Source organism: Acidovorax sp. sif1233, assembly GCF_019218755.1.
Lineage (GTDB): Bacteria > Pseudomonadota > Gammaproteobacteria > Burkholderiales > Burkholderiaceae_C > Acidovorax.
This window is the reverse complement of record NZ_JAHUWZ010000001.1, coordinates 620,713-848,863: the sequence shown is the minus strand read 5'-3', so window position 1 is coordinate 848,863 and position 228,151 is coordinate 620,713. Positions and strand designations below refer to the sequence as shown.

Below are 228,151 nucleotides of genomic sequence, written 5' to 3'. Positions count from 1 at the left end.
GCGCGGAGTTCAACGCCCTGCTCGCGGGCCGCGACCCGGCCGGCGTGGTGCACCAATGCGGCAGCGGCGTGAGCGCGGTGCCCAACCTGCTGGCCATGGAAGTGGCCGGGCTGGGGCCCAGCGCCCTCTTCGCGGGCAGCTGGAGCGAATGGTGCAGCGACCCGGCACGGCCGGTCGAGCGCGGATAAACCACGGGCAAGCGGTTTTTACATTTGAAGGCCGCCGGGCCACAACGCCCGGGCAGCGGCCGCGGCGGCGTTCGCCGCAGCAGGCACCGCCGCTGGCGTTGCAGGACGGCGGCTGCTGGCCATGTAAGGCAAATTCCTACAGGGTGCACCGTGGAACCAGACACGCGGCACAGCCAAACCCCGACTTAATTTTTGATTGGGGCGGTTTCACAATCCATTTCAACGGATCGCGAAAACCTGCAAACAGCAGGCCACCACGCAAGACCCGGAACTGGAACAAAGGAAGCCGCCATGACCAACGAACAACTCCTCGCTGAAATCCGCGAAGCCAACCTCACTTACCTGATGCTGGCCCAGACCCTGATTCGCCAGGACAAGGCAGAGGCCGTGTTCCGCTTGGGCATGAACGAGGAGTCTGCCGATATTCTCGCATCGCTGTCGGCGGCGCAAGTGATGAAACTGGCCTCCAGAAACACGCTTCTTTGCAGCTTCCGCGTGGACGACAACCTGGTGTGGAGCCTGCTCACCAACCACTCGGCCAAGAAGGTGGGCAACGAGGCCACCAACACGCTGCACGCCAACATCCTGATGGCCAGCCGCGTGTCCGAAGTGCTCTGAGCCCACCGCCAGACCTTTGCACCGAACGCCCTCCATCTCTCTCGCCGAAAGCCCGCCATGTCCTCCACCACCGCCGCCAAAGCCCCAGCCAAGAGCGTTCTGAACGAATCCAAGCAGATCGAACGCGCCGCCATGCTGATCCAGATGGGCGCCCGCATGCAGGTGCTGGAGTCGGAAACCACGCTGTCGTACGAGCGCCTGATCCGCCTGTACAAGGAAATCGCGGGCAAGTCGCCATCGAAGGGCCAGCTGCCCTTCTCCACCGACTGGTTCCTGACCTGGCAGGAGAACATCCACAGCTCGCTGTTTTTGAACATCTACGAATACCTGTCCAAGGGCGTGGACCTGGATTCGGTGGAGCTGCTGACCAAGGCCTACCGCCTGTACAACGAACAGGTGGCCACGGCCGAGATCGAACCCCTGCTGTCGTTCACCCGCGCCTGGCGTCTGGTGAAATTCGTGGATGCCGGCATGCTCACCCGCACCAAGTGCGCCCAGTGCAGCGGCCAGTTCGTGACCGAGCTGTACGAGAACCGCCATTTCACCTGCGGCCTGTGCAACCCACCCGCCCGCGCTGGCAAGAGCAAGACGGCCGGTGCACTGATGCTGCATTAAGTACATCCCCCTGAGCGGCTTTGCCGCCTCCCCCTTCTCTCGAATCGCTACGCGATTCGGGAAAGGGGACGATGCCCTCGCTGCGGGGCGGCCCTTGCTTGGCATCCCTGGCAGGGGGAAGGCAGCGCCAGTTCGTAAGGCTCGCCCGGTCGGGTCGAGCGTTCAAGAATCCAAGTCAAATTGGCACTTTGCGCTTATAAAACAAGCGCGAGCAGCTATCAAATTAATATCAAATCCGGCTGAGGCCTGCGAGCGCCCTGCTACCTCCCGGCCAGCAGCGCCCGCACGTTTTCATCCATGGGCACCGCATAGTTGTGCGCCGCCACCACGGTGTTGCCCACTGGGTTCACCAGCTTGAGGCTGATGTACACCACCGACGTGGACACCGCGTACGTGCCCACCACCACCGCCTGCGCGTCCTGGGCCTGGCTCACCTCGCGCACCTCGCGCGACAGCAGCAGCTCGCCCTGGTCGCGCTGCAGCAGCAGGTTCTCGCGCAGTTTCACCTCGGTCACCTTCAGGCCCCGGTGCACCATGCGGCCCGCGATCTGCTCGGAGAAGATGCGGCCCAGCCGCGACGATTCGGTGAGCCGGTCCACACTGACCAGCGTGGCCACCAGCACGGGCTGGTTGGCGTCCAGCGGTGCGGTCTGCAGCAGCGCATCGGTGGCGCGTTCATTCAGCTCGATGAGGTTGCTGCGCGATACTCCGCCCGCCCGGTCGCCGTAGTAGTAGCTGTGCATGGGGTTGGTGGTCTCGCAGCCTTGCAGGCCCGCCAGCGCAAAAGCGGCGGCCGCCCACCAGCTGGCGGCGCGTGCGCCCCGGGGAGCTTGTTGCGACGTCCACAGCCCCTTCATGGCGCCACCACCCGCCAGGTCTTGACGGGCGTCATCGGTGCAGGCGCGGGCGGCCGCTCGGGCTGATACAGCACCGCGTCGGCCCCCTCGATGTAGTACAGATCGGCCGTGCCGGCCAGGTACCTGTCGCGCGATTTGAGCGTGGATGTGATCAGCACCTCCGTGCGCGTGGGGCCGCCCGCAGCGGCGCCCTGGGTGTAGAGCTGGGCCATGTCCAGCGCCACCCCCGCCCCCACGCCCAGGGCCGTGGCCACACCCGGCAACAGGGTGCGGTCGGAATAGTGCACCGCCCAGTCGCGCCACACGCCCACGCCAGTGCCGATGATGGTGCCGGCCATGGGCACGGGCAGGCCGCGCGGCGAGCCAGACCCGTGCTGCACCAGTTGCGTCTGCACCTCCAGCTCCACCGCCGTGGGCACCGTGGACACCGCCACGCCCCGGTTCAGCAGGTGCACCTTGAGCAGCTTGAGAAAGCTCTGGTTGAAACTGGAGTTGTCCGCCACCGTGACGTACAACGGGTATTCGCCCTCGGGCCAGGATGCGATCTTTTCGGCCACGCGCCCGGCCACATCGCCCGCCAGCACATCCCAGTGGTGCACGGCACGGGCTTTCTTCTGGCCGGTGGCGGGGTAGTTGTCGGCACGCGGCACGTCCAGCGTGCCGCAGCCGACCAGCAGCGCTGCGCACAGCAAGGCTGCTGCGGCGGCCGGAATGCGGTGAAGGAAGGATGGCATGTGGGCCATGGTACTGGCGCCCGCCTGCTGCAATCGGCGCAACAAGGCCGTTTTTCCCGGTCAAAGCGGCCGTTTCAGCCCTTGGAGCCGCCCGCACGAACCTTCACAATCAGCCCATTCATACCAACACTCCGTCACGACCATGCTCACCACAACCCGCACCCACCGCCTCGCGTCCTTGATGGCCCTCACTGCGGCTCTGGCGGGCTGCGGCGGCGCCACGGACAAGGACAACAACACGGCCGCCCCGCCGCCGCCCGCGAGCGCGCCCGTCACGCTGCATTTCGTGCAGCCCGCCGAGAACGTGCTCGAACCCGGCGCATCCGAGCCGCTGGCGGCCGACGTTACCGTCAACGGCGGCTCAGCCCCCAACGGCACGGTGGTCACCTTTATTGTCAGCCCCTCCGCAGCCGCCACCTTCTCCCCCGTGGCGCCCACCACCGTGGCCAGCGTGGCCAGCACCACGCTCACCGTGAGCAGCCTGCCGCCCAGCGCCACCTTCCAGGTCAGCGCCACGGCCACCAGCAGCGCCAACACGGCGGGCGACAGCCTCACGTACTACGTGCGCCCCACCCACAAAAACCTGCAGGTGCTGGTGCCCGCGTATTTCAGCGCCAGCGGCACCTCCTCGCCCTGGGCCACCCTCACCAGCGGCGCAGCCAGCTACCCGGACGTGCAGATCACCGCCGTGGCCAGCGCCAGCGACGGCGTGCTGACTGCGGACTCCGAGGTTGACGACGACCTGCTTACGGCCATCAAAGACTTCAAGGCCGTGGCGGGCACTACCAACAAAGTCGTCGCCTACGTGGCCACCTCGGGCAGCGGCGGGTCGCGCTCGGTGGCCGACGTGAAGGCCACCATCGACAACTACATCCGCCTCTACCCCGACCAGCTCGACGGCTTCTTCCTGGACGGCATGGCCACCGACAGCGCACGGCTGGCGTACTTTCAGGACGTCTACAACTACGCCAAGGCCCGGGCCTCGGGCATGAGCAAAGGCGCCACGCCGCCCAACGCGCCCACCGTGATCGGCAACCCAGGCACCTACCCCGTAGCGGCCTATGCGGGTGTGGCCGACACGTTGGTCACCTACGCAGGCAATGCCGCCGCCTACCAGGCCACAGACCCCCAGCCCGCCAGCACCTGGGTCTACGCCAAGGACAACACCGCCCAGGCCATGCTGGTTCACACCGCCAGCACCTGCACCGACATGCAGGCCGCCGTGAAGCACGCCCACCGGCCCCGCCTGAACACCGGCATGGTCTATGCCACCAACCTGGCCATCGGCGCCTCGTGGTCGTCACTGCCCACCTACTGGCAGCAACTGCTGGGCACGGTGGATGCACTCAACAAGAAGCGCCCGCTGCCGCTGTGCTGAGGCCACCGGGCAGGGCGCCGAACCCTGCCACACAGGCACCGCTGGCGGGTCGCCGGGCAAACCACCTGCCAGAGCGTGCGAACCGCAGCATCCCGCCGCCGACACGCTGCATGTCAGCCCGACCTACAACCCAGCAGGCCCGAGTCCCATCACAATCCGCGCATGATGACCGAGCCCACCCCTGCATCCCCACCCGCACCCGCTGCCGAGCCGCCACAGCCAGACAGCCCCGCCGCTGACGCAGCCCCGACCTTGCCCCCCCACGCGCCTGCGGCGGAAGGCCCCGCACCAGTCGTCCAAGCGGCCGAAGCGGCCCCACCCGCCAAAGCCAGGTCAACCCAAGACAGCCCCCCACCGCCTGCGCAGCTGCCAAGCGGCGCGCCCGCAGCCACCGCACCCCTCACCGGCCCGCTCATGCTCCACATGCCCGTGGACGTGCGCAACCTCTCGCTCGCGCTGCTGGCCCTGTTTGCCGGCGTGGCGCTGCTGCACTGGGCCAGCGCCGTGTTCATCCCCATCATGCTCAGCCTGCTGCTCACCACGGCGCTGCGGCCCGCCGTCGAGCTCCTGCGGCGCTGCCACGTGCCGCGCTGGCTGGGCGCGGGCGTGCTGCTCATCGCCATCGTCTTCGGGCTGGCGAGCGCCGCCTGGTCGCTGAGCGACGGGGCCGCGCAGCTCGTCGACTCGCTGCCCGTGGCCGCCAAGAAGGTGCGCGACAGCATCAAGGCGCGCGCAGGCACCAGCAGCCCGCTCGACACCGTGCAGAAGGCCGCCACGCAGATCGAGCAGGCCGCCAACGAAAACAGCGCCGCCAGCCCCACCCGGCGGGGCGTGCAGCGCGTGGTGGTGGAGCGCCCTCCGTTCAACATCCGCGACTACCTGTGGAGCGGCACCATGGGGCTGATGTCGGCCCTGGGCCAGCTCACCGTGGTGGTCTTCCTCACCTTCTTCGCGCTGGCCTCCGGCAACCTGTTTCGCAACAAGCTGCTGCGCATCGCGGGCACCAGCCTGGAACGGCGCAAGGTCACCATCCACGTGCTGGAAGACATCACCAACCAGATCCAGCGCTACCTGCTGGTGCAGGTGCTCACCAGCGCCCTGGTGGGCGTGGCCACGGGCCTGGCCTACTGGGCCCTGGGCCTGGAGAACGCGGCCGTGTGGGGCGTGGTGGCCGGGGTGCTCAACCTCGCGCCCTACATCGGCTCGGCCCTGGTCACCGGCGCATCGGCCCTGGTGGCCTTCCTGCAGTTCGGCACCCTGGACATGGCACTGGCCATCGGCGGCGCGTCGCTGGTCATCCATACCCTGGTGGGCAACCTGCTCACGCCCTGGCTCACCAGCCGCACCAGCAGCATGAGCCCCGTGGCCGTGTTCGTCAGCGTGCTGGCCTGGGGCTGGCTGTGGGGCCTGTGGGGCCTGCTGCTGGGCATCCCGGTGATGATGGCCGTCAAGGCGGTGTGCGACCGGGTGGAGGATCTGAAGGCGGTGGGGGAGTTGCTGGGGGACTGAGGTCCAGGCGCTGCTGCACGAACGCGGGAAGCTCGTCTGCAGGCACCGCCCGGCCGAAATACCAGCCCTGCACCTCCAGGTCCATGGTCCGGGGCAGCCGTTGCAGCTGCTCGGCGGTCTCGACCCCTTCCACCACGATGCCGCAGCCCAGCCCCTGGCAGAAGTTGAGCAGGCCTTCCAGCACCCGCCCTCCCTGCGCCTGCGCGCTGGCGAGCACGAAGCTGCGGTCGATCTTGATCGTATCGACCTCGAAGGCATGCAGGTAGCTCAGGGATGAGTAGCCGGTGCCAAAGTCGTCGATGGAGACCTTCGCGCCCACAGCGTGCACACGGGCGATGGCGTTGCGCATTCCGAAGACATCCGCGGCCAGGGCATCCTCGGTCAGCTCGATGCTGATGCAGCCGGCCGCTGGCGCGATCAGGTCCACCAGACGGATGCAGTGCTCCTGCGACATGAGCGTGGGGCCCGTGATGTTGATGGAAATGGGCAGCTCGAAGCCCGCGTTGCGCCAGCGCCGGTACTGCCGCAGCGCCGCAGCCGCCACCCACAGGTCCACGTCCTTCATCAGGCCCGCCTCGGACAGCCAGGCCAGGAACGCCCCGGGGGGCTGGACGCGGCCCCGGGAATCGCGGGCCCGCAGCAAGGCCTCGCAGCCCGTGCACCGGCCGGTGCGCAGCGACACCTGGGGCTGGTACTCCAGGAAGAATTCGTAGTCCCCCATGCGGCGCACCTGGGCCAGCAGTTCCTCGCGGCGTGCCTGGCCTTGTTGTGCGACCACCACGGGATCGCGCGCATAGAGGCTTCCCTCCTCCTGCAGGCGGGTGAAGGTGGTGTCCAGCCCGGGCAAGTGCACGGTGGTTTCGTTGTGGCGCTCCAGCGAGCGCACCGCAGGCCCATACAGGCACGCGCCGAGCAGCACCAGCGCCAGCTGCAGGGCCACCGCGCCCCAGTCGCCCTGGGTGCTGACATAGGCATTGAAGACGACCGGCGCATTGAGCGGCATGGGCATGCTGGCCACGGACACCCAGCCCGCCTGCACGGCCGCCAGCGCCAGGCAGGCATTGAGGGCGGGCACGGCCAGGAACGGCAGCAGCATGCGCAGGTTCAGGATCAGCGGGATGCCGAAGAGCAGCAGCTCGTTCACGTTCAGCAGCGCCATCGGCAGGCTCGCCAGCGCGAGCAGGCGCAGGCCGGGGCTGCGGGCGCGCCACAGCACGGCCAGCACCAGCGACAAGGTTCCGCCCGAGCCGCCGATGAAGGCAAATGCCCCCAGCAGGCCCGCGTTCAGGGGATGCTGCGGCACCTGATCGGCCAACAGGGCCTGGGCGTTCCAGCCCACGGCCTGGTCCAGGGACTGGAACAGCGGCTGCAGCGCGTGGTAGCCGTGGATGCCAAAAAACCACAGCAGCGAATTCAGGCCCGTGAGCAATACGGCGTTGAGATAGGACTGATCGGGGTTGGCCACATCGATGGGCAGGCGCCAGTGCACCAGCCCCTCCCACTGCTGCAGCAAGGCCAGAACGACCACCAGCAGCGCGGTGGTGGCGATGCCGGGAACCACCATGTTCATGGCGTCCTCCACGTTCTCGCTGACCTGGGCCATGCGCGCGACCCGCAGCCCGCGCACCCGCATCAGCCAGGCCATCAGCGGCACGGTGACAAGCGGGGCGGCAATCGCGATGAACAGCACCAGCGTGGCCGCCGCCCGCGGATGGCCGCGCAGCAGGTAGGCGGCGAGCGCGGCATGGACGAAACACAGAAAGGCCACCGGCAAGCGTGGCAACCGGTGGCGGATGGCCAGCATGTAGCCGATGGAGGCGGTGATCAGCAGCGGCAGGATGCGGCTGATCTCCCCGTGCAGGTCCGCCAGCAGGTCGGCCACGGAGGCCGGCAGGCCCAGCATGCGCGCCAGCACCGACAGCACCAGCAGGACGGCCGACACCATCAGGCACGGCAGGACCCAGAGCAGCCCTTCGCGAATGGCACGCATCGCGTCGGCCCTCGCCACGGCCTCCAGCCGCCGGGACAGTAACAGCCGCCAGAACGCAAGATCAATGCCCAAGCCATGCCTCCCACCCTGAAGCGACCGCGAGGATGCCGCCTGGAGCCTGCCCGGCAGCCCCCAGATTCCCCGCACCCGTCCGAAGAGGCGGCCGGCGATCTGCCCGCGTGTCCTCTCCCCCCTGGGCCCATGCTATCGGGCCTGCCCGCATCTTGCAAAGGGCGCCACCGCGGCCCCCAGGGAAGCCGACGACCTCAGCCCGTGTTGCGCAGCCCCGCAGCGATCCCGTTGATCGAGATGTGAATCCCCGTCTGCACCCGCTCATCCCCCTGCCCCGCGCGCCAGCGGCGCACCAGTTCCACCTGCAGGTGGTGCAGCGGGTCGATGTACGGAAAGCGGTGCTTGATGGAGCGGGCCAGCGCCGCGTTGTGCGTGAGGCGCTGCTTGTCGCCCGTGATGCGCGTGAGCGCCTCGGCCGTGCGGTGCCACTCGGCCTCGATGCTGGTGAACACCTTCTTGCGCAGGCGCGCGTCGGTCACGAGTTCGCTGTAGCGCGAGGCCAGCGCCAGGTCGCTCTTGGCCAGCACCATGTCCATGTTGGACAGCAGCGTGCGGAAAAACGGCCACTGGCGGTACATCTTCTGCAGCAGGGCCAACTGGGTCTTGGGGTCCTTGCCTTCCAGGTTCACGAACGCATCGACCGCCGAGCCAAAGCCGTACCAGCCGGGCAGCGTGAGGCGGCACTGGCCCCAGCTGAAGCCCCAGGGGATGGCGCGCAGGTCTTCGATCTTCTGGCTGGCCTTGCGGCTGGCGGGGCGCGAGCCGATGTTCAGTTCGGCGATCTCGCGGATCGGCGTGGAGTTGAAGAAGTATTCGGTGAAGCCCGGGGTGTCGTACACCAGCGCGCGGTAGCTGCCCATGCTGGCCAGCGAGAGCTGCGCGGCGGCGTCCAAGAACGCCTTGGTGGCGGGCTTGGTGGGCTGCAGCAGCGTGGCTTCGAGCGTGGCAGCCACCAGGGTTTCCAGGTTGCGTCGGCCGATCTCGGGGTTGGCATATTTGGAGGCGATGACTTCGCCCTGCTCGGTAAGGCGGATCTGGCCGCGCACGGTGCCGGGGGGTTGCGCCAGGATGGCCTGGTAGCTCGGGCCGCCGCCCCGGCCCACGGTGCCGCCCCGGCCGTGGAACATGCGCAGCTGGATGCCATGGCTGGTGGCGAGTTCGTCGAAGAGTTCGACGAGGGCGATCTCGGCGCGGTACAGCTCCCAGTTGCTGGTGAAGATGCCGCCGTCCTTGTTGCTGTCGCTGTAGCCCAGCATGATGTCCTGCTCGCCGCCACTGCGCTGCACCAGGGCGGCCACGCCGGGCAGCGCATAGAACTCGCGCATGATGGGCGCGGCATTGCGCAGGTCTTCGATGGTTTCGAACAGGGGCACCACGATGAGGTGGTTGCGCGACTCGGCATCGAGCGTGCCGTTCATCAGGCCCACTTCCTTCTGCAAGAGCAGCACTTCGAGCAAATCGCTCACCGTTTCGGTGTGGCTGATGATGTAGTGGCGGATGGCCTCGTGGCCGAAGCGCTCGCGCATCACGCGGGCGGTTTCGAAGATGGCCAGTTCGCCCTTTGCGTGTGCGGAATACTCAGCGCCCACCACGCGCAGCGGGCGCGCGTCGTTCAGCAGCTTGATGAGCAGCGCGCGCTTGGCGGCTTCCTGCAAGCCCGCGTAGTGGGGCTCGATGCGCGCCTTGGCCAGCAGTTCGGCCACCACCTCCTCGTGCTTGTCGGAGCTTTGGCGCAGGTCCACCGTGGCCAGGTGGAAGCCGAACACCTGTACGGCGCGGATCAGGGGGTGCAGGCGTTCGCCCGCCAGGGCCTCGCCATGGTGCGATTGCAGCGAGGCTTCGATCACCCGCAGGTCGGCCAGGAACTCCTCGGCGCTGCCGTAGGGGTTCTGCGGCACCACCGCATGGCGCGCGGCTTCGCCGCCGGTCAGTTCCTTGAGCGAGGCCGCCAGGCGGGCGTAGATGCCCGTGAGCGCGCGGCGGTAGGGCTCGTCCTGGCGGTGTTCGTTGGTGTCGGGCGAGCGCAGGGCCAGGGCCTCCATCTCGGCGGACACCTGCACCAGGCGCGCCGACAGCGACAGCTCGCCGCCCAGGTAGTGCACCTCGGTCAGGTAGTGGCGCAGGGCCACCTCGGCCTGCCGGCCCAGTGCGTATTGCAGGGTCTGCGCGGTGACGTTGGGATTGCCGTCGCGGTCGCCGCCGATCCACTGGCCCATGCGCAGAAAGCTGTGCACGGGGTACTGGCCCAGCTCGTTCTCCAGGTCGGCGTAGATCTTGGGGATCTCGCGCAGGAAGGTGGCCTCGTAATAAGAGAGCGCGTTTTCGATCTCGTCGGCCACGGTGAGCTTGCTGTAACGCAAGAGGCGCGTCTGCCACAGTTGGGCCACACGGGCGCGCAGCAGGGCTTCGTTGGCAGCCAGTTCGCGCGGGGTGAGCGCGTCCTTGGCGCTGTTGTACAGTTGGGCACGCACCTGGATGTCGTCGCGCACGGCCAGCAGCTGGGCAATGTCGCGCTCGGCATCCAGAATGCTCTTGCGCTGCACTTCGGTGGGGTGGGCCGTGAGCACCGGGGCCACGTAGCTGCCCGCCAGCGTCTGCGAGATGGTCTTGGGCGCGATACCCGCCCAGCGCAGGCGCGACAGTGCCACCTCGATGCTGCCCTCCTGCGTGTCCCCCGCGCGCTCGTGCACGGCGCGGCGGCGGATGTGGTGGCGGTCTTCGGCCAGGTTGGCCAGGTGGCTGAAGTAGGTGAAGGCGCGGATCACGCTCACCGTCTGGTCGCCCGAGAGCGACTTGAGCAGCTTCTTGAGCGCGCGGTCGGCCTCCTGATCGGCATCGCGGCGGAACGCCACCGACAGCTTGCGCACCTGCTCCACCAGCTCATACGCGGCCACGCCCTCCTGCTCCCGGATCACGTCGCCCAGAATGCGGCCGAGCAGGCGGATGTCGTCAATCAGGGGCTGGTCCTTGTCGGATCGTTTCATGCGGTGGTCTCCGGAATGGGATGGGGGGATCGCCGGCGCCGTCCGCCCGGCATGCCCCCGGGCCGCACCAGCCCCAGTGCGGGCGCATGCTAGCATCGCCCGCCCCTGAATGATTACAAACAGGTTACGAACTTGAGCATGCCCCAGACACCCCTCACCATCGTCATTGCCACGCGCGAAAGCCGTCTCGCCCTGTGGCAGGCCGAGCATGTACAGGCCCTTTTGCGCGCACGAGGCCACACGGTGGAGCTGCTGGGCATGACGACCAAGGGCGACCAGATCCTGGACCGGTCGCTGAGCAAGGTGGGCGGCAAGGGCCTGTTCGTGAAAGAGCTGGAGGTGGCGCTGGAAGAAGGCCGCGCGCACATCGCCGTGCACTCGCTCAAGGATGTGCCCATGGAACTGCCCGAGGGTTTTGCCCTGGCCTGCGTGATGGAGCGCGAAGACCCGCGCGATGCGTTTGTCTCGCCCAACTACCCGAACATTGATGCCCTGCCCCAGGGCGCGGTGGTGGGCACCTCCAGCCTGCGCCGCCAGGTGCTGCTGCAGGCCCTGCGGCCCGACCTGAGGATCGAGCCGCTGCGCGGCAACCTGGACACGCGCCTGCGCAAGCTCGATGAAGGCCAGTACGACGCCATCGTGCTGGCGGCGGCGGGCCTGAAACGCCTGGGGCTCGCCTCCCGCATCCGCGCCACGTTCGAGCCCACGGCCATGCTGCCTGCGGCGGGCCAGGGCGCGCTGGGCATCGAGGTGCGCAGCGACCGGCAAGACCTGATCGACGCGCTGGCGCCGCTGGCCCACCAGCCCACCTGGCTGACCGTGGCCGCCGAGCGCGCCGTGAGCCGCGCCATGGGCGGCAGCTGCTCGATGCCGCTGGCGGCGCACGGCACGCTGGCCGCCGGCGTGCTGCAGCTCGATGCCGCCTGGGGCGACCCGGACGGCCAGGCCCCGCTGGTGCGCGCGCAGGCCAGCGCCCCCGTCGGCACACTGGCGCAGGCCGAAGCGCTGGGCGACGCGATTGCCCAGCGCCTGCGCGCGGGCGGCGCACGGGGCGCGGACCCCGCCAGCCTTCCACAACCCTGAGGCGCCCATGCCCTCGCCCCGGGTGATCGTCACGCGGCCCGCCCGCGAGGCCGCGTACTGGGTGGAGATGCTGGGCGCGCACGGCATCGGCGCCGTGGCGCTGCCGCTCATCGCCATCGGCCCCTGCCGCGACCCCGCTGCGCAGCAGGCGCTCGCCCGGGCCAGGGCCCACCTTGCGCAGTACCGCGCCCTGATGTTTGTCAGTGGCAATGCCGTGGCCCATTTTTTTGGATCCAGTAGGCCTCCAGCGCTGGATGGACAAGCGCTGGCAGCTATCAAAACAAGAGCATGGTCACCCGGCCCCGGCACGGCACGCGCACTGGAGCAGGCCGGCGTGCCCTCGGCCTGCATCGACGGTCCGGCGCCCGATGCGCCGCAGTTCGACTCGGAAGCGCTGTGGCAGCAGGTGGCCGCGCAGGTACGGCCCGGCGACCGCGTGCTGATCGTGCGCGGAAGATCCGGCAGCGTGCCTGAATCCGCCCAGGGCAGCGGCCGCGACTGGCTGGCCCGCCAGATCGAGGCAGCGGGCGGCACGGTGGAGTTTGTGGTGGCCTACCAACGCGGCGCGCCCCGCTTTTCAGCGCACGAGGTGGCGCTGGCGCAACAGGCGGCGCACGATGGTTCCCTCTGGCTGCTGAGCAGTTCCGAAGCCGTGGCCCACCTGGCCGAGGCCCTGCCCGGCCAGCCCTGGGGCGCCGCGCAGGCGCTGGCCACGCACCCGCGCATCGCCGAGGCGGCCCGTGCGGCGGGCTTTGGCGCCGTGCGGGAATGCCGTCCGGCCCTGGAAGACGTGGTGGCCTCGATAGAATCGGCGGCATGAGTTCCGTGCCCCCCAACGATCTGCCCCCTGCACCCGCCGCAGCCCCCGTGGCGGCGCCCGTGGGCGCACCCGCAGCGGGCCCCGCGCCTTCGCACGCCGCGCCGACACCCGCTCCCGGCCGGGGCGGCGCCGTGACGCTGCTGCTGGGCACCGTGGCGGCGGCGGCACTGGTCAGCAGCGGCCTGCTGTGGCAAAAACTCAGCTCCATCCAGGAGCAGCTCGCCCGGCAGTCTGCGGACTCGGGTGCGCAGGCGATCGAGGCCCGCACCATGGCCCGCCAGGCCGAAGAGCTGGTGCGCGAGACCGCCGCCCGCCTGTCGGTGGCCGAGGCGCGGGTGAGCGAGGTGGCGCTGCAGCGCAGCCAGCTCGAAGAACTCATGCAGAGCCTGTCGCGCTCGCGCGACGAGAACCTGGTGGTGGACATCGAATCCGCCATCCGCCTCGCGCAGCAGCAGGCTCAGCTCACCGGCAGCCTGGAGCCGCTGGTGGCCGCGCTCAAAAGCGCCAACCTGCGCATCGAGCGCGCCGCCCAGCCCCGGCTGGCGCCCGTGCAGCGCGCCATCGGCCGCGACCTGGACCGCCTGACCCGCGCCACCGTCACCGACACCGCCGGCCTGCTGGCCCGCCTGGACGACCTGGTGCGCCAGGTGGACGAGCTGCCCGTGCTCAATGCGGTGGCCCAGGCCGCCGCCACGCGGCGCCTGTCGGCCGCGCCCCCGGCGCCGGGCGGCATGCCGGCCTCCACCGGCGGCATGGCCTGGTGGCAGGCCGCGCTGCAGCGCAGCTGGGAAGTGGTGCGCGACGAGGCCCGGGGGCTGGTGCGGGTGAGCCGCATCGACCAGCCCGAGGCGATCCTTCTGGCGCCCGAACAGACCTTCTTCCTGCGCGAGAACCTCAAGCTCAAGCTGCTCAACGCCCGCCTGGGCGTTCTCGCGCGCCAGTTCGACTCGGCCCGGGCCGACCTGGCCGCCGCCACCGTGGCGCTGAACAAGTACTTCGACCCGGCCTCGCGGCGCACGCAGAACGCGGCCAGCACGCTGCAGACGGCCCAGGCCAGCATGAAGGCGGCCGAGCAGCCGCGCCTGGACGAAACCCTGTCCGCGCTGGCCACTGCCGCAGCGGGAAGGTAAATGAATCACCCCCTGAGTCGCTTCGCGCCTTCCCCCTCTCCTGCGGGAGGGGGACGCCACCGGTGGCCTGGCACAGCCAGTTCCACGGTGGCGCTCGCCTGGACCGCGCCCGTGCCACGGGCTGCGGGCGCCGCCTTGCGCGGTGGAATAACGGACTGACGACATGCGCGCAGCACTTTGGCTTTTGGCATTGTTTGGCGTGGCCGTGGCCGCCGCGCTGTTCGCGGGCAACAACCAGGGCACCGTCACCCTGTACTGGCCGCCCTACCGCATCGACCTGTCGCTGAACATGGTGGTGCTGTTGCTGGTGGGCGGTTTCGTCACCGTGTACGCGGCGCTGCGCGCGCTGGCCGCCCTGCTGGAACTGCCCCACCAGGCCCGCCGCTGGCGCGTGCAGCAAAAGGAGCGCGCCATGCACGCGGCCTTGCTCGATGCGCTGACCCACATGCTCGGCGGGCGCTTCATCCGCTCGCGCAAGGCGGCGGTGGCCGCACTGTCGCAGGAACATGCGCTGGGCGCCGCCGGCGAGGCCGTGCCCCACGGCCGCCAGCTGCGCGCCCTGGCCCACATGATCGCGGCCGAGGCCTCGCACGCGCTGCAGGACAGCGCCACGCGCGAGAGCCACCTGCAGGACGCGCTTCAGGAAGCCCCCGCGCGCGGCACCGTGAGCGAGCAGGAAATGCGCGAAGGCACGCAGATGCGCGCGGCCCGCTGGTCGCTGGACGACCGCGACGCGGGCGCGGCGCTCGACCGCCTGGCCGCCCTGCCCCAGGGCGCGGCCCGGCGCACGCTGTCGCTGCGCATCAAGCTCAAGGCGACCCGGCTGGCACGGCAGACGCAGGAGGCGCTCGATACCGCGCGCCTGCTGGGCAAGCACCGCGCGTTCTCGCCCGCCGCGGCCCAGAGCATCGTGCGCGGCCTGGCCACCGAGCTCATCAACAGCGCGCACGACACCGCGCAGCTGCAGCAGATCTGGATGTCGCTGGAGTCCTCCGAGCGCAACATGCCCGAACTCGCCATCCATGCCGCCCAGCGGCTGGCCGCCCTGGGCGGCGATGCCACCCAGGTGCGCGCCTGGCTGCTGCCGGTGTGGGAACGCATGGTGGACCTGCCCGACGCACTGGCCGAGCACCATGCGCTGAAGCTGGTACGCGCGCTCGAAGCCGGGCTGGACGCACTGGACGCGCCCTGGCTGGCCCGCATCGAATCCGCGCACCAGGCCAACCCGCGCGATGCGCGCCTGCAGTACCTGGCGGGCATGGCCTGCCTCAAGCGCCAGCTGTGGGGCAAGTCCCAGCAGCTGCTCACCCAGGCGGCGCAGCAACTCGCCGACACCAGCCTGCGGGCGAGCGCCTGGCGCCATCTGGCGGAACTGGCCGAAAAGCGCGGGGACGAGGCCGCTGCCGCCGAGGCCTGGAAGAAGGCCGCGCTCGGCCAGTAAGCGCCCCGGCCTCTCCCTTTTCTCAAGGCAGGCCGCCGCACCGCGCCGTGCGCGTGCGGTAACCGCCACCACGCGCCCCGCAGCGGTTTCAGTCCCTCGGCATGCCCCCTGATGGGGCATTCCCCATGCCCAGCCCCTCCCCCGTCCCCGGGCCATGCACACGCCGCACAGCATTGGGGAACTTTGAGCGCTCAGGCCCTCTCAATTCATTTTTTTTGAATTGAAGCATCAATCTGCCTGAAACCGAATGCGGTGACGGCTTTCTACACTGCCCCATTGCTTGACGAATGTCAGCCTTGGCCGAGAGGCGCTCGCCCGGCGCCTCCACCTGACCACCCGCTTTGCTTTTTGCTCCCAGATGACTGCCCCTGCCACCACCGCCCTCCCGGCCGCCGCAACGCCCCGCCGCTACACGCGCACCGCCATGCTTTTGCACTGGGTGCTGGGCCTGGCGCTGATCGGCCTGTTTGGCGTGGGCATCTACATGACGGGCCTGCCGTTCTCGCCGCAGCGGCTCAAGCTCTACAACTGGCACAAGTGGGCGGGTGTCACCCTCCTCGTGCTGTCGGTGCTGCGCCTGCTGTGGCGCGCCACGCACCGCCCCCCCGAACTGCCGCCGGCGATCGAGCAGGCCATGCCGGGCTGGCAGAAGCTGGCGCACCACGCCACGCACGGGCTGCTCTATGCGCTGTTCTTCGCCGTGCCGCTGATCGGCTGGGCCTACAGCTCGGCCGCCGGTTTCCCCATCGTGTTCCTGGGCCTTTGGCAGCTGCCCGACTTCGTGCCCGTGAGCAAGGAGCTGGCCGAGGCCATCAAGCCCTGGCACCAGTACACCGCATTTGCAATGGCGGGCCTCGTGGTGCTGCACATCGCGGGCTCGCTCAAGCACCAGATCGTGGACCGCGACGGCCTGCTCGCCCGCATGCTGCCTGGTGGATGAGGCAGGCCCCGAGCCGCTTCGCGCCGTCTCCCTCTCCGGCGGGGAGGGGAACGCATCCGCAGGCCCGGCAGAGCCGGCTCCACGGGTGCACTGGCGGATGCGCGCCCCTGACATACACCAGCCGACCGCCCCACCTTCTCTTTTCTGTCTTTTGAACGGAGTTTTCGAATGAATCTGTCTTCTTCTTCCACCCTGTCCCACATCGTGCTGGGCGCCGCCCTGGCCGTGGGCGCCCAGGCCGCCCTGGCCCAGCAACAACTGGTGCCCGCCCAAAGCGAAGTGCAGTTCACCGCCCGCCAGATGGGCGTGCCGCTGGACGGCCATTTCAAGAAGTTCAGCGCCCAGGTGGCGTTCGACCCGGCCAAGCCGGCCACCAGCAAGATCGCGTTCACGGTCGATACCGGCAGCGCCACGCTCGGATCGCGCGAGACCGATGCCGAGCTGCCCAAGCCCACGTGGTTCAACGTGGGGAAGTTCCCGCAGGCGCAGTTCGAATCCACCGCCATCAAGGCGCTGGGTGGCGGCAAGTTCGAGGTGGCGGGCAAGCTCACCATCAAGGGCACGGCGCAGAACGTGGTGGTGCCCGTCACGCTGACCCAAAGCGGGGCCAGCACCACCGCCACAGGCACGCTGCCCATCAAGCGCCTGGCGTTCAAGATCGGTGAGAACGAGTGGGCCGACACCTCGATGGTGGCCGACGACGTGACCGTGAAATTCAAGCTCGCACTCACCGGCGTGGGCAAGATTTGAATGAAGCTCCCCCGGAGTCGCTTCGCGCCTTCCCCTCTCTCGCATTGCTACGCAACGCGGGAGGGGGACGCTGCCAGCGCAGCGGGGCGGCCCTTGTGCGGGAGCGCTGGCTTGAACGTGCCCGATCCCCGCGTCGCACGGCATTGAATCGCTGATTTCTTTCCTTTTTTCCTTCCTTTTCTTTCCACCACTGCTCCAGGAGTATTTACCCATGCGCAAGTCCCTGTTCTCCCTGCTCGCCGTGGCCGCTGCCACCGCAATGACCGCCGGCGCCGCGCAGGCCGCCAACTACGCCATCGACCCCACGCACACCTTCGTGACGTTCGAGATCGGCCACTTCGGCACGACCACGAACCGCGCCCGCTTCGACAAGAAGCAAGGCACCGTGGAGTTCGACCGCGCGGCCAAGTCCGGCAAGGTGGACATCACCATCGACACCACCTCGGTGAACTCGGGCACGCCCCCGTTCGACAAGCACCTGCAAAGCGCCGACCTGTTCGATGCCGCCAAGCACCCCACCATCAAGTTCGTGTCCGACAAGTTCAGCTTCAACGGCGACAAGGTCAGCGAAGTGGCCGGCCAGCTCACGCTGCTGGGCAAGACCGCGCCCGTCACGCTCAAGGCCACGCAGTTCAACTGCTATGACAGCCCCATGCTCAAGCGCGAAGTGTGCGGTGGCGACTTCGAGGCCACGATCGACCGCACCCAGTGGGGCATGAACTACGGCGTGGAGTGGGGCTTCCCCAAGAACGTGCGCCTGGTGGTGCAGATCGAAGCCGTGAAGCAGTAATCACGGTCGTCACTGCCCGCAAGGCGCCGCTGGCGCCTTGCCCGAAAGCCACCCGCAGCCTCAGCGCAGCGGGTGGCTTTTTTCTTCATTGCGCACACCCCATCCAGCGGGGTGCAAGCTGCCCGAGGGTGTATTCAGGCGGCGTCCAGCGAGGCGTCCAGGTCCCAACCCTGCGGCCGCCAGGCCCACACCACGTCCGGCCGCAGCGCGCGCAGGAAGGCGGTGTCGTGCGACACCACGGCCAACGCGCCCGTGAAGGCCCCCAGCGCGGCCTGCAAGGCGTCCACGGCATCCACATCCAGGTGGTTCGTGGGCTCGTCGAGCAGCAGCATCTGCGCGGGCTCGCACGACCACAGGGCGCAGGCCAGCGCGGCCTTGATGCGCTCGCCGCCACTGAGCACACCGGCCGGGCGATGCACCTTGTCCGCATCCAGCCCGAGCTGTGCCAGGTGCGTGCGCAGCGCGGCTTCGGGCAGCGGCGAGCCCAGTGCCCGCAGCCGATCCAGCACGCTGCATTGCGGGGGCAGCGCGGCGGTGTTGTGCTGATCCAGCCAGGCGGCCCGCACGCCGCGCCGCACACCGCCTCCAGGCACGCCATCCGGCGCCGCGACCAGCCGCAGCAGGCTGCTCTTGCCACACCCATTGGGCCCGGTGATCGCTATGCGCACGGGGCCACTCCACACGCCGTTCAGCGCAGGCAAGCCCGGTGGGGCATGCGGCACCTGCACCTGCTCGAACGCCAGCACCTGCCTGCCCGCCGGCACGGCGCTTTGCGGCAGCACCAGCGCCGCGGCTGCCTGCGCGGGCACGCGCAGGGCAGCCTCGCGCACGGCCTCGTTCAGCCGCTGGCGCTCTTGCTGCTGCCGCTCGTGCTCGCGGCCGGCGTGGGCCTGTGCGCTGTTCTTCCGGCGGTCGAGCAGGATGGACGCCTGGTTGGTGGTGCGCCCCTCCGCGCGCCCGCGTGCCGCGCGGCGCTGCTGGGCGTCATGCTCGCGCTGCAGCGCCCGCAGGCCCTGCTCGCGCTCGGTGCGCGCGTGGTCCAGCGCGGCCTGGGCGGCGGCGGCCTCGGCCTGGCGCTGGGCCTGGTACAGCCCCCAGTGGCCGCCATAGCGCTGCAGCCCGGCGGGCGACAGCTCCACGATGCTGCCCACCGCGCCCAGCAATTCGCGGTCGTGGCTGGCCACCAGCACGCCGCCCCGCCACTGCGCCAGCGATTCCATCAGCCATCGCCGGCCCGCGCGGTCAAGGTGGTTGGTGGGCTCATCGAGCACCAGCAGCTCGGCATCGGACAGGAAAGCCCCCGCCAGCGCCACGCGCATGCGCTCGCCCCCGCTGAGCCGCTGCGCGGCGTGTGCCGGCGGCAGGTGACCCAGCCCCAGGGCGTGCAGCGCCTGCCGCCAGCGCGCGGGCAGGTCCCACCGCCCATCGGCCACGAGCAGGTCATCGGGCGTGCCCTCGCCCGCCTCCAGCCGCGCCAGGGCGCCCAGCGCCGGCCCCAGCCCTGCGACGTCAGCCACCGTGGCACGGGGCGCAGCAGCCACCTCCTGCGCCACCACATGCAGCGAAGGATCGCCCAGAACGGCGCCGCTGGCGGGCTGCAGCGCGCGCGCCGCGAGCCGCAGGAAGACGCTCTTGCCGCAACCGTTGGCACCCACGATGCCCGTCACGCCCGGGCCCAGGGACACCGTCAGCGGACGGCCCCACAGGGCCTGGCCGCCAGGCGGGCTCCAGCCAACCCCGGCGAACTGCAGCACGGCCTGGCCCGCGCCGGGCGCCGCATTGCCCTGCCCGGCAGGGGCCTGCGATGAACGAGCAGAAGAAGATGATGATGGGAAATCAGCAGCCGAGGCTGCGGCAGCGCTGCGGCTGCCATGGGCGGATTCGCCCCGTGAAGGTGTCGCCATGCAAAAGCACTCCAAACAAGACATGCAACCACCTGGCCCGCAAAGGGCGGCAGGGGAACGGCTTGAAGAGGCTCAAAGGCGCATGGGAGTAATACCTCGGCACGAATGGGTGTGACTGCGGAATGTACCGCAAATCACCCACATAAAAATTAACTTAACGTAAATCAATTACGAATAGTAGAATTGCAGCCATCCATTTGAGGAGACACCGCATGAATGCCGCCCCGACGCCCGATCTGGCCACCCTGCCCGCGCCTGCCGCCATCCAGCAGCTGCACCACTACGCCTACAAGGCCCGCGACGCGGAAGAGACGCGCCACTTCTACGAAGACATCCTGGGCCTGCCGCTCTACCACATCATCCAGAGCGACTACGTGCCCAGCACGGGCGAGTACTGCCCTTACACACACTTCTTCTTCCGCCTGCGGGACGGCTCGTTCATCGCCTTCTTCGACCTGGGCGACGACGTGAAGGCCGAGCCCTCGCCCAACACGCCGCTGTGGGTCAACCACATCGCCTTCCGCGTGAACACGGTCGAGGAACTGGAGAACACCAAGAAGCGCCTGGAAGCCCATGGCATCGAGGTGCTGGGCGTGACCGACCACCACATCTTCCACAGCATCTATTTCTTCGATCCCAACGGCATCCGCCTGGAGCTGTCGGCCCAGCTGGCCAACGAGGAGCAGATGGCCAAGGACAGCACCGTGGCCCATGCGCGGCTCAACGAGTGGACGGCCCGCAAGGAGCAGTGGCGCAAGGAGCGCGCCGAGGGCAAGGTGGCCGCTCCGCTCAAGCCCGAGAACAATGACCGGCCGGAGTTCGTGCCCCACTGAGTGGCATGGCGCAGTTTTTTGGGCCGAATTGGCCTTCATGGCTTACCCATAAAGCGCCAAATGCTATAAAAATTATAGCAAACCAGCCTTGCGGCGGCGCAGCGCCCCCAGCCCCGCCAGCAGCGTGGAAAGCAAGGCCAGGCCGCCACAGTCCAGCGCAGGCACTGCAATCGCGCCATTGCCGGGCGGCGCGGCCACCGGGGCTTCGAAGGCGCCGATGTCGCAGGCCAGGCCGATGGGGCGTGCCACGCCACGCTGGTCCACCACTTCACAGCCGCTGCCCGCATCAATGGCGGGGCTGCCCGGCTGCAAGGCCATGGTCTGGCTGAAATAGCCCGCGCCGTTGTTGGCCAACGGGGCCAGGAGCGGGTCGGCCTGTGGCATCGATGCGCCACACGATTGTGCCGCCGTACCTCCAAACTGCAGATTGTTGCCCCCGTCGAACAACACGGCCCCTCCCTGGGTATTGCAGTTGATGCCACCCAAGGTGGCGCTGATGAGCGTGTTCCTCGCCGTGACCTGCGTGCCAGCGGCCCAGACAGAAATCGCCACGGTTCCGCTGTTGTTGGCGAAGGTGCTGTTGGCAATGCTGCCGCCCGCCACGCCGGTGATGCTGAGAGCGCTACCGGAGCCGTCTCCCAGGGAGTTGTCCACAAAGGTCGTGTTGGTGATGGACAAGGTGCTCGACGTGATCGGGTCGACATTCACCGCCCCGCCGGAGGACCCCGAAGCCGTGGACGAGTTGTTCTGGAACAGGCTTTGTGTGATGGTGAGGGCCGCGCCATGGTGGTCGATCGCGCCGCCGCCATTGGCGCTGATGTTGTTCTGCGCCACGAACTCATTCAGCGCCAGCGTGTCGTACTCACTATTGGCGTAGATGGCGCCGCCCCCATAGTCGGCCCTGTTGCCGATGGCGCGTACCCTTTGCAGGGTGACCTGGGAGCCCAGATTGCCCCCGGTAAACAGGGCGCCGCCGTCACCGCCCGCCAGCGTCCGGTTGTTGCGCAAGGTGACGTTGCTGAGCGATAGCGTCACGTTGTTGGCATAGATGGCGCCGCCGTGGTCCGCCTGGCCATTGACGAGCGTGAGCCCGGCCAGCGCATAGGTACCGGAGTTCATGTAGAAGTGACGCGCCACGAGGTTGGCATCCAGGGTAACGAGCCCGCCGCCGTCGAGGGTGGTTCCCGACGCCGGGGCTTTCATGCCCGTCAGCGTGATGGTGTGCGGGACTGCGCCACAGTTGAAGGTGATCTGGTTGCTACCCACCAGTGCCGCGTCCAGCGCAGCTTCGGTGCAACTGGCGGGCGTACCGGTGCCCACGACAACGGGGGCGGCATGGGCGGATGCGGTGCAGGCAAGGGCCGCAAGCAGTGCGTGCTGGGAGAAATAGTGAAGGCGCATGGGCGTGTTCGTAACATTCGGAAAACTGCGGCGATTCTTGGGAAACCGCCGCGCCCCGTCCGTGCCCAAAATGACAATCGCTGTGCCCAAAGTGACATGGGCACCAGGAGCCTTCAGCTGCCGCGCGCCTCGCTGGGCGACATGCCGAACTGCCGCCGGAAAGCGCGGCTGAAGGCCGATACGTCGTCGAACCCGCTGTCCAGCGCGATCTCCAGCACACGGCGGTGGCGCTGCGCGGGATCGGCCAGCATGGCGCGGGCGCGCATCAGCCGCTGCTCGCGCACAAAGTCGGAAAAGTACATGCCCTCCCGCGCGAACAGGCGCTGCACCTGGCGCGGGGTGAGGTGGTGCAGCCGTGCGATCTGCGCCAGGCTCAGGTCGGCCCGGTCGATGCGGGCCAGGATGTCGCGGCGGATCAGCGCCAGGCGGGGCACGTCCACGGCATCCTGCGCAGGGGCCTGCGCCGTCGGTGCCAGCACACGCGCCACCAGCTCCTGCAGATGCGACAGGGCCGACTGCAGCAGCGGCGCGGAAAGCTCGGGGCTGCGGGCCAGCAGTTGCGCATAGCCGATCGCCAAGGCGGGCTCTGGCATGTCGGGCGACAGCATGCGCATCGGCGCCTCCTCCAGCCCCGCGACTCGCCGCGCCATGGCGGCATGCGGCACCTGGATGCAGGCGCTGGCCCCGCCCCGGAGATTGATGAACTCGTGCGCGCGGGCCTTGGAGACGATGGCGTAGCGGCCGCCGGACAGGTGGTGGCTTTCGCGCGGCGTGTGGAAAACGCCGCCGCCCCAGGCCACGGCCAGGTACAGGGCGTCGTCCCCGTCGCGAAGCATCTCGGGCGAGCGCCACATGCGGCTGGGTGTGCACTGGGTATGGACGTAGATGGAGTCGCCGCCCAGGGGCAGCATGGTGCTGGCGAAGTCCAGCCCGTCCTGGGTTGCGCCCGCGCCTTCGTAGGGCCGCAGCTCCACGCGCATCAATTCGCGTCCGTAGAACTCACGCAGCGCAGCGGTCTTGTCGCGGCCGGTGTAATCACGCGAGGTCAGGTGCAGGAGCTGGGGGGCTGCAGGCGTTGGGGACATGGCGGCTCAGGATATGGGCCGCCGCAGTGTAGCGGCCCCGCGCGATGCCTGCGCAGTTTCTTGATAAAAATCGGCTTCAGCGCCCACCAGCAGATCGCAGGTAGCTATCAATATGGTAGCTCCCCGGCAACGATAAAATGCATCCATCCTTTCCCCACGGCATCCCCAGGGATGCCGTTTTCATTGGCCACCATGAGCACCACCCCCACACAACCCGGCCTCGACAGCCTGTCCAAGTCTTTTGAACCCGCCGCCCTGGAAGCCCACTGGGGGCCCGAATGGGAACGCCGCGGCTATGGCGTCGCGGGATTCAGAGGCACGGGCGCGGCGCAAGCCGGCGAGCCGGCCTTCTCCATCCAGCTGCCTCCCCCCAACGTGACGGGCACGCTGCACATGGGCCATGCGTTCAACCAGACCATCATGGACAGCCTCACGCGCTACCACCGCATGCGTGGCTTCAACACGGTGTGGGTGCCGGGCACCGACCACGCGGGCATCGCCACGCAGATCGTGGTCGAGCGCCAGCTGCAGGAGCAGGGCATCAGCCGCTACGACATGGGCCCCACCCCGCCCGAGGCGCGCAAGAACTTTGTGAGCAAGGTGTGGGAGTGGAAGGAAAAGAGCGGCAACACCATCACCACGCAGATGCGCCGCATGGGCGACAGCGTGGACTGGAGCCGCGAGTACTTCACCATGGACGACAAGCTGTCCACCGTGGTCACCGACACCTTCGTGAAGCTGTACGAGCAGGGCCTGATCTACCGCGGCAAGCGCCTGGTGAACTGGGATCCGAAGCTGCAGTCCGCCGTGTCCGACCTGGAAGTCGAGAGCGAGGAAAAAGACGGCTCGCTGTGGCACATCGCCTACCCGCTGGCCGATGGTTCGGGCAGCCTCACGGTGGCCACCACCCGGCCCGAAACCATGCTGGGCGACGTGGCCCTGATGGTGCACCCTGAAGACGCGCGTTACACCCACCTCATCGGCAAGATGGTGAACCTGCCGCTGTGCGACCGCCAGATCCCGGTGATCGCCGACGACTACGTGGACAAGGAGTTCGGCACGGGCGTGGTCAAGGTCACTCCTGCGCACGACCAGAACGACTACGCCGTGGGCCAGCGCCACAAGCTGCCCATGATCGTGGTGCTGACGCTGCAGGCCACCATCAACGAGAACGCCCCGCCCAAGTACCAGGGCATGGACCGCTTCGTGGCCCGCAAGGCCGTGGTGGCCGACCTCGAAGCCATCGGCGCGCTGGTCGAGGTGAAGAAGCACAAGCTCATGGTGCCCATCTGCACCCGCACCGGCCAGGTGATCGAGCCCATGCTGACCGACCAGTGGTTCGTGGCCATGAGCAAGGTGAGCGACCAGGACCCGACGGGCAAGAGCATTGCGCAAAAGGCCATCGACGCGGTGGCCACGGGCGAGGTGACGTTCGTGCCCGAGAACTGGGTGAACACCTACAACCAGTGGATGAACAACATCCAGGACTGGTGCATCAGCCGCCAGCTGTGGTGGGGCCACCAGATCCCGGCCTGGTACGACGAAGACGGCAACGTGATCGTGGCCCGCAGCGAAGCCGAGGCGCAGGCCAAGGCCCCCGGCAAGCTGCTGCGCCGCGACGAGGACGTGCTGGACACCTGGTACTCGTCCGCGCTCGTGCCCTTCAGCACCATGGGCTGGCCTGAACAGGGCGACAGCCCCACCGACGACTTCAACCTGTACCTGCCCAGCACCGTGCTGGTGACGGGCTACGACATCATCTTCTTCTGGGTCGCCCGGATGATCATGATGACCACGCACTTCACGGGCCGCGTGCCGTTCAGGCACGTGTACATCCACGGCCTGGTGCGCGACGCGCAGGGCAAGAAGATGTCCAAGTCCGAAGGCAACGTGCTCGATCCGGTGGACCTGATCGACGGCATCGCGCTGGAGCCGCTGCTGGACAAACGCACCACCGGCCTGCGCAAGCCCGAGACCGCGCCCACGGTGCGCAAGAACACGCAAAAGGAATTCCCCGAAGGCATCCCCGCCTACGGTGCCGACGCGCTGCGCTTCACTTTCGCGGCGCTGGCCAGCCTGGGGCGCAGCATCAACTTCGACAGCAAGCGCTGCGAGGGCTACCGCAACTTCTGCAACAAGCTCTGGAACGCCAGCCGCTTCGTGCTGATGAACTGCGAGGGCCAGGACTGCGGCCTGAAAGAACACACCAAGGAAGAATGCCAGCCCGGCGGCCCCGCCCACGGCTACATGGCCTTCAGCCAGGCCGACCGCTGGATAGCGTCGCTGCTGCAAAAGACCGAGGCGGAAGTCGCCAAGGGATTTGCCGAGTACCGGCTGGACAACGTGGCCAACACGATCTATGACTTCGTCTGGAACGAGTTCTGCGACTGGTACCTGGAGATCGCCAAGGTGCAGATCCAGACCGGCACCGAGGCCGAGCAGCGCGCCACGCGCCGCACCCTGATCCGCACGCTGGAAGCCATCCTGCGCCTGGCCCACCCCATCATCCCGTTCATCACCGAAGCCCTGTGGCAAACCGTGGCGCCCGTGGCGGGGCTCCAAGGCGAATCGGTCAGCATCGCCCGCTACCCCGAGGCGCAGCCGAGCAAGATCGACGAGGCCGCCATTGCGCACATGGAGCGCGTCAAGGGCCTGGTGGATGCCTGCCGCACGCTGCGCGGCGAGATGAACGTCTCGCCCTCGACCCGCCTGCCGCTGTACACCGTGGGCGACACGGACTTCATGCGCGGCGTGGCGCCGGTGCTGCAGGCCCTGGCCAAGCTCAGCGAGGTCAAGGTGTTCGACGACGAGGCCGCCTGGGCCGCCGCCGCGCAGGCCGCGCCCGTGGCCATGGTGGGCGAGGCGCGCATGTGCCTGCACATGGAGATCGACGTGGCCGCCGAGAAGGCCCGCCTGTCCAAGGAAATCAGCCGCATCGAGGGTGAGATCACCAAAGCCAACGGCAAGCTGTCCAACGAAGCCTTCGTGGCCAAGGCGCCACCCGCCGTGATCGACCAGGAGAAAAAACGGGTGGCGGATTTCGGCACCACGCTGGGCAGATTGCGCGATCAACTGACACGCCTGGGCTGAAAACAGCCGCCATACTGCGTGGCGCAACGGGCCCCGCCCTGGCGGCGGGGCTCCATCCGACCCGACTACCTATCCCCAAAAGGAATTCCATGACTGTTGCCACCACCGTCCGCAAAGCCGTATTCCCCGTCGCGGGCCTGGGCACCCGGTTCCTGCCCGCCACCAAGGCCAGCCCCAAGGAAATGCTGCCCGTGGTGGACAAGCCGCTCATCCAGTACGCCGTCGAAGAGGCCTACGCCGCCGGCATCCGCCACATGATCTTCGTGACCGGCCGCAGCAAGCGCGCCATCGAAGACCACTTCGACACCGCCTACGAACTGGAGGCCGAGCTGGAAGCCGCCGGCAAGAAGGAACTGCTGGCGCTGGTGCGTTCCATCCAGCCCGACGACATGGACTGCGCGTTTGTGCGCCAGCCCCGCTCGCTGGGCCTGGGCCACGCCGTGCTGTGCGCCGAGCCGCTGGTGGGCAAGGAGCCGTTTGCCGTGCTGCTGGCCGACGACCTGATGGTGGGCCCCCAGGGCGGCCCACCCGTGCTGGCCCAGATGGCCACCGCCTTCCGCCAGCAGGGCCGTTCGGTCATCGCCGTGCAGGAAGTACCGGAAGACCAGGTGCACAAATACGGCATCGTGGCCGGCGAGCCCGCAGGCGGTCCGCTGATCCGCATCGACCGCATCGTCGAGAAGCCCAAGGCCGACGTGGCACCCTCCCGCATGGGCGTGGCCGGCCGCTACATCCTCACCCCCGGCGTGTTCGACGAGATCCGCAACCAGCCGCGCGGCGTGGGTGGCGAGATCCAGCTCACCGACGGCATCGCGCGCCTGATGCAGAGCGAGGCCGTGTACGCGTTTCAGTACCAGGGCAAGCGGTATGACTGCGGCAGCAAGGAAGGCTTTCTGGAAGCCACGGTGGAACTGGCCCTGCAGCACCCTCAGGTGGGCGCGTCGTTCCGGGAATACCTGAAGGGCCTGAGCCTGTAGGCAGCGCCTGCACCGCGATCTGCGCGGCCGCATGACCAGAAAAAAAATCCTCCGGCAGCCCACCAGGGCTGTGGAGGATTTTTTGCCTTGAGGCACTGCTGCGGCCTGCGCCAGGCGCCAGCAGAAACCAGGCGAATTCCGGCGCCGCGTCGCCTGCCGAGCCCGTGGGCCCGGTTTGCCCAGGCTGCGCACGCGCCCCTCGCACAGTGGCGGCAGAGGGCAAGGCGCACCACCCCGTCAGGGTTTCGCTTCCATTTATCTACCTTCTGCGCAGGACGTGGATGTACTCCTCGCCCATCGTCTGCTGCTCCACCAGCTCGTTTCCCGTCTGTTTGGCAAAGGCCTGGAAGTCGCGCAGCGAGCCGCCATCGGTGGACACCACCTTGAGCAGCTGGCCACTGGCCATGTCCGCCAGTGCCTTCTTGGCCTTGAGGATGGGCAGGGGGCAGTTCAAGCCCCGGGTATCGATTTCTTTGTGGATGTCCATGGTCTTCATCAATCCTTTGGCGGCAGGTTGAGCCCCCGGCGGCGCTCTTCGTTTTCCTCTGCCGTGAAAAACACCGGTTCATGCCCTCGCGTGCGCAGCCAGTCCGCCAGCGCATAGCCCGTGCCGGCGGGCCAGCACCTGAGTTCGTGCAGGTCGTAGAACCGGTGGTCCACCAGCTCGGGTGACAGCCGCACCTCACCCTCGGCCACCACATGGTAGGCAATGATGATCTGGTTCATGCGCAGAAACTCGTAGGCCCCCACCAGCGTGGTGGAGCGCACGTCGAGGTTGGTTTCCTCCTTGACCTCGCGCGCGATGCCTTCCTGCGGCGACTCCCCGGCCTCCATGAAGCCCGTGATCAGCGCAAACATCTTCGCGGGCCAGGCCGCGTTGCGGGCCAGCAGCACCTTGCCATTCACCTCCACGATCGCGGCCAGCACGGGCGTTGGATTGTTCCAGTGCGTCCAGCCGCAGGCGGGGCAGCGCAGGCGCTCCTTGTCGCCACCGTCTTCGGCCAGCGTGATCGGCTGCAGCGCGGTGCCGCAGTGGGTGCAGTAGCGGGTTTCGTAGTGCATATGCTCTTATTTTGATAGCTATCGGCGCTTTCCTATCCAGCGCAGACGGCCCATTTTCATTTCAAGGAAGGTGAAGGGGTCGCCTTCGCTGCCTTTCGTCCTCAGGCGGGGAACACCCCCGTCGACAGGTAGCGGTCGCCCCGGTCGCACACCACGAAGACGATGGTGGCATGGCTGTCGCGCGCCGCGATCTGCTGCGCCACCCAGCAGGCCCCCGCCGCCGAGATGCCCGCGAAGATGCCCTCTTCTCGCGCCAGACGGCGGCACATGTCCTCGGCATTGTCCTGGCTCACATACACCAGCTCATCCACCGTGCTCGCGTCATAGATCTTGGGCAGGTACTCCTGCGGCCACTTGCGGATGCCGGGAATGCGCGAGCCTTCCTCGGGCTGCGCGCCGATGATCTGGATGGCCGGGTTCTTCTCCTTGAGGAAGCGCGACACCCCGGTGATGGTGCCCGTGGTGCCCATGGCGCTCACGAAGTGCGTGATGCGCCCGCCGGTCTGCTCCCAGATCTCGGGGCCCGTGGTTTCGTAGTGGATGCGCGGGTTGTCCTGGTTGGCGAACTGGTCCAGCACCTTGCCCTCGCCGCGCTTTTGCATGGCCTCGGCGAGGTCGCGCGCATGTTCCATGCCACCGCTCTTGGGCGTGAGCACAAGCTCCGCGCCAAAGGCCTTCATGGTCTGCGCGCGCTCGATGGAGAGGTCTTCCGGCATCACCAGCACCATGCGATAGCCCTTGATGGCGGCCGCCATCGCCAGGGCGATGCCGGTGTTGCCCGACGTGGCCTCGATCAGCGTGTCCCCAGGCCGGATGTCGCCCCGCTCCTCCGCGCGCCGGATCATCGACAGGGCGGGCCTGTCCTTCACCGACCCTGCGGGGTTGTTGCCCTCCAGCTTGCCCAGCACCACATTGCCCCGCGCCGCGTTGTCCTGGGCCCCAATGCGCTGCAGCGCCACCAGCGGCGTGTTGCCCACCGCGTCTTCAATCGTCGGATATTTCATGCGCCCTACTGTGCCATAATTTGCGGCTTCACGAATTCCAGCCCGGGTGGTGAAATTGGTAGACGCAGGGGACTCAAAATCCCCCGCCGCAAGGCGTGCCGGTTCGATTCCGGCCCCGGGCACCATCGACTAGTCCGGAAGAGTCCAAACTCTTCCGGACTTTTTTATTTCTCCTTTGAAATCAGCATCTTAGCTGTCCGTACCCGTCCAGACTAGTCCACCCCCATCCGAGAAAATTGGGGGCACATTGGGGGGCACATTCTAAAAAAATGGGGGCACCGATGCACCTCAGGGCCGCAGCCCTGGCGGAGTTCGAAAAGCGCTCACGCAGGCCGTGGCGCTGAGGGGGCACGGGCCGGAACCCTCGGGCAGTGGCGGGCACGCAAAGGATGGACGGGCCCGCGACGCAGGAAGTTCATCTGAAAGCGTCTCGAGGCCATTGGCGCTGGAGCTGGGGTGCAGTTGCGGCGAGTGGAGGCGGCTGCGACGACCTGAGCGTCACGTGAACAGGGGCCAGGCACAGGTCTGGCGCCAAAAAGCAAAAAAGCCCCGGCAGTGATGTCGGGGCTTTTCTTTTTGCGCCATCAGGTCATCGTCCAGCGCTTCGCCAACCCCTTCGGCTCAGGCCCGCCAATGCTGCGGCCATCAGCGCCGTCAACGCCACACCAAACGGGGACAGTCCCGGAACTGGTGTAGGGCCGGGGCCCGCCATAGCCGTGGGCGTCACCGCAGCCGAGGTCAACGACACGGGACCCAGGCCATTTGGATGCTGCGCTCGCACCGTGAATGTGTAGGGAGTGCCATTCACCAATCCAGTGACAGTACAGCTCGTCGCGGGTGCTGCCACGGAGCAACCCGGTCCGGCGTTCGATGTCACGGTGTAGCTGTCTGGCGGGTTGCCTCCGGTGTCCACAGGAGGCGCCCAGCTCACAGTGACCTGCGCGTTGCCGGGGACACCGGCTGGCGTTCCCACAGGGTCTGTGAAACGAACCAATCGCCCCTCGGACGGAACACCGTCAACGACAAGCCGCGCCATGTAGAGCCCGGCGGGTAAGGTGCCCAGCGGGGGCGAGGTGAAACTGGTAGCGGTATGGCTGGCGGGAGCCCATAAGCTGATCGCGCCGTTCTCCGCGCGTTGCAGCTGAAGCTGAGGCGTACTGGTACCTGTGCCGCCCGTAAAACCCGTTCCGTTGAGAATCAACGCCGCGCCTGCACGCTGAAGCAGCGGCAATGCATTCGTCACCGCAGCAGGCCCAGGCGGCACGGCTGGGACATAACGGTCCACCGCGCTATAGAAAGTGAGGCTAGGATTGCTCGAGAACCCGCCCGTCAACAGTACATCGCCATTGGGCAACAGATTGGCCGTCCCGTTCTCGCGCGCTGTTCCCATGGAACCTGCTGGCGACCAGTTTCCCGTTGCGGGGTCATACAACTCCGCTATGGGCTGCGTATTTCTTGCGATATCCGAGCCCCCCGCCATCAGCACCAGGCCAGAGGAAAGTACTGTCGCATGGGCCAGCGGCGAGCCCATTGCACCGTTGCGGGGAAAGTTCAGGGCCCCGGTGGCGGTCCACGTATTGGCCACAGGATCGTAGATCTCTGCATGCGTTGTAACGCCGCCGGCTGTAAAGCCACCTGCGAGCAATACTCTGCCGTCCGCTAGCAGCGTCAGGCTCGCATAGTGACGCGGCACGAGGGGCGCCGCCGCCAATGACCATGTGCCTGCAACAGGGTCGTAGAGTTCCGCGACGGGGACTTCGCCCCCTGCGTTGAACCCTGAAGCCACCAGAACACGGCCATCCCGCAGCAACACGGCGCCATGGGCTCGATGAACCACCGACATGCTCCCAGTCGCCGTCCAGGTGCGCGTTTCGGGGTCATACAGTTCGGCCGTATTGAGATTGCTTCCTCCTGCCACCAGAACTTTGCCATTGGCGAGCAACGTCATCGACGGCAGCGAGCGAGATGCAGACTGTGTGCCAGCCGGGAGCCAGGTGTTGGCCACAGGGTCGTACAGCCGGGCATTCAGGCTGCCATCAGAGCGCACAAGCACATGGCCCGTGCCCAGCGTGACGGCTTCGGTCACATTGCCGGCAATCCCAGTGCCGCCTATTGATGACCAGGAGCCGCCCGAATATCGCTCACCGGTGGCGACGAATCCCAGGCGGTTAACGCCGTTGAAAACAGCCACGGAGCCGTCATCCAGCAGCGCCCCCGCGTGTTGCGCCCGGGGATCCGCCATGGGAGCGTCGACATTCCAGCCGACCGCGGCAAGTGCATGAAACTGCCACAGCAGGGTCACCAGACCAAGGGTTGCCGGGCGTGCCAATTGCCGAATGGGGGTTGCTTGGGCAGTGCGTCGAATCAACTTCATAGGTCCTTCTGTCGGGCTTGTGAAACAAAGGTGCATGGCGGTCCCACCGGCGCTCAAAAATCACGATCGCCCTCGGGCAGCCGCGGAAGACTACACGGTTTTTTCGCGGGGGGTTAGTCGCCTTCTGGGGCCACATACACGCCAGACAAAGAGCGCGGCCACCACTCAGAGAGCTGACATAAGGTAGCGAATCGGCCAAAAAATGTCTACTTTCAGCCGGGTTCGGCCGCATTGTCGCTACAGGAACGCAACGTACCGGCCACGTGTTGTGCGCTGGGGCGCCCCCGCAAAAAGCCTTCAGATCCCATCCTCTCCCAGCAGCGTCAATCCACCCGCCAAGCTTTGGCAGGCCTCGCGGCCATGGGCCTGGCCCCAGGGACTACAGCTGAAAGCCCGCGTCCCCCAGGCCCGGGCGTTCCATCAAGAAAAGCAGGTAGAGGATGCGTGATGGATCACAGAGGGCCCCAGCGCAGGCCCTGCACCACCCCATGCCCCCAGCTACACCAGCCGCCTGATCGGCCGCTTCTTCCAGATGGCGTGGAAATAGATGGCCTGCAGTGCCAGCGCACACAGGTACGTGAGCGGGTAGCTGGCCCAGATGCCTTGCAGGCCCAGCAGGTGCTGCAGCGCGTAGGCCAGCGGCACAAGCAGCAAGGTGAGGCAGGACAGGGAAATCACCGTGGGCACGCGCACGGTTCCTGCCGAGCGCATGACGCCGGTGAACACGCTGGCCAGACCAAACGCGAGGCTGCCCCACACCGTGATGCGCAGAACGGTGGCGGCCAGGTCCACCACGGCGGGATCGCGGGTAAACAGGCTGGCGACCTGCGGTGACACCACCGCCACCAGCAGGGCCAGGCTGCCGGTCAGCGCCAGATTCATCCACAGGCCGACCCGCGTGACATGGGCAACATCCTCCGGCTTGCCGGCACCAATGGCTTGCGCGGCGAACACGGAAGCCGCGACGGCGATGGACATGGCGGGCAGCTGCACAAAGGCCATGGCCTGATTGACGGTGCCCCACGCCGCCGTGGCCTGCCAGCCGTAGCCATTGACCAAGCGCAGCAGCAGCACGTCGGCGAGTGAGCTGGTGACGAAGAACAGGCCGGTGGGCACGCCCAGCCTCGCCACGGTGGCAAGCAAGGGGGTGTTCCAGCGCAGGTGGGGCCTGAGGTGCGAGAAGGCCAGCACATGGCCCCTGGCATGCAGGTGCCACGCGAGCCATGCCAGGGCCACGGCATTGCCGATGAGGCTGGCCCAGCCCGCACTGGCGGTGCCCAGCGGGGGAAGGCCCAGCCATCCGAGCATGAAGGCAGGAGTGAGCAGCATCCACAGGCCCGAGGCCAGGATGAGCGCGCGCAGCGGCGTTGCCGTGTCGCCCAGGCCGCGCAGGAGGGCGGCACTGAGCTGGTGCAGGAACAGCACGGGCATGGCCAGGAACAGCACGCGCGCGTAGGCGATGGCCTGCGGCAGCACCTCGCCACTGACACCCAGCACACGCAGCAGGCTGCCGATGGCTGTGGCGCCCACGGCCACTACCACGCAGCCGAGCAGGAACCCACCGAGCAGCACGGCCCCAGCCACGCGGCGCACCTTGTCCGCGTCGCGTGCACCCCAGGCCTGGCCCACCAGCACCGAGGCTCCGGCACCGAGCCCGATCACGAAGGCAATGCAGCACATGAACAACGGGAAGAAGCTGACCGCTGCGGCCAGCGCCTGCGCGCCCAGCAGTTGGCCCAGGCAGATGGTGACGACCGTGCCGCTCAGCGCCTGAAGCAGGTTCGTGGCCACGAGCGGACCGAGAAACCGCAGAAACCTTCGGGGCAGCGGCGTGGTCGGGTCGTTCGTGTCCATGGTGAACACATGGTATGCGACCCGCGTGCGCCGGGACATGGCCTGGCGCGGGGAAGCGACACCCGCAATGGAGCCCCCGCACGACGGCGGGCGGCGGCCTGGTGAATGCGCCGCGCTGTCATACCCAACCTCACGCGCGCCTGCCGTCCATATGGCGTCATTGAGAACGTCGTCACCGACCTTGCGCACCGTGGTCAAGGCTGGGGTCGGGCTGTCCTTTCACATGCTCTGAGCGAAGCTTGGCGTCGGAACTGCTACAAGGTGATGTTGCTGACAGGTCGAAAAGACGAAGCAACTTTGCGGTTTTACGAGCACGTGGGGTTTGATCGCCAGGGCAAGCAAGCACTGGTGGCAAAGCCTCCAGCCTGGCCTGTGTCGCCGCCTGAACGCTGATCACCCTGCAAGGCCCGCACGCAGTCAGGCCTGCAGTTTCGCCGCCGCCGGCTGCATGCTCTGCAGCACGTTGGCGGCCGCCTTGCGCACGTGCTCCTCGCACAGGCGCGCCGCCGTCTCCCCGTCGCTCTGCTCAATGGCCGCCACGATGGCGTCGAGCTCCACCAGCGTGTGCGGAAACCGCCCAGGCTGGGCCATGGAGATGCGGCGCAGCACCGTCACGCGGTTGTTGAGCTGCTGCAGCAATTGCCCGGCCACCAGGTTGCCGCAGCCCGCGATGAGGATGTCGTAGAACTGATTCTTGACGTTGAGCATCAAGGCGCGGTCCTGCGTGATCTCGGGCTGTGACAGCTCGGTGAGCTTGGCGCGCAGCGCCCGCACCTGGTCCTTGGAGGCATTGAGCGCAAAGCCCCGGCCCGCCAGGCTTTCGAGGTGCGCGCGCACTTCGTAGATGTCGCGCACCTCCTTGGGTGAAATGGTGGTGACCTCGGGGCCCCGGTGCGGAATGATGGTGATCAGCCCCTCGGCCTGCAGGTGCTGCAGCGACTCGCGCACGCAGGATCGGCTCACGTCCAGGCTTTCGCAGAGCTCGCGCTCCGACAACTTTTGTCCCGGCGTGAAGTGGCCGTCGAGGATGGCCTGGCGCAGCGTCTGGGTAGCACGCTGGCGCAGGGAGGTCTCTTCGCGGGGGACTCGCAGCAGCATCTGGTTCATGGCGCCATCCTAATGGGTTTCATACACGCTGATTGTCATACAAACATACGAATCATTCGTCAATCCACATTTTCCATATGTATGATTGTCTGACAATCATAATAAAATTCATCCACTGCAACGCCGCGTTGCCGGCCTTCTCCCCCCCTCTCTCTATCTATCTATTGATCCCTTGCCACCCCAGGAGCCTTCCATGACCCGCCCCTACGCCCCCAAGAACCCCGCCCTCTTCGACCAGGGCCTGTCCACCCGCCGCGAAGTGCTGGGCGCAGAATACGTCGATGCCTCGATCAAGAACGCGACCGACTTCAACATCGACATGCAGGAACTCGTCACCCAGTACTGCTGGGGCGATGTGTGGAACCGCCCGGGCCTCGACCGCAAGACCCGCTCTTTCCTCAACCTGGCGATGATCACGGCGCTCAACCGCCCGCACGAGCTCAAGCTGCACGTGCGCGGCGCCATCCACAACGGCCTGACCAAGGACGAGGTGAAGGAAGTCTTCCTGCAGACGGCCATCTACTGCGGCGTGCCGGCGGCGATCGATTCGTTCCGCGTGGCGTCGGAAGTGTTCAAAGAGATGGACCTCTGAGCAGGGGCGCGACGATGAGCCGCATCGCATTCATCGGCCTGGGCATGATGGGCCAGCCCATGGCCCACCTGCTGCACGCCGCAGGCCACCCGCTCGTGGTGAAGGACGCCCATCCTGAAGCCGAGGCGCAGTTCGCCGCGTCGCATGCCGGTGCCGTGGTGGCCACCGACAATGCCGCGTACGCAGGGTGCGACGTGGTCATCACCATGCTGCCCAATTCCGACATCGTGGACGCGGTGGTGGCCGACCTGGCACCCCACCTGCGGGCCGGGGCCTGCGTCGTCGAGATGAGCTCCGCCGACCCGATCCGCACGCGGGCCCTCGCAGCCTCGCTGCGCGGCACGGGGATCGCGCTGATCGACGCACCCGTCTCCGGCGGCGTGAAGAAGGCCGTCAATGGCACGCTGGCCATCATGGTGGGCGGTGACCCCGAAGATTTCGCCCGGCAACGGCCGGTGCTCGAAGTGATGGGCAAAGCCATCAGCTACGTGGGCCCCGTGGGCGCGGGCCACGCACTCAAGGCGCTGAACAACTACGTGTCCGCCGCCGCGCTGATCGCCACGGCCGAGGCCATCCACGTGGGCGCGGCCTTCGGCATCGATGCGGCCACCATCGTGGATGTGATCAACGCATCGACCGGCAAGAACAACACGACCGAAAACAAGGCCCACCAGTTCATGCTGAACCAGGCTTTCAACTCGGGATTCTCGCTGGCGCTGCAGGCCAAGGACGTGGGCATCGCGGCCGGGCTTGGCCGCTCCCTGCAGGTGCCGATGGACCTGGCCCAGAAGGTGTACGCCATGACGGTCGATGCCAGCGCCGCGCTGGGCCCCAGGGCCGACCACACCGAGCTGTACCGGTTCGTCGGCAAGCCCTGACCGTCCCCCGGGCGCCTGGCAGGGCGCCCGCCGCAAGCCAGCAAACAAACAAGCAAGTGCCACCGCCTGGCAGGCCGGGCCTTGGCTGCTCTCACCCTTTCCGGAGACAAGACAATGCGCAACCAGACAAAGACCCTGCTCGCGGCCGCGCTGGCCCTGGCCTCGACGGCGGTGGCCGCCTTTCCCACCAAGCCCGTGACCATCGTGGTGCCCTATGCGGCCGGGGGCTCCACCGACGTGCTGGCCCGCGTGCTGGCCGAGGCCATGGCGCGCGACCTGGGCCAGCCGGTGATCGTGGACAGCGCGGGCGGAGCCGGCGGCACCATCGGCACCGCCAAGGTGGTGCGCGCGCCCAATGACGGGCACACCGTCCTGCTGCACAACATGGGCATCGCCACGGCCCCGGCGCTGTACAGCAAGCTGGCCTTCGACGTGAACAAGGACCTGGAGCCCATCGCCCTGGCCGGCGAGGTGCCCATGATCCTGGTGCGCTACAAGAATTTCGCGCCCGCGACCGTGGCCGAGCTGATCCAGCACATGAAGGCCAGGCCGGGCGAGGTGAAGTTCTCGCACGCGGGCGTCGGCGCCACATCGCACCTGTGCGCGATGCTGTTCAACCAGACGGCCGGCACCACCGTGACGATGGTGCCCTACCGCGGCACCGGCCCGGCGCTGCAGGACCTGGTGGCGGGCAACGTGGACCTGATCTGCGACCAGCCCGTGGCCACCGGGCCACACCTGCAGTCCGGCGCCCTCAAGGCCTACGCCATGGCGACCAGGGAGCGCATCCCGACGATGCCGGAGGTGCCGACCTTTGCCGAGTCCGGGCTGCCGGGCTTCGAGCTGGCCGTATGGCACGGCGTGTACGCGCCCAAGGGCACACCACTCGCCGTCGTCGAACGCCTGAACAAGGCGGTGCGCGGGGCACTGGCCGATGCCGGCCTGGTCAAGCGCTTCACCGACATGGGGGTCATCATCCCGCAGGGCGACCGGCTCAAGCCCGAGGCGCTGCGCCAGCAGACGGCTGCCGAGATCAGGCGCTGGGATCCCGTCATCAAGGCGGCCGGCGCCAAGGCGGAGTAAGCGCGCAGCCGCCAAAGCACCCGCGCAGGGCGGCCGCACGGGCCGATGAGGACGGTTGCGCTGGCGAACGCGGCCCCGCGCCACGCCTTGGACGGGCCCGGCCACCACCGGCAGGCCCAGGCCGCCGGGAACGCTACCCGGGAAAATCAGCTCAGTTGTTCTGCCTGCGCACCAGGTGGCGGCCGGTGTCGGTGATGGTCAGCTGGCCCGACGCATTCTTGGTGATGAAGCCGTGTTCGTACAACCGTCCGGACATATGCTCCTTCAGCGCTGAAACCACGCTGATGTTCTCCATCTCCAGGTGCTTCAGCGTGGCGAGTTCGTCCACCGTGGGCTCGAAATGGGGGGCATGGTAGGTTGCGTTCAATGACATAACGGCTCCTTGATGAAATAGTAAAGGTATGAGGTGCCTGGTACGGCCCGCCGGGCCGCCCGCTGGGTGTGACCCTTGCACACCACATACGTTCCGTCCATCTTCTTCCCGCCGCCTGCAGCGAGTGCCACCAGCGTAGCCCTGTCCGCCGCGGGGCGCAAGCCGGCAAGCGCCCTACTCTGCCGCAGCCCGCGCAGTGTCTTGAAGCCATTTCGAGAACACCGCCAGCACGGGCGGCTGCGCCTGCGCGGGGCTGACGAGGTAGTAGCCCCGCTCCCCCCGCAGGGGCCGCGCGCAGGCCACCACCAGTTCGCCGCTGGCCAGCTCGGCCTCGATCAGCAAGGGCGGAATCAGCGCCACGCCCAGCCCATGCGTGGCCGCCACGGCGAGCATGGAGAACAGCTCGTAGCGCGGCCCGTCCAGCGCATGGGGTGCGTCCACCCCCATGGCGTCGAACCACTGGCGCCAGCCGTAGGGGCGCGTGCTCTGCTGCAGCAGGGGCAGCCGGGCCAGCGCATCGGCGGCCACGGGCTGGTGGGCGCGCCCGCGCGCGCGCGGCGCGGCGGATTCGAGCAGGCGCGGGCAACACACGGGCAGCACATCCTCGTGCATCAGCAGTTGCGCCTGCACGCCGGGCCAGTTGGCCACCTGCTCCGGGGTGCCGGCGTACAGGGCCGCGTCAAAGGTGGTGTCGGCGAACAGAAAAGGGCGCGTCCGCGTCTCGATGTGCACCACGATGTCGGGGTGCAGCTGGGCCAGCTGCGGCAGGCGCGGAATGAGCCAGCGCGTGGCGAACGTGGGCACCGCCGCCAGCGACAGCGTGCCGCCCTCGCCCTGGTGGGCCATCACGTCGAGCGTGTCGCGCTCCAGGCCCTGCAGCCAGCGCGCCACCTGGCGGCCGTAGTGCGCGCCGGCGGGCGTGAGCACCACGCCGTGGCGCGTGCGGCGAAACAGCTGCACGCCCAGAAACTCCTCCAGCGCCTGGATCTGGCGCGAGACGGCGCTTTGCGTGAGCGAGAGTTCCTGCGCGGCGCGGGTGTAGCTCTCGTGCCGGGCGGCGACTTCAAAACAGGCCAGTGCCTGGGTCGATGGGATATTGCGGCGCATGATGAAAATGAACTTTTAAGGGTCCGGCTAAGCATCTGATCTCTAGCTCAAAGTATTTCATACATTCCAGTTATGCATATCTGAATGAAAAGAACTCGCTTGCGGCGTGCTGGCACGCGGCCTACGATCTGCCCCAGAACACCTTTGTTGCCACTCTTTTTTTTCCACCTGGAGACACGCACATGGCCCACGCCGCTTTTCAATGGGATGACCCTTTCCTCCTGAGCCAGCAACTGACCGACGACGAGCGCGCCATCCGCGACGCGGCTGCCGCCTACTGCCAGGACAAGCTGGCCCCGCGCGTGCTGGATGCCTTCCGCCACGAGAAGATGGACGTGAGCATCTTCCGCGAGATGGGCGAAGTGGGCCTCCTGGGCCCCACCATCCCCGAGCAGTACGGCGGCCCCGGCCTGAGCTACGTGGCCTATGGCCTGATCGCCCGCGAAGTCGAACGCGTGGATTCGGGCTACCGCTCGATGGCCAGCGTGCAGTCGTCGCTGGTGATGGTGCCCATTCATGAGTTCGGCACCGAAGCGCAGAAGCAAAAGTACCTGCCCAAGCTCGCCACGGGCGAGTGGATCGGCTGCTTCGGCCTGACCGAGCCCGACCACGGCTCCGACCCCGGCAGCATGGCCACGCGCGCCTACAAGGTCGATGGCGGCTACAAGCTCAAGGGCAGCAAGATGTGGATCACCAACAGCCCCGTGGCCGACGTGTTCGTGGTCTGGGCCAAGGAAGTCATCAAAGGCGGCGATGGCAAGGATGTTGTGGGCCCCATCCGTGGCTTCGTGCTGGAAAAGGGCATGAAGGGCCTGACGGCCCCCGCCATCCACGGCAAGGTGGGCCTGCGCGCCTCCATCACCGGCGAGATCGTGATGGACGACGTGTTCGTGCCGGAAGAAAACGCGTTTCCTGAAGTGCAGGGCCTGAAGGGCCCCTTCACCTGCCTGAACAGCGCGCGCTACGGCATCGCCTGGGGCGCGCTGGGCGCGGCCGAGTTCTGCTGGCACACCGCCCGCCAGTACACACTGGACCGCAAGCAGTTCGGCCGCCCCCTGGCCGCCAACCAGCTCATCCAGAAGAAGCTGGCCGACATGCAGACCGAGATCGCCATCGGCCTGCAGGCCTGCCTGCAGTTCGGCCGCATGAAGGACGCGGGCACCGCCAGCGTGGAAGGCACCTCCATCATCAAGCGCAACAGCTGCGGCAAGGCCCTGGACATCGCCCGCCTGGCGCGCGACATGATGGGCGGCAACGGCATCAGCGACGAGTTCGGCGTGGCCCGCCACCTGGTGAACCTGGAGGTGGTGAACACCTATGAGGGCACGCACGACGTGCACGCGCTCATCCTGGGCCGTGCGCAGACCGGCATCGCGGCGTTCAGCTGACATCCCGCGGAGGCGCCGCGCGCCTTCCCCCTTTTCTCGGCTTCGCGGGGAAGGGGGACGACGCCGGTGGCCTGGAGACACGCGCGCCGCGCCTCCCACGCCCATTCAATACGATTTTGGCCTCGAGCGCTTACTGAACAAGCGCAAGCAGCTATTCAAGTTATAGCAATCACTACCATGACCACATCCAACGCAGGCGCCCTCGCAGGCATCAAGGTGCTCGACCTCTCCCGCGTGCTCGCGGGCCCCTGGTGCACGCAGGTGCTGGCCGACCTGGGGGCGGACGTGGTGAAGGTGGAGCGCCCCGGCGTGGGCGACGACACGCGCCAGTGGGGCCCGCCCTTTTTGAAAGACGCCGAGGGCAACGACACGGACCAGGCCAGCTACTACACCGCCTGCAACCGCAACAAGCGCTCGGTCACCATCGACATGGCCTCCCCCGAGGGCCAGGCGCTCATCAAGCAGATGGCACAAGAGGCGGACATCGTGGTGGAGAACTTCAAGGTCGGCGGCCTGAAGCAATACGGCCTGGACCACGAGAGCCTGCGCGCGCTGAACCCGCGCCTCATCTACTGCTCCGTCACCGGCTTCGGCCAAGACGGGCCCTACGCCGAGCGCGCGGGCTACGACCTGATGGTGCAGGCCATGACGGGCCTGATGAGCATCACCGGCCAGGCCGACAGCCAGCCCGGCGGCGGCCCGATGCGCGTGGGCGTGGCGGTGATCGACCTGTTCACCGGCCTGTACGCCAGCAACGCCATCCTGGCCGCGCTGCATGTGCGCGACAACGCGGCCACTGGCACGGGCCAGGGCCAGCACATCGACATGGCACTGCTGGACGTGGGCATGGCCGTGCTGGCCAACCAGGCCTCGGGCTTCCTTGCCACCGGCAAGGCGCCCGGCCGCATGGGCAACAGCCACCCCAGCCTCGCGCCCTACCAGGACTTCCCCACGCAGGACGGCAACATGCTGCTGGCCATCGGCAACGACGGGCAGTTCCAGCGCTTTTGCGCCGCCGCCAACCAGCCCCAGTGGGCGACCGACCCGCGCTACGCCACCAACACCCTGCGCGTGCAGCACCGCACCGACCTGATCCCTGCGATGGAGGCCGTGACGCGCACGCGCACCACGGCCGACTGGATCACGCTGCTGGAAGACAAGGCCGTGCCCTGCGGCCCCATCAACACCATCGCCCAGGCCTTCGACGACGCGCAGGTGCAGGCGCGCGGCTTGGCCGTGACGCTGCCGCGCTGGAAGGACGGCGAGGCCGCCACCGACAACGTGCGGCAGATCACCGGCGTGGCCAGCCCGCTGCGCCTGTCGGCCACGCCGCCCGTGCTGCGCAACGCGCCGCCGGCACTGGGCCAGCACACGGACGAGGTGCTCGCCGAAATGGGGCTGGACGCGGCGCGCATCGCGGCGCTGCGGGCCTCGGGCGTGGTGTAGCCGCTCACTGATTTACCCGCTCTTACGCAACGCCCCGCGACATCCCGCCGCGGGGCGTTGGTCTTTTCGCGGCCACGCTACTTCGGGGCTTGCGGCAGCGGCGCGGCGGCGCCCAGCAGGCAGTCCGCCACCTCGTCAGAAAACCGCATGGGGCGGCCGTCCAGCCACACGGCCTCGGAGCCCTGGGGGTCCGGCGCGGCGGGTGGCAATCCATGGTCCAGCAGCGCCTGCGCGCAGCCCGCCCAGTCGCCATCGGGCTCGGGCGTGTTGATGGAGCCCCACGACAACGCGCCGCAGGCGTTGTCCTCAAAGCCATGCCGGGCCTGCCAGCGCGCGCCGTGCTCCAGCAGGAAGCGGGTGAGCGCCGCGTCGCCCCGAAAGATGGCCAGGTGCAGCGCCGTACCGTCCCAGTCGCCCCCTGTGGTGTCGATGGGCCAGCCCAGGCGCACCATGAGCCGCACGGCATGGCCGCAGTCCGCCTGGGCGGCCAGCTCGGGCAGCAGGCGCTGCTGGGGCAGCGACAGCGCGTCCACCAGCCCGGGCCGCGCGGCCAGCAGCGTGCGTGCTTGCGCCTCGTCGGCCTGGGCACACGCGGCCACGAAGCGCTCGTCGACAGGCACGTCGCCCTCGCCCACCGCCGCGCGCAGAAAGGCCGCCACCCCGGGCAGTCCGTAGCGCAGCGCCTGGATGTGCGCGGGCGTGCCATCGGCGGCACAGGCAGCCGGGTCGGCGCCCGCCGCCACCAGGGCCTGCACATGGGCCAGCGACCGCCGCCGCCGGATGGCCCAGAGCAGCGGCGCCGCACCGCCCGGCGCCGCGCCATCGGCAGGCTGCTCGTTGGCGTCCGCACCATGCGCCAGCAGCAGTTGCAGCGCGGGCAGGTCGTCCATGTCGAGCACGCGGCACAGCGCGTTCGTGCCCGGCACCCGCGCGCCCGCCTCCAGCAGCAGCCGCGTGCAGTCCAGGCTTCCGAGCGCGTGGTACAGCGATTCGCCATCGTTGGGGTCCGCGCCCGCGTCCAGCAGCAGGCGCGCCATGCCCGCGTGCTGGTTCTGCCCGGCCGCGCCATACAGCGCAGACAGCGGGTGCGATGCATCAGGCTCGGCCAGCGAGGCGGGCGGCCAGCGGTTGGCCACGCACTGGTTCGCATCGGCCCCGGCCTCCAGCAGCAGCGCCACGCAGGCCTGCAGGCGGTCGGCAAAGGCCTGCAGCCGCGCCAGGCTCGAATGCGCCACGGCCACCAGCGGCGGCAGCTGCAAGGGCCCGCCAGGGCGGTGCACCCAACCCGGGTCTTGCGCGATGGCCTCGCGCAGCCGGGCCTCATCGCCCACGGCGCAGGCCAGCCACGGGTCTTCGTCCCGGGGGATGGCGCCATCGGCCCACAGGCGCTCGGCCAGCCCCGGCCGGGCGCTGTGGTTGCCGCCCGCGATGTCGCCCGCATAGACCATGCGCAGCCATTGCAGGGTGGCGCGCACCGGGTCGTCCACCAGCGCGCGCCGCGCCAGCACAAAGCCCTGGAAGTCGGCCCAGGACGCAAAGCCATGCTCGCGCGCCAGGCAGGACTGCGCGTCGTGCAGCCGAAGGCCCAGGGCGGCGATGGCGGCATCGCCCTGGCCCGCAGCCGCCGGCAGCGCGGCGCGAAAGCGCGCCAGCGCCTCGGGCTCGCCGCTGCGGTAGCCAGCGAGCAGGTCCTTGGCTTGTTTCTTGAGATGGCCCAGGTCGGGCCGTGGGGGAATGCGTTTCACGAGAACCTCCGTGCATGGATCGCCGACGGCCCGCAAATCCGGCAGCACAAAGGATGAAAAGTCAGCTCTGCAAGGAGCACGAACGTGCTCCTGGAGTCGGCAAGTGGGTTCAACCCTTCCCGCGGGCCCGGGCGCGGCTTGCACCGCGGGGAGGCATCTTACCGCCGTGCGGCGCACCCCTTGCGGCATGGCGCGAATTCCGTGTACAAAAAATTACATCCGTCGCCATAATGGCAGCGGGAGTCTCCCCGCCGCCACGCCCGATGGCAGGCCCGCAGAGACTTTGCAGCTTTCATTTTCGCGCCATGGGTACATGCCGTGGCGCCGTTCCGTGGAACCTCAGGAGTCCGCCATGAAGCTCAGCCTCAAACTCCCCCTGGCCTTTACCGTGGCGTTGCTGCTGCTGTTCGCGGCGGCGCTGTTCGGCATCAGCCGCCTGAACCAGGCCCTGGGCACCTACCAGACCACCGTGGCGCAAAGCTTCGAGCACGAGCGATTGGCCTCCTCCATGCTCAATGACTTCAAGGTGCAGGTGCAGGAGTGGAAGAACGTACTGCTGCGCGGCAAGGACCCGGCCCAGCTCACGCGCTACTGGGCAGCGTTTGAAAAGCAGGAGCAGGCCATCGGCGTGCAGGCGAAGAAACTGCTGGCCGGCCTGCCGCCGGGCGAGGGCCGCGACCGCGTGGCGCAGTTCGCCCAGGCGCACGAACGCATGGGCGCCGCCTACCGCAAGGGCTTCGAGGCCTTCAAGGCGTCCGGGCACGATGCCGAGGCCGGCGACAAGGCGGTGCAGGGCATGGACCGCGAGCCCTCGCAACTGATCGACCAGGCGGGCGAACTGATCGCCCGGGCCAGCAGCGAAGTGGCCGAACACGCCGCCGCCACCGCGCAGCGCGCGACCACCATCAGCCTGGCCGTGATGCTGGTGGTGTGCGCGCTCGGCATCGCCGGCGCCATCGCCTTCAGCCGCACCGTGGTGAACCCGCTGGACAACGCGGTGCGGGTGTCGCAGGCCGTGGCCAGCGGCGACCTGACCGTGGCGCAGCCCGTGCGTGGCAAGGACGAGATCGCGCTGCTGCTCAATGCGCTGCACGGCATGCAGCTGAGCCTGTCGAGCGTGGTGAGCCACGTGCGCCACAACGCCGACAACGTGGCCGCCGCGAGCACCGAGATCGCGCTGGGCAACAACGACCTGTCCGCACGCACCGAGCAGCAGGCCAGCGCGCTGGAGGAAACCTCGGCGTCGATGGAAGAGCTCAGCTCCACCGTGCAGGCCAATGCCGACAACGCGCGCCAGGCCAACCAGCTGGCCGTCAATGCGTCCACCGTGGCCGTGCAGGGCGGCGACGTGGTGGCCGAGGTGGTGACCACCATGAAGGGCATCAACGACAGCAGCAAGAAGATCGCCGACATCATCAGCGTGATCGACGGCATTGCCTTCCAGACCAACATCCTGGCGCTGAACGCTGCGGTGGAGGCGGCCCGCGCGGGCGAGCAGGGCCGGGGCTTCGCGGTGGTGGCCAGCGAAGTGCGCAGCCTGGCCGGGCGCAGCGCCGAGGCGGCCAAGGAGATCAGGAGCCTGATCCACGCGAGCGTGGAGCGGGTCGAACAGGGCACGGCCCTGGTCGACAGGGCCGGCGCCACGATGACGGAAGTGGTGGCCTCGATCCGCCGCGTGACCGACATCGTGGGCGAGATCAGCGCCGCCAGCAGCGAGCAGAGCGCGGGCGTGGCCCAGGTGGGCGAGGCCGTGATGCAGATGGACCAGGCCACGCAGCAGAACGCGGCGCTGGTGGAGCAAAGCGCGGCGGCGGCCGACAGCCTGAAGGTACAGGCGCAGCAGCTGGTGGACGCGGTCTCGGTGTTCCGCCTGTCGCCCGGCGAACACCCGGCGGCGGGGGCGCGCGTGCCCCGGCTGGCGGCGGCCTGACAGGACGGGCGGGCCGGGGGTCGAAGAAAATTGAATCAAAACGACCTCTAACGCCCAACCATCCAGCGCAAACAGCTATGTTTTTAATAGCGACCTGAGCCTGTTCCGGTGCCATGGCGCGCGGCCCCGCCAGCGCGCCAGGCCACCCTCTGCGGCCGGTCAGTCGCCGTGCGCCGCTTCCAGCGCCTTGAACTGCGCCATGGTGCGCAGGCACGCGTCGGCCACCTCCGTGCCCTTCTTCACGAAATGCTCGCGGAAGAACTTCAGATGGTCTTCATGCTCGTGGAAGTCACGCGGCGTGAGCACGGCGGACATCACGGGCACCTCGGTGTCCAGCTGCACGCGCATCAGGCCGTCGATGACGGCGGTGGTCACGAACTCGTGGCGGTAGATGCCGCCGTTGACCACCAGCGCGCAGGCCACGATGGCGTCGTAGCGGCCGCTTTGCGCCAGGCGCTTGGCCAGCAGCGGGATCTCGAAGGCGCCAGGCACCTCGAACTGCTCGATCTGGCTCGCAGCCAGGCCGTTGCGGGCGAACTCCGCCACGGCGGCGTCGCGGGCCTGGTGGACGATGTCCCGGTGCCAGCCGGCGCAGATGACCGCAACGCGTTCGCTGCGGCGCGCGGAGTCTGCACGGCCTTGTTCGGCATTGGCAGCGGCGGCATGGTGGGAATGGAAGGACTGATTCATGGATTTTCTCGTAGCAAAGAAAAGGATTACCAGAATCAGGGCGCGCGCGAACAGGGCACACCACAACGGCAAGCAGGCACCCGCGCGCCGGGCCCGGGCAGCCGCACGGCGGCGCGCACGGCAAACCGCGCCCGCCCGCCCGCACCAGCGAACACCCGCACCACTGCACACGGGCACCCATCCCGATGGGCGGCCATGGCTTCGCGATCTCTTTCATCCGGACTGTGACCGTCGGCTCTGGCATCGCACCAGATCTGCTGACCCCGGGCCGCCGCCATGCCTGGCGCGGCCCGGGCGCTCGCGGGCTGCTGCGGTGCGGCTGTAGCAACAGCCACCCGCAGATACCGCCGGTGGGGAATTCCGCCCCGCCCTGAGAACGCTGCCGGCCCCCACAAGCTGTTGGAGGCCAGCGGCGCGATTCTAGGGGTTACCCGCGGGGCGGGCCGTCGCCCAGGCAATTGCCTGCACCGTCAGCGGGGCCGTTCGAACCCGGCTTCGGCCCAGGCGGTGGCACTGGCGGGCGTGAGCTTGAACGTGGGCGGCACGGGCACGCGCGCCAGTTCCTCGCCCAGTTCATCCTGGGCGCTCAGGGTGGCCGTGGCGCCCTCTTCGTCGGGCACGATGGCCAGTTGCACGCGCAGGCGCTGGCCATTGACCGTGACCGCGACGTTCTTGTGGAGTTGTGCATGCAACTGCTGCTCGTGGCGGCGCAACACCTCGCTGGCGGTCTTGACCAGGGTGTGGAAGGCCGAGACATCGAGCGGCTTGGGGTTCTTCTTGTCGCGTCCCATCGTCCAGGGGCCGACCAGCGCGGGCTCCGTCTCGCCCTTGAGCGTCATGGACACGGCCCAGCCGTCGTCGTCTTCGTTCTTGATGACCTGCGCGGTCCATTGGCCGTCGCTCCAACGGCGAGGCTCCTGGATGGTGTCGGGCGTGTCGGGGGTGTCTTGCATGGGGAAAAGGGTCGCAGAAGATTCAGGGAAAGGGCGCAGAGCATAACGGCCCCGGCACGGAGGCGGGAGCATGCATTTTCAATAACCGCTGGTTATTGACGGCGGCCGGCGCCAGCCCCCCCGTCACGGCGCATCGGTCACCGGGTTCGCCACCTCGCGCAGCACGTCGGTGAAGGCCTGCATGGCGGGCGTGGGCGGCTCCCCCAGCCGGGTGATGAGGCCGTAGTCGGGCATGCGGTCCGGCAGGTCCACGGGGATGCGGGCCAGCAGGCCCTTGGCGATGTAGCGCTCCACCAGCGCCTGGGGCTGCAGCGACAGCATGTCGGTGGCCTGCATCATCTCCAGCGCGAACAGGAACGACGGGGTCTCCACCACGCCCGAGCCGAGTGCCAGGCCGCTCCGCCCGAAGATGTCGTCCGACACCTTGCGCACCGCGGTGGACGCGGGGTACAGGATCCACGGCCAGTGCGACAGCTCGGCCATGTCCAGGTCGCGCGCGCCGCGCAGGGGGTGGTGCAGGCCGCCCACCACCAGCAGCGGCTCGCTGGACAGGCGTTCGTAGTGGAATTGCGTGCGGTGCGCGTCGTCGGTGAAGCGCCCGATCATCAGGTCGATCTTGCGCTCGGCCAGCCACACGATCAGCTGGTCGCTGCTTTGCTCCAGCACCTTGAGCACCAGCAGCGGGCGCAGGCGCTGGATCTCGGCCACCGACGCCGTCAGCACGTGCGCGGCCGATCCCGTGATGGCGCCGATCGCCAGGTGGCCGTGGCCGCCCTCCTTGAGTGCATTGAACTCATCGACGAACTTGCGGTGCCCGGCGAGCGCGCTGGCCGCGTAGCGCAGCGTGAACAGGCCCAGTTCGTTGGGCCGCATGCCGCGCGACAGGCGCTCGAAGAGCCGCGCCTCCAGGATGTCCTCGATGTCCATCAGGATCTTGGTGGCCGCCGGCTGCGTGATGTGCATCTGCTCGGCCGTCAGGCGCAGGTTGCGCGTCTGGCCGAGGATGTCCAGGAACTGCAGGTGCCGAAAGCGCAGCCGCGCGCAGGCCTGCGCCATCGACAAGGGTTTACCCGACACGGGGGTGGAGGCCACGGCAAGTCATCAGCATTTGGAATGGATGCTAGCAAAAAAGTGAGTGGACCCCGCGCCCCGCGAAACCTAATCTCTCGCCTGCGTCGGGAGGGTCCCGCAGAGACCCGATGGCGCCGGTGGACCGTTTTTTGGCCGTGCCCCACCGTGCCCCAGCCATTCCATATCCGGAGACAAACACCATGCAATTCAAAGCCCTGGCCCTGGCGGCCACGATCCTGGCCGCCGTGGCCGCACCCGTGTCGGCGCAGATCAAGGACCACGTGTTCAAGGTCGGCATCGGCCTGAACGACGACCACCCCCAGGCGCAGGCCGTCAAGCACTTTGCCGAGCAGCTCTCTGCCAAAAGCGGCGGCAAGCTGGTGGCCAAGCTGTACGCCAGCGGCTCCCTGGGCAACGACGTGAGCATGACCTCGGCACTGCGCGGCGGCACGCTGGAGATGACGGTGCCCGACAGCTCCACGCTGATGGCGCTGATCAAACCCTTCGGCGTGCTGAACCTGCCGCTCACTTTCAACAACGAGCAGGAGGCCGACGCGGTGCTCGACGGCCCGTTCGGCCAGAAGCTGCTGGCCAAGCTGCCCGAAAAGGGCCTGGTGGGCCTGGGCTTCTGGGAGAACGGCTTTCGCCACGTGACCAACTCGCGCCGCGCCATCACCAAGGCGGAAGACCTGGCGGGCCTGAAGCTGCGCGTGATCCAGAGCCCGCTGTTCCTGGACACCTTCAACGCCCTGGGTGCCAACGCCACGCCCATGCCCTTCACCGAGCTGTACTCGGCCATGGAGCAGGCCGCGGTGGACGGGCAGGAGAACCCGCCCGCCACCATCCTGTCGAGCAAGTTCTATGAAGTGCAAAAGCACCTGGTGCTGTCGCGCCACATGTACAGCGCCTGGGTGCTGCTGATGTCCAAGAAGACCTGGGATGGGCTGTCGGCGCAGGAGCAGAAGATCGTGCAGGACGCCGCGCGCGAAGCCACCCTGTTCGAGCGCAAGACCATCCGTGCGTTCAGCGACAAGGCGCTGGGCGAGCTCAAGAAAGTGGGCATGCAGGTGACCGAACTGGCCCCGGCCGAGCAGGCCAAGATGCGCACCAAGCTGCAGCCGGTGCTGGCCAAGTACGCCAAGGAATTCGGCGAGGAAACTACCGGCGAAATGAACGCCGAACTTGCCAAGGTGCGGGGCGGCAAGTAACTTTTCTGCTCCGCCACAACCGTTCACCGAGCGGCCGAAGCGCCGCGCGAGGCTTCGACGGGCTCAGCCCGAACGGTTTGTGGTTCGAGTCAAACATGCCAACCCCTGTTGCAGCGCCCTTCCCGCCTGCTGACACATCGCGATCCATGACCAAAACACCCCGCCGCCCCTTCCGCTCCCGCGAGTGGTTTGCCGACCCCGCACGCTCGGACATGACCGCGCTCTACCTCGAACGCTTCATGAACTACGGGCTCACGCCCGAGGAGCTGCGCTCGGGCCGCCCCATCATCGGCATCGCGCAGACCGGCAGCGACCTGTCGCCCTGCAACCGCATCCATGTGGACCTGGCGCGGCGCGTGCGCGAGGGCATCCGCGACGCCGGGGGCATCCCGATGGAGTTCCCGGTGCACCCCATCTTCGAGAACTGCCGCCGCCCCACCGCCGCGCTGGACCGCAACCTGGCCTACCTGGGGCTGGTGGAGATCCTGTACGGCTACCCCATCGACGCGGTGGTGCTGACCACCGGCTGCGACAAGACGACCCCGGCGGGCATCATGGCGGCGTCCACGGTGGACATCCCGGCCATCGTGCTCTCGGGCGGCCCCATGCTGGACGGCTGGCACGATGGAGAACTGGTGGGCTCGGGCACCGTGATCTGGCGCAGCCGCCGCCAGCTGGCCGCGGGCGACATCGACGAGGAAGAATTCCTGCAGCGCGCCTGCAGCAGCGCGCCGTCGGCCGGCCACTGCAACACCATGGGCACCGCATCGACCATGAACGCGGTGGCCGAGGCGCTGGGCCTCTCGCTGCCGGGCTGCGCCGCCATTCCGGCGCCCTACCGCGAACGCGGGCAGATGGCGTACGAGACCGGGCGGCGCATCGTGGACATGGCCTACGAGGACCTGCGCCCTTCACGCATCCTCACCCGCGAGAGTTTTCTCAACGCGCTGGCCGTGGTCAGCGTGGCGGGGGGCAGCAGCAACGCGCAGGTGCACATCATGGCCATGGCGCGCCACGCGGGCGTGGACCTGCGCCCCGAGGACTGGACACAGCATGCCTACGACCTGCCCCTGCTGCTGAACATGCAGCCAGCCGGCAAATACCTGGGCGAGAGGTTCTTCCGCGCCGGGGGCGTGCCCGCGCTGATGTGGGAGCTGCAGCAGGCGGGCCGCCTGCATGCCGATGCCTTGAGCGTGACCGGCAAGGCACTGGCCGACAACCTGCAGGGCCGCGAGACGCGCGACCGCGAGGTGATCTTCCCGTTCAACGCACCGCTGATGGAAAAAGCCGGCTTTTTGGTACTGCACGGCAACCTGTTCGACTTCGGCATCCTGAAGACCTCGGTGATCTCCGAGTCCTTCCGCCAGCGCTACCTGAGCCAACCGGGCGCGGAAGGCATCTTCGAAGCACGCGCCGTGGTGTTCGAAGGCGCGGACGACTACCACGCGCGCATCAACGACCCGTCGCTCGGCATCGACGAAGGCTGCATCCTGGTGATGCGCGGCGCGGGCCCCATCGGCTGGCCCGGCTCGGCCGAGGTGGTCAACATGCAGCCGCCCGACGCGCTGATCCGCCGCGGCATCAACACGCTGCCCACGCTGGGCGACGGGCGCCAGTCGGGCACGGCCGACAGCCCGTCGATTTTGAATGTCTCCCCCGAAAGCGCGGTGGGCGGGGGCCTGTCCTGGCTGCACAGCGGCGACATGGTCCGCATCGACCTGAACGCCGGCCGGTGCGACGCGCTGGTGGCCCCCGAGGAGATCGAGCGCCGCCGCCGCGAACTGCCCGCGCCGCCTGTTCCCAAAAGCCAGTCGCCCTGGGAGGCGCTGTACCGCGAGAAGACCGGCCAGCTGGTGGATGGCGCGACGCTCGACTTTGCGCTGGACTACCGGTGCATTTCCGAACACACGCCGCGCCACAACCATTGAGACGCTGCGCCTGGGCGGGCGCGGCACCGATTCAGAACTCTTTTCCAAGGAACTCCCATGAGTGAAACGACAGCGGCCACAGCGGCCGGTGGGGCGGCGCGCGCCCACATTCTTCCCGACGACGGCCTGGCCGGCACCCTGGTCGGCCGCGCCTGGGTGCACGGCGCCGTGCCCGGCCCGGCGGTGGTGGCCCTGCGCACCGGTGGCGTGTTCGACCTGAGCCGGCACTACCCCACCATGAGCACGCTGCTGGACACGCCCGCGCCCGCCGAGGCAGTGGGAGCCGCCGAGGGCCAGTACCTGTGCAGCGTGGACGAACTGCTGGCCAACAGCCAAACCGGCCAGCATGGCGTGCGCGACACGTCCCGCCCCTGGCTGCTGGCCCCCTGCGACCTGCAGGTGGTCAAGGCGGCTGGCGTGACCTTCGCGGCCAGCCTGATCGAGCGCGTGATCGAAGAGCAGGCGCGCGGGGACGCGGCCCGGGCCCAGGGCCTGCGCAGCCAGGTGGTGGGACTCATCGGAGAGAGCCTGGCCGACATTCGCCCGGGCTCGGAGCAGGCCATGGCCTTGAAGGCACTGCTGCAGGACAAAGGCCTGTGGTCGCAGTACCTCGAAGTCGGCATTGGCCCCGACGCCGAGGTCTTCACCAAGGCGCCGGTGCTCGCATCGGTGGGCACGGGCGAGGAGATCGGCATCCGCGCCGATTCGGCCTGGAACAACCCCGAGCCCGAGGTGGTGCTGGCCGTCAACAGCCGTGGCGCCATCGTGGGTGCCACGCTGGGCAACGACGTGAACCTGCGCGACATCGAGGGCCGCAGCGCGCTGCTGCTGGGCAAGGCCAAGGACAACAACGCCTCGTGCGCCATCGGCCCGTTCATCCGGCTGTTCGACGCCGGCTTCGGGCTGGACCAGGTGCGCAACGAGACCGTGCACCTGCGCGTGGCGGGCACCGACGGCTTCACGCTGCGCGGCATCAACACCATGGCCAGCATCAGCCGCGACCCGGCCGACCTGGTGGCCCAGACGCTGGCCGCGCACCAGTACCCGGACGGCTTCATGCTTTTTTTGGGCACGCTGTTCGCGCCCATCGAAGACCGCGACCAGCCCGGCGGCGGCTTCACCCACAAGCTGGGCGACGTGGTCAGCATCCAGAGCGCCTGGCTGGGCGCGCTGCACAACACCGTGGCGCACAGCGAGAGCGCGCCGCCCTGGCGCTTCGGCCTGCGGGCCTTCATCGCCAACCTGGCCGCGCGCGGGCTGCTGCAGGGCGCGGCGCTCTGAACGCCTCAAAAAAACAGACCGGCCCCGCCATCCACGGAGACCTCAGCATGCTCAATACCTTCATCGACCGCTACGTCCGGGCCATCAACCTCCTCATCGCACTGGCGCTGGCCGCCATGGTGGTGCTGGTGTTCGGCAACGTGGTGCTGCGCTACGTCTTCAACTCCGGCATCGCCGTCAGCGAGGAGCTGTCGCGCTGGCTCTTCGTGTGGATCACCTTCCTGGGCGCGGTGGCGGCCATCAAGGAGAACGCGCACCTGGGCACCGACATGCTGGTGTCGCGCCTGTCGGTGCGGGGCAAGAAAGCCTGCATGGCGCTGGGCCACGTGCTGATGCTCTACATCACCTGGCTGTTCTTCGACGGCAGCTGGCAGCAGATGAAGATCAACTGGGATGTGGAGGCCCCGGTCACGGGCGCATCGATGGCCATCTTCTATGCCTCGGGCGTGGTGTTCTCGGTGTGCGCCGGCTTCCTGCTGACGCTGCAGCTGCTGCGCGTGCTGACCGGCAAGGCCAGCGAGAACGAGCTGGTGATGGTCAAGGAGTCCGAAGAACAGGCAGAGATCGAAGCCCTGCAGGCTGAACTGGCGCGCGAAGATGCGGCCGCACGAGCCCTGGGCCTGCCCCCCGAAGCAGCGCGGCGAGTGAGCAAGTAAGCACGCATGCACACACAGATGGCACATCAAAAATAACGGAGACAACACATGACCGTGCTGATTTTTCTGGGGGCCCTCATCGGCACCATGGCGCTGGGCATTCCCATCGCGTATGCACTGCTGGCCGCCGGCGTCGCGCTGATGTGGCAACTCGATCTGTTCGACGCGCAGATCCTGGCGCAGAACTTCATCAATGGCGCCGACAGCTTTCCGCTGCTGGCCGTGCCCTTCTTCATGCTGGCCGGCGAGATCATGAACGTGGGCGGGCTGTCGCAGCGCATCGTGAACTTCGCGCTGGCGCTGGTGGGGCATGTGAAGGGAGGCCTGGGCTATGTGGTGATCCTGGCCGCCTGCCTGCTGTCGTCGCTGTCGGGCTCGGCCGTGGCCGATGCGGCGGCGCTCACGGCGCTGCTGCTGCCGATGATGGTCAAGGCCGGGCACAAGAAGGAGGTGTCGGGCGGGCTGATCGCGGCCTCGGGCGTCATCGGGCCCATCATTCCGCCGAGCATCGGCTTCGTGATCTTCGGCGTGGCGGCCAACGTGTCGATCAGCAAGCTGTTCATCGCGGGCATCGTGCCGGGCATCATGATCGGCGTGGGCCTGGCGGTGACCTGGTGGTGGGTGGGCCGCAAGGAGGTGCTGGCCATGCCGGAGAAGAAGACTGCAGCCGAAGTCTGGCGCACCGCGCGTGAGTCGGTGTGGGCGCTGACCTTGCCGGTGTTCATCCTGGTGGGCCTGCGCATGGGCGTGTTCACACCGACCGAGGCCGCGGTGGTCGCGGCGGTGTATTCGCTGTTCGTGGCCAGCGTGATCTACCGCGAGCTGCCGCTGCGCGCGCTGCTGCCCATCTTCACCACCGCGGCCAAGACCACGGCGGTGGTGATGTTCCTCGTGGCGGCGGCCATGGTGTCGTCGTGGCTCATCACCGTGGCCAACCTGCCTGCACAGATGGTGGAGCTGCTCAAACCCTTCATGGGCAACCAGACGCTGCTGCTGATCGCGATCATGGTGCTGGTGATGCTGGTGGGCACGGCGATGGACATGACGCCCACCATCCTGATCCTGACCCCCGTGCTGATGCCGGTGATCAAGGCCGCGGGCATCGACCCGGTGTACTTCGGCGTGCTGTTCATCATCAACAACTCCATCGGCCTGGTCACGCCGCCGGTGGGCACCATCCTGAACGTGGTGGCCGGTGTGGGGCGCATGAAGATGGACGAGGTGACGCGCGGCGTGCTGCCCTTCATGGCGGCCGAGTTCGCGGTGATGTTCATCATGGTGATCTTCCCGCAGACGGTGCTGGCGCCGCTGCGCTGGTTCACGGGCTGACGGCGCCCACCCCTGCCCCACAGCACTCCCACCCACGCTTCACGCCCCGCATTCCATGACACACCGACTTGCAGGCAAGACCGCCTTTCTCACCGCCGCCGGCCAGGGCATCGGCCGCGCCACCGCCATTGCCTTCGCGGCCCAGGGCGCGCGGGTGATCGCCACCGACATCAATGCCGCCGCGCTGGCCACCCTGCAGCACGACACCGGCTGCGAGACCCGCGTGCTGGACGTGACCCAGGCCCAGGCCGTGCGCGATGCCGCAGCAGCCGTGGGGCCGGTGGACGTGCTGTTCAACGGCGCGGGCTTTGTACACGCGGGCAGTGTGCTCGACTGCACGGACGACGAGTGGGACTTCGCGTTCGATCTGAACGTGCGCGCGCAATTTCGCACCATCCGCGCGTTCCTGCCCGGCATGCTGGCGCGCGGCGCCGGGTCCATCATCAACGTGGCCTCGGTGGCGGGCAGCATCAAGGGCGCGCCCCGGCGGTTCGTCTACGGCACCACCAAGGCGGCGGTCGTGGGCCTGACCAAGTCGGTGGCCGCCGACTTCGTGGCCCAGGGCATCCGCTGCAATGCCATCTGCCCGGGCACAGTGATGTCGCCGTCGCTGCAGGAGCGGATCACCGCGCAGGCCGCGGCCACGGGCCAGAGCCTGGCCGCCGTCGAAGCAGGTTTCGTCGAGCGCCAGCCCATGGGCCGCCTGGGCCGGGCCGAGGAGATCGCCGCGCTGGCGGTGTACCTGGCGAGCGACGAGTCATCGTTCACCACGGGCACCGCCCAGGTCATCGACGGCGGCTGGTCCAACTGATTTCATCTACGCTCTGCGTTCCGCGCCACCCACCATCCAACCCCTCACCACTACGAACCATGAAGCTGCTTCGCCACGGCCCCAAGGGCCAGGAAAAACCTGCACTCCTGCACACCGACGGCACGGTGCGCGACCTCAGCGGCGTGCTGCCCGACATCAGCCCCGCCACCCTGTCACCCTCTGGCCTGGCCGCGCTGGCCGCCATCGATGCCGCCACCCTGCCCGTCGTGCCCCAGGGCCGCCTGGCGGTGCCGTGGACGGGCATGCGCAAGTTCATCGCCATCGGCCTGAACTACGCCGACCACGCGGCCGAAGCCGGCATGGCCATCCCCCAGGAGCCCATCGTCTTCACCAAGACGGTGGACTGCGCCGTGGGCTGCAACCACCCCGTGGTGCTGCCGCAGGGTTCGGTCAAATCCGACTGGGAGGTGGAGCTGGGCGTGGTGATCGGCACCCGCGCGCGCTATGTGAGCGAGGCGGACGCGCTGCAGCATGTGGCCGGCTACTGCACCATCAACGACATCTCCGAGCGCGAATACCAGCTCGAGCGCGGCGGCACCTGGGACAAGGGCAAGGGCTGCGACACCTTCGGCCCCATCGGCCCCTGGCTGGTGAGCGCCGACGAGGTGGGCGACCCGCAGAATCTGTCGATGTGGCTGGACGTGAACGGCGAGCGCCAGCAGACTGGCAGCACCCGCACGATGATCTTCACCGTGGCGCAGCTGGTGAGCTACCTGAGCCGCTTCATGACGCTGGAGCCCGGCGACCTGATCACCACCGGCACCCCGCCCGGCGTGGGCATGGGCAAGAAGCCCCAGGCGCAGTTCCTCAAGCCCGGCGACATGATGCGCCTGGGCATCGAGAAGCTGGGCGAGCAGGAGCAGACCGTGTTTGCGTGGGACCCGAAGCTGATCGACGGCTGACGGGACGCGCCCCGGCGCGGAGCACGCACGGCTGCCGACAGGGGCCCACGCGCCACCGCCCCGGGGCCTTGAGACGAAAACAGCCTCCTGCGCCCGCCACCCAAGCCCTGGCAGCTATGAATTGAGGAGCATCGACACCGCCTGCACCAGGGCACCGGCTCAAAATGCCAGTCCATAGCGCACCTGGACAAAATCTTCTCCGGGATTGGGCTTGCGGATGCCGCCGTTGGAGACATGGCGCACCATCAACATCAGCTCATGCTGGCGGCGCGCGCCAAAGTTGAAGCCGATCCCCTGGTGGTCGGTGAAATTGAAGCGTGTGCTGAAGGCCTTGTGCCGCATCGCGTAGTGCCCGTCCAGCACCGAAACGCCGATGCCGCCTTCCATGAACCACGCCGAACGCCCGCCATCGAAGCGCAGCCGCAGCGTGGGCACCAGGGCCAGCTGCGTCCAGTGCCTGCGATCGGACGCCGCCGAGCCCGCAGGGACGCGCCAGTGGGCGATGTGGGCGTCCCAGTGCCCCGTCAATTCGCCGCCCAGGAAGGAACGGCGCCATTCCCATGGCAGCTGCACCCCCACCGACACCAGGCCCACATCGCTCGCGGCGCGTGCGCCGTCGATGAACATGCGCCGGGGTTCGGGGGCGGTCTGCAGCGCCGCATCCTGGGCACCCGCCGCCGTGGCGAGTGCCCCCAACACTCCCAGCAGTGCCAGGGTACGCGGCCAGGGAACGGGAGAGGGAGGACGTTGCGCCCCGCCGCATGCTGCGGGGGCGGGGACGGGTGGCAAGGCGGTAGAGATCGAATGCACGAAGGTACTCCGACAGGCAGCAGTGGGGCGGGACAACACGCCCTGCTCTGGCGCCGCACCCGGGTGGGCGGCAAGGGCAGCAGCGTGGCCGGCCGGCCTGCCTGCGCTTGCAGGCGTCGCCGGCACCACCAATCTACACATCAATCCCGCCGCCTGCAGGTGCTGCGGCCCCATGCGCCTGTAGGCGAACCGGCTGAGATGCCGTCGGCCGGGATGCAGCCCCCGCCCGCACCCCCGGTGGCCCGCCGCCGCGCCGGCCGGGATGCCCAGGCTCAGTGCGCCACCGTGAACCGCTGCTGCAGGTGCCGCGGCGTTTCCAGCTCATCGGCAATGGCCACGGCCAGATCGGCCACGCTGATGCCGCCGGGCTGGTCGCCGTTCATCAGCGGGGCTTCGGTGCCCAGGCGGTACTGGCCCGTGCGTTCGCCGGGAGCCAGCAGGATGGGGGGCGAGAGGAAGGTCCAGTCCAGGGTGCTTTCGGTGCGGATCCAGTGGAGTGCCTCGCGCGCGGCCAGGGCCCCCTGCTTCCATTCCGCCGGGAACTGGGGCGTGTCCACCAGTTGCACGCCGGGCGCCACGAACAGGCTGCCGGCGCCGCCCACCACGAGCAGGCGCCGCACACCCGCCTGCTTGGTGCCGTCGATGATGGCGCGGGTGCCCTTGAGGAACTGGTCGTGGATGTCTGGCACGGTCCAGCCGGGGTTGTAGGCGCTCACCACCGCATCGTGGCCGGCGGCGGCCTTGGCGACCTGGGCGGCATCCTGCGCGTCGGCGGCGACGACGGTCAGGCCTTCACGCGCGGCCAGCTTGCCGGGGTTGCGGGCCAGCACGGTCACGCGGTGGCCGCGCTGCAGCAGTTCATCGAGCACGGCCGAGCCGACGAAGCCGGTGGCACCAATCAGGGCGATGTTCATGGGGAGTTCCTCGGTTCAAAGTTGCGATAGGGTGAGAATATGGGCTTGTCAAAGACCGCACTAGAGGGCTAAAAATGCCTTCACTTTGAAGACCAGCTTCACGATCAAGCAAATTCACCGATGGAAGACCTCAAACGCATGGCCGTGTTCGCCGCCGTGGTGCAGCACGGTTCGATGAGTGGCGCGGCCCGCGCCCTGGGCATGAGCACCTCGGCCGTGAGCCAGCAGGTGCGCAGGCTGGAGAGCGACGGCGGCGTGACGCTGCTGCACCGCTCCACCCGCAAGCTGGCCCTCACCGAGGCGGGCCAGCGCTACCACGCGCGCTGCGCCGCCATGTGGGCCGCGGCCGAGCAGGCACGCGCCGAGCTGGCGGCGTCGCGCGATGCGCCCAGCGGCGAGCTGCGCCTTTCGGCCACCGTGGGCTTTGCACGGCACATCGCGCCCGCGCTGGGTGAGCTGCTGGCCGCCCACCCTGCCTTGCGCCTGAGGCTGCTGGTGGACGATTCGCCCATCGACCTGATCAACGCCCGCATCGACCTGGCGGTGCGCTACGGGCGGCTGGCCGACTCCAGCTGGGCTGCCCGGCGCCTGGGCGGGATGCGGTGGTACCTGTGCGCCTCGCCCGGGTGGGTGGCCAACCATGGCGTGCCGCAGGACCCCGACGCCCTGCTGTCGCACAGCTGGCTGGGCTTTGCGCGCGAGAGCGGCGGCCTGCTGATCGATCTGCGCAGCCCCACGGGCGAACCGCGCGCGCTGCGGGTGGAGCCGCGCATCGCCAGCAACAACCAGTTGTCGATCCAGCAGATGTGCGAGGCCGGCCTGGGCCTTGCGCTCGTGGGCAGCATGGACGCACACGAGGCCTTGCAGACCGGGCAGCTGGTGCGGCTGCTGCCCGACTGGTCCTTCGGCACGCTCGACATCTGGGCCGTCACGCCCCAGCGCGACGCACAGCCCGCCAAGGTGCGCCAGGCCATCGCGGCGCTGCACGGCTATCTGAGCCAGGTGCCGGGCGTCACGGATTGAGGGGCGGCCCTCGGGGCCGCCTTCGGACCCGTTCCCTGTCCTGTGGCGTGGGAGAAGGAAAAAAGAAAAAAAGAAAAAGAAGACGCGGCGGCCTGGCCGCGCTGGTTTCACCGGCCCTGGACCGCGCGCAGCACGATGGCGGATGGCAGTGGCGTGAACGCAGCGCCCGGCATCCTTCCATCCATCATTTTTTTATCGCATCGCTCCACAAATTCCATCGTTGTGCGTGCCGCGCGGGCTGCCTACAGTCGCCTTCCGGTACCTGCTTCCACGACCTTTCTTCAACCCGACCGGAGAACGCACATGACGACCAACTCCACCACCCACTTCCCCATCGACCGCGTACTGGCCGCGTTTGAAAAGGGTGACGTGCCCACATTGCTGGACAGCATCGCGGACGACGTGGATTTCCGCATCGACCACTACCGCGACGAGGCGGACACCAGCTGGCAGGTCGCCCGCCACAAGGCCGACGTGCTGGCCGTGGTGCAGCGCCTGGGCACCGAGGTCTTTCCGCAGGGCACGAAGATCGTGCAGACCCACAGCCAGCCCCTGGGCGACGACTGGGTGATCACGAAATTCCACCAGCGCTTCTTTTATGCGGTACAACAGCGCGAAGTGGAATCGCTGACCTGGATCGTGAGCCACTCGCGCAACGGCCAGCTCGACTACTTCCGCGAAACCGTCACCACCATCACCCCGACCTGACCGCGGCCCTCCGTGGCCCCCGCACCATGCTGTTTGACCTGCGCGCCCTGGGCTACTTCGTGGCGGCCTATGAAGAACGCTCCGTGACCACGGCCGCGCGCCGCTGCTTCGTGGCGCAGCCCTCGATCAGCATGGCCATCAAGGGGCTGGAGGATGCGCTCGACACCGTGCTCTTCGAGCGCAGCCGCCAGGGCCTGGCGCCCACGCCCGCCGCCCACCGCCTGTACCCGCGCGCCTGCAGCCTGCTGGCGCAGTCGAGCGCCATGGTGCGCGACTTCCGCGATGCGCCGCGCGAAACGCTGGGCGTGTTCCTGCAGGACGACCTGATGGTGGGCCCGGCCGCGCCGCTGTTCGCGCAGATTGGCGAGCTCATGCCCAACGCCCTGGTGCGGCTCACGGCCAGCGCGCAGGAGGCGCGCCTGCGCCTGGTGGCCGAGCATTGCAAGCCGTCTGGCGACACCTTCATGTCCTTGTGGCGCGAGCCCTATGTGATGCTCCTGCCCGAACAGCACCCGCTGCGTTTCAAGAAGAAATTCGGCCTGGCCGACCTGCAGGGCGTTCCGCTCATCGAATGGCCGTACTGCCCCTTGCACCAGTCGTTCATCCGCCTGCTGGCCGAGCGCGGGATCGCGCTGGAGGTGCAGGCCAGCGCCGCGCGCGAAGAGCTGTTGCTGCACATGGTGGACAGCGGCCTGGGCGTGGCCGTGGTGCCGCAGTCCTACGCGGCCCACGCACGCCATTCGGTCGTGCGGCCCCTGGACGGTCCGCTGGCTTTCTCGCGCCATCTGGGCCTGGCCTGCGACGCATCGGACGCGCCCCTGCTCGCGCTGCTGGGCCGCCTCGCCTCCAGCCTCAAGACGCCACCGGACCTTTCCCGCAGCAGCGCGGCCTGAGGTGGGGCCCGCCGCTGGCACAGCAGGCAAGGTGCGGTACAAAGGGGGTTGTCCCCAGCCCACACCTGCCGCCATGGTCCTTGAAATCGCCCACCTCACCGTCCGCGCCGGCCAGAATGCCGCGTTCGAGCAAGCCTTTGCCCAGGCGCAGCGGATCATCGCCTCGATGCCCGGCTACCTGTCGCACGAACTGGTCCATTGCGTGGAACGCCCGCAGGACTACGCATTGCTGGTGCGCTGGGCCACGCTCGAGGACCACGAAATCGGCTTTCGCCAGTCGGCGCCCTACCAGGAATGGAAACGGCTGCTGCACCATTTCTACGACCCGTTCCCCACGGTGGTGCATTTCACCCCGGTGGCGCTGCCGCCCTCGGCATGACCCGCGCCGCCACCGCGCGTGACGGCGTTGCGACGCCTGGTTGCTGCAGCGCACTATTCGGGTATTGCCTGAACATTTAGCGCACTGCACATGCCGTTCTGATCCTAGAATTTGTAAACGCGCGTTTCTTCTTCTTTTCTGCGCGAAGGACCCATCATGAAAGCAGTGCAGCAGGACATCGACGAGCGGACCAACCTCACCAGCACCAACAAGTTCGAGCTGCTGCTGTTTCGTCTGGGCACCGACAGTGCCCTGGGCAAATCCGAACTGTTCGGCATCAACGTGTTCAAGATCCGCGAGATCGTGGCCATGCCCAGCATCACGCCGATCGCGGGCACCACGCCGCATTCGCTGGGGGTCGTGAACCTGCGCGGCCAGGTGATTCCGGTGCTGGACCTGCCTTCCATCGTGGGCTGCAAGCCCCAGACGGGACTGAACATCATGCTGGTGACCGAATACGCGCGCACCACGCAGGCTTTTGCGGTGGAGTCGGTGGAAGACATCGTGCGGCTGGACTGGAAGCAGGTGCTTTCCGCCGAAACCAGCGGCGCCGCCGGCAAGCTGGTGACCAGCATTGCCCGCCTGGATGGCAACACCGACGAATCCCGCCTGGCCCAGGTGCTGGACGTGGAAGCCATCCTCCAGATGGTGTCGCCTTCGGACGGCCACGAGGTCACCGAAGAGAAGGTCGGCGCCAAGCTCAAGCTCAAGCCCGGCACCATCATCCTGGCGGCCGACGATTCGTTCGTGGCGCGCTCGCTCATCGAGCAGGAACTCAAGGTGCTGCATGCGCCCTATGAAATGGTGAAATCCGGCAAGGAAGCCTGGGACCGGCTCAACGCCATCGCCAGGAGCGCCGAAGCCGAGGGCAAGAGCGTGCTGGACCGCGTGGCCATGGTGCTGACCGACCTCGAAATGCCGGAAATGGACGGTTTCACCCTCACGCGCAACATCAAGCAGGATGCGCGCTTCCACGGGCTGCCGGTGGTCATCCACTCCTCGCTGTCCGGCTCGGCCAACGAAGACCACGTGCGCAGCGTCGGCGCCGACGGCTATGTCGCCAAGTTCGTGGCGGAAGATCTGGCGGAAACCATCCGCCGGGTGCTGCCCAAATAAACGGGAAGCAGGCCAGCTTCCCGCGCGTCCTTCGCCACGGCGTACGCGCCGCGCATCAAAAGGGCGGCTCGCGCATTGCCAGCCACGCGCTTTCGCTATCAATTTTGATTTCAGAAGCCGGTGCGCCAAGGCACCAGCCCGGCACGGCATGGGATTTCGTCCTACCCGTTGCATCGGCATGCAGGTCAACCAAATGGGCCCCCCGGGCGCTACAGTGGGAGGCATTGAAAACGCCACTCCGAAACTTGTAACACCCCGCCGGGGTGCTTTTCGGGGGCTTTACGTACAGCGCGGAACGCCCACGCCCTGTAGGGGGTCTGAACAGCATGACATACACACTCGCCCGCATCATTTCTGCCACGGTCCTGGGCGCCGTGGTGACGGGTTGCGCCACCGTGCCGGGCGACCCCTATTACGAACCGACGCCGTACAGGGTCTACGAGCAGCCGGGGTACATCTACAACACCCCGTCGGTGTACTCCAGCCCGCCCCCCGTCTACCCTGCGTATTCGGCCCCGCCCTCCGTCATCTACTACGGCGGCCGTGATCGCGACGACCGCTGGGAACGCGACCGCAACCGCAACGACTGGCGCGAGCGCGAGCGTGACAGAGAACGGGCCGAGCGCGACCGCGTAGCCCGGGAGCGTGAACGCGACCGCCGCGACCAGCAGGCGCGCGAGGCCGATCGCCGCAACCGGGACCGGGAGCAAGCCTTGCGAGACCAAGCGGAACGCGACCGCCGCGCCGCGGAAGACCGCCGCAACCGCGAAGCCCGCCCTGGCCGCATGGCGCCAGACAGCTATACGCCGCACCCGCTCGACTGGCGTTCACGCCAGCAGTCGAACAGCCCCGAGAAACCCTGACCGCGGTGCCGTCCCGCGCCGTCGTTCCCCCTGCCTGGCAGCCGACCGTGACGATCCGCCCCTGCCTCTTCATTCTCTGCCTGGGTGCCGCCGTGCTTGCCACGGGCGCCAGCGCCCAGGTGGTTCGCTGCACCGATGCCCGCACGGGACAGGTGACCTATACCGATGGCGCATGCACCGGTGGCGCCACCGCGCGCGAGGTCGAAGCGCGGAAAACCCCCGAGGAGATCCAGCAGGAACGGGAGCTGGCAGCGCAAGCGCTGGAGCGCAAGCAGCAGCGGCTGCAGGCAGAGGCCACCGCGGCGGAAACCGATGCCCGCCGCAACGCCGAACGCGACCGTGCCCGCGCCGCACAGGCCGCGGCGGCCACGCCCCAGCCCCAGGACTACGCCCGATCCCCCGAATGCGCGCGTTCGCGGCGCAACCTGGATATGGTGGCTGCGGGCCTGGCCCGCTCGACCTATGAACAGGAGTTGCGCCTGGAGGCCGCGCAGCGGCAAGTGGACCTGGACTGCCTGGGTCCACAAGGGTATGCGGAAGTCGAAAAAGCGCGTGCCCACCAGCCCCGGGTGGTGGTCGTGCCGCCATCTCGGCATCGTCCCCTTTTTCCTGACCCCTTCCCGCAGACAGGCACACCGCAACCTCCACCTCGCCTGACGCAATGCGGTGACTTTCGCTGCACCGACAACCAGGGCAATACCTATCCCCGCGCCGGTCCCGGGCGGTTCCCCGGTCCCGGCGGTGTGTGCCGCTCCAACGGAGGCCAGGCGCCCTGCTGAACCCGGCGGACGGGCAAAGGCCCCGGCGAACGCGCTCGCCCTAAGGCGACGGGCGCGCCGCCCGCAACCCCTCGGCCACGGTCGGGTAGCGCAGCTTCACACCCAGCTCCCGCAGCATGCGCTGGTTGTCCAGCCGCCGCGATTCGCTCATGAAGCTCAGCAGCATCAGCGACAGCTGCTCATGCGCGGCACTGCGGCGCACGCGCGGGGGACGCGGCAGGCCGTACAGGTCGGCCGCCAGGTCGAAGTAGTCGCCCATCCTCAGTTCCGTGGCATCGCTCACGTTGTAGACGCGTTGCGGCCGCGCCCGCCACAGCGCGGCCAGGCAGATGCGCGCCAGGTCGTCGGCGTGGATGTGGTTGGTGAACACATCGTCCTCGCGCTCCAGCACCGGCGTGCCTCGGCGCAGGCGCGCTTCGGGCGTGCCACCGTCCCGGTCGGGGGCGTAGATGCCCGGAATGCGAAGCACGGTGGCCCGCACCCCCCCGCGGCCCAGGTGCCGCACCGCCCGCTCGGCATTCACGCGCCGCTGCGCGCGCGGCGTGGCGGGGGCCACGGGCCGTGTCTCGGACACCATCGCCCCCTGGCAGTCGCCATACACGCCGCTCGTGGAGGCGTAGACGAGGGAGGCGGGCAGGCTGCGCAGGCGCAGCGCGCGCGCCAGGGCCACCGTGCGCGGATCGCGCCACCAGCCATCCCCTCCGGCGCCTTCGCCGGGTGGCGGGGCCAGGTGCAGCACGCGCGTGGCCAGGCCCGACAGGCGGCGCAGCGTGGCCACATCGTCCAGGTTTCCGCACAGGGGGCGGATGCCCAGGGCGCGCAGCGCCGGCTTGCGCTCGGGGCTGGAGGTGAGCGCCAGCACCTGGACGCGCCCGGCGCCCGGGCCGCCCTGGAGCTGGCGCGCCACGCGCTGGCCCACGTCACCACACCCCACGATCAGCAGGCGTTCGCGGCGAAAGCGCGCCGGCAGGGCGCCAAGGGGGTTTTGGTTTGAAGGCAAAATCGGGTCCGTTTGTAAAGAACCAGCCGGCATCTCCTGGCAGGGGCCCACGGCGGCACCAACCGGTTCTTGAAGATCTACGTCCCGAGGATACCCACAAGATGACCAGCGCCGAGGCTGTGAGCACCGCAGCATTCCAGATCACCGTGCAGCCCAGCGGCCGCGCTTTCCAGGCCAACGCTGGCGAGGCCATCCTGGCCGCCGCCATCCGCAGCGGCGTCGGCCTGCCCTATGGCTGCAAGGACGGCGCCTGCGGTTCGTGCAAGTGCAGGAAGCTCAGCGGCACCGTGCACCATGGCGAGCACCAGTCCAAGGCGCTCACGGCCGACGAAGAGGCCGCCGGCCTCGTGCTGACCTGCTGCGCCCAGCCCCTGACGGACGTGGTGCTCGAATCGCGCCAGGTCACCGATGAAAGCGCCTACCCCGTCAAGAAGATGCCCGTGCGGGTGGCCACCCTCGAAAAGAAATCGCACGACGTGATGCGGGTGCGACTGCAGCTGCCGGCGGCGGACACCTTCCGGTACCACGCGGGCCAGTACATCGAATTCATCCTGCGCGACGGAGCACGCCGGGCGTATTCGATGGCCAATGCACCTCACACGCAGGCCGACGCACCCGGCGTGGAGCTGCACATCCGCCACATGGCGGGCGGCAAGTTCACCGACCACGTGTTCGGCGCGATGAAGGAAAAGGAGATCCTGCGCGTGGAAGGCCCGTTCGGCAGTTTCTTCCTGCGCGAGGACTCGGACAAGCCCATCGTGCTGCTGGCCTCGGGCACGGGCTTTGCCCCCATCAAGGCGCTCATCGAGCACATGCAGTTCAAGGCCATCACGCGCCCCACGGTGCTCTACTGGGGCGGCCGCCGGCCCGGCGACCTGTACATGCACGACTGGGTGCTGGCCCGGGCGGCCGACATGCCCCACCTGACCTACGTGCCCGTCGTCTCCGACGCCTTGCCGGAGGACGGCTGGACAGGCCGCACCGGGTTTGTGCACCAGGCCGTGATGGACGACCACGCCGATCTGTCGGGCCACCAGGTGTACGCCTGCGGCGCCCCCATCGTGGTCGATTCCGCCCGCGTGGCCTACAGCGCGCAGCGGGGCCTGCCAGCGGAAGAGTTCTATGCGGACTCCTTCACCTCCGAGGCGGACAAGCACGGCGGATGAGCGGGAAGGTGTGGGTTTGCCGCCCGCGCCACCACCGGCCACAGCCACACCCGTGACAGCACCGTTGCCTCCCCCCAGGCCCCTGGGACGCCTGCGCGATGGGCTGCGCGGAGCCGGCCCCATGGCCGCCGTGTTCGGCCTGGCCGTGCTGCTGATCCTGGGCGCGGGCGAATGGGCCACCCGCAACGAGCTGGAAACCCAATGGGACAACCTGCGCCGCTCCAGCGAGGTCCAGGCCCTGGCCCTGCGCGGCGTGGCCACGCGCTACAGCTACCTGCCCTTCACGGCGGCGCAGCAACCCCTGGTCGCGGACCTGCTGCGCCATCCCGCATCGCAGAGCGTGCGGGAGGCGGCCAACGCGTACCTCCAGGCCGTCAATGCGCACGCCGGCTCCGACACGCTGTACCTCATGGACGACAAGGGCCTCACGCTGGCCTCCAGCAACTGGGACACGCCCAGCAGCTTCGTCGACCAGAACTACAGCAACCGTCCCTACTTCCGCGACGCACTGCACGGGCAGGCGGGGCGCTTCTACGGCGTGGGCAAGACCACGGGCGAGCCCGGGCTGTTCGCCTCGGCCCCCGTGCAGCGCGATGGCAAGGTGATCGGCGTGGTGGCCGTGAAGGTGCGCATGCAGCCCATCGTGGACACCTGGGCGCAACTGCTCGACCCGGTGTTCGTCACGGATGAGCGCGGCATTCTGTTTCTGGGCTCCGTGTCGTCCTGGCTCTACAAGACCAGCAAGCCCCTGCCCGCCGAGGCCGTGCGGCAGGTGCAACACGATGAGCAGTACGGCGCGCAATGGCAGCCCGCGCCGGTGCCCTGGAAGCTCCTGCAGCGCCCGGACCAGCCGGGTGCCGAGCTTCGGCTGCCCGGCAGCGGCAAGCACTATCTCGCCTTCGCGGAACACCTGCCCGACCTGGGCTGGACCCTCACCCTCACGGCCGACAGCAAGGTGGTGGCCCTGGCGCGCCAGCAGGCCTGGGCGCTGGCCAGCCTCGCGTCGGGCCTGCTGGTGCTGGGCGCGCTCTACTGGCAGCTGCGCGAGCGGCGCCTGCAGGAGAACCGCCAGGCCCGCATCGAACTCGAACAGCGCGTGCACGAGCGCACCCACGCGCTGCAGCAGGCGCAGGCCTTTCGCCAGTCCATGGAAGACTCCCTGCTCGTCGGCATGCGTGCGCGCGACCTGCAGGGCCGCATCGTGTACGTGAACGCCGCCATGTGCGACATGGTGGGCTACGCCGCCTCCGAACTCATCGGCTGCTTGCCCCCCTACCCCTACTGGCATCCCGACGACCTCGACCGCCACTGGAACGACAGCGACACCTCGCTGGCGGGCAAGGCCACGCCCCAGGGCAACGAGAACCGGCTGCGGCACCGCAACGGCTCGGACGTCTACACCATGTTCTACACGGCGCGGCTCATCGACGGTGATGGCCGGCACATCGGCTGGATGAGCTCGGTGGTGGACATCACTGCCCAGAAGCGCGCCGAGGAACAGCAGCAGCAGCGCGAGGCGCAACTGCAGCGCGTGCAGCGCGTGATCACCGTGGGCGAGATGGCCTCCACCCTCGCGCACGAGCTCAACCAGCCGCTGGCGGCCCTGGTCAACTACGCGGCCGCGGCGCGCGCACTCGCCGCGCAGGGCCGGACCGAACTGCTCAACGAAAGCCTCGCCGCGCTGTCCACTCAGGCGCTGCGCGCGGCCGACATCGTGGGGCGCATCCGCCGCTGGGTGCGCCAGCATCCCGAGGCCCGCGAACCCTGCGACCTCAATGCCGCCGTGGACCAGTCCCTGGGCCTGCTGCTGCGCGCCGAGGCACGGCGGCATGGGGTGGCGGTGCGCCTGGACCTCGCGCCCGAACCGCTGCGGGTGCGCGCCGACCGCGTGCTCCTGGAGCAGGTGGTCCTGAACCTCGGCCTCAACGCGCTGCAGGCCATGCAGGTGCACGCCACGCCCCCGATGGACCACGAACTGCTGCTGCGCACCCGGGCCGATGCCGGGCACGCCTGCCTCGAAGTGCAGGACCGGGGCCCTGGCCTGCCCCCCGAGATCGCCGAGCGCCTGTTCGAGCCGTTCTTCACCACGCGCTCCGACGGCCTGGGGCTGGGCCTGAACATCTGCCGCTCCATCGTAGAGAGCATGGGCGGCGAACTGCTGGCGCGCAACCGCGAGGGCGGCGGCGCGGTCTTCGAGATCCGGCTTCCCCTGCACGCAACGCCGCCCGTGGCCTCCCCATGACCGATCACCCCACCGCCCCCGGCCCCACCCTTGCCCCGCTGCGCGTCTACATCGTGGACGACGACGAAGGCGTGCGCCATTCCCTCGCCGCGCTGCTGCTGGCCGGCGGCCACGCGGCCCAGTCGTTCGCGAGCGGGCCGGATTTCCTGGCCGGTGCCGACCTGGCCCGGCCCGGCTGCGTGCTGCTCGACCTGCGCATGGACGGCATGAGCGGCCTGCAGGTCTTCGAGGCCATGCGCCAGCGGGGCACGGTGCTCAAGACCGTGTTCCTCTCCGCCCACGGCGAGCTGGCCTCGGCCGTGGCGGCCGTCAAGCAAGGCGCGGTGGACTGGCTGGAAAAACCCTGCGACGAGCCCACCCTGCTGGCCGCCGTGCACCGCGCGGCCACCCTGTCGCACGGCGTGGCCGCGCGCGCGCAGCGGCACGCCCTGCTGCGGGAGCGCTGGAACGCGCTGAGCCCGCGCCAGCAGGAGGTGGCGCGCCTGCTGGCCACCGGCATCAGCAGCAAGGAAGCGGCCCGTGCGCTGGCCCAGCGCGACCCCGGGCGCCCCATCGACCCGCGCACCGTGGACACGCACCGCTCGGCCATCTTCCTGAAACTGGACATCCGCTCGTCGCACGAGCTGGGCATGCTGGTGGAGGACCTGGGCCTTTCGGAAAACCCCTCCCGCACGCCCTGAACACCCCGCTTCAAGGTTTTCGTAAGCCTTCTTACGATTTTTTTGCACAATGGCACCCATGAACCGCAGAAACATCCTCCTCGCCAGCGCCGCTATCGCAGCGGCTTTCTCCTCCCACACCGCGCTCGCGCAGGACTCGGGCCAGCCCATCCGGCTGATCGTGCCGTATGCGGCCGGCGGCCCCATCGACGTGACCGCCCGGGCCCTGGCCGAGCGCGTGCGCGACTCGCTGGGCACGGTGATCATCGACAACAAGGGCGGCGCGGGCGGCAACATCGGCGCCGACGCCATCGCCAAGGCGGCGCCCGACGGCCTGACCATCGGCATCTCGGCCACCGCCACGCATGCGGTCAACCCGTGGCTCTATTCCAAGATGCCCTACGACGCCGCCAAGGACTTCGCGGGCATCACGCAGATGGTGCGCGTGCCCAACGTACTGGTCATCAACGCGGCCAAGGCCGAGCAGCTCAAGATCCACACCGTGGCCGATCTGATCGCCTACGCCAAGGCCAACCCGGCCAAGCTCAACTACGGCAGCGGCGGCAACGGCAGCGCGGGCCACCTGGCGGGCGAGATGTTCAAGCAGCGCGCCGGCATCTTCGCGCTGCACATCCCCTACCGGGGCGCCAACCCTGCGCAGCTGGCACTGCTGGCGGGCGAGGTGGACTTCAACATCGACAACCTGGCCGCCGCCGCGCCCAACATCCGCGCGGGCAAGCTCAAGGCGCTGGCCGTGACCTCGCTGGACGCATCGCCCTCGCTGCCCGGCGTGCCGCCGCTGTCGGCCACGTTCAAGGGCTTTTCCATCGACACCTGGTGGGGCCTCGTAGCGCCCGCGGCCACGCCCAAGCCCATCATCGACAAGCTGAACAAGGCTTTCGTGGCGGCCCTGAACGCGCCGGAGACCAAGACCCGCTTCGGCGCCCTGCTCGCCGAACCCGTGGCCACCACGCCCGCGCAGTTCGACAGCTTCATGGCCGCCGAGCGCGCCAAGTACCAGCAGGTGGTGAAGGCCTCGGGCGCGAAGGTGGATTGACCTCCTGAGCGGCTGCGCCCGGTGGACGGGCGAGGCCGGATCCACGGGTGCTACTCGCTTGCGCGGCGCCGCCAATGCCACAGGGTGCGGGATTCGCGCCCTGTGACCATTGGATTCGAATGAAAACAGCCTCTATCGCTTATCCATCAAGCGCAAGAAGCTATTAAATAAATAGCAAATCTATGCACTGCGGCGAAACTGCCGCCGGTAGGCCGAGGGCGCAATGCCTACCCCGGCGGAGAAGTGCTGCCGCAGCGAGACGGCCGAGCCGAAGCCCGCCTCGATGGCCACGGCTTCGATGGACTGGTCCCCGCCCTCCAGCAGGCGCTGCGCCAGCGCGACGCGCTGGTTCTGCAGCCACTGGCCCACCGTCGTGCCGGTGACCTGGCGAAAGCGCCGCGTGAAGGTGCGCGGGCTCATCACCGCGCGCTCGGCCAGGGCCTCCAGGGTGTGGGTTTCGTGCAGGTGCTCGCCCAGCCACTGCAGCAGCGGCGCCAGCCGGTCGCCCCGCACCGACGGCGCCACGGGCTGCTGGATGTACTGCGCCTGGCCGCCCTGGCGGTGGGGCGCCACCACCATGCGGCGCGCGGCACGGTTGGCGGCTTCGGCGCCGTGCTGCTGGCGCAGCAGGTGCAGGCAGCAGTCGATGCCCGCAGCCGTACCGGCCGAGGTGAGCACCGTGCCATCCTCCACGTACAGCACCTCGGGGCGCAGCACGACTTGCGGGTAGCGTCGCGCGAACTCCTGCGCCAGCGCCCAGTGCGTGGTCGCTGCGCGGCCATCCAGCAGCCCCGCCTCGGCCAGCACAAAAGCGCCCAGGCACAGGCCCACGATGCGCGCACCCCGGCGGTGCGCGGCCCGCAGCGCGGCCAGCAATGCCGGGGGCACGGGCGCCAGATCGTCGCGCCAGGAAGGCACGACGATGGTCTGTGCACGCCGCAGCACCTTGAGGCCATGGCCCACCTCGATGCCGAACCCGGCGGAGGTGCGCAGCGGGCCCGGCGCCATGCCACACACCACCAATTTGTAGCGGTTGATGCCCTCGGCCGTGCGGTCCTCGCCAAACACGAGGCAGGGCACCGAGAGGTGGAAGGGGCTGATGCCGTCGAAGGCCACCACCGCCACGGTGTCCGGGGCAGAGGAGGAAACCAGGCGGATGGAGGATTGGGCAGGATGGGGCACGATGGCCTGATTCTATCGATGAGTGTCAATCAAGCCACTTTCAAGGACGGGCGGCCACGCGAACAATCACTCCATTCCTTCCCCGCAACCTACTTCTTTCACCCCATCAAAGGACTGTGACCATGACCTCCTCTTCCACCACCGCTACGCGCCGCGCCCTGATCGTCATCGACGTGCAGAACGAGTATTTCGCGGGCGGCAACCTGCCCATCGAATACCCGCCCGTGGCCGACACGCTGCCCAACATCGCCCGCGCGATGGATGCCGCCCACGCGGCCGGTGTGCCGGTGGTCGTGGTACAGCACACCGCCCCGTCCGGTGCGCCCGTGTTCGACAAGGCCACCGAGCGCTGGCAGCTGCACCCCGAAGTGGCGCGCCGCCCTGCCGACCACCACATCGAAAAAGGCATGGCGAGCGCCTTCACGAACACCGGCCTGGCCGAGTGGCTGGCCGGGCGTGGCATCGACACCCTGACCGTGGTGGGCTACATGACGCACAACTGCGATGCCAGCACCATCTACGAGGCCGCGCACCGGGGGCTGGCCGTGGAGTTCCTGAGCGACGCGAGCGGCGCCCTGCCGTATGCCAATGCGGCAGGCAGCGCCAGCGCCGAGGAAATCCACCGTGTGTTCAGCGTGGTGTTCCACAGCAACTTTGCCGCCGCCGCTTCGACCCGCGACTGGGTGGCGGCCGTGCAGGCAGGCCAGGCCTTGCCCAAGGACAACGTGTTTGCCTCGAACCAGCGCGCCAGGCAAGGGTGAGCCCCTGAGGCGCCCCTGCGCCTGCCCACGCGTGCGCTTCACATCCGGGGCGTGGCGGCGCGGGGCCCGTGCCACGCCAGCTACCGCTTTGCGGAAAGCGGAGCGGAAAGGCTACACGGCCTCGCACCATGCGGCCGGCAGCCGCTCGATGTGCTGGTCCTGCACCGCCGCCAGCCATGCGGGGTGGACGTGCTCTGGCGCGATCTCGGCCAGGGGCAGCAGCACGAAGGCCCGCTCACGCAGGCGCGGGTGGGGCACGGTGAGTGCGGGGGTGTCGAGCACCTGCCCGCCAAAGAGCAGGATGTCCAGGTCCAGCGTGCGGGGTGCGTTGCGGTAGGGGCGCTCGCGGCCGGCCGCGGCCTCGATGGCCTGAAGCGCGGCCAGCAAGCCGTGGGGTGTCAGCGCGGTCTGCACGGCCACAACGGCGTTGTGATAGTCCGGGCCGGCGGCATCCACGGGTGCGCTGCGGTACAGCGCCGACCACCGCAGGACCCGGGTGGCCGGCAAGGCGGCAATGGCCTGCACGGCGGAGCGCAGCGCGGCAGGGGCGTCGCCCAGGTTCGCGCCCAGGCCGATGTAGGCCGTGCTGCCGGTGCTTGCCAGGGGTGGCGGGCGAGCGGCCGTGGGCTGGATCGGTGTCATCGGTTCTTCCGGTGGCCCTTCATGGGCACCAGGGCCTGCGCGGTGCCGGGGCGCACGGCATCGGACCGCAGCGGGTCAGGCATCCACCGCGAAACCGGACCCGCCGGGGCCCGCCCCACCGTCGCCCCCGCCGGGCTTGCGGCGGCGGCGGCGGCGCTTCTTGGGAGCGCCGCCCTCGGAAGGAAAGTCGGCCGCGCCCTGGGCGGCATCCCCATCCCCCTCCGCGTCCGCCCCACCCGCAGCCCTTGGCCCGGCGGCAGGGGCTTGGCGCGGCACACGCTTGACCACCGGCTGGGCTTTCTGGCGGGCTTTCTGCTCTTCCTTGGCCTGGTCCATCAGGTCGTCACGGCGTTCGTCGTCGGCCGCCTGGAAGTCCTGCCACCATTCGGCCAGCGCCTCCTCCACCTCGCCCACATCGGCGCGCAGGCGCATGAAGTCGAACCCGGCGCGAAAGCGCGGCTGCATCACCATGCCGAACGGGGTGTTGCCCACGCGCTTTTCAAAGCGCGGCTGCATGACCCAGATCTCGCGCATGTCGGCCGCCAGCTTGCCGCGGCCCGACACGTCGCCGATGCGCTTGTCGAACACCTCGTCGATGGCCTCCTGCAGCGCGGGCAGCGGATGCTGGCGCTGGTTCAGGCGCTCCTGCCAGCCATTGCGCACGTCTTCCCACAGCACGCAGGCCAGCAGGAAGCTCGGGGCCACGGGCTTGCCTTCGTTCACGCGGCGGTCGGTGTCCACCAGGGCAGCCTTCACAAACGGCGTGTCGGCGCGCTCCACGGCCACGTCCAGCAGCGGGTAGATGCCCTTGGCCATGCCCAGCTTGCGCAGCTGTTCGATGGTGGCAATGGCGTGCCCCGTCTGCAGCAGCTTGAGCATTTCGTCGAACATGCGGCTTTGCGGCACCTCGGCCAGCAGGGCCTGCGACTGCACCAGCGGCGCGGCCGACTTGGCGTCGATGCTGAACCCCAGGGGGCTGAGCTTGGCCGCGAAGCGCACGGCGCGGATGATGCGCACCGGGTCTTCGCGGTAGCGCGTGGCCGGATCGCCGATCATGCGCAGCGTCTTCTTCTTGGCGTCCTGCAGGCCCTTGTGGTAGTCCACCACGATCTGGCTCACCGGGTCGTAGTACATGGCGTTCACGGTGAAGTCGCGGCGCGTGGCGTCTTCGTCCTGCGGGCCCCAGACGTTGTCGCGCAGCACGCGGCCGCTGGCGTCCACGGCATGCTGCATGCCCGACAGCTGGGCCTTGCTGGTCTTTTCGTTGCCCGCCACCTGGCCTGCGGCGGCGTTGTCGAGGTAGGCGCGGAAGGTCGACACCTCGATCACCTCGTGCTCGCGGCCCCGTCCGTGCACCACGTGCACGATGCGAAAGCGCTTGCCGATGATGAAGGCGCGGCGAAACAGCCCCTTGACCTGCTCGGGCGTGGCGTTGGTGGCCACGTCGAAGTCCTTGGGGCGCAGGCCCAGCAGCAGGTCGCGCACGGCGCCGCCCACGATGTAGGCCTCGAAGCCCGCCTGCTTGAGCGTGGCCACCACCTCGGCGGCCCGGCGGTCCACCAGCTCGGGGTTGATGCCGTGCACCGAGGCGGGCACCTCTTCGCGCTTGCCGAAATGCGGCTTGCCGCCCGAGGTGCCGGGCGTCGATTTGCCCAGCAGTTTGTCGATGAACTTCTTGATCATGGGTAGGGAGTAATCAGGGGGGTCTGGCGCGGGGCGCAGGTGTCAGGCGGCATCCTGGCCGGCTGGGGCCGTGAACAGATCCAGTATGCGCCAGCCGCGCTCCTGGGCCAGGGCCCGCAGGCGCGGGTCGGGATTGGTGGCCACCGGGTGGTTCACCTTCTCCAGCAGGGGCACGTCGTTCATGGAATCGCTGTAGAACGTGCTGTCGACATCGCCCCAGCCGAGTTGCCGCTCGGCCAGCCATTGTTCCATGCGCCGCACCTTGCCTTCGCGCATGGTGGGAATGCCGTCGATCTCGCCGGTGTACCAGCCGCTGGCGTCGCGCGCCAGCTGCACGGCCAGCAGCTGCTGCACCCCCAGCGCCTGGGCGATGGGGGTGGTCACGAACTCATTGGTGGCGGTGACGATCAGCACCTCGTCGCCGGCAGCCTGGTGCTGGCGGATGAGATCGAGCGCCTGGGGTTTGATGGCGGGGGTGATCACATCGTGCATGAACTGCTGGTGTGCGGCCATTGCCGCCTCCGGCCCGCGCAGGCGCACGGCCTCGGTCGCGAAGCGCACGTAGTCGTGCACGTCGAGCGTGCCCGCCTGGTAGTGGGCGTAGAACTCGTCGTTGCGGCGCGCGAACTCCACGGGGTCGTTCCAGCCGATGCGGATGGTGAACTCGCCCCACTCGTAGTCGGAGTCGAGCGGCAGCAGCGTGTGGTCCAGGTCAAACAGCGCAAGCCGCAGGCGGCGGGGTTCAGAAGTCATTCAGTTTCACAGACAAAAAGGGGCGCATGGGTCGGCGTCATTCCGATTCCAGCATCGTCTTGAGCAAGGGAATCGTGATGGCGCGCTGGGTGCGCAAGGCAAACGCGTCGAGCTGGTCCAAGAGCTGCATGAGGCTGCCCAGGTCGCGCGAGAAGCGGTTGAGCATGTAGTCCATCACCTCGTCACCCAGGAACACGCCGCGCGCGTCGGCTTCCTGGCGCAGCACGGAGCGGCGCTCGGCTTCGCCCAGCAGCTGCAGCTGGAACACATGGCCCCAGCCCAGGCGGCTGCGCAGGTCGTCGCGCAGGGGCAGGTCGGCCGGCGGCAGGTCGCCCGCGGCCAGCACCCAGCGCTGGCTGCCGCTGGCCGGGCTGATGGCATTCACGAACCAGTTGAAGGCCGTGGCCTGCTGGGCGGTGCTGTACAGGTGCACGTCGTCCATGACGATGGCGGCCCAGCGCTCATCGAAATCCGGCGGCTCGGCCACCGACGGGTCGAGCCAGCCCACGCTGGCACCCTGCTCGCGCAGGGCGTGGCGCACGGCCGTGAGCAGGTGCGTCTTGCCGCTGCCAGGCTCGCCCCAGAGGTAGGTGGGCACCGGCGAGCGGGTGGCCTGGCTGCTGCCCTCGCCCACCGCCAGGCGCAGGTGCTGCAGGGCCGCCTCGTTGGGGCCCGCGAAAAAACGGGCCAGGGTGGGGCCGGTGGCCAGGCCGATGTCCAGCGCCAGCTGCTTCATGCGCGGCACCCGGGCAGCATGGCCAGGCCCGTGGCATTCAGTGCGGGAGCGGCAGACAAGGAAGGGATCAGCAGCAGCATCACGGATGAAGTTGGAAGCGCCCGGCCGTAGGTGACTGCGGCGGGTGCGGCGAAAGTGGTGGCCGACGGCCCGTTGCCAGGGCAGGAACTCCTTGCGAAGAGGCCCGACAACGACAATGGAGCCGATTTTAGTCTCCCGCCGGCCCCCTTCGGCCGCCGGCTTCCCCACGCTCTGCCTCGTCAGCACCCATGGCCCTTCCACCCTCCCCCTCCAAGCGCCTGCCGGCCAGCATCTGGGCCCTGGGCCTGGTGAGCCTGCTCATGGACATTTCGTCCGAAATGATCCACAGCCTGCTGCCCGTCTTCATGGTCGCGGCGCTGGGGGTCAGCATGCTCACCGTGGGCCTCATCGAGGGCGCGGCCGAGGCCACGGCCCTCATCCTGAAGGTGTTCTCGGGCGTCCTGAGCGACTGGTGGGGCCGGCGCAAGCCGCTGGCCATCCTGGGCTACGGGCTCGGCGCCCTGTCCAAGCCGCTGTTCGCGCTGGCCACCACCGTCGGCCTGGTGGTGGCGGCGCGGCTGCTGGACCGCGTGGGCAAGGGCATCCGGGGCGCGCCCCGCGATGCGCTGGTGGCCGACCTGGCCCCGCCCGGCATGCGCGGCGCGGCCTTCGGACTGCGGCAGTCGCTCGACACCGTGGGCGCCTTTCTGGGCCCGCTGCTCGCCATGGGGCTGATGCTGCTCTGGGCCAACGATTTCCGTGCGGTCTTCTGGGTGGCGGTGCTCCCGGCCGCGCTGTGCGTGGTGCTGCTCGTCGTGGGCGTGCGCGAGCCGGAGCGCCCCGCCGGCGCCGCCCGCGCCAACCCCATCCGCCGCGAGAGCCTGCGGCGGCTGGGCCCCGCCTACTGGGGGGTGGTGGCCCTGGGCGCGGTGTTCACCCTGGCCCGCTTCAGCGAAGCCTTCCTGGTGCTGCGCATGCAGCAAGGCGGCCTGCCCCTCGCCTTGACGCCCCTGGTGCTGGTGCTGATGAACGTGGTCTTCGCGCTGGGCGCGTACCCGCTCGGCAAGCTCTCCGACACGGCCCGGCACACCACGCTGCTCGCCGGGGGGCTGGTGGTGCTGATCGCCGCCGATGCGCTGCTGGCCTTCACCGGGCAGGGCATCGCCCTGTGGGGGCTGCACATGGCCATGACGCAGGGCCTGCTGGCCACGATGGTGGCCGATACCGCCCCCGCCGACCTGCGCGGCACGGCCTTCGGCATGTTCAACCTGGTCAGCGGCGTGGCCCTGCTGGTGGCCAGCGCGCTGGCCGGCCTGCTGTGGGACCAATGGGGCGCCAGCGCCACCTTCGGCGCCGGAATGTGCTTTGCCGCCCTGGCGCTGGCGGGCGTCTTGCTGCAGGCCGCGGCGGCCCGCCGCGCCACCCCAAAGCCCCCGCCGGCACAGGGCTGAGGAGGCACGGCGGGGCATGCCCCTTAAAATCCCCGGATTCCAGCCCGCCGCGCGGGCCTATCTGCACCACACCACCCATGAGCTCTTCTGCCCCCTCCACCCCCATTTCGTACAAAGACGCCGGCGTTGACATCGACGCGGGCGACGCCCTGGTCGAGCGCATCAAGCCGCTGGCCAAGAAGACCATGCGCGAAGGCGTGCTGGCGGGCATCGGCGGCTTTGGCGCCCTGTTCGAGGTGCCCAAGCGCTACAAGGAGCCCGTGCTGGTCTCCGGCACGGACGGCGTGGGCACCAAGCTCAAGCTGGCGTTCGAGTGGAACATGCACGACACCGTGGGCATCGATCTAGTGGCCATGAGCGTGAACGACGTGCTGGTGCAGGGCGCCGAGCCCCTGTTCTTCCTCGACTACTTCGCCTGCGGCAAGCTCGACGTGGACACGGCCGCGGCCGTGGTCGGCGGCATCGCCCGGGGCTGCGAGCTGTCGGGCTGCGCCCTGATCGGCGGGGAAACGGCCGAAATGCCGGGCATGTACCCCGCCGGCGAATACGACCTGGCCGGTTTCGCGGTCGGTGCGGTCGAAAAGTCGAAGATCCTGACCGGCAGGGACGTGGCCCCCGGCGACGTGGTGCTGGGCCTGGCCTCGGCGGGCGTGCATTCCAACGGCTTCTCGCTGGTGCGCAAGTGCATCGACCGCGCAGGGGCCACCGCCCCCGCCACGCTGGACGGCAAGCCCTTCAAGCAGGCCATCATGGAACCCACGCGCCTGTACGTGAAGAACGTGCTGGCCGCGCTGGCCGCCCACCCCATCAAGGCCCTGGCCCACATCACCGGCGGCGGGCTGCTGGAGAACATCCCGCGCGTGCTGCCCGACGGCACGGCCGCCCATCTCACCAAGGGCAGCTGGCCCCAGACCGAGCTGTTCGCCTGGCTGCAGAAGACCGCCGGCATCGACGACATCGAGATGAACCGCACCTTCAACAACGGCATCGGCATGGTGGTGGTGGTGGACGCCGCCAACGCCGCCGCCACGGCCGCCACGCTGGCCGCCGCGGGCGAGAAGGTGTACACCATCGGTGCGATCGCGCCGCGCGGCGATGGCGCCGCCGTGGTCGTGGCCTGACCGATCGACTTTCGCCCCACCACCCCAGCCCGCTTCCGCGCATGGCGCAGCGTCCCCCTTCGGCCCCCCTCTCCTCTGCGCCGCCAGAACCCACGCCCGCCACGCTGCCGCCGCGCACCCTGACCCGGGGCATCGTGGTGGCCAGCTACCTGCTGGTGGCGGCCGTGCTGCTGCTGGTGATGTGGCGCGGCCTGCTCCCGGGCCTGCTGTGCGTGTGCCTGGGCTTCCTGCTCACCCGCGCCCTCACGCGCTGGTTCGCCCACGGCCTGGGCCGGGCGCAGCGCCAGGCCACGCCCTCCGCCGGCAGCGTGCGGGCGGCCCAGGTCGTGGCCGCCGGCCTGGTCATGCTGCTGCCACTGGCCCTGCTGGCGGCGGGACTCACCCATTCGCGGGGCTACCTGGTCGATGCGCCCCAGCAGTACCGCGAGCTGCTGGACTACATGGCGCGCACCGTGCTGGAACTGCGCCTGAAGCTGCCCGCCGACGTCGCGGCCCACCTGCCGGAAGGCGCGGCGGAAATCCAGCGCATCATCGCCGGCTACCTGGGCGCCAAGGCGGGCGCGCTGGCCATGGCGGGGCGTGCCTGGCTGGCCGGCCTGCTGTTTGCCTATGTGGGCCTGCTGATCGGCGCGCTGGCCGCCGTGCGCCCGCCTGCCCTGGCGCGGGGGCCGCTGGCCCAGCAGCTGAAGCTGCGCATCACGCTGTTCGGCGAGGCGTTCCGCCAGATCGTGGCGGCGCAGTTCTGGATCGCGGCATTCAACACGCTGCTCACGGCGCTGTTCCTGCTGTTCGTGCTGCCGCTGTGGGGCCTGGCGCTGCCCTACACGACCGTGCTCATCACCTTCACCTTCGTGGCCGGGCTCGTGCCCATCGTGGGCAACCTGGTGTGCAACGTGGTGATCACCATCGTGGGCCTGTCGGTATCGCCGCTGGCCGCTGCCGCCTGCCTGGGCTTTCTGATCCTCATCCACAAGGCCGAATACGTCATCAACGCCAAGGTGGTGGGCCGCCGCACGCAGATGGGGGTGTGGGAGCTGCTCAGCGTGATGTTCGTGGCCGAGGCCGTCTTCGGCCCCGCGGGGCTGGTCGCGGCGCCGCTGTTCTACGCCTACCTCAAGAAGGAACTGGTGGCGGCGCGGCTCGTGTAGACGCCGCGCCCCCCGCGCCGGGGGTGCCGGGGCCGGACAACGCCGGCGCCATATCCCGCCCCGGGCCCCGCCTGGACCGCCTTCTTTCGCCGGCCGTGCCCTGCTCATGCGGGTTTTCGCCAAGGCTTGCGCAAAGGCTGCGGCAGTACCCTGACTGACAGTGCCGTGCAGCCCGCAGGACCACCGCGTCCAGACCTTCCCGTTGTAAAGGCTTCCCATGACCATCGCAAGAAAACTGGCCCTTCTGGTGCTGAGCGCGATCCTCGGCATCGTGGTGATGACAGCATGGTTCCTGGTGTCGGAGCGCCAGCTGATCCTGGAAGAACGCCAGACCGGCGTGCGCCAGGTCGTGGAGGCGGCGCACGGCATCGCCACGCATTTCCACGACCTGAGCACCAAGGGCGGCATGCCCGATGACGAGGCCCGCAAGCGCGCGGCGGCGGCCATCCAGGCGCTGCGCTACAGCGGCAACGAGTATGTCTGGATCAACGACATGCATCCGCGCATGGTGATGCACCCCATCCGCCCCGAGCTGAACGGCCAGGACCTCACCGCCAACAAGGACCCCAACGGCAAACAGCTGTTCGTCGAGTTCGTGCGCACCGTGCAGGCCGGCGGCGCGGGCTTCGTGCCCTACCTGTGGCCCAAGGCCGGCAGCGACACACCGGTGGAGAAGACCTCGTACGTGAAGGGATTCGCGCCCTGGGGCTGGGTCATCGGCTCGGGGGTGTACATCGACACGGTCAATTCCGCCATCTGGCAGCGCGCGCTGGGCTTTGGTGCCGTGGCGCTGCTGCTGGGTGCGGCGCTGCTGGTGGTGGGCACGCTGATCTCGCGCAACCTGCTGCGCCAGCTGGGCGGCGAGCCCGGCTACGCGCGCACCATCGCCCGCAGCATTTCCGAGGGCAACCTGTCGGTGTCGGTGGAGACCCGGGAGGGCGATCGCTCCAGCCTGCTGCTGGACATGCAGGGCATGCAGGGCAGCCTGCACCGCATCGTGCAGCGCGTGCGCGACGGCACCGAGCACATCGCGAGCGCCTCGCAGCAGATCGCGTCCGGCAACCAGGACCTCTCCGCGCGCACCGAATCGCAGGCCAGCGCGCTCGAGCAGACGGCGGCGTCGATGGAGGAGATGACCTCCAACGTCAAGCAGAACGCCGACAACGCCCACCAGGCCAGCGTGCTGGCGCAGTCCGCCTCCGACGTGGCGCGCAAGGGCGGCGCGGTGGTGGAGAAGGTGGTGCAGACCATGGGGTCCATCGACGCCTCGTCGCGCAAGGTGTCCGACATCACCGGTGTGATCGAAGGCATCGCGTTCCAGACCAACATCCTGGCCCTCAATGCCGCCGTGGAAGCGGCGCGCGCCGGGGAACAGGGCCGGGGCTTCGCGGTGGTGGCCACCGAGGTGCGCAGCCTGGCGCAGCGCTCGTCCGAAGCCGCCAAGGAAATCAAGGCCCTGATCGGGAACTCCGCCGAGCAGGTGAAAGCCGGCGCCCAGCTCGCCCAGGAGGCCGGTGCCACCATGCAGGACGTGGTGGACAGCGTGCTGCGCGTGTCGGCCGTGATCGAGGAGATCAGCCAGGCCAGCCGCGAGCAGACCGACGGCATCGAGCAGATCAACGAGGCCATCGCGCAGATGGACCAGGGCACGCAGCAGAACGCGGCGCTGGTCGAGCAGGCCACCGCCGCCGCCGCCGCGCTGCAGCAGCAGGCGCACGAGCTCAAGCAGGTGGTCGCGGCCTTTCATCTGAACGGCGCGCATGGCGCCGGCCACGCGGCGCCCTCCCTGCCCGCGGCCGCGGCGCCGCGCCAGCTGCGCTGACGGCGGGGCTTCGCACCGCGCGCGCGTCCTTCTCGCGCGCACCGCCCGGCCATGGCACGCCGCGCGGCTCTTTTGCTACTTGATCAATAGCATTCAGCGCTTATCCAGCAAGCGCCAGGACGCCATTTCATTCAAAACCGCCTGCGATCGAACTGCCGCGCCACGAAGGCCCAGACCAGGGCCGAGGCATCAGGCCCCGCCGGATCGCTGTACGGCTGGTGGGCCGCGCCGCCGCTCCACGCATGGGCCAGGCCCACCACCTCGCGCAGCGCCACCACCGTGCGGCCCCGGGCCTTGTATTCCGTGACCTGCATGGCGTGCCGCTGGCCACGCTGCAGGGTGCGCACCGCTCCGGCGCGCGCGCCCAGCGCCTGGGCCCACAGCACCGCCGTGGCCGCGGCGTTGCGCACCGACACCACGCCGTCCGCGTCCCCATGCAGCACCAGCAGCGGAGGTAGCACGGGCTGCAGCGCGGGGATGGGCGCAGCACCACCGGCCACGATGGCCGGCGCCTTGGCCACGCGCCGCTGCAGGGGCTCGGGCAGCTGCGCCTCGCGCCGCCCGTGCATCGCCGCGATGGCGGTGGCCGCGGACTCGGCCGTGCCCGGCGCCACGCCCGAGTGCATGGCCACGGCGCAGAACCGGTGGGGATACAGCGCGGCCATCAGCACCGCCATGCTCGCGCCGGCCGAGAGGCCCGCCACCGCCACGCGGGCAAGGTCCACGGGCTGGCGGCGCGCGACCTTGTCCACGGCGGCCAGCAGCGTGGCGGCTTCGGCCTGTGCCTTGCCGCTGCGGCGCTCGAACCAGTTCCAGCAGCCGTGCGCGTTGGCCACGCGCTCCTGCTCGGGGTACAGCACCAGAAACCGCTCGCGCGCGGCCAGCCGGTTCATGCGCGATGCGATGGCCAGATCGCGCCCCGTCTGGCCGCAGCCGTGCAGCATGACCAGCAGCGGAAAACGCTCACCCGGCCTGGGCGCCAGCCCCGGCGGGATGTAGAGGTGGTAACGCCGCGCCCCCGCAGGCCCCGGCGCCACCCCCGCCAGCCATTCGCCCCGCACGGCGGCGCTGCGCGGCGCGCGCGCGCCGGGTGCCGCCGCCCCAGCCCGCGCGGCGACTGGCGCCGCCAGCGGCACCGCCGCCTTGCGCCGCACCGGGCGCGCGGGCCGTGTCGCGCGCACCAGGGCCTTCAGGTTGCGCTGGTACGCCCGCGTCAGCGCTGACAGGGAGAACAGGCGGGAGCGTGGGGCCATGGTGTGCTGGTGTGGGGGAATAGAAAAAAAATGAAGGGCGGCAAACAAACGGCGGTGGGGCGTGGCCAGTGCAGGCGGTGGGGCGCCCCACGGAACAAGGGAAAACCCTAATCACCATAACAGCATCTGGCCTCCCGCGCACGAAACTCTCAATTTGATAGCTGGAACCCCTTGTCCATCCAGCGTGGTGGGCCATTTCCTCGGACTTTCCAGAGCCCTTGGGCACCTTGCCGGCATCCACGCGGCAGGTTTCGCCCGATATATGGCGCAAATTGATCGAAACCTGTCCCATCGAGTTCGGACACATCCAGTACCCGCAGGCACCATGAGCGCTGCAAGATACCCGCTGCAGAAGCAGGCCTCTTGAGATTTGTCCGATAGTGATCGGCACCGCACCCTTGCCCGCCCGCTTCCACCCTGCCCATGCCACGAGGATCCACCGCCATGCGCGCCACCGTCTGTGAACTTCCCTGCCAACCCGCGCTGCTGGAGGCCGCCTGGGCCGCCCTGTGCGCGCACACCCGCGCCGAGCGGTCCGGGCTGGTGCTGCTGCCCGAGTTCGCGTTTGTCGAACCCCTGTGGGAGACCCTGCCCCCCGAACCCGCCCGCTGGGATGCCGCCGTGGCGCTGAGCGACGCCTGGCAAGCCCGCCTGCACGCGCTGGACACCGACTGGGTGGTGGGCGCCCGCCCGGTCACGGTGGGCGGACAGCGCTTCAACGAGGGCTTTGCCTGGTCGCGCCAGGGCGGCTACCTGCCGCTGCGGCGCAAGTTCCACCTGCCCGACGAACCCGGCGGCTGGGAGGCGCACTGGTTCGAGCGCGGCGACGCCGCCTTCCCCCGCCTGCAGGCCGGTGCGCTCGGCTTCGGGCTCAATATCTGCTCCGAACTCTGGGCACTGGACACCTACGGCGCCTATGCCGCGCTCGGCGGCGTGCAGGCCATCCTGTCGCCGCGTGCCACGGCGGCGGCCACCACCGCCAAATGGCTGGCGGTGGGCACCGTGGCCGCCGTGCGCACGGGGGCCTACAGCCTGTCGTCCAACCGCGTGGATGCCGCCGCCGGCACCTATGGCGGCGCGGGCTGGGCCATCAGCCCCGACGGCGCCCTGCTCGCGCGCACCACGCCCGCACAGCCCTTTTGCACCGTGGACCTGGACTTGCAGGCGGTCGCCGCCGCGCAGGACACCTACCCGCGCTACGTCTTTTCCACCCCCACGCCACCCCAGCCCGCCACCGCACCATGACCGAAGCCACCCTTGCCCCCCATCCGCTGAAGATCGCCATCCTCGTCTTCGACGACGTGGAGGCCCTTGACCTCGCGGGCCCCTACGAAGTGTTCACCACCGCCACCCGCATGCAGCAACGCCTGCGGCCCGGCGCACCCGTGCCCTTTGCCGTGCAGTGCGTGGCGCGCGGCATGCAGCCGGTGCAGGCGCGCGCCGGCCTGCGGGTGCTGCCCGATGCCGACTTCGCCACCGCCGTGGCGCCGGACGTGCTCATCGTGCCCGGGGGCGTGGTCGATGCAGCCGCCGCCTGCGCCCAGACGCGCGCCTGGGTGGCCCGGGCCGCGCGCGGCGCGCGGGTCACGGCCTCGGTATGCACCGGCGCGTTCATCCTGGCGGCGGCCGGCGTGGTCACCGAAGGGCCCGTCACCACGCACTGGGAGGACATCGCGGACCTGCGCGCGCAGTTTCCCGCGCTCAACGTGCAGGAGAATGTGCGCTGGGTGGACCGGGGCGCGATCGTCACGTCTGCGGGCATCAGCGCCGGCATCGACATGAGCCTGCATCTGGTCACGCGCCTGGCGGGCTCGGCGCTCTCCCAGCGCACCGCCCGCCAGATGGACACGCCCTGGAATCCCGCGCCCTGAAGGCCGCCCGTGCCGCCCCGCCCCCTCTCCCGCCGGGGCCTGGCAAGGCCGGCTCCGGGGGCACGGGCCCCGGCCGTGCCGGTTCTCAAGGCCGCGGACGAAGCAAGGAAACACTGATGCAGGACATGCCACCCGCCCCCATCCACGTCTATTTCGCGCTGCTGCCCGGCAGCCTGGTGCTGGACTGGGCAGGCCCCGCAGAGGCGCTGCGCATCGCCAACCAGACGCTGCGCGCACGGGGCCTGCCCGAGCGCTTCGTGCAGCACTTCGTGAGCCCCACGCCCGAGTCCATGACCTCCGTGGGCGTCGCGCTCACGGGCCTGGCGCCGTTGCCCGAGGTGCTGCCCAGCCCCGCCTGGGTGGTGCTGGTGGGCCTGCCGGGCCGGCGCATCGACGTAGGCCACGGCGAGGCCCAGGCGCTGCTGCACTGGCTGCGCGGCCTGCGCCCGGTGGCCGGGCAGCTCGAGCTGGTCACCGTGTGCGCCGGGGCGGTGCTCGCCGCGCATGCCGGCCTGCTCACCGGCCGGCGCGCCACCACGCACCACCTGCACCTCGACGAACTGGCCGAGGTGGACCCGCGCTGCGACGTGGCCGCCAACCGCGTGTTCGTGACCGACGGGCCCATCTACACCAGCGCGGGCGTCACCACCGGCATCGACCTGCTGCTGCACCGCATCTCGGACCTGTGCGGCCCCACCGTGGCCGTGCAGGTGGCGCAGGCGATGGTGATCGGGCTTCGCCGGGGCCCGGACGACCCGCAGTTCTCGCCCTTCCTGCACCACCGCAACCACCTGCACGCCGCGCTGCACCGCGTGCAGGACGCCGTGGGCCAGCAACCCCAGGCCGACTGGAGCGTGCCCGCCATGGCGGAGGTGGCGCACACCTCGCCCCGGCACCTCACAAGGCTGTTCCTGGAGCATGCGGGCATCGCGCCGCTGGCGTACCTGCGCCGCATCCGACTGGCCACGGCCGAAGCGGCCCTGCAGTCCGGGCGCAACGTCACCCAGGCCGCGCAGATGGCGGGCTTCAGCTCCGACACGCAGCTGCGCCGCGCCTGGCACCAGTTCGGCCGGGGCGGCACGCCGTCCCAGGGCACGGCGCGGCGGCCCCACTGAGAAGGAACACACAGGAGAACACTGTGCGGCGTGGCGTGGCCAATCAACAAGGGCCCTGCCCCGGCCACGCGGACACCGCCGTGCCCGAGTCCCCTCGCGAAGGCGCTGCAGGAGCGGGATGTGGTCCCGACGATCCAGAGGCTCAGGGGTGCGGCGCCGCAGTCCTGTACTTGAGGCTTTTCTGGCCTCCAGCGCTTGATGGGAAAGCGCTGACAGCTATATAAATAATAGCAATCATCTTGCCCCAAGGGCTTCAGTACGCCTCGGGCACGTACATCGACGCGGGCACCGGCTGGCGCAGGTACTCGGGGTTGCGCACGCGGTCGGGCAGCACCACCGCCGGATGCGGCACCTCCTGGTAGGGCAGCTGCGACAGCAGGTGGGCGATGCAGTTCAGGCGCGCCTTTTTCTTGTCCACCGCCTGCACCACCCACCAGGGCGCCTCGGCGATGTGGGTGCGTTCCAGCATGGTTTCCTTGGCCTTGGTATAGGCCTCCCAGCGCACGCGGCTTTCCAGGTCCATGGGGCTGAGCTTCCACTGCTTGAGCGGGTCGTGGATGCGCCCGAGGAAGCGCAGGTGCTGCTCCTCGTCGGTGATCGAGAACCAGTACTTGACGAGCGTGATGCCCGAGCGCACCAGCATCTTCTCGAACTCGGGCACGGTGCGGAAGAATTCCTCGTATTCGTCGTCGGTGCAAAAGCCCATGACCCGCTCGACACCCGCGCGGTTGTACCAGCTGCGGTCGAACAGCACCATTTCGCCGGCGGCGGGCAGGTGCGCCACATAGCGCTGGAAGTACCACTGCGTGCGCTCGCGGTCGTTGGGCGCGGGCAGCGCGGCCACGCGGGCCACGCGCGGGTTCAGGCGCTGGGTGATGCGCTTGATCACGCCGCCCTTGCCCGCCGCGTCGCGCCCCTCGAACAGGATCACCACCTTCTGGCGGCTGTGCTGCACCCAGTCCTGCAGCTTGACGAGTTCGCCCTGCAGGCGGAACAGCTCCTTGAAGTAAAGCTGGCGCGCCAGCTTGTCCGTGGGCTGGGGGGCGCCGAGATCGTCCACGTTGCGGTCCTCGATCTCCAGCTCCAGCTCTTCGTCGTAGCTGTCGATCAGGTCGTTGGCGATGCGCTGCATCAAGTCCTGGGTGTCAAGGGTGTTCTGGTGAAACATGGGCAACCGATCCGTGCAGGCAAATAGACAGAGAGATGCGCCATCGTGGCGCCAGCAGGTGACAGTGTTGTGACATCGGCGTGATCTGTCACGGCGCTGTCACGCCCGCGCGCCAACATGCGGCGGTGCCAGCCTGTCTCCCTCCTTTCCGCCGCGCGCCCTCTTTGCCGTGAATGCCCACCTGAACTACGGCGGCGATGCCGCCGGGCTGATCTGCGGCTATCTGCTGGATGCCGACGCACCCCCGCGCGAAGTCGATTCGGCGCAGGCCGCGCAGTGGCTGAGCGCGCTGCGGCATCCGCCAGCCACGGGCACCGCAGCGCCGCAAGCGGAGCACGCCACCACCTTCCTGTGGCTGCATTTCAACCTGAGCCACGCGCAGGCCGTGCGCTGGATGGAGCGGCACGCCGGCCTGCCCGAGGCCTTCTTCGATGCGCTCAAGGACCGCTCGGTATCGACGCGCATCGAGCGCGACGACGACACGCTGATCGCCGTCCTCAACGACGCGCACTTCGACTTCGCGTTCGAGCCCTCGGACATCGCCACGCTCTGGACCAGCGTGGCGCCGCGCCTGATGGTGACCGGGCGCACGCGGCCGCTGCGCTCGGTGGATGCGCTGCGCACGGCGGTGCGCAGCGGGCAGGCGCCGCGATCCAGCGTGGCCCTGCTGGCCGAACTGATGCGCACCCAGGCCTCGGGCCTGGTGGACATCGTGCGCGGGGTGACCCAGCGCATCGACGACGTGGAGGACGAGCTGCTGGCCGGCCGCCTGGACCACAAGCGCGCGCGGCTCGGGGTGCTGCGGCGCCTGCTCGTGCGCCTGCAGCGGCTGCTGGCCCCCGAGCCCGCCGCGCTGTTTCGCCTGCTGCAGCACCCGCCCGCATGGATGGGCGCGGACGATGCCCAGGAGCTGCGCGACTCCACGGAGGAATTCTCGGTGGTGCTGCGCGACATGCAGGGCCTGCAGGAGCGCATCAAGCTGCTGCAGGAAGAGATCGCCGCCAACGTGCAGGAAGCCAACAGCCGCAGCCTCTTCGTGCTGACGGTGGTGACCGTGCTGGCCCTGCCCATCAACATCCTGGCGGGGCTGTTCGGCATGAACGTGGGCGGCGTGCCGCTGGCGGACAACGGGCACGGTTTCTGGATCATCGTGGCCGTGGTGGCCGCCTTCACGGCGGTGGCGGGCTGGCTGGCGCTGCGGGACACCCGCGATCGGTAGGTGCGGGCCCGGGCATGTCTACAATCGCGCCCCTTGCCCTGCTCCCGGACCGCTTTCCACCATGAACATCGTCGTCAACGAAGAACTCAAAGCCTATATCGAACCCCTGACCCCCGACGAGCACGAGGCCCTGGAGCGCAGCATCCTGGCCGAGGGCTGCCGCGACGCGCTGGTGCTGTGGGGCGACGTGCTGGTGGACGGCCACAACCGCTACGGCATCTGCCAGAAGCACGGCCTGCCCTTCCAGACGGTGCAGAACCCGCGTTTCCAGTCGATGGAGGACGTGCACCTGTGGATGATCGACCAGCACCTGGGGCGCCGCAGCGTGTCGGACTTCCAGCGCGGTGTGCTGGCCCTGCGCAAGCGCGAGATCATGGCCGAGCGCAAGGCGCGCGCCCCGGAGCCTTCGGAGTCACCCGACACCCTGGCCGCGGACGCCCCGGCGGCGCCCGAGGCCACTGCCGCCCTGCCCGCCCCCGATCCGCTGGCCAGCCGCGAGGCCATCGCCCGGGCCGCGCGGCTGAGCAGCAGCCAGGTGGTGATGATCGAGAAGATCCAGAAGCAGGCCGCCCCCGAGCTGGTGGCCGCCGTGAAGTCCGGCACCATTTCCATCAACGCCGCCGCCGCCGTGTCCACGCTGCCCGCCGAGGAGCAGGTGGCGGCCGTCGCCGCGGGCAAGGATGAGCTCAAGCAGGCCGCCAAGCGCGTGCGCGAACTCAACAAGCGCAAGCCGCGCGACGAAGCGCGTTCAGAGGAAGAAGAAAAGGAAGAAAAGGAAGAAAAGGCTGCGCCACAGCCGGGCACGGGCGCCGAGGGAAGTGCCGACGAGCTGCAGGCCCTGCGCCACCGCGTGGCGGAACTCACCGCCGAGAACACCGAGCTGCGCCGGCAGCTGGCACAGCTACGGGCCGACCAGCCCGCGCACAGCGCGCCGTTCTAGCCGCGCAGTGCGTTGAGGCGGTCGGCAATCAGGTCGATGTCCAGACCGTCTTCGGCATGGGCCAGATAGGCCTGCAGGTCGGCCACGGCCTCGGCGGTATTGCCCCGCTCGGCATGGGCCAGCCCCCGGTCGCGCCGCTCGCCCCAGGCCTCGGGCAGCAGCACGATGAGCCGGTCGAGCACGGTGATCAGGCGCTGCCAGTCCTGCTGGGTGCGGTGCACCTCCTTGAGGTTGCGCAGCATGCGCGCGATGATGTCGCGCGGCGTGGCCGCCTGCAGATACAGGCCCAGCGGCACATCGTAGTCGTCCACCAGGCCATTGCGGCGCTTGTAGGGCTCCAGTCGCTCGGCCAGTTCCTCGCGGCTGAGCGACTGGCCCGAGATCGGGTCGAGCACCACCTGCCCCTTGGGCAGCAGCACCTTGACCATGAAGTGCCCGGGGAACGCGATGCCCCGCGCATGCAGGCCCAGGCCCTGGGCCAGCTCCATCCACAGCACGGCCAGCGAAATCGGGATGCCCCGGCGCGTGCGCAGCACGGCGTTGAGGTAGCTGTTCTCGGGGTCGTAGTAGTTGTTGACGTTGCCGCCAAAACCCAGGTCGGCGAAGAAGAACTGGTTGAGGGTGCGCAGGCGCTGCAGCGCGGGCGCATCGGCGGGCAGGCGGCGCTTGATGCGGGCGAGCAGCTGGTCCATGTCGCCCAGCAACTGCTGCACATCCAGTTCCGGGTACTCGTCGTGGGCCAGGCTGGCCGCGGCCTCCAGCAGCGGAAAGTGGTCGTCGCTCTGCACCAGCGATGCAAAGTACTCCAGCGAGGTGGGCACGGAATAGCTCAGGGACATATGGCAGGGTTGTAAGTGCCGCGCCGGCCTGCGTCAAGCGACAGAAGGCACCGCTTGGCAGCACATTTGCGGCCTTTGCCGCCGTCAGCGCCGCAGCAGCTGGCGCAGCTTGAGGCCGGCCGCCCACAGCGCGCCGAAGTACAGCACGGCCGCCGCAGCCATGAGCCCGGCCAGCAGCCCTATGCGCCGAAGGGTCTGCCCCTTCATCGCCACCCAGTCGAAGTGCTGCGCGCCCCACGCCAGCAGCAGGGCCAGCAAGGCGCTCGCGGCGATCACCTGCAGGGCGAACTTGCCCCAGCCAGGCAAGGGCCGGTAGCTGCCGCGCCGCAGCAGGCCGATCAGCAGCCAGGCGGCATTGACGAGGGCCCCGATGCCGATGGTCAGCGTCAGGGCGGCGTGCTGCAGGTAGCGCACCAGCACCAGGTTCATCAGCTGCGTCAGCACCAGCACCGCCACCGCAATGAGCATGGGAGTGCGCATGTCGTGCTTGGCATAGAAACCGGGCGCCAGCACCTTGATGGCCACAATGCCCACCAGGCCCACGCCATAACCCGTGAGTGCCAGGGTGGTTTGGCGCACGTCCTGGTCGCCAAAGGCCCCATAGTGGTACAGCACCGCCACCAGCGGCTCTGAAAAGACCAGCAAGGCCACCATGCAGGGCACCGACAGCAACACCACCAGGCGCAGCCCCCAGTCAAGCATGGCCGAATACCTTTCGTCGTCCTGCTTGGCGCGGGCGCTGGCCAGCTGCGGCATCAGCACCACCCCCAGCGCCACGCCCAGCAGCGCGGTCGGCAGCTCCATCAGCCGGTCGGCGTAGGTGATCCAGCTCACGCTGCCGGTGGCCAGGTGCGAGGCGATCTGCGTGTTGATGAGCAGCGAGACCTGCGCCACGCTCACCCCCAGCAGCGCGGGCAGCATCAGGCGGATCACCTTGCGCGTGGTGGGGTCCGACCAGGCGGCCCGGATCGCCGCCCAGCGCACCCCGATGCGCGGCAGCAGCCCCAGGCGCGCCAGCGCGGGCACCTGGATGGCCAGCTGCAGCAGCCCCCCCACCATGACCCCGGCGGCCTGCGCGTAGATGGGCTCGATGCCATGGCGGGCGAACCAGGGCGCCCCCAGGACGATGGAGAGAATGAGCGCGATGTTGAGCAGCACCGGCGACGCCGCGGGCACCGCGAACTTCTTCCAGGTATTGAGAATGCCCCCCGCCAGGGCCACCAGCGACATGAAGCCGATGTAGGGGAACATCCAGCGCGTCATGGTGACGGCGGCGTCAAAACCCTGGGGCGACTGCTGGAGCCCGCTGGCCATGCCCCACACCATCCAGGGGGCGCCCAGCACACCGGCAATACACAGCAGCACCAGCGTCCATGCGAGCAAGGTGCCCACATGGTTGATCAGCGCCCGGGCCCCTTCGTCGCCCTCCTGGGCACGGGTGGCGGACAGCACCGGCACGAACGCCTGGCTGAAGGCCCCTTCGCCGAGGACCCGGCGAAACAGGTTGGGAATGCGGAACGCCACATTGAAGGCGTCCGTCATGGCGCTGACCCCGAAGACCGAGGCCATGAGCAGCTCCCGCACCAGCCCGGTGATGCGGGAGACGAGGGTCAGGAGGGAGACGGTGGAGGCGGCTTTGAACAGTGACACCGCAAGAAGTGTAGCCCCCCTGTGCCGCTGCGCGCCGTCCCCCAGGAGCGTCTCCCAGGGAGGCCGCACCCGGTGGCCTGGCAGAGCCGTTTCCAAGGGTGCGCAGGCGATAGCAACGCGCCGGCAGCAGCCGCCGTGACCACGGTAGGTGGCTCTGGGCTATAATCGCGGGCTTTGCTGGCATCATCCTCAGACTCAAGGAATCAAAACCATGGCATCCGCTAAACCCAAGAAGAAGAACCCGCGCCTGGCGTCGGGCCGCAAGCGCGTCCGTCAGGACGTCAAGATCAACGCTGCGAACACCTCGCTGCGCTCCAAATACCGTACCGCTGTCAAGAACGTCGAAAAGGCTGTTCTGGCTGGCGACAAGACCAAGGCGACCGAACTGTTCGCCAAGATGCAGGCCGTGGTCGACACCGTGGCTGACAAGGGCATCTTCCACAAGAACAAGGCTGCTCGCGACAAGAGCCGTCTGTCTGCCAAGGTGAAAGCCCTGGCCCTGGCCGCCTGACCCACTTCAGGCAAACAGCCCGAACGGCATCCGCCGTTCGCCGTTTGTAACGGGTGCGCTGCCAGCAAACGAACAAACCGCCTTCGGGCGGTTTTTTCGTTTCTGGATGCAAATGGCGCGCCCCGTCTCTTTACGATAAATTATTGAAGAACCATAATTATTGGAATTTCATAAAAACCAATAAACCATGACCTTCCGGCGAACCGCCCTCGCGCAGGAGATGGCCACGCAATTGCTGCGGCCCTCGTTTCTCGACACGTCGCTGCGCTCGGGCCTGTTCCTGGCGGGGCAGCGGCGCGTGGGCAAGACCACCTTCCTGGCCACCGACCTGATCCCCGCGCTGGAGGCCCTGGGCGCCATCGTGGTCTATGTGGACCTGTGGAGCCAGCCCCAGGCCAACCCGGCCGACCTGGTGCACGAGGCGATCCGCAAGGCCTTGAAGGAGCTCCAGACGCCGGGCTCGGCCATCCTCAGGCGGCTCAAGGATGTCTCCAGCATCGATGCCGGCGCGGCGGGGTTCAAGTTCGGGTTCAAGCTCTCCGATGTGGGCAAGGAAAAAGGTGTGAGCCTGGCCCAGGCGTTCAAGGAACTGATCGACCAGGCCCGCACGGATGTGGTGCTCATCATCGACGAGGTCCAGCACGCCCTGGGCAGCGCCGACGGCGACAACATGCTGCACGCGCTCAAGGCCGCGCGCGACGCCATCAACACCCGCCCCGGCACGCCCGGCTATTTCCTGTTCCTGGGCACGGGCTCCCACCGCGCGCGGGTGCAGGAGCTCACGCTCAAGGGCAACCAGGCGTTCAACGGCGCGGTGACCAACGAGTTTCCGGTGCTGGGCCGGGACTTCATCGACTACGTGCTGGAGCAGGTCCGCCCCCAGCTCGGGCCCATGCTCCCGGCCCCGGACGTCGCGGAGGCGGCCTTCAAAAGCATGGGGAGCCGGCCCGAGGAGCTGATGAAGGCCCTGAACATCCTGCGCAGCCTGCCGCCGGACGCGCGGCCCGACGAACATCTGCCGACCATCGCCCAATCGCTGGGCGCGGCCGCGGCCGACGTCGAACTGCAGAAGGTGGAAGCCATGGGCCCTCTGGCCGAGGCCGTGTTCTCGCGCATCTGCAGCATCGGTGGCGACGTCAAGGGCGTGTTCACCGCCGACGCCCTCAAGGCCTACGCAGCGCAGATTGGCCGCGAGGCCACGGCCCAGGAGGTACAGGGCGTGATCGGGATGATGACCTCGGCCAACCTGCTCATGCGCGTCCGGCACGGGCACTACGGGGTGACGGACCCGTTCGTGGAGAAGGCCTGGATGGCCAGACTGCGGTCGGACCAGCTCCTGCGCGCCAGCCCCGCACCGGATCCTGACCACGGCGCAGCGTGATCGCAAAACACTGAACGGCGGTGGGACCGGGGCCCCGGAAGTGGCCGGCCACGCCACGAAAGACGCTCCGCACCCGCCGGCGCACCGGGGGAAAGGTCAAGGCCTGGCGGAAGGCGCCGGGGGCGGGTCTGGCAACAGGCAGGCTTCGGCCACCTGCAGATTGTTGTCCCGTGCGAAGTTGATGACGAAGTCCCAGGCCATGGGTTCGTGGTCGCGCAGGTCGCGGTGCACCACCACGCACTTCACCCCGTTGAGCGTGGTCGGAATGCACCAGGGCGAGTAACTCAAATGGCTGCCGGGCCGCGCTCCGCCCGGGCGAAAACTGCTCATCACCCCGGCCAGCCGCTCGGCCCAATCACTGGGGCGAAAGGTCTTCCCGTCATGGGTAATGCCCTGGATGAAGACTTCTTTGGAGGTGGGGGAAACCATCGGGATTGGAGTGGTAGTGGGGCGCGGCCAAGGCAGGATCACTGCATGCTGCACCGCAACGCGCATTCTAACTCTTATATAAGAGCTGGGACCCTAATCCACATGCTGGACTCCGGATCAGGCCCCGAAACAGCGTGGGCCGCGCCGCATTGCAGTAATGCGCAATCGTCAACAGCCGTTCATCGTGCTCCCCCTAGAATCGTGCTTCGCTTTCTCGGGCTTCGATCCCTCAAGGGCAGCCCATCACCGTACCGTCAGGAGATTTCTGCATGACCGCCACCACCCCGGCAGCTTCGCCCCACGTGATGAACACCTATGGCCGCGTACCCATCGCGCTGGCCCGTGGCCAGGGCAGCCGAGTCTGGGACGTGAACGGCAAGGAATACCTGGACGGCCTGGGCGGCATCGCCGTGAACACCCTGGGCCACAACCACGCCAAGCTCGTGCCCGCGCTGCAGGACCAGATCACCAAGCTGATCCACACCTCCAACTACTACCACGTGCCGCTGCAGGAACAGCTCGCGGCCAAGCTGGTGGAGCTGTCGGGCATGCAGAACGTGTTCTTCTGCAACTCGGGCCTGGAGGCCAATGAGGCGGCCCTGAAGATCGCCCGCAAGTTCGGCGTGGACAAGGGCATCGCCAAGCCCGAGATCGTGGTGTACGAGAAGGCCTTCCACGGCCGCTCCATCGCCACCATGTCGGCCACGGGCAACCCCAAGATCTACAGCGGCTTCGGCCCGCTGGTGGAAGGCTTCATCCGCGTGCCGCTGAACGACATCGAAGCCATCAGGAAGGCCACCGAAGGCAACCCCAACGTGGTGGCCGTGTTCTTCGAGACCATCCAGGGTGAAGGCGGCATCAACCCGATGCGCATCGAATACCTGCAGCAGCTGCGCAAGCTGTGCGACGAGCGCGGCTGGCTCATGATGATCGACGAAGTGCAGTGCGGCATGGGCCGCACCGGCAAGTGGTTCGCCCACCAATGGGCGGGCATCGTGCCCGATGTGATGCCCCTGGCCAAAGGCCTGGGCTCGGGCGTGCCGATCGGCGCGGTGGTGGCCGGCCCCAAGGCCGCCAACGTGCTGCAGCCCGGCAACCACGGCACCACCTTCGGCGGCAACCCGCTGGCGATGCGCGCCGGGGTCGAGACCATCCGCATCATGGAAGAGGACGGCCTGCTGCACAACGCCGTCACCGTGGGCGACCACCTGCGCGCGGCGCTGCAGCGCGAGCTGGGCAGCCTGCCCGGCGTGAAGGAGATTCGCGGCCAGGGCCTGATGCTGGGCATCGAGCTTGCCAAGCCCTGCGGCGCGCTGATTGGCCGCGCGGCCGAGGCGGGCCTGCTGCTGTCGGTCACGGCCGACAGCGTGATCCGCCTGGTGCCGCCGCTGATCCTCACCACCGCCGAGGCCGACGAGATCGTCGCCAAGCTGACCCCGCTGGTCAAGGCCATCCTGGCCGAATAGGCCCGCCGCGATACATTGCATCCATGAAACATTACCTGCAGTTCAACGACCTCACCGCCGACGAATACGCCTACCTGTTCGAGCGCGCCGCGCTCATCAAGAAGAAATTCAAGGCCTACGAAAAGCACCACCCGCTGGTGGACCGCACGCTGGCCATGATCTTCGAGAAGGCCAGCACGCGCACGCGCGTGAGTTTTGAAGCCGGCATGTACCAGTTGGGCGGCTCCGTGGTGCACCTGACCACGGGCGACAGCCAGCTGGGCCGCGCCGAGCCCATCGAGGACAGCGCCAAGGTCATCAGCCGCATGGTCGACCTGGTGATGATCCGCACCTACGAGCAGGCCAAGATCGAGCGCTTTGCCGCCAACTCGCGCGTGCCGGTCATCAACGGCCTGACCAACGAATACCACCCCTGCCAGATCCTGGCCGACATCTTCACCTTCATCGAGCACCGCGGCGCCATCAAGGGCAAGACCGTGGCCTGGGTGGGCGATGGCAACAACATGGCCAACACCTGGCTGCAGGCGGCATCGCTGCTGGGCTTCAAGGTGCACGTGAGCACGCCGCGCGGCTACGAAGTGGATGAGAAACTGGCCGCTGGTGCCCGCGGAATCAGCGCTGGCAGCTATCAATTCTTTAGCAACCCGCTGGAAGCCTGCCAAGGCGCCGACCTGGTGACCACCGACGTGTGGACCAGCATGGGCTACGAGGCCGAGAACGAAGAGCGCAAGAAAGCCTTCGCCGACTGGTGCGTGGACGCCGAAATGATGGCCGCCGCCAAGCCGGACGCCCTGTTCATGCACTGCCTGCCCGCCCACCGGGGCGAAGAAGTCGAAGCGGACGTGATCGACGGGCCGCAGTCCGTGGTGTGGGACGAGGCAGAAAACAGGATGCACGTGCAAAAGGCACTCATGGAGTACCTTTTGCTCGGCCGGATTGCATGACATGCGATCCGTTGGCGCGCCCGCGCCAGCAGCCTGTTTCGGCGCAGGCTCATGTCCGCACAGCGGACGTGAAGCAGCCGCAGGCCGCGCTCCGAAGCCACAACAGGATGCACGTGCAAAAGGCACTCATGGAGTACCTTTTGCTCGGCCGCGTGGCCTGATCCACTTCTCCACCATGCCCTGGCGCCGCCAGCCCGTCCATGGCGCCGAACTGCAGGCGCACTGGAACGCGCTGGGCCAGTCGCTGGGCCGCGACACCCCCGCCTGGCGCGCCGAGGGCCGGCGCCTCATCCTGGGCTGGGCCCACTGGCCCCGCGCGTACCACGACACCACGCACCTGTGGGCCTGCCTGCGGCACCTGCAGGCCGTGCAGGACCAGCAGCCCGGTGCCCTGCAAGACCCCCATGCCACCGCCCTCGCCCTGTGGTTCCATGACGCGATCTATTGGCCGTGGAGCAAACACAACGAGGAGCGCAGTGCCGACGGGGCCATGCGCTTCCTGCGCAGCCAGAACCTGCCCGAGCCCATGGTCCTGCGCGTGCACCAGCACATCCTCGACACCCGCCACAACCCCGGCGCGCTGGCCGGTGATGCGCAATGGGTTGTCGACATCGATCTGGCCATCCTCGGCCAGAGCGACGCGGTCTACCGCCAGTTCGAGCGCAACGTGCGGCGTGAGTACTTCTTCGTGCGCTGGCCACGGTATGCAGCGGGGCGCAGCGCGGTGCTGCAGGGGTTTCTGGAGCGGCCGCGAATCTATGGCACGGAATGGTTCCATGAACGCCATGAAGCGCAGGCGCACATCAACCTAAGCAACGCCTTGGCAGCCCTGCGAGCGGGAACGCTCTACGCCTGAGCCCCCATCAGTCGCAGGGTTCGAATCGCTTGCACTCGTCAGCAATGTGGATGGCGGTCAGCGTGTTTTCACCGTCCATGCGCCGGGCCTGAAACCTGACCCATGCGCCCTCGGAGATGCCGGCCAGAAGGCTTGCGTCGACGACCCGAAAGGTCTGCGTCGCGAACGGAATCTTCGCGCGGGGCAGCAACTTCAGGCGCACATACAGCTTCTTGCCGCCGCTCCCGCTTTCGCGGTCCACGGACACCACACGCGCCCGCGTGTAGACCGCTTCCGTGGAACCTTGATCAGCCGCCTGCGCGGCGGCGGCGGCAGCGCCAGCACCGATCATCGCCCACACCGTCAGAACCCAAGCACCGCGCGGCATGGTCAAAACGCCCACGCGCCCAGCTGGTAGTAGTCGAACCCACCTGTGCGCCCGCCCAGGCATTGGGCCAGGAAGTCTTCGGTCTTGCGGTACATGGTGAGGTTGTTGCTCCACTTCTGGTTGCCATGGCCGTCGCCGGTGAAGGTGACGTAGTCCACCTCCTTGCCCGCCTTGCGCAGTGCGGCCACCATCCGTTCGGACTGATCCAGCTTCACCCGGGGGTCGTTCACGCCATGCATGACGAGAATGGGCTTTTGCGCATGCTCGGCGCGGTACAGGGGCGACTTGGCATCCATGCGGGCGCGGTCCTCCGGCACGGCCGGATTGCCCACATAGCGATGCCACCAGGGCAGGCCCAGCTCCCAATAGGGCGGCGCGGCCTCCAGCAGCCGGGCGATGTCCGTCACGCCCACCACGTCCACGGCGCAGGCAAAGACCTCAGGGGTAAAGGTCGCGCCGACCAGCGCCGAGTAGCCGCCGTAGCTCGCGCCGTAGATCGCCACGCGCGTCGGGTCGGCCACGCCCTGCTCCACGGCCCAGCGCACGCCGTCCACCAGGTCATCGTGCATGCGTCCCGCGAATTCGCCCCTGGCCTTTTCCATGTGGGAGCGGCCATAGCCGCTGGACCCCCGGTAGTTGACCTGCAGCACGGCATAGCCCCGGTTGGCAAGGAACTGCTGCATCGCACGGCTTGTGGCCCCATCGCCCCAGCGGTCGCGCGCCCAGGGACCGCCATGCACCAGCAGCACCATCGGCAAGCTTTGCTGCGCCACGCCCTGCGGCAGCGTGAGGTATCCGTGCACCGTCAGGCCGTCGCGGGCGGTGTAGGTGATGGGCCTGGTCGGTGCCAGGTCCTTGGCAATCAAGCTCAGGCGGTTTTCCCCGAGGAACCGTGGCTCGTGCCCTTCGCGCAGCAGATAGCTGCGCGTGCCGCGGTCCGTGGAGACAGCTACCGTCAACACGGTGTCGGTGCGGTCCATGCTGGTCACGAACACCTCTGCCGACTGTTCGCCCGCCAGTGCGGACAGCCGCGCGGCCAACGCGGGGTCGAACACCTGGCGCGCCGGGTAGCCTGGCATGAAGTTGGCCACCAAAGGCTCGCGCGTTCGGCGGCTCAGCGTTACGCTGTCCAGGTCCACATCGGGCGATGCGAACAACTCATCCTCGGCGCCGGTAATCATGTCGAGCCGCACCAGCGCCAGCTTGTCGCGGCCACGGTTGGACAGAGCCCACGCCTTGCGCCCCTCGTCGTGCAGGCCAAAGATGCTCAGGGTGTCCCAGCGGCTGCGCTGCGCCACGGTGACCCAGCTGCCGGGCTCCGTGCCTGGACGCTCCAGCAGGGCCTCGTCGCCACGCAGCTGCGCGCGCGCCCGCAGCTGGCCGCTGGGGTCGACGCCCCACCAGTTGACGTTGCCAGGGTTGGTGGCCAGCAGCACCGGCGCGCCGCCTGCAGCGCTGACCCGGTACAGGTCGAAGACTTTCCTGTCGCGCTGGTTGGAGGTGACGGTGAAGTCGGCAGTGCCCTCCACGGCGTCCACAAAATGTGCCACCGAACGGGGCGCCGGCATCAGCTCGCGCAAGTCCGTGCCGGGGCCCTCCACTTCGCCCGCAAAGATGCGCGTGTTCTCATCGCCCGTGAGGTCGGCCGTGATGCCCAGCCAGCGGCTGTCTGCACTGAAGCGGATGGATCGGGCCCGGATGCGGAAGGCCTTGGCACTGCCACCGTCGATAGGCTGCACCCAGATCGCGGGCACCACGCCATCCACGCCGAACCAGGCGATGCGCTGGCCGTCCGGCGACACCCGGTAACCACCGGTGGACTGCCGGCTGGCCACGAAGTTGCGCACCGGCACCAGATCGGGCAACTGACCGCCCACCAGCGCAGGGTGCGCAGGGCCACTGGCGCAACCCGCCAGCCACAGTGCACACACCGCCAGACCGGCCCATGTGCAGAACCGTTTCATTTGCATGCCACCCGCTCCCGATATTGCTTGTTGATGTGCTTGGGATTGTGAAAGAGCCCAGCTTAAGGCACGCCAAAGAAGGCCCGCCGATCGCGCACGCTACAGGCCGCCGCGCATTGCCAGCCCCCACAATGCCCCCCATGCACATCCTGCTCATCGAAGACGACCTCGACCTGGGCCGCGCGCTGCAGTCCGCGCTGAAGGTGGAGGGCCTGACCAGCGAATGGCTGCGCCGCGCCGTGGATGCGCCGGCCACGGTGGACGCAAACACCATCGACTGCGTGCTGCTGGACCTGACCCTGCCCGACGGCAGCGGGTTCGACCTGCTCGCCCGCTGGCGCGCGCAGGGCCAGCAGGTGCCCATCATCGTGATCACCGCGCGCTCGGCGGTCGAGGACCGGCTGGCAGGGCTGGACGGCGGCGCGGACGACTTCGTGATCAAGCCCTTCGCCACGGCCGAGCTAATGTCGCGCATCCGTGCGGTGCTGCGCCGCAGCGCGCGGCAGGCCAGCGAGCGCTGGGTGCTGGGCGAGCTGGTGGTCGAGCCCCGGCGCCACCAGGCGCGGCGCGGCGGCGAGCCGCTGGATCTGTCGCCGCGCGAGTTCCAGCTGCTGCTGGAGCTGGCGCGCGAGCCCGGCGCCGTGGTGCCCAAGGGCGTGCTCGCCCAGCGGCTGGACCCGCTGGGCGAGCCGGTGGATTTCGGCGCCATCGAAGTGCACGTGTCCAACCTGCGCCGCAAGATCGGGCCGGAGCTGATCCGCACCGTGCGCGGGGTGGGCTATCTGCTGCAGGCATGACCCGCCCCGTCTCCCTTCCCCGCAAGCTGCACACCGCCTGGACCAGGCTGGCGGAGCCCACGCTGGTGCGCCGCAGCGTGATCTCGGTCATGGTGGCCTTCGTCCTGGTGTGGGTTGTCCTGCTCGGCTACAACTACGTCAACTACAAGCAGGCCATCACCTATGACCCGGGCCTGCAGAAGTATGGCGACGCGGTGCTGGACTCACTGGCCCACCTCACGGACCGTTCGCAAGCCTCCGCCGCTCTGGCCTCGACCGACCACTGGACCAACATCCGCCGCCGCCAGATCGGCCTGCTGCCCGGCACATTGCTGCATGAACTGAAAGACGCCGCCACCGGCCAGCCGGTATTCGCATCGCCCGGACTGCAACCGTTGACGCCGCCGCCCGCCACGCCAGAAGCGGTGGGCGTGATCACGGAGGCCCGTCTGGGCGGCACCGTCTACCGCATCTACACGGGCCACAACGCGCGCTGGGCCTTGCGGGTGATCGAGCCCAAACGCACGGACTCCAACTTCCTGCAGTACAACGGCCGTGCGCTGGTGCCCTACCTGCTGCTGGCCTCGCCCTTCGTGCTGCTGCCCGTCTGGCTGTCGGTGCGCAATGGCCTGCGCCCCCTGCAGCAACTCGCCCGGCGCATCGCACAGCGCAACACCGACGACCTGAAGCCCGTGGGCTTCAACGCGCGGCACCGCGAGCTCAAGCCGCTGGAACAGTCGCTGGACCACCTCTTCGCCCAGCTGCGCCAGAAGGTCGAGCGCGAGCGGGCCTTCGTGCAGGATGCCGCGCACGAGATCCGCACGCCGCTGGCCGTGATCACGGCGCAGGCCCATGTGATGGCGCGCTCGCAGAGCGAGGACGAACGCACGCAGGCCCAGGCGCACCTGGAGCAGGCCATTGCCCGCACCTCGCACCTGGCGCAGCAGCTGCTGGACCTGGCCGCGCTCGACGAGGCGCAGCGCCCCGCACCGCGCGACCTGGACGTGGCGCAGTGGCTGCGCGCCGCGCTCGCACAGGCCGCGCCGCAGGCGATGGCGCGGCAGATCGAGCTGTCGCTGGACGCTCCCGACAGCCTGCCCGCGCGGCTCGACCTGCCCGCCTTCGAATCCATCGCGCACAACCTCATCGACAACGCCGTGCGCTATGCCGAGTCGGGCGGTAGCGTGTCGCTCACCCTGCGCGAGGAAGCCGGCGAGCTCCACCTGGCGGTGCAGGACGACGGGCCGGGCATTCCCGCCGCCGAGCGCAGCCGGGTGTTCGAGCGTTTCTACCGGGGCCTGGGGCATGCCGCCAACGGCTCGGGGCTGGGCCTGGCCATCGTGCGGCAGGCCGTGCTGCGCATGGGCGGGCAGGTGCAGCTGGGGGACGGCCTGAATGGCCGGGGCGTGGGCTTTTTCGTCGGCATTCCCCTCCCGCGCGCTGCCTGACAGGCCCTTCCTGGGCCGCCCCGCCAGGCGCATCCGGCCGCCTGCGGCATCTGCGCAGGGCGCCCGTCCCCCTGCCGGGGGGTTCCAGGCCAGAGACCGCGCCAGCCACCGGGCGCGCACGCGGCACGGGCTGCCGCCGCGGGGGCAGGGCCGATCTTCCAGGCCTGCCACGCAGATCGTTTAGGCTTCAACAAAATGCGAAAGGTGTTGGAAATAACCGACACCATGGTTTTTGCGGGACATGCAAACTTTGTCCCATGCCAACCAGCCCCTCTTCTTCCACAGCCCGCAGGCTCTGGGACATTTCGCCGCCCGTGCACGCGGGGAGCCCCGTGTTCCCGGGCGATACGGCCTACAGCCAGCAGTGGTGCGCCGCCATCGGGCCCGGCTGCCCGGTGAACGTGAGCGCCATCACGCTGTCGCCCCACGTGGGCGCGCATGCCGATGCGCCCCTGCACTACGACGAGCATGGCGCCAGCATCGGCGACGTGCCGCTCGACGCCTTCCTGGGCCCCTGCCGCGTGATCCACGCCATCGCGCGCGGGCCGCTCATCACCTGGGACCACATCACGCACGCGGTGGACGCCACCCTGCCCCAGCGGGTGCTGGTGCGCACCTACGAACACATGCCGGTGGACCGCTGGGATGGCGCGCTGGCGGCCTATGCCCCCGGCACCATCGAGCGCCTGGCCGACCTGGGCGTGCTGCTGGTGGGCATCGACACCGCCAGCATCGACCCGGCGGACAGCAAGACGCTCGACAGCCACCAGGTCATCCGCCACCGCGGCCTGCGCGTGCTCGAAAACCTGGTGCTCGACGAGGTGCCCGAAGGCGACTACGAGCTCATCGCCCTGCCTCTCAGGCTCGCCACCGCCGACGCATCGCCGGTGCGCGCCGTGCTGCGGCGGCTGGCCTGAACCACCGCATTTTCAAGCCTTTTTGGCCACCACCGCTTGATGGACAAGCGCCAATAGCTATCAAAACAGAAGCAAACCATCCACCTGCCACCATGACCCTCACCGCACAAGACTGCCGCGCCCTCGATGCGCAAGACCCCCTCGCCCCGCTGCGCGGGCACTTCACCCTGCCCCCGGGCGTGGTCTACCTGGACGGCAACTCGCTGGGCGTGGCCCCCAAGGCCGCGGCAGCGCGCGTGGCCGATGTGGTGACGCGCGAGTGGGGCACGGACCTCATCAAATCCTGGAACACCGCCAGCTGGTTCGATCTGCCCCAGCGCCTGGGCAACCAGCTGGCCCCGCTGATCGGCGCGGGCCCGAACGAAGTGGTCTGCACCGACAGCACCTCGATCAACCTGTACAAGGTTCTGAGCGCGGCGCTGAACATCGCCCGCGAGGACGGCCCGGCGCGCAAGCGCGTCGTGAGCGAGCGCAGCAACTTCCCCACCGACCTGTACATCGCCGAGGGCCTGTGCAAGGAGCGCGGGCTGGAGCTGGTGCTGGTGGAGCCCGAGGAGATCGCCGCCGCGCTGGTCCCCGACGTGGCCGTGCTGATGCTCACCCACGTGAACTACCGCACCGGCGCCATGCACGACATGGCCGCCATCACGGCCGCAGCGCATGCCCAGGGCATCCTGTGCGTGTGGGACCTGGCGCACAGCGCGGGCGCGGTGCCGGTCGACCTGCATGGCGCGGGCGCCGACTTCTCCATCGGCTGCGGCTATAAGTACCTGAATGGCGGCCCCGGCGCACCGGCGTTTGTGTGGGTGCACCCGCGCCACGCCAATCGCTTCTGGCAACCGCTGTCGGGCTGGTGGGGCCACGCGGCTCCGTTTGCCTTCACCCCCGACTACAAACCCGCAACAGGCATCACGCGCTACCTGTGCGGCACGCAGCCCATCATCAGCCTGTCGGCGCTGCAGTGCGGGCTGGACGTGTTCACGGCCGCGCAGGCGCTGGGCGGCATGGCCGCGCTGCGCACCAAGTCGCTGGCACTCACCGACCTGTTCATACAGCTCGTGGAAGAACGCTGCGCGGGCCACGGCCTGGGCCTGGCCACGCCGCGCGACCATGCCCGGCGCGGCTCGCAGGTGTGCCTGACGCGCGACGAGGGCGCGGGCGTCAACGGCCAGGGCAGCGGCGCCTATGCCATCGTGCAGGCGCTGATCGCGCGCGGCGTGATCGGCGACTTCCGCAAGGGGAACGGCGGCCAGGGCCCGCACAAGGACATCCTGCGCTTTGGCTTCACGCCGCTGTACCTGGGCTTTGAAGACGTATGGAATGCCGTGGAGCACCTGCGCCAGGTGCTGGAGAGCGGCGACTGGCAAAAGCCCGAGTTCAACCAGACGCACGCCGTGACCTGACCGGGAAGGAGATTGACCATGTGCCCCTTCTCGCAAACCCCGTCGCAAGGCGCTGCCGGCGCAGCGTCCGCCACGCCCCTGCCCGAGTCCATCGTGCACGAGGAACGCGCCCAGCTCGACTTCAGCCAGTCGATGAGCTACGGCGACTACCTGCAGCTCGATGCCATCCTCACCGCGCAAAAGCCGCTCTCGCCCGCGCACGACGAGATGCTGTTCATCGTGCAGCACCAGACCAGCGAGCTGTGGATGAAGCTCATGCTGCACGAGCTGCGCGCGGCCATTGCGCACATCGCCAACGACGAGTTGCAGATGGCCTTCAAGATGCTGGCGCGCGTCTCCAAGATCATGGAGCAGCTGGTGCACGCCTGGGACGTGCTGGCCACCATGACACCGCCCGAATACACCGCCATGCGCCCGTACCTGGGCCAGTCCAGCGGCTTTCAGAGCTACCAGTACCGCAGCATCGAATTCGCCCTGGGCAACAAGAACCGCGCCATGCTCAAGCCCCACGAGCACCGTGTCGACCTGCTGGCCCAGGTGCAGGCCGCGTACGAGGCGCCCTCGCTGTACGACGAAGCCCTGCGCCTGCTGGCGCGCCGCGGCATCCCCGTGCCCGCCAGCCACCTGGAGCGCGACTGGACGCAGCCCTACGCGGAAAGCGACGGCGTGGAGCAGGCCTGGCTGGTGGTGTACCGCAACCCCAAGGAGCACTGGGACCTGTACCAGCTGGGCGAGGAACTCACCGACCTGGAAGACGCATTCCGCCTGTGGCGCTTCCGGCATGTGACCACCGTGGAGCGCGTGATCGGCTTCAAGCGCGGCACGGGCGGCACCGGCGGCGTGAGCTACCTGCGCAAGATGCTGGACGTGGTGCTGTTCCCCGAGATCTGGAAGCTGCGCACGGACCTCTGAGCAGCGGGGCACGGGCCTGCCAGCACGCAAAAAAAGAAGCCTGCCGCCCCCTGGCGGACAGGCCTTCGAGATGCCGGCAGCGCTTTCCACACAAGCGCTGGCAGCTATTATTTTTGTAGTTTTTTCTCCCTTGAGCACGCGTCCCCGCCCAGCCCGCCACTGGCCGCGCCGGGACGTTCATCCTGGCGCCGCCTTCAGTCCCCCACCTTGGTGAACACCTGCCCGCCCGAGAGCTGGTAGGCGGCGTTGTCCACCTGCAGGCTGCGCTCGCTGGTGATGTCGAAACGCTGGTGGAGCTCGGGCGTGTCGCCGTTCAGGATGGGCGTGGAGACGGCCATGGAGCGCAGCGCCAGCGTGCCGGCGCTGGTGTTCACTTCCAGCCGTGCGGCCCCCTGGTAGCCCCGTAGCGCAGGCGACGTGCCGGCGGCCGTCGGGGCCTGGTAGACCCGGGCGGGAAACGCCAGGCGCACCCGGGTGTCCAGGGCCTGCACGTCGAGCACGGGGCGCGTGCTGTCGAGCGTGGTGATGCTGCCACGGCCACCCAGCTTCCCGGCCGCCAGCCGCCGGCCCTGCGCCGGGTTGCGCACGTCAAACAGCGCAAGCTGGATGCCCTCGGCCGTGCCGCCGAGCGTGCTGTCCTTGCCCACGCCCAGCAGCAGCCCGCCGGGCAGCGGGACCAGGTGGTCCGCATGGCCGCCAGCCGCCAGCTCGCCCGCCACCGTGGGGTTCGCCGGGCTGGCCAGGTCGAGCACCCACACGGGCTCGGCCGCGGCGAAGGTGGTGGCATAGGCCCGTGGGCCCGCGAAGAACACGGTGTCCACCTGCTGGTCGCCGCGTGCCGTGCGCGGCTTGAGGGCCAGCTTGGCCTGCACGCTCAGGCGGCTGTCGCTGCCGCTGTCGCGCAGCACCGTCAGCAGCGCGGGCGAGGCCTGCTGCGCCTGGATGGTCACCGGCGGCATGCCGCTTTGGCCCGCCGCGCCCGTGAAGGTCAGCACGCGCAGGTCGTTCTGGTGCTCGTTCAGGCGCGACGGCATGCGGCGCAGGTCCCAGCCCAGGTGGCCGTCCACGCTGCCCGATGCGTCATAGTCCACCTGCGCGCCCCGGAAGGTGAACTTGTGGATGTCGGTGCGGCTGCCCGCCGGGAACACGGTGTTGATCACGTCGCCGCCATAGCGGTACTGGCGCGAGCTGGCCACGTACACGCTGCGCGCGCCCAGGTGCACCGCCTCGCTGCCCCCCGCGAAGCACCGGCTCGTGCGCGCCAGGTTCGATGACGCCAGGTCGATGGCCGTGATGGAAGTGAGCTGCAGCGACAGCGAGGCATTGCCCGTCTGCACCAGGCAGTCGGCTTCGTTCACCAGCGGCTGGGGCTGGCCGCCGTCCACGCGCAGGGTCGGAATCAGCGCGGCGGTGTTCAGGTCCTTGAGCGCGGCCTCCACGGCCGATGCCGAAGCCCCGGCAGGCACGTTGAAGCGCAGAAGGTCGGGCGACCAGGTGGTGACCAGGTACAGCGTGTTGCCAATCAGGCGGCTGCCCACCAGCAGCCCGTCGATGCGCATCTGCTTGAGCTGCATCGGGGCCGCGTCCTTGCCGACCGAGAACAGGTCCAGCGACAGCATGCGGCTGTATTCGGGCATCACGGTGATGCCCGCGTCCGCCGCCACGATGGGCTGCCGATCGGCATACGGGTCCTGCTGGGACAACACGGCGGCACGCGTGCCGCCGCCCGCCACGTACAGGCCATAGGGGATGAACTTCGCGTCCAGCGTGACGCGGCCCACGTTGCTCAGGCTGCCATCGGCCGCGCGGGCCAGGGCCGAGAAACGCGGAGGTTCGCGGCCCGCGTCCGTGGCGTAGGCCCGGTGCAGGCCGTAGAGCATGCCGCCCTCGGCCTTGATGAGGCCGTCTTCCTCCACCGCAGGCCCGGCCAGCGGCACGCCCGTGTTGGCGACCACGCTGCCCGCGGCGCTCAGCGCCCCCACGGTGGGCACGGTGATGGCCGTGCCGCTGTAGCCCAGCGCGGCCCGCTGGGCGATCTTGGCCTTGAAGTACGCCACCAGATCGCCAGAGCGCGTGACCTGCAGCCGCGCCTCGTTGGGCGTGAGCGGCCCGCCGCCATCCCCGCTGCCCCCGCCGCACCCGGACACGAATGCGGCCGTTGCCACGGCCAGCCAGGCGGGCGGCACGCCCGCGACCTTCTTCATCAACCCTCGGTATGCCATTCGATTTTTCTCCCTGTGGATGGATCTGGGCCCCGGGCGCCTTCGCCACCGGCCTCGATTTGGATAAGTGGGATAATATCCCACAAAATTTCCACCGGTCAACCGTATGACAATGGCCACCCGCCCCTGACACGCGCCGCGCCCACACCCGCATGCCTTCCCGCTCCGCCATCGTCCTGGCTTCCGCCCTGCATGTGCTGCGCCCTCTGGCGCGGTTGCTGCTGCGCAATGGCGTGGCCTACCCGGCCTTCGCGGCGGCCATGAAGAAGGTGTTCCTGGAGGCCGCCCAGGACGAACTGCAGGGCACGGGCAAGAAGGCCACCGACAGCGCCCTGAGCCTGATGTCCGGCGTGCACCGGCGCGACGTGCGCAACCTGGGCCGCCTGGCCGAGCCCGCCGCCGAGGACGGGCCCGCCGAGACCCCCCTCAGCATGGCCAGCCAGGTCGCGGCGCGCTGGCTGAGCCAGGCCGATTGCCTGGACGACGAAGGCCAGCCCCGCGCGCTGCCCCGCAGCAGCAGCAATGGCGATGCGCCCCACTTCGATGCGCTGGTGGCCGGCATCAGCAGCGACGTGCGGCCCCGTGCCGTGCTCGACGAGCTGGTGCGGCTGGGCATGGCCGAGGAAAGCGGGGACGGGCAGGTCCGGCTGCTGGCGGCGGGCTTCGTGCCGCGCCAGGGCTTCGCGGAAATGGCGCGGCTGATGCAGGACAACCTGCACGACCACCTGGCCGCCGCCAGCCTGAACCTGCAAGGCGGGCACAACTACCTGGAGCAGGCCGTCTTCGTGGACCAGCTCAGCGAGGAGTCCGCCCAGCGCCTGCATGCGGTGGCGGCCAGGGCATGGCGCCAGGCGTTCAAGACGGTGATGACCGAGGCCCAGGCCCGCTACGACCACGACCAGCACAACACCCCGCCCGGCGAGCGCAACCGGCGCGCCCGCTTTGGCAGCTACTTCTATGCCGCAGACAAAGATGAACGTCCTTCCTGAACGCCTGGCCCGCGGGGCCAGACTGCTCACACTGGCCACCTTGCTGGCCCTGGCCGCCTGCGGCCCCGGCACGGGCGGAACCGGCACGGGGCCCATCAGCGGGGTGCTCAACTTCTCGGGCTCGGGTTTCTCGGCGGGCGTGCCCTGCCCCACCTGCGGCCAGGTCAATCTGCGGCTGGAGGATGAGCTGGTCGAGCTGACCATCACCTGCCGGCGCTTCATCCACACCGGCCCCTGGGAGATCGACGCCCAGGGCCTGGCCGTGCTGGAAGGCACCCTGGAGACCACGGGTTTCGACAATGGCCTGGCGCTGACGGGCACCGTGCCCGCGGTCCTGCGGCTGCAGTTCAGCGAAACGCGGGCCGACAACAGCCGGGAGGTGGCCGCCACGGTGCGCGACGCCCATGGCAACCACCTGGTGGAGCCGCTGACGCTGGAACAGCGCCCGGCCGCCGCCTCGCCCGAGGCGTGCACCGCCGGCAGCTAGGGGCCGGGCGGGCGGCGGGCGGTGCGGATGGTGGCACAGGCCGAGTGAAGGGCCGGCGCAGCCCGCCTTCCGTCATCACATCCGCCCGCACGCACGCGCGCCGGATAGGTGGACTTCGGCCGCAGCCACGCGAAGTACGGGGTTCAAGGGAAGGGGATTGCCCGGGCCGCACGGAGCCTGGCGCGCAGGGCACCTGCCCGCTGCGTCGCACAGGCCCTGGGCACGAACATGGAGCGGGCGCCACGCAGCACACCGCAGGGATGGCCGGCGTGCGCCATGCCACCGGCCCCGCGGCCCCGCCTGAAGGAGAAGGCGAGAAAAAAAAGCGGGGCGGAAAGGAAAGGCTACCGGGCGCTGCCGGCCACCATCATGGGGCGGCTGCTGCGGCACCAGATCGGTGCCAGGTGGCCGATCTGGATGGTCAGCTCGTTGCCCTTGCCCAGCACGGTCGTCGGGCCATTGCTGTAGGCATACCCCGTCTCGGCCACCTGCTTGGGCAGATCGACCGTCCAGCCACTGCGCAGCAGCACCCCCATGCCCTGTTCGGGATAGAACTGCATTTCCACCTTTTCGCCGTTGCCGCACGCGAACTGCATGCTGCTGCGGTCCACAGGCTCACTGAAAGCCTGCAGGGCGGGCGGCTGGCTCGCACAGCCCGTCAGCATCAGGGTCGCCAGCGCGCCTGAACTCAGCAAAACCATCTTCTTCATCGGTCACTCCTGACGTCGCGGTGCACCTTGCAGCCCACCCGACAACTTCCAACGTCCAACGGCTCGAGGCCCCCTGGCCCCATAAGCACGAACCTTGCCACTACCACCCACTGCCTGCGCCATCCTGCTTGCGAGAGACCGAAACCAGCGACTTCAGAACCATGACCCACACCGGCGCAAGGCATGCCCACAAGAGTGCCTCAGGCCCCCTGGCCCGTCATTGGGGTGATCCCCACATCGAGGGCCTCCTCTAAAGTCTGCCCCGCCCCTGTGGCGCCCTCGTGACGGACCCCAAAGCCCCTTCGCGGGGTGCCATTGAAGCCATGCAGCGGCGCAATGCGCTGCGCTGCGCCCGATTGAGAGCACATTTCGCCAAAGATGCGGGGTGGCCGACACGCCGCGCTGGCCGCCGGCAGGGGATCGGGACATACCCTAGGCGCCCCTTCGCGCGGCGCCCTCGCAGCCGCCCGGCTTGTCCGCCAGCGACAGCCAGGGCGCCGCCGTGCAGTTACCCTCGGTGGGCAGCGCGCCCTTTGCCTGGTTGAACCGCAGTCCGGGGCGCCGCGCACTACAGGAGATCCATCACCGTGCAGGCGCCCCCTTCCCCCACGCCCTCCCCGCTTCTGGCGCCCCGCGCCGCCTGGGCCATGCTGCTCGCGCTGGTCTCCGGCTTCGCGCTGAGTCAGGCGTTTCGCACCATCACCGCCATCATGGCCACCGGGCTGCGCGCGGAGTTCGGCCTTTCGGCCGAGGCACTGGGGGTCTTCGCGGGGGCATTTGCCTTCGCCTTCGGCACCATGCAGCTCTTCATGGGCATCGGCATCGACCTGTACGGCGTGCGGCGCACGCTGCTGGTGGCGTTTCCGCTCGCCATCGCGGGCTCGCTGCTCTCGGCGCTGGCCCCGAGCTACGGCGGCGTGTTGCTGGGCCAGGTGCTCATCGGCGTGGGCTGCGCGCCCGCGTTTCTGGTCTGCACGGTGTTCATCGCGCGCTACTTCCCCGCCAGCCGCTTCGCGATGGTGTCGGGCGTGGCCATGGGCGTGGGCGGGCTGGGCATGCTGTTCACGGGCACGCCGCTGGCCTGGCTGGTGCAGCAGTCGTCCTGGCGCATGGGCTTCGCCGTGCTGGCGGGCCTGGCCGCGCTGGCCTGGCTGCTGATCTTCTGGAGAGTGCATGAACCCACCCACCCCGTTCACGCCGCGCAGGCCCCGCAGCCGCGCGAGTCGGTGGGTGATGCGGTGCGCGGCTTCGGCGCCCTGTTCCTGCTGCCGCACACGGCCGGGATCATGCTGCTGGCGCTGATGACGTATGCGTCGTTCCTCACGCTGCGCGGGCTGTGGCTGGGGCCGCTGTTGATCGAGCGGCACGGCTATTCGCTGGTGGCCAGCGGCAACGTGGCCATGCTGTCGTCGCTGGTGTCGCTGTTCACCCCGGCCTATTTCGGCCGGCTGGACCCAGGCCCCGCGCGGCGCAGGCGCTGGCTGGCGGGCTTTACCGTGCTGCTCGCCGGGCTGTTCGCCGCCATCGGCTTCCTGCACGCCGAGTGGCTGGACGTGGGCGGCTCCATCGCCGTGGGCCTGCTGTCGGGCTACATGGTGCTGCAGTACGCGGACGTGCGCTCGTCCTACCCGGCGGCCATGACGGGGCGTGCCATGGCGGTGTTCACCATGGCGCTGTTCCTGGGCGTGGCGCTGATGCAGTGGGTGACGGGCCTGGCCGCCTCGCAGGCGGCCGCGCGGGGCGCGGACCCGTACGTGGCCGTGATGCTCACCATCGCCGGCATGCTGGCCGCGGGCGTGCTCGCCTTCAGGTTGCTGCCCGCACCGGCTCCCGCGCATTGACGCGGCCGCGGCCTGGCGGGCAGGCCGCCAGGCCCGCGCCCGCCACGCCCCACCACTGGAGCACGCCGAACAGCAGCTCGAACGCGGTGAAGCCCAGCACGATGGCGCTGGCCCCATGGGCCACGGCATAGATCTGCCATGCGGCGAACAGGAAACGGGCCACGCCATCGAGCCGCCCCAGCAGCAGCGAAGGCGCCGCGATGCGCGCCGCCGACCACACGACCACCACCGACCCCAGGAGGTTGGCCAGCAGCATGTGGGTGGTATCAAGCGGGTGCAGCGTGCCTGGCAGGGCCAGCGCCTGGGCGACAAGCCCCAGCTGCGCGTAGAGCCAGGCAAAGGTCCAGGGCAGCGCGAACGGCCAGGTCACGAGCAGGTCGTACCAGCCGCTGGCACGCACGACGCGCAGGTAGCGGGATTCGGAAAAGGCTGGGAACGTGGCAGCGGAAGTGGCCATGGCGGTGCGGTCATCGAAGTGAGAGAGGCCCCGAGCTTCAGGCCTGAAGTACGCTTCAGGGTCAAGCACTTTTTTGGGGCATCCGCATGGACCTTCTTCAGCTGGCCGACCTGCAGCCTGCCGACATACGCCAGATCTGGGCGCTCGCGGGCGGCGCGCCGGGCCCCGCGTTGGCGGGCACCGTGGCGTGGTCGTTCGAGGGCAACGGCATCCGCACGCGCACCACGTTCATCCAGGCGTTCCGGCAGCTGGGCCTGGCGTTCACCGAGCTTCCCCATCTGCTCAAGACCGGGGAGCGGCCCGAGGACCTGGCCGGCTACCTGGACCCGTTCTACGCGCTGTACGTGGTGCGCGAGTCCGACCACCCCCGGCTCTCGGCCTTCGCGGCGGCGTCGCGCCGGCCCGTGATCAATGCGATGTCGGCCCAGGGCCACCCCTGCGAGGTGCTGACCGACGCGTACTACGTCGACCGCCGGATCAAGCCGCTGCGGGAAGCACGCGTGTGCCTGTGGGGGCCCAGCACCAACGTGTTCCGCTCATGGCACGAACTGGCACGGGTGATGGGGTTCGGGCTGGTGCAGGTGTGCGACCGGCGCTTTCACGAGGCGCTGCCGAACGTGCAATTCGTGGAACCGTCCGCGCTGCCGGACGCGGTGGATGTGGTGGTCACCGACAGCTGGCCCGCCAGCGCCGAGGCCGGCGCCACCACGCAGGCCGACCTGGCGCCGTTGACCGAAGAGCATCTGGCCGCGATGGGCCACCCCGCCCTGCTGCCCACGCCGCCTTTCACCCTGGGCCGCGAGCTGGCGGTGGACCCGCTGGCCTACCCCGGCTTCGTGGGCTACGCACAAAAGGAACTGCTGCTGCCGGTACAGGCTGCCATCCTGCGCTGGGTGCTGGCATCGGAAAAAAAGGCCGGCACCGGGGACGCCCATGCGGATCGGTGAGCTCGCCGCCGCCTCGGGACTGAGCCGCGAGGCGCTGCGCTTTTATGAGCAGCAAGGGCTGATCCGCTCGCGCAGGCTGGCCAACGGCTACCGCGACTACCCACCCGAAGCGGTGATGCTGGTGCAGTACATCCGCATGGCGCAGCAGCTGGGCTTCACGCTGGCGGAGATTGGCGACCGGCTGCCCGGCATCTGGGACGCGCCCGACCCCGCGCCCGCGCTGGCGCAGGTGCTGGCCACCAAACTGCAGGAGATCGACACGCGCATCGCCGCGCTGCAGGCGTTGCGCCAGACGCTGGCCGAACGCGTGGCCACCGACTGCCCGCTGCGCGCGGCGCAGGCTGGCTGAGGCCCGCTCCGCTTCAGAACTTTCAGCAAAAAGAGGTTCTTGCGCTTATCCATAAAGCGCTGCAAGCTATTGAATTGATAGCACCAAGGCAGTGATTGCAGTGGCGCCACCGGCACGGCAGGGCCGTTCCAGCCACCGCAGCGGCGGCTGGAACGCACTCACGCGATGGACCCAGGCACCGTGTGCAGCAGCACCGGGTGGTTGCCGTAGGCGTCCACGCTCTCGATCTGCACGCCAAAACCCCACAGGCGCGCCACGTGCCTGAGCACCTCCTGCGTGTCGTCACCCAGCGGGCGGCCCTGGTACTGGGTATGGCGCAGGGTCAGGCTGCGGTCACCGCGCAGGTTCACGTTCCACACCTGGATGTTGGGCTCGCGCGTGCCCAGGTCGTATTGCTGCGAGAGCATCTGGCGCAGGCCGCGGTAGCCGTTCTCGTCATGGATCTCGCTGACCACCAGCTCGCGCTCGTTGGCATCGTCGTGCAGGGCGAACAGCCGCATCTCGCGCATCAGGTGCGGGCTCAGGTACTGGCCGATGAAGCTCTCGTCCTTGAAGTTGCGCATGGCATGGTCGAGCGTGGGCAGCCACGGGGAGCCCGCGATGTCGGGAAACCAGCGCCGGTCTTCGGCCGTGGGGTTCTGGCAGATGCGCTGGATGTCGCGGTACATGGAAAAACCCAGCGCGTAGGGGTTGATGCCGCTGTAGGCGCGGTGCCCCACGGGGGGCTGAAAGATCACGTTGGTGTGCGAGCCCAGCCATTCGATCATCACCCCGTCGCTCAGGTAGCCCTCGTCGTACAAGGTGGTGAGCAGGGTGTAGTGCCAGAAAGTGGCCCAGCCCTCGTTCATGACCTGGCTCTGCCGCTGGGGGTAGAAATACTGCGCGATCTTGCGCACGATGCGCACGATCTCGCGCTGCCAGGGCTCCAGCAGCGGCGCGTTCTTCTCGATGAAGTACAGGATGTTCTCCTGCGGCTCCTTCGGAAAGCGGTTGTGCTCCTGCGCCGCGCCGTCCTTGCCGGGCCGCGTGGGCAGGGTGCGCCACAGCTCGTTGACCTGCTGCTGCGCGTAGGCCTCGCGCTGCTCGCGCTCCAGGCGCTCGCGTGCCAAGTTCTTCTTGGAGGGACGGCGGTAGCGGTCCACGCCAAAGTTGGCCAGCGCGTGGCACGAATCCAGAAGCCGCTCCACCTCGTCGAAGCCGTAGCGCTCCTCGCACTGGGCCACGTAGTCCTTGGCATACACCAGGTAGTCGATGATGGAGGAGGCGTCCGTCCACATGCGAAACAGGTAGTTGCCCTTGAAGAAGCTGTTGTGCCCGTAGGCCGCATGCGCGATCACCAGCGCCTGCATGGCGGTGGTGTTCTCCTCCATCAGGTAGCTGATGCAGGGGTTGGCGTTGATGACGATCTCGTAGGCCAGCCCCATGTGGCCGCGCCGGTAGCGCCGCTCGGTGGCCAGGAACTCCTTGCCGTAGCTCCAGTGGCGGTAGTTCACCGGCATGCCCACGCTGGAGTAGGCGTCCATCATCTGCTCGGCGGTGATGACCTCCAGCTGGTTGGGATAGGTGTCCAGGCCGAAGCGCTCGGCGGTGGCGGCGATCGCGCCGTGGTAGCGCTCGATCAGCTCGAACGTCCAGTCGCCCGGGTCGGGCAGCGGCTGGGCGGGCCGCGCCCCGGCGGGCAGGAGCTGCTCGGGCACGGTGCGGTGGCGGCGCTCGCCAACGAGGGCCGTCTTCCAGGGGTTGTCGCGGATGCGGCGCTCCAGCACCGGGTATTGGGTCATGTTCATACCTGCACCCCCTCGCTCTTGAAGAGGTCGCGGAACACGGGATAGATGTCGCCCGGCTCGGAGACCTTGCGCATGGCGAAGTGGGGATGGAGCGCCAGCAACTGGCTGTATTCGTCCCACAGGTTCTGCTCTTCCTGGGCCACCTGCACATAGGCAAAGTAGCGCACCAGCGGGAGGATCCGCTCCACCAGCAGGCTGCGGCAATTGCCGCTGTCGTTGGTGAAGTTGTCGCCATCGCTGACCTGGGCGGCGTAGATGTTCCAGTCCCCAGCGGGGTAGCGCGCGCGGATGATCTGGTCGAGCAGCACCAGCGCGCTGCTGACCACCGTGCCACCACTCTCGGTGGAGTGGAAGAACTGCTCCTCGCTCACCTCGGTGGCCTGGGTGTGGTGGCGGATGAAGACGATGTCGATCGTCTCGTAGTGCCGCGTGAGGAACAGGTACAGCAGGATGAAGAAGCGCTTGGCCAGGTCCTTGCGGGCCTCGTCCATGGAGCCCGAGACGTCCATCAGGCAGAACATCACCGCCTGGCTGTTGGGCACCGGCACCTGCACCCTGGCCCGAAAACGCAGGTCGATGGGGTCGAGGTACGGAATCCGGTCGATGCGCTGCCGGAGCGTGTCGATGCGGCGCTGCAGCTCGGCCACCGCCTCGCTGGTGCCGTCATCCTGCGCCAGCAGCGCGTCGAGCTGCGCCTGCAGCGCCACAAGCTCGCGGTGTGGCGCCTTGCCCAGCGCGATGCGCCGCCCCAGCGCCCCGCGCATGGTGCGCAGCACCGCCAGGTTGTTGGGAATGCCGTCCTGGCTGTAGCCAGCGCGGCGCGACTTCCATTTCGGGTTCTCGCCGATGTGCGTGCGCAGCAGGCGCGGCAGCGCGAGGTCTTCGAAGAAGAGCTGCATGAACTCTTCCTTGGTCAGCGTGAAGGTGAAGTCGTCCTCTCCCTCCCCGCTGTCGCTGGCCTGCGAGCCGCTGCCGGTGCCCCCCTTGGGCCGCGCGATGCGGTCGCCGCGCACATGCTCCGCATTGCCGGGGTGCACCATGTCGTGGATGCCGCCCTGGCCATGGTGGAACACGGGCTCGCCAATGTCCTTGCGCGGGATGGTGACGCTCTCGGCCTGCTCGATGTCGCGGATGCTGCGCCTGGACACAGCGCGGCGCACGCTGTCCGCGATCTGCTCCTTGAAGCGGCGGACAAAGCGCTCGCGGTTCCCGACCGACTTGTTCTTGCCTGCGAGCCTGCGGTCGATGATTTGCAATGCCATCTGCTTAGCTCCCATGCATGGACAGGCGCCCCGGCGGGACGCGCTGGCAACCCCGATCAACTGCTTTTTCGAACGCGCAGGTACCACTCGCACAACAAACGCACCTGCTTGGGGGTGTAGCCCTTGTCCACCATGCGGGTGACAAAATCCTCGTGCTTGCGCGCCTCCTCGGCACTGGCCTTCGCGTTGAAGCTGATGACGGGCAGCAGCTCCTCGGTGTTGGAGAACATCTTCTTCTCGATCACCAGGCGCAGTTTCTCGTAGCTGGTCCAGCTCGGGTTGTTGCCCTGGTTGTTGGCGCGCGCGCGCAGCACGAAGTTGACGATCTCGTTGCGGAAATCCTTGGGGTTGGCAATGCCAGCGGGCTTCTCGATCTTCTCGAGTTCGGCGTTGAGCGCACTGCGGTCGAACACCTCGCCGGTGTCGGTGTCGCGGTACTCGTTGTCCTGGATCCAGTAGTCGGCGTAGGTGACGTAGCGGTCGAAGATGTTCTGCCCGTACTCGCTGTAGCTCTCCAGGTAGGCCGTCTGTATCTCCTTGCCGATGAACTCGGCATAGCGCGGTGACAGGAACTCCTTGATGTAGCTGGTGTACTTGGTTTCCAGCTCGGAGGGGAACTGCTCGCGCTCGATCTGCTGCTCCAGCACATACATGAGGTGCACCGGGTTGGCCGCCAGCTCGGCGCTGTCGAAGTTGAACACCTTGGACAGGATCTTGAACGCGAAGCGCGTGGAGATGCCGGTCATGCCCTCGTCCACGCCGGCGTAGTCGCGGTACTCCTGGTAGCTCTTGGCGCGCGGGTCGGTGTCCTTCAGGCTCTCGCCGTCATACACCTGCATCTTGCTGAAGATGCTGGAGTTCTCGGGCTCCTTCAGGCGCGTCAAGATGGCGAACTGCGACATCATCTTGAGCGTGCCCGGCGCGCACACGGCGTTGCCCAGTGACGATTCGCGGATCAGCTTCTCGTAGATCCGTATCTCCTCGCTCACGCGCAGGCAGTACGGCACCTTGACGATGTAGATGCGGTCCAGGAAGGCCTCGTTGTTCTTGTTGTTGCGAAAGGCCTTCCACTCGCTCTCGTTGCTGTGGGCCAGCACCACGCCGTCGAACGGGATCGCGCCGAAGCCCTCCGTGCCCTTGTAGTTGCCCTCCTGCGTGGCGGTGAGCAGCGGGTGCAGCACCTTGATGGGCGCCTTGAACATCTCCACGAATTCCAGCAGCCCCTGGTTGGCCAGGCACAGGCCGCCGCTGTAGCTGTAGGCGTCGGTGTCGTCCTGGGCAAAGGTCTCGAGCTTGCGGATGTCCACCTTGCCCACCAGGCTGGAGATGTCCTGGTTGTTCTCGTCGCCCGGCTCGGTCTTGGCAATGCCCACCTGCTTCAAGATGCTGGGGTAGCGCTTGACCACGCGGAACTGGCGGATGTCGCCGCCGAACTCGTCGAGCCGCTTGACCGCCCAGGGCGACAGCACGCGCTGCAGGTAGCGCCGGTGAATGCCGAACTGCTCCTCCAGCACCGGGCCGTCCTCCATCGCGTCGAACAGCCCGAGCGGCGACTCGTTCACCGGCGAGCCCTTGATCGCATAGAACGGCACCTTCTGCATCAGGTACTTGAGCCGCTCGGCGATGGAACTCTTGCCCCCGCCCACCGGCCCCAGCAGGTAGAGGATCTGCTTGCGCTCCTCCAGCCCCTGCGCGGCATGGCGAAAGAAGCTCACCACCTGCTCGATGGCATCCTCCATGCCGTAGAACTCGGCGAACGTGGGGTAGCGCTTGATCACCTTGTTGGCGAAGATGCGCGACAGGCGCGGGTCGTTGCGCGTGTCCACCATCTCGGGCTCGCCGATGGCGGCCAGCATGCGCTGGGCCGCCGTGGCATAGGCCATGGGATCGCGCTTGCACTCGGCGAGGTACTCGTCGATCGACATTTCCTCTTCGCGGCTGCGGGCGTAGCGCGCGGCGAAACTGCTGATGGCATCCATACGACCTCCTGTGGCGGCACCCCTGGCGGGCCCGGGAAGTGCCACGGTGTTGCAGTGGGAATCGCTACTGGCTCATCTCTTTGTAGCACCATGGTTCGCCCTTGAACAGGGTGTTTGTGTGCGCATGCGGTGCTTTTTACATCCATGCCCTCCCATGGATAGAGCAGGCATGCCGCGCAAAGTTCATTGGTGCGAGGGCCCCGCCATCCAGCGCGGCCAGCTATCGCGCAAGGGCATCACAGCGAACTGGCAATGGAGCCATCGCCCCGGTACAGCCAGGGCACGTCCAGCAGCCGTTCGCCCAGCAGGCGCAATGAGAGATCCCGCCCCCAGCGCACGGGGCCCATGGCGTGGAAGATGCGCCCGTTGCGCGTGGAGCGGGCCTGCACGCGCGCATTGCGCTGCCAGCGGTTGAGGGCATACCGGGTCAGGCGCAGCGGCACCTCCAGGTCGTGCATGGCCAGCGCGCGCTGCAGCTCCGCCGCGTCCTCGATGGCCATGCCCGCGCCCTGGGCCAGGTAAGGGCGCATGGGGTGGGCGGCATCGCCCAGCAGGGCGACCAGGCCCTGCGCCATGTCGCCCGCGCCACGCACAGGCGGCCGGTCGCACAGCGGCCACAGGCGCCAGCCGCCCGCGCCGCCCTGGTCGCTCACGCTGCGCACCACGTCCTGCAGCGCGGTGCAGGTGCCCTGCAGGGCGTGTTCCAGCCCCGTGGCGTTGGCGGCATGGTCCCAGTTCTCCAGGTCTTGCGGCGCGGGGCCCTGCACAATGACGACGATGTTCTGCAGTTCGCCCCGGCGCACGGGGTACTGCACCGCATGCAGGCGCGGGCCCAGCCAGGCCGTGACCTGCGCGGTGCGCAGCGCGCCGGGCAGCGCGTGCTGCGGCACCAGGGCGCGGTAGGCCAGGTGCCCCGTCACGCGCGGCGCCACCGCGCCCAGCAGCTGCGTGCGGGTGCGGCTCCACAGCCCGTCGGCGCCGATGAGCGCATCGCCTTCCACCTCCTTGCCCCGGCTCGTGCGCACGGTGACGACGCCATCGCCATCGGCAAAGCCCTCGATCGCGTGCGCGAGGTGCAGCTGCGTGTCGGTGTATTTGGTCAGCGCCGCCAGCAGCAGGCCATGCAGGTCGGCGCGGTGGATGGTGGCGTAGGCGGCGCCGTAGCGCTGCACCGCTGTCGGGCCCAGCGGCAGCACGGCCAGTTCGCGGCCGCTGACGGCATTGCGCACCTGCAGCCGGCTCGGAAACGCCGCCACGGCCTGCAGCGGCTGCTGCAGGCCCCAGGCCTGCAGGCGGCGCACCACGTTGGGCCCGATCTGCACCCCCGCGCCCACCTCGCTGAAGGCTGCGGCGCGCTCGTACAGCCGCACGTCCCAGCCCGCCCGCGATGCGCCCAGCGCCGCTGCCAGCCCCCCAATGCCGCCACCGGCGACCAGTACCTGCTTCTTCATGCACCGATTGTGCCGTGCGGACGCCCGCCGCGGCTTGTCATGGCGCAGGGCCCGCGCGAGGAAGGCAGCGCGCCGTCACAGCGCGGGCCGCAGGGCGCGCTCCAGCACCTCCGCCGGCATGGGGCGGCCAAACAGATAGCCCTGGAAAGCCTGGCAGCCGTGGCGCTGCAGGAACTCCAGCTGCCCCGTGGTCTCCACGCCTTCGGCCACCACGGCCAGGTCCAGGCTGTGCGCCAGGGCCAGGATGGTGCGCACGATGGCCGCGTCGTTGGGGTCGGTCTGCAGGTCGCGCACGAAGCCCTGGTCGATCTTGAGCTGGTCCAGCGGCAGGCGCTTGAGGTAGCTCAGCGACGAGTAGCCCGTGCCGAAGTCATCGAGCGAGAACCCCACGCCGTAGCGCCGCAGGTATTCCATGCGCGAGATCACGTCCTCCACATCCGCCAGCAGCAGGCTTTCGGTCAGTTCCAGCTTCAGGCGCTCGGGGTTGGCGCCGCTCTTGTGCAGGATGCCCAGCATCTGCTCGACGAAATCGGGCTGGCGGAACTGCCGCACGCTCACGTTCACCGACAGAAAGAACTGGCGCGTGAGCGAGCTGCGCGACCAGGCCACGAGCTGCGCGCAGGCGGCTTCGAGCACCCAGTGCCCGAGCGGCAGGATCAGCCCCGTCTGTTCGGCCAGCGGAATGAACTCGGCCGGTGATACGAGACCGCGCCGCGGGTGCTTCCAGCGCACCAGGGCCTCCGCGCCCTGCAGGCGGCCCTTGCCGTCCACCACGGGCTGGAAATACAGCACCAGTTCTTTTTCCTGCAGGCCCCGGCGCAGGTCGGCTTCCAGCGCCGAGCGGTTGCTGACGGCGGCCTGCATGTCGGGGTCGAAGAAGCGCTGGGTGTTGCGCCCCGCGGCCTTGGCCTGGTACATGGCCAGGTCGGCGTGCTTGAGCAGTTCGTCCACGCTGCAGGTCTGCTGGCCAAACAGCGCGATGCCGATGCTGGGCGTGCTGTGGTGGCTGGTCTCGCCCAGCGCGTAGGGCTTGCCCAGCGTGGTGGCGATGTGGCTGGCCACCAGGGCGGCCTCGGCGCTGGCATGGGGGCCGTCGGCGCTCAGGCCCTCCACCAGCACCACGAACTCATCGCCGCCGAAGCGCGACACGGTGTCGGCCTCGCGCACGCAGCCCTTCAGGCGCTGGGCCACCTGCAGCAGCAGCTGGTCGCCCGTGTCATGGCCCAGGGTGTCGTTGAGGTCCTTGAAGTTGTCCAGGTCGATGAACAGCAGCGCGCCCTGCGCACCCGACCGGGCGACCACCGCCATCGCGCGCTGCAGGCGGTCCACCAGCATGCGGCGGTTGGGCAGGCCGGTGAGCATGTCGTAGAACGCCAGGCGCTCGATCTGGCTTTCGACCTCCTTGCGCTCGGTGATGTCGCGGCCCACGCCCCGGTAGCCCCACAGCGCGCCCTGGGCATCGAACACGGGCACCCCGCTGACCGAGATCCAGTGCATGCTGCCATCGGGCCGGTGGCGCTGCAGCTCCAGGTCGCGAAACGGCTGCCGGGCCTGCAGCACCGCGCGGTGCGCCGCCCAGTCGGCCTCGGTCATGTTGAGCGCGCCGATCTCCCAGCGGGTGCGGCCCATCACGTTGGACAGGGGGATGCCATTGACGCTGAGATCGCCCGCCAGCTGCACGAAGCGGCCTTCGGCGTCGTGCTCCCAGTACCAGTCGGACGACAGGTCGCTCAGCGAGCGAAAGCGTGCCTCGCTCTCGCGCAGCTCGTTCTCCACGCGCACGTAGTCGCTCACATCGGCGAAGGTGCGCACCAGGCCGCCGTCGGGCAGCTCGGTGGTGCGCACCTCGAAGGTACGGCCATCGCGCGTGGTGCGCCAGTAGACCGACGGGGCGGCGGCGACCGCGCCCCCCGCCACGTAGGCATGCCCGCGCCGGTCCACGAGGCGATGGCCTTCGCCAAAGTCGCCCCGCTCGGCCTGGATGCGGGTCAGGTCGGCCAGGGTGGGCCGCGTGGCCATCAGGGATTCGGGCAGGTCCAGCAGCTCGAGCACGCGCTGGTTGTAGACGGTGATGCTCCCATCCGGCGCGGTCTTGAAGATGCCCTGGCTCATGCTGGCAAGCGTGACCTGCAGCGTGGCGCGCTGCTCCTGCAGCAGGGTCAGCGCATCCTGCCAGATGCGGGCGTCCACCATGCGCACGGGCTGGCTCTGCCCCTGGGTCCTGTGCAGCAGCGCGGCCAGCCGGTGCAGCAGCTCGCCCAGGTGGGCCACGCCATCGGCGTCGCGCACCATGTAGTCGCCCAGTCCGCAGCGGAACGCGCGCGCGGCCAGGGCCTCCTGGTGGGCGTCGATGCACATGAGCACGGGGCGCCCGGCGCACAGCTCCAGCACGCCGGGCAGATCCTGCACCGAGGGCTTGAGGCACAGCACCACGGCATCCCAGGCCTGCGAGGCCAGCGGCGCCCGCGCGGTGTCCGGCGTGGGGCTGTTGACCACGCGCCAGCCCGGGTGGTGCGCGGCGATCAGGCGCCGCGCCACCGCGGCATGCTGCGTGTCGCTGTCCACCCAGAGGATGCCTGGCCCGGCGGTCATGGCTTGCGCCCCTCGGCCACGGCCACCACGGGCTGCGCGAACAGGCCCAGCTGGTGCTCGCGCACAAATACGTCGATGGGCACCGGCCGCCCGAAAAGAAACCCCTGGAACCCCTCGCAGCCATGCAGCCGCAGGAACGACAGCTGCCCCGTCGTCTCCACCCCCTCGGCCACCACCTGCAGGTCCAGGCTCTTGGCCAGCGCCAGGATCGTGCGCACGATCGCCGCGTCGTTGGGGTCCGCCAGCACGTCCCGCACGAAGCTCTGGTCTATCTTCACCTGATCCAGCGGCAGTCTCTTGAGGTACGACAGGGACGAGTACCCTGTCCCGAAGTCGTCCAGCGCAAATCCCACCCCTTCGCTCTTGAGCTGCACCATCCGCGCGATGGTGTCCTCGATGTCTCCCAGCAGCAGGCTTTCTGTCAGCTCCAGCTTGAGCCTGCGCGGGTCCGCCTGGTGGCTGTGCAGGGTCTGCAAAACTTCGGCCACGAAGCCGGCCTGGCGAAACTGCCGCGCGCTCACGTTCACGGAGATGGACAGGTGCGCCGTGTCCGGGTGCTCTGCCCAGCGCTGCAGTTGCCGGCACGCGGTCTGCAGCACGTATTGCCCCAGCGGCAGGATCAGGCCTGTCTGCTCTGCCAGGGGGATGAAGTCGCCGGGGCTGATCATCCCGCGCTGGGGGTGGCGCCAGCGCACCAGGGCTTCGGCGCCCATGAGCTGGGACTGGTGGTCCACGACGGGCTGGTAGTGCACCAGCAGTTCTCCCCGTGCCAGCCCCTGGCGCAGGTCGGCCTCCAGGTTGGAGCGCGCGTTGACGGCCGCCTGCATGTCCGGGTCGAAGAAGCGCTGGGTGTTGCGCCCCGCCGCCTTGGCCTGGTACATGGCCAGGTCGGCGCGTTTGAGCAATTCGTCCACGCTCAGGCGTTCGTCCCCAAAGAGGGTGATGCCGATGCTGGGGGTGCTGTAGTGCTGGGCGCCGTCCAGTTCGAAGGGCTGGTTCAGGCTGGCCAGAAGTTTCTCGGCCACGGTTTCCGCCTGCGCGGCCGCCTGCGGCAGCTGGGGCGCCAGGGCTTCGAGCATGACGACGAATTCGTCGCCGCCAAAGCGCGCGACGGTGTCGGCCTCGCGCACGCTGCCCACCAGGCGCGTGGCCACCTGCGCCAGGAGCTGGTCGCCCATGTCGTGGCCCAGGGTGTCGTTGAGGTCCTTGAAGTTGTCCAGGTCGATGAACAGCAGCGCGCCCAGGTTCCTGGTGCGCTGGCACGCGGCGATGGAGCGCTGCAGGCGATCGAGCAGCAGCCGCCGGTTGGGCAGGCCCGTCAGCGCGTCGAAGAACGCCAGGCGCTCGATCTCCTGCTCCGCTCGCTTGCGGTCCGTGATGTCGCGGCACACGCCCAGCACGCCGGTCACGCGGCCGTGCAGGTCGCGGATGGGGGTCTTGATGGTCTCGAACTGGCCCTGGTAGCCATCCTCGGCGAAAGTGAGCGTTTCCTCGTACACCAGCGGCTGCCAGGCCTGCATGGCGCGCAGGTCGTAGTTGCGGAACCGCTCGGCCTCGGGCTGCGCCACCAGATCGAAATCGCTGCAACCCACGATCTGGCGCTCCGGCCGCCCGGCAAAGCGCTCGAACACGGGGTTGACCGACAGGTAGACACCCTGCGCGTCCTTGAGGAACACCATGTCGGGCATGGCGTTGACCACGCGCGCAAGGTGTGCCTTCTGGTGCGCAAGCTCTTCCTCGATGCGCTTGAGCTCGGTGAGGTCGTAGGCGAACAGCACCACGGCGGGCACGCCCTGGTCCGTCACGCTTTCGGGGGCGATGGTGGTGTGGTGGCACTGGGTGCCGCCGGGTCCGTCGATGCGGTTCTCGAACACCGCCGCCTCGCCCGCGAACGCCTTGTCGAAATGAGGCTGCATGCGCTGCATCACTTCGGGCTCCAGCACGTCGCTCAGCAATTGCCCCTGCAGCTGCGCGGGCTCGCGGTGCAGCCAGCGGGCCTGCTGTTCGTTGACGTAGAGCACGCGCAGGTCGCGGTCCAGCCGTGCCACCCCGCCGGGCACCTGCCGCAGCATGTTGGCCATCAGGGCCTCGTGCGCGTGGGAGGCTTCCTCGGCCAGGTGGTGCGCGGTGATATCGGTCTGCACACCGTCCCACATCACCCGGCCATCGTCGAGCCGGCGCGGCGAGGCGCTCAGGTGCATCCAGCGCAGCTGGCCGTCCGGGCGGCGCATCCGGAAGACCTCTTCCACCGCTGCCATGTTCACGAAGGAGTTCTCCTGGGCCCGCAGCAGGCGCGCGCGGTCTTCCTCGAGGATCTGCCCGTACAGGACGCTGGGGTTGCGCACCACGTCCTCGACGCTGACCCCGTTGAGGCGGGCAATGGCCTCGCCCATGTGCACGAAGTGCGTGCGCCCGTCGTGCTCGCGCACCACCTGGTACAGCACGCTGTGGGGCAGGTTGCGCCCAAGCAGCGACAGGCGGCCCTGGCTTTCGCGCAGCAGCCGCTCGGCCTCCTGCACACGCGCAAACGGCTGGCGGATGCCCGCGTTGAACACCGCCTGGTACAGGAGCGCATAGGCCACGATGCGCCAGCCGTGGGCGAGCGGGCCGCCCACGGGAGAATGGCCGCCCAGCAGGCCCACCGAAAGTTCACCGCAGGCGAAGGCCGCCGCCGCCCAGGCGAAAACGCGCTCGCGCGCCTGCCCCCGGCGCACCGCATCGCGGTGCAGCAGCAGGGCCACCGCCGCCAGCACCAGCACGAGCCCGAACGCCAGGTACTGCCGCAAGGCTCCGCCCGCGGCCTGCGCAAACGATGCGGGCAGCGGCCCCAGCGCCGTTCCCAGCAGCAGCAGCGCCATGCCGGCGGAGGCGGCCAGCCACGCCTTGGCAGGGCCCGCGGCGGTGAGGTGCACCGCCGTGAGCAGCAGGGTGAGCGTCTCCGCCACCCGGGCCCAGCTGCTGAGCCACAGCGAGATGCCGGCCGTGCCCGTGGGCATGTGGACCGAGGTCGAATGCGCCAGCACGCCGTGGAGAAAATTGCATGCCGCCGCCACGCCGAAACCCGCCACCAGCACGTTGGCACGGGTTTGCTCGGGGGCTTCGAGGGTGTGCAGCGATACCGACACCACCAGCAGCCCGAGCAGCACGGCCACCAGTTCCATGAAAGGCTCCAGGCCGTGCTGGGAACCCGCGCCATCGCCCATCATCTGCGCCAGCGGCACCATCACGGCCGCCAGCGCGGCCACCACCAGCACCACCGTGACGGCTGGTGTGTCCGTCAGCAGCGCGCGATAGGGCCTGAAGCGGGTGGAAGGGGGCATACGGGCGTGAGGCAGTGCAGGACTCTATTTCGACACAACGTCACAAGTGTATCGGCGAGTAAGCAGGCATTCACATTCTTTACGGTCTCCCTGGCACACGGCTGACTGGGCGCGCGGCCCCCGGGGCGCGGCGCCGCAGCGCCGGCCACCCCCGCATCATCTTCAGCCGGCCAGCAGCTGGCGCAGCACAAAGGGCAGGATGCCCCCCGCCTGGTAGTAGTCCACCTCGATCGGCGTGTCGATGCGCAGCGTGACCGTGACCTCCTGGCGCGAGCCGTCCGCGCGGCGGATGACGAGCTGCGCATCGCTTTGCGGGGTGAGCGCGGGGTCCGGCACCACATCGATCACCTCGCTGCCGGTGAGCCCCAGCGTCTCCCACGACTCGCCCGCCCGGAACTGCAGGGGCAGCACGCCCATGCCCACCAGGTTGGAGCGGTGGATGCGCTCGAAGCTGCGCGCCACCACGGCCTTGATGCCCAGCAGCTGCGTGCCCTTGGCCGCCCAGTCGCGGCTGGAGCCCGTGCCGTATTCCTCGCCGGCGAAGACGACCGTGGGGGTGCGCTGGGCGATGTACTGCATGGCGGCGTCGAAGATGAACATCTTCTCGCCCTGCAGCGCGCCCTCGTTCTGGAACACCGTGACGCCGCCCTCCTCGCGGGAGCCGTCGGCCGTGGGGGCAATCATGAGGTTCTTGATGCGCACATTGGCGAAGGTGCCGCGCATCATCACGTCATGGTTGCCGCGCCGCGCGCCATAGCTGTTGAAGTCCTGCTTCATCACGCCGTGCTGCAGCAGCCACTGGCCCGCGGGCGAGCTTTCCTTGATGGAACCGGCGGGCGAGATGTGGTCGGTGGTGATGGAGTCGCCGAACAGCGCCATGATGCGCGCACCCAGCACGGACGGAAGCTTTGCGTCATTTTGGCCGCCAGCGCTTGATGCATCTGCGCTGGCAGCTCCTTTTTCAAGAGCAAACTGGGCAAAAAACGGCGGCTCGGCGATGTAGGTGCTGGCGGGCCAGGTGTAGGCATTGCCGCCCACGCCCTTGATCTTTTCCCAGAGCTTGCCGGGGTCGGAGCCCACCTTGGCGTAGTTCTCGCGGAAGGCCTTGCCGTTCATCGCGAACTTCATCAGCTGGTGGATCTCGTCGCTGGTCGGCCAGATGTCGCCCAGGTAGACGTCGCGCCCGCCCTTGCCCTTGCCGACGGGCTCGGTCATCAGGTCCTTGAGCACCGTGCCCGCGATGGCGTAGGCCACCACCAGCGGCGGGCTGGCCAGGAAGTTGGCCTTGAGGTTGGGGTGGATGCGCGCCTCGAAGTTGCGGTTGCCCGAGAGCACGGCCGCGCACACGAGGTCGTTGCTGGTGATGGCCTCATTCAGCTCGGGCGTGAGGTCGCCCGCATTGCCGATGCAGGTCGTGCAGCCGTAGCCGGCGAGCGCGAAGCCCAGCTTTTCCAGGTAGGGCAGCAGGCCGGTCTGCGTGAGGTATTCAGTGACGATGCGCGAGCCGGGCGCCAGCGATGTCTTGATGTGCGGCTTGACCTTGAGCCCCGCCTCCACCGCCTTCTTGGCCAGCAGGCCCGCGGCCAGCAGCACGCTGGGGTTGCTGGTGTTGGTGCAGCTGGTGATGGCGGCGATCAGCACGTCGCCGTTGCCCAGGGTCACGTCGCCAGCGCGGCTGGCCTGCTGGGCGGGCACCTCGGCGTGCGCGGCGGCCAGGGTGGGCTTGTTGTGCTCCATCTCCACCACGAAGCGCGGCGCGCCCGAGGGCAGGGGCTTCTCGGCGGGTGCGCTCACCTCGGCCGGCGCGTCGGACGGGCGCACATGGTGGCGGGTGTGCAGCAGCTCGGCCGGGCGGTTGAAGCCGTTTTGCGCGATGGGCTTGCTGAACAGGTCGGCGAACTGGCTGCAGACCTTGCCCAGCTCGATGCGGTCCTGCGGGCGCTTGGGGCCCGCCAGGCTGGGCGTGACGTCGCCCAGGTTCAGCCGCACGACCTGCGAGTAGTCGATCTCGCCCGCCAGCGGCACGCCGAACAGGCCCTGGGCCTTGAAGTACGCCTCGAAGGCCTCGATCTCGCCCTTGGTGCGGCCCGTGCCCTGGAAGTAGTCGATGGTCTTTTCATCCACCGGGAAGAAGCCCATGGTGGCGCCGTACTCGGGCGCCATGTTCCCGATGGTGGCGCGGTCGGGCAGCGACAGCGTGCGCGTGCCCTCGCCAAAGAACTCCACGAACTTGCCCACCACCTTGTGCTGGCGCAGGATCTCGGTCACCGTGAGCACGAGGTCGGTGGCCGTCACGCCCTCGCGCAGCTGGCCCGTGAGCTCGAAACCCACCACGTCGGGCGTGAGGAAGTACACCGGCTGGCCCAGCATGGCGGCCTCGGCCTCGATGCCGCCCACGCCCCAGCCCACCACGCCGATGCCGTTGATCATGGTGGTATGGCTGTCGGTGCCCACCAGGGTGTCGGGGTAGTAGACGCCGTCCTTGCGCTTGTGCACGCCGCGCGCCAGGTATTCGAGGTTCACCTGGTGCACGATGCCAAAGCCCGGAGGCACCACGCCGAAGGTGTCGAACGCCTGCATGCCCCATTTCATGAACTCGTAGCGCTCGCGGTTGCGCTGGAACTCGAGCTTCATGTTCAGGTCGAGCGAATTCTTCTTGCCGTAGTGGTCGATCATGATCGAGTGGTCCACCACCAGGTCCACGGGCACCAGCGGCTCGATCTTCTTGGGGTTCTTGCCCAGCTTCACGGCCACGCTGCGCATGGCGGCCAGGTCGGCCAGCAGCGGCACGCCGGTGAAGTCCTGCAGCACCACGCGCGAGACCACAAAGGGAATTTCGTCCTTGCGGTCTGCCTTGGGCACCCAGTGGGCCAACTCCTTGACATGCTCGGCGGTCACCTTGCGGCCATCGCAGTTGCGCAGCACCGATTCGAGCACGATGCGAATCGACACGGGCAGGCGGTGGATCTGGGGAAACTGCCGGGCCAGCGCGGGCAGGGAGTAGAACTGGCCCTCCTTGCCGGACGCTGTCCTGAAACTCTTGAGGGTGTTGGCAAACGCGTGACGGGCGGGCTTGGGCGATGAGGCCATGGCGAACTCCTGTGAAAGGCAACAAGGCCTATTCTGGCAGTCCTGCGTGACGGTGCAATCGTGGGGCTATGCGGGCCGCCGGGCCCCGGTGCCGGTGCGGCGCAGGCCGGTGCTCCGGCCCACGCCGCCGCCGCATGGAAGATGAATCAAGAATGCCCCTGGCGCTTGTGCGACAAGCGCCAGATGCTATCAATTCAAGAGCAAAAGATGAATACCCGTCAAGCGGCGGCCCATGCGGGCAGGCGGCGCACGCCCATCCACTGCAGTTCGGCCAGCAGGGCGACGGACACCACGTGCACCAGCAGATAGGCCTGGCCCAGCAGGGTGGGCGCGGCCGCGGAGCCCAGCAGCAGCGCCAGGCTGGCCAGCGCCCAGGCGAAGTTGCCAACGATCAGCACCCACAGCCAGCCACGGGGCATGGGCTCGGACCGCGCGATGGCGGTGGCCAGGGCGGCGTAGCCCAGCAGCAGCACGCCCGAGGCCTGCAGCAGCCCCGGCGCGAGGCCCAGCCACCCGGCCAGCGGCGCCGTCAGCAGCAGGTGCATGGCACCGAGCAGCACACCGGTGGAGGCATCGAACCAGACCACGGCGCGCAGGAATCGGGGGGAAGACATCAGGTTGAACATGGAAGACTCCTTGGTGGGTAAAAAAAAATGAAGAACAGGCCTGCATCGTTCCCGTCCCGGTGCACCGCGTCGATGACCTGGCAGGTAATGGCCTGCACGCTCTTTCCCCCTAGGATGTGGCCCATGACCTCCACATCCCCCCCTTCGCACCGCCCTGTGCGCCCCAGCCTGCCGCACCGCGCGGCGCCGCCGGGGCCCGCATCGTTTGGCGACCATCTGCGCACCTGGCGCCAGCAGCGGCACCTGAGCCAGCTGGAACTGGCCGACGAGGCCGACATCTCCACGCGGCATGTGAGCTTCATGGAAACCGGACGCACCAACCCGAGCCGCGACATGGTGCTGCGCCTGTGCGAACGGCTGGCCATCCCGCTGCGCGAGCGCAATGCCCTGCTCGTGGCGGCCGGCTACGCGCCGATGTACCGTGAGCGCGCACTGGACGACCCCGCCCTCGCGGCGGCGCGCCAGGCCGTCGAGCTGGTGCTCAAGGGGCACGAACCCTGCCCCGCCATCGCGCTCGACCGCTGCTGGAACGTGGTGGCGGCGAACCAGGCTGCCCAGGCCCTGCTGGCCTCGCACGTGAGCCCGGAACTGCTCGCGCCCCCGATCAACGTGTTTCGCCTGAGCCTGCATCCCCAGGGCCTGGCCCCCCGCATCGCCAATCTGCCGCAATGGCGGGCCCACCTGTTTGAACGCCTGCGCCAGCAAATACAGGCCACCGCCGACCCGGCGCTGATCGCCCTGCAGGCCGAGTTACAGGAATATCCCGCGCCGCAGGCACCGGGCGCGCCGGTTCTGGCGGGTGAAATGCTGGGCGTGGTAATGCCGTTCTGCTTTGAAAGCGTGCACGGAATGCTCTCGCTCATCAGCACGACCACGATATTTGGCACCCCGGTGGACGTGACCCTGCAGGAACTGGCCGTGGAATCATTCTTTCCGGCCGACGATTTCACGGCGGAGGTTTTGCGCAAGGTGGCCTCGCAACCACATCCGCAGGAACCCGCGTGATACCAATGGGCTCGAAGGGCCTTCAGCGGCCGCGAGCCCATAAAAAATCCCTGCCCCGCCGCCGCTGCCCCAAGAGGCCCCGGGGTACCCGGACTCATTCGCTGAATGCACGAAGTAAATGGCGCATAAAAAAAGCCCGCGGGTGCGGGCTTTATTTTCTGTGCGATGGCTGTGCAGCCATGCCGCACCGGGCCTTCAGGCGAATCAGGCCATCCGATATGCCTGAAGAATTCCTGGCGGCAGCGGTTTGCCGCCTTTTTAAATGGCAAACTTCTCGCGGCTCTCGTTTTGAATCCACTTGGGCGCCTTGCCACGGCCCGTCCAGGTTTCGCCCGTGGCGGGATTGCGGTACTTGGGAGCCACCTTGGTGCCAGCGGTGGAGCTGCGCCCCGTGGCCTTGCCAGCGGCCTTGCCCGCGGGAAACACGTCCTGGGCGGTCAGGCCATATTCGGCCACCAGGGAACGAACCTGGGACACCGCGTCCGACAATTCACGCCGGCGGGCCTCGCTGATTTGTTGCTCAAGGGCTTCGCGCTGCTTCAACAGTTCTTTATAGCTGGTGGTCATGGTGTCAGGGTTCAGGGTGGAGGAAAGTGTGACGGATGAATTATATGAATAATCTGCCGCCTTTGCCATCCATCCCTTCAAATTCATGGAATTTCCATATTACCCGCCATGCCCATAATGAATGGCACCCTGCGGCGGGGTATTGGTGCCGGGCCTTTCAGAGACTGGAGGCGGCCGGTGGCTCCGGCTGCGCCAATACCTTGTCGATGCGCTTGCCGTCGAGCTCGAGCACTTCAAATATCCATCCGGCGCAGCCGATTCTCTCGCCAATGGCAGGCAAATGTCCGGTTTCCGCCATCAAAAGGCCGGCCAAGGTGTTATAGCGCCCCCGCCCTTCACCGGGTAAATCCCGAATATCCAGCCGCGCCTTGAGCTCGGCCACCGGCACCAGGCCGTCGAGCAGCCAGGTGCCATCGCCCCGCGCGGTGGCCCATGCGTCCGTGGCCGCGCCCGGCTGCAATTCGCCGGTAATGGCTTCGAGTAAATCGCGCGGGGTCATGATGCCCTGCACCACGCCATATTCATCGACCACAAACACCATGCGCCCCGAGCGCGCGCGAAACTGCTCCAGCAGCTCCATGCCGCTCAGCGTTTCCGGAAGGAAAGCCGCGGGCTGCGCATGGCGCTCGAGCAGCCCCTGCGCCTGCGGGCCGAGTTCGAGAAGGCGCGCCACGCTCAGGAGCCCCACCACCTCATCCAGCGAGCCCCGGCACACCGGATACCAGGAATGCGCGCCCTGCTCCCCGCCGCTGCCGGCCATGCGCAACCCCTCGGCCACCGTCAGTCCGGCATCCAGCCAGGCCACGTCGCTGCGGGGCACCATGAGCGAGGTGAGCGGCCGGTCATCGAGCCGGAACACGTTGCGCACCATCTGGTGCTCATGGTGCTCGATCACCCCGGCATCGCGGCCCTCTTCCAGGCTGGCCACGATCTCCTCCTCGGTGACGGCGCGCCCCGCCGCGTTGTCCACGCGCATCAGCGCCAGCACGCCCTGCGTCGAGAGCGAGAGCAGCCGCACGAATGGCTTGGCCACCTTCGCCACCCAGGCCATGGGGCGCGCGACCACCCGGGACACGGTTTCCGGATAAAGCTGGCCGATGCGCTTGGGCACCAGCTCGCCAAACACGATGGTGATGAAGGTGATGACCGTCACCACCAGCGCGGTGGCCGCGATGCCGGCGGGGCGGGCGGGCATTCCGGCCTCCTGCAGCCAGATACCCAGGCCGTCGCTGAAGGCCGCCTCGCCAATGATGCCGTTGAGCATGCCGATGGACGTGATGCCCACCTGGACGGACGAGAGGAACTGCGTGGGGTTGTCCAGCAGCGCCAGGGCCGCCTGCGCGCCCTTGTCACCGGCCTCGGCCATGGTGGCCAGGCGCGACTTGCGGCTGGACGCCAGGGCGAGTTCAGACATCGCGAACACGCCATTGAGCAAGGTCAGCAGCGCGATCAGCAGAAAATCCATGCTTCACCGGATAAGAAACACACCATGGCACTTTACTGTATCGGGGACATTCAGGGCTGCGACAGCGCCCTCGGGCACCTGCTCGACGTGATCGGCTTTTCGCCCAGCCGCGACACCGTCTACCTGCTGGGCGACCTCGTCAACCGGGGGCCGGACTCCGCCGCGGTCCTACGCCGCTGCATGGCCCAGGGCGACGCCCTGCGCTGCCTGCTGGGCAACCACGACCTGCACCTGCTGGCCGCCGCACACTGCGCGCGCAAGCCCTCGCGGCGCGACACGCTGGGCACGGTGCTGGACGCCCCCGACCGCGCGGCGCTGCTTGACTGGGTGCGCCAGCAGCCACTGGCCCGTGCCCACACGCATGCCGGGCAGGCGCTGCTGATGGTGCACGCGGGCGTGCTGCCCGCCTGGTCTGCCGCAGATACCCTGGGATACGCGGATGAAGTGCACGCGGTATTGCGCGGCCCCGATCTGCCCGGTTTTTTGCACGCGATGTACGGCAACACCCCCGACCAGTGGCGGGACGACCTGACAGGCGCTGACCGCCTGCGCGTGATCGTGAACGCGCTCACCCGGCTGCGCTTTTGCTCGGCCGACGGCGTGATGGATTTCGAAAGCACCGAAAGCGCGGATGCCGCACCGCCCGGCCTGATGCCCTGGTTCGACGTGCCGGGCCGGCGCACTGCGGGCACGCTGGTGGCCTTCGGCCACTGGTCCACGCTGGGCTGGCTCCACCGCAACGATCTGCTGGGGCTGGACACGGGCTGCGTGTGGGGCGGCTGCCTGAGCGCCGTGCGCTTTGGCGCGACGCTGGCAGAACGCGAACTGGTGCAGGTGCACTGCGAGCAGGCCCAGGCCCCGGGCTGAATGCACCCTCAGGACGGCACGGGCTCCAGCAGGGCCGACATGGCCGCCGACTGCCAGACCCCGCCGTCCTGCCCGGCGATCAGCACGGCCAGCCCCGGCATGCGCTGCGCCAGTGCCCTGCCCGCCTGCGGGCCCCGCACCATCAGCGCGGCGCCCAGGCCGTTGACGGCCGCCACATCCCGCGCCACCAGGCTCACGCCATGCACGCCCGATGACGGGCGGCCGGTGCGCGGGTTGAGCACATGGTGCTGACGCCGGCCTTCGTGGAAGAAGAAACGTTCATAGTCGCCCGACGAGGCCACCACACCGGTGCCCGCCACGGCCACCACGCCCAGCAAATGCTCCGGGGAACGCGGGTCGCGCAGCCCCACGCGCCAGGGCCGGCCCTGCCACAACCCCTGGGTCAGCACATCGCCGCCGCCGTTGATCATGGCGTTCTCGACCCCCTCGGAGCGCAGCATGTTCATGCCGGCTTCCAGGATCGGGAGCTTGGCGATGCCGCCCAGGTCCAGCGCCATGCCCTGACGGGCCAGGAAGGCCGTGCCTGCGGCCCCATCCAGCACCAGGCCGCGCGCATCCACCAGCGGCAGCTGCCGCGCGATCTCGCTGGCGCCGGGCACCACCTTGTCGCCGGGACCAAAGTTCCAGGATTTGAAAGCCCCCACGGTCACATCAAAGGCCCCACGGCTCATCGCCGACACGCGCTGCGCGCCCTGCAGCACCGCCATGACTTCGGGTGGCACCGCCACGGGCATGATGCCCGCCGCGAGGTTGATGCGGCTGACCACGCTGCGGGGCTGGTAGCGGCTCATGAGCGCCTCCAGCCTCTGCATCTCCGCATAGGCCCGGTCCATGGCCTGGCGCAGCAGCGCGCGGTCAACGCCCTCCACCGCCATGTCCACCTGCGTGCCCATCAGGGGCCGCGAGCTGCGTTCAGACACCCCCCGTCCACCTGCGGCCGCTCCCGCACTCCAGACCGCGCCGCCCAGCAAGGGCAGCGCCATCACCAGGCGGCGGCGCGACAGGCCGTGGGGGCGCACAGATGCTTGCTGCATGGCGCCTCCGGTCAGAGCGACTTGTCGGCCATGAAGTCCACGGCGGCCTTGACCTCGGCATCGGTCAGGTTGGCGGAGCCCCCCTTGGCGGGCATCATGCCCTTGGCCCCGGTAAAGCCCTCGATCGCATGCTTGTACAGCGTGTCCTTGCCCTGGGCGATGCGCGGGCCCCAGTCGGCCTTGTCGCCCGGCTTGGGGGCACCGGCCACGCCCGCGGCATGGCACATGGCGCAGGTCTTGCCAAACACGCTCTTGCCCAGTTCGTTCTCTGCGGCGGCCGGGGCGGCAGGGGCCGCCGCGGGCGCGGGGGCCGGTGCCGCCGTGGCAGCGGGGGCCGCGGCCGGGGCGGGCTCCGGCTTCTTGTCGCCACAGCCGGCCAACAGTGCAGCCAGGATCGCCACGGCGACCATCACGGTTTTCTTTTGCATCGCATACATCCTGTTCTTCGTCATTGAAACAACCAGTCCAAAGAGCCCGTGGCCCCGCGCGAAACGCGTCCACGGTGCAACCTGAAAGCAACCCTGCGGGCCATGCCCGGGCCCTCTTCAGGCTGGCGTATTGACTGTAGGTGCAAGAGGCAGTTTTGGGCAGGTGCGGGCCCCGCCGAAGCATGATCCAGATCAAATTGATTCATATTATGTGAATCTATTATCCAGGCCATGCAAGATCACCACGCCCTCCGATCACTGCGCCTGTGGGTGCTGGCGTGGTTCGTCATGGCGCTCGGTGCCGCGGTGGCCTCGCCCATGCTGCAGCCACAGGCCGTCGAACTCATCTGCGCGGGCAGTGGCGGCGCCCAGCTTTTCCTGCGGACCGCCGACGGGCTGGTCTCCACCGACTCCGCCGGCATGCAATGCCCGCTGTGCCTGGCCGCCGACGCGCCGCCCGTGGCACCCGCCGCCGCACAGGCCTTCACGGCCCCGCCCGATGGCACGCCCCGCGCGCCCCTGCGCCGCTGCATGGCCGCCAGCGCACGGACCCACCCGCCCGCCCGGGCGCCCCCCTTTTTCAACTGAGCCATCCCAAAAGAGGAAAAACCATGAACGAGAGAAAAGACAGTCCGCAACCCGCCGCCGGCATGGGCCGACGCAGCTTCATCAACACGGCGGCCCTGGTCGGATTGACCGCCGGCGTCGCCGCCTGCACCGAAAAGCCCAATGCGGCCACCCCTGCGGCACCCGCCCCGGCCGCGTCCGCGGCAGGCCATGCCGGCACCGGCGCGAACCCGCACCTGAAGCCGGGCGAGCTGGACACGTACTACGGCCTGTGGAGCGGTGGCCATACCGGCGACATGCGCGTGCTGGGCCTGCCCTCGGGCCGCGAGATCACACGCATCCCCTGTTTCGTGCCCGACGCGCTCGTGGGCTGGGGCGTGACCAACGAGAGCAAGAAGATCATGGGCACCAAGCCCGATGGCAGCCTCAAGTACACGGTGGCCGACACCCACCACACGCACGCCTCGTACAAGGACGGCAACTACGACGGCCGCTACGCCTGGATCAACGACAAGATCAACAGCCGCATCGCGCGCATCCGCCTTGACTATTTCATCTGCGACAAGATCACCGAGCTGCCCAACGTGCAGGGCTTCCACGGCATCTTCCCGGACAAGGCCGACCCGGTGGACCCGGCCATCAACTACACCACGCGCGTGTTCTGCGGCGGTGAATTCGCCATTCCCATGCCCAACACCGGCACGGAAGATTCGAGCAAGTACCGCTCCATGTTCAGCTGCGTCGATGCAGAAACGATGGAAGTGCGCTGGCAAGTGCTGATCGACGGCAACTGCGACCTGGTCGCCACGTCGTACGACGGCAAGCTCGCGGCCACCAACCAGTACAACGTGGAAATGGGCGCGAAGTACGAGGACATGATGGCCGCCGAACGCGACGCCTGCCTGTTCTTCAACGTGGGCCGCATCGAGGCCGCCGTGAAGGCTGGCAAGTTCAAGACCATCGGCACCAGCAAGGTGCCCGTGGTGGACGGCACCCACGAGGCGAACAAGGACCCCAAGACGGCGCTTACCGCGTACGTGTCGGTGCCCAAGAACCCCCACGGCGTGAACGCCAGCCCCGATGGCAAGTACTTCATCTGCGCGGGCAAGCTCTCGCCCACCGGCACCGTGATCGAGCTGGCCAAGGTGCTGGACTACTTCGACGGCAAGCTCGAAAAGCTGGACTCCGCCATCGTGGCCGAGGTGGAGCTGGGCCTGGGCCCGCTGCACACCGCCTTCGACGGCCGTGGCAATGCCTACACCACGCTCTTCCTGGACAGCCAGGTCGTGAAGTGGAACGTGGAGGCCGCCATCAAGTTCCACGCGGGCGACAAGACCGCCAAGTACGTGGTGGACCGCCTCGATGTGCAGTACCAGCCGGGCCACTTGAACGCCTCGCAGTCCGAGACCAAGGCCGCCGACGGCAAGTTCCTGGCCGTGGGCTGCAAGTTCTCCAAGGACCGCTTCCTGCCCGTGGGCCCGCTGCACCCCGAGAACGAGCAGCTCATCGACATCTCGGGCGAGAAGATGGTGCTGATGGCCGACCACCCCGTGCGCGGCGAGCCGCACGACTTCATCATCTTCAAGCGCGACCTGGTGCGCCCCAAGCAGGTCTACACGCTCGACGAGTTCCCGCTGGCCGTCAAGGATCCCAAGGAGTCCGGCGTGTTCCGCAACGGCAAGAAGGTCACCGTGAAGATGACTTCGCAAGCCCCGGCCTTCAGCCTGCGCGAGTTCAAGCTCAAGAAGGGTGACGAGGTCATGCTGATCCTGACCAACCTGGACAAGATCGAAGACCTGACGCACGGCTTCGCGATCCCGAACTACAACGTGAACTTCATCGTGAACCCGCTGGAGACCGCGTCCGTGTCCTTCGTGGCCGACAAGCCCGGTGTGTTCTGGTGCTACTGCACGCACTTCTGCCATGCACTCCACCTGGAGATGCGCACGCGGATGATTGTGGAAGCATAGCCAGGCGGCATCCCCCTGAGGCGCTGCGCGCCTTCCCCCTTCTCTTGCAGCGCTACGCGCTGCGGAAGGGGGACACCGCCAGCGCAGCGGGGCGGCCCTTGCGCAGCGGTCGCTGGCTTGGGCCGCGCCAGTTGCGCAGGCTACGCTCATTTTTTATGCCAAATCGTGCTCTACCGCTTACTGTATAAGCGCTAGCAGCTATCAAAAAGATAGTTTCATGACATCCCTCCGTCGGCAGTTCGCCACGCTTCTTCTGGTCTTTCTGGCAGCCCTTTGGCTGGCGCCGCGCGCCCATGCCGCCGCAGGCGCCTACGAGGCCGAGCTGCCCGCCGAGCTGGCCAGCGCGCGCGACATGTGTGCCCTGGTGCCTTGCAAGGATGTGTTCCCGGGGGCCCGCCATTTTTCTGAACGCAAGGGCCAGCCGCCCTATGTGGAAGCGTACGACCAGGCCAGCGAGCCGCGCAAGCTGCTGGGCTACGTCATGCTCTCCACCGACATCACCGACACCCCCGCCTATTCCGGCAAGCCCGTGGTCACGCTGATCGGCATGGACAAGGAGGGCCGCTTCGTGGGCGTGAAGGTGCTCAAGCATTCCGAGCCCATCTTGCTGCTGGGCATTCCGGAATCCGCACTGCTCAAGTTCAACGCCCAGTACCTGGGCAAGTCGGTGGCCGACAAGATCGAGGTGGGCCAGTCGCGCCCCGATGAAAACGTGCTGGGCCTCGACGCCATCTCCGGCGCCACCGTCACCGTGATCGCACAGAACCAGGTCATGATGGCCTCGGGCTCGGCCGTGGCGCGGCAGGTGGGCATCCTCGCGCCCACGGTACGCGAGCCGGCCCGCTATGCGGAAACCGGCAAGCGCCTGAGCTGGGCCGAGCTGGTGCAGCAAGGCACCGTGCAGCGCCTGCGGGTGGCGCCCGAACAGGTGGGGCTGGACAAGGGCCCCGACCCGTTCATCGAGCTGTGGTTTGGCGACCTGAACCACCCCGACCTGGGCAAGAGCCTGCTGGGGGAGAACGGCTGGCACAACCTGCGGCTGCAGCTCAAGGAGGGCGAACACGCCTTCTTCATCATCCGCACCGGCGGCAAGGAGTCGTTCAAGGGCTCGGGCTTTGTGCGCGGCGGCATCTACGACCGTGTGCAGGTGCGCCAGGGGGCGGATTCGTTCACCTTCCGCGATCTGGATGCGCTCAATCTGTATGGCATCGAGGCCGCAGGCGCGCCCAGCTACAACGAGTCGGTCATCTTCATCATCCGCTCACCCGCGTTCTCGGCCGCCTATCCGTGGAAGCTGAGCTTTCTGGGCAACCGCGTGGACCGTGCCACGGGCGCGCGCAGCTTCACCAGCTTCGACACGCCCTACTGGCTGCCCGCCGCCACGCTGCAAGGCGGGCGCCCCACCCTCGACGAGCCCGACGCCCCCTGGGTGCGCGTGTGGAAGTCGCGCGCGGTCGAGATCGCGCTGTTCGCCGCGCTGCTGGTCGCCGTGAGCGTGGTGTACGCCCTACGCGAAAAGCTCACGCGCCTGTCCACCCACAAGAACAAGTGGCCCGTCAACGCCTTCAAGTACAGCTTCTGGGCCCTCAGCATTGGCTGGATCGGCTTTGGCGCCATGGCGCAGCCCTCCATCACGCAGGTGCTGACCTGGTTCCATTCGCTGCTGTTCCAGTGGACCTGGTCGCTGTTCCTGTCCGACCCGTTCATCTTCCTGTTCTGGATCTTCATCATCGTCACCGTGTTCCTGTTCGGGCGCGGGTTGTTCTGCGGCTGGATGTGTCCGTTCGGCTCGCTGCAGGAGGGCATCTACAAGGTCGCGCGTGCCCTGGGCCTCAAGCGCTTTCAGACCCAGCTGCCGCCAAAGTGGCACGACCGGCTCAAGTGGGTCAAGTACGCGGTGTTCTTCGGGCTGTTGGTGGTGTCGATGTTCTCCATGGGACTGGCCGAAAAGCTGGCCGAGGTGGAACCGTTCAAGACCACCTTCCTGGTCGGTGTGATGAACCGCGCCTGGCCCTACAGCCTGTTCGTGGCGGCCATCCTGGGCGTGTCGATCTTCATCGAGCGGCCCTACTGCAAATACATCTGCCCGCTGGGTGCCTCGCTGGCCATGCCCAGCACGTTCCGCTGGTTTGGCCTCAAGCGCAAGCAGGACTGCAACAGCTGCAAGGCCTGCGCCGTGGGCTGCGGCGCCCAGGCCATCGACGCCGATGGCCGCATCGACCACCGCGAGTGCCTGCACTGCCTCGATTGCATGATTCTCTACACCGACACCAAGGGCTGCCCGCCCCTGGCCAAGGAGCGCAAGCGCCGCGAAAAGGACGGCCTGGAAATCACGCCCATCGGCAAGAACGGCTATTTCATCCCGATCCACCCCGCCACGGTGCAGGACCAGATCTCGGCCAAGGCCGCCCAGGGGCCCGACCCGCGCATGCCCACAACGCCTGCACACCCCGCCCACAAGGCTGGAAGCCAAGGCCTGCGCTGGATCTGGCTGGAGCTGGTGGACCACCTGTGGCCCTGGAGCCGCGAAGGCTGGGCATCAGGCCGTGGCCTGCAAATGGCAGGCTTCTCGCTGGCCGTGGCCGCCAGCGTGGCCTGGGTGATGACCGCCCTGGGCACGTTGTCGTCGGGCGCCATCATCGGCTGGTGGTTTGGCTGGAGCGTGTACGAGGTGCTGATCCGCCTGTCGGGCAAGCGCTATGTGAAGGACGGCCCCTGGTGGCAGGGCCAGTACCGCCGGGCGGGCGTGATGGACATGTTGAGCTACGTGGGCTTCAAGAACCTGCTGATCGGCGCGGCGCTGTTCCTGGCCATCAAGGCCGTGGTGGGATTGGCGTGATGAAGCCCCCCCTTGCCGCGACCGCATTCACCGCATGCGTGGCGCTGGCTGCGTGCCTGCTGGCCCTGCCCGCCCACGCTGCCACCGTGTTGGTGCGCCCCGGGCAAGACCTGCAGGCCGCCATCACGGCCGCCAAACCGGGCGACACGGTGGAGGTGCTGCGCGGCGCCTACCGTGTGAACCTGCGCATCGACAAGGCCCTGACCCTGCGCGGCATCGACCGCCCCACGCTCACCGGCGGCCAGACGGGGGACACCATCCGCGTCACCGCGCCCGACGTGGTGATCGAAGGCCTCATCGTGCGCGACTCGGGCACCAGCCTCAAGGACCAGAACGCGGGCATCTACATCTACCCCGGTGCACACCGCGCCGTGGTGCGCCACAACGACCTCACCTACAACCTGTTCGGCCTGTGGATCGAGAAGGCCAACGATGTACAGGTGCTGCACAACACCATCACCGGCCTGCGCGATGTGAACTCGTCGCAGCGCGGCAACGGGGTGCAGCTGTACAACACCACGGGCGCACGCATCGAGGGCAACCACATCAGCTTCGTGCGCGACGCGCTGTACGTGGACGTGTCGCACCACGCAGTCTTTCGCGGCAACCGGCTGCACCACAGCCGCTACGGCACGCACTACATGAACTCCTACTACAACCTGTGGGAGGACAACGACACCTACACCAACCGTGGCGGCCTGGCGCTGATGGAGGTACGCGACCAGGTGGTGCGCAACAACCGCGCGTGGGGCAACAGCGACCACGGCATCATGCTGCGCACCCTGCAGGACTCGGTGATCGAGAACAACGTGGTGGCCGAGAACGCCCGGGGCTTCTTCATCTACGACGTGGAGTACATCACCCTGCGCGGCAACCTGGTGACCCGCAACACGGTGGGCGTGCACCTGTCGGCCGGCTCCAAAAACAACAAGGTCGAAGGCAACGACTTCATCGGCAACCGCGAGCAGGTGCGCTATGTGGGCGCCCGCGACGAGCGCTGGGGCACCGAGGGCGGCAACCACTGGAGCAACTACCTCGGCTGGGACCGCGACGGCAACGGCGTGGGCGACGTGCCTTACGAGGCCAACGACATGGTGGACCGCCTGACCTGGCGCCACCCCGCCATCAAGCTGCTGCTGGCCAGCCCTGCCGTGCAGGCGCTGCGCCTGGTGGGCCAGCAGTTTCCGGTGCTGCGCGTGCCCACCGTGGTGGACCCAAAACCCCGCATGCAACCGAACCAACCTCAACGGAATTTTCAGCGTGACACGCAACCCTCCCCCCATTGACCTGAGCGAGCCCCCCGCCATCGAGGTGCGGGGCGCGCACAAGCACTACGGCGCACTGCACGCCGTGGACGGCATCGACCTGCGCATCGCGCGCGGCGAGATCTTTGGCCTCATCGGCCACAACGGCGCGGGCAAGAGCACGCTGTTCAAGATGATCCTGGGCCTCACGCCCGCCACCTCGGGCGAGATCCGGGTGGGCGGCGCCACGGTGCAGGGCCGCGACTTTCGCGCCGCCCGCCGCCACCTGGGCTACCTGCCCGAGAACGTGGTGCTCTACGACAACCTGAACGGGCTGGAAACGCTGCGTTTCTTCGCCCGCCTCAAGGGTGCGCCCCTCACGCAATGCCCCGCGCTGCTGGAACGCGTGGGCCTGGCCCACGCGGGCAACCGCGCCGTGCGCGAATACTCCAAGGGCATGCGCCAGCGCCTGGGGTTTGCACAGGCCCTGCTGGGCGAGCCCCGGGTGCTGCTGCTCGACGAGCCCACCAACGGCCTGGACCCGCAGGCCATCCGCGACTTCTACGCCACGCTGCGCGAGCTGCAAGCGGGTGGCGTGACCATCGTCATCACCTCGCACATCCTGGCGGAGCTGCAGGAGCGCGTGGACCGCCTGGCCATCCTGGCCTCCGGCAAGCTGCAGGCCCTGGGCAGCGTGCAGGCACTGCGCGAGCAGGCGCACATGCCGCTGACCATCCACCTCACGCTGGCCGCGGCCGACCGGCCTGCCGCGCTGGGGCTGCTCTCTGCAGTGCCCGGCGTCACCGGGACGGAAACGCCGGAAGGCCTGCATGTGGACTGCCCGCGCGGCAGCAAGATGGCCGTGCTGGGTGCGCTGGCACCGCTGGGCACCGCGCTGCAGGACCTGCAGATCCAGGAACCCTCGCTTGAGGATGTGTACTTCGACCTGCGCAAGGGCTAGCCATGGAATTCCAACAAATCTTCACCATCGCGGGCAAAGAGTTCCGCGACCGCATGCGCAACCGCTGGGTGCTGGCCGTGGCGCTCGTGTTCACCGTGTTCTCGCTGGCCATCGCCTACTTTGGCGGCGCACAGCAGGGCACGGTGGGTTTTCGCTCCATCGAATTCACCATCGCCAGCCTGGTCAGCCTGGTGATCTACCTGATCCCGCTGATCGCGCTGCTGCTGGGCTTTGACGCCATCGTGGGCGAGCGCGAGCGCGGCTCGCTCGATCTGCTGCTGTCATTGCCCATCACGCGGCTGGAGCTGCTGCTGGGCAAGTACCTGGGGCTGGCGGCGGCGCTCACGCTCTCAACCCTGGCGGGGTTTGGCCTGGTGGCCGTGCTGCTGGTGCGGCAGTTCAGCGGGGCTGCGCTGTTCCACTACGGCGGCTTCATGCTCAGCTCGGTGCTGCTGGGGCTGGCCTTTTTGAGCATGGCGGTGCTGCTGTCGGTGCTCACGCACGAGCGCACACGCGCCTCGGGCCTGGCGATTGCCGCCTGGTTCTTTTTTGTGCTGGTGTTCGACCTGCTGCTGCTGGGCGCCTTGGTGGCCACGGGCGGCAGCTACGGCGGCGAGGCCATGGCCTATCTGCTGCTGCTGAACCCGGCCGACGTTTTCCGCATCCTCAACGTGTTCTCGCTCGACGACGTGCGCACCTTGTACGGCCTGACCAGCATCGTGCCCCCTGCCCTGGCCAAGCCATGGCTGATGGGCGCGGTGATGGCGGGCTGGATCGTGGTGCCCCTGGGCCTGGCGAGCTGGAGATTCAAGCCATGACGAAAAAATCCCACAACCAATACCAATGCGCCTGCGCCACGCGGCGCCAACTGCTGGGCTGGGCGGCCCTCGCATCGCTGGGCACGCTCACCGGCCTCGCGGGCCTGACCGGCTGCAGCCCGGCGGACAACAGCGCGCAGTCCCTGCAGCCCGTGGAGATCGACCGCACCACCAGCTGCGAACTCGACGGCATGCTGCTGGCCGACTACCCTGGCCCCAAGGCGCAGGTGCGTTTCGCGGGGCAGGACAGGCCCTCCTTTTTCTGCGACACGGTGGAGCTTTTCAGCACCCTGCTGGCCGGCGAGCAGGTGCGCGCCGTGCAGGCCGTGTATGTGCAGGACATGGGCCAGGCCGACTGGAATGCCCCGCAGGGCCACTGGATCGACGGCAAGACCGCCCTCTACGTGGTGGGCGGCAAGCGCCACGGCTCCATGGGCCCCACCATCGGCAGCTTCGCGCAAGAGGCCGACGCGAAGAAGTTCGCCGCCGAATACGGCGGCAAGGTGCTGCGCTTTGCCGAGATCACGCCCGCCATGGTGGACCTGAGCGGCGGGGCGCTGCACGACACGCGGATGTAGGCGATGCAGCCCCCCATGCCCCCACGGCCGGCCCCCTCGGCCCGCACCCCCTCCCGCGCGCCCACGCGGCGCATGGCGCTGGCGGCGGTGCTGCTGGGCGCCGCCAGCCTGGGGGCCTGGCAATGGCCCCCGAGGTGGCGCCGCGCCCCGGCGGCAGCGGCCGATGCCGCGATGGTGGGCGACGATGTGTGCGTGGTGGCCCCGACGACGCCGTACGACCCCGCGCTGGGCCAGCCGCCACAGGCCGCCCGCGAAGTGCCCCCCGAGGCACGCTGCCCCGTGTGCGGCATGTTCCCGGCCCGCGCGCGCGACTGGGCGGCGCAGGTCATTTTTGCGGACGGGGACGCCCAGTTCCTGGATTCGCCCCTGAGCCTGATGATGTACCTGGGCAACGTGGGCCACTATGCGCGTGGGCGCACGGCGCAGGCCATCGTGGCCCGCTACGTCACCGATGCGGACACCGGCGCGTGGCTGGATGCCCGGCAGGCGCTGTATGTCCATGGATCTTCCGCGCGAGGGCCCATGCGCGCGGGCAACCTGCCGGCCTTTGCCGACGCTGCCGCGGCGCAGCACTTTGCGCAGCGGCGTGGTGGGCGGGTCTTGGGGTTCAGCGCCATCGACGCGGCGCTGCTGCGGTCATTGGCCCCGGGCAGGCGGCAGGACCACGCCGTCCATGCAGGCCCACCGCAGCCGTAGCCACGATCTCAATGCGCTATCAAAAATAGAGCATCCAGCGCTTGCTCATCAAGCGCCAGCGGCCAATTTCACCCAATTATTGTGCCGACGTCTCGGTCTGCGGCTGAACTGCCTTGAACAGCGCGGCCACCTTGCGCTTGGGCTTGATGTTGGCCGACACGCTGCTGCGCGGCGCCGACTTGGCGGCTTCCCAGGCAGGGGCCGCATCGGCGGCGGTGCTGGCCTCGTACGGTTTCTCGAAGAAGGGATCGCGCGAAGCGACCGCAGGACGGAAGCCCCGGTGCTGCTCGCGTGTCTCGCGGGATTCGCGGCCGCCACGGTGGTCGCGCTCACGTTCACGCTCGCGGCGGGGGCCCGCCGAGATCGCATCGCGCCCGTCGCCCGTCTCGCCCGCTTCGCGCCAGGCGCGGCGGCCGTCGTTGATGCGGCCACGCGGCTGGTCTTCCTCGTATTCGATGGCTTCGAGTTCGATCTTTTTCTTGATCAGCTTCTCGATATCGGCCACCAGGCGGGCATCGCTGCCCGACACCAGCGTGACCGCCAGGCCCGAGGCGCCCGCACGGCCCGTGCGGCCAATGCGGTGCACGTAGTCTTCGGCGTTGAACGGCACGTCGAAGTTGAACACCGCCGGCACGTCCTTGATGTCGAGGCCGCGCGCGGCCACGTCGGTGCACACCAGCAGGTCGACTTCACCCTTCTTGAACGCTTCCAGGGCCTTCAGGCGCTCGTCCTGGCTCTTGTCGCCGTGCAGCGCGGCGGTCTTGAGGCCTTCGCGCTCCAGGCTGCGCGCCAGGCGGGCACAGCCGAGCTTGCTGTTCACGAAGATGAAGGCCTGCTTCAAGCCCCGGGTCTTGAGGACCTGGTGGATGGCGCGGCGCTTGTCGTCGTCGTTGGCGCTGTAGAAGCGCTGCTCCACCGTGGAGGCCGTCTCATTCGGGCGGGCCACCTCGATGGTGACGGGGTTCTGCAGGTAGCTGCCGGCCAGGCGCTTGATCTCGGGCGAGAACGTGGCGCTGAACAAGAGCGTGGTGCGCTGCTTGGGCAGGTAGGACAGGATGCGCTGCAGGTCGGGCAGGAAGCCGATGTCCAACATGCGGTCGGCCTCGTCGAGCACCACGTACTCGACCTGGTTGAGCACCGCGTTCTTGGCCTCGATGTGGTCGAGCAGTCGGCCCGGCGTGGCCACCAGCACTTCGACGCCCTTCTTGAGCTCGATGGTCTGCGGCTTCATGTCCATGCCGCCGAACACCACGGTGCTGCGCAGCTTGGTGTACTTGGCGTACAGCGCGATCTGCTGGGCGACCTGGTCGGCCAGCTCCCGCGTGGGCAGCAGCACCAGCGCACGCACGGGGTGGCGGGCGGGAGAGGTGGAACTGCTCTCGTGCTTGAGCAGGCGTTGCAGCAGGGGCAGCGAGAACGCCGCCGTCTTGCCGGTGCCGGTCTGGGCCGCGCCCATCACGTCCTGGCCGGTGAGCACCACCGGAATGGCCTGCGCCTGGATGGGCGTCATGGACTCGTAGCCCATTTCGGCCACGGCGCGCGCCAGCGGCTCGGCCAGCGATAGATTGGAAAAGGAACTTGTCATTTAGCCCTCTATTGTCGCACCGGTGGCCCAAAATGCCATTTTTAGCGTTTTGGCGGCACGTCGGCAGCCGTGGTGCAGGGCACGCACGGCGGCCATTCACTATGTTTTTGATAGCTTCCAGCGCATAAGGGACAAGCGCTGCATGCCATCTGGACGTAAAACTACTCCAGCACCGCCCGCAGCTGGCGGGTGGTGGCCGCCAGGCGCCTCGCCCCGATCTGGGCGAGGTTATTCATCACCGTGAGCGCCGCCTCCGGGTACTGGCGGGCCCACGCGTCGAAATGCGCGCGGGACAGGCGCACCAGGTGTGCGCTGCCCCGCTCGGCCCCGGCGCTGGCGCTGCGGGCCGCCCCATTGAGGAACGCCATCTCGCCAAATGCCATGCCCGGACCGACGGTGGCCAGGCGCAGCCCCTTTTCCGGGGGCCACTGCGTGACCAGGGTGATGTGGCCCGACTGCACCACGAGCAGGTCGTGGTCGGTGTCGCCCGCATTGAAGACCACGCCGCGTGCCGGCACCGTCTCGCGCTCGAGCAAGGCCAGCAGGGCATCGCTCGCCGCGCGCGGCACGCCTTCCCCGATCTCGCCCAGCAGGTCCCGGGCGGGATGGGCCGGGCGCTGCTCGATGGGCCGCTGCGACAGGATGCCGGCCTCCGCCCATTCCAGGGCCCGGTCCACATCGGAAAAGGAGCGCACATGGTCCCTGGCCTGTTCGGCGGCCAGGGGGTCCAGCGCCGCCACGGCCGCCGCGATGCCCTGGTGGCCCAGGTCGCGCACCAGGGCGCGCAGCTGCGCGAGCGCGGTGCTGTCCCACGCGGGCACGCGCCCCGCATCGAGAATCACCCACCGGTGGCGCGGCTGCAGCAGCAAACGCACCTGCTCGGCCAAGTGGGCGGCCACGCCAAACGACATCACCCCCTGCAGCTCAAAGACGGCGATCTGGTTCATGCGCGGAACGAGCCAGGTGTCGGACCCGGCCCGGCGCAGGCGGCGCGAGCGCAGTTCGCCATCGAGCCGCACATGCCGCAGCACCTTGGCGGCCGAGTCGTGCAGCAGCACGAACGTGGCCACGACCAGGCCCGCCACCAGCGCGCCCACGCCGCCCATGACGGCGAACACCAGCGCCACCAGCCAGCTCTGCGCCCAGGTCACGCGCGAGCTGCGCGCATAGCGCAGCGACCACATGAGGCCCGGCACCTGCAGAAGCCCCGCCAGCACCAGGCCGCCCGCCAGGCAGGCCATGGGCACCCAGTGCAGCCACCATGCGCCCGTGGCGGCCACGCCCAGCATGATCGCCGCATGCCACCGCGGCGCGTCGCGCGAGGCCCCGGCTTGCGCCAGCACGATGCGCGAACGCGATGCGCTGGTCGATGCGGGGATCATTCCGGCCAGGCCGCACAGCGCTCCGAGCAGGCTCTCGCGGCGCAGGGCCAGGTTGGGATTGCCGCGCAGCCCGTGCTCCAGTTCCAGCTCCTGGTTGAACACCAGGATCTCCAGGCTGTTGACCAGGGCCATCAGCAAGGCCAGCACGACCAGCGCCGAGCCCTCCTGCTGGGCCAGCGCCATCCAGGGGATGCCCGTCCAGTCGGGCCACAGCGGCCCGGCGAAGCTGCTGGGCTGCACGGCGGGTGCGAACACGGCCCCCAGGCCGCCGCCCCACAGCCCGGCCAGCGCCACCCCCAGCGTGACCACGACCACCGCGGACAGCAGGCCCGGCGAACGGGGCCAGCGGTGGCGCAGCGCCCAGGCGATGGCCACCACGGCCGCGGCCGCCAGCGCATGCCAGCCGGTGCGCGCGTCCCACAGCGCGTCGGGCCCCGCGCCAAACCCATTGCGCACCTGGCCCACCACCATGGACAAGCCCACCCCCGCGGCGAAGCCGTGGGTCACCGAGATCGGCAGGAACCGCGCCACGGAAGCGAGCCGCAATACACCCAGCAGCCACTGGAACACGAAGGCCAGCCCCACCGTCGCCCCGCTCACGGCCAGCACCTGGCGCGCGCTCAGGCCCAGCGCGGGGGCCGCGCCGTGGGCGGTGGCCAGCACCGCCGCGAACAGCAGCGCGACCACGGTGGTGGGCGCATACACCACGCCGGCGCGCGGCGCGGCCAGCGTGAGCAGCAGCCCCGGCAGCGCGGCGGACCACAGCGCCAGGGCCGCCAGCGGGTAGTCGCCCGCCAGCGGTGCGAACGCCAGCAGGCCCAGCCCCACCGCATGGGGCACCGTGACCGCCGCGGCCGACCATGCCGCCGCGACCCCCGAGGAGGGCGGCTGCGGCAGGGGCCCGGCCACCCCGCTGCTGGCGCCGCCGGAGGGACCGTGGGCCGAAGCCGTCGAAGACAAGGCGGTGGCGGACATGGCAACCGTGTTTTTTCTCAGGGCTTGCGGGCCGCCGGACACCGGGTGCAACCCGCCGCGGCGGCCAGCGCGCTACAGGCTGCGGGCCGAGAAGGTGTCGCAGGCCTTGACGCTGCCGTTTTGCAGCCCGTTGTTGAACCAGCGCTGGCGCTGGGCGCTGGTGCCATGGGTAAAGCTCTCGGGGACCACTGCGCCGCCGCTCGAGCGCTGCAGCGCATCGTCGCCAATCTTGGCGGCCGCGTTCATGGCCTCCTCCACATCGCCCTGCTCCAGGATCTGGCGCGCGTTCTGCGCATGGTGGGCCCACACGCCCGCGAAGCAGTCGGCCTGCAGTTCCAGGCGCACCGACAGCGCGTTGTACTCCGTCTTGCTCACGCGCCCGCGCATCTGGTCCACCTTGCCGCTGATGCCCAGCTGGTTCTGCACGTGGTGGCCCACCTCATGCGCGATCACGTAGGCCTGCGCGAAATCGCCCGGGGCGCCCAGGCGGCTCTTGAGGGTCTCGTAGAAACCGAGATCGATGTAGACCTTCTGGTCGGCCGGGCAGTAGAACGGCCCCATGGCCGCCTGGCCCGTGCCGCAGGCCGTGGGCGTGGCTCCGCGAAACAGCACCAGGCGCGGTTCCTGGTAGCTGCCGCCGCCCTGGCGGAACACGGCCTTCCACACGTCCTCGGTATCCGCCAGCACGGTCGAGACAAAACGGGCCATGGTGTCGTCCGCCGGCGGGCGCTGGGCGGGCCCCTGCGACTGCACCTGCGCGGGGGGGCCGCCACCGCTGAGCAGCCCCAGGATGGTCAGCGGGTTGATGCCCAGCACCCAGCCGCCCACGAGGGCGATGACGATGGTGCCGATGCCGATGCTGCGTCCGCCAAAAACCGGCGATCCGCCGCCGCCTTCGCCGCGGCGGTCCTCCACGTTGTCCGATTCGCGATTGCCTTCCCATTTCATACCGTATCTCCAGCGCCCTCGCCCTGCGGAAGGCATTGCCGCCATATTACGCGCCCGGCAGGAACTCCAATGGCAGATTACGATGGCCTGCCTGTCCGCGCCCCGCGGGCATGCTCCACCATCGACCTGGCCACAACCCGCCCGCACTCCCTCCATGCTCCACGACGCATCGCACTACGCCCCCCTCGCGGGCGGGGTGATCCTGCTCACCGGGTTCGACCCTTTCGGGGGCGACGCCCTGAACCCCAGCTGGCTCATCGCCGAGGCCCTGCACGGGCAGCACATCGCCGGCCACCGCGTGGTGGCCGCGCAACTGCCGACCGTGTTCGGGGAATCGCTGCAGCAGCTGCGGGCCTTGGCCGAGGCCCACCGGCCCGCGCTGATCGTCTGCCTGGGCCAGGCGGGCGGGCGCGGCGCGCTGTCGCTGGAACGGGTGGGCATCAACATCAACGATGCCCGCATTCCCGACAACGCCGGCCGCCAGCCCGTCGACACGCCCGTGGTGCCCGGCGGCCCCGCCGCCTACTTCGCGAGCCTGCCCGTCAAGGCCATGCTGCGCGCCGTGCAGCGCGCGGGGGTGCCCTGCGAGGTGTCGCAGACGGCGGGCACCTTTGTCTGCAACCATGTGCTGTACGGGCTGATGCACATGCTGCAGGCGCAGGACGCGGACCTTCCGGGCACCCGCGGCGGCTTCGTGCACGTGCCCTGGCTGCCAGGCCAGGGCACGCCCCACCTGGCGCTGCTGGAGATGGTGCGCGGCATCCATGCCGCCCTGTGGGCCGCCATGCTGGTCCGCCAGGACATCGCGCTGGGCGCCGGCGCCACGCACTGACTGAATGCCGGTCTCCGCACCACGGGCTTGCCCGCTTCCCCGGCACCATGGCCCTGTATAAAGTCTCGCGATGCCTTCCCACCTTCTTTCCGGATCCCCCCCCGCGCTGGACGCCGCGGCCACCGCGGCATGCCTTCCCTGGGATGCGCTCGCCGACGAGATCGCGGCCCTGCTGCGGGACGGTTCGGTGGCGGTTCCTGCGCGCACGGTGGTGGCGCTGGCCGGGAGCGCCAACCTGTTCGTCATGCCCGCGGCCGACAGCCGCGTGGCCATGGCCAAGCTCATCACACTGACACCAGGCAACGCGGGAACCCGCCGCCCCGCGATCCAGGGGGATGTGGTGGTGTTTGATGTCGCGACCGGCGAGCGCCGCCTGGTCCTCGACGGCCCCACGATCACCGCGCGGCGCACCGCGGCGGTGTCGCTGCTGGCCGCACGGCACCTCGCGCGCGCGCCCGAGGGGCCACTGCTCATCGTGGGTGCCGGCGTGCAGGGCCTGGCCCACCTGGAGGCGTTTGTTCTGGGCATGGCGGTGCGCGAGGTGTGGGTGGCCTCGCGCAGCGCGGCCAGCGCCGAGACGCTGGTCCGGCGCGCCCATGCGCTGGGCGCCCGGGCGCGCGTGGTGGCGAACGCGGACGACGCGGTGCCGCACTGCCCGCTGATCGCCACCTGCACGCCCGCGCACGCCGTCGTGCTGGCCGCGCCGCCACGACCCGATGCCTTCGTGGCGGCGGTGGGCGCCTACACCCCCGCGATGGCCGAGCTGGCGCCGGCCCTGTGCCGCCACGTGGCGCTGCGGGGACACATCGTGCTGGACAGCGACGATGCGCGCCACGAGGCCGGCGATCTGCTGCAGGCAGGAATGGATGTGAGCGTGCTGCCTACCTTGCGGGACGTGCTGCACGGCCGGCCCATCCCCCCGGAAGGCCCCGTGCTGTTCAAGAGCTGCGGCTGGGCAGGCTGGGACCTGGCGGCGGCACGCCTCGCGGTGCACCCGCCGGTGTCGACAGGGCACGCCCCGCGGGCCACGCCATGACCCCCCTCCGCTTCTCAGACCACAGCCTGCGCGCCCAGATCGCGCTGGTGTTCGGCGCGCTGGTGGTGGGCCTGGCGGTGCTGCTGTCCCTCGCCTTCGGAGAGCTGCTCAAGCGGCGCATCGAGCGCGATGCCGGCACCGCCCTGCAGGTGATCGCCGAGAACGCCGGCAAGCTGCTGGCCAACGGCTTGCTGGAACGCAGCCGGGAAGCCGAGGTGCTGGCCGCCGCCGAAGTCGTCTGGGTCAAGGGGCTGGACACCCCCGAAGGCCACCACATGCTGGCCCGCAGCCAGGCCACCCAGCCCCACAGCGTGTGGATCGGCGTGGCCGACGCCCAGGGGGTGGTGCGCACGGCCACGGGCGGCCTGCTCGTGGGCCAGAGCGTGGCGCAGCGGCCCTGGTTCCAGGAAGGTCTGCAGAAGCTGCACGTGGGGGACGTGCACGCGGCCAAGCTGCTGGAAAAGCTGCTGCCTCCCAACCCCTCGGGCGAACCCTACCGGCTCGTCGACTTCGCGGCCCCCATCCGCATCGGCCCCACCACCGTGGGCGTGGTGGGCATCCATGGCAGCTGGGAATGGACCCGCGAGGTCATGGTCAGCCTCACGCCCGCGCACACCGAAGACAGCGCGGTGGAACTCTTTGTCTTTGACCGCGAGGGCCAGCTCATCTATGCCCCCGGCGGCCAGACCCAGGCCCTGCGGGAGGCCGGGCAGCACCTGCCGGCCGGGGCCGCGGCGCCCGGAGACCGGGCCGCCAGCCCGGCGGCCGTGGTGCCGTGGAGGGACGGCCGCAGCTACCTCACGGCGATGGTGCCGCTGCGGGCGCGCAGCAGCGCCAGCGACCTCGGATGGCGGGTCGTCGCCCGTGAGCCCGTGGAGCTGGCCTTCGCCGAGGCGAGCCGCACCGTGCGCATGGCCCTGGCCATCGGGCTGGCTGCCGCGCTTCTGGCCTCGGTGCTGGCCTGGCTGGCGGCACGCCGGCTGAGCGACGATCTGTACGCGCTGGCCGATGCCGCCAGCGCCGTGGAAGCCGAAAAGGCCGGGGCCCGCATTCCGCAGGCGCACAGCAGCCGCGAAGTGCGCCAGCTGTCAAGTGCCCTCGGGCGCATGACGCACCGGCTTCTGGCATCCCGCGAGGCCATGGAAGAGAAGGTGCGCGTGCGCACGCTGGAGCTGGAGGCGGCCAACCGCGCGCTGGACCTGCAGGCCCGCACCGATGCGCTGACCGGCCTGCTCAACCGCCGGGGCTTCGAAACGCAGATGGCGTTTGCGCTGGCGCTGGCCCGGCGCAGCGGCCGCCCCTTGAGCCTGATCACGATCGACGTGGACCATTTCAAGCGCGTGAACGACACCTACGGCCACGAGGCGGGCGACGAAGTCCTGCGCCGGCTGGCACGCACGCTGGAGGTGCGGCTGCGCAACTCGGACGTGGTGGCGCGGCTGGGCGGGGAAGAGTTCGTGGCGCTGCTGCCCGATACCGACCTGGCGGGCGCCCAGGCCATTGCCCAGTCCCTGGTCGCGGCCATGGCCGCGCAGCAGGACCCGGTGGTCGGGCTCATCACCGTGAGCGCCGGCGTGGCCAGCATGCGCAGCCTGCAGGACAACGGCACGGACCTCCTGCGCCGGGGCGACGCCGCGCTCTACGAAGCCAAGGGACAGGGACGCAACCGGGTCTGCGTGGAGGTCTGAGAAACGGAGGGTGAGTGGGTGAGTGGATGGGTGGATGGGTGGTGCCGCGCTGGCGCGTGGCCCGGTGCCACCTAGGCCCCGTCGATGTCCGCCACGACGGCGCAGCCTTGCGGGGCCGTCGCGTCGAAATAGGCCTGGAGCCGCTCGGCCAGTGCATTCAGGCCGCCGTCGTTCGCGGCGCGCGCCATGGCAAGCTGTTCCAGCGCGTAGGGCCGGTGTCCCAGCATCATCGCGGTGTTCACGCAATGGCCCGCCGCCGCCATCTTGAGGACGAAGGCATTGAGCGATTCGCACGGCCAATAATGCGCCTGCGGCCCGCCGTGCGGCTGCGAGGGCGCGAACCCGAGGTCGCCCGCGCCACAGGCGGCGTGCAGGGAAAGGCCCGTACCCCGGGCCTTGGCGGGTGTGAACGGCGCAGCAAAGGTCAGCATGGGAGGACTCCTTCTTGCCCACCGCGACATCGGGGTGGCATGACACGATGCTAAGAACCTTACCTGCGCTTGCACTTCAGCCAACGGGCTGACGCGCTGTAGGACGCGGCCCCTGGCGGCCCGCCGGCCGCGCGTGCGGCCGATGTCAGGCCTTGGGCAGGGTCACGCCCACCTGGCCCTGGTACTTGCCCCCGCGGTCGCGGTAGCTCACCTCGCACACGTCGTCCTTGTCGCTCTCGAAGAACAGCACCTGCGCGCAGCCCTCGCCCGCGTAGATGCGCGCGGGCAGCGGCGTGGTGTTGGAGAACTCCAGCGTCACGTAGCCTTCCCACTCGGGCTCGAACGGGGTCACGTTGACGATGATGCCGCAGCGCGCATAGGTGCTCTTGCCCAGGCAGATGGTGAGCACGTTGCGCGGGATGCGGAAGTACTCCATCGTGCGGGCCAGCGCGAAGCTGTTGGGCGGGATGATGCAGCTGTCGCCATGGAAGTCCACGAAGCTCTTCTCGTCGAAGTTCTTCGGGTCCACCACGGTGCTGTGGATGTTGGTGAACACCTTGAATTCGGGCGCGCAGCGGATGTCGTAGCCATAGCTGCTGGTGCCGTAGCTGATGATCTTGCGGCCCTCGGCCTCGCGCACCTGGCCGGGCTCGAAGGGCTCGATCATGCCGTGCTCGGCCGCCATGCGGCGGATCCATTTGTCGCTCTTGATGCTCATAGCAGAACTCCCTGCGCTGTGGCCCGCACAGTGGTGGACTGCCGGGCGCTATTAAATACGTAGCTGGTAGCGCATGAATATCAAGCGCTAGAGCCGTATTTTGCTTGAGAAATCACTGTTTCCTGCACCACCCGGTCGTCGCCGAGCACGATCAGCGCAAACAAAAGCTCATCCAGGTTGCGCGCCTGGCGGGTCTTGCGCGCCAAAAGGGGGGTGGCCTCAGGGTTCAGCACCACAAAATCGGCCTCGCAGCCCGGCTGCAGATTGCCCACCACGCCCGCCAGGCCCAGCGCCTTCGCGGCCCCCGCCGTGTGCCGCCACCACAGCTGCCGGGGCGACAAACTCAGGCCCTGCTTGCTCTGCCCTTCGCGGCCCACATAGTAGGCCGCCAGCATGGTGTGGAACGGGCTGAAGCTGGTGCCCCCGCCCACATCGCTGGCCAGGCCGTAGCCAAAGCCCACGCGGTCCGCGCCCGCGTAGTCGAAGAAGCCGCTGCCCAGAAAGAGGTTGCTGGTGGGGCTGACGGCCGCCACGGTGCCGGTGTCGCGCATCAGCGCCCGGTCGTCGTCGTCGAAGTGGATGCAATGGGCGTACACCGCGCGCTCGCGCATCAGGCCAAAGCCGTCATACACCGCCAGGTAGCTGCGCGCATCCGGAAACAGCTCGCGCGCCCAGCGGATCTCGTCGCGGTTCTCGGCCACATGCGACTGGATCCATACATCCGGGTAGCGCGCGGCCAGCTCGCCCGCGCCGCGCAGCTGTTCATGCGTGCTGGTGGGCGCAAACCGCGGCGTGATCGCGTAGCCCAGGCGGTCCACGCCGTGCCAGCGTTGGATCAGAGCCTCGGTGTCGAGCAGGCTCTGCTCTGTCTCGTCGCGCACGCCGTCGGGCGAGTGGCGGTCCTGCAGCACCTTGCCGGTGATCAGGCGCATCTGCCGGCGCTGCGCCTCCCCAAACAGCGCATCCACGGATGCGGGGTGCGAGGTGGCGAACGCCAGCGCCGTGGTCACGCCGTTGCGCAGCAGCTCGTCGACGAAGAAGCCCGCCACCTCGGCGCCGTAGGCCGGATCGACAAAACGAGACTCGTGCGGAAAGGTGTAGTTCTCCAGCCAGGGCAGCAGGCCTTCGGCGGGGGAACCAATCACATCGGTCTGCGGAAAGTGGATGTGCATGTCCACGAAGCCCGGCGCCAGAATGCGCCCCGGCAGGTGGACGACAGGCTCGCCGGCGTACCGGTGCGACAAGGCCTGCCACCCGCCCGCCGCCAGCACCCGCTGGCGGCCGCCGGCGTCGGGGCCCACGGCCAGCAGGCCGTCTTCATCGTAGAGGGCCGTGCCGTCATCGGCAAAGCGCAGGAGGGCGGATCGGTAGACAGGCATGGCGCAAGCTTAGCGGCAGGGACCGCGGCTTGCATATGGCGCGCCCCATAGTGGCTATAGCGCACGCCGGCGAGACGGCAGGATCACCGCGCCAGTTTGCCCTGCACCCCTTCCACCAGCCAGTTCATCTGCAGGATCTGCGCATCGGAGAGTGCCTGGCCCGCAGCGATCACTTCGTGCCCTTCGCTGTCCCGCACCGGGGCCTTGCCCGCGCGAAACGGCTGCAGCCTGCCCGCGCCAATGGCCTTCTGCGCGGCCAGCACCTCCTGCTGCACGGCCGCCGGCACCCGGGAGCCAAAGTCGCCCACGCGGATCATGCCCTCGCGCACCCCGCCCCAGAGGGCGGCGCTTTTCCAGGTGCCGTTCTGCACGGCGCGCACGCGTTCGGTGTAGTAGGGGCCCCACTGGTGGGTCACGGCCACGATCTGGGCATCGGGCCCGGTGCGGCGCATGTCCGAGTGGTAGGCCACGGCCATCTTGCCGCGCTCCTGCGCGGCGGCCATCACGGCCGTGGAGCCGGTGTGAAAGGCGATCACATCCACGTCCTGGTTGAAGAGCACCATGGCCGCATCGCGCTCCCTGGGCGGGTCGAACCACACGTTGATCCACACCACCTTCACGGTGGCCTGGGGGTTCACCGAACGCATGCCCAGCGTGAACGCGTTGATGCCCTGCAGCACCTCGGGGATCGGGAATCCCGCCACGTAGCCCGCCACGCCGGTCTTGCTCATGCGGCCCGCCGCGATGCCCGCCAGGTAGCGCCCTTCGTAGTAGCGCGCATTGGCCACGGCCACGTTGGCGGCCGTCTTGTAGCCGGTGATGGATTCGAACTTCACGTTCGGGTAGTCCTGCGCGACCTTGAGCGTGGGCTCCATGTAGCCGAAGCTGGGCGTGAAGATGATCTGGTGGCCCGTGGCGGCCAGGTCGCGGATCACGCGCTCGGCATCGGCCCCCTCGGCCACGTTCTCGACGAAGGTCGTCCTGACCTGGCTGCCCAGCGCGGCCTCCACCGCCTTGCGCCCTTCTTCGTGCTGGCGCGTCCAGCCCGCCTCGGTGATGGGCGAGACGTAGACGAAACCAGCCTTGACGGGTTCGGCGGGCGCCGCCCTGGGAGCGGCCGCGCCAGTCTGGGAAAAAACGGGGGAGATGAAAACGGCGCCCGCGAGCGCACTCACACAAGCCGCACGCAGTGCGGTGGCGAGGTTTTTGTACATGGTGTTCCTCTACATGGTCCCGATGACAGAAAAAGCAAAAGGCTGCCGGGACAGCAGCCTTTGCAAGGGCGGTATTGTAGCCAGTAGGGGGCGCCCGCGCTGGCGCAGCGCTTCCTCAGCGCAGCCGCGGCGTGTTCGACGGCGCGCCGAGGCGGAACGCGCCCACCACGTCCGCCAGGCGTGCGGCCTGGTCCTTAAGGCTCTCGGCGGCGGCGGTGGACTCCTCCACCAGGGCGGCGTTCTGCTGCGTCATCTGGTCCAGCTGGTTCACCGCCACGTTCACCTGGCTGATGCCCTGGCTCTGCTCCGACGCGGCGGCGCTGATCTCGCCGATGATGTCGGTCACGCGGCGCACGGAGCTCACGATCTCGTCCATGGTGCTGCCCGCGTTCTGCACGAGCGCGGCGCCCGATTCCACCTTCTCGACCGACTGGCCGATCAGGGTCTTGATCTCCTTGGCCGCTTCGGCGCTGCGCTGCGCCAGGCTGCGCACTTCGCTGGCCACCACGGCAAAGCCGCGGCCCTGTTCGCCCGCACGGGCGGCTTCCACCGCCGCGTTCAGCGCCAGGATGTTGGTCTGGAAGGCGATGCCGTCGATCGTGCCGATGATGTCGCTGATCTTCTTGCTGCTGGCGTTGATCGCGTCCATGGTGCTCACCACCTGGGCCACGACCTCGCCGCCGCGCTGCGCCACCTGGGCGGCCGATGCGGCCATCTGGTTGGCCTGCACGGCGGAGTCGGCGCTCTGGCGCACGGTGCTGGTGAGCTCTTCCATGGAGCTCGCCGTTTCCTCGAGGTTGGCGGCCGTCTGCTCGGTGCGCGCGCTCAGGTCCTGGTTGCCGATGGCGATCTGCGTGCTGGCGGTGGAGATGCTGTCCACCACGCCACGCACCTGCTGCAGCGAGCCGTGCAGCGCACTGCGCATGAGGTCCAGCGCCCGCAGCAGGCGGCCGGTTTCGTCGTTGGCGTAGCTGGCCTGCGGCGCACCGGTCAGGTCCATGTCGGCGATGGATTCGGCAATGGCCTCGGCGTGGCGCAAAGGACGCGTGATGCTGGTGGCCAGCAGCCAGGCCAGCAGCCCCCCGAGCACCAGCGAGATGGCCGTGCACAGCTGCAGCAGCAAGGTGGTCTGCGCGCGCAGCTCTTCGCTGCGCTTGCCGGCGGCGTCCAGCTGGGCGCGCTGGGCATCCACCATTTCCTGCACGCCGGCCAGGTAGCTGCGCGAGGTGGGCTCGAAGCGCTCGGTGAACACCTTGTTCGCGTTCTCGGCGTCACCCGCCTGCTTGAACTTGCTCACCTCTTCCCGCGCGGCCAGATAGCTCTTGCGCAGTTCGCCCACCTTGGTGAACAGCTGCTTTTCCTCGGGCGTGTCCATTTTCGACTCGATGAATTTCTGCAGTTCATTGGTGTCGCGGATGGAAGCCGCCGTGGCGGGCGCGAAGTACGGGATCAGGCTGGCATCGCTGCTCTTGGCGATGGCCGCGGCACGCTGCACCCCGGACGTGGTGTGGCGCAGCCAGTCCGAGCCCGCCCGTTCGGTCTTGACGTTGTCGTTGACCATGGTGTCGATCTCGGCGCCAAGCTGGCCCAGCCGGACCACCGCCACGATGCTGCTCGCCAGGAACAGCGCGAGGATCACACCGAGCACCAGGGTAAGGCGCTTGCCGATGGACAACTGATTGAGAAACATGGAAAACACTCCGGTAGGAAACAGCGCAGACGCCTGCACAAAAAATTAGGGCCCCGCAGGGCCGTTTCAGGGCACGCGGGCATCCGGTGGATGCCAACAAATGCTTACAGAAACCCATGATTCTAGGGTTTACCCGGATTTCACCTGCAACGTGTGCGACGGTCCGGCGCACGCGGCGCCCCCGCGCAGCGAAATCCCCTCAAAAACGGCTGCTCCCGCGAAGGGCCGGCATGGCCAGCCTCCGCCTGCCGCTCGGGGAGCGTGCGCCTGCGTTCAGTAGTCGTGCTCCACGCACCGCTCGAAGGCTTCCTTGAGCTTGTGTTCCCACACGCGCTTGTCGGCGTTGCCGGCAAAACTCGCTTCGAAGCTGTTGAACGCCAGCTGGTAGGCATGGCGGGCTGTCAGGCCCGCGGCCGCGAACACCTGCGTGAAGTTCTCATTTATGTAGCCGCCAAAGTAAGCCGGGTCGTCCGAATTGACCGTGGCCGAAAGGCCGGCGTCCAGCAGCTGGCCCAGGTTGTGGTCGGCGAGGTTGGGGAACACGCACAGCTTCTGGTTGGACAGCGGGCACACCGTGAGGGCGATGCGGTCCTGCGCCAGGCGCCGCATCAGCGCGGCATCGTGCACGGCCTGCACGCCGTGGTCGATGCGCTCGACCTTGAGCACATCCAGCGCGCTCCAGATGTAGGCGGGAGGCCCCTCCTCGCCCGCATGCGCCACCAGGTGCAGGCCCAGTTCACGGCAGCGTGCGAACACGCGCGCGAACTTCTCGGGCGGGTGGCCCACCTCGCTGGAATCCAGCCCCACGCCCACGATCTTGTCGATGAGCGGCATGGCCTGTTCCAGCGTTTCAAACGCGGACTCCTCGCTCAGGTGGCGCAGGAAACACAGGATCAGGGTCGCGCTGATGCCCAGTTCGGTGCGCGCGTCCTGGCAGGCGCGGTGCAGGCCGTTGATGACCGTCTCCATGGCCACGCCGCGCGCGGTGTGGGTCTGGGGATCGAAGAAGATCTCGGCGTGCAGCACGTTGTCGCGCGCCGCGCGCCCCAGGTAGGCGCGCGCCATGTCGTAGAAGTCCTGCTCGTGCAACAGCACGCTGGCGCCCGCGTAGTAGATGTCCAGAAAGCTCTGCAGGTTGGTGAACGCGTAGGCGCTGCGCAGCGCGTCCACGCTGTCATAGGGCAATGCCAGCTCGTTGCGCTGCGCCAGCGCGAAGATGAGTTCGGGCTCCAGCGAACCCTCGATGTGGATGTGCAGCTCGGCCTTGGGCATGGCGCGCAGCAGTTCGGGCAGGCGTTCGGTGGAGATGGGAGGCACTTTAAACATCAGCAGACTCCAAAGGTGATGCCGCTGTGGCGCAGAAAGCGGCGGTAGAAGGATGATGCCTTGTCGGCGGCGGTATGCAACTCCGCCCGCAGGTCCAGCGGCAGGCACCGGGGCACCTGCGACGCCAGCACGGGCTGGTCCTGCATGAAGATGGTGTGCTGGAACGCCTGCAGCTTTTCCGCCGGCGACTCGAAATCCGCCACCGCCAGGCGGAACCAGACGCGGCTGCGCACGGGCGTCACGGGGCAGATGAACAGCGCGATCGCCTCGCGCCAATCCCGTACCGCGGTGGTGCCGGCCTCGGGCACCTTGGTCAGCACCGCGGCATAGGGGGCCGTGACTTCATAGGTGTACTCCACCTGGGCCGGGGCGGTCGAATGCAGGTTGGACTGGGGCTGCCAGGCCTTGCAGCCCGTGGCGCGCAGGCCCGTGGGCAGGGACTCCACGCGGTAGTCGTCGATGGCCGTGGCCTCGCGCGTGCCCAGCCAGCCTTCGTGCACGAAGCCGAAGTGCGACATGTCCAGGAAGTTCTCGATGATGCGCGGCGCGCTCGCCGCCACGTCATAGGGGCCGCAGTTGAGCTTGCGCAGGCGCGCATCGTCCTCGGCGGCAAAGGCGGGCGGCGCGGCATCGCCGGCCTCGAGCCGCACCCACACCAGGCCGTGGGCTTCGTGCACGGCATGGCGGTGGGCGCAGTGCGTGGCGGGCGGGGTGAAATGCGGCAGCGCGGGCACGTGCACACACTGGCCGTTCGCGGCGAACTGCCAGCCGTGGTAGGGACATTCAAGCCGGCCCTCGTGCACGCGGCCGAGCGACAGGCGCGCACCCCGGTGCGGGCACTGGTCCGCGAAGGCCTGCGCATGGCCCTCGCCATCGCGCCAGAGCACGATGTCGCGCTCCAGCAGGCGCGCGGCCAGCGGGGCCTGCACGACATCCTCCGAGGGCGCGACAGGATGCCAGAGGGTGGCTTCGATCATGGTGGGCAGGGAATCTCGTGGTGCGTGTCGTTGTGGCAGCGCCCTCTCCTCTCGCTCTTGTGCGAGGGCGCTGGTCGAGCATATACGCAAGCGCTGCCGCACGCCGCACGCCCAGCGCCGGCAGCACGGCGTGCCGGCCGCGCGGGGGCGTGGGGTACGCCCAGCAAAAAGGCCGCCCGGGGGCGGCCTTTTTCAGGGGAGCGCTCCCGGCGCCAGCGCCGGGAAGCCCGTGCGGCTTCTTACTTCTTGTCGCCGCCGGGGATCTTGCCTTCCACGCCCTTGACGTAGAAGTTGACACCGCCGAGGAACTTGTCGTCGGCCACCGCATCCTTGGCGAGCACTTCCTTGCCGTCCTGGCCCACGATCGGACCCTTCCAGATCTGGAACGAACCATCGGCCAGGCCCTTCTTCACGGCTTCGACCTTGGCCTTGGTGTCGGCAGGCACGTCTTCGGCGATGGAGACGATGTCGATCGCGCCTTCCTTCACGCCCCACCAGCTCTGGCCCGTGGCCCACTGGCCTTCCAGCGCGTCCTTGGTGGCCTTGATGTAGTACGGGCCCCAGTTGATCACGGCCGATGCCAGGTGGGCCTTGGGGCCATAGGCGGTCATGTCGGAATCCCAGCCGAAGGCGCGCTTGCCCTTTTCTTGCGCCGTCTTCAGCACGGCGGGCGAATCGGTGTTCTGGAACAGCACGTCGGCGCCGCCGTTGATGAGCGATGTGGCGGCTTCGGTTTCCTTGGGCGGGCTGAACCATTCATTCACCCAGACCACCTTGGTCTTGATCTTGGGGTTGACCGACTGCGCACCCAGCGTGAAGCTGTTGATGTTGCGGATCACTTCAGGAATCGGCACCGAGCCCACCACGCCCAGCGTGTTGGTCTTGGTCATGGCGCCGGCGATCACGCCCGCCATGTACGCGCCTTCGTAGGTGCGGCTGTCGTAGGTGCGCATGTTCTCGGCCGTCTTGTAGCCGGTGGCATGCTCGAACTTGATGCCCTTGTTGTCCTCGGCCACCTTGAGCATCGACTCCATGTAGCCGAAGGTGGTGCCAAAGATCAGCTTGTTGCCCTGGCCGGCCAGGTCGCGCAGCACGCGTTCGGCGTCGGCCGACTCGGGCACGCTTTCCACGAAGCTCGTGACCACCTTGTCGCCGAATTCCTTCTCGATGGCCTTGCGGCCGTTGTCGTGCGCGAACGACCAGCCGCCGTCACCCACCGGGCCGACATAGGCGAACGCGATCTTCAGAGGCTCGGGCTTGGGTGCCGGCGCTTCTGCCGCAGGGGCCGGTGCGGGCGCGGGGGCCGGTGCCGGTTCTTCCTTCTTGCCACAGCCCACGAGCGCGGCGGCGGCAACGGCGGAGAGCGCTGCCACCTTGAGCATGGAGCGTTTCTGCAGATCAGTCATGTCGGTTTCCTTGTTGAATGAAGAGTGAGACTTGCAAAGGTTGGGGACGAAAGCAGCAATTATGGGGCGATCTACCGTGGGGTAACCAGTTTTTGACGCACCGGCCCGCCCATTTCAGGAGCCCGGATAGAACGGCTTGCCCAGCGACGCCGGCATGTTGATGCGGATCCACGCCGGATTGCGCGAAATCAGCGCCAGCACGACGATGGTGGCCACATACGGCAGCATGCTCAGCAACTGGCTGGCCACCTGCACCCCCGTGGCCTGCAGGTGGAACTGCAACATGGTCACGCCGCCGAACAAATAGGCACCAAGCAACACCCGTGCCGGGCGCCAGGTCGCGAACGTGGTGAGGGCCAGGGCGATCCAGCCCCGGCCGGCGACCATGCCCTCCACCCACAGGGGCGTGTACACCGTCGAGATGTAGGCGCCCGCCAGCCCGCACAGCGCCCCGCCCGCCACCACCGCCGCGAGGCGAATGCGCCGCACCGGATAGCCCAGCGCGTGGGCCGACTCGGGCGACTCGCCGACCGAGCGCAGCACGAGCCCGGCGCGCGAGCGGTACAGGAACCAGATCAGCCCCGCGACCAGCAGCATGGTGAGGTACACCAGCGGATGCTGCTGGAACAGCGCGGGCCCGAGCAGCGGCACGTCGCCCAGCACCGGAACCGCGTACTTGGGCAGCTCGGGCAGCTTGGCCTGCACGTAGCTGATGCCGGCGAACGCCGAGAACCCCACGCCGAACAGGCTGAGCGCCAGCCCGGTGGCGTACTGGTTGGTGTTGAGCCAGATCACCAGCACGCCGAAGATGGCGGCCAGCACGGCGCCGGCGGCCATGCCCGCCGCAAACCCGAGCCAGGTGTTGCCCGTGTGCACCACGGTGGCGAAGCCCGCGATGGCGGCGCACAGCATCATGCCTTCCGCCCCAAGATTGACGATGCCGGCCTTTTCGTTGATGAGCAGGCCCAGGGCCGCAATGGCCAGAACGGTGCCCGCGCTGAGCGTGGCGCCGATGAGCAGTGCATAGGACTCCATCAGACACCTCCTTTCCTGGTGCCGACCCAGCGCACGCGGTAGGCAATCAACGTGTCGCACGCCAGCAGCGTGAACAGCAGCAGGCCCTGGAACACGCCCGTGAGCGACTTGGGCAGCCCCATGCGCGACTGCGCCAGCTCGCCACCGATATAGAACATGCTCATGAGGATGGCCGAGAGGATCATGCCCACGGGGTGCAGGCGCCCCACGAAGGCGACGATGATGGCCGCGAAGCCGTAGCCCGCCGGCACGTAGGGCGTGAGCTGGCCAATCGGCCCCGCCACTTCCAGCGCTCCCGCCAGGCCTGCCGCGCCGCCCGAGATCAGCAGCGCCGTCCACAGCGCCTTGCGCGAGGAGAACCCGGCGTACCGCGCCGCCGCCGGGGCCAGTCCGCCGACCTGCTGCGCGAAACCGGCCCGCGTGCGGAACAGGAACACCCACAGCGCCGCCGCCCCGGCCAGCGCCAGCAAGAGGCCGATGGACACCCGCGAACCCTGCATCAGGCGCGGGATCTGCGTCACTTTCTCGAAGGTCTTGGTCTGCGGAAAGTTGTAGCCCATGGGGTCCTTCCACGGGCCGTAGACCAGGTAGCCCAGCACCAGCGTGGCCACATAGACCAGCATCAGGCTGACCAGGATTTCATTGGCGTTGAACTTGTCACGCAGCAGCGCCGTGAGCCCCGCCCAGGCCATGCCACCCAGCACCCCGGCGAGCAGGATGGCGGGCACGATCCAGGGGCCGGTGGTCTTGTCGGCCAGCAGCGCCACGCCGCCCGCCACCACGGCGCCGATGACGAACTGCCCTTCGGCGCCGATGTTCCACACGTTGGAGCGGAAACACACGGCCAGCCCCAGCGCGATGAGCAGCAGCGGCGTGGCCTTGACCATGAGTTCGCCGATGGCGTACTGCGATTTGACGGGTTCCCAGAAGAAAACCTGCAGCCCGCGCACGGGGTCCTTGCCCAGCGCCACGAACAGCGCGACGCCGATCAGCACCGTGATGGCCAGCGCCAGCAGCGGCGAGCCATAGGTCCAGAGCTTCGACGCCTGGGGACGCGGTTCCAGCTTAAGCATGCTGCACCTCCCCGGCCCGCGCCTGCTGCTGGTGCTGCTGCGCCAGGTGCGCCTGCACGTCGGCATGCCACAGGCCGCTCATCCATTCGCCGATGAGGCCCACCGTGGCCTCGGCACGCGGCACCGAAGGCGACAGGTGCCCCTTGGCCACCACGTGCAGCCGGTCGCAGATTTCAAACAATTCGTCCAGCTCCTCGCTCACCACCAGCACGGCGCAGCCCGCATCGCGCAGCGCCAGGATGGAGCCCCGGATCTGTGCGGCGGCGCCCACATCCACGCCCCAGGTGGGCTGCGAGACGATGAGCAGCTTGGGGTTGGCATCGATCTCGCGCCCCACGATGAACTTCTGCAGGTTGCCACCCGACAGCGACTTGGCCGCTGCGTGGGGTCCACCCGCCTTCACATTGAAGCGCCGGATGATGTCCTCGGCATGTTTTTGCAGCGCGCCCACCTTGATCCAGCCACTGCCGCCGACCGAATTGGTGCGGGTGAGCAGCAGGTTGTGCGCCAGCCCCATGGTGGGCACGGCGCCCCGGCCCAAACGCTCTTCGGGCACGAAGTGCAGGCCCAGCGCGCGGCGCTGGCCGGGGCCCATGCGGCCCGCGTTCTGGCCGGAGACCTGGATGCAGGCCGCGTCAGCCCGCTGGTCTTCGCCCGACAGCGCGTAGAGCAGTTCCTTTTGCCCGTTGCCCGACACACCGGCAATGCCCACCACCTCGCCCGCCTTCACCTCGAACTGCAGGTCGATCAAATCCACCCCGAACTGGTCGGCACGCGGCAGCGACAGGCCCTGCACACGCAGCACCGTGGCGCCGGTCTGCAGCGCGCGGTGTTCCAGCGCGGGCGGCTCGGCGCCGATCATGAGGCGCGACAGGGACGCGTTCGATTCTTCCGCCGGATTGCACACGCCCGTGACCTTGCCGCCGCGCAGCACGGTGCAGGCAGTGCACAGCGCGCGGATCTCGTGCAGCTTGTGGCTGATGTAGAGGATGCTGCAGCCCTCGCTGGCCAGCTTGCGCAGCACCACAAAAAGCTTTTCGACCGCCTGGGGCGTGAGCACCGAAGTGGGCTCGTCCAGGATCAGCACCTTGGGGTTGGTGAGCAGCGCGCGGATGATTTCCACGCGCTGCATCTCGCCCACGCTCAGCGTGTGCACGGGGCGCAGCGGGTCGATGTCCAGGCCATATTCGGCCGCCTTGGCGGTGATGCGCTGCGTCACCTCGGCCAGCTGCAGGCTCTTGTCCAGGCCCAGCCACACGTTCTCGGCCACCGTGAGGGTGTCGAACAGGCTGAAGTGCTGGAACACCATGGCGATGCCCAGCGCCCGCGCCTCCTGCGGGTTGCGCACCTGCACGGCCTGGCCGTTGAAGAACACGCTGCCTTCGTCGGGCTTGACCGATCCGTAGATGATCTTCATCAGCGTGGACTTGCCCGCGCCGTTTTCGCCCAGCACCGCATGGATCTCGCCGGGCAGCACCGTGAGCGACACGCCGCTGTTGGCCACCACGGCCGGATAGCGCTTGGTGATGCCCATGAGCTGCAGCCGGGGCGGCGGCGGCGCGCCCGGGGCGGGAGGAGTAGGAGGTGAACTCATGCGGTGGATTGTCTCTCAGTTTTACAACTTGTTATAAGAATGGAAACACCTTCTTGCGCTTGTTCAGCATGCCCAAGCAGCTATTCTTTTCGTAGCGAAGAGGCCACGGTTTTCACACATTCGCGCAACCACGCGGCAGCGGCGGAGTGGTGCGTGCGCGCATGCCACAGCTGGTAGTACATGAGGCGCGGAAAAGGCACCGGGCACGGCAGGATGGCCAGCGGCAGCTGCTCCACATAACGCTCGCAATACTGGCGGCCCGTGGTCAGCACCAGCAGACTCGAGGCCACGATGCTGGGGATGAGGCTGAAATGCGCGCAGCGCGCCGTGATGTGGCGCTGCATGCCCAGGTTGTCCAGGTGGGCGTCGATCACGCCGCGCGCGCCGGGGTGGGTGGGCGTGGGCGCGATGTGTTCGGCCGCCAGCCAGCTTTCCACGTCCCAGCCGCGCCGCACGGCGGGGTGGTCCTTGCCCACCAGGCAGACGACCTCGTCGCCGAACAGGCGGCCCATGTGCAGGTCGTCCGGCGGCTGCGGCCAGTTGCCGATCACCACGTCCACCTCGCCCTGCGCCAGGTGCGCATGGTAGTGCGCGTCGGCCGAGAGGGGCAGGATCTCGATGGGACACAGCGGGGCCTCCACCTTGATGCGGGACACCAGCTGGGGCAGGAAGAGCGGGTCCAGGTAGTCGCTGGCGGCCACGCGGAAGGTGCGGGTGGCGGTGCGCGGATCGAAGCCGCGCGCATCCGAGAACAGCGCCTCGGCCGAGCGCAGGATGGCGCCCGCGGGCTCCACCATGCGCAGCGCGGCATCGGTGGGCATCATGCTGGCGCCCGAGCGCACCAGCAGCGGGTCGCCCGCCAGGTCGCGCAGGCGCTTGAGCGCGGCCGACACCGCCGGCTGGTGCATGCCCAGGCGGACGGCGGCCCTCGATACGCTGCGTTCTGTGAGCACGGTGTGCAAGACCCTTATGAGATGGAGGTCTATCTTGTCGAAAAGGGCGTGGTCTCTCATAGCAGTGCGTGCATTGATGTCATAAGCTTGTACTTATGCTGGCGGCCATTGGGCGCCCTACCCTCTGATGAACACGACTTGCGCAAAACAGGGCTCAGGCAAACCGCATCGCTCCAAGGCAATGCGGACGTCGCATCCCGATGTGCGCAGGTCCTCATGAATTGACAGCAATCGAAGAAGCGGCATCCGTCATGACCACCCAACCCTTGCAATTCCTGCGCCGCGGCCAGCCCGTGGCGCTGGGCAATGTACCACCCGATCGCACGCTGCTGGAGGTGCTGCGCGAAGACCTGGGCAACACCGGCACCAAGGAGGGCTGCGGCGAAGGCGACTGCGGCGCCTGCACCGTGGTGCTGGGCGAGGCACGGGACGGCAAGGTGCACTACAGCGCGGTGAACAGCTGCATCCGGCTGGCGCATTCGGTCCACGGCATGGCGCTGTGGACGGTGGAGGACCTGGCGGAAGACCCGTTGATCCAGCCCGTGGGCGATGCCGCCCCGGCTCCTCGTCCACCCATCACACTGCATCCCGCACAAGAGGCGATGGTTCAGTGCCACAGTTCTCAATGCGGGTTTTGCACCCCCGGTTTTGTGATGAGTCTCTTTGGGATGTACCAGAAACACATCGCCCCCACGCTCCCCACTGCGTGTGGTTCGCGGCCCCCATCCGGGGAAGGGCCCCCGGATTCCCGCGCGCCCGGGGCCCTCGCGCCTAGGGGCGGCCCGTCGGCGCTCGACCACGTCCACCACGGCCAACCCATCACCCGCGAACTGGCGCAGGAAGAACTCTCCGGCAACCTGTGCCGCTGCACGGGCTACCGCCCCATCCTGGACGCCGCGCAGCACATGGCCGCCCTGCCCGCAATGGTGGTAAATGAACCTCTTTTGCTACAAAAGCTGGAGCTACTCGCGCTTACCCATCCAGCGCCAGAGGCCAATTCTTCTTATATTTCACCCACCACACTGCCTGATCTGCTGGCCGCGCGGGCGGCACACCCCGCGGCGCAGGTGGTGGCAGGCTGCACCGACGTGGGCCTGTGGGTGACCAAGCAGCACAAGCAATACGAAAGCATCCTGGACGTGACCCGCGTGGCCGAACTGCGGCAGGTTCAGCAGGACGCGCACCACATCACGCTCGGGGCCGCCGTCACCCTGACCGACGCGTTTGCCGCACTGACCGCGCAGTGGCCGCAGCTGCACACCTTTGCCACGCGCTTCGCGGGCCTGCCCGTGCGCAATTCGGGCACGCTGGGGGGCAACGTGGCCAACGGCTCGCCCATTGGCGACTCCATGCCGCTCCTGATCGCGCTGCGCGCCCAGGTGGTACTGGCCAGCGTGCGGGGAGAACGCACCCTGGCGCTGGAAGACCTGTACACCGGCTACCGGCAGAACGTGATGGCGCCCGACGAGCTGCTGGTGCGCATCGTGGTGCCCAGGCCGGGGGTCACGGAAGTGCTCAGGGCCTACAAGATTTCCAAGCGGTTTGACGATGACATTTCCGCCGTGTGCCTGGTCATCAACCTGGACATCGAAGCCGACGTGGTGCGCCGCGCCAGCATCGGCGCGGGCGGCGTGGCCGCCACCCCGGCCCGCGCGCGCCAGACCGAGGCGGCGCTGGCCGGCCAGCCGTGGAACGCCGACACCATCGCCCGCGCCGCGCAAGCGCTGCAGGGCGAGTTCAATCCCATCTCGGACATGCGCGCCAGCGGTGCCTACCGCCGCACGGTGCTGGCCAGCCTGCTGCAGCGCTTCTGGCTGGAGAGCCAGGGCGAAGAGGCCGTGAGCGTGGAGAACTTCCGCCTGGAGGAAGCCGTATGAACCAGCGCGAAACCTTGCCCGGCGGCCTGCCCGTGAGCCGCGATGCCGTGGACGACCCCGTGGTCGCCAGCGCCGACGCCCACGCCGCCGAACCCCTGGCCCCGCCGCAGGCCAGCACGCCCGCCAGCACCCGCGCCATGGGCCAGTCGCACATCCACGAAAGCGCGCGCGCCCAGGTGGCGGGCGCGGCCCACTACATCGACGACCTGCCCGAGGTGAAGGGCACGCTCTATGCGGCGCCCATCCTCTCCACCGTGGCGCACGGCACCTTGAACAGCGTGGATGCCAGCGCCGCCCTGGCCCTGCCCGGCGTGCGCGGCGTGGTGCTGTCGTCCGACGTGCCCGGCGACAAGTTGCTGGCCGCCTTCGCGCACGACGAGCCCGTGTTCGCCATCGACACCGTGCAGCACGTCGGCCAGGTGATCGGCCTGGTGGTGGCCGACTCGGTGATGCAGGCGCGCCGCGCCGTGCGCGCCGTGAAGCTGGACATCACGCCGCTGCCCGCCATCCTCACCGTGAAGGAAGCGCTGCGGGCCGAAAGCTATGTGCTGCCGCCCGTGTTCGTGCGCCGGGGCGATGCGCAGGCCGGCCTCGCGCGGTCGGCGCACCGGCTGCAGGGCGCCTTCGAGGTGGGCGGGCAGGAACACTTCTACCTCGAAGGCCAGATTGCCTACGCGCTGCCGCTGGAGCAAAGGCAGTGGTGGATCTATTCCAGCACCCAGCACCCGGGCGAAGTGCAGCACTGGGTGGCCCACGCCCTGGGGCTGGACAACCACGCGGTGCGCGTGGAGTGCCGGCGCATGGGCGGCGGCTTCGGCGGCAAGGAGACCCAGGCAGGCCACCTGGCCGTGTGGGCGGCGGTGGCGGCCAGCAAGTTCGGGCGCCCCGTCAAGCTGCGGCTCGACCGCGATGAAGACTTCATGGTCACCGGCAAGCGCCACCCGTTCGCGTACCAGTACGACGTGGGCTTTGACGGCGCGGGCCGCATCACCGGCCTCGCGCTGCACATGGCGGCCAACTGCGGTTTCAGCGCCGACCTGTCGGGGCCGGTGGCGGACCGCGCCGTGTTCCACAGCGACAACGCCTATTTCCTGAGCGACGTGGAGATCGCCTCCTACCGCTGCAAGACCAACACCCAGAGCCACACCGCGTTCCGCGGCTTTGGCGGGCCGCAGGGCGTGATCGTGATCGAGGCCATCCTGGGCGACATCGCGCGCGCCCTGGGCCGGGATGCCCAGGACGTGCGCCTGGCCAACCTGTACGGCAAGGACGCCGGGGAGGGTCGCAACGTCACCCACTACCAGATGACCGTGGAGGACAACATCCTGCACGAACTGATGCCGCAGCTGGAGCGCGACGCCGGCTACCGCGAGCGGCAGCACGCCATCGCGGCCTGGAACGCCACCAGCCCCGTGCTCAAGCGGGGCCTGGCGATCACGCCGGTCAAGTTCGGCATCAGCTTCACGGCCACGCTGTTCAACCAGGCCGGCGCGCTGGTGCATGTGTACACCGACGGCAGCGTGCAGGTGAACCACGGCGGCACCGAGATGGGCCAGGGCCTGCACACCAAGGTGGCGCAGATCGTGGCGGACGAACTGGGCGTGCCGCTGTCCCGGGTGCTCGTCACCGCCAGCGACACCAGCAAGGTGCCCAACGCCAGCGCCACGGCAGCGTCCAGCGGCACCGACCTGAACGGCCGCGCGGCGCAGTTCGCGGCGCGCAACGTGCGCGACAACCTCGCCTCCTTCGTGTGCGGGCTCGACAGCTGCGGCGCCGGCGCCATCCGCTTCGAGGGCGGGCAGGTGATCTCGCCCAAGAAGGTACGCCTGTTCGACGACGTGGTGAAGGAGGCGTACGCCAACCGCATCCAGCTGTGGAGCGACGGCTTCTACCGCACGCCCAAGATCCACTACGACAAGGCCACGCTCACGGGCCGGCCGTTCTACTACTTTGCCTACGGGGCCGCGTGCTCCGAGGTGGTCATCGACACGCTCACCGGCGAAAGCCGCGTGCTCAAGGTGGACATCCTGCACGACGTGGGCCACAGCATCAACCCGGCCATCGACATCGGCCAGATCGAGGGCGGCTTCGTGCAGGGCATGGGCTGGCTCACCACCGAGCAGCTGGTGTGGAACGACAAGGGCACCCTGGCCACGCACGCACCGAGCACCTACAAGATCCCGGCGACGGGGGACATCCCCGCGCACTTCCGCGTGAACCTGTGGCCCGAGGCGAACCGCGAGGACAACGTGGGCGGCAGCAAGGCGGTGGGCGAGCCGCCGTTCATGCTGGCGATCAGCGTGTACGAGGCGCTGCGCAATGCGGTGGCGGCGGGGCGCGGGGATGAAGCCACGGGGCCCGTGGTGCTGACGGCACCGGCGACCGCGGAGAATGTGCTGCGGGCGTTGGGACGCCTGACGGACTGAGTGAGCCCCCGGGCACTGAGCGGCCCAGGCCGGCAGACGCCGCGGAACGGGCTTTGCCAGGCCGCTGGCGGCGTCCCCGGGGGGAAGACGCCAGGCGGCTCAGGGGGCCTTTCATGCAGGCCCCAGCGCCATCCTCCCCGATGCGGTCGCCTGGTTCGCGTGCCGTGTCTCCACCCGGTTGCGCCCCGCCCGCTTGGCGTCGTAGCAGGCCATGTCCGCCGCATACAGCACCGAGGGCACGTCCTGCAGGCTGGCATCGAGCACCACGAGGCCGATGCTCACCCCCAGCGTGAAGCTGCGCCCCTGGTACGAAGGCTCCCAGTCCTGCACGGAGGCACGCAGCTGCTCGGCCACGGCCTGGCCGCGCGCCAGCGCGCAGCCGGGCAGCACCACCGCGAACTCGTCGCCGCCCAGCCGCGCGGCCCAGCCGACCTGGCGCACCTGGGATTCGAGCAGGCGGGCCACATGGCGCAGCACATCGTCGCCCGCATCGTGGCCGGCGATGTCATTCACCACGGTGAAGTGGTCCAGGTCCAGGAACAGCACCACGCCGTCCCCGGCGGTGTCGCCGCCGTCCCCCTCCGGCGCGCGCGGCCGCGCCGAGCGCTCGGCCAGCAGCAGGCCCAGGCGCTCGTCGAACGCGCTGCGGTTGTAGAGCTGGGTGAGCGCGTCGTGCGTGCGCTCCCAGGCATGCTGCATCTGCGCCTCGCGCGCGGCGGTGATGTCCTCCAGGATCCAGACCGTGCCGCCACCCATCTCGTCGGGCCGCACGCCGCGGCCCTGCACACGGGCCCACACGGGCGAGCCGTCCTTGCGCATGAAGCAGACATCGCCGTCGAAGACACCGTGCGCGGCAAACTCGGCCTGCACCCGTTCGCCAATGCGCACATAGTCGGAATCATTGGCGTACAGGGTGCGGGCGGGTCGGCCCTGCAGCTCCCCTTCTGCGTAGCCCAGCATCACGCAGGCCTGGCGGCCCACCACCTCCAGGATGCCGTGGCGCGAGATGACGATGCCCACGGATGCGCTGTCCAGAACGGCCTGGAATTGCCCGTCCAGCGTGGCCTTGTGCTGCTGCTGCAGGCTGCCCTGCTGCACCATGCCCTGGAACACGCGCACGAGTTCGCCCACCTCGCCGTCCGCGCGCGGCCAGGCAATGTCCTGCACGGCCCCGGCCCGCGCGCCCCGGCGCAGCATCTGGCGCGCGCTGTGCGTGAGCTGCGCCAGGGGCTGGGCCATCCAGGCCATGAGCACGGCCACGAGCAGCATGCACAGCGCCATGCTGGCGGCGGCCAGCCACCAGGCCTCGCGCTGCGCGCCCTCCAGCGGCGCCAGCAGCGCCTGCGAGGGGCTGACGCGCGCCACGATCCACTGCGGCAGCGGCATGCCCGCCATGCTGACGATGTGCTGGGCCTCCAGGTGGGTCGTGCCCCGCCCCACCACCGGCTGGGACTGGTCGAGCCAGCGGGCGTACACGGGGGCGAGGCCCGCCTCGTCGCGCACCTTGCCCAGGATGCGGGCGGGGTCCGAGTGCGACAGGATGGTGCCGTCGCGCGTGAAGACGATGAGCCGCGAGTCATCGCGCGCGGGCAGCGCCATGGACGGCGGCAGCAGCCCCTGGGACTGCAGCCGCAGCGCACCCGCCACCACGCCCAGCACGGCGCCATCCTCGCGGTGCAGCGGCATGGTGAACATCACACGCGCATCGCCGGTGCGGCCCGCGATGAGCTCCGACACCAGCGGCTTGCCATCGATGAGCGTGCGGCGCAGGGCGTCGCGCTCGGCCGGGTCCAGGTCGGCCGCCTTTTCCAGGCGCCCCGCCCGCAGGTTCAGCCGCAGTTCGCCGTTGTCGCGGGCCACCTGCATGGCATCGAAGAACTGCACCGCCGGCAGGCCCTGCTGCAGCAGCCATTCGAGGGTGGACGGGGATTCCAGCATGCCCGGCGTGATGCCGGCGGCCACGGTGCGCAGCACCTTCTGGCTTTGTTCGATCTTGCTGGCCAGCAGGCGGGCCACGACCTCGACCTCGTCGGTCTGCTGGCTCACCACGCGCCGCACGGCCTCCTGCCCGGACGCCCGCGTGACGAGCCATGCCGACACCGTGCCCGACAGGGCCACCGCCAGCACCGCCGCCAGCATGAGCCGAAGCACCAGGGTCCCAGGCACAAACCAGCCCGGCGCGTCGTGCGGCGGCGCGGGGTGGGCGGGAGGCTTCATGGACACTCCGCTCTGGGAGCACCCCGGCAAGCACGGGAAGTGGCGTTGGGCATCGGAACGGGTCAAACCGGACAGGTCCCAACAAATATACGCAGCCCCTGCAGCCCGGGGCTTGGGTAGAACCCTCAGTGAAACCCAAGGACAAACCCTGAGCCACACTGCGGTCAAAGGACCATCCGCACCGGCGGCCCTTCCGCCGCGCGCCAGCCTCTGAAACTGGCGCGGACGGGGCGAGTGCCCCCGTGGAACTGGCTTTGCCAGGCCACCGGGTGCGCCCTCCTCCCGCGCAGCGAGAGCGGGGTGAAGGCGCGCAGCGACTCAGGGCGTGTTTTCTAGCAACCCGCCATGGACTGCAGCGCGCGGGGGTGGGGAAGGTTCAGCACGTTGCCGGTGCCGTGGATCAGGCCCAGCTCGCGCAGGTGGCGCAGCACGCGCGAGAAGGTCTCGGGCGCAATGCCCAGCTGCGCGGCGATCAGGCGCTTGCGCTGGTGCAGCGTGACCTGCATCGCACCGCTGTGGTCCTGCTCGGCATGCTTTAGCAGCCATTGCGCGCAGCGCGATTCGGCATCCTGCGCCAGGCGGCTCACGGCCAGCTCGGACTGCTGCCGGTAGCCCTGCGCCATGTCCAGCAGCAGGCCGCGCGCGCCCGCGGGCATTTCGGCCAGGCTGCGGTGAAATTCATCGATGGGCAGGCGGCGCACCTGCAGGCGCGTGTCGGCCACCATGTCCACCGGCAACGGCAGGCCCATCAGCGCCGACGCGGCGTCCAGCCAGAACGGCCCGTCCACGGCTCCCAGCTGGTGGCGCAGGTAGCCATCGTCCAGCACGCCGCGCAGCACGCGGCCGCTTTCCAGGTGCAGCACGGACGTCAGCACCTCGTTGCGCCTGCGCAGCACTTCACCGGCGGCAATGACCTCGGTTTCGGCGGGCAGGGAGAAATAGATAGAGGGCAGCATGGGACGGACTGTGCCGTGCCGGCGCCCGCCGGGCATTGAGCAAGATCAAACCGGAACCTCGCCGCCGGCCCCGCCGCGCGGGGGCCTTGCGCCAACACACGGGCGGCGGCGCACGACCCGGCCCCGGGGCGCGGCGCCGGCGGCCGGCAGAAACGTGACAGCTTGTAACCACATTGTCACAGCCCGCCGCTATCGTGGGCACCTTGCCCAGAGACCACCCATCCCACGCAATGCAGAACACTCCCTGGAGCCGGCTGGAGGCGATGCTGACGCTGCTGTCGCCGGCCGCGCGCCATGGCACGGGCCCTCTGGCGGGGCTCATGCGCGAGGGGGGCCTGCACTGCGTTTTCCAGCCGCTGGCCGACCTGCGCGAAGGCAGCATCTATGCCCATGAGGCCCTGATCCGGGGACCTCGCGGCACGCCCTGGCACACCCCCGACGCATTGCTGGAGATGGCCCGGCGCGAGCGCATCCTGCAGGACTTCGAGCTGCTGTGCGTGTTCACCGCCCTCCAGCAATGGGGTGCGCAGGAGGCCCCCGGCCGCCTGTTCGTGAACATCAGCGCCGACGCGCTGGTGCACGGCGTGGCACTGGTCGGCGCCCAGAAACTGGGCGAGACGGTGCGCAGCTTCGGCGCGAGCGCGCGCATGCTGGTGCTGGAGATCACCGAGCATGAGCGCGTGTCCGACATGCCCCTGCTGCGCCAGGCCATCAAGGCCGTGCACGCCTGCGGCGCGCGCATGGCGCTGGACGACTTCGGCGACGGCCGCTCCAGCCTGCGGCTGTGGTCCGAGGTGAAGCCCGACTTCGTGAAGATCGACAAGTATTTCATCCGCGAGATCAGCGACCACCCCGAGAACCTGCAGATGCTGCAGGCCATCAAGGGCATCGCCGACGTGTTCGGCACCACGCTGATCGCCGAGGGCATCGAGACACGCGACGACCTGCGCGCGCTGCGCGACCTGGACATCCCCTACGGCCAGGGCTGGCTGCTGGGCCGCCCGGCCCGTACACCCCGCGAGACGGTGGACGGCCCCGCGCTGGAAGTGATGCAGGACCGCCGCGTGGCCGTGCTGCCCCACCTGGGGCAGACGGCGCGCCCGGGCATCCTGCGCAGCGTGCTGGTGGTGCAGGCACCCACCGCCGCGCCCGCCACCAGCAATGACGCGGTGGCGGCGATGTTCCACGAACGCACCGACCTGCATGCGCTGGCCGTGGTGGACGGCACGCGCCCCGTGGCGCTCATCAACCGCCAGCAGTTCATGAACCACTACGCCACGCTGTACTTCCGCGAAGTGCATGGCCGCAAGCCGTGCCTGGCCTTCGCCAACCAGGCCCCGCGCGTGGTGGAACTGGACTGCGACGTGGACCAGCTCGTGGGCATCCTCACCTCGCAGGACCAGCGCTACCTGAGCGACGGCTACATCGTGACCGACAACGGCCGCTACCTGGGCCTGGGCACGGGCGACCAGCTGGTGCGCGCCGTGACCGAGACGCGCATCGAGGCGGCGCGGCACGCCAACCCGCTGACCTTCCTGCCCGGCAACATCCCCATCAGCCTGCACATGCAGCGCCTGCTGGACCACCACACCGAGTTCGTGGCCTGCTATGCGGACCTGAACAACTTCAAGCCCTTCAACGACCACTACGGCTACTGGCGCGGCGACCAGATGATCCGCCTGGTGGCGCGCCTGGCCACGGCGCACTGCGACGCGCGGCGCGACTTCGTGGGCCATGTGGGCGGGGACGACTTCATGCTCGTGTTCCAGAGCAGCAACTGGCTGCAGCGCTGCAAGAACATCGTGGACGAATTCGCGCGCGAGGCGCTCACGCTGTTCGACGACGCTGCGCGGCAGGCCGGCGGCATCGACGCCGAGGACCGCCACGGCGTGCAGCGGTTCTTTCCGTGCACCACGCTGGCCATCGGCGCGGTGCGCATCACCCCCGGACGCTTCCGCCATGCCGAGGAAGTGGCCAATCTGGCCGCGGTGGCCAAACACGAGGCCAAGCAGGCGGCCACGGGGGTGGTGCTGCATGGCGGCTTCACCGAATCGAGCCTGGGCGCACTGGCCGCCACCCGCGCGCTGCAAGACGCGCTGGCGGCGTAGGGCGCCCAAAAATCACGCACCCCGGCGGGTGCCTGCATGGAACGGGTCCGGCCGGACCCCGGGGTGAAGCGCGCAGCGGCTCAGGGAGTGCCCACCGCCGCTCCGGCCTCGAACCAGCGCTTGACCAGCCCCCGCTCGGCATCGGTCATGCCCGTGGCGTTGTTCATGGGCATGAGTTTTTGCACCACCACCTGCTGGTAGACGGCCTGCGCATGCTGCTTGACGCTGTCGGGCGCATCCAGCCGCAGGTTCTTCATCTGCACCTGCTCGCCATGGCACATGTAGCAGCGCTGGGCCAGCACGGGCTGCAGGGATGCATAGTCATTTTGACCTCCAGCGCTTTGCCCACCTGCGCCAGCAGCTCCTGAAACAGGAGCAGATCCCGCCACCGGCGCGGCAGGGGCCGCCACCGGCGCGGGGCGCATCCAGGCGATCACGCCCACGATGACCACCACCCCCACCAGCGCATACGGCAGCGGGTTGCCGTTGCGGCCCAGCTTGTGGCCGTGGCGCATCACGAAGAACTGGCGGATGGCGGCGCCCGCAAACATCATGAGGATGAGCACCAGCCAGTTCTGCGGGTGGCTCCAGGTGAAGCTGTAGTGGTTGCTCAGCATGGCGAACAGCACGGGCAGCGTGAAGTACGTGTTGTGCACGCTGCGCTGCTTGCCGCGCTTGCCGTGGATGGGGTCCACGGGCTCGCCGGCCTTGATCTGCGCGATCACCGTGCGCTGGCCGGGGATGATCCAGAAGAACACGTTGGCGCTCATGGCCGTGGCGATCATCGCGCCCACCAGCAGGAAGGCCGCGCGGCCCGCGAACCAGTGGCAGGCCAGCCAGGAGGCGATGCACACCAGCACGAGCACCAGCGCCCCCACGATGGCGTCGCCGTTCTTCTTTTGCCCGAAGAGGCGGCAGATCGCGTCGTACAACAGCCAGAACACCACGAAGAACGCCAGCGCCACCACGATGGCCGTGGCGGGGGCCCAGTCCATGCGCGACTTGTCGATGAGGTAGGTGCTGGCGCTGTAGAGGTACGACACCGTGAACAGCGCGAAGCCGCTGATCCAGGTGCTGTAGCTCTCCCAGAAGAACCAGTGCAGGTGGCCAGGCAGCTTCGGGGGCGACACGGCGAACTTGACCGGGTGGTAGAACCCGCCGCCGTGCACGGCCCAGAGCTCGCCGCTCACGCCCTGCTTCTTCAGGTCCTCGTCCTCGGGCGGCGTGAGGCTGCTGTCCAGGAAGACAAAATAGAACGAGGAGCCGATCCAGGCGATGGCGGTGATGACGTGGACCCAGCGCAGCAGCAGGTTGGCCCAGTCGAGAAAGTAGCTTTCCATGGAAGTCTCTCAACTTTGGCGGCGCGAAGGCGCCGCCTTTGTGCAACCTGCTCACCACTGCGGGCGCTCTGAGCAGAAGAAGGGGGTCGCGCACCTTGGCAGAGATTCTGCCGGGGCACCGCTGCGACCCATGAAATACCGAATCAGGACAGTGAAAAGTGTATGCAGAAATTGTTCTCGATTCCAGCCCCCTCGAAGGCACGCGGGAGCGGAGTTACCCTCAGAACCCGTTCGCGCCCCCACCGCCCAGGGTCTGCAGGAGCTGCGCGGCCACGGCCACGGCGATGACCTCCGGCTCCTTGCCGTCGATGCCCCGGATGCCGATGGGGCAGGTGACCTGCGCCAGTTCCTCCTGCGCGAACCCGCGCCCATGCAGGCGGTTTGCGAACGTCGCCCACTTGGTCTTGCTGCCGATGAGCCCGATGAACGGCAGGTCGCGCCGCTCGCGCTGGCGGCGCAGGCAGGCGGCCACCACGTCCAGGTCCTCGGCATGGCTGAAGCTCATGATCAGCACGCGGGTGCCAGAGGCCAGGTCCGGCACCGCCAGCTGCACCGGGTCGGAGTGTTCGCAGGCCACGCCGTCCGGCGCCGGCTGCGGAAAGATCCCGTCGCGGCTGTCGATCCAGGTCAGCGCGAACGGCAGCGGCGCCAGCACCCGGGCCAGCGCGTGGCCCACATGCCCGCCGCCGAACAGCGCCACCGGATGCCGGCGCGGCGACAGGCGCGCGCGCAGGCGGTCGGCCAGGGCCTGGTCGGCGGGTGCGGACAGCGTCTCGAATTCGAGGTGCACCACGCCCCCGCAGCACTGCCCCAGCGCCGGGCCCAGCGCATAGCGCATGCGGGCCGGGCCGGGCACGCCCCCCAGGCGCCGGCGGGCCTCGGCAATGGCCTGGTGCTCCAGGTGGCCGCCGCCAATGGTGCCCACTATCCGCTCGGCGAACACGGCCATCCAGGCCCCGGCTTCACGCGGCACCGAGCCTTCGGTAGACTCCACCCTTACCAGACAGGCGGGCGCGGCCGCAAGGCCGTCCAGCAGTAAAAGCACATCAGTCAATCCAGATCCTTCGCGCCATCGGGGTCCCAGGGTCCCCGTTCCGTTCCAGCCCACACCAGCCATCATGCCGTCCCCAGCCCCCGAGCGCACCCCCAGTACCCGCAGCCACTGGCTGCTCGCCGGGCTCATGGCCGCCATCGCAGCGCTGGTGGCGGCATGCAAGTCGGCTCCCGAACCTGCGCCGCCCGCGCAGGACAGCCGTGCGCCCAGCACCGATGCCTCCAGCGGCGTCAAGGGCCCCGTGCCCGCAAGCGCCGGTTCGGCCCGCGCCTCGGCGGCGACCACCCCCCGGGCGTACCGGCAGGACGCCGCCACCCACCTCTACGGCCTGAACGCGCAGCGCGTGTTCAAGGGCAAGCTGCCCCCCATGCTGTATGCGATCGGCGTGCTGGAGGTGGATATCGACCGCGCTGGCAAGGTGACACGCCTGCGGTGGATGCGTGCCCCGCGCCATGCCCCCGAGGTGGTCGCGGAAATCGAGCGCACCGTGCGCGCAGCGGCGCCCTTCCCGGTGCCCGCGCGCCTGGGCAAGGTCACCTACACCGACACCTGGCTGTGGGACAAGAGCGGGCATTTCCAGCTCGATACCTTGACCGAAGGGCAGCTGTAGGCACATCCCCGTGCGCGCGGGCCCTGGCTGGGCCCCGCCCCTCACGACCCGCGATAGGTCGAATAGCTCCACGGGCTCACCAGCAGCGGCACGTGGTAGTGCTGGTCGGCGTGCGCGATGCCGAAATCCAGGCTCACCAGGTTCAGGAAATTGGGTTCGGGCAGCTGCACGCCGCGCGCCTTGAAGTAGCCCGCCACATTGAAGCTGAGCCGGTAGGTGCCAGCGCGCAGGGTCGCATTGTCGAACAGCGGCGCATCGGTGCGGCCGTCATGGTTCAACACCAGGCGCTTGATGAGGGTGGCGTTGTCGCCGTCGGTGGAATACAGGGCGATCTCCATGCCGGCCGCGGGGCAGCCATTCATGGTGTCCAGAACGTGGGTGCTCAATCCCATAGGGAATCTCCTGAAGTGGGGACCACGGCCGATCGGCGAGGATTGCCAGATCGCAGCGTGTAGACCAAAAGTGTATACACTTTTCGCCATCCAACGTATCATGCAACCATGGAATCTTCATCCACCAGTGCCATTGTCGACGCGTTGACCCGCGCCATCGTCGAGCACCGCCTGCAGCCGGGCACCAAGCTGGCCGAGCAGAAACTGGCCGACCATTTCGGCGTGTCGCGCACGCTGGTGCGCCAGGCGCTGTTCCAGCTCGCGCAGAACCGCCTCGTCACGCTGGAGCCCGCGCGCGGAGCGTTCGTGTCCACCCCCTCGGTCGAAGAGGCCCGCCAGGTGTTCGCCGTGCGCCGCATGCTCGAGACCGAGATGACGCGGGCCTTCGTGCAGACCGTGACCCCCGCCAAGATCAAGGCGCTGCGCGCCCACGTCGCCAGCGAGAAGGCCGCCATGGGCACGGCCGATGCCAGCAGCCGCACCGAGCTGCTGGGCGACTTCCATGTGCGCATGGCCGAGCTCATGGGCAACGAGGTGCTGGCGCAGATGCTGGGCGACCTGATCTCTCGCTGCGCCCTCATCACGCTGATGTACCAGTCGGCCAGCGCCGCCGAACACTCCCACGAGGAGCATGGCGACATCGTGGCCGCGCTCGCCGCGCGCGACGAGGCCCTGGCCGTCTCCCTCATGCAGGCCCACCTGGAGCACGTGGAAGCCAGCCTGACCTTCGACCGCAAGCGCCCGGCCAGCGACCTGGCCGCCGCGCTCAGCACGTGACATCCCAGCGCGTGACAGACCCCTTGAATCCTTCATGCCCATGATCTACGACTCCACCCAGCCCTACCCCCGCGACCTCATCGGCTACGGCAAGACCCCGCCCCATGCGCAATGGCCGGGCGGTGCGCGCATCGCCGTGCAGTTCGTGCTCAACTACGAAGAAGGCGGCGAGAACGCCGTGCTGCACGGCGACGCGGGCAGCGAGCAGTTCCTGTCCGAAATGTTCAACCCCGCGAGCTACCCCGAGCGGCACATGAGCATGGAAGGCATCTACGAATACGGTTCGCGCGCCGGCGTGTGGCGCATCCTGCGCGAGTTCGAAAAGCGCAAGCTGCCGCTCACCGTGTTCGGCGTGTCGAGCGCACTGCAGCGCCACCCCGAGCTGACCCAGGCGTTCGTGCAGCTGGGCCACGAGATCGCCTGCCACGGCCTCAAGTGGATCCACTACCAGCATGTGCCCGAAGAGGTCGAGCGCGCCCACATGGTCGAGGCCATGGAGATCATTGAGCGCATGACGGGCCCTCGAGGAAGCTCGGAAGGCCATGTGCATGGCCTGGGCTGGTACACCGGCCGCGACAGTCCCAATACCCGCCGCCTCGTGGCCGACTTCGGCGGCTTCGAATACGACAGCGACTACTACGGCGACGACCTGCCGTTCTGGATGGACGTGAAAAAGAGCGATGGCACCACCGCGCCCCAGCTCATCGTGCCCTACACGCTCGACTGCAACGACATGCGCTTCGCGCTGCCGCAGGGCTACTCGCACGCCGACCCGTTCTTCCAGTACATGAAGGACACGTTCGACGCGCTGTACGCCGAAGGCGACCCGGCCGGCGACAACGCGCCCAAGATGATGAGCATCGGCATGCACTGCCGCCTGCTGGGCCGGCCCGGCCGCATCACCGCGCTGCAGCGTTTCCTGGACCACATCGAGCGGCACGGCGACGTGTGGGTGTGCCGCCGTATCGACATCGCGCGCCACTGGAAACAGGCGCACCCCTACCCTTCACAGAAAGCAGGCTGACCATGGCCCTGACACTGGAACAACTCAACGCCGCCAGCAGCGCCGAGGCCCTGCAGCTGCTCGATGGCCTGTACGAGCACTCGCCCTGGATCGCCGAGCAGGCGCTGGCGCAGCGGCCCTTCCGCTCGCAGGCCCACCTGCAGCACGCGCTGGCCCAGGTGGTGCGCACGGCGGGCCAGGACGCGCAGCTGGCACTGATCCGCGCCCACCCGGAACTGGCGGGCAAAGCGATGGTGGCCAAGAACCTCACGGCCGAGTCCACCAACGAGCAGAGCAAGGCGGGCCTCACCCAGTGCACACCCGAGGAGTTCGCGCGCATCCAGGCGCTCAACGCCGCCTACAACGAGCGCTTCGGCTTCCCGTTCATCCTGGCGGTGCGCGGGCCGCGCGGCACGGGCCTGCCCAAGCAGGAGATCATCGACACCTTTGCGCGGCGCCTGGACAACCATCCCGAGTTCGAACTGGCCGAGGCCCTGCGCAACATCCACCGCATCGCCGAGATTCGCCTGAACGACAAGTTCGCCGCCGAGCCCGTGCTGGGCAACGACGTGTGGGACTGGCAGGAAAAGCTGGCCGAACACTCCGACCCCGGCTTCGCTGAAAAGGGCCAGCTCACCGTCACGTATCTGACCGACGCGCACCGCGCCTGCGCCCAGCGCATCAGCCACTGGATGCGCGACTGCGGCTTCGACGAAGTGGAGATTGACGCCGTGGGCAACGTGGTGGGGCGCTACCACCCGGCCACGGAAGGGGCCCGCTACCTCATCACCGGGTCGCACTACGACACGGTGCGCAACGGCGGCAAGTACGACGGCCGCCTGGGCATCTTCGTGCCCATGGCCTGCGTGCGCGAGCTGCACCGCGCCGGCCGGCGGCTGCCCTTCGGCATCGAGGTGGTGGGCTTTGCCGAAGAAGAAGGCCAGCGCTACAAGGCCACGTTCCTCGGCTCGGGCGCGCTCATCGGCGACTTCAACCCCGCCTGGCTCGACCAGAAGGACGTGGACGGCGTGACCATGCGCGCGGCCATGCAGCACGCGGGCTTGTGCATCGACGACATCCCCAAGCTCCAGCGCGACCCCGCGCAATACCTGGGTTTCATCGAGGTACACATCGAGCAGGGCCCCGTGCTCAACGAGCTGGACCTGCCCCTGGGCGTGGTCACCTCCATCAACGGCAGCGTGCGTTTTCTGTGCGAAATGATCGGCACCGCCAGCCACGCCGGCACCACCCCCATGGACCGCCGCCGCGACGCCGCCGTGGCCGTGGCGGAACTGGCGCTGTACGTGGAGCAGCGCGCCGCGCAGGACGGCGACTCGGTGGGCACCATCGGCCAGCTGCAGGTGCCCGCAGGCTCCATCAACGTGGTGCCCGGCCGCTGCCAATTCAGCCTGGACCTGCGCGCGCCCACCGACGCCCAGCGCGACGCGCTGGTGAACGACGTGAGGGAGCAGCTCGCCAGGATCGCCGCCCGGCGCGGCCTGCGCTACACGCTGGAAGAATCCATGCGCGCCGCCGCCGCGCCCAGCGCGCCCGCCTGGCAGCACCACTGGGAGCGCGCCGTGGACACGCTGGGCGTGCCCGTGTTCCGCATGCCCAGCGGGGCGGGACACGATGCGATGAAGCTGCACGAAATCATGCCCCAGGCCATGCTCTTCGTGCGCGGACTGAACTCGGGCATCAGCCACAACCCGCTCGAATCCACCACCAACAACGACATGCAGCTGGCCGTGGACGCCTTCACCCAGGTCCTGCGCCAACTTGCCGAGGAACAACAACCATGACGACAAACACCCCCACCGCCTACGCCGCTCTCGACGCCTGGATCGACCAGCACTTCGATGAGGAAGTGCGCTTTCTGCAGGCCCTGGTGCGCGTGCCCACCGACACCCCACCCGGCAACAACGCTCCCCACGCAGAGCGCACCGCCGAGTTGCTGACCGAGTTTGGCTACACCGCCGAGAAGCACGCCGTGCCGGCCGCCGACGTGTTGGCCTACGGCATGGAATCCATCACCAACCTCATCGTGCGCAGACCGTACGGCAGCGGCGGCAAGACCATTGCCCTGAACGCCCACGGCGACGTGGTGCCCCCCGGCGAAGGCTGGACGCACGACCCCTACGGCGCCGAAATTGTGGACGGCGCCATGTACGGCCGCGCCACCGCCGTGAGCAAGAGCGACTTCGCCAGCTTCACCTTCGCGGTGCGCGCGCTGGAAGCCGCCGCCAAGCCCTCGCGGGGCGCGGTGGAACTGCACTTCACCTACGACGAGGAATTCGGTGGCGAACTCGGCCCCGGCTGGCTGCTGCAAAAGGGGCTCACCAAGCCCGACCTGATGATCGCCGCCGGCTTCAGCTACGAAGTGGTCACCGCCCACAACGGCTGCCTGCAGATGGAAGTGACCGTGCACGGCAAGATGGCCCACGCGGCCGTGCCCCACACCGGCGTGGACGCGCTGCAGGGCGCGGTGCACATCCTGAACGCACTGTATGCGCAGAACGACGAGTACAAGAAGGTCACGTCCAAGGTGGCGGGCATCAAGCACCCGTACCTGAACGTGGGCCGCATCGAGGGCGGCACCAACACCAACGTCGTGCCCGGCAAGGTGATGTTCAAGCTCGACCGCCGCATGATCCCCGAAGAGAACCCGGTGGAGGTCGAAGCCGCCATCCGCCGCGTGATCGAGCAGGCCGCGGGCGAGCGCGCGGGCATCAGCGTGGACATCAAGCGCCTGCTGCTGGCCAACGCCATGACCCCGCTGGCCGGCAACCAGCCGCTGGTGGACGCCATCCAGAAGCATGCGCAGGCCGTGATCGGCGAGCCCGTGCCCGCGGTGGGCACACCGCTGTACACCGACGTGCGCCTGTATGTGGAGCGCGGCATCCCGGGCGTGATCTACGGCTCCGGCCCGCGCACCGTGCTCGAATCGCACGCCAAGCGCGCCGACGAACGCCTGCAGCTCGAAGACCTGCGCCGCGCCACCAAGGTGATCGCGCGCTCGCTGAGCGACCTGCTCGCCTGATGCGGTTTCGCGCTCAGGCGCTGCGCCGTGCCCGCCGCGCCTGGGCCAGCCGCGAAAGCCGCTGCACCAGGGCCGGGTACTGCGATTCGGACGTATTGCCGTAGCCCAGCACCAGGCCGTTGTCCTCGGGCCGAGCGCGCAGGGCAAACTGCGACAGTGGTGCCGGCGCCATGTCGTAGGCGCGGGCCGCCTCGGCAATCGCCTGGTCGGGGTATTCGGGCGGCAGGCGCACCGTGAGGTGCATGCCGCTGTCGCCCCCCAGCACCGCATGGGGCACGGCCAGGTGCTGCGCCAGCGCATCGCGCAGCAGCGCCTGCCGGCCCCGGTACAGGCGCCGCATGCGCCCCAGGTGCCGGCTGAACTGCCCGCTGTCGATGAACTCCGCCAGCGCCAGCTGCTCATGGCGATGCCCGCCGCGCAGGGTCTCCTTGAGCAGCGGCGCGGCCGCTGCGGCCAGGGCCTGCGGCAGCACCACAAAGCCCAGCCGCAAGGAAGGGAACAGCGTCTTGCTGAATGTGCCCACGTACATCACCGGCGCCTGTGGCACCAGGCCCTGCATGGCACCAATGAGTTCGCCCGCGTGGCGGAACTCGCTGTCGTAGTCGTCCTCGATGATCCAGGCGCCACAGGCCTGCGCCTGCCGGATCAGCGCGAGCCGGCGGGCCACGGGCAGCACCCCGCCCGTGGGGTACTGGTGCGACGGCGTGGTGTAGATGAGCCGGGGCGGCGCCGCCGACCAGGCATCGGCAGGCACCACCAGGCCCGCGCCATCGACCCGCAGGGCTTCGACCTTCAGGTCTCCGCACTGGAAGGCGGTCTGCGCCCCCCGGTAGCCCGGGTCCTCCACCCAGGCGGTGTCGCCCGGGTTGGTGACCAGCCGCACGCACAGGTTCAGCGCCTCCTGCGCGCCTTCGGTGATGACCACCTGGCCCACCTCGCAGCGCACGCCGCGTGCCACCGCAAGGTGCCGCATGATGGCGCCCTGCAAGGCGGCCTCGCCCGCCGGATTGCCATAGCCCAGGGCCGACACGCCAGATGCCTTGAAGGCGCGGTCAAAACAGCTCTTCCATGCGCTCAGGGGGAACCGCGCCAGCGCGGGCACGCCCGGCCTGAAAGCCAGGGTCTCGGCCGCATCGGCAAAGCGGCTGACCACCCGCGTGCCGCGCTCGGACAGGCGGGGCGGCGCTGCGTGTGCGGGGTCCGCATGGCCCCGGGCCCGGCTGCGGTCCAGCGCGGACACCTTGGTGCCCCGGCGGCTCAGCGCGATGTAGCCCTCGGCCCCCAGCTGCTCATAAACCGCTGTCACGCTATTGCGCGAAACGCCCAGGTCCACCGCCAGATCCCGCGACCCCGGCAGGCGGCAGCCCGAAGGGAAGCGCCCATCCAGGATGGCATCGCGGATGCGGGTCAGGAGCTGGCGCTGCAGCGAGTCGCCCTGCCGGTCGCGCACCAGCGGGGCCTCCAGCAGGACATGGCGGACGGGGTCGATGGCGGGGAGGCGTGGGGTCATGGTGGCCGGTGAAAAACCACCAGTTCACAGCCTCGGTGGCACCATCAGATTGTGCATGAGTGGATCTTTTGAATGGTCCACAAGAATCCTAGAGTCACCGGTTCAACCTCTCTTTTTTTTGACCCTTCGACCGCGCAATTCCATGTCCACCTCCATGAATGATCTCGCCCAGCCCATTGGTACCCCCGTGCCCGGCTGGACACCCCGCCCCCAGCCCGGCGCCGTCACCCTGGTGGGCCGCCACTGCCAGCTGGAGCCGCTGCAGGCCGACCGCCACGCGGCCGACCTGGATGCGGCCTACCGGCTCGCGCCGGACCCACGCGCCTGGACCTACATGTTCACCGGCCCGTTCGACACCCCCGAGGACTATGGCCGCTACGCACACACCGCCGCGCTCAGCACCGACCCGCGCCACTTCGCGGTGGTGGACAAGGCCACGGGCAAGGCCGTGGGCACCCTGGCGCTGATGCGCATCGATCCCACCCACGGCGCCATCGAGGTCGGCAACGTGATGTTTTCGCCCCTGCTCCAGCAGACACCCGCCTCCACGGAGGCGCAGTTCCTGCTCATGGCCTACGTGTTCGACACGCTGGGGTACCGCCGCTACGAGTGGAAGTGCGACAGCCTCAATGCCCCTTCGCGGCGCACCGCCGCGCGCCTGGGATTCCAGTTCGAGGGCATCTTCCGCCAGGCCGTGGTCTACAAGGGCCGCAACCGCGACACCGCCTGGTTTTCCATCATCGACACCGAATGGCCTGGTTTGCGGCAGGCGTTCGAGGCCTGGCTGTCGGAAGACAACCAGGATGCGCAGGGGCGCCAGCGGCGCTCGCTGACCCAGGTGCGCGAATCACTGGGCCCAGGGGCTTCGCAACCACCGCGCTGAGGCATCGAGGAGCGCGGCCCCGTGCCGCATTCTTCTGCACAGAAAGCGGGAATGACGGGCATACACAGGCTGCATACTCAATCGGCATAACCCGCCGCCCGCACGCAGCGCGGGCCCACCCTACACTTGCCGCGGGCGCCCTTCGCAGGGTCCACCCGCCCTCCCCTTCCTACAGAGCAAAAAACCATCTCAGGAGCATCACCCATGAACATCCGACACACGCTGCTGGCCTCCAGCCTGGCGCTGGCGCTGGCCAGCCTCACGGCCTGCGGCAGCACACCCACCACGGCAGCGGCGCCCGCGCCCGCCGTACAGCAAACGGCCTCGGCCCAGGCCGCCAGCGCCGCGTACGACTTCGACATGGACGTATTCCACCCGGTGGTGGCGCGCAACGGCATGGTCGCCACCGAGCAGGAGCTGGCCTCGCAGATCGGCCTCGAAATCCTGAAAGCCGGCGGCAACGCGGTGGACGCGGCCGTGGGCATCGGCTTCGCGCTGGCCGTGGCCCTGCCCAATGCGGGCAACCTGGGCGGCGGCGGGTTCATGGTGGTGCACGACGCCAAGACCGGCAAGAGCGTGGCGCTCGACTTCCGCGAAGTGGCGCCCATCAAGGCCACGCGCGACATGTACCTGGATGCCAAGGGCAACGTGGTGGACGGCAAGTCGCTGTACACCCACTACGCCGTGGGCGTGCCCGGCACCGTGGCCGGCATGGAGCATGCGCTCAAGACCTGGGGCACCCTGCCGCTGTCGCGCGTGATCGCTCCCGCCATCGAGCTGGCCGACAAGGGCTTCCCGGTGAGCGAAACCCTGGCCAAGATCCTGGACCAGGAAAAGAAGAACATGGGCCAATGGCCCGCCACCCAGGCCATCTTCTGGAAGAACGGCGCGCCGCTGAAGGTGGGCGACCCGCTGGTGCAGAAAGACCTGGCCCAGTCCATGCGCCTGATCGGCCAGCAGGGCGCCAAGGCGTTCTACGAAGGCGAGATCGCCCAGAAGATCGCCGCCGAGATGGCACCGCACGCCGGCGCCCTCACGCTGCAGGACCTGCGCGAATACAAGGTGGCCGAGCGCGTGCCCACGCGCGGTACCTACCGTGGCTATGAGATCGTGACCATGCCGCCACCCTCCTCCGGCGGCCCGCACCTGGTGCAGATCCTGAACATGCTGGAGCCCCTGCCCCTGGCCCAGTGGGGCCCCAACAGCGCGCAGACCATCCACTACATGGCCGAGAGCATGAAGCTCGCGTACGCCGACCGCGCCGAGTACCTGGGCGACCCGGACTTCGTGAAGATCCCGCTCAAGGGCCTGACCTCCAAGCGCTACGCCGAATCGCTGGCCAAGGGCATCGACGCCAACACCGCACGCAGCGGCAAGAGCATCAAGCCCGGCCAGCCCCAGCCGTATGAGAGCGACCAGACCACCCACTACTCGGTGGTGGACAAGGCCGGCAACGCCGTGGCCGTGACGTACACGCTCAACACCAACTTCGGCAGCGGCATCGTCGCCAAGGGCACGGGCATCTTGCTCAACAACGAGATGGACGACTTCTCGGCCAAGCCCGGCGTGGCCAATGCCTACGGCCTGGTCGGCGGCGACGCCAACGCGGTGGCCGCCAAGAAGCGCCCCCTGTCGTCCATGACGCCCACCCTGGTCCTGAAGGACGGCAAGCCCACGCTGGTGACCGGCAGCCCTGGCGGCGCGCGCATCATCACCACGGTGCTGCAGACGGTGGTGAACACCATCGACTTCGGCATGAACCCCGCCGAAGCCGCTGCCGCCCCCCGCGTGCACCACCAGTGGACGCCCGACGAGCTGCGCGTGGAAAAGGGCCTCTCGCCCGACACCATCGCGCTCCTCAAGCAGCGCGGCCACAACATCGCGGTGAAGCCGTCGATGGGCCGCACGCAGACCATCCAGATCCGTGGCGGCGCGCTGTACGGATACTCGGACCCGCGCAACCCGGATGGGAAGACGTTGGGGCATTGATTGCTCCTGAATCAATAGCTAACCGCGCTTGATGGACAAGCGCTGGCAGCCATTTTTTCAAAGATACCGCTCGCCGAAAGGCCAGCGGGATTTGTCATGGCGGCCCGCATCAGGCCGGCACTGCCTGCCCGATCTCGAAGTTCGCCATCTTCTCCAGCGCCCGCACCATCGCCGAGTGGTCCCACCCCTGGCCGCCATGCGCCACGCAGGCATTGAACAGCTCCTGCGCCATGGCCGTATTGGGCAGCGGCACGCCCAGCGCCCGCGCGCTCGACAGCGCCAGGTTCAGATCCTTCTGGTGCAGCCCGATGCGAAAACCGGGGTCGAAGGTGCGCCGGATCATGCGCTCGGCATGTACCTCCAGGATCTTGGACGAGGCGAAGCCGCCCAGCAGCGCCTGGCGCACGCGGGCCGGGTCGGCGCCCGCGCGGGCGGCGAAGAGCAGCGCTTCGGCCACGGCCTCGATGTTCAGGGCGACGATGATCTGGTTGGCCACCTTGGCGGTCTGGCCGTCGCCGTTGCCGCCCACCAGGGTGATGTTCTTGCCCAGGCGCTCGAACAGCGGCCGGACGCGCTCGAACACCGCTTCGGGGCCGCCGACCATGATGGACAGCGTGGCGTTCCTGGCGCCCAGCTCGCCGCCGGAGACGGGCGCATCCAGGTACTGCGCGCCCACGGCCTCGGTGCGCGCCGCGAAGTCCTTGGTGGCCACGGGCGAGATGGAGCTCATGTCCACCACCACCTTGGCCGTGCTGCCTTTCAGACCCTGGGCCACGCCGTCGGCGCCGAACAGCACCTTCTCCACATCGGGCGTGTCGGGCAGCATCAGAAAGATGATGTCGGCCCGCTCGGCCACGCCGCGCGCCGTGGTGCACTGCGTGGCGCTGCTCTCTGCGATCTGCGGCGCCACGCGGCCGCGCGTGTGCACGTACAGCTGGTGGCCGGCGGCGATGAGGTGGCCACACATGGGCGCACCCATGATGCCCAGGCCGATGAAGCCGAGTTTGAGGGGGGTGTCGGTCATGTTCTTTTTCTCCTTGTGTTGTGGTGATTCGTCCATGGGTCTGTGCCGGCTCATGCCGTGAGCGCAGCGCGCCAGCCGAGGCCGATTTCCGTGGTACGCGCGGGCCGGTACTCGCAGCCCACCCAGCCGCCATAGCCCAGCCGGTCCAGGTGTGCGAACAGGTAGCGGTAGTTGATCTCGCCCGTGCCCGGCTCGTGGCGGCCGGGGTTGTCCGCCAGCTGCACGTGGCCGATGCGCGGCAGGTGCTTTTGCAGCGTGGCGGCCAGTTCGCCTTCGGCGCGCTGCGCGTGGTAGATGTCGTACTGCACGAAGGCGTTGTCGGCGCCCACCTCGTCGAGGAGGTCCAGCGCCTGGTCCGTACGGGTGAGGTAAAAGCCCGGGATGTCGAACGGGTTGATGGGTTCGATCAGCAGGCGCAGACCGGCGGTCTTCAGCTCGGTGGCGGCAAAGCGCAGGTTGTCGACCAGGGTGCGGCGCAGCACCTGCGCCTCCACACCCGCAGGCGCCTTGCCGGCCAGGCAGTTGAGCTGCGGCACGCCCAGCGCCTGGGCATAGCTGATGGCCTGGGCCACACCGGCGCGAAACTCCACGATGCGAGCGGGGTGGCAGGCAATGCCGCGCTCGCCAGCGGCCCAGTCGCCCGCGGGCAGGTTGTGCAGCACGATCTGCAACTGGTGGCGGTCGATGCGCTCGCGGATGTCTTCCGCCGCAAACTCGTAGGGAAAGAGGAACTCCACGGCCTCGAAGCCGGTGCGCGCGGCGCGCTCGAAGCGGTCGAGAAAAGGCACCTCGGTGAACAGCATGCTGAGGTTGGCAGCGAAACGGGGCATGAACAGGTCTCCGGTATCAGTCAGGAAATGGTGGGGTCAGTCCAGCACTGCGAGCGCGCTGGGCACGTCCGCCGGCTGCGTGGCCAGCGCTTCGAATTCGACGATGCTGTCGATCTCGGTGCCCATGGCGATGTTGGTCACGCGCTCCAGGATCACCTCGATGACCACCGGCGTGCGGTACTCGGCCATCCAGGCCTCGGCCTGGGCGATGGCGGGCGCGAACTCCTCGGGACGGTGCACGCGGATGGCCTTGCAGCCCAGGCCCTCGACCACCTTCACGTGGTCCACGCCGTAGCCGCGCGCCGCCTCGCCCTCGGCCATGTTCACGTTGTCGAACGCGAGCTGGACGCAGTAGTCGATGCTGAAGCTGCGCTGCGCCTGGCGGATCAGGCCCAGGTAGCTGTTGTTGACCAGCACGTGGAGGTAGGGCAGCTTGAACTGAGCGCCCACGGCCAGCTCCTCGATCATGAACTGGAAGTCGTAGTCGCCCGACAGCGCCACGATCTTGCGCGCCGGGTCGGCCACGCGCACGCCCAGGGCGGCGGGCACCGTCCAGCCCAGCGGCCCGGCCTGGCCGCAGTTGATCCAGTGGCGCGGCTGGTACACATGCAGGAACTGCGCGCCCGCGATCTGCGACAGGCCGATGGTGGAGACGTAGCACACGTCCTTGCCCAGCGCGCGGTTCATGCACTGGTACACGCGCTGCGGCTTCATGGGCACGCTGTCGAAGTGCGTCTTGCGCAGGTAGTCCACGCTGTGCTTGCGGCCCAGGCATTCGGCGGCCCAGCCGCTGCGGTCCTTCAGGCGCCCCGCGGCCTGCCATTCGCGCGCCACGTCCACGAAGAGCCTGAGCGCGGCGCCCGCGTCCGAGACGATGCCGAAGTCCGGCGCGAACACGCGGCCGATCTGCGTGGGCTCGATGTCCACATGCACGAACTTGCGGCCCCGGGTGTAGACATCGACCGAGCCCGTGTGCCGGTTGGCCCAGCGGTTGCCGACGCCCAGCACGAAGTCGCTGGCGAGCATGCTGGCATTGCCGTAGCGCTGGCTGGTCTGCAGGCCGCACATGCCGGCCATGAGCGGGTGGTCGTCCGGAATGCTGCCCCAGCCCATGAGCGTGGGGATCACCGGCACGCCCAGCAGCTCGGCAAACTCCACCAGCAGGCCGGATGCATCGGCGTTGATGATGCCGCCGCCCGCGACGATCAGCGGGCGCTCCGCGTCGTTCAACATGGCCAGCGCCTTCTCGATCTGGGCACGCGTGGCGGCGGGCTTGTAGGGCACCAGGGGTTCGTAGGTGTCGGGGTCGAACTCGATCTCGGCCAGTTGCACGTCGATGGGCAGGTCGATGAGCACCGGCCCGGGCCGGCCGGAGCGCATGAGGTGGAACGCCTGCTGGAACGCCTGCGGCACCTGCGCGGGCTCCAGCACCGTGGTGGCCCACTTGGTCACGCTCTTGGCGATGGTGGCGATGTCCACGGCCTGGAAATCTTCCTTGTGCAGGCGGGCGCGTGGCGCCTGGCCGGTGATGCACAGGATGGGGATGGAATCCGCGCTGGCCGAGTACAGGCCGGTAACCATGTCGGTGCCGGCCGGGCCGCTGGTGCCGATGCACACGCCGATGTTGCCGGCCACGGCGCGGGTGTAGCCCTCGGCCATGTGGCTGGCGCCCTCGACATGGCGCGCCAGGATGTGGCCGATGCCGCCATGCTCCTTCAGCGCCGCGTACAGCGGGTTGATGGCGGCGCCGGGCACGCCGAACGCGACGCTCACGCCTTCCTTCTCGAGCACCTTCACGGCCGCTTCGATTGCCTTCATTCTTGCCATTGCTTGACCTCCTTGTGGATGGTCAAACTTTAGGCAAGCCCCTCGTTGGACGGAAGGTGGCGATGGACCATAAAATTTATTCCAGCCAGGAATAAATCTGGACCGCAACAGGAGACAGACCATGGACCGCCTCGATGCCATGCAGATGTTCGTGCGCGTGGTGGAGACCGGCAGCTTCACCAAGGTGGCGCGGGAGTTCGCCACCACGCAGCCCACGGTGACCAAGCAGGTCGCCGCCATGGAGGCGCACCTGAAGGTGCGGCTGCTCAACCGCAACACGCGCGGCGTGAGCCTGACCGAGCCCGGCGCGCTGTACTACGAAAAGTGCAAGGCCATCGTGACCGATGTGGCCGAGGCCGAGAGCGTGGTGCGCGTGCGCCAGACACAGGTGCACGGCCAGCTGCGCGTGGGCAGCTCGGTCGCGTTCGGGCGGCGCGTGGTGGTGCCGCTGGCGCTGGAGTTCATGGCGCAGAACCCGCAGGTGCAGTTGGACCTGAGCTTCGAGGACCGTTATACCGACCTGGTGGCCCAGGGCATCGACGTGGCGATCCGCCTGGGCAAGCTCGCCGACTCGGCCCTGGGTGCGCGCACGCTGGGCATGAACCCCTGGGTGCTGGTGGCCTCGCCCACCTACCTGCGCCGCCACGGCACGCCGCGCCGGCCGTCGGACCTGAAGGACCACGCCACGCTGATCTACAGCAGCGTGCAGGGCAACGACCTGTGGCGGCTGCGCAATGCGAGCGGCGAGGCGGTGTCGGTGCCCGTCACGGGGCGGCTGCGCTCCAACAACCTCTCGGCCCTGTTGGCGGCGGCGCGCGCGCACATGGGTATCGCGGCGCTGCCGCACTACGTGGCGGTGGAATCACTGGCCGCCGGGCGCGTGGTGGAGGTGCTCAAGACCTGCCGCCTGCCCGAGCAGGAGATCCATGCGGTGTACCCGTCGCCGCGCCTGGTGCCGCAGAAGGTGCAGGCCTTCGTCGCGTTTTTGCAGGGGCGCTTCGGCAAGGACTGGGTGGCGTCCTTGCCGCGCGAAGGCTTGTCAAAAAAGTGAGCTTCCCGCGCTTTCCAGTCAACGGTTTCAAGCATTTCTTGCTTGAAACCCAGGCAGGACAAGCGCGAGCCGCTACAAAATCAGGATCGCCCGGAAGTCGTTGACATTGGTGTGCGTGGGCCCCGTGATGACGAGGTCGCCCAGCGCATCGAAGTAGCCATAGGCGTCGTTGCGGTCCAGGTGGTCCGTGACGAAGAGGCCCTGCGCGGCAGCGCGCGCCAGGGTGTCGGGCGCGACACGGGCACCGGCGTTGTCTTCCACGCCGTCGATGCCGTCCGTGTCCGCCGCCAGCGCCCACACGCCCGCCTGCCCTTGCAGCGCCTGCGCCAGCCCCATGCAGAACTCCCCCGCCCGGCCGCCCCGGCCCCTGGGGGCGCCAGGTGGCCGCTGCCGCACGGTGACGGTGGTCTCGCCGCCCGAGAGGATCACGCAGGGCCGCGCGAACGGCTGGCCGTGGCGCGCCACGGCACGGGCCAGCGCGGCGTGCACCTTGCCCACCTCGCGCGATTCGCCCTCGATCTCGTCCGAGAGGATGTAGGCCGGCACGCCCGCCGCGCGCGCGGCCTCGGCCGCGGCCTCCAGCGACTGCTGCGGCGTGGCCGTCATGTGCACGGCGTGGCCTGCGAACACGGCGTCGCCGGGCTTGGGGGTTTCCAGATCACCCGCCTCCAGCGCGGCACGCACGCTGTCGGGGATGTCGATGCGATAACGCGCCAGGATGGCCAGCGCGTCCGCGCAGGTCGTGGCGTCGGGCACGGTGGGGCCGCTGGCGATGACCGAGGGGTCGTCCCCCGGCACGTCGCTGATGGTGAGCGTGACCACGCGCGCAGGCGCGCAGGCCGCCGCCAGCCGCCCGCCCTTGATGCGCGAGAGGTGCTTGCGCACGCAGTTCATCTCGTCGATGGCGGCGCCGCTCTCCAGCAGCGCCTTGTTGATGCGCTGCTTGTCCTCGAGCGTCAGGCCCTCGGCCGGCAGCGTGAGCAGGGCCGAGCCGCCGCCCGAGATCAGGCACAGCACCAAGTCGTTCCCGGTCAGCCCCCGGGTGCATTCGAGCATGCGCTGCGCGGCGGCCAGGCCCGCCGCGTCGGGCACGGGGTGGGCGGCCTCCACCACTTCGATGCGCTGCGCCAGCCCCTCGGGGCGCGGCGGCGTGTGGTGGTAGCGCGTGACCACGAGGCCCGACAGCGGCGCGTCGGCGGGCCACAGCGCCTCCACGGCCTGCGCCATGGCGCCACCGGCCTTGCCCGCGCCCAGCACCAGGGTGCGGCCGCCGCTCTCGCGGCTGGGCGGCGCGGGCAGGAAAGCTGCGGTGTTGTGCAGCGGCAGCGCGCGGCGCACGGCCACGCGGTACAGGTATTCGAGGAAGTCTCCGCCCTGGCGGACGGGATCGGGCACGGGGTCGTTGCGGGTCATGGGTGGTCTCCGCGGGCGATTGTGGCGCACCACGCCCGGCGATACCCCGCGCGCAAGTCAAAAGAACTTCAACCGCCCACGCCGGCGGCAGGGCTCCACGCACCCGTGCGGGCGCACTGAGGCCCCTTCCCGGGCAGGCCCCAGCCCGGGATAACCCCATGTTCCGGGCGGCCGCACTTGTCTACAGTTCTTGTATGCAAGATTGATCACCATGCAAGTTCCTTCCTTTTCAAAGGGTTTCCCATGCTCCGCTTCCTCAACTCCCTGTTTGGCCGGGTGATCCTGGCCCTGATTGCCGGCGTGGCCGTCGGGCTGTTCTGGCCCGATACCGCCGTGCAGCTCAAGCCCCTGGGCGACGGCTTCATCAAGCTCATCAAGATGCTGATTCCGCTCATCGTCTTTTGCGTGGTGGTGCACGGCATCGCCGGCACGGGCGACCTCAGGCGCGTGGGCCGCGTGGGCGTCAAGTCGCTGATCTACTTCGAGGTCGTCACGTCCATCGCGCTGGTGCTCGGCCTGGCCCTCGCGTTCTGGTTCGAACCCGGCGTGGGCATGAACATCGACCCCAAGGCGCTCGACCCCAAGGCCATGGGCGCCTATGCGGAAAACGCGAGCAAGCTCACCGGCGGCGGCTTCAGCGACTTCTTGCTCAAGCTCATCCCCACCACGGCCGTGAGCGCCTTCGCCAATGGCGACGTGCTGCAGGTGCTGCTGTTCTCCATCGTCTTCGGCTGCGCGCTGGCGTTGATGGGCGAGCGCGGCGCGCGGGTCACCACCCTCATCGAAGACCTGTCGCACGTGCTCTTCAAGACCATGGGCCTGATCATCAAGCTGGCCCCGCTGGGCGTGCTGGGCGCCATCGCCTTCACGGTGGGCAAGTACGGCATCGGCTCGCTCAAGCAGCTGGGCATGCTGGTGGTGCTGTTCTATGCGGCGGTGTTCCTGTTCGTGGTGGTGGTGCTGGGCCTCATCATGCGTTTCTCGGGCTTCAGTCTGTTCAAGCTGCTGCGCTACCTGCGCGAGGAGCTGGCCGTGGTGTTCGCCACCACCTCGTCCGACAGCGTGCTGCCGCAGATCATGGCAAAGCTCAAGCACCTGGGCATCCGCGATTCGACCGTGGGCCTGGTCATCCCCACGGGCTATTCGTTCAACCTGGACGCTTTCTCGATCTACATCACGCTGGCCGCCGTGTTCATCGCCCAGGCCACGAACACGCCGATCTCGATGGCCGACCTGCTCACCATCCTGGCGATCTCGCTGGTCACGTCCAAGGGCGCGCACGGCGTGCCGGGCTCGGCCATCGTGGTGCTGGCCGCCACGCTGCAGGCGATTCCCGCCATCCCGGCCATCGGCCTCGTGCTGGTGCTGTCGGTGGACTGGTTCATGGGCATCGCCCGCGCCCTGGGCAACCTGATCGGCAACTGCGTGGCCACCGTGGCCGTGGCGGCCTGGGAAGGCGACATCGACCGCGAACGGGCCCACGCCGTGCTGGACGGCCGCGAGCCGCCGCTGCCGCGTGCCTGACAGGGCTCCGCCCCCGCCCACCACGCGACAATCCGGCCATGAGCATCAACCAGACCCAGATCACCCAGCAGGTGGTGGAATCCATCCTCGCCCAGAAGCTCGCCCCGGGCGAGCGCCTGGGCGAGCAGGAACTGGCCGATCTCTTCGGCGTGAGCCGCACCCTGGTGCGCGAAGCCCTCATGCAGCTGCAAGCGCGCGGCTTCGTCGAGGTGCGCCCGCGCCGGGGCTGGTATGTGGTGGAGCCCTCGGTGGAGGACGCGCGCGATGCCTTCTCGGCACGGCGCATCATCGAGTCGGGCATCCTGGCGGACGCGGGCCGGCCGCTGCAGTCCGTGACGCGCCGCCTGCGCGCCCACATCGCGCAGGAACAGCAGGCCATCGAGGGCGCCGACGCCGCGACGCGCGCCTTCCTGCTGGCGGACTTCCATGTCTGCCTGGCCGAGGCGATGGGCCACCGCAGCCTCAGCGACATCCTGCGCGACCTCACGGCGCGCACCACGCTGGCGGCGTCGCTCTACCAGTCGCGGCACGAGGCGAGCCAGTCCTGCGCCGAACACGCGGCCATCGTGCAGGCGCTGGAGGCCGGCGACACCGCCCTGGCGCGCGAACGCATGCTCACGCACATCGGCCATGTGGAAGGCGCGCTGAACCCCACCGAGCCCCTGGTGCGGGACCGCCTGCGCGACTCGCTCACACCGCTGGGCAAGCGCGCGCCGGCCGGTCCCTAGCGGCCGGGCCGCCCCCCCTCCCTTGCGGCGGCCCCGGCCGACCGCTCCTTTTTTTCGTGCGGCGCGCGAGGCCCTGGCACGCCCTAGGGTTTACCTTGATCAACGGCCGGGCTAATGTGTATACGATTTTTGTATGGACAACTGTGCACCATCTGATGCGCCGTCTCCACCCCTGAATCCCCACACCCCCGTCAACCCAAGGGAACCTCCCATGCACCCGCCCGTACATCCCGTGGACGAACATTTGCCGGTGGGCCGGCTCACGGCCCTGGGCCTGCAACACGTGCTGGTGATGTATGCCGGCGCCGTGGCCGTGCCCCTCATCGTGGGCCGGGCCCTCAACCTCACTCCCGACCAGGTGGCCAAGCTCATCTCGGCGGACCTGTTCGTCTGCGGGCTCGTCACCCTGATCCAGGCCCTGGGCGCGTCGCGCTGGTTCGGCATCCAGCTGCCGGTGATGATGGGCGTGACCTTCGCCTCCGTCGCGCCCATGGTGTCGATGGCGCAGAGCACGGGCGGCACGGCCGGCGCCGGGCTGATCTTCGGATCGGTGATCGGCGCGGGGGTCATCTCGATCCTGATCGCGCCCCTGGTCAGCCGCATGCTGCGGTTCTTCCCCCCCGTGGTCACCGGCACCATCATTGCCACCATCGGCATCAGCCTCATGCGCGTGGGGATCAACTGGATCTTTGGCAACCCGGTGGGCCCCACGGCCCCCAGCATGGTGAACCCCGAGCACCTCAAGTGGCTCACCGAGATGCAGTCCGCGGCGGGCGCTCCGGGCTCGTCGCTGCCCCCCGTCCCCAAGGGATTCGCCGTGGTGCCCACGGTGCCCAACCCGCGCTACGCGGACCTCACGGGCGTCGGCATTTCGGCCCTGGTGCTGGTCTCCATCCTGCTGATCGCCAAGTTCGCCAAGGGGTTCATCGCCAACATCTCGGTGCTGCTGGGCATCGTCATCGGCGCCGTGGTGGCCGTGGCCATGGGGCTGATGTCGTTCGAGAAGGTGGCCAAGGCCCAGTGGTTCGACCTGGTCCTGCCCTTCGAGATCGCCAGCCCGGTGTTCGACCCCATCCTGATCCTGACGATGACCCTCGTGATGATCGTCGTGATGATCGAATCCACGGGCATGTTCCTGGCGCTGGGCGAGATGACCGACCGCAAGATCGACCAGAACGCGCTCACGCGCGGACTGCGCACCGACGGCCTGGGCACGCTGCTGGGCGGGATCTTCAACACCTTTCCGTACACCAGCTTCTCGCAGAACGTGGGGCTTGTGGCGGTCACGGGCGTCAAGAGCCGCTTTGTCTGCGTGGCGGGCGGCGTGATCCTCATCGTGCTGGGCGTGCTGCCCAAGATGGCGGCGCTGGTGGAGTCCCTGCCCACCATGGTGCTGGGGGGTGCGGGCCTGGTGATGTTCGGCATGGTGGCCGCCACGGGCATCCGCATCCTGGGCGGCGTGGACTTCAAGAACAACCGCTTCAACGCCATGATCGTGGCGGTGTCGATCGGCGTGGGCATGATCCCGCTGATCGCTCCCAACTTCCGCCAGTGGATGCCACACGCCATCCACCCCCTCATCGAATCCGGCATCCTGCTGGCCTCGATCACGGCCGTGGCGCTGAATGTGTTCTTCAATGGCGCCAGCCGCGACACCTCGGCCGCCGTGAATGCGGCCCGCCAGGCCGACGCACATTGATGGAGGGGCCCGCGGCCGCGCGCCACCCCGGCGCGGGGGCGGGCCTGCGGCATCGGGCAGCCAGGCCCCGCCGCAGCAAAACACCTGTGACCAAGGCAGGTGGAATGGGCGGCCGAACGCGCAACGCAGAGTGCCTCCGCAACGGCGTGCACGGTGGCGACGTGGAAGCCCGCAGCCCGCGCAAGCCCCGCCCACGCCCGGCCCGCGCTGCCCCTGCCGCTGCGCGGGCCCTCCACGGGCCCGGCGCGCGTCCGGGCGGCCGGTATCCCGCGAGGGGCGGATTCCATGCAATGAAGGCATTAACCCCCATTCCGGCGCCTCCTGCCATGGGGTAAGCTCATTTGGCATTTTGCTGAGCATCTCCAGGATTTCCGTATGACCCAGACACTTTCCGCCGCCGAAGAGGCCCTGCGCGACGCCGCGCGCGAGTACCACCGCAACCCCAGCCGGGGCAAGATTTCGGTCACTCCCACCAAGCCCCTGTCCAACCAGCGCGACCTGTCGCTGGCGTACTCGCCCGGCGTGGCCTACCCCTGCCTGGACATCCAGGCCGACCCGTCCAAGGCGTTCGACTACACCTCGCGCGGCAACCTCGTGGGCGTGATCACCAACGGCACCGCCGTGCTGGGCCTGGGCGACATCGGCCCGCTGGCCGGCAAGCCGGTGATGGAGGGCAAGGGCTGCCTGTTCAAGAAGTTCGCGGGCGTCGACGTGTTCGACATCGAACTGGCCGAGCGCGACCCGGACAAGCTGGTGGAGATCATCGCCGCGCTGGAACCCACGCTGGGCGGCATCAACCTCGAGGACATCAAGGCTCCCGAGTGCTTCTACATCGAAAAGCAGCTGTCCGACCGGCTGAACATTCCCGTCTTCCACGACGACCAGCACGGCACGGCCATCATCTCCAGCGCCGCGCTGCTCAACGGCCTGGAGCTGGTGGGCAAGGACATCGGCGCGGTGAAGATCGCCGTCTCGGGCGCGGGCGCGGCCGCGATTGCCTGCGTGGGCGTGATGGTGGGCCTGGGCGTGAAGGTGGAAAACATCTTCATGTGCGACTCCAAGGGCGTGATCTATGAAGGCCGCCCCGGCGGCTACGACGAATCCAAGGCGCGCTACGCCCAGAAGACCGACGCGCGCACGCTGGCCGACGCCGTCCACGGCGCGGATGTCTTCCTGGGCTGCTCGGCCCCCGGCGTGCTCACGGCCGAGATGGTCAAGACGATGGCCGACAGACCCATCATCCTGGCCCTGGCCAACCCCGAGCCCGAGATCCGCCCCGAACTCGCCAAGGCCATCCGCCCCGACTGCATCATCGCCACGGGCCGCTCGGACTATCCCAACCAGGTCAACAACGTCCTGTGCTTCCCCTACATCTTCCGGGGCGCGCTCGACTGCGGCGCCACGAAGATCACCGAGGCGATGAAGCTTGCCTGCGTGCGCCAGATCGCCGACCTGGCCAAGGCCGACATCAGCGAAGAGGTGGCCAGCGCCTATGCGGGCAAGGAGCTCACCTTCGGCCCGGACTACCTGATCCCCACGCCGTTCGACTCGCGCCTGATCCTCAAGATCGCGCCCGCCGTGGCGAAGGCCGCGGCCGAATCGGGCGTGGCCACGCGCCCCATCACCGACATGGAGGCCTACAAGGAGGCCCTGTCGCGCTTCGTCTACCAGACCGGCATGCTGATGCGCCCCGTGATCAACGCGGCCAAGGCCCTGCCGGACGCGCAAAAGCGCGTGGCCTATGCCGACGGCGAGGACGAGCGCGCGCTGCGTGCCGCGCAGATGGCCATCGACGACAAGATCGCCGTGCCCATCCTGATCGGCCGCCCCGCCGTCATCGCCGCCCGCATCGAGAAGGCCGGCCTGCGCATGCGCCTGGGACAGGACGTGGAAGTGTGCAACCCCGAGGACGACCCCCGGTTTCGCCAGTACTGGGAGCACTACCACCAGCTCATGAAGCGCAACGGCGCCACGCCCGAGGTGGCCAAGGCCGCAGTGCGCCGCTCCAACACCATCATCGCCTCGCTGATGGTCGCCCTGGGCGATGCCGACGCCATGATCTGCGGCCTGGTGGGCACCTATGAAACGCACCTGGAACGCATCCACAGCATCCTGGGCCGCGAGGAGGGCGTGAACGACTACGCCGCGCTCAACGCGCTGATGACCAACCGGGGCACGCTCTTCATCGCCGACACCTATGTGAACGAGAACCCCACGGCCCAGCAGCTGGCGGACATCGCCTGGATGTCCGTGCAGGAGGTGCAACGCTTTGGCCTGCCGGCCAAGGTCGCCTTCCTGTCGCACTCCAGCTATGGCTCGTCCAAGCGCGCCTCGGCCCGCAAGATGCGCGAGGCGCGCGACCTGTTCGTGGCCGCCCACCCCGGGATCGAATGCGACGGCGAACTGCATGGCGATGCCGCGCTGGAGCCCAACATCCGCAACGCCTACATGGCGGACTCCACGCTCACCGATTCGGCCAACCTGCTGATCTGCCCCAACCTGGACGCGGCCAACATCCTCTACAACGTGCTCAAGACCACGACCAGCGGCGGCGTGACCGTGGGCCCCATCCTCATGGGCGGTGCGGCCACGGCCTACATCCTCACCCCCGCCGCCACCGTGCGCCGCGTGTTCAACATGACGGCGCTGGCCGTGGCCAGCGCGGCGGCACGCCCCAAGTAAGGGCGCCGCGCCGCGGGTGCAATGCCCGCGGCGCCTGCCAGCCCCCCTGGCATGCACCGTGGCGGGGCCTTCAGCGCCGGAGCGGCCGGCGGGTGTGCCTGCGGCGCACCATTTCGGGAAACCCTGCATGCGCGCCTGCACCGCTTCGGTGAACAATGGTCCGCTGCCTGACATTACAACCACCAAAGCGGGCATCGTTTTTGCTGACCCTGACGGCATGGGCCCCGCGCGCCCGGCCCCACCGGTCGGTCGCCGTGTTGCCCGTCCCTCTCGCCTGCCCTTCTTGTTCTTCTTTCTTCGTCCTTGTTCTTCGCTCGCCGCGTCCCTTGCCGTCTTCTGACAGGAGCCCCCATGAAAAAACGCTCGTTCTTGCAAACCACCGTGCTGATGATGGCCGCCACCGGCCTGTTCTCGCTGGCCCAGGCGCAAACGCCCACGCCGATCAAGTTCCAGCTCGACTGGCGCTTTGAAGGCCCCGCCGCGCTGTTCCTGCAGCCCGTGGCCAAGGGCTACTTCAAGGCGGCGGGCCTGGATGTGACGGTGGATGCCGGCAACGGCTCGGGCGGCGCCGTGCAGCGCGTGGCCTCGGGCACCTACGACATGGGCTTTGCCGACCTGGCCGCCGTGATGGAGTTCCACGCCAACAACCCCGACGCGCAGAACAAGCCCGTGGCGGTGATGATGGTCTACAACAACACGCCCGCCTCCGTGATGGCGCTCAAGAAGAGCGGCATCGCCAAGCCGGCCGACCTGGCGGGCAAGAAGCTGGGCGCACCCGTGTTCGACGCGGGCCGCCGCGCGTTCCCCATCTTCCAGAAGGCCAACGCCATCGGCAGCGTGCAATGGACCGCCATGGACCCACCCCTGCGCGAGACCATGCTGGTGCGCGGCGACGTGGACGCGATCACCGGCTTCACCTTCACCTCGCTCCTGAACCTGGAGGCGCGTGGAGCCAAGGCGGCCGACGTGGTGGTGCTGCCCTATGCCGACTTCGGTGTGAAGCTCTACGGCAACGTGATCATCGCGTCGCCGAAGCTCATCAAGGAGAACCCCGCGGCCATCAAGGCCTTCCTCTCGGCCTTCGCCAAGGGCGCCAAGGAAGTGATCGCCAACCCCGGGGCGGCCATCGAGCACGTGAAGGCGCGCGACGGCATCGTGAACGTGCCGCTGGAAACGCGCCGCCTGCAACTGGCCATCGACACCGTGATCAACAGCCCCGACGCGCGCGCCGAGGGCTTTGGCCAGGCCAAGCCCGGCCGCCTGTCGCTGATGGCCTCGCAGGTGTCGGATGCGTTCAACACCAAGACGCGCGTGAACGCCGACGATGTGTGGAACGCCAGCTTCCTGCCCGGCGCGGCCGAGCTGAACATCCTGCCCAAGAAGTGAAACACACCCTGAGTCGCTTCGCGCCTTTCCCCTCTCTCACATGGCTTCGCAATCCCGGAGGGGGCCGCCCCCCATGCGGCGGGGCGGTCCTTGCACGGGGGCGCTGGCTTGAGCCTCGCCAGTTTCGTGCGGGGTGGGTGGCGCTCGGCGCTATTGAAAACTGAAATGCATGGGCCGCTCGCCCGGCCCGGTGCGCAACCTTTATTTACGGACACCTGATGCAGGCTGCCGATTCCTATTTCGTGGATTTTCGTGACGTCTGGCTCGCCTACAACGACGAGCTGCGCGCGCAGAACCATTTCGCCGTCGAGGCCATCGACCTGCAGGTGCGGCGCGGCGAGTTCATCGCCATCGTCGGTCCTTCGGGCTGCGGCAAGTCCACCTTCATGAAGCTGGCCACGGGCCTGAAGATGCCGTCGATGGGCAAGATCCTCATCGACGGCCAGCCCGTGACCGGCCCGCTCAAGATCTCGGGCATGGCCTTCCAGGCCCCTTCGCTGCTGCCCTGGCGCACCACGGTGGACAACGTGCTGCTGCCGCTGGAGATCGTGGAGCCGTACCGCAGCAGCTTCAAGCAAAAGCGCAAGGAGTACGAGGAGCGCGCGCGCCGCCTGCTGCAGAAGGTGGGCCTGGCCGGCTACGAGGACAAGTTCCCCTGGCAGCTGTCGGGCGGCATGCAGCAGCGCGCCAGCATCTGCCGCGCGCTCATCCACGAGCCCAAGATGCTGCTGCTCGACGAGCCCTTCGGCGCGCTCGACGCGTTCACGCGCGAGGAGCTCTGGTGCATCCTGCGCGACCTGTGGACCGAACAGCGGTTCAACGTGATCCTGGTCACCCACGACCTGCGCGAGTCGGTCTTCCTGGCCGACACCGTGTACGTGATGAGCAAGAGCCCGGGCCGCTTCGTCGTCAGGAAGGAGATCGAGCTGCCGCGCCCGCGCGAGCTGGAGATCACCTACACCAAGGAATTCACCGACATCGTGCACGAACTGCGCGGCCACATCGGCGCCCTGCGCAAGGCCGGCGCGCCCCTCCAGCAATAGATTGATCCGAGCCTGTTTCCATGCACAAGAAAACCGTAGAACGCTGGTCTCCCTGGATCCTGCTGGTCGCGATCATCCTGCTCTGGCAGATCATCTGCTCGGCCTTCAACGTGTCCGAGTTCATCTTCCCCAGCCCCTGGGCCATCGCCACCCAGTTGGTCGAGTTCGGCGGCGTCATCGCGGGCCACGCATGGCGCACCTTCTGGGTGACCATGGCCGGCTTTGGCATCGCCATCGTGGTGGGGGTGCTGCTGGGCTTCGTGATCGGCAGTTCGCGCATCGCCTACGCGGCGGTCTATCCACTGATGACCGCCTTCAACGCGCTGCCCAAGGCGGCGTTCGTGCCCATCCTGGTGGTGTGGTTCGGCATCGGCGTGGGGCCGGCCATCCTCACGGCATTCCTCATCAGCTTCTTCCCGATCATGGTGAACATCGCCACCGGCCTGGCCACGCTGGAGCCCGAGCTCGAAGACGTGCTGCGCGTGCTGGGCGCCAGGCGCTGGGACGTGCTCACCAAGGTCGGCCTGCCGCGCTCCATGCCCTACTTCTTCGGCTCTCTCAAGGTGGCGATCACGCTGGCCTTCGTGGGCACCACGGTGAGCGAGATGACCGCCGCCAACGAAGGCATCGGCTACCTGCTGATCAGCGCGGGCTCCTCCATGCAGATGGGCCTGGCGTTCGCCGGCCTGATGGTGGTGGGCGCGATGGCGATGGTGATGTACGAACTGTTCAGCTGGGTTGAAAAGCGCACCACCGGCTGGGCCCACCGGGGCTCGCAGGGAGAGTGAAGGCCCGGCCGCGCCGGTAGCGGCGCGCAAGGCCCCGGCGCCACGGGCAGCGCCTCTCTTCTTTACAGCCTGCCGCTATACTCGCCGCCCCGTCGACAACAGGATTCCTTGGCATGCGGTTGGAAGTCTTTTTGCGCCCCCTGGCGCTTGTGGGTTGCCTGGGCCTCGCGGCGTGCGGCGGCACGCCCCCGCAACAGCCCGCCACGCCCGCGCAGGGCGCGGCCGCCACCGGCACCCCATCCCCAGGCGCGCCCATCAAGGTGGGCATCGCCCTGGGCGGGGGCGCCGCCAAGGGCTTCGCGCACATCGGCGTGATCAAGATGCTGGAAGCCAATGGCTTCGCCCCCGCCGTCGTCTCCGGCACCAGCGCGGGCAGCGTGGTGGGCGCGCTGTACGCCAGCGGCATGAATGCGTTCGAGATGCAGGAAAAAGCCGTGGCGCTCGACGAAGCCAAGATCCGCGACCTGCAGCTGTCGTCCGGCGGTCTCGTGCTGGGCCAGAAGCTCGAGGACTACGTCAACGAGCAGGTGCGCCGCAAGCCCCTGGAGCAAATGGCCAAGCCCTTCGTGGTGGTGGCCACCCGGCTCGAGGACGGCGAGCGCACCGTGTTTTCGCGCGGCAACACGGGCCAGGCCGTGCGCGCCTCGAGCAGCGTGCCGGGCGTGTTCCAGCCGGTCACCATCGGCAAGTACCACTTCGTGGACGGCGGCATCGTGAGCCCCGTGCCGGTGGATGCGGCGCGCCAGCTGGGCGCGGACATCGTGGTCGCCGTGGACATCTCCAACAAGGCCCGGGGCCAGTCGCCAGGCAACATGCTGGGCGCGCTGAACCAGTCGATCGCCATCATGGGCCAGAAGCTGGGCCAGGCCGAACTGGCACGCGCCGACGTCATCATCAGCCCCAAGGTGCTGGACATCGGCCCGGCGGATTTCAGCCAGCGCGCCGGCGCGATCCTGGAAGGCGAGAAGGCCGCCCTGGCCGCCATGCCGCAGATCCGCGAACGCATCGCGCAGCTGCAGGCCGAGCGCGCCCGCGCGGCGCAGCAAGCCCAGCGAAAGGTCCTGGAGGCCGAGTACAAGTCCTGCCTGGACAACCGCTCGCGCCTGCAAAGGCTGGCGGGCATGGCGGGGCTGGACGACCCCTGCCCCGCGCCCGGCAGGTAGCCTGCCGGCCCGGCAGGCCCCCGAGGGCCCGGCCCCGCTGCGCGACATGCGCGCCCGGTACGGTATCGCCCACGTCACGGGAACGGCTCCTTGCTGCGGCGTGCCCACCACACCCCCACCGCGCCACCGGGGACCGCCCCGCGCCTCGGGCAGCACGGCGAAAGCCATGCACACATGTCACACAATGTTCTTGGCATGCCCCATGCATGCCGCTGGGCGCAACACACCATGCCCGGAGACAGCCCATGCCTGCCCTCATGTCCGCAGCGCCCCCCCAGCCCGGCGAAGCAGCCGCCCTTGCCGCCAACGACGGCGTGTACCTGCGTCAGGCCATCGCGTGGTCGTGCCGTGCCCGCGCGCGCGGCAACCCGCCGTTTGGCGCGGTGGTGATCGGCGCGCAGGGCGAGCTGCTGTCCGAGGCGTACTGCAACACCGCCGAAACGGGCGACTGCACCGGCCATGCCGAAACCAATGCCGTGCGCCAGATCAGCGCGCGCGTGGACCGCGACACGCTGGCGGGTGCCACGCTCTACACCTCGGCAGAGCCGTGCGTGATGTGCGCGGGCGCCATCTTCTGGTCGGGCATCGGCCGCGTGGTGTTCGGCATCGACGCGGCGCGCCTGCACGCCCTGCAGGTGCCCCGCTCCCGGCAGGCCTATGCGGCAGCAGCGGCAGCAGCAGCCCTCTCGGGGCGCGACGTGCTGGCGGCGTCGCCCCGTTTCATCGAATGCATCGGCCCCGCCCTCGTGGCCGAAGCCAGCGCGCCACACGTGGGGTTCTGGTCGTCCTGAGCGAGAAGGCTTCGCCAGGGCCCGGCGCCTGGGCCGCCACCGCTTGCCCACGGGGCATAATCAGCTACTTATTTAATAGCAAAAGACACCCGCACCATGCCCTGGCACGCGCGCCTGCAGCTGAACTACTCGGTAGAAAACGCCCGCACCGTGGCGCGCCATGAGCACAGCGGACCGCTGCGCATCCTGCAGAGCCTGTACCCCGAAGGCGACGCGATTTGCCACAACGTGCTGGTGCATCCGCCCGGCGGACTGGTGGGCGGCGACACGCTGGACATCACCGCCACCGTGGGCCCGGGCGCGCACGGCCTCGTCACCACACCGGGCGCCACGCGCGTTTACCGATCCACCGGCCCGCTGGCGCTGCAGCGCAGCCACCTCACCCTGGCCGAGGGTGCGCGGCTCGAATGGCTGCCGCTGGAGGCGCTGTGCTACAGCGCCTGCAATGCCGAGAACCACCTCACGCTGAACCTCGCCCCCGGCGCCGAATGCATGGGCTGGGACGTCACGGCCCTGGGCCTGCCCCACGCCAACCAGCCGTTCGACACCGGCCGCTTCGCACAGCACCTCGAAGTGCCCGGCCTGTGGCTGGAGCGCGGCGTGATCGACGCGGCCGACCAGCGCCTGCTGAACAGTCCCCTGGGCCTGGCGGGGCACCGCTGCCTGGCCAGCCTGTTCTTTGCCGCCGGCACCCCGCTGGACCGCCCCCGCCGCGACGCCGCCCTGGACGCCGCGCGCGCCGTGGTGGACGGCCATGCACTCCAGGCCAGCGCCGGCGCCACCAGCCCCAATGCGCAGATGGTCGTGCTGCGCGTGCTGGCGCCACAGGTGGAGCCCGCGATGCAGTTGCTCAAGGCCGTGCGCATGGCCTGGCGGGAGGTGCTGTGGGAATTGGAGGGCGAAGCGCCCCGCATCTGGGCCATGTAGGGCCAGCAGGCCTGCTGGCCCGGCCTGGCCAGGGCGGCACACACGGCAGGGCCGAAACCCTGCCGCAGTGCTGCGCCCGGCGGGGCCAGGCCACGCCCCGTCAGGAGGGCACGGAGCCTGCGCTGGCCCGGGAACGATGGCGCAGTGCCACCAAGGCGGCAATCGCCATGAACACGGCCATCAGGGCCAGGCTCCATTCGGCCAGGGTGGGAACAACGGTGACGGCAGAGGGCGCCACGGCCCAGGCCCGGGCGGAACCAAATGCCAGCGACCGGCTGGTGTCGGCACCCAGGACGAGAACGCATGAATCCGGCACACCCGCGGGCGAGGCGCCGACGGTGAGGCACTGCGCGTTGTGGTCGACTTCCCCTGTTGCCAGGAACAAGACCCAGGAATGCCGGTCACCCGGCACATGGGGAGAGGTTCCGGTCAGCCAGCGCTGGATCCGGATGTTCGTGGTGGTGATGGCGCCGGAGGCGTTGGTGGATACGTTGAAAAAGAAGATGCGGACGGCCGGGTCTGCACTGGAATAGGTATTGATGCCATCCGAGAAGCTGAAGGCCGTGACCAGGGGCGCCACGTTCGCGGCAGAGAGATTGGCCGCCAGCGGGGCGGAGGTTGTGAACGAGCCTGATGCGCCCATGCTTGTATTGAAGTTCTGGCAGGGGCCCGTCACACACAGGGTGAAATTGATGAACAGGTTGTAGTTGCCGGTCGCGGTGGCCACGTAGGTCGTGGGCTGCGCATGGGCCACCGCTGCGGCGCACAGCATCACCAGCGCCGCGAGCCAATTCTTCATACATTCCTTCATGGACCCCCCTCCGCGTTTTGTGAAACAACAGGAGAGGGATCGTATAGGCATTCGCCCGCAATACCTATACGCCGATGGGCCCCCATGAACCCGCCCGATCAGCGGCGGCCCGTCCCGCCGGGGCCCGCTTCGAAAGCAGCCGCCATCCCGGCGGGCGTTTTCGGCAGGCCTCAGGCCGCCGCAGCCGCAGGCACCTTCAGCAAACCATCGGCCTTGAACATCGCGCGGATGCCGCGCACCGCCTGGCGGATGCGGGCCTCGTTCTCGATGAGGGCGAAGCGCACGTACTCGTCGCCCTGGTCGCCGAAGCCGATGCCGGGCGAGACGCAGACCTTGGCCTTGTCGAGCAGCTGGCGCGCGAATTCGAGGGAGCCCAGCGCGCGGTAGGGCTCGGGAATGCGGGCCCAGATGTACATGCTGGCCTTGGGGCAGTCCACGGCCCAGCCCGACTCCGTGAGGCCCTTGTAGAGCACGTCGCGGCGGCGCTGGTACTGGGCGGCGATGTCTTTCACGCACTGCTGGTCGCCCTCCAGCGCGGCGATGGCGGCCACCTGCAGGGGGGTGAAGGTGCCGTAGTCGTGGTAGCTCTTGATGCGCGCGAGCGCGGCCACGAGGTCGGGGTTGCCGACCATGAAGCCCACGCGCCAGCCGGCCATGTTGTAGCTCTTGGAGAGGGTGAAGAACTCCACGGCCACGTCCTTGGCGCCGGGCACTTCCATGATGCTGGGGGCGCGGTAGCCGTCGTACACGATGTCGGCATAGGCCAGGTCGTGCACCACCAGGATGTCGTGCTTCTTGGCCAGGGCGATCACGCGCTCGAAGAACGACAGCTCCACGCACTGCGCCGTGGGGTTGCTGGGAAAGCCGAAGATCATCATCTTGGGCTTGGGGTAGCTGCCACGGATGGCTTTCTCCAGCTCGGCGAAGAAGTCCACGTCGGGCGCCACGGGCACGCTGCGGATGTCGGCCCCGGCGATCACCGCGCCGTAGATGTGGATGGGATAGCTCGGGTCGGGCACGAGCACGGTGTCGCCCCGGTCCAGCGTGGCCAGCATCAGGTGGGCCAGCCCTTCCTTGGAGCCGATGGTGACGATGGCTTCCGTGTCGGGGTTGATGTCCACCGCATAGCGGTCCTTGTACCAGTGGCTGATGGCGCGGCGCAGGCGGGGGATGCCCTTGCTCGCGGAGTAGCCGTGGGTGTCGGGCCGCTGGGCCACCTCGGTGAGCTTGGCCACGATGTGCGGCGGGGTCGCGCCATCGGGGTTGCCCATGCTCATGTCGATGATGTCCTCGCCACGGCGGCGCGCTGCGAGCTTGAGCTCGGCCGTGATGTTGAAGACGTAGGGGGGGAGGCGATCGATGCGCGCAAAGCGGCGCTTGCCCTGAGAAGCAGACATGCTGGTGAACTTTCACGTAAGCGCCCGGAACCGTCCGAGCGACGTGGCCAACAATGGGGTTGGCCCGCGTTCACTGTAACGCAGAACGCGGTGGCCGTTCTGCAGAGGGCGGCGCTGTCGCGCCGCCGCTACGCTCAGGCCTTGAGGCCCGCCGTGGCGCGCTGCGTGTTCCGCTCGCTGCCCATCGACCACGCGAAGATGCCCACGCCGCAGATGCCCAGCACCACGCCCACCCAGCCGGTGGACGTCCAGCCCAGGCCGGCCGCGATGGACACACCGCCCAGCCACGCGCCCAGTGCGTTGGCAGCGTTGAACGCCGAGTGGTTGAGCGCGGCGGCCAGGGTCTGCGCATCGCCGGCCACGTCCATCAGGCGGATCTGCAGCGCAGGGCCGATGGCGACCAGCGTGCCCAGGAAGAAGGTGGCCAGCGCGGCGGTGACGGGGTGGTGCGCGGCGGGCACGAACAGCGCCAGCACCGCGATGGACCACAGCAGCACCTTGCCGATGGCGGGCATGAGGGCCTTGTCGGCCATGCGCGAGCCCACGATGTTGCCCGCCACCATGCCCAGGCCGAAGAGCGAGAGCACGAAAGGCATGAGCGCGGGCGGCATGCCGGCCACCTCCAGCAGCGTGGGCTTGATGTAGCTGAACACCGCGAACATGCCGCCAAAACCGATGGCGCCGATGCCCAGGGTGAACCACACCTGCTTGCGCGCCAGCGCGCCCAGTTCGCGCAGGGGGCTGGCGCCGTGCGATGCGGGCATGTCGGGCACCCACAGGCGCACCATGGCGACGGCGGCCACGGCGATCAGGCCCACGAAAACGAACGCCGCGCGCCAGCCGAAGTATTCGCCCAGGGCCGCCGCGATGGGCACGCCCACCAGGGTGGCCGTGGTCAGCCCCAGCATGACCCAGCCCACGGCGCGCGCGCGGCGCCCCGGTGGCGCCAGGGCCGCGGCCACGAGGGCGGCCACGCCGAAGTAGGTGCCGTGCGGCAAGCCGGTGAACAACCGCATGGCGCTGAGCGACAGGTAGCCCGGCGCCAGCGCCGATGCGAAGTTGCCCAGCGCATACACCACCATCAGCGCCATGAGCAGCGCGCGCCGCCCCCAGTGGGCGCACAGCACGGCCAGCACCGGTGCACCGACCACCACGCCCAGCGCATAGGCGCTGATGACGTGGCCGGCCTGCGGAATGCTGACGCCGATGTCGCGCGCCACCTCGGGCAGCAGGCCCATGATGACGAATTCGCCCGTGCCGATGGAAAAGCCGCCGACCCCCAGGGCCAGCACGGCGCGCACCAGGGTGCGGTCGTCGGTCGGGGCGTGGGCGAGGGACGACGTGGGAGTCAGGGGCGCGGTCATGGCAGCAGGAACAACAGCAACAAAGGGGCGCTGCACCGGCAGGCGGCGGGCGGCGCAGGCGATGGACGGGGATGGAGAAGAAACGCAGTTACGGGGGTAAACCCGATTTTTGTAACCATAGCACGCCCCGCGCCGCCCTGCAGGGGCGAGGGCATGTGCAACCCCGGCGCACCGGCCCAACACGCAAGGCTGCTACGCTGGCGCCCCGACCCCGCCCTTCCTTCCTCCCCACCCAGGACCGCGAATGACGACGACCCAGAGCACGGCAGACCCCATCGCCAGCAGCGTGAAGGTGCTGGCCTTCGACATCTTCGGCACCGTGGTGGACTGGCACGGCAGCATCGTGCGCGAGATGCAGGCGCTGTACCCGGCCATCGACGGCGACGCGTTCGCCATCGCCTGGCGCAGCGGCTACCAGCCGGCCATGGCGCGGGTGATGCGCGGCGAGCAGGGCTGGACGCGCATCGACGCGCTGCACCGGGGCATCCTCGACGGCATCCTGCCGCGCTTCGGCCTCGCCCACCTGGCCGAGGCCGAGCGCCAGCACCTGAACCATGTGTGGCAGCGGCTGGACCCGTGGCCCGACAGCGTGGCGGGCCTCACGCGGCTCAAAACCCGCTTTATCCTCACGACGCTGTCCAACGGCAACATCAGCCTGCTCACGCACATGGCCAAGCGCGCGGGGCTGCCGTGGGATTGCGTGCTGAGCGCGGAAGTGTTCAAGGCCTACAAACCCAGCCCCGACACCTACCTGGGCGTGGCGCGCGTGTTCGACCTGCGGCCCGGACAGGTGGCGCTGGTGGCCACCCACCACGACGACCTGGCGGCCGCACGCGCCTGCGGCCTGCGCACCGCCTACATCGAGCGCCCGCACGAACTCGGCAAGGCACGGCCCAAGGACGGGTCGCCCCAGCCCGGCAACGATCTGCATGCCACCGACCTGAACGACCTGGCGCGGATGCTGGGCTGCTGAGAGCGGCGCGTGCCACCCCGCAGGCGCCGCCCCCGCGCCGGTTCCAGCGAGGCCGCCCGCGGAATCCTTGCCGGCCCAGGCCGCGGCTACCGCGCCGCCACCAGCAGCTGCACGAACATCTGCACCTTGGCGTTGCACTCGGGGCTGATCGAGGTGAACTCCAGCCCGGCCAGCCACTGCTCGCGCTCGGGCTTGAGCGTGACCACGCGCGCATACACGTCGGTGGCGTGGTAGTCCACGAGCGTGAGGTCGAACTCCACCTTCACCTCGCTGTGCAGCGCCACCGGCTCCGCCACCTCGATCAGCAGGCCGTGGTAGCCGATGTCGCGGATGGCGGCGTGCACGATGTGCGGCACGATGATCTTGTCCTGCATGCGCTGGCACAGGCAGGGCAGGCGCGTGTCCACGCGGTGGCTGCGGCGGAACTCCTGGCGCGGCACCTTGAGCTTGTGCGAGGGGATCGCCACCAGCTCGCGCAGGCTCACCGGCTGCACGCGGCCCTTCACGTACACCTGCATGGGCGCGGTGGCCGACACCAGGCCCCAGCAGCGCTGGTAGGTGGCCTCGCTGATCAGCACCTGCCCGCGCAGGCTGAAGGCCTCGATGCGCGAGGCAAGGTTCACCTCTTCGCCGATGACCGTGTATTCGGAATACAGCTCCGACCCGAAGCGCCCCGCCATCACGTTGCCGGTGTTCACGCCAATGCCCAGAAACACCTGCGGCAGGCGTTCGCGCAGGTGCTCCAGATTCAGGTCACGCATGGCGATCTGCATCTCCACCGCGCACAGCAGCGCGCGGTCCACGTCGTCGTCGCGCCCCATGGGCGCGCCGAACAGCACCATGATCGAGTCGCCCATGAACTTGTCGATGCTGCCCTGGTGCTTGAACACCACCTCGCTCAGCCGCGCCAGACAGCGGTTGAGCGCCGCGATGACCACCGCCGCCGGCTGCGATCCCGACAGCGCGGTGAAGCCGCGCAGGTCCGCCAGCAGGATGGTGACCTCGCGCGGTGCCACGGCCAGGCCTTCGGCGGCGGCGCCATCGGGGCATTCGCTGCCGCGCAGGATCGCCGCCATCTCGGCCTGCGCCCCTTCGCCCAGCGGCGCACCGGTCTCCCGCTCGATCAGCGCCTGCAGCCGGCGCACCGCATCGTGGTTGAATTCTTTGTGCATGAGTGACGAGAGGCTGCAAAAACGGCGGCACGGCCCGGCCCCGCATCCGCCGCACGACCCGCCCGCCAGGCCACCAGAATAGGTGGCGCCCTCCGGCCGGTCAACCGGTGAAAACACCCCGTTGCCCGCCCACACCGCCGCCTGAACCCGCGTGCGGGGGCATGCGCGCCCACCGCTGCGCGCGGCGGCCACTTCAGATGTTTCGAGCCTCTGGCGCTTTCCCTTCAAGCGCCAGTAGCTATCAAAAATATAGCAACAGTTTTCCTGGCCACGGAGCCGGGACCGTCCGCCCTAGCCCACGGTCTGCCGCAGCACGCGCTGGAATTCACCCGACGCCGCGTCGTAGTCCCAGCGGGCGGCATAGCGCGCCCAGCCGCCCTCCGCCGCGCCGGATGCCTCGACCGTCAGCACCACCAGGCTGTTGGGGCTGCCGTGGCGCAGGCGGTACGACACGGCGGTGCCCGCGTGGCTGGCCCACAGCCCGGGCAGGGGGTTGAGCAGCGCAGGCTGGTGGGCGTGGCCCGACAGCAGCATTTGCGCACCGGCGGAGCGCCAGCACTGCAGGGCCTCGTCGGCCCGGTGGGGGCGGTGCGCGCGGTCGGCCGGATCGCGCGCCACCAGGGGGTGGTGGCTGGCCACGATGCGCCAGGCATCGGGGGGGGCGCGGGCCAGGAGGTCGGCCACATGGTGGATCTGGGCAGACGACAGGCTGCCGCGTTCATGCCGCCAGGCACGCGTGGTGTTGACGCCCACCACATAGAACGCACCCGCCTGCCGCACGGGTTCGTGGTCCACCCCGAACTGGCTCGCGAAACGCTCGTACGACCGCCCCCAGCGCATCCACCAGGCAAACAGCGGCAGGTCATGGTTGCCCGCGAGCACCAGGGTGGAGCGGGCGTGCATGCCCTGCACAAAACGCCCGGCCTGCTCGAACTGGCTGGCGGTGGCACGCTGCGTGAGGTCGCCCGACACCACCGCCATCGACACCCCCAGCCGCTGCGCCAGCCGCTGGGCCGCGGCGCACACGTCAGGATCGTGCGCCCCGAAATGCAGATCCGACAGGTGCATCAGGACGTCCATGGGCACTCTCCGAACGGGGCTGGGCGGCCAGGCTGCTGCGTCATGCCGGCAGCATCCCTTCCACCGGAGGGGCGGCCGGCGCCCCTTCGTGCTGCACGGGCATGGCAGCCGGCGGCGCGGGCGCGGAGGCATCGTCACGGATCAGCGTGGACGAGGCCACCAGCCACAGCGGCCGCGCGCTGATCCGGAAATGCAGGGGCGGCGCCATCCACGCGCGCTCGCCGTCGAAAGCCACCTTGACCTGCGGCGGGCGCCAGCTGGCCGGGGCCACCGTCAGCTCCGTGCACGCCACGCTGGTCACCGCGCCGTCCCTGTCGAGCTGGCCGGTGGCCGCGTTCCACACCGTGCGCGCCACGGCCCAGCGGCCCTGGGGCTGCAGCAGCACGACGGCCATCTTGCCGCCATCGGCCACCATCTGCGCCTGGGGCAGGCCCATGCGGTCGAGCTGCAGCGGGTTGTTGCCCACGAACAGCGTGGTGACCAGGTGCTCCTCCTGCCGGTCCCGTGCGCCCTCGTGGGTCTTCATCACCACACGCCAGCGGCGGCCGGCCGCGGGCCGGAACATGCTCCACACCGCCGACGCCACGGCCACCAGGCGCGAGCGGCCAAAGCGCCGCGACGCCTTCTCGCGCTCGGCCAGCAGCTTGGGGTACAGGCCGACACTGGCGTTGACCACGAACAGCTGGCGGTTCACATAGCCCACCTGCACGGGGCGCATGTCGCCCGCATGCAGGGCCTGCAGCAGATCCTGCACGGCCACCTCGGGGTCCAGCGCCAGGCCGTGTTCGCGGCTGAAATAGTTGAAGGTGCCCATCGGCACCACCCCCATGGGCACCCCCAGGCGCAGGACCGCGGCGGCCACCGCGTTGATGGTGCCGTCGCCGCCCGCGGCCACCACCAGGCCACCGTCGGCGCGCGCGGCATGCGCCGCCTCGCCCGCCAGCGCCACGATGTCGCCGCGCTGGTCCGGCACGTGCCACACCAGGTTGTGCGCCTGCAGGGCCGAGACGCCCTCGAGCTTGGCGCGCAGCAGGTCCAGGTCGGCGCCGGGGCGCCGGGGCACCACCAGGTGGATGGGGCCGTGGGGCCGGGCAGGAACGGGACGCTCTGAAGGTGTCATGAAGAGAAAGGTCTGCAACAGGCTGCGGCACCGGACCCGGGCGCCAGGCCGGCACCGTGCTGGCTGCGCGCCGGGGATTGCGGTGCGGTCGTCCGATGATGGCGGGCGGGCAGCCCATGCGCAGCCGGTAGCCACGCCTTTGCCCTGTCAGCGCCCGCCGACAGGGCCGGGGCAGCGCCACGGCGCCACGACGATTCACCCATGCCCGGCAGGGCCGCTGGGAACTCCGGTACAAACGCGGGCTCCCTCCTAGCCTGGCGAAGAAGAAGCTGACGCCGCCCCGCAACCCATGACCCTCCCCGCATCCGACATTGGCGCCCTGCTGGCGCAGCACCCCATGGTCTGGTGGTGGGCGGGCACGCTCGCCTTCGCGCTGCTGGGGCTGGGCGGCCTGGCGGGCCTGCGCGGCCTGCGCCGCGCGGCCCCGCCGCTGCGCCGGCTCCTGCCGGCACGGGCGCGCTGGGTGATGATCGCGGCGATGGGCGCGTCGGCCTGCACTCTGGTGCTGGCGGGCGCCGCGATGGCGGAGCTGGCCGACAGCGGGCGCGCCGCCGATGGCCGCTGGGGCGTGCTGGACGACGCCCTTGCCGACGGCCTGCGCGCGCAGGCGGACACCGCCGTGCTGCGCTGGTTCGCCACGCTCACCCACCTGGGGGACTCGGGGGTGCTGGCCGGGCTGACGCTGGCGGTGGCCCTGGCGCTGTGGCTGCGCCGGCACCGGCTGCTGGCCACGGGCTGGTTCGTCGCCATGGCGGGAAACGGCGCCCTGACCAAAGTCCTCAAGGAGGTGTTCGAGCGTGTCCGGCCCGAGCACGTGCACGGCGTGGCCCAGGCCCAGGGCTACAGCTTTCCCAGCGGCCACAGCAGCGCGTCGATGGTGGCGTACGCGATGCTGGCCTACCTGGCCACGCGGCTGCTGCCCCGCCCCTGGCACGCACCCGCGGCGCTCCTGGCCGGCGCGTTCATCTTCACCACCGGCTGGAGCCGCGTGGTGCTGCACGTGCACTACGCCAGCGATGTGCTCGCGGGCTGGCTGCTGGGCGGCACCTGGATGGTGTGCACGGTGCTGATCATGGAGAGTGTGTCGCGCTGGCGCGGCCCCGCCCCCGGCGCTGCGGCGCAACGGCCATGAGCCATCAGATCGCGACGAGGTTGCGGATGCCCTTGGCCTCCATCTCGCTGCCAGGGCCGCGCGCGATGACCTCACCACGCTCCATCACCAGGTAGTCGTCGGCCAGCTCCTGCGCGAAGTCGTAGTACTGCTCGCACAGCAGGATGGCCATCTCGCCCTTGTCGGCCAGCATGCGGATCACGCGGCCGATGTCCTTGATGATGCTGGGCTGGATGCCCTCGGTGGGCTCGTCCAGGATCAAGAGGCGCGGCCCCGGCGCCAGCGCCCGGGCGATGGCCAGCTGCTGCTGCTGCCCGCCCGAAAGGTCGCCGCCCCGGCGGCCGAGCATCTGCTTGAGCACGGGGAACAGCTCGTACAGGTGTGGCGGCACGGGGGTGGCGCCGCTCTTGTAGGCCAGGCCCATGCGCAGGTTTTCTTCCACCGTGAGGCGGCCGAAAATCTCGCGCCCCTGGGGGACAAAGCCGATGCCTGCGCGGGCACGGTCGTACGGCGTGGCCTTGTCGATGGGCTTGCCGTCGAACGTGATGCCCCCGCTCCTGATGGGAACCAGGCCCATGAGGCTTTTGAGCAGCGTGGTCTTGCCGACGCCGTTGCGGCCGAGCAGCACGGTGACCTTGCCGGACTGCGCCGTGAGGCTCACATCACGCAGGATGTGGGAGCCGCCGTAGTACTGGTTGATGTTCTGGACGGTGAGCATGGTACTTGGAGTGTTTTGGACCTCTGGCGCTTGTTCATCAAGCGCCAGCAGCTATGAATTTAGAAGCATTCGGTGCGCCTGTGCCGAGTCCGGATTCCGAGAGTCGCCCCGGCCCCAGCCTTCGCAACAGCCCACCGCCCGCCAGGAAAAGAGAACAGGCAAGCTCCATCACCGCCCCAGATAGACCTCGATCACCCGCTCATCCGCCTGCACCTGGTCCAGCGTGCCCTGCGCCAGCACCGCCCCGTCGCACAACACGGTCACGATCTCCGAAATCGTGCGGATGAACCCCATGTCATGCTCCACCACCATCAGCGAGTGCTTGCCCTTGAGCGTGAGGAACAGCTCCGCCGTGCGCGCCGTCTCCTCGTCCGTCATGCCCGCCACGGGCTCGTCGAGTAACAGCAGCTTGGGGTCCTGCATCAGCAGCATCCCGATCTCCAGCCACTGCTTTTGCCCATGGCTCAGGTTCCCTGCCATGCGCGCCACGCTGTCGGCCAGGTGGATGGTGTGCAGGATCTCCGCCAGCCGGTCCGACTGCGCAGAATCCAGCCGGAAGAACATGCTCGACGTCACGCCCTTGTGCGTCTTCAAGGCCAGCTCCAGGTTCTCGAACACGCTGAGCTGCTCGAACACCGTGGGTTTCTGGAACTTGCGGCCAATCCCCAGGCTCGCGATCTCGGGCTCGTTGTGGCGCAAGAGGTCGATGGTGGAACCAAAGTACACCGTGCCGCTGTCGGGCCGCGTCTTGCCGGTGATGATGTCCATCATCGTCGTCTTGCCGGCACCGTTGGGCCCGATGATGCAGCGCAGCTCGCCGGGCGCGATATCGAGGCTCAGGTTGTTGATGGCCTTGAAGCCGTCGAAGCTCACGTTCACGTCTTCCAGGTACAGGATGCGGCCGTGGGTGATGTCCACCTCGCCGGGCGTGGCGATGCGCGAGAAGCCTGCAGCCCGGCCACCGGATTCGGTCTGGCCCAGGGCGGCGGGCGCCAGCCTGGCCTCTAGGCGCCTTGCGCCTTCGTCCATCAGATCGGGTGTCATGGCGCGGCTCCTTCGGTCTTCTTGTTTTTCTTCAGCTTCTTCACCAGGCCCACCACGCCATCGGGCAGGAACAGCGTCACGGCGATGAACAGCGCACCGAGGAAATACAGCCAGAACTCCGGCGCAGTCACGGTGAGCCAGCTCTTGGCACCATTGACGATGAAGGCGCCCACGATGGGTCCGATCAGCGTGGCACGGCCGCCCACCGCGGCCCACACCGCGATCTCGATGGAGTTGGCGGCGCTCATCTCGCCGGGGTTGATGATGCCGACCTGGGGCACGTACAGCGCGCCCGCCACGCCGCACATCATGGCGCTGATGGTCCAGATGGTGAGCTTGTAGGGCAGCGGCGAGTAGCCCGAGAACATGACGCGCGTCTCGGCATCGCGCACCGCCTGCAGCACGCGGCCGAACTTGCTGCGCACCAGCCAGCGCGCCAGCAGGAAGAACACCAAGAGCGTGACGCCCGTCATCACGAACAGCAGCATGCGCATGTTCTGCGTGGCGATGGGCTGGCCCAGGATGCGCTTGAAATCCGTGAAGCCGTTGTTGCCGCCAAAGCCCGTCTCGTTGCGGAAGAACAGCAGCATGGCCGCATACGTCATGGCCTGCGTGATGATCGAGAAATACACGCCCTTGATGCGCGAGCGGAACGCGAAGTAGCCGAACACGAAGGCCACGATGCCGGGCACGACCACCACCAGGATGAGCGTGGCGACGAAGCTGTCGGACAGCATCCAGTGCCAGGGCAACTCCTTCCAGTCGAGGAAGACCATGAAGTCGGGCAGGTCGCTCTGGTAGTTGCCGTCGCGGCCAATCTGGCGCATGAGGTACATGCCCATCACATAGCCGCCGAGCGCGAAGAACAGGCCATGGCCCAGGCTCAGGATGCCGGTGTAGCCCCAGATCAGGTCCATGGCCAGCGCGCAGATGGCGTAGCACATGATCTTGCCGAGCAGCGCCACGGCGTAGTCGGACAGGTGCAGCGCACTGCCGGCCGGCACCCACAGGTTGAGCACGGGTGCCACGGCGCACACCACGATGAGCGCCACGATGAAGGCCGACCAGCCGCCGCGCGTGAGCAGCGGCGCGGGTGCGGGCAGTTGAAGAGAAAGAGAAAGCTTGGTGGTCATGGTATGGCTCGCCCTTCAGTCCGCAGTGCGGCCTTTCACGGCGAAGATGCCCTGCGGCCGCTTCTGGATGAAGATGATGATGAACACCAGCACGGCGATCTTGGCCAGCACGGCGCCCGTCCAGCCTTCGAGGAACTTGTTGAGCACGCCCAGGCCCAGCGCGGCGTACACGGTGCCGGCCAGCTGGCCCACGCCGCCGAGCACCACCACCATGAACGAATCGACGATATAGCCCTGGCCCAGGTCCGGGCCCACATTGCCCACCTGGCTGAGGGCACAGCCTGCCAGGCCCGCAATGCCGGAGCCCAGCGCGAAGGCGTAGGTATCGACACGCGCCGTGTTCACACCCATGCACGAGGCGATGGGGCGGTTCTGCGTGACGCCGCGCACGAACAAACCCAGGCGCGTCTTGCTGATGAGAAAGGCCACGCCGCCCAGCACCGCCAGCGCAAACGCCACGATGATCACGCGGTTCCAGGGCAGCTGCAGGTTCTCCATGAGCTGCACGCCGCCGCTCATCCACGAGGGGTTTTCCACACCCACGTTCTGCGCGCCGAACACGCTGCGCACCAGCTGCTGCAGCATCAGGCTGATGCCCCAGGTGGCCAGCAAGGTCTCCAGCGGGCGGCCGTACAGGAAGCGGATCACGCCGCGCTCGAGCACCGCGCCCATGAGCGCCGAGGCCATGAAGGCGGCGGGCACGGCGGCCACCAGGTACCAGTCGAACGCGCCCGGAAAGTAGCGCTGGAACACGCCCTGCATGACGTAGGTGGCGTAGGCGCCGATCATCATCAGCTCGCCATGGGCCATGTTGATCACGCCCATGAGGCCGTAGGTGATGGCCAGGCCCAGCGCCACCAGCAGCAGGATGGAGCCCAGGCTGATGCCCGTGAACATCGCCGCCAGACGCTCGCCCCATTGCAGGCTGTCTTCCACCGTCTTGAGTGCCGCCTGCAGCGCGGCCTTGACCTTGGGATCTTGTTCGTTGCGCAGTTGCTCCAGCAGCACCGTGCGCGTGGCGGGGTTGCCACTGGCGGCCAGGTGCTGGGCGGCTTCCAGGCGATTGGCGGCATCGCTGCTGCTCAGGAGGATGCGCGCGCGGATGCTGGCCAGGCGCCCCTTGAGAGCTGCGTCCTGCTCGGCGGCCAGGGCCTTCTCAACCAGCGGCAGGCGGGCCTCGTCGGTCTCCTCGCGCAGCGCTTCGATGGCGCTGCGGCGTTGTGCAATGTCGGTGGACATCAGCTGGAGCGAAGCCAATGCAGTGTCGAACTCGCCGCGCATGCGATTGTTGTTGACGATGTCTTCGGCGTCGTCAGGCACCGGCACCTCGGCGCCGGTCACGGGGTCCAGCCCCTTGTCGCCCTTGATCACGATGGCCTTGTCGCCCGCGATCTTCACGGCGTCGTCACCCATCGCGCGGATAAACGCCAACGTGGCCTCGTCGGGCGTGGCGATGGCTTTCTGCAGCGCGGCGATCCGGTCGTCGGTATCACCCGCCGCCATGGCCCGTGCAGCCTCGGCCGTGAGCGCGTGCGCCTGCACCGTTGTGCACAACAGCAGGCAGGCGATCAAGCGAGAAAAGAATGAAGAAAGCATGGAAGGGCCAGTGGCGTCGAACAAGATGGGCCTGTGCAGCGCGCAGGGCCCAGACCAGGGCCGCCGCGCAAGGGCCGCCCCGCCGCGCTGGCGGCGTCCCCCTCCCACGCGCAGCGTGAGAGAGGGGGAAGCGGCGTAGCCGCTCAGGGGGAGATCACAGCTTCGACTTGCCGTCCGGCTCGTCCTTCTTCTTGTCGTTGCCTTCGATGTACGGGCTCCATGGCTTGGCCTTCACGGGGCCCGGCGTCTTCCACACCACGTTGAACTGGCCGTCGGCCTTGATCTCGCCGATGAACACGCTCTTGTGCAGGTGGTGGTTCTTCTCGTCCATCTTGGACACGATGCCCGACGGTGCCTTGAAGGTCTGGCCGGCCATGGCGGCGATCACCTTGTCCACATCCGTGCTCTTGGCCTTCTCGACAGCCTGCTTCCACATGTTGATGCCGATGTAGGTGGCTTCCATCGGGTCGTTGGTGAGCGGCTTGTCCTTGTGGCCGGCAATGCCCTTGGCCTTGGCGTAGTCGCTCCACTTCTTGATGAACTCGGTGTTGGCCGGGCTTTTGATGGACTGGAAGTAGTTCCAGGCGGCCAGGTGGCCCACCAGCGGCTTGGTGTCCACGCCGCGCAGTTCTTCCTCGCCCACGCTGAATGCGACGACCGGCACGTCCTTGGCCTTCAGGCCCGCGTTGCCCAGTTCCTTGTAGAAGGGCACGTTGGAGTCGCCGTTGATGGTGGACACCACGGCCGTCTTGCCGCCCTGGCTGAACTTCTTGATGTCGGCGACGATGGTCTGGTAGTCCGAATGGCCAAACGGGGTGTACTTCTCGTCGATGTCCGAATCCTTCACGCCCTTGGACTTGAGGTAGGCGCGCAGGATCTTGTTGGTGGTGCGGGGGTAGACGTAGTCGGTGCCCAGCAGCACCCAGCGCTTGGCGCTGCCGCCGTCCTTGCTCATCAGGTAGTCCACCGCGGGGATGGCCTGCTGGTTGGGCGCGGCGCCGGTGTAGAACACGTTCTTGGAGAGTTCCTCACCCTCGTACTGCACGGGGTAGAACAGCAGGCCGTTCATTTCTTCCACGACCGGCAACACCGACTTGCGCGACACCGAGGTCCAGCAGCCGAAGATCACCGAGACCTTGTCCTGGCCCAGCAGCTGCTTGGTCTTTTCGGCGAACAGGGGCCAGTTGGAGGCGGGGTCCACCACCACGGGCTCGAGCTTCTTGCCCAGCACGCCGCCCTTGGCGTTGATCTCGTCGATGGCCATCAGCACGGTGTCTTTCAACACAGTCTCGGAAATGGCCATGGTGCCCGACAGGCTGTGCAGGATGCCGACCTTGATGGTGTCCTGTGCGTGGGCTGGCAGCGCAGACAGGCCAGCGAGCGCAGCGACGGCCGCAAGGGCCTTGAGGGAATAACGACGTTGCATGTGTGCTTCTCCGGTGGTGGTTTCAATCAGTGAATCAATCAAACCGCTTCGCCCGGCGGGCTCCGTGGTGGAGCCGTGGCGGATCGGGCGATGGAATGGATTCTGGAGAGCGAGGCCGGCTTGGGAAATACGCCGGGTGGCGTACACGGTGGCCCGGCCGCAGGCCGCCGGGGCCTGCCCACCCAGCTTGTGTCGGGCAGGCGAAACGCTATGCATTTAATAGCTTTTAGCGCTTGATGGATAAGCGCTGGAGGCCAAAAACACTCAAAATGCCAAGTCCCCGAAGGGCGGGGGAATCTCGGTCGCAGGTTTACGATATTTGAACCATCACCCCATGCGCCGGGCTCGCATGCCCCCATCCAGCCCACCTACGCCACGAAGGAAACAACCCCATGGTGAAACGACGCACAGTGCTCCTCGGTGGCGCCGCGACAGCGGGCGCGCTGGTCATTGGCTGGGGCGTGATGCCGCCGCGCCAGCGCCTGCACCCGGCCGACCCGGTGCCCAGCGCCAGCGGGCAGGCGGCGCTGAACGGCTGGCTCAAGGTGGGCGCCGACAACACCGTGACGGTGATGATGGCCAAATCCGAAATGGGCCAGGGCGCGCACACGGGCCTGGCCGCCATCCTGGCGGAAGAGCTGGATGCCGACTGGGCGCAGGTGCGGCTGGAGATGGCGCCCATCGACGACATCTACAACAACCTGGCCACCGTGGTGGACGGCCTGCCCTTCCATCCCGACAACGACGGCTCGATGAAGGCCGTGGCGGGCTGGCTGACAGCCAAGACCATGCGCGAGGTGGGCGTGATGATGACGGGCGGATCGAGCAGCATCAAGGACCTGTGGCTGCCCATGCGCGAGGCCGGCGCCCACGCGCGCGCCCTGCTGATCCGCGCCGCCGCCGCGCAATGGAACGTGCAGGCGGCGGAGTGCACGGCCAACGCGGGCGTGGTGGAACATGTGGCCGGCCAGCGCGCCACGTTTGGCGAACTGGCCGCCCTGGCCGCGCAGCAGCCCATGCGGGGCAAGGTCACGCTGAAGGAACCCGCGCAGTTCAAGCTCATCGGCAAGCCGCTCACGCGCATCGAGGCGCCTTCCAAGCTGGATGGCTCGGCCGTGTACGGCATCGACGCCCACCCGCCCGGCCTGCTGCATGCCAGCGTGGTGATGTGCCCCACGCGCGGCGGCAAGGTGGCGCGCTTTGATGCAGCCGCCGCCCGGAAGCTGCCGGGCGTGAAACACGTGCTGGCCGTGGCGCCCCTGCACGGCGGCACCGGCGCCGTGGCCGTGATCGCCGACACGCCCTGGCACGCCAGGAAGGCCGCCGCCGCTGTCACCGTGGAATGGGACCACGGCCCCGCCGCCACGCTGTCGAGCGACGCCGTGATGGCGCGCATGGCGCAGGCGCTGGACCAGGCCAAGGGCTTTGGCTACCACAGCACGGGCGACGTGGATGCGGCCTTGCAGGGCGCGGCCAGCACCATCAACGCGGACTACCGCGCGCCCTACCTGGCCCACGCGGCGCTGGAGCCCATCAACTGCACGGTGCAATTCAAGGACGGGGCCGCCACCGTGTGGACATCCACCCAGGTGCCGGGCCTGGCCCGCAGGGCAGCCGCCAAGGCGCTGGGCATCGACGAAGAGAAAGTGACCGTGCACCAGCTGCTGCTGGGGGGCGGCTTTGGGCGGCGGCTGGAGGTGGACTACGTGGGCCAGGCCGCCGCCATCGCCCAGGCCGCCGGGGGCGCGCCGGTGCAGACGCTGTGGACCCGCGAGCAGGACACGCAGCACGACTTCTACCGCCCCGCCTGCATGGCCCGCTTCAAGGCAGGGTTTGATGCGCAGGGACACCTGGTGGCGTGGCACAACATCTCCGCGGGCCAGGCCATCGTGCCGCAGGTGCTGGTGCGCACCTTTGGCCTGGCGGGCGCGGGCCCCGACAAGACCACGTCCGAAGGTGCCTTCGACCAGCCCTACGAATGGCCCCATGCGCGCATCGCGCATGAGGTGGTCGACATGCCCCTGCCCGTGGGCTTCTGGCGCTCGGTGGGGCATTCGCACCAGGCGTTCTTCAAGGAGAGTTTTGTGGACGAGGCCGCCGCAGCGGCCAGGCAGGACCCGGTGGCCTTCCGCGCCGCGCTGCTGCAAAAACACCCGCGCCACCTGAAGGTGCTGCACAAGGCGGCCGAGCTGGCGGACTGGGGCAAGCCGCTGGCGCCAGGCGCGGCGGGCGGGCAGCGCGCGCGGGGCGTGGCGCTGCACCAGTCGTTCGGCTCCATCGTGGCCCAGGTGGCCGAGGTGTCGGTGGGCGCCGACAAGGCCATCCGCGTGCACCGCGTGGTGTGCGTGATCGACTGCGGCGCCGCCATCAATCCCAACCTGATCGAGCAGCAGATGGAAAGCGCCGTGGTGTTCGGCCTCACGGCGGCGCTGCACGGCGAGGTCACGGTCAAGGACGGGCAGGTGCAGCAGGGCAACTTCCATGACTACCCGCTGCTGCGCATGGCCGACTGCCCGCGCGTGGAGACCCACATCATCGACAGCGCCGAGCCGCCCGAAGGCGTGGGCGAACCCGGCGTGCCGCCGATCGCGCCCGCGGTGGCGAATGCGCTGTTTGCCCTGACCGGGCAGCGCCTGCGCGCCCTGCCCCTGAAACTGGCCTGACCGGCTTGAAGGAACCCTCCATGCCCACCACCCTGCGCATCAACGGCAAAGCCATCTCCGTCACCGCCGAACCCGACACCCCGCTGCTGTGGGTGCTGCGCGGCGAGCTGCATCTGAACGGCACCAAGTTTGGCTGCGGCATGGCGCTGTGCGGCGCCTGCACCGTGCACCTGAACGGCGAGCCCGTGCGCGCCTGCATCACGCCTCTGTCGGCCGTGGGCGATGCCGACATCACCACCATCGAAGGCCTGCACGGCCCCGAGGCCACCGCCCTGCGCACCGCGTGGACGGTGCTGGATGTGGCGCAGTGCGGCTACTGCCAGAGCGGGCAGCTCATGTCGGCCTGCGCGCTCCTGAAGAAGACGCCACGGCCCAGCGATGCGGACATTGACGCGGCGATGTCGGGCAACGCGTGCCGCTGCGGCACCTACCAGCGGATTCGCGCGGCGATCCACCAGGCGGCGGCCACGGAAAAGGCGTGACGCCCGCCCCGTGCCCCGGGGGATGGCGGCAAGCTCCGGGGACCAGACGCCAGGCGGGCGCCAGGATGCCACCCCTCTGGAATGGCCTCCGCGCACGCCTGTCAAGCGTGGAGTGCTATTGATTGCATAGCATCCAGGCCTTCCGCCACCACGGAAAACCAGACCCAGTTAGAGTATCGACCTCGCGCAGGCCCCCGGCCTGCCCGGCCCCTTCTTCAGCCCTGCTCCACCCATGTCCAACCTCGTCGTCCACGGCGGCACCCCGCTCCGGGGCCGCATCACGCCTTCCGCCAACAAGAACGCGGTGCTCCCCGTGCTGTGCGCCACGCTGCTCACCAACGAGCCGCTCAAGCTCCTGGGCGTGCCCGACATCACCGATGTGCGCAAGATCCTGGAGATCTTCCGCACCCTGGGCAGCGATGTCCGCATGGACCACGCCTCCGGCACGCTCGACCTGCACCACCACGCCACGGTGTTCGATGCCGCGCAGCACCGGCTGCCCGAGGAGATGCGCTCGTCCATCATGCTGGTGCCCCCGCTGCTCGCGCGCTTTGGCGTGGCGCGGCTGGAGGACAACGTCAAGGGCTGCACGCTGGGCGTGCGCGAGATCGACCCGCACGTGGAGGTGTTCCGCCGCTTCGGGGGCGCCGTCGAGCGGGCCGAGGGTTCGCTGCTGATCCGCAGCGCGGGCCGGCTGCAGGCCAACCACCACTGGCTGGACTACGCATCGGTGACCACCACCGAGAACTTCGTGCTGTGCGCCGCCACGGCCGAAGGCACCTCGGTGCTGACCAACGCGGCGTCGGAGCCGCACGTGCAGGAGTTCTGCCGCTTCATGGCCATGATCGGCGTGCGCATCGAGGGCATGGGCACCTCGCGCATCACCGTGCACGGCGGCACGGCCCTGCGCGGCGGGGAGTTCCGTTTCGACGAGGATTTCCACGAGATCACGACCTTCCTCGCCCTGGGCGCGATCACCGGCGGGGACGTGGTGGTGAAGAACAGCGCGCCCGGGAACTTTCCGCTCATCGACCGCACCTTCGCCAAGTTCGGCGTCACCGTCACGCACGAGGACGGCTGGTCGCGCGCGGCGTGCGACGGGCCGCTCAAGGTGCAGACGCCCTTCACGAGCAATGTGCTGACCAAGGTGGAGGCCGCGCCCTGGCCGTATTTTCCGGTGGACCTGCTGCCCATCTTCATTGCCCTGGGCGTGCGCGCCGAGGGCAACGCGCTGTTCTGGAACAAGGTGTACGACGGGGCCCTGGGCTGGGCGGGCGAGCTGTCGAAGTTCGGCGCGCACGTGTTCCAGTCCGACCCGCACCGCCTGGTCACCTTCGGGGGCAACCCCCTGAGCCCGGCCGTGGTCGAGAGCCCCTACATCATCCGCGTGGCGATCGCGCTGTTCATGGTGGCGGCGAGCACGCCCGGGCGCTCCGAGATCCGCAACGCCACGCCCATCCGCCGCGCCCACCCGCGCTTCGTGGAGAACCTGCGCAGCCTGGGCGTGCAGGTGGAGTGGACCAGCGAGGAGTGAGTGGCGGCCCGCGGGCCTCAGGCTGCGACCACGCCGCCCGGTGCCTCGCCCGGGTTGGGCAGCACATGCACCCGGGCGTGCGCGGGGTGCGCATCCGCGCAGTGCACGGTGTTGCGCCCCGACTCCTTGGCGCGGTACAGCGCCTTGTCGGCGCGGTTGACCAGCTCCTCGAAATCCAGCCCCGAGCCCTGGTGCAGCGTGGCCACGCCAATGCTCACGGTGACCGAGATGCTGGCGCCTTCGTCGTTCACGGGCACGCTCATCGCCGACACGTCGTGGCGCAGCGATTCGGCCATGCGCTGGGCGCTGGCCCCATCGGTCTCGGGCAGCACGATGACGAATTCCTCGCCCCCGAAACGCGCCACGATGTCCACGCCACTGCGCTTGCGTGACGCACAGGCCTGGGCCACGGCGCAGATCACGCGGTCGCCCGCCAGGTGCCCCCACACGTCGTTGACGGGCTTGAACAGGTCGATGTCCACCACCAGCAGCGACAGCGGGTGGCCAAACCGTTGGGTCCGCTGGCATTCGTTGGCGCCCAGTTCCATCAGCGTGCGGCGGTTGGACAGCCCCGTGAGCGCATCGTTGGCCGCCAGCAGCTCCAGCGCGGCATTGAGCTGCTGCAGCAGGCGGTTCTGCTCCACGAGCTGGCGGTTGATCTGGGCGATCTCGTCTTCCTTGCGCTTGCGGTCGTCGATGTTGAAGGTGACCCCGATGAGCCGCTTGCCCGGCGTGTCGCTGTGGCCGTCCATGATGCGGCCATAGTTCGCGTACCAGACCCAGTCGCCGCCCTTGGCGCGCAGGCGGAATTCGCAGCGGTACTGCGGCGTGACGCCGCAGAGGTGGTCGGCCACGGCTTGCCGGACACTGTCCACGTCCTCCGGATGGAACAGGCCGTAGATGTCCTGCACGCCCGAGACGATCTCCTCCTCGGTGAAGCCCAGTTCGAGGAAGGTCTTGGTCGCCTTGCGGGTGACATTGCCGGTCACCAGGTCGTTCTCCCACAGGTCCAGCCCGGCGGCCTCCAGCGCCAGCTCCAGCCGCTCCCGGTTCAGATCTGCTTCACCCATGGCGGCTTGCCTTCATCGCGCTGTCCGTGTCTTGGCCGGTTGCTGGCTGGTGGGCTGGTTGTCTGTCTGTCTGCGCATGGTCAGGCCGGGGGCATGGCGCCCGCGTAGCCGATGTTGCGCAGCAGCGACGCAAACGAGGCCACCACGCCCGGCGTGCCGTACAGCTGCGGCGCTGTCTGCACCGCGATCACGCTCACCATCCGGCCCGTGCTCTGGCCGGTGGCGGCATCGAAGTACAGCGCCAGATCGTCGCTGGCATTGGAGAACCCGCGCCCGGTGCTTTCGGAGTAGTAGCAGATCGAGTCCGGGGCAATGATGTCGGGCACCGCGCTCGACGACGAGTACATGATGAGGTTCTCGTTGAGGTTGTAGAGGTAGTGCGTCTGCGTGCTCTGGCGCGGATCCTGCGTGTTGTCCAGGCGGATGATGCCCGAATCCAGCGATGCGCTGGACGTGGACTGCGAGACCGAGGTGATGAAGAAGTTGGTCGCCACGGCGGCGGCGGGCCGGCCCGTGATGAGGGCGATGGCATCGGCCACCGCGCCCGTGGCCTGCGGCGTGCCGCTGTCCCGCAGGAACTGCCCCAGCGCGCGCGCCTGCTCCAGCGTGCCCGCGATGTAGCTGCCCGACAGCGCAAAGCCGTTGCCC

At 68.7% G+C, this 228,151-nt stretch carries 190 protein-coding genes, 1 tRNA gene, 2 pseudogenes and 1 riboswitch (2 of these 194 running past the window's edge); of the genes and pseudogenes, 106 read left to right on the top strand and 87 right to left on the bottom strand.

Going from position 1 to position 228,151, the window contains the following annotated elements; all coding sequences use genetic code 11:
• From KW843_RS03860 to flhC, 3 genes are all read left to right on the top strand, one after another.
• Window positions 1-188: the end of a sulfurtransferase gene (locus tag KW843_RS03860; protein WP_218293759.1), read on the top strand. Its footprint begins 712 nt before the window's first position; only the last 188 of its 900 coding nucleotides appear in the window; its start codon lies beyond the left edge, outside the window; the stop codon is at window positions 186-188.
• A 291-nt stretch (window positions 189-479) separates the two neighbouring features.
• A complete protein-coding gene (gene flhD, locus KW843_RS03855) occupies window positions 480-806 on the top strand; it encodes a flagellar transcriptional regulator FlhD (RefSeq protein ID WP_008902803.1) in 327 nt (108 codons plus the stop codon).
• 57 nt (window positions 807-863) lie between these two features.
• Window positions 864-1,421, top strand: a complete 558-nt coding sequence (flhC, locus tag KW843_RS03850; protein ID WP_218293757.1) for a flagellar transcriptional regulator FlhC — start codon at window positions 864-866, stop codon at window positions 1,419-1,421.
• A 260-nt stretch (window positions 1,422-1,681) separates the two neighbouring features.
• On the opposite strand, the gene KW843_RS03845 is transcribed toward flhC, so the two are convergent.
• Together KW843_RS03845 and KW843_RS03840 are read right to left on the bottom strand one after the other, a co-directional pair.
• Window positions 1,682-2,278: a FlgO family outer membrane protein gene (locus KW843_RS03845; RefSeq protein ID WP_304505111.1), complete on the bottom strand. Its 597-nt coding sequence runs from the start codon at window positions 2,276-2,278 to the stop codon at window positions 1,682-1,684.
• Window positions 2,275-3,012, bottom strand: coding sequence for a hypothetical protein (locus tag KW843_RS03840; protein ID WP_228899943.1), 738 nt, complete (start codon window positions 3,010-3,012; stop codon window positions 2,275-2,277). The genes KW843_RS03845 and KW843_RS03840 overlap by 4 nt, the downstream gene beginning before the upstream one ends.
• A gap of 142 nt (window positions 3,013-3,154) precedes the next feature.
• Between KW843_RS03840 and KW843_RS03835 the strand changes: the two genes are divergently transcribed.
• Together KW843_RS03835 and KW843_RS03830 are read left to right on the top strand one after the other, a co-directional pair.
• A complete protein-coding gene (locus tag KW843_RS03835; RefSeq protein ID WP_218293756.1) occupies window positions 3,155-4,390 on the top strand; it encodes a spherulation-specific family 4 protein in 1,236 nt (411 codons plus the stop codon).
• Window positions 4,391-4,552: 162 nt separating this feature from the next.
• On the top strand, window positions 4,553-5,899 hold the full coding sequence (locus KW843_RS03830) for an AI-2E family transporter (protein WP_255594519.1): 1,347 nt from the start codon (window positions 4,553-4,555) through the stop codon (window positions 5,897-5,899).
• Here KW843_RS03830 and KW843_RS03825 read toward each other — a convergent pair.
• Both KW843_RS03825 and ppc read right to left on the bottom strand, forming a co-directional pair.
• Window positions 5,838-7,889, bottom strand: a complete 2,052-nt coding sequence (locus tag KW843_RS03825; RefSeq protein WP_218294428.1) for an EAL domain-containing protein — start codon at window positions 7,887-7,889, stop codon at window positions 5,838-5,840. The genes KW843_RS03830 and KW843_RS03825 overlap by 62 nt on opposite strands.
• A 266-nt stretch (window positions 7,890-8,155) precedes the next feature.
• The gene (gene ppc / locus KW843_RS03820) at window positions 8,156-10,945 is read right to left on the bottom strand and encodes a phosphoenolpyruvate carboxylase (protein ID WP_218293753.1); all 2,790 of its coding nucleotides are present in this window, start codon (window positions 10,943-10,945) and stop codon (window positions 8,156-8,158) included.
• Between the two features lie 138 nt (window positions 10,946-11,083).
• Here ppc and hemC point away from each other — a divergent pair, with 138 nt between their 5' ends.
• The 7 genes from hemC to KW843_RS03785 all read left to right on the top strand — a co-directional run bounded on the left by hemC (window position 11,084) and on the right by KW843_RS03785 (window position 17,899).
• Window positions 11,084-12,028 carry a hydroxymethylbilane synthase gene (gene hemC / locus KW843_RS03815; RefSeq protein ID WP_218293751.1) on the top strand — a complete coding sequence of 315 codons (945 nt, stop codon included), beginning with the start codon at window positions 11,084-11,086 and terminating at the stop codon, window positions 12,026-12,028.
• A 7-nt stretch (window positions 12,029-12,035) separates the two neighbouring features.
• Entirely contained in the window at window positions 12,036-12,848 is an 813-nt protein-coding gene (locus tag KW843_RS03810; RefSeq protein WP_218293750.1) for a uroporphyrinogen-III synthase, read from the top strand.
• On the top strand, window positions 12,845-13,978 hold the full coding sequence (locus KW843_RS03805; protein ID WP_218293749.1) for a uroporphyrinogen-III C-methyltransferase: 1,134 nt from the start codon (window positions 12,845-12,847) through the stop codon (window positions 13,976-13,978). Before KW843_RS03810 ends, KW843_RS03805 begins: the two co-directional genes overlap by 4 nt.
• 163 nt (window positions 13,979-14,141) lie before the next feature.
• Entirely contained in the window at window positions 14,142-15,419 is a 1,278-nt protein-coding gene (locus KW843_RS03800) for a heme biosynthesis HemY N-terminal domain-containing protein (protein ID WP_218293748.1), read from the top strand.
• A gap of 358 nt (window positions 15,420-15,777) precedes the next feature.
• Window positions 15,778-16,359, top strand: a complete 582-nt coding sequence (locus KW843_RS03795) for a cytochrome b (protein ID WP_218293747.1) — start codon at window positions 15,778-15,780, stop codon at window positions 16,357-16,359.
• Window positions 16,360-16,533: 174 nt separating this feature from the next.
• Window positions 16,534-17,109 carry a YceI family protein gene (locus KW843_RS03790; RefSeq protein WP_218294427.1) on the top strand — a complete coding sequence of 192 codons (576 nt, stop codon included), beginning with the start codon at window positions 16,534-16,536 and terminating at the stop codon, window positions 17,107-17,109.
• Window positions 17,110-17,320: 211 nt separating this feature from the next.
• Entirely contained in the window at window positions 17,321-17,899 is a 579-nt protein-coding gene (locus KW843_RS03785) for a YceI family protein (protein ID WP_218293746.1), read from the top strand.
• 134 nt (window positions 17,900-18,033) lie between these two features.
• Here the strand turns inward: KW843_RS03785 and KW843_RS03780 are convergent, their stop codons facing one another.
• Window positions 18,034-19,803: an ABC-F family ATP-binding cassette domain-containing protein gene (locus KW843_RS03780; protein ID WP_218293745.1), complete on the bottom strand. Its 1,770-nt coding sequence runs from the start codon at window positions 19,801-19,803 to the stop codon at window positions 18,034-18,036.
• 212 nt (window positions 19,804-20,015) lie between these two features.
• On the opposite strand from KW843_RS03780, the gene KW843_RS03775 reads away from it, so the two are divergent.
• Window positions 20,016-20,636, top strand: a complete 621-nt coding sequence (locus tag KW843_RS03775; protein ID WP_218293743.1) for a VOC family protein — start codon at window positions 20,016-20,018, stop codon at window positions 20,634-20,636.
• 72 nt (window positions 20,637-20,708) lie between these two features.
• On the opposite strand, the gene KW843_RS03770 is transcribed toward KW843_RS03775, so the two are convergent.
• Both KW843_RS03770 and KW843_RS03765 read right to left on the bottom strand, forming a co-directional pair.
• A complete protein-coding gene (locus KW843_RS03770; RefSeq protein ID WP_218293741.1) occupies window positions 20,709-22,037 on the bottom strand; it encodes an IPTL-CTERM sorting domain-containing protein in 1,329 nt (442 codons plus the stop codon).
• Window positions 22,038-22,150: 113 nt separating this feature from the next.
• Window positions 22,151-23,122, bottom strand: a complete 972-nt coding sequence (locus KW843_RS03765; RefSeq protein WP_218293740.1) for a helix-turn-helix transcriptional regulator — start codon at window positions 23,120-23,122, stop codon at window positions 22,151-22,153.
• Window positions 23,123-23,314: 192 nt separating this feature from the next.
• On the opposite strand from KW843_RS03765, the gene KW843_RS03760 reads away from it, so the two are divergent.
• Window positions 23,315-26,212: a valine--tRNA ligase gene (locus tag KW843_RS03760; protein WP_218293739.1), complete on the top strand. Its 2,898-nt coding sequence runs from the start codon at window positions 23,315-23,317 to the stop codon at window positions 26,210-26,212.
• Between the two features lie 89 nt (window positions 26,213-26,301).
• Window positions 26,302-27,189: a UTP--glucose-1-phosphate uridylyltransferase GalU gene (gene galU, locus KW843_RS03755; protein ID WP_218293738.1), complete on the top strand. Its 888-nt coding sequence runs from the start codon at window positions 26,302-26,304 to the stop codon at window positions 27,187-27,189.
• 259 nt (window positions 27,190-27,448) lie between these two features.
• Here the strand turns inward: galU and KW843_RS03750 are convergent, their stop codons facing one another.
• The 3 genes from KW843_RS03750 to cysM form a co-directional block, all read right to left on the bottom strand.
• Complete coding sequence (locus KW843_RS03750; protein WP_218293737.1) at window positions 27,449-27,676, bottom strand: sulfurtransferase TusA family protein; 228 nt, start codon at window positions 27,674-27,676, stop codon at window positions 27,449-27,451.
• An 8-nt stretch (window positions 27,677-27,684) separates the two neighbouring features.
• A complete protein-coding gene (locus KW843_RS03745) occupies window positions 27,685-28,251 on the bottom strand; it encodes an NUDIX domain-containing protein (RefSeq protein WP_218293736.1) in 567 nt (188 codons plus the stop codon).
• Between the two features lie 101 nt (window positions 28,252-28,352).
• Window positions 28,353-29,255 (bottom strand): cysteine synthase CysM, encoded by a 903-nt coding sequence (gene cysM, locus KW843_RS03740; protein WP_218293734.1) that lies wholly within the window; start codon window positions 29,253-29,255, stop codon window positions 28,353-28,355.
• A gap of 40 nt (window positions 29,256-29,295) precedes the next feature.
• Between cysM and KW843_RS03735 the strand changes: the two genes are divergently transcribed.
• A tRNA-Leu gene (locus tag KW843_RS03735) sits at window positions 29,296-29,380 on the top strand.
• A gap of 464 nt (window positions 29,381-29,844) precedes the next feature.
• Here KW843_RS03735 and KW843_RS03730 read toward each other — a convergent pair.
• Both KW843_RS03730 and KW843_RS03725 read right to left on the bottom strand, forming a co-directional pair.
• A complete protein-coding gene (locus KW843_RS03730) occupies window positions 29,845-31,629 on the bottom strand; it encodes a fibronectin type III domain-containing protein (RefSeq protein ID WP_255594518.1) in 1,785 nt (594 codons plus the stop codon).
• A 498-nt stretch (window positions 31,630-32,127) separates the two neighbouring features.
• Window positions 32,128-33,483: an MATE family efflux transporter gene (locus KW843_RS03725; protein ID WP_218293733.1), complete on the bottom strand. Its 1,356-nt coding sequence runs from the start codon at window positions 33,481-33,483 to the stop codon at window positions 32,128-32,130.
• A gap of 105 nt (window positions 33,484-33,588) precedes the next feature.
• On the opposite strand from KW843_RS03725, the gene KW843_RS03720 reads away from it, so the two are divergent.
• Window positions 33,589-33,876 (top strand): N-acetyltransferase, encoded by a 288-nt coding sequence (locus tag KW843_RS03720; RefSeq protein WP_255594517.1) that lies wholly within the window; start codon window positions 33,589-33,591, stop codon window positions 33,874-33,876.
• A gap of 24 nt (window positions 33,877-33,900) precedes the next feature.
• On the opposite strand, the gene KW843_RS03715 is transcribed toward KW843_RS03720, so the two are convergent.
• Window positions 33,901-34,590, bottom strand: coding sequence for a GntR family transcriptional regulator (locus KW843_RS03715; protein WP_218293732.1), 690 nt, complete (start codon window positions 34,588-34,590; stop codon window positions 33,901-33,903).
• A 193-nt stretch (window positions 34,591-34,783) separates the two neighbouring features.
• On the opposite strand from KW843_RS03715, the gene KW843_RS03710 reads away from it, so the two are divergent.
• The 3 genes from KW843_RS03710 (at window position 34,784) to KW843_RS03700 (ending at window position 37,143) form a co-directional block, all read left to right on the top strand.
• Entirely contained in the window at window positions 34,784-35,182 is a 399-nt protein-coding gene (locus KW843_RS03710; RefSeq protein WP_218293731.1) for a carboxymuconolactone decarboxylase family protein, read from the top strand.
• A 14-nt stretch (window positions 35,183-35,196) separates the two neighbouring features.
• Window positions 35,197-36,060: an NAD(P)-dependent oxidoreductase gene (locus tag KW843_RS03705; protein WP_218293729.1), complete on the top strand. Its 864-nt coding sequence runs from the start codon at window positions 35,197-35,199 to the stop codon at window positions 36,058-36,060.
• 114 nt (window positions 36,061-36,174) lie between these two features.
• Window positions 36,175-37,143, top strand: coding sequence for a tripartite tricarboxylate transporter substrate-binding protein (locus tag KW843_RS03700; protein ID WP_218293728.1), 969 nt, complete (start codon window positions 36,175-36,177; stop codon window positions 37,141-37,143).
• A 151-nt stretch (window positions 37,144-37,294) separates the two neighbouring features.
• On the opposite strand, the gene KW843_RS03695 is transcribed toward KW843_RS03700, so the two are convergent.
• Both KW843_RS03695 and KW843_RS03690 read right to left on the bottom strand, forming a co-directional pair.
• Entirely contained in the window at window positions 37,295-37,516 is a 222-nt protein-coding gene (locus KW843_RS03695; protein WP_218293727.1) for a hypothetical protein, read from the bottom strand.
• 174 nt (window positions 37,517-37,690) lie between these two features.
• Complete coding sequence (locus KW843_RS03690) at window positions 37,691-38,623, bottom strand: LysR family transcriptional regulator (RefSeq protein WP_218293725.1); 933 nt, start codon at window positions 38,621-38,623, stop codon at window positions 37,691-37,693.
• 182 nt (window positions 38,624-38,805) lie between these two features.
• On the opposite strand from KW843_RS03690, the gene KW843_RS03685 reads away from it, so the two are divergent.
• Both KW843_RS03685 and KW843_RS03680 read left to right on the top strand, forming a co-directional pair.
• The gene (locus KW843_RS03685; protein ID WP_218293724.1) at window positions 38,806-40,011 is read left to right on the top strand and encodes an acyl-CoA dehydrogenase; all 1,206 of its coding nucleotides are present in this window, start codon (window positions 38,806-38,808) and stop codon (window positions 40,009-40,011) included.
• Between the two features lie 177 nt (window positions 40,012-40,188).
• Complete coding sequence (locus KW843_RS03680; RefSeq protein WP_218293723.1) at window positions 40,189-41,457, top strand: CaiB/BaiF CoA-transferase family protein; 1,269 nt, start codon at window positions 40,189-40,191, stop codon at window positions 41,455-41,457.
• A 77-nt stretch (window positions 41,458-41,534) separates the two neighbouring features.
• Here the strand turns inward: KW843_RS03680 and KW843_RS03675 are convergent, their stop codons facing one another.
• Window positions 41,535-43,202, bottom strand: coding sequence for a hypothetical protein (locus tag KW843_RS03675; protein ID WP_218293722.1), 1,668 nt, complete (start codon window positions 43,200-43,202; stop codon window positions 41,535-41,537).
• A gap of 352 nt (window positions 43,203-43,554) precedes the next feature.
• Here KW843_RS03675 and KW843_RS03670 point away from each other — a divergent pair, with 352 nt between their 5' ends.
• Window positions 43,555-45,132, top strand: a complete 1,578-nt coding sequence (locus KW843_RS03670; RefSeq protein ID WP_218293721.1) for a methyl-accepting chemotaxis protein — start codon at window positions 43,555-43,557, stop codon at window positions 45,130-45,132.
• 159 nt (window positions 45,133-45,291) lie between these two features.
• Here KW843_RS03670 and KW843_RS03665 read toward each other — a convergent pair whose 3' ends face one another.
• The 3 genes from KW843_RS03665 to KW843_RS03655 form a co-directional block, all read right to left on the bottom strand.
• Complete coding sequence (locus tag KW843_RS03665; protein WP_218293719.1) at window positions 45,292-45,822, bottom strand: 6,7-dimethyl-8-ribityllumazine synthase; 531 nt, start codon at window positions 45,820-45,822, stop codon at window positions 45,292-45,294.
• 201 nt (window positions 45,823-46,023) lie between these two features.
• Window positions 46,024-46,204, bottom strand: a riboswitch (FMN riboswitch).
• Between the two features lie 88 nt (window positions 46,205-46,292).
• On the bottom strand, window positions 46,293-46,775 hold the full coding sequence (locus tag KW843_RS03660; protein WP_218293718.1) for a hypothetical protein: 483 nt from the start codon (window positions 46,773-46,775) through the stop codon (window positions 46,293-46,295).
• Window positions 46,776-46,898: 123 nt separating this feature from the next.
• A complete protein-coding gene (locus KW843_RS03655; protein ID WP_218294425.1) occupies window positions 46,899-47,831 on the bottom strand; it encodes a LysR family transcriptional regulator in 933 nt (310 codons plus the stop codon).
• Window positions 47,832-48,046: 215 nt separating this feature from the next.
• On the opposite strand from KW843_RS03655, the gene KW843_RS03650 reads away from it, so the two are divergent.
• The 7 genes from KW843_RS03650 to KW843_RS03620 all read left to right on the top strand — a co-directional run bounded on the left by KW843_RS03650 (window position 48,047) and on the right by KW843_RS03620 (window position 55,982).
• Window positions 48,047-49,054, top strand: a complete 1,008-nt coding sequence (locus KW843_RS03650) for a TRAP transporter substrate-binding protein (RefSeq protein ID WP_218293717.1) — start codon at window positions 48,047-48,049, stop codon at window positions 49,052-49,054.
• 146 nt (window positions 49,055-49,200) lie between these two features.
• Window positions 49,201-50,982 carry an IlvD/Edd family dehydratase gene (locus KW843_RS03645; protein WP_218293716.1) on the top strand — a complete coding sequence of 594 codons (1,782 nt, stop codon included), beginning with the start codon at window positions 49,201-49,203 and terminating at the stop codon, window positions 50,980-50,982.
• A 57-nt stretch (window positions 50,983-51,039) separates the two neighbouring features.
• Window positions 51,040-52,263, top strand: coding sequence for a fumarylacetoacetate hydrolase family protein (locus KW843_RS03640; protein WP_218293715.1), 1,224 nt, complete (start codon window positions 51,040-51,042; stop codon window positions 52,261-52,263).
• 47 nt (window positions 52,264-52,310) lie between these two features.
• Window positions 52,311-52,919: a TRAP transporter small permease gene (locus tag KW843_RS03635; protein WP_218293714.1), complete on the top strand. Its 609-nt coding sequence runs from the start codon at window positions 52,311-52,313 to the stop codon at window positions 52,917-52,919.
• 48 nt (window positions 52,920-52,967) lie between these two features.
• Window positions 52,968-54,248, top strand: a complete 1,281-nt coding sequence (locus KW843_RS03630) for a TRAP transporter large permease (RefSeq protein WP_218293712.1) — start codon at window positions 52,968-52,970, stop codon at window positions 54,246-54,248.
• A gap of 55 nt (window positions 54,249-54,303) precedes the next feature.
• Entirely contained in the window at window positions 54,304-55,059 is a 756-nt protein-coding gene (locus tag KW843_RS03625) for an SDR family oxidoreductase (protein WP_218293711.1), read from the top strand.
• A gap of 59 nt (window positions 55,060-55,118) precedes the next feature.
• Window positions 55,119-55,982: a fumarylacetoacetate hydrolase family protein gene (locus tag KW843_RS03620; protein WP_218293710.1), complete on the top strand. Its 864-nt coding sequence runs from the start codon at window positions 55,119-55,121 to the stop codon at window positions 55,980-55,982.
• 159 nt (window positions 55,983-56,141) lie between these two features.
• On the opposite strand, the gene KW843_RS03615 is transcribed toward KW843_RS03620, so the two are convergent.
• Entirely contained in the window at window positions 56,142-56,681 is a 540-nt protein-coding gene (locus tag KW843_RS03615; protein WP_218293709.1) for an acyloxyacyl hydrolase, read from the bottom strand.
• 383 nt (window positions 56,682-57,064) lie between these two features.
• Window positions 57,065-57,706 carry an NAD(P)-dependent oxidoreductase gene (locus KW843_RS03610; RefSeq protein WP_218293707.1) on the bottom strand — a complete coding sequence of 214 codons (642 nt, stop codon included), beginning with the start codon at window positions 57,704-57,706 and terminating at the stop codon, window positions 57,065-57,067.
• A gap of 120 nt (window positions 57,707-57,826) precedes the next feature.
• Between KW843_RS03610 and KW843_RS03605 the strand changes: the two genes are divergently transcribed.
• The 7 genes from KW843_RS03605 to KW843_RS03575 all read left to right on the top strand — a co-directional run bounded on the left by KW843_RS03605 (window position 57,827) and on the right by KW843_RS03575 (window position 63,467).
• Window positions 57,827-58,729: a LysR family transcriptional regulator gene (locus KW843_RS03605; RefSeq protein WP_218293705.1), complete on the top strand. Its 903-nt coding sequence runs from the start codon at window positions 57,827-57,829 to the stop codon at window positions 58,727-58,729.
• 303 nt (window positions 58,730-59,032) lie between these two features.
• Window positions 59,033-59,437, top strand: a complete 405-nt coding sequence (locus KW843_RS03600) for a hypothetical protein (RefSeq protein WP_218293704.1) — start codon at window positions 59,033-59,035, stop codon at window positions 59,435-59,437.
• Between the two features lie 26 nt (window positions 59,438-59,463).
• The gene (locus KW843_RS03595; RefSeq protein ID WP_218293703.1) at window positions 59,464-60,330 is read left to right on the top strand and encodes a LysR family transcriptional regulator; all 867 of its coding nucleotides are present in this window, start codon (window positions 59,464-59,466) and stop codon (window positions 60,328-60,330) included.
• 73 nt (window positions 60,331-60,403) lie between these two features.
• A complete protein-coding gene (locus KW843_RS03590; protein WP_218293702.1) occupies window positions 60,404-60,709 on the top strand; it encodes an antibiotic biosynthesis monooxygenase in 306 nt (101 codons plus the stop codon).
• A gap of 156 nt (window positions 60,710-60,865) precedes the next feature.
• On the top strand, window positions 60,866-61,825 hold the full coding sequence (locus KW843_RS03585) for a chemotaxis protein (protein WP_218293700.1): 960 nt from the start codon (window positions 60,866-60,868) through the stop codon (window positions 61,823-61,825).
• Between the two features lie 326 nt (window positions 61,826-62,151).
• On the top strand, window positions 62,152-62,688 hold the full coding sequence (locus tag KW843_RS03580) for a hypothetical protein (RefSeq protein WP_255594515.1): 537 nt from the start codon (window positions 62,152-62,154) through the stop codon (window positions 62,686-62,688).
• 53 nt (window positions 62,689-62,741) lie between these two features.
• On the top strand, window positions 62,742-63,467 hold the full coding sequence (locus tag KW843_RS03575) for a DUF4124 domain-containing protein (protein WP_218294423.1): 726 nt from the start codon (window positions 62,742-62,744) through the stop codon (window positions 63,465-63,467).
• A gap of 40 nt (window positions 63,468-63,507) precedes the next feature.
• Here the strand turns inward: KW843_RS03575 and KW843_RS03570 are convergent, their stop codons facing one another.
• Window positions 63,508-64,467, bottom strand: a complete 960-nt coding sequence (locus KW843_RS03570) for an SDR family oxidoreductase (RefSeq protein WP_218293699.1) — start codon at window positions 64,465-64,467, stop codon at window positions 63,508-63,510.
• Window positions 64,468-64,568: 101 nt separating this feature from the next.
• On the opposite strand from KW843_RS03570, the gene KW843_RS03565 reads away from it, so the two are divergent.
• The 4 genes from KW843_RS03565 to KW843_RS03550 all read left to right on the top strand — a co-directional run bounded on the left by KW843_RS03565 (window position 64,569) and on the right by KW843_RS03550 (window position 69,591).
• On the top strand, window positions 64,569-65,633 hold the full coding sequence (locus KW843_RS03565; RefSeq protein WP_218293698.1) for a CDP-6-deoxy-delta-3,4-glucoseen reductase: 1,065 nt from the start codon (window positions 64,569-64,571) through the stop codon (window positions 65,631-65,633).
• A gap of 121 nt (window positions 65,634-65,754) precedes the next feature.
• Entirely contained in the window at window positions 65,755-67,875 is a 2,121-nt protein-coding gene (locus KW843_RS03560) for an ATP-binding protein (protein WP_218294422.1), read from the top strand.
• Window positions 67,872-68,555: a response regulator transcription factor gene (locus KW843_RS03555; RefSeq protein ID WP_218293697.1), complete on the top strand. Its 684-nt coding sequence runs from the start codon at window positions 67,872-67,874 to the stop codon at window positions 68,553-68,555. Before KW843_RS03560 ends, KW843_RS03555 begins: the two co-directional genes overlap by 4 nt.
• A gap of 58 nt (window positions 68,556-68,613) precedes the next feature.
• Entirely contained in the window at window positions 68,614-69,591 is a 978-nt protein-coding gene (locus tag KW843_RS03550; protein WP_218293696.1) for a tripartite tricarboxylate transporter substrate binding protein, read from the top strand.
• A gap of 180 nt (window positions 69,592-69,771) precedes the next feature.
• Here KW843_RS03550 and KW843_RS03545 read toward each other — a convergent pair whose 3' ends face one another.
• A complete protein-coding gene (locus KW843_RS03545; protein ID WP_370628426.1) occupies window positions 69,772-70,773 on the bottom strand; it encodes a GlxA family transcriptional regulator in 1,002 nt (333 codons plus the stop codon).
• Window positions 70,774-70,895: 122 nt separating this feature from the next.
• Here KW843_RS03545 and KW843_RS03540 point away from each other — a divergent pair, with 122 nt between their 5' ends.
• Window positions 70,896-71,534 carry a cysteine hydrolase family protein gene (locus KW843_RS03540; RefSeq protein ID WP_218293695.1) on the top strand — a complete coding sequence of 213 codons (639 nt, stop codon included), beginning with the start codon at window positions 70,896-70,898 and terminating at the stop codon, window positions 71,532-71,534.
• Between the two features lie 111 nt (window positions 71,535-71,645).
• On the opposite strand, the gene folK is transcribed toward KW843_RS03540, so the two are convergent.
• From folK to hda, 4 genes are all read right to left on the bottom strand, one after another.
• Window positions 71,646-72,176 carry a 2-amino-4-hydroxy-6-hydroxymethyldihydropteridine diphosphokinase gene (folK, locus tag KW843_RS03535; RefSeq protein ID WP_218293694.1) on the bottom strand — a complete coding sequence of 177 codons (531 nt, stop codon included), beginning with the start codon at window positions 72,174-72,176 and terminating at the stop codon, window positions 71,646-71,648.
• A 75-nt stretch (window positions 72,177-72,251) separates the two neighbouring features.
• Window positions 72,252-73,859 carry a polynucleotide adenylyltransferase PcnB gene (gene pcnB / locus KW843_RS03530; RefSeq protein ID WP_218293692.1) on the bottom strand — a complete coding sequence of 536 codons (1,608 nt, stop codon included), beginning with the start codon at window positions 73,857-73,859 and terminating at the stop codon, window positions 72,252-72,254.
• Between the two features lie 42 nt (window positions 73,860-73,901).
• Entirely contained in the window at window positions 73,902-74,612 is a 711-nt protein-coding gene (locus tag KW843_RS03525) for an HAD family phosphatase (protein WP_218293691.1), read from the bottom strand.
• A 37-nt stretch (window positions 74,613-74,649) separates the two neighbouring features.
• Window positions 74,650-75,348 carry a DnaA regulatory inactivator Hda gene (gene hda / locus KW843_RS03520; RefSeq protein ID WP_218293690.1) on the bottom strand — a complete coding sequence of 233 codons (699 nt, stop codon included), beginning with the start codon at window positions 75,346-75,348 and terminating at the stop codon, window positions 74,650-74,652.
• A 269-nt stretch (window positions 75,349-75,617) separates the two neighbouring features.
• Between hda and KW843_RS03515 the strand changes: the two genes are divergently transcribed.
• From KW843_RS03515 to KW843_RS03500, 4 genes are all read left to right on the top strand, one after another.
• Entirely contained in the window at window positions 75,618-76,820 is a 1,203-nt protein-coding gene (locus KW843_RS03515) for an MFS transporter (RefSeq protein ID WP_218293689.1), read from the top strand.
• Window positions 76,821-76,897: 77 nt separating this feature from the next.
• On the top strand, window positions 76,898-77,941 hold the full coding sequence (gene purM / locus KW843_RS03510) for a phosphoribosylformylglycinamidine cyclo-ligase (protein WP_218293688.1): 1,044 nt from the start codon (window positions 76,898-76,900) through the stop codon (window positions 77,939-77,941).
• A gap of 41 nt (window positions 77,942-77,982) precedes the next feature.
• Window positions 77,983-79,089, top strand: coding sequence for an AI-2E family transporter (locus KW843_RS03505; protein ID WP_255591842.1), 1,107 nt, complete (start codon window positions 77,983-77,985; stop codon window positions 79,087-79,089).
• A gap of 217 nt (window positions 79,090-79,306) precedes the next feature.
• Window positions 79,307-80,911 (top strand): methyl-accepting chemotaxis protein, encoded by a 1,605-nt coding sequence (locus KW843_RS03500; RefSeq protein WP_218293687.1) that lies wholly within the window; start codon window positions 79,307-79,309, stop codon window positions 80,909-80,911.
• A 131-nt stretch (window positions 80,912-81,042) separates the two neighbouring features.
• Here the strand turns inward: KW843_RS03500 and KW843_RS03495 are convergent, their stop codons facing one another.
• Window positions 81,043-82,164 (bottom strand): PHB depolymerase family esterase, encoded by a 1,122-nt coding sequence (locus KW843_RS03495; protein ID WP_218293686.1) that lies wholly within the window; start codon window positions 82,162-82,164, stop codon window positions 81,043-81,045.
• Window positions 82,165-82,608: 444 nt separating this feature from the next.
• On the opposite strand from KW843_RS03495, the gene KW843_RS03490 reads away from it, so the two are divergent.
• From KW843_RS03490 to KW843_RS03480, 3 genes are all read left to right on the top strand, one after another.
• Window positions 82,609-83,409 carry a carbon-nitrogen hydrolase family protein gene (locus KW843_RS03490; RefSeq protein WP_218293685.1) on the top strand — a complete coding sequence of 267 codons (801 nt, stop codon included), beginning with the start codon at window positions 82,609-82,611 and terminating at the stop codon, window positions 83,407-83,409.
• A complete protein-coding gene (locus tag KW843_RS03485; RefSeq protein ID WP_218293684.1) occupies window positions 83,406-84,035 on the top strand; it encodes a DJ-1/PfpI family protein in 630 nt (209 codons plus the stop codon). The genes KW843_RS03490 and KW843_RS03485 overlap by 4 nt, the downstream gene beginning before the upstream one ends.
• A 116-nt stretch (window positions 84,036-84,151) precedes the next feature.
• The gene (locus tag KW843_RS03480) at window positions 84,152-85,150 is read left to right on the top strand and encodes a GlxA family transcriptional regulator (protein ID WP_218293683.1); all 999 of its coding nucleotides are present in this window, start codon (window positions 84,152-84,154) and stop codon (window positions 85,148-85,150) included.
• Between the two features lie 253 nt (window positions 85,151-85,403).
• Here the strand turns inward: KW843_RS03480 and ppk2 are convergent, their stop codons facing one another.
• Window positions 85,404-86,318 (bottom strand): polyphosphate kinase 2, encoded by a 915-nt coding sequence (gene ppk2 / locus KW843_RS03475; protein WP_218293682.1) that lies wholly within the window; start codon window positions 86,316-86,318, stop codon window positions 85,404-85,406.
• Window positions 86,319-86,487: 169 nt separating this feature from the next.
• Here ppk2 and KW843_RS03470 point away from each other — a divergent pair, with 169 nt between their 5' ends.
• Both KW843_RS03470 and KW843_RS03465 read left to right on the top strand, forming a co-directional pair.
• Window positions 86,488-87,537, top strand: coding sequence for a transporter (locus KW843_RS03470; RefSeq protein WP_218293681.1), 1,050 nt, complete (start codon window positions 86,488-86,490; stop codon window positions 87,535-87,537).
• A 61-nt stretch (window positions 87,538-87,598) separates the two neighbouring features.
• Window positions 87,599-88,477: a plasmid replication/partition related protein gene (locus tag KW843_RS03465; RefSeq protein ID WP_218293680.1), complete on the top strand. Its 879-nt coding sequence runs from the start codon at window positions 87,599-87,601 to the stop codon at window positions 88,475-88,477.
• Here the strand turns inward: KW843_RS03465 and KW843_RS03460 are convergent.
• On the bottom strand, window positions 88,474-89,316 hold the full coding sequence (locus KW843_RS03460) for a SirB1 family protein (protein WP_218293679.1): 843 nt from the start codon (window positions 89,314-89,316) through the stop codon (window positions 88,474-88,476). The two genes, KW843_RS03465 and KW843_RS03460, sit on opposite strands and share 4 nt — an antisense overlap.
• A gap of 84 nt (window positions 89,317-89,400) precedes the next feature.
• The gene (gene murJ, locus KW843_RS03455; protein ID WP_218293678.1) at window positions 89,401-90,966 is read right to left on the bottom strand and encodes a murein biosynthesis integral membrane protein MurJ; all 1,566 of its coding nucleotides are present in this window, start codon (window positions 90,964-90,966) and stop codon (window positions 89,401-89,403) included.
• A 211-nt stretch (window positions 90,967-91,177) separates the two neighbouring features.
• On the opposite strand from murJ, the gene rpsT reads away from it, so the two are divergent.
• Together rpsT and KW843_RS03445 are read left to right on the top strand one after the other, a co-directional pair.
• Entirely contained in the window at window positions 91,178-91,477 is a 300-nt protein-coding gene (rpsT, locus tag KW843_RS03450; protein ID WP_218293677.1) for a 30S ribosomal protein S20, read from the top strand.
• 187 nt (window positions 91,478-91,664) lie between these two features.
• Window positions 91,665-92,858, top strand: coding sequence for an AAA family ATPase (locus KW843_RS03445; RefSeq protein ID WP_218293676.1), 1,194 nt, complete (start codon window positions 91,665-91,667; stop codon window positions 92,856-92,858).
• A gap of 96 nt (window positions 92,859-92,954) precedes the next feature.
• Here the strand turns inward: KW843_RS03445 and KW843_RS03440 are convergent, their stop codons facing one another.
• Complete coding sequence (locus KW843_RS03440; protein ID WP_218293675.1) at window positions 92,955-93,287, bottom strand: DUF3579 domain-containing protein; 333 nt, start codon at window positions 93,285-93,287, stop codon at window positions 92,955-92,957.
• A 269-nt stretch (window positions 93,288-93,556) separates the two neighbouring features.
• Here KW843_RS03440 and KW843_RS03435 point away from each other — a divergent pair, with 269 nt between their 5' ends.
• From KW843_RS03435 to KW843_RS03425, 3 genes are all read left to right on the top strand, one after another.
• Window positions 93,557-94,753 carry an aspartate aminotransferase family protein gene (locus KW843_RS03435; protein ID WP_218293674.1) on the top strand — a complete coding sequence of 399 codons (1,197 nt, stop codon included), beginning with the start codon at window positions 93,557-93,559 and terminating at the stop codon, window positions 94,751-94,753.
• 23 nt (window positions 94,754-94,776) lie between these two features.
• Window positions 94,777-95,697 (top strand): ornithine carbamoyltransferase, encoded by a 921-nt coding sequence (gene argF / locus KW843_RS03430; RefSeq protein WP_218293673.1) that lies wholly within the window; start codon window positions 94,777-94,779, stop codon window positions 95,695-95,697.
• Window positions 95,698-95,872: 175 nt separating this feature from the next.
• Window positions 95,873-96,553, top strand: a complete 681-nt coding sequence (locus tag KW843_RS03425; RefSeq protein ID WP_218293672.1) for a hypothetical protein — start codon at window positions 95,873-95,875, stop codon at window positions 96,551-96,553.
• 7 nt (window positions 96,554-96,560) lie between these two features.
• On the opposite strand, the gene KW843_RS03420 is transcribed toward KW843_RS03425, so the two are convergent.
• Both KW843_RS03420 and KW843_RS03415 read right to left on the bottom strand, forming a co-directional pair.
• Window positions 96,561-96,935 (bottom strand): copper-binding protein, encoded by a 375-nt coding sequence (locus KW843_RS03420; RefSeq protein WP_370628425.1) that lies wholly within the window; start codon window positions 96,933-96,935, stop codon window positions 96,561-96,563.
• Window positions 96,923-98,890, bottom strand: a complete 1,968-nt coding sequence (locus KW843_RS03415; protein ID WP_218293670.1) for a S9 family peptidase — start codon at window positions 98,888-98,890, stop codon at window positions 96,923-96,925. Before KW843_RS03415 ends, KW843_RS03420 begins: the two co-directional genes overlap by 13 nt.
• 134 nt (window positions 98,891-99,024) lie before the next feature.
• Between KW843_RS03415 and KW843_RS03410 the strand changes: the two genes are divergently transcribed.
• From KW843_RS03410 to kynA, 5 genes are all read left to right on the top strand, one after another.
• Window positions 99,025-99,681: a response regulator transcription factor gene (locus KW843_RS03410; RefSeq protein WP_218293668.1), complete on the top strand. Its 657-nt coding sequence runs from the start codon at window positions 99,025-99,027 to the stop codon at window positions 99,679-99,681.
• Complete coding sequence (locus tag KW843_RS03405) at window positions 99,678-101,108, top strand: HAMP domain-containing sensor histidine kinase (RefSeq protein ID WP_218293667.1); 1,431 nt, start codon at window positions 99,678-99,680, stop codon at window positions 101,106-101,108. The genes KW843_RS03410 and KW843_RS03405 overlap by 4 nt, the downstream gene beginning before the upstream one ends.
• 257 nt (window positions 101,109-101,365) lie before the next feature.
• Window positions 101,366-102,025 (top strand): arylformamidase, encoded by a 660-nt coding sequence (gene kynB, locus KW843_RS03400; RefSeq protein WP_218293666.1) that lies wholly within the window; start codon window positions 101,366-101,368, stop codon window positions 102,023-102,025.
• 92 nt (window positions 102,026-102,117) lie between these two features.
• Window positions 102,118-103,428 carry a kynureninase gene (gene kynU, locus KW843_RS03395; RefSeq protein ID WP_218293665.1) on the top strand — a complete coding sequence of 437 codons (1,311 nt, stop codon included), beginning with the start codon at window positions 102,118-102,120 and terminating at the stop codon, window positions 103,426-103,428.
• 18 nt (window positions 103,429-103,446) lie between these two features.
• Complete coding sequence (gene kynA, locus KW843_RS03390; RefSeq protein WP_218293664.1) at window positions 103,447-104,340, top strand: tryptophan 2,3-dioxygenase; 894 nt, start codon at window positions 103,447-103,449, stop codon at window positions 104,338-104,340.
• A 194-nt stretch (window positions 104,341-104,534) separates the two neighbouring features.
• On the opposite strand, the gene KW843_RS03385 is transcribed toward kynA, so the two are convergent.
• Window positions 104,535-106,562, bottom strand: a complete 2,028-nt coding sequence (locus KW843_RS03385; protein WP_218293663.1) for a beta-propeller domain-containing protein — start codon at window positions 106,560-106,562, stop codon at window positions 104,535-104,537.
• Window positions 106,563-106,714: 152 nt separating this feature from the next.
• Between KW843_RS03385 and KW843_RS03380 the strand changes: the two genes are divergently transcribed.
• Window positions 106,715-107,551, top strand: a complete 837-nt coding sequence (locus KW843_RS03380) for a DUF6502 family protein (RefSeq protein WP_218293662.1) — start codon at window positions 106,715-106,717, stop codon at window positions 107,549-107,551.
• The gene (locus KW843_RS03375) at window positions 107,535-108,038 is read left to right on the top strand and encodes a hypothetical protein (protein WP_218293661.1); all 504 of its coding nucleotides are present in this window, start codon (window positions 107,535-107,537) and stop codon (window positions 108,036-108,038) included. Before KW843_RS03380 ends, KW843_RS03375 begins: the two co-directional genes overlap by 17 nt.
• Before the next feature lie 344 nt (window positions 108,039-108,382).
• Here KW843_RS03375 and KW843_RS03370 read toward each other — a convergent pair whose 3' ends face one another.
• Window positions 108,383-108,748 (bottom strand): MliC family protein, encoded by a 366-nt coding sequence (locus KW843_RS03370; RefSeq protein ID WP_218293660.1) that lies wholly within the window; start codon window positions 108,746-108,748, stop codon window positions 108,383-108,385.
• A 647-nt stretch (window positions 108,749-109,395) separates the two neighbouring features.
• On the opposite strand from KW843_RS03370, the gene KW843_RS03365 reads away from it, so the two are divergent.
• Window positions 109,396-110,589 (top strand): nitrate/nitrite transporter, encoded by a 1,194-nt coding sequence (locus KW843_RS03365; RefSeq protein ID WP_218294418.1) that lies wholly within the window; start codon window positions 109,396-109,398, stop codon window positions 110,587-110,589.
• On the opposite strand, the gene KW843_RS03360 is transcribed toward KW843_RS03365, so the two are convergent.
• Complete coding sequence (locus tag KW843_RS03360; protein ID WP_218293659.1) at window positions 110,555-111,046, bottom strand: hypothetical protein; 492 nt, start codon at window positions 111,044-111,046, stop codon at window positions 110,555-110,557. The two genes, KW843_RS03365 and KW843_RS03360, sit on opposite strands and share 35 nt — an antisense overlap.
• An 86-nt stretch (window positions 111,047-111,132) precedes the next feature.
• Between KW843_RS03360 and KW843_RS03355 the strand changes: the two genes are divergently transcribed.
• A complete protein-coding gene (locus KW843_RS03355) occupies window positions 111,133-111,993 on the top strand; it encodes an ornithine carbamoyltransferase (RefSeq protein WP_218293658.1) in 861 nt (286 codons plus the stop codon).
• Window positions 111,980-112,342: a MerR family transcriptional regulator gene (locus tag KW843_RS03350; protein WP_218293657.1), complete on the top strand. Its 363-nt coding sequence runs from the start codon at window positions 111,980-111,982 to the stop codon at window positions 112,340-112,342. The genes KW843_RS03355 and KW843_RS03350 overlap by 14 nt, the downstream gene beginning before the upstream one ends.
• Window positions 112,343-112,500: 158 nt before the next feature.
• On the opposite strand, the gene KW843_RS03345 is transcribed toward KW843_RS03350, so the two are convergent.
• The 8 genes from KW843_RS03345 to KW843_RS03310 all read right to left on the bottom strand — a co-directional run bounded on the left by KW843_RS03345 (window position 112,501) and on the right by KW843_RS03310 (window position 128,449).
• Complete coding sequence (locus tag KW843_RS03345; protein ID WP_218293656.1) at window positions 112,501-114,129, bottom strand: SpoVR family protein; 1,629 nt, start codon at window positions 114,127-114,129, stop codon at window positions 112,501-112,503.
• Entirely contained in the window at window positions 114,126-115,391 is a 1,266-nt protein-coding gene (locus tag KW843_RS03340; RefSeq protein ID WP_218293655.1) for a YeaH/YhbH family protein, read from the bottom strand. The genes KW843_RS03345 and KW843_RS03340 overlap by 4 nt, the downstream gene beginning before the upstream one ends.
• Before the next feature lie 56 nt (window positions 115,392-115,447).
• The gene (locus KW843_RS03335; protein ID WP_218293654.1) at window positions 115,448-117,370 is read right to left on the bottom strand and encodes a PrkA family serine protein kinase; all 1,923 of its coding nucleotides are present in this window, start codon (window positions 117,368-117,370) and stop codon (window positions 115,448-115,450) included.
• A 236-nt stretch (window positions 117,371-117,606) separates the two neighbouring features.
• Window positions 117,607-118,821, bottom strand: coding sequence for an FAD-dependent monooxygenase (locus KW843_RS03330; RefSeq protein ID WP_218293653.1), 1,215 nt, complete (start codon window positions 118,819-118,821; stop codon window positions 117,607-117,609).
• Between the two features lie 75 nt (window positions 118,822-118,896).
• On the bottom strand, window positions 118,897-121,413 hold the full coding sequence (locus tag KW843_RS03325) for a bifunctional diguanylate cyclase/phosphodiesterase (protein ID WP_218293652.1): 2,517 nt from the start codon (window positions 121,411-121,413) through the stop codon (window positions 118,897-118,899).
• The gene (locus tag KW843_RS03320) at window positions 121,410-124,733 is read right to left on the bottom strand and encodes a bifunctional diguanylate cyclase/phosphodiesterase (RefSeq protein WP_218293651.1); all 3,324 of its coding nucleotides are present in this window, start codon (window positions 124,731-124,733) and stop codon (window positions 121,410-121,412) included. The genes KW843_RS03325 and KW843_RS03320 overlap by 4 nt, the downstream gene beginning before the upstream one ends.
• A gap of 162 nt (window positions 124,734-124,895) precedes the next feature.
• Window positions 124,896-127,823, bottom strand: a complete 2,928-nt coding sequence (locus KW843_RS03315; RefSeq protein ID WP_218293650.1) for an aconitate hydratase — start codon at window positions 127,821-127,823, stop codon at window positions 124,896-124,898.
• A 218-nt stretch (window positions 127,824-128,041) separates the two neighbouring features.
• Entirely contained in the window at window positions 128,042-128,449 is a 408-nt protein-coding gene (locus KW843_RS03310) for a hypothetical protein (RefSeq protein WP_218293649.1), read from the bottom strand.
• A 123-nt stretch (window positions 128,450-128,572) separates the two neighbouring features.
• Here KW843_RS03310 and KW843_RS03305 point away from each other — a divergent pair, with 123 nt between their 5' ends.
• Entirely contained in the window at window positions 128,573-129,454 is an 882-nt protein-coding gene (locus tag KW843_RS03305; protein ID WP_218293648.1) for a helix-turn-helix domain-containing protein, read from the top strand.
• Between the two features lie 258 nt (window positions 129,455-129,712).
• On the opposite strand, the gene KW843_RS03300 is transcribed toward KW843_RS03305, so the two are convergent.
• Both KW843_RS03300 and KW843_RS03295 read right to left on the bottom strand, forming a co-directional pair.
• On the bottom strand, window positions 129,713-130,021 hold the full coding sequence (locus KW843_RS03300) for an H-NS family nucleoid-associated regulatory protein (protein WP_218294417.1): 309 nt from the start codon (window positions 130,019-130,021) through the stop codon (window positions 129,713-129,715).
• A 157-nt stretch (window positions 130,022-130,178) separates the two neighbouring features.
• Window positions 130,179-131,486: a hemolysin family protein gene (locus KW843_RS03295; RefSeq protein WP_218293647.1), complete on the bottom strand. Its 1,308-nt coding sequence runs from the start codon at window positions 131,484-131,486 to the stop codon at window positions 130,179-130,181.
• Window positions 131,487-131,510: 24 nt separating this feature from the next.
• On the opposite strand from KW843_RS03295, the gene KW843_RS03290 reads away from it, so the two are divergent.
• The gene (locus tag KW843_RS03290) at window positions 131,511-132,353 is read left to right on the top strand and encodes a symmetrical bis(5'-nucleosyl)-tetraphosphatase (protein ID WP_218293646.1); all 843 of its coding nucleotides are present in this window, start codon (window positions 131,511-131,513) and stop codon (window positions 132,351-132,353) included.
• Window positions 132,354-132,361: 8 nt separating this feature from the next.
• On the opposite strand, the gene KW843_RS03285 is transcribed toward KW843_RS03290, so the two are convergent.
• Entirely contained in the window at window positions 132,362-133,408 is a 1,047-nt protein-coding gene (locus tag KW843_RS03285; RefSeq protein WP_255594511.1) for an FAD:protein FMN transferase, read from the bottom strand.
• A gap of 11 nt (window positions 133,409-133,419) precedes the next feature.
• Window positions 133,420-133,836, bottom strand: coding sequence for a cytochrome c5 family protein (locus tag KW843_RS03280; protein WP_218293645.1), 417 nt, complete (start codon window positions 133,834-133,836; stop codon window positions 133,420-133,422).
• 231 nt (window positions 133,837-134,067) lie between these two features.
• Between KW843_RS03280 and KW843_RS03275 the strand changes: the two genes are divergently transcribed.
• The 8 genes from KW843_RS03275 to KW843_RS03240 all read left to right on the top strand — a co-directional run bounded on the left by KW843_RS03275 (window position 134,068) and on the right by KW843_RS03240 (window position 143,509).
• Window positions 134,068-134,424 carry a hypothetical protein gene (locus KW843_RS03275; RefSeq protein ID WP_218293644.1) on the top strand — a complete coding sequence of 119 codons (357 nt, stop codon included), beginning with the start codon at window positions 134,068-134,070 and terminating at the stop codon, window positions 134,422-134,424.
• Between the two features lie 23 nt (window positions 134,425-134,447).
• The gene (gene nosZ, locus KW843_RS03270) at window positions 134,448-136,373 is read left to right on the top strand and encodes a TAT-dependent nitrous-oxide reductase (RefSeq protein WP_218293643.1); all 1,926 of its coding nucleotides are present in this window, start codon (window positions 134,448-134,450) and stop codon (window positions 136,371-136,373) included.
• A 217-nt stretch (window positions 136,374-136,590) separates the two neighbouring features.
• Window positions 136,591-139,212, top strand: coding sequence for a NosR/NirI family protein (locus KW843_RS03265; RefSeq protein ID WP_218293642.1), 2,622 nt, complete (start codon window positions 136,591-136,593; stop codon window positions 139,210-139,212).
• Window positions 139,212-140,498 carry a nitrous oxide reductase family maturation protein NosD gene (locus KW843_RS03260; RefSeq protein WP_255594510.1) on the top strand — a complete coding sequence of 429 codons (1,287 nt, stop codon included), beginning with the start codon at window positions 139,212-139,214 and terminating at the stop codon, window positions 140,496-140,498. The genes KW843_RS03265 and KW843_RS03260 overlap by 1 nt, the downstream gene beginning before the upstream one ends.
• On the top strand, window positions 140,473-141,417 hold the full coding sequence (locus KW843_RS03255) for an ABC transporter ATP-binding protein (protein ID WP_218293641.1): 945 nt from the start codon (window positions 140,473-140,475) through the stop codon (window positions 141,415-141,417). Before KW843_RS03260 ends, KW843_RS03255 begins: the two co-directional genes overlap by 26 nt.
• Window positions 141,418-141,419: 2 nt before the next feature.
• A complete protein-coding gene (locus KW843_RS03250) occupies window positions 141,420-142,235 on the top strand; it encodes an ABC transporter permease (protein ID WP_192427477.1) in 816 nt (271 codons plus the stop codon).
• Complete coding sequence (locus KW843_RS03245) at window positions 142,232-142,813, top strand: nitrous oxide reductase accessory protein NosL (protein WP_218293639.1); 582 nt, start codon at window positions 142,232-142,234, stop codon at window positions 142,811-142,813. Before KW843_RS03250 ends, KW843_RS03245 begins: the two co-directional genes overlap by 4 nt.
• Before the next feature lie 15 nt (window positions 142,814-142,828).
• On the top strand, window positions 142,829-143,509 hold the full coding sequence (locus KW843_RS03240; RefSeq protein WP_255594508.1) for a nitrous oxide reductase accessory protein NosL: 681 nt from the start codon (window positions 142,829-142,831) through the stop codon (window positions 143,507-143,509).
• Between the two features lie 76 nt (window positions 143,510-143,585).
• Here KW843_RS03240 and KW843_RS03235 read toward each other — a convergent pair whose 3' ends face one another.
• From KW843_RS03235 to KW843_RS03225, 3 genes are all read right to left on the bottom strand, one after another.
• Window positions 143,586-145,094 carry a DEAD/DEAH box helicase gene (locus tag KW843_RS03235; protein WP_218293638.1) on the bottom strand — a complete coding sequence of 503 codons (1,509 nt, stop codon included), beginning with the start codon at window positions 145,092-145,094 and terminating at the stop codon, window positions 143,586-143,588.
• Window positions 145,095-145,255: 161 nt separating this feature from the next.
• Window positions 145,256-147,451, bottom strand: coding sequence for a SulP family inorganic anion transporter (locus KW843_RS03230; RefSeq protein WP_255594507.1), 2,196 nt, complete (start codon window positions 147,449-147,451; stop codon window positions 145,256-145,258).
• Window positions 147,452-147,523: 72 nt separating this feature from the next.
• Complete coding sequence (locus KW843_RS03225) at window positions 147,524-148,399, bottom strand: neutral zinc metallopeptidase (protein WP_218293637.1); 876 nt, start codon at window positions 148,397-148,399, stop codon at window positions 147,524-147,526.
• Window positions 148,400-148,553: 154 nt separating this feature from the next.
• On the opposite strand from KW843_RS03225, the gene pcp reads away from it, so the two are divergent.
• From pcp to KW843_RS03210, 3 genes are all read left to right on the top strand, one after another.
• On the top strand, window positions 148,554-149,231 hold the full coding sequence (pcp, locus tag KW843_RS03220) for a pyroglutamyl-peptidase I (RefSeq protein ID WP_255594506.1): 678 nt from the start codon (window positions 148,554-148,556) through the stop codon (window positions 149,229-149,231).
• A gap of 70 nt (window positions 149,232-149,301) precedes the next feature.
• On the top strand, window positions 149,302-150,267 hold the full coding sequence (locus KW843_RS03215) for a delta(1)-pyrroline-2-carboxylate reductase family protein (protein ID WP_218293634.1): 966 nt from the start codon (window positions 149,302-149,304) through the stop codon (window positions 150,265-150,267).
• Window positions 150,264-151,955, top strand: a complete 1,692-nt coding sequence (locus tag KW843_RS03210) for a diguanylate cyclase (RefSeq protein WP_218293633.1) — start codon at window positions 150,264-150,266, stop codon at window positions 151,953-151,955. The genes KW843_RS03215 and KW843_RS03210 overlap by 4 nt, the downstream gene beginning before the upstream one ends.
• A 71-nt stretch (window positions 151,956-152,026) precedes the next feature.
• On the opposite strand, the gene KW843_RS03205 is transcribed toward KW843_RS03210, so the two are convergent.
• The 12 genes from KW843_RS03205 to KW843_RS03150 all read right to left on the bottom strand — a co-directional run bounded on the left by KW843_RS03205 (window position 152,027) and on the right by KW843_RS03150 (window position 165,811).
• Window positions 152,027-152,386, bottom strand: a complete 360-nt coding sequence (locus KW843_RS03205; protein ID WP_218293631.1) for a hypothetical protein — start codon at window positions 152,384-152,386, stop codon at window positions 152,027-152,029.
• Between the two features lie 145 nt (window positions 152,387-152,531).
• The gene (gene dcd / locus KW843_RS03200; RefSeq protein ID WP_056167817.1) at window positions 152,532-153,104 is read right to left on the bottom strand and encodes a dCTP deaminase; all 573 of its coding nucleotides are present in this window, start codon (window positions 153,102-153,104) and stop codon (window positions 152,532-152,534) included.
• An 80-nt stretch (window positions 153,105-153,184) separates the two neighbouring features.
• Window positions 153,185-154,483 (bottom strand): guanine deaminase, encoded by a 1,299-nt coding sequence (guaD, locus tag KW843_RS03195; protein WP_218293630.1) that lies wholly within the window; start codon window positions 154,481-154,483, stop codon window positions 153,185-153,187.
• An 83-nt stretch (window positions 154,484-154,566) separates the two neighbouring features.
• Window positions 154,567-155,697 (bottom strand): BMP family ABC transporter substrate-binding protein, encoded by a 1,131-nt coding sequence (locus KW843_RS03190; RefSeq protein ID WP_218293629.1) that lies wholly within the window; start codon window positions 155,695-155,697, stop codon window positions 154,567-154,569.
• Between the two features lie 115 nt (window positions 155,698-155,812).
• Window positions 155,813-157,387 carry a methyl-accepting chemotaxis protein gene (locus KW843_RS03185; RefSeq protein ID WP_218293628.1) on the bottom strand — a complete coding sequence of 525 codons (1,575 nt, stop codon included), beginning with the start codon at window positions 157,385-157,387 and terminating at the stop codon, window positions 155,813-155,815.
• A gap of 273 nt (window positions 157,388-157,660) precedes the next feature.
• On the bottom strand, window positions 157,661-158,713 hold the full coding sequence (locus KW843_RS03180) for an adenosine deaminase (RefSeq protein ID WP_218293627.1): 1,053 nt from the start codon (window positions 158,711-158,713) through the stop codon (window positions 157,661-157,663).
• On the bottom strand, window positions 158,713-159,690 hold the full coding sequence (locus tag KW843_RS03175; RefSeq protein ID WP_218293626.1) for an aromatic ring-hydroxylating dioxygenase subunit alpha: 978 nt from the start codon (window positions 159,688-159,690) through the stop codon (window positions 158,713-158,715). The genes KW843_RS03180 and KW843_RS03175 overlap by 1 nt, the downstream gene beginning before the upstream one ends.
• Window positions 159,691-159,929: 239 nt before the next feature.
• On the bottom strand, window positions 159,930-161,096 hold the full coding sequence (locus KW843_RS03170; RefSeq protein ID WP_218293625.1) for a BMP family ABC transporter substrate-binding protein: 1,167 nt from the start codon (window positions 161,094-161,096) through the stop codon (window positions 159,930-159,932).
• A 114-nt stretch (window positions 161,097-161,210) separates the two neighbouring features.
• Window positions 161,211-162,131 (bottom strand): ABC transporter permease, encoded by a 921-nt coding sequence (locus tag KW843_RS03165; RefSeq protein ID WP_218293624.1) that lies wholly within the window; start codon window positions 162,129-162,131, stop codon window positions 161,211-161,213.
• Window positions 162,131-163,204, bottom strand: coding sequence for an ABC transporter permease (locus tag KW843_RS03160; RefSeq protein ID WP_218293623.1), 1,074 nt, complete (start codon window positions 163,202-163,204; stop codon window positions 162,131-162,133). The genes KW843_RS03165 and KW843_RS03160 overlap by 1 nt, the downstream gene beginning before the upstream one ends.
• Window positions 163,197-164,798 (bottom strand): ABC transporter ATP-binding protein, encoded by a 1,602-nt coding sequence (locus tag KW843_RS03155; RefSeq protein ID WP_218293622.1) that lies wholly within the window; start codon window positions 164,796-164,798, stop codon window positions 163,197-163,199. Before KW843_RS03155 ends, KW843_RS03160 begins: the two co-directional genes overlap by 8 nt.
• Before the next feature lie 80 nt (window positions 164,799-164,878).
• On the bottom strand, window positions 164,879-165,811 hold the full coding sequence (locus tag KW843_RS03150) for a LysR family transcriptional regulator (RefSeq protein WP_218293621.1): 933 nt from the start codon (window positions 165,809-165,811) through the stop codon (window positions 164,879-164,881).
• A gap of 191 nt (window positions 165,812-166,002) precedes the next feature.
• Here KW843_RS03150 and xdhA point away from each other — a divergent pair, with 191 nt between their 5' ends.
• Entirely contained in the window at window positions 166,003-167,628 is a 1,626-nt protein-coding gene (xdhA, locus tag KW843_RS03145) for a xanthine dehydrogenase small subunit (RefSeq protein ID WP_218293620.1), read from the top strand.
• Window positions 167,625-170,054 (top strand): xanthine dehydrogenase molybdopterin binding subunit, encoded by a 2,430-nt coding sequence (gene xdhB, locus KW843_RS03140; RefSeq protein ID WP_218293619.1) that lies wholly within the window; start codon window positions 167,625-167,627, stop codon window positions 170,052-170,054. The genes xdhA and xdhB overlap by 4 nt, the downstream gene beginning before the upstream one ends.
• Before the next feature lie 111 nt (window positions 170,055-170,165).
• Here the strand turns inward: xdhB and KW843_RS03135 are convergent, their stop codons facing one another.
• Together KW843_RS03135 and KW843_RS03130 are read right to left on the bottom strand one after the other, a co-directional pair.
• A complete protein-coding gene (locus KW843_RS03135) occupies window positions 170,166-172,271 on the bottom strand; it encodes a diguanylate cyclase domain-containing protein (protein WP_218293618.1) in 2,106 nt (701 codons plus the stop codon).
• Window positions 172,272-172,603: 332 nt separating this feature from the next.
• Entirely contained in the window at window positions 172,604-173,227 is a 624-nt protein-coding gene (locus KW843_RS03130; RefSeq protein ID WP_218293617.1) for a Crp/Fnr family transcriptional regulator, read from the bottom strand.
• Between the two features lie 230 nt (window positions 173,228-173,457).
• Between KW843_RS03130 and KW843_RS03125 the strand changes: the two genes are divergently transcribed.
• On the top strand, window positions 173,458-175,335 hold the full coding sequence (locus tag KW843_RS03125; RefSeq protein WP_255594504.1) for a phosphodiesterase: 1,878 nt from the start codon (window positions 173,458-173,460) through the stop codon (window positions 175,333-175,335).
• Between the two features lie 80 nt (window positions 175,336-175,415).
• On the opposite strand, the gene KW843_RS03120 is transcribed toward KW843_RS03125, so the two are convergent.
• Window positions 175,416-176,675, bottom strand: coding sequence for a urate hydroxylase PuuD (locus KW843_RS03120; protein ID WP_218293616.1), 1,260 nt, complete (start codon window positions 176,673-176,675; stop codon window positions 175,416-175,418).
• Between the two features lie 220 nt (window positions 176,676-176,895).
• The gene (xdhC, locus tag KW843_RS03115; RefSeq protein ID WP_255594503.1) at window positions 176,896-177,729 is read right to left on the bottom strand and encodes a xanthine dehydrogenase accessory protein XdhC; all 834 of its coding nucleotides are present in this window, start codon (window positions 177,727-177,729) and stop codon (window positions 176,896-176,898) included.
• A gap of 127 nt (window positions 177,730-177,856) precedes the next feature.
• Between xdhC and KW843_RS03110 the strand changes: the two genes are divergently transcribed.
• Entirely contained in the window at window positions 177,857-178,339 is a 483-nt protein-coding gene (locus KW843_RS03110) for a hypothetical protein (protein ID WP_218294410.1), read from the top strand.
• A 41-nt stretch (window positions 178,340-178,380) separates the two neighbouring features.
• Here the strand turns inward: KW843_RS03110 and uraH are convergent, their stop codons facing one another.
• Window positions 178,381-178,731 (bottom strand): hydroxyisourate hydrolase, encoded by a 351-nt coding sequence (gene uraH, locus KW843_RS03105; RefSeq protein ID WP_218293615.1) that lies wholly within the window; start codon window positions 178,729-178,731, stop codon window positions 178,381-178,383.
• Between the two features lie 108 nt (window positions 178,732-178,839).
• Between uraH and KW843_RS03100 the strand changes: the two genes are divergently transcribed.
• Genes KW843_RS03100 through KW843_RS03085 form a run of 4 tightly spaced genes read left to right on the top strand, consistent with a single transcriptional unit; the run spans window position 178,840 to window position 183,551 of the window.
• A complete protein-coding gene (locus KW843_RS03100) occupies window positions 178,840-179,508 on the top strand; it encodes a GntR family transcriptional regulator (protein WP_218293614.1) in 669 nt (222 codons plus the stop codon).
• 40 nt (window positions 179,509-179,548) lie between these two features.
• On the top strand, window positions 179,549-180,532 hold the full coding sequence (puuE, locus tag KW843_RS03095) for an allantoinase PuuE (RefSeq protein WP_218294409.1): 984 nt from the start codon (window positions 179,549-179,551) through the stop codon (window positions 180,530-180,532).
• 2 nt (window positions 180,533-180,534) lie between these two features.
• Window positions 180,535-182,313: a 2-oxo-4-hydroxy-4-carboxy-5-ureidoimidazoline decarboxylase gene (gene uraD / locus KW843_RS03090; protein WP_218293613.1), complete on the top strand. Its 1,779-nt coding sequence runs from the start codon at window positions 180,535-180,537 to the stop codon at window positions 182,311-182,313.
• On the top strand, window positions 182,310-183,551 hold the full coding sequence (locus KW843_RS03085; RefSeq protein ID WP_218293612.1) for an ArgE/DapE family deacylase: 1,242 nt from the start codon (window positions 182,310-182,312) through the stop codon (window positions 183,549-183,551). Before uraD ends, KW843_RS03085 begins: the two co-directional genes overlap by 4 nt.
• 13 nt (window positions 183,552-183,564) lie before the next feature.
• Here KW843_RS03085 and KW843_RS03080 read toward each other — a convergent pair whose 3' ends face one another.
• The gene (locus KW843_RS03080) at window positions 183,565-185,061 is read right to left on the bottom strand and encodes a PLP-dependent aminotransferase family protein (protein ID WP_218293611.1); all 1,497 of its coding nucleotides are present in this window, start codon (window positions 185,059-185,061) and stop codon (window positions 183,565-183,567) included.
• A 142-nt stretch (window positions 185,062-185,203) separates the two neighbouring features.
• On the opposite strand from KW843_RS03080, the pseudogene KW843_RS03075 reads away from it, so the two are divergent.
• A pseudogene (locus KW843_RS03075) lies at window positions 185,204-185,911 on the top strand (GNAT family N-acetyltransferase); the annotation flags it as partial.
• A 237-nt stretch (window positions 185,912-186,148) separates the two neighbouring features.
• Window positions 186,149-187,933, top strand: a complete 1,785-nt coding sequence (ggt, locus tag KW843_RS03070) for a gamma-glutamyltransferase (protein WP_218293609.1) — start codon at window positions 186,149-186,151, stop codon at window positions 187,931-187,933.
• A 109-nt stretch (window positions 187,934-188,042) separates the two neighbouring features.
• Here the strand turns inward: ggt and glxR are convergent, their stop codons facing one another.
• Genes glxR through gcl form a run of 3 tightly spaced genes read right to left on the bottom strand, consistent with a single transcriptional unit; the run spans window position 188,043 to window position 191,614 of the window.
• Window positions 188,043-188,957 carry a 2-hydroxy-3-oxopropionate reductase gene (gene glxR, locus KW843_RS03065; protein ID WP_218293608.1) on the bottom strand — a complete coding sequence of 305 codons (915 nt, stop codon included), beginning with the start codon at window positions 188,955-188,957 and terminating at the stop codon, window positions 188,043-188,045.
• Between the two features lie 50 nt (window positions 188,958-189,007).
• Window positions 189,008-189,787, bottom strand: coding sequence for a hydroxypyruvate isomerase (hyi, locus tag KW843_RS03060; RefSeq protein ID WP_218293607.1), 780 nt, complete (start codon window positions 189,785-189,787; stop codon window positions 189,008-189,010).
• A gap of 36 nt (window positions 189,788-189,823) precedes the next feature.
• On the bottom strand, window positions 189,824-191,614 hold the full coding sequence (gcl, locus tag KW843_RS03055; RefSeq protein ID WP_218293606.1) for a glyoxylate carboligase: 1,791 nt from the start codon (window positions 191,612-191,614) through the stop codon (window positions 189,824-189,826).
• 121 nt (window positions 191,615-191,735) lie between these two features.
• Here gcl and KW843_RS03050 point away from each other — a divergent pair, with 121 nt between their 5' ends.
• On the top strand, window positions 191,736-192,665 hold the full coding sequence (locus KW843_RS03050; RefSeq protein ID WP_218293605.1) for a LysR family transcriptional regulator: 930 nt from the start codon (window positions 191,736-191,738) through the stop codon (window positions 192,663-192,665).
• A gap of 72 nt (window positions 192,666-192,737) precedes the next feature.
• Here KW843_RS03050 and KW843_RS03045 read toward each other — a convergent pair whose 3' ends face one another.
• Complete coding sequence (locus tag KW843_RS03045) at window positions 192,738-194,078, bottom strand: glycerate kinase (protein WP_218293604.1); 1,341 nt, start codon at window positions 194,076-194,078, stop codon at window positions 192,738-192,740.
• A gap of 243 nt (window positions 194,079-194,321) precedes the next feature.
• Here KW843_RS03045 and KW843_RS03040 point away from each other — a divergent pair, with 243 nt between their 5' ends.
• The 10 genes from KW843_RS03040 (at window position 194,322) to KW843_RS02995 (ending at window position 206,809) form a co-directional block, all read left to right on the top strand.
• Window positions 194,322-195,602, top strand: a complete 1,281-nt coding sequence (locus tag KW843_RS03040) for a C4-dicarboxylate transporter DctA (RefSeq protein WP_218293603.1) — start codon at window positions 194,322-194,324, stop codon at window positions 195,600-195,602.
• A 38-nt stretch (window positions 195,603-195,640) separates the two neighbouring features.
• On the top strand, window positions 195,641-196,330 hold the full coding sequence (locus KW843_RS03035) for a GntR family transcriptional regulator (protein ID WP_218293602.1): 690 nt from the start codon (window positions 195,641-195,643) through the stop codon (window positions 196,328-196,330).
• Window positions 196,331-196,541: 211 nt separating this feature from the next.
• Window positions 196,542-198,029, top strand: a complete 1,488-nt coding sequence (locus KW843_RS03030) for a nucleobase:cation symporter-2 family protein (protein ID WP_218293601.1) — start codon at window positions 196,542-196,544, stop codon at window positions 198,027-198,029.
• A gap of 375 nt (window positions 198,030-198,404) precedes the next feature.
• Window positions 198,405-200,711 carry an NADP-dependent malic enzyme gene (locus tag KW843_RS03025; RefSeq protein WP_218293600.1) on the top strand — a complete coding sequence of 769 codons (2,307 nt, stop codon included), beginning with the start codon at window positions 198,405-198,407 and terminating at the stop codon, window positions 200,709-200,711.
• Between the two features lie 351 nt (window positions 200,712-201,062).
• On the top strand, window positions 201,063-202,097 hold the full coding sequence (locus KW843_RS03020; RefSeq protein WP_218293599.1) for an ABC transporter substrate-binding protein: 1,035 nt from the start codon (window positions 201,063-201,065) through the stop codon (window positions 202,095-202,097).
• Between the two features lie 218 nt (window positions 202,098-202,315).
• Window positions 202,316-203,140 (top strand): ABC transporter ATP-binding protein, encoded by an 825-nt coding sequence (locus KW843_RS03015; RefSeq protein WP_218293598.1) that lies wholly within the window; start codon window positions 202,316-202,318, stop codon window positions 203,138-203,140.
• A gap of 20 nt (window positions 203,141-203,160) precedes the next feature.
• Window positions 203,161-203,928 (top strand): ABC transporter permease, encoded by a 768-nt coding sequence (locus tag KW843_RS03010; protein ID WP_218293597.1) that lies wholly within the window; start codon window positions 203,161-203,163, stop codon window positions 203,926-203,928.
• A gap of 113 nt (window positions 203,929-204,041) precedes the next feature.
• On the top strand, window positions 204,042-205,091 hold the full coding sequence (locus KW843_RS03005; RefSeq protein WP_218293596.1) for a patatin-like phospholipase family protein: 1,050 nt from the start codon (window positions 204,042-204,044) through the stop codon (window positions 205,089-205,091).
• Between the two features lie 245 nt (window positions 205,092-205,336).
• On the top strand, window positions 205,337-205,882 hold the full coding sequence (locus KW843_RS03000) for a nucleoside deaminase (protein WP_218293595.1): 546 nt from the start codon (window positions 205,337-205,339) through the stop codon (window positions 205,880-205,882).
• A gap of 96 nt (window positions 205,883-205,978) precedes the next feature.
• The gene (locus KW843_RS02995) at window positions 205,979-206,809 is read left to right on the top strand and encodes an urease accessory protein UreD (RefSeq protein WP_218293594.1); all 831 of its coding nucleotides are present in this window, start codon (window positions 205,979-205,981) and stop codon (window positions 206,807-206,809) included.
• A gap of 100 nt (window positions 206,810-206,909) precedes the next feature.
• On the opposite strand, the gene KW843_RS02990 is transcribed toward KW843_RS02995, so the two are convergent.
• The 3 genes from KW843_RS02990 to KW843_RS02980 form a co-directional block, all read right to left on the bottom strand.
• Window positions 206,910-207,608: an IPTL-CTERM sorting domain-containing protein gene (locus tag KW843_RS02990; RefSeq protein WP_218293593.1), complete on the bottom strand. Its 699-nt coding sequence runs from the start codon at window positions 207,606-207,608 to the stop codon at window positions 206,910-206,912.
• 182 nt (window positions 207,609-207,790) lie between these two features.
• Window positions 207,791-209,017, bottom strand: a complete 1,227-nt coding sequence (gene alaC / locus KW843_RS02985) for an alanine transaminase (RefSeq protein ID WP_218293592.1) — start codon at window positions 209,015-209,017, stop codon at window positions 207,791-207,793.
• Window positions 209,018-209,151: 134 nt separating this feature from the next.
• Window positions 209,152-210,381, bottom strand: coding sequence for an MFS transporter (locus tag KW843_RS02980; protein WP_218293591.1), 1,230 nt, complete (start codon window positions 210,379-210,381; stop codon window positions 209,152-209,154).
• Window positions 210,382-210,625: 244 nt separating this feature from the next.
• On the opposite strand from KW843_RS02980, the gene KW843_RS02975 reads away from it, so the two are divergent.
• Window positions 210,626-211,354, top strand: coding sequence for a haloacid dehalogenase type II (locus KW843_RS02975; protein ID WP_218293590.1), 729 nt, complete (start codon window positions 210,626-210,628; stop codon window positions 211,352-211,354).
• 86 nt (window positions 211,355-211,440) lie between these two features.
• Here KW843_RS02975 and KW843_RS02970 read toward each other — a convergent pair whose 3' ends face one another.
• Both KW843_RS02970 and KW843_RS02965 read right to left on the bottom strand, forming a co-directional pair.
• A complete protein-coding gene (locus tag KW843_RS02970) occupies window positions 211,441-212,526 on the bottom strand; it encodes an adenylate/guanylate cyclase domain-containing protein (protein WP_218293589.1) in 1,086 nt (361 codons plus the stop codon).
• A 291-nt stretch (window positions 212,527-212,817) separates the two neighbouring features.
• Window positions 212,818-213,606 carry a metallophosphoesterase gene (locus tag KW843_RS02965; protein ID WP_218293588.1) on the bottom strand — a complete coding sequence of 263 codons (789 nt, stop codon included), beginning with the start codon at window positions 213,604-213,606 and terminating at the stop codon, window positions 212,818-212,820.
• Window positions 213,607-213,707: 101 nt separating this feature from the next.
• On the opposite strand from KW843_RS02965, the gene KW843_RS26970 reads away from it, so the two are divergent.
• Window positions 213,708-214,304: a DUF2694 family protein gene (locus tag KW843_RS26970; RefSeq protein ID WP_370628450.1), complete on the top strand. Its 597-nt coding sequence runs from the start codon at window positions 213,708-213,710 to the stop codon at window positions 214,302-214,304.
• Between the two features lie 14 nt (window positions 214,305-214,318).
• On the opposite strand, the pseudogene KW843_RS26965 reads toward KW843_RS26970, so the two are convergent.
• Window positions 214,319-214,726 (bottom strand): annotated as a pseudogene (locus KW843_RS26965) (diacylglycerol kinase family protein); the annotation flags it as partial.
• Window positions 214,727-215,015: 289 nt separating this feature from the next.
• On the opposite strand from KW843_RS26965, the gene KW843_RS02955 reads away from it, so the two are divergent.
• Complete coding sequence (locus KW843_RS02955) at window positions 215,016-215,858, top strand: phosphatase PAP2 family protein (protein ID WP_218293586.1); 843 nt, start codon at window positions 215,016-215,018, stop codon at window positions 215,856-215,858.
• Between the two features lie 4 nt (window positions 215,859-215,862).
• On the opposite strand, the gene urtE is transcribed toward KW843_RS02955, so the two are convergent.
• The 5 genes from urtE to urtA all read right to left on the bottom strand — a co-directional run bounded on the left by urtE (window position 215,863) and on the right by urtA (window position 221,754).
• A complete protein-coding gene (gene urtE / locus KW843_RS02950) occupies window positions 215,863-216,555 on the bottom strand; it encodes an urea ABC transporter ATP-binding subunit UrtE (protein ID WP_218293585.1) in 693 nt (230 codons plus the stop codon).
• 168 nt (window positions 216,556-216,723) lie between these two features.
• Window positions 216,724-217,599 (bottom strand): urea ABC transporter ATP-binding protein UrtD, encoded by an 876-nt coding sequence (gene urtD, locus KW843_RS02945; RefSeq protein WP_218293584.1) that lies wholly within the window; start codon window positions 217,597-217,599, stop codon window positions 216,724-216,726.
• On the bottom strand, window positions 217,596-218,732 hold the full coding sequence (urtC, locus tag KW843_RS02940; protein WP_218293583.1) for an urea ABC transporter permease subunit UrtC: 1,137 nt from the start codon (window positions 218,730-218,732) through the stop codon (window positions 217,596-217,598). The genes urtD and urtC overlap by 4 nt, the downstream gene beginning before the upstream one ends.
• A gap of 15 nt (window positions 218,733-218,747) precedes the next feature.
• Entirely contained in the window at window positions 218,748-220,328 is a 1,581-nt protein-coding gene (urtB, locus tag KW843_RS02935) for an urea ABC transporter permease subunit UrtB (RefSeq protein WP_218293582.1), read from the bottom strand.
• Between the two features lie 154 nt (window positions 220,329-220,482).
• Window positions 220,483-221,754 carry an urea ABC transporter substrate-binding protein gene (urtA, locus tag KW843_RS02930; protein ID WP_218293581.1) on the bottom strand — a complete coding sequence of 424 codons (1,272 nt, stop codon included), beginning with the start codon at window positions 221,752-221,754 and terminating at the stop codon, window positions 220,483-220,485.
• Window positions 221,755-222,146: 392 nt separating this feature from the next.
• Between urtA and KW843_RS02925 the strand changes: the two genes are divergently transcribed.
• From KW843_RS02925 to KW843_RS02915, 3 genes are all read left to right on the top strand, one after another.
• On the top strand, window positions 222,147-224,417 hold the full coding sequence (locus tag KW843_RS02925) for a xanthine dehydrogenase family protein molybdopterin-binding subunit (RefSeq protein WP_218293580.1): 2,271 nt from the start codon (window positions 222,147-222,149) through the stop codon (window positions 224,415-224,417).
• A 20-nt stretch (window positions 224,418-224,437) separates the two neighbouring features.
• Window positions 224,438-224,899, top strand: a complete 462-nt coding sequence (locus KW843_RS02920; RefSeq protein ID WP_218293579.1) for a (2Fe-2S)-binding protein — start codon at window positions 224,438-224,440, stop codon at window positions 224,897-224,899.
• Window positions 224,900-225,131: 232 nt separating this feature from the next.
• Window positions 225,132-226,433, top strand: a complete 1,302-nt coding sequence (locus KW843_RS02915) for a UDP-N-acetylglucosamine 1-carboxyvinyltransferase (RefSeq protein ID WP_218293578.1) — start codon at window positions 225,132-225,134, stop codon at window positions 226,431-226,433.
• Window positions 226,434-226,450: 17 nt separating this feature from the next.
• On the opposite strand, the gene KW843_RS02910 is transcribed toward KW843_RS02915, so the two are convergent.
• Both KW843_RS02910 and KW843_RS02905 read right to left on the bottom strand, forming a co-directional pair.
• A complete protein-coding gene (locus KW843_RS02910) occupies window positions 226,451-227,503 on the bottom strand; it encodes a diguanylate cyclase (protein ID WP_218293577.1) in 1,053 nt (350 codons plus the stop codon).
• 80 nt (window positions 227,504-227,583) lie between these two features.
• A protein-coding gene (locus KW843_RS02905) for a DUF917 family protein (RefSeq protein ID WP_218293576.1) crosses the window boundary here: on the bottom strand, window positions 227,584-228,151 show its end. Its footprint extends 614 nt past the window's final position; 568 of the gene's 1,182 nt are visible here — the last part of the coding sequence; the start codon falls outside the window, past its right edge; the stop codon is at window positions 227,584-227,586.

What these genes read in the sequence shown, in the direction of transcription:
- flhD (WP_008902803.1), top strand. Translation starts at nt 480, where the DNA reads ATGACCAACGAACAACTCCTCGCTGAAATCCGCGAAGCCAACCTCACT.
- flhC (WP_218293757.1), top strand. Translation starts at nt 864, where the DNA reads ATGTCCTCCACCACCGCCGCCAAAGCCCCAGCCAAGAGCGTTCTGAAC.
- KW843_RS03845 (WP_304505111.1), bottom strand. Translation starts at nt 2,278, where the DNA reads ATGAAGGGGCTGTGGACGTCGCAACAAGCTCCCCGGGGCGCACGCGCC.
- KW843_RS03840 (WP_228899943.1), bottom strand. Translation starts at nt 3,012, where the DNA reads ATGCCATCCTTCCTTCACCGCATTCCGGCCGCCGCAGCAGCCTTGCTG.
- KW843_RS03835 (WP_218293756.1), top strand. Translation starts at nt 3,155, where the DNA reads ATGCTCACCACAACCCGCACCCACCGCCTCGCGTCCTTGATGGCCCTC.
- KW843_RS03830 (WP_255594519.1), top strand. Translation starts at nt 4,553, where the DNA reads ATGATGACCGAGCCCACCCCTGCATCCCCACCCGCACCCGCTGCCGAG.
- KW843_RS03825 (WP_218294428.1), bottom strand. Translation starts at nt 7,889, where the DNA reads ATGCGTGCCATTCGCGAAGGGCTGCTCTGGGTCCTGCCGTGCCTGATG.
- ppc (WP_218293753.1), bottom strand. Translation starts at nt 10,945, where the DNA reads ATGAAACGATCCGACAAGGACCAGCCCCTGATTGACGACATCCGCCTG.
- hemC (WP_218293751.1), top strand. Translation starts at nt 11,084, where the DNA reads ATGCCCCAGACACCCCTCACCATCGTCATTGCCACGCGCGAAAGCCGT.
- KW843_RS03810 (WP_218293750.1), top strand. Translation starts at nt 12,036, where the DNA reads ATGCCCTCGCCCCGGGTGATCGTCACGCGGCCCGCCCGCGAGGCCGCG.
- KW843_RS03805 (WP_218293749.1), top strand. Translation starts at nt 12,845, where the DNA reads ATGAGTTCCGTGCCCCCCAACGATCTGCCCCCTGCACCCGCCGCAGCC.
- KW843_RS03800 (WP_218293748.1), top strand. Translation starts at nt 14,142, where the DNA reads ATGCGCGCAGCACTTTGGCTTTTGGCATTGTTTGGCGTGGCCGTGGCC.
- KW843_RS03795 (WP_218293747.1), top strand. Translation starts at nt 15,778, where the DNA reads ATGACTGCCCCTGCCACCACCGCCCTCCCGGCCGCCGCAACGCCCCGC.
- KW843_RS03785 (WP_218293746.1), top strand. Translation starts at nt 17,321, where the DNA reads ATGCGCAAGTCCCTGTTCTCCCTGCTCGCCGTGGCCGCTGCCACCGCA.
- KW843_RS03780 (WP_218293745.1), bottom strand. Translation starts at nt 19,803, where the DNA reads ATGGCGACACCTTCACGGGGCGAATCCGCCCATGGCAGCCGCAGCGCT.
- KW843_RS03775 (WP_218293743.1), top strand. Translation starts at nt 20,016, where the DNA reads ATGAATGCCGCCCCGACGCCCGATCTGGCCACCCTGCCCGCGCCTGCC.
- KW843_RS03770 (WP_218293741.1), bottom strand. Translation starts at nt 22,037, where the DNA reads ATGCGCCTTCACTATTTCTCCCAGCACGCACTGCTTGCGGCCCTTGCC.
- KW843_RS03765 (WP_218293740.1), bottom strand. Translation starts at nt 23,122, where the DNA reads ATGTCCCCAACGCCTGCAGCCCCCCAGCTCCTGCACCTGACCTCGCGT.
- KW843_RS03760 (WP_218293739.1), top strand. Translation starts at nt 23,315, where the DNA reads ATGAGCACCACCCCCACACAACCCGGCCTCGACAGCCTGTCCAAGTCT.
- galU (WP_218293738.1), top strand. Translation starts at nt 26,302, where the DNA reads ATGACTGTTGCCACCACCGTCCGCAAAGCCGTATTCCCCGTCGCGGGC.
- KW843_RS03750 (WP_218293737.1), bottom strand. Translation starts at nt 27,676, where the DNA reads ATGGACATCCACAAAGAAATCGATACCCGGGGCTTGAACTGCCCCCTG.
- KW843_RS03745 (WP_218293736.1), bottom strand. Translation starts at nt 28,251, where the DNA reads ATGCACTACGAAACCCGCTACTGCACCCACTGCGGCACCGCGCTGCAG.
- cysM (WP_218293734.1), bottom strand. Translation starts at nt 29,255, where the DNA reads ATGAAATATCCGACGATTGAAGACGCGGTGGGCAACACGCCGCTGGTG.
- KW843_RS03730 (WP_255594518.1), bottom strand. Translation starts at nt 31,629, where the DNA reads ATGAAGTTGATTCGACGCACTGCCCAAGCAACCCCCATTCGGCAATTG.
- KW843_RS03725 (WP_218293733.1), bottom strand. Translation starts at nt 33,483, where the DNA reads ATGGACACGAACGACCCGACCACGCCGCTGCCCCGAAGGTTTCTGCGG.
- KW843_RS03720 (WP_255594517.1), top strand. Translation starts at nt 33,589, where the DNA reads ATGCGCCGCGCTGTCATACCCAACCTCACGCGCGCCTGCCGTCCATAT.
- KW843_RS03715 (WP_218293732.1), bottom strand. Translation starts at nt 34,590, where the DNA reads ATGAACCAGATGCTGCTGCGAGTCCCCCGCGAAGAGACCTCCCTGCGC.
- KW843_RS03710 (WP_218293731.1), top strand. Translation starts at nt 34,784, where the DNA reads ATGACCCGCCCCTACGCCCCCAAGAACCCCGCCCTCTTCGACCAGGGC.
- KW843_RS03705 (WP_218293729.1), top strand. Translation starts at nt 35,197, where the DNA reads ATGAGCCGCATCGCATTCATCGGCCTGGGCATGATGGGCCAGCCCATG.
- KW843_RS03700 (WP_218293728.1), top strand. Translation starts at nt 36,175, where the DNA reads ATGCGCAACCAGACAAAGACCCTGCTCGCGGCCGCGCTGGCCCTGGCC.
- KW843_RS03695 (WP_218293727.1), bottom strand. Translation starts at nt 37,516, where the DNA reads ATGTCATTGAACGCAACCTACCATGCCCCCCATTTCGAGCCCACGGTG.
- KW843_RS03690 (WP_218293725.1), bottom strand. Translation starts at nt 38,623, where the DNA reads ATGCGCCGCAATATCCCATCGACCCAGGCACTGGCCTGTTTTGAAGTC.
- KW843_RS03685 (WP_218293724.1), top strand. Translation starts at nt 38,806, where the DNA reads ATGGCCCACGCCGCTTTTCAATGGGATGACCCTTTCCTCCTGAGCCAG.
- KW843_RS03680 (WP_218293723.1), top strand. Translation starts at nt 40,189, where the DNA reads ATGACCACATCCAACGCAGGCGCCCTCGCAGGCATCAAGGTGCTCGAC.
- KW843_RS03670 (WP_218293721.1), top strand. Translation starts at nt 43,555, where the DNA reads ATGAAGCTCAGCCTCAAACTCCCCCTGGCCTTTACCGTGGCGTTGCTG.
- KW843_RS03665 (WP_218293719.1), bottom strand. Translation starts at nt 45,822, where the DNA reads ATGAATCAGTCCTTCCATTCCCACCATGCCGCCGCTGCCAATGCCGAA.
- KW843_RS03660 (WP_218293718.1), bottom strand. Translation starts at nt 46,775, where the DNA reads ATGCAAGACACCCCCGACACGCCCGACACCATCCAGGAGCCTCGCCGT.
- KW843_RS03655 (WP_218294425.1), bottom strand. Translation starts at nt 47,831, where the DNA reads ATGGCGCAGGCCTGCGCGCGGCTGCGCTTTCGGCACCTGCAGTTCCTG.
- KW843_RS03650 (WP_218293717.1), top strand. Translation starts at nt 48,047, where the DNA reads ATGCAATTCAAAGCCCTGGCCCTGGCGGCCACGATCCTGGCCGCCGTG.
- KW843_RS03645 (WP_218293716.1), top strand. Translation starts at nt 49,201, where the DNA reads ATGACCAAAACACCCCGCCGCCCCTTCCGCTCCCGCGAGTGGTTTGCC.
- KW843_RS03640 (WP_218293715.1), top strand. Translation starts at nt 51,040, where the DNA reads ATGAGTGAAACGACAGCGGCCACAGCGGCCGGTGGGGCGGCGCGCGCC.
- KW843_RS03635 (WP_218293714.1), top strand. Translation starts at nt 52,311, where the DNA reads ATGCTCAATACCTTCATCGACCGCTACGTCCGGGCCATCAACCTCCTC.
- KW843_RS03630 (WP_218293712.1), top strand. Translation starts at nt 52,968, where the DNA reads ATGACCGTGCTGATTTTTCTGGGGGCCCTCATCGGCACCATGGCGCTG.
- KW843_RS03625 (WP_218293711.1), top strand. Translation starts at nt 54,304, where the DNA reads ATGACACACCGACTTGCAGGCAAGACCGCCTTTCTCACCGCCGCCGGC.
- KW843_RS03620 (WP_218293710.1), top strand. Translation starts at nt 55,119, where the DNA reads ATGAAGCTGCTTCGCCACGGCCCCAAGGGCCAGGAAAAACCTGCACTC.
- KW843_RS03610 (WP_218293707.1), bottom strand. Translation starts at nt 57,706, where the DNA reads ATGAACATCGCCCTGATTGGTGCCACCGGCTTCGTCGGCTCGGCCGTG.
- KW843_RS03605 (WP_218293705.1), top strand. Translation starts at nt 57,827, where the DNA reads ATGGAAGACCTCAAACGCATGGCCGTGTTCGCCGCCGTGGTGCAGCAC.
- KW843_RS03600 (WP_218293704.1), top strand. Translation starts at nt 59,033, where the DNA reads ATGACGACCAACTCCACCACCCACTTCCCCATCGACCGCGTACTGGCC.
- KW843_RS03595 (WP_218293703.1), top strand. Translation starts at nt 59,464, where the DNA reads ATGCTGTTTGACCTGCGCGCCCTGGGCTACTTCGTGGCGGCCTATGAA.
- KW843_RS03590 (WP_218293702.1), top strand. Translation starts at nt 60,404, where the DNA reads ATGGTCCTTGAAATCGCCCACCTCACCGTCCGCGCCGGCCAGAATGCC.
- KW843_RS03585 (WP_218293700.1), top strand. Translation starts at nt 60,866, where the DNA reads ATGAAAGCAGTGCAGCAGGACATCGACGAGCGGACCAACCTCACCAGC.
- KW843_RS03580 (WP_255594515.1), top strand. Translation starts at nt 62,152, where the DNA reads ATGACATACACACTCGCCCGCATCATTTCTGCCACGGTCCTGGGCGCC.
- KW843_RS03565 (WP_218293698.1), top strand. Translation starts at nt 64,569, where the DNA reads ATGACCAGCGCCGAGGCTGTGAGCACCGCAGCATTCCAGATCACCGTG.
- KW843_RS03560 (WP_218294422.1), top strand. Translation starts at nt 65,755, where the DNA reads ATGGCCGCCGTGTTCGGCCTGGCCGTGCTGCTGATCCTGGGCGCGGGC.
- KW843_RS03555 (WP_218293697.1), top strand. Translation starts at nt 67,872, where the DNA reads ATGACCGATCACCCCACCGCCCCCGGCCCCACCCTTGCCCCGCTGCGC.
- KW843_RS03550 (WP_218293696.1), top strand. Translation starts at nt 68,614, where the DNA reads ATGAACCGCAGAAACATCCTCCTCGCCAGCGCCGCTATCGCAGCGGCT.
- KW843_RS03540 (WP_218293695.1), top strand. Translation starts at nt 70,896, where the DNA reads ATGACCTCCTCTTCCACCACCGCTACGCGCCGCGCCCTGATCGTCATC.
- folK (WP_218293694.1), bottom strand. Translation starts at nt 72,176, where the DNA reads ATGACACCGATCCAGCCCACGGCCGCTCGCCCGCCACCCCTGGCAAGC.
- pcnB (WP_218293692.1), bottom strand. Translation starts at nt 73,859, where the DNA reads ATGATCAAGAAGTTCATCGACAAACTGCTGGGCAAATCGACGCCCGGC.
- KW843_RS03525 (WP_218293691.1), bottom strand. Translation starts at nt 74,612, where the DNA reads ATGACTTCTGAACCCCGCCGCCTGCGGCTTGCGCTGTTTGACCTGGAC.
- hda (WP_218293690.1), bottom strand. Translation starts at nt 75,348, where the DNA reads ATGAAGCAGCTGGCGCTGGACATCGGCCTGGCCACCGGCCCCACCCTG.
- KW843_RS03515 (WP_218293689.1), top strand. Translation starts at nt 75,618, where the DNA reads ATGGCCCTTCCACCCTCCCCCTCCAAGCGCCTGCCGGCCAGCATCTGG.
- purM (WP_218293688.1), top strand. Translation starts at nt 76,898, where the DNA reads ATGAGCTCTTCTGCCCCCTCCACCCCCATTTCGTACAAAGACGCCGGC.
- KW843_RS03505 (WP_255591842.1), top strand. Translation starts at nt 77,983, where the DNA reads ATGGCGCAGCGTCCCCCTTCGGCCCCCCTCTCCTCTGCGCCGCCAGAA.
- KW843_RS03500 (WP_218293687.1), top strand. Translation starts at nt 79,307, where the DNA reads ATGACCATCGCAAGAAAACTGGCCCTTCTGGTGCTGAGCGCGATCCTC.
- KW843_RS03495 (WP_218293686.1), bottom strand. Translation starts at nt 82,164, where the DNA reads ATGGCCCCACGCTCCCGCCTGTTCTCCCTGTCAGCGCTGACGCGGGCG.
- KW843_RS03490 (WP_218293685.1), top strand. Translation starts at nt 82,609, where the DNA reads ATGCGCGCCACCGTCTGTGAACTTCCCTGCCAACCCGCGCTGCTGGAG.
- KW843_RS03485 (WP_218293684.1), top strand. Translation starts at nt 83,406, where the DNA reads ATGACCGAAGCCACCCTTGCCCCCCATCCGCTGAAGATCGCCATCCTC.
- KW843_RS03480 (WP_218293683.1), top strand. Translation starts at nt 84,152, where the DNA reads ATGCAGGACATGCCACCCGCCCCCATCCACGTCTATTTCGCGCTGCTG.
- ppk2 (WP_218293682.1), bottom strand. Translation starts at nt 86,318, where the DNA reads ATGTTTCACCAGAACACCCTTGACACCCAGGACTTGATGCAGCGCATC.
- KW843_RS03465 (WP_218293680.1), top strand. Translation starts at nt 87,599, where the DNA reads ATGAACATCGTCGTCAACGAAGAACTCAAAGCCTATATCGAACCCCTG.
- KW843_RS03460 (WP_218293679.1), bottom strand. Translation starts at nt 89,316, where the DNA reads ATGTCCCTGAGCTATTCCGTGCCCACCTCGCTGGAGTACTTTGCATCG.
- rpsT (WP_218293677.1), top strand. Translation starts at nt 91,178, where the DNA reads ATGGCATCCGCTAAACCCAAGAAGAAGAACCCGCGCCTGGCGTCGGGC.
- KW843_RS03445 (WP_218293676.1), top strand. Translation starts at nt 91,665, where the DNA reads ATGACCTTCCGGCGAACCGCCCTCGCGCAGGAGATGGCCACGCAATTG.
- KW843_RS03440 (WP_218293675.1), bottom strand. Translation starts at nt 93,287, where the DNA reads ATGGTTTCCCCCACCTCCAAAGAAGTCTTCATCCAGGGCATTACCCAT.
- KW843_RS03435 (WP_218293674.1), top strand. Translation starts at nt 93,557, where the DNA reads ATGACCGCCACCACCCCGGCAGCTTCGCCCCACGTGATGAACACCTAT.
- argF (WP_218293673.1), top strand. Translation starts at nt 94,777, where the DNA reads ATGAAACATTACCTGCAGTTCAACGACCTCACCGCCGACGAATACGCC.
- KW843_RS03425 (WP_218293672.1), top strand. Translation starts at nt 95,873, where the DNA reads ATGCCCTGGCGCCGCCAGCCCGTCCATGGCGCCGAACTGCAGGCGCAC.
- KW843_RS03415 (WP_218293670.1), bottom strand. Translation starts at nt 98,890, where the DNA reads ATGCAAATGAAACGGTTCTGCACATGGGCCGGTCTGGCGGTGTGTGCA.
- KW843_RS03410 (WP_218293668.1), top strand. Translation starts at nt 99,025, where the DNA reads ATGCACATCCTGCTCATCGAAGACGACCTCGACCTGGGCCGCGCGCTG.
- KW843_RS03405 (WP_218293667.1), top strand. Translation starts at nt 99,678, where the DNA reads ATGACCCGCCCCGTCTCCCTTCCCCGCAAGCTGCACACCGCCTGGACC.
- kynB (WP_218293666.1), top strand. Translation starts at nt 101,366, where the DNA reads ATGCCAACCAGCCCCTCTTCTTCCACAGCCCGCAGGCTCTGGGACATT.
- kynU (WP_218293665.1), top strand. Translation starts at nt 102,118, where the DNA reads ATGACCCTCACCGCACAAGACTGCCGCGCCCTCGATGCGCAAGACCCC.
- kynA (WP_218293664.1), top strand. Translation starts at nt 103,447, where the DNA reads ATGTGCCCCTTCTCGCAAACCCCGTCGCAAGGCGCTGCCGGCGCAGCG.
- KW843_RS03385 (WP_218293663.1), bottom strand. Translation starts at nt 106,562, where the DNA reads ATGGCATACCGAGGGTTGATGAAGAAGGTCGCGGGCGTGCCGCCCGCC.
- KW843_RS03380 (WP_218293662.1), top strand. Translation starts at nt 106,715, where the DNA reads ATGCCTTCCCGCTCCGCCATCGTCCTGGCTTCCGCCCTGCATGTGCTG.
- KW843_RS03375 (WP_218293661.1), top strand. Translation starts at nt 107,535, where the DNA reads ATGAACGTCCTTCCTGAACGCCTGGCCCGCGGGGCCAGACTGCTCACA.
- KW843_RS03370 (WP_218293660.1), bottom strand. Translation starts at nt 108,748, where the DNA reads ATGAAGAAGATGGTTTTGCTGAGTTCAGGCGCGCTGGCGACCCTGATG.
- KW843_RS03365 (WP_218294418.1), top strand. Translation starts at nt 109,396, where the DNA reads ATGCTGCTCGCGCTGGTCTCCGGCTTCGCGCTGAGTCAGGCGTTTCGC.
- KW843_RS03360 (WP_218293659.1), bottom strand. Translation starts at nt 111,046, where the DNA reads ATGGCCACTTCCGCTGCCACGTTCCCAGCCTTTTCCGAATCCCGCTAC.
- KW843_RS03355 (WP_218293658.1), top strand. Translation starts at nt 111,133, where the DNA reads ATGGACCTTCTTCAGCTGGCCGACCTGCAGCCTGCCGACATACGCCAG.
- KW843_RS03350 (WP_218293657.1), top strand. Translation starts at nt 111,980, where the DNA reads ATGCGGATCGGTGAGCTCGCCGCCGCCTCGGGACTGAGCCGCGAGGCG.
- KW843_RS03345 (WP_218293656.1), bottom strand. Translation starts at nt 114,129, where the DNA reads ATGAACATGACCCAATACCCGGTGCTGGAGCGCCGCATCCGCGACAAC.
- KW843_RS03340 (WP_218293655.1), bottom strand. Translation starts at nt 115,391, where the DNA reads ATGGCATTGCAAATCATCGACCGCAGGCTCGCAGGCAAGAACAAGTCG.
- KW843_RS03335 (WP_218293654.1), bottom strand. Translation starts at nt 117,370, where the DNA reads ATGGATGCCATCAGCAGTTTCGCCGCGCGCTACGCCCGCAGCCGCGAA.
- KW843_RS03330 (WP_218293653.1), bottom strand. Translation starts at nt 118,821, where the DNA reads ATGAAGAAGCAGGTACTGGTCGCCGGTGGCGGCATTGGGGGGCTGGCA.
- KW843_RS03325 (WP_218293652.1), bottom strand. Translation starts at nt 121,413, where the DNA reads ATGACCGCCGGGCCAGGCATCCTCTGGGTGGACAGCGACACGCAGCAT.
- KW843_RS03320 (WP_218293651.1), bottom strand. Translation starts at nt 124,733, where the DNA reads ATGCCCCCTTCCACCCGCTTCAGGCCCTATCGCGCGCTGCTGACGGAC.
- KW843_RS03315 (WP_218293650.1), bottom strand. Translation starts at nt 127,823, where the DNA reads ATGGCCTCATCGCCCAAGCCCGCCCGTCACGCGTTTGCCAACACCCTC.
- KW843_RS03310 (WP_218293649.1), bottom strand. Translation starts at nt 128,449, where the DNA reads ATGTTCAACCTGATGTCTTCCCCCCGATTCCTGCGCGCCGTGGTCTGG.
- KW843_RS03305 (WP_218293648.1), top strand. Translation starts at nt 128,573, where the DNA reads ATGACCTCCACATCCCCCCCTTCGCACCGCCCTGTGCGCCCCAGCCTG.
- KW843_RS03300 (WP_218294417.1), bottom strand. Translation starts at nt 130,021, where the DNA reads ATGACCACCAGCTATAAAGAACTGTTGAAGCAGCGCGAAGCCCTTGAG.
- KW843_RS03295 (WP_218293647.1), bottom strand. Translation starts at nt 131,486, where the DNA reads ATGGATTTTCTGCTGATCGCGCTGCTGACCTTGCTCAATGGCGTGTTC.
- KW843_RS03290 (WP_218293646.1), top strand. Translation starts at nt 131,511, where the DNA reads ATGGCACTTTACTGTATCGGGGACATTCAGGGCTGCGACAGCGCCCTC.
- KW843_RS03285 (WP_255594511.1), bottom strand. Translation starts at nt 133,408, where the DNA reads ATGCAGCAAGCATCTGTGCGCCCCCACGGCCTGTCGCGCCGCCGCCTG.
- KW843_RS03280 (WP_218293645.1), bottom strand. Translation starts at nt 133,836, where the DNA reads ATGCAAAAGAAAACCGTGATGGTCGCCGTGGCGATCCTGGCTGCACTG.
- KW843_RS03275 (WP_218293644.1), top strand. Translation starts at nt 134,068, where the DNA reads ATGCAAGATCACCACGCCCTCCGATCACTGCGCCTGTGGGTGCTGGCG.
- nosZ (WP_218293643.1), top strand. Translation starts at nt 134,448, where the DNA reads ATGAACGAGAGAAAAGACAGTCCGCAACCCGCCGCCGGCATGGGCCGA.
- KW843_RS03265 (WP_218293642.1), top strand. Translation starts at nt 136,591, where the DNA reads ATGACATCCCTCCGTCGGCAGTTCGCCACGCTTCTTCTGGTCTTTCTG.
- KW843_RS03260 (WP_255594510.1), top strand. Translation starts at nt 139,212, where the DNA reads ATGAAGCCCCCCCTTGCCGCGACCGCATTCACCGCATGCGTGGCGCTG.
- KW843_RS03250 (WP_192427477.1), top strand. Translation starts at nt 141,420, where the DNA reads ATGGAATTCCAACAAATCTTCACCATCGCGGGCAAAGAGTTCCGCGAC.
- KW843_RS03245 (WP_218293639.1), top strand. Translation starts at nt 142,232, where the DNA reads ATGACGAAAAAATCCCACAACCAATACCAATGCGCCTGCGCCACGCGG.
- KW843_RS03240 (WP_255594508.1), top strand. Translation starts at nt 142,829, where the DNA reads ATGCCCCCACGGCCGGCCCCCTCGGCCCGCACCCCCTCCCGCGCGCCC.
- KW843_RS03235 (WP_218293638.1), bottom strand. Translation starts at nt 145,094, where the DNA reads ATGACAAGTTCCTTTTCCAATCTATCGCTGGCCGAGCCGCTGGCGCGC.
- KW843_RS03230 (WP_255594507.1), bottom strand. Translation starts at nt 147,451, where the DNA reads ATGTCCGCCACCGCCTTGTCTTCGACGGCTTCGGCCCACGGTCCCTCC.
- KW843_RS03225 (WP_218293637.1), bottom strand. Translation starts at nt 148,399, where the DNA reads ATGAAATGGGAAGGCAATCGCGAATCGGACAACGTGGAGGACCGCCGC.
- pcp (WP_255594506.1), top strand. Translation starts at nt 148,554, where the DNA reads ATGCTCCACGACGCATCGCACTACGCCCCCCTCGCGGGCGGGGTGATC.
- KW843_RS03215 (WP_218293634.1), top strand. Translation starts at nt 149,302, where the DNA reads ATGCCTTCCCACCTTCTTTCCGGATCCCCCCCCGCGCTGGACGCCGCG.
- KW843_RS03210 (WP_218293633.1), top strand. Translation starts at nt 150,264, where the DNA reads ATGACCCCCCTCCGCTTCTCAGACCACAGCCTGCGCGCCCAGATCGCG.
- KW843_RS03205 (WP_218293631.1), bottom strand. Translation starts at nt 152,386, where the DNA reads ATGCTGACCTTTGCTGCGCCGTTCACACCCGCCAAGGCCCGGGGTACG.
- dcd (WP_056167817.1), bottom strand. Translation starts at nt 153,104, where the DNA reads ATGAGCATCAAGAGCGACAAATGGATCCGCCGCATGGCGGCCGAGCAC.
- guaD (WP_218293630.1), bottom strand. Translation starts at nt 154,483, where the DNA reads ATGCCTGTCTACCGATCCGCCCTCCTGCGCTTTGCCGATGACGGCACG.
- KW843_RS03190 (WP_218293629.1), bottom strand. Translation starts at nt 155,697, where the DNA reads ATGTACAAAAACCTCGCCACCGCACTGCGTGCGGCTTGTGTGAGTGCG.
- KW843_RS03185 (WP_218293628.1), bottom strand. Translation starts at nt 157,387, where the DNA reads ATGTTTCTCAATCAGTTGTCCATCGGCAAGCGCCTTACCCTGGTGCTC.
- KW843_RS03180 (WP_218293627.1), bottom strand. Translation starts at nt 158,713, where the DNA reads ATGTTTAAAGTGCCTCCCATCTCCACCGAACGCCTGCCCGAACTGCTG.
- KW843_RS03175 (WP_218293626.1), bottom strand. Translation starts at nt 159,690, where the DNA reads ATGATCGAAGCCACCCTCTGGCATCCTGTCGCGCCCTCGGAGGATGTC.
- KW843_RS03170 (WP_218293625.1), bottom strand. Translation starts at nt 161,096, where the DNA reads ATGACTGATCTGCAGAAACGCTCCATGCTCAAGGTGGCAGCGCTCTCC.
- KW843_RS03165 (WP_218293624.1), bottom strand. Translation starts at nt 162,131, where the DNA reads ATGGAGTCCTATGCACTGCTCATCGGCGCCACGCTCAGCGCGGGCACC.
- KW843_RS03160 (WP_218293623.1), bottom strand. Translation starts at nt 163,204, where the DNA reads ATGCTTAAGCTGGAACCGCGTCCCCAGGCGTCGAAGCTCTGGACCTAT.
- KW843_RS03155 (WP_218293622.1), bottom strand. Translation starts at nt 164,798, where the DNA reads ATGAGTTCACCTCCTACTCCTCCCGCCCCGGGCGCGCCGCCGCCGCCC.
- KW843_RS03150 (WP_218293621.1), bottom strand. Translation starts at nt 165,811, where the DNA reads ATGAGAGACCACGCCCTTTTCGACAAGATAGACCTCCATCTCATAAGG.
- xdhA (WP_218293620.1), top strand. Translation starts at nt 166,003, where the DNA reads ATGACCACCCAACCCTTGCAATTCCTGCGCCGCGGCCAGCCCGTGGCG.
- xdhB (WP_218293619.1), top strand. Translation starts at nt 167,625, where the DNA reads ATGAACCAGCGCGAAACCTTGCCCGGCGGCCTGCCCGTGAGCCGCGAT.
- KW843_RS03135 (WP_218293618.1), bottom strand. Translation starts at nt 172,271, where the DNA reads ATGAAGCCTCCCGCCCACCCCGCGCCGCCGCACGACGCGCCGGGCTGG.
- KW843_RS03130 (WP_218293617.1), bottom strand. Translation starts at nt 173,227, where the DNA reads ATGCTGCCCTCTATCTATTTCTCCCTGCCCGCCGAAACCGAGGTCATT.
- KW843_RS03125 (WP_255594504.1), top strand. Translation starts at nt 173,458, where the DNA reads ATGCAGAACACTCCCTGGAGCCGGCTGGAGGCGATGCTGACGCTGCTG.
- KW843_RS03120 (WP_218293616.1), bottom strand. Translation starts at nt 176,675, where the DNA reads ATGGAAAGCTACTTTCTCGACTGGGCCAACCTGCTGCTGCGCTGGGTC.
- KW843_RS03110 (WP_218294410.1), top strand. Translation starts at nt 177,857, where the DNA reads ATGGCCGCCATCGCAGCGCTGGTGGCGGCATGCAAGTCGGCTCCCGAA.
- uraH (WP_218293615.1), bottom strand. Translation starts at nt 178,731, where the DNA reads ATGGGATTGAGCACCCACGTTCTGGACACCATGAATGGCTGCCCCGCG.
- KW843_RS03100 (WP_218293614.1), top strand. Translation starts at nt 178,840, where the DNA reads ATGGAATCTTCATCCACCAGTGCCATTGTCGACGCGTTGACCCGCGCC.
- puuE (WP_218294409.1), top strand. Translation starts at nt 179,549, where the DNA reads ATGATCTACGACTCCACCCAGCCCTACCCCCGCGACCTCATCGGCTAC.
- uraD (WP_218293613.1), top strand. Translation starts at nt 180,535, where the DNA reads ATGGCCCTGACACTGGAACAACTCAACGCCGCCAGCAGCGCCGAGGCC.
- KW843_RS03085 (WP_218293612.1), top strand. Translation starts at nt 182,310, where the DNA reads ATGACGACAAACACCCCCACCGCCTACGCCGCTCTCGACGCCTGGATC.
- KW843_RS03080 (WP_218293611.1), bottom strand. Translation starts at nt 185,061, where the DNA reads ATGACCCCACGCCTCCCCGCCATCGACCCCGTCCGCCATGTCCTGCTG.
- ggt (WP_218293609.1), top strand. Translation starts at nt 186,149, where the DNA reads ATGAACATCCGACACACGCTGCTGGCCTCCAGCCTGGCGCTGGCGCTG.
- glxR (WP_218293608.1), bottom strand. Translation starts at nt 188,957, where the DNA reads ATGACCGACACCCCCCTCAAACTCGGCTTCATCGGCCTGGGCATCATG.
- hyi (WP_218293607.1), bottom strand. Translation starts at nt 189,787, where the DNA reads ATGCCCCGTTTCGCTGCCAACCTCAGCATGCTGTTCACCGAGGTGCCT.
- gcl (WP_218293606.1), bottom strand. Translation starts at nt 191,614, where the DNA reads ATGGCAAGAATGAAGGCAATCGAAGCGGCCGTGAAGGTGCTCGAGAAG.
- KW843_RS03050 (WP_218293605.1), top strand. Translation starts at nt 191,736, where the DNA reads ATGGACCGCCTCGATGCCATGCAGATGTTCGTGCGCGTGGTGGAGACC.
- KW843_RS03045 (WP_218293604.1), bottom strand. Translation starts at nt 194,078, where the DNA reads ATGACCCGCAACGACCCCGTGCCCGATCCCGTCCGCCAGGGCGGAGAC.
- KW843_RS03040 (WP_218293603.1), top strand. Translation starts at nt 194,322, where the DNA reads ATGCTCCGCTTCCTCAACTCCCTGTTTGGCCGGGTGATCCTGGCCCTG.
- KW843_RS03035 (WP_218293602.1), top strand. Translation starts at nt 195,641, where the DNA reads ATGAGCATCAACCAGACCCAGATCACCCAGCAGGTGGTGGAATCCATC.
- KW843_RS03030 (WP_218293601.1), top strand. Translation starts at nt 196,542, where the DNA reads ATGCACCCGCCCGTACATCCCGTGGACGAACATTTGCCGGTGGGCCGG.
- KW843_RS03025 (WP_218293600.1), top strand. Translation starts at nt 198,405, where the DNA reads ATGACCCAGACACTTTCCGCCGCCGAAGAGGCCCTGCGCGACGCCGCG.
- KW843_RS03020 (WP_218293599.1), top strand. Translation starts at nt 201,063, where the DNA reads ATGAAAAAACGCTCGTTCTTGCAAACCACCGTGCTGATGATGGCCGCC.
- KW843_RS03015 (WP_218293598.1), top strand. Translation starts at nt 202,316, where the DNA reads ATGCAGGCTGCCGATTCCTATTTCGTGGATTTTCGTGACGTCTGGCTC.
- KW843_RS03010 (WP_218293597.1), top strand. Translation starts at nt 203,161, where the DNA reads ATGCACAAGAAAACCGTAGAACGCTGGTCTCCCTGGATCCTGCTGGTC.
- KW843_RS03005 (WP_218293596.1), top strand. Translation starts at nt 204,042, where the DNA reads ATGCGGTTGGAAGTCTTTTTGCGCCCCCTGGCGCTTGTGGGTTGCCTG.
- KW843_RS03000 (WP_218293595.1), top strand. Translation starts at nt 205,337, where the DNA reads ATGCCTGCCCTCATGTCCGCAGCGCCCCCCCAGCCCGGCGAAGCAGCC.
- KW843_RS02995 (WP_218293594.1), top strand. Translation starts at nt 205,979, where the DNA reads ATGCCCTGGCACGCGCGCCTGCAGCTGAACTACTCGGTAGAAAACGCC.
- KW843_RS02990 (WP_218293593.1), bottom strand. Translation starts at nt 207,608, where the DNA reads ATGAAGAATTGGCTCGCGGCGCTGGTGATGCTGTGCGCCGCAGCGGTG.
- alaC (WP_218293592.1), bottom strand. Translation starts at nt 209,017, where the DNA reads ATGTCTGCTTCTCAGGGCAAGCGCCGCTTTGCGCGCATCGATCGCCTC.
- KW843_RS02980 (WP_218293591.1), bottom strand. Translation starts at nt 210,381, where the DNA reads ATGACCGCGCCCCTGACTCCCACGTCGTCCCTCGCCCACGCCCCGACC.
- KW843_RS02975 (WP_218293590.1), top strand. Translation starts at nt 210,626, where the DNA reads ATGACGACGACCCAGAGCACGGCAGACCCCATCGCCAGCAGCGTGAAG.
- KW843_RS02970 (WP_218293589.1), bottom strand. Translation starts at nt 212,526, where the DNA reads ATGCACAAAGAATTCAACCACGATGCGGTGCGCCGGCTGCAGGCGCTG.
- KW843_RS02965 (WP_218293588.1), bottom strand. Translation starts at nt 213,606, where the DNA reads ATGGACGTCCTGATGCACCTGTCGGATCTGCATTTCGGGGCGCACGAT.
- KW843_RS26970 (WP_370628450.1), top strand. Translation starts at nt 213,708, where the DNA reads ATGGCAGCCGGCGGCGCGGGCGCGGAGGCATCGTCACGGATCAGCGTG.
- KW843_RS02955 (WP_218293586.1), top strand. Translation starts at nt 215,016, where the DNA reads ATGACCCTCCCCGCATCCGACATTGGCGCCCTGCTGGCGCAGCACCCC.
- urtE (WP_218293585.1), bottom strand. Translation starts at nt 216,555, where the DNA reads ATGCTCACCGTCCAGAACATCAACCAGTACTACGGCGGCTCCCACATC.
- urtD (WP_218293584.1), bottom strand. Translation starts at nt 217,599, where the DNA reads ATGACACCCGATCTGATGGACGAAGGCGCAAGGCGCCTAGAGGCCAGG.
- urtC (WP_218293583.1), bottom strand. Translation starts at nt 218,732, where the DNA reads ATGACCACCAAGCTTTCTCTTTCTCTTCAACTGCCCGCACCCGCGCCG.
- urtB (WP_218293582.1), bottom strand. Translation starts at nt 220,328, where the DNA reads ATGCTTTCTTCATTCTTTTCTCGCTTGATCGCCTGCCTGCTGTTGTGC.
- urtA (WP_218293581.1), bottom strand. Translation starts at nt 221,754, where the DNA reads ATGCAACGTCGTTATTCCCTCAAGGCCCTTGCGGCCGTCGCTGCGCTC.
- KW843_RS02925 (WP_218293580.1), top strand. Translation starts at nt 222,147, where the DNA reads ATGGTGAAACGACGCACAGTGCTCCTCGGTGGCGCCGCGACAGCGGGC.
- KW843_RS02920 (WP_218293579.1), top strand. Translation starts at nt 224,438, where the DNA reads ATGCCCACCACCCTGCGCATCAACGGCAAAGCCATCTCCGTCACCGCC.
- KW843_RS02915 (WP_218293578.1), top strand. Translation starts at nt 225,132, where the DNA reads ATGTCCAACCTCGTCGTCCACGGCGGCACCCCGCTCCGGGGCCGCATC.
- KW843_RS02910 (WP_218293577.1), bottom strand. Translation starts at nt 227,503, where the DNA reads ATGGGTGAAGCAGATCTGAACCGGGAGCGGCTGGAGCTGGCGCTGGAG.